Raw genomic sequence first — 226,688 nt, forward strand, 5'->3', positions numbered from 1 at the left:
CTTCATCCCTATACGTTCGAGCGGCCGCGTGCGATGACACGCCGCGCGCACCGTTACAAATTTTTTTCGCAGTCCCTTACGGACATACCCGTACGACGAACGCGGGAACATGGCGCGCACGCCGCGCATCCGCGCGAATCCGTCGGTGCGTGACGCGCGATGCGTGACGCACGTGCCGATGCACGCTGTCACATTTGGCTTGTCGCAGAAACGACGACGCCCGCGGATCGCGGGCGTCGTTCGTCACCAAATGGGGATAGATACGCGGCACGCGCGGATCAGAACGTCTCCCAGTCGTCGCCGCCGGCGGTCGCCGCTGCCGGCGCGGGCGCAGCCGATACGGCGGCAGGCTTGCGCGCCGGCATCGCGGCGGCCGCGCGTTTCGGCGCGGCATCGCGTTCGATGCGCGCAGCAGCCTGTACCGGCGCCGCAGCCGGCGCGGAAGTCGCGCGCGGCGGCGCATGCCGCGCCACCGCAGCGACGGTGCCCGCGCGCGCCGCTTCGTCGTCGAGCTGGAATACCGCCGCCGTTTCGCGCAGGCGGGCCGCCTGTTCTTCGAGCGACTGCGCGGCGGCCGCGGCTTCCTCGACGAGCGCCGCATTCTGCTGCGTGACCTCGTCCATCTGCGCGACCGCGCGCGCCACCTGGTCGATCCCGCCGCTCTGCTCCTCGGACGCCGCCGCGATCTCGCCCATGATGTCCGTCACGCGCTGGACCGCGCCGATCACGTCGCTCATCGTGCGCCCCGCTTCGTCGACCAGCGTCGAGCCCGTCCGGATACGCTCCACCGACGCGTCGATCAGCGCCTTGATTTCCTTCGCCGCGCTCGACGAACGCTGCGCGAGACTGCGCACTTCGCCGGCGACGACCGCGAAGCCGCGGCCTTCCTCGCCCGCCCGCGCGGCTTCGACGGCCGCATTCAGCGCAAGTATGTTGGTCTGGAACGCGATTCCCTCGATGATCGCGATGATGTCCGCGATTTTCGCCGAGCTGTCGTTGATTTCGCCCATCGTGCCGACCACCTGGCCGACCACCGTATTGCCCTTGTTTGCAATCTCGGACGCATTCGCGGCCAGCGAGCTTGCCTGGCGCGCATTGTCCGCATTCTGCTTCACGGTGCCCGTCAACTGCTCCATGCTCGACGCGGTTTCCTGCAGCGCCGCGGCCTGCTCCTCGGTACGCGACGACAGGTCGATGTTGCCGGCCGCGATCTGGCGGGCCGCGGTCGCGATCGACTCGCTGCCGCCGCGCACGGTACGCACCGTGTCGACGAGCCCGCGCTGCATCCTCGCCAGGCCTTCCAGCAACTGGCCCATCTCGTCGCGCCGCTCCACGACGATCGGCCGGCGCAGGTCGCCTGCGGCGATCGCGTCGAAATGCGACAGCGCATCGGCAATCGGACGGCCGATCGCGCGGCTCAGCGTCAGCCACGACAGCACCGCGGCGCCGATGCCGGCCAGCAGCACAATGATCGACAGCACGCGCATCGTCTCGAACACCGATTCCGCCTGATCGAAGCGCGCCTGCGCATTGGTGAACTGGAAGCTGCGCAGCGCTTCGCCGGCCACGGCCAGCTCGTTATAGCGCGCCTGAAGCTGCTTCGCGCCGTCGCCGATCCGGTCGTGATCGCCGGCCGCGACCGCACCCGCGAACGCGTCGCAGCTGCCCTGCAGCACCTTGCGCCGGGCGGCGACGTCCTGGGCAAGCCGGTCCTCATCGGCGTCGCGCGGCAGCGCAAGATATTTCTGCCACCATGCGTCGGACTGCGTGCGCATCGCGCGGCTGCGCTCGATGGCGGCCGTGGAGTCGGGCGTGCCGGCCAGCAGCGCCGCCCGGTCGAGTGCGAGGCGCTCGCGCGCGGCGAACATTTCTGCGGTCGCCACGTTGACCGCGCTCGGCATCTGGTTCGTGAAAATCTCGCGCGTCGAATCATTCGAACGCGTCATCCCGTACAGACCGAGCACGCCGGTGACACCCAGCAGTACCGCCAGAAACGCCATCGTCAAACCGATGCGCGCACGAATCGTCAGGTTCCTGAACACCATCATCCATCCTGTATTGCGTCGTCATGAACGGGCCGGCCCGTTGGCTCGAAGCATTGCTTCACTCGGTGCATTTACGACCGTGTGGCGCATAACTTGATGGTTTAGGCGTCATTATTTCGAATTATTCGTCTGCTTATTGCAGAGAACTGAATAATTGACGCAATTCGGGTCAGGACGGCGAACAGGAGAAAAGGCGCGCCGGCGCACTGCCGGCCGCGCGACCGGCCGTCTCGTGCGACGGACCGGCCGCGCGGCGGAACCGGAAACCGGGGATCAGGCCCTAGTCGGCCAGTTCGGCGCGGGTAGGAATCGACGGCTGCGCGCCCGCGCGCGTGACCGACAGCGCCGCCGCGCGTTGCGCGAAGCGGATGGCCGTATCGACGTCCGCGCCGGCCGCAAGCCGTGCGGAAAAGCCGCCGATGAAGGTATCGCCGGCCGCCGTCGTGTCGACGGCCTGCACGACCGGCGCCGGATAGTGCCGCGCGGTGCCGTCGGCCGTCAACGCGAGCACGCCGCGCGCGCCGAGCGTGACCAGCACGTTGCGCGCACCGCCGGCCTGGAGCGCCCGCGCGGCGGCTTCGGCCTCCGCCGGGTCGCGCACCGGCAGCCCGGTCAGCGCGGCCGCCTCGACCTCGTTCGGGATCAGGTAGTCGACGAGCGGCAGCCAGCCGTCCGGCAGCGGCGCAACGGCCGGGGCCGGATTGAGCACCACCGAGCGGCCGAGCCGGCGCCCGGCCGACAGTGCCGCGAACACCGCGTCCGGCGGCGTCTCGAGCTGGCAGATCAGCACGTCGGCCGCCGCCAGCGCGGCCTCGTGCCGCGCGATCGTGTCGGTCGTGACCTCGCCGTTGCCGCCCGCGACGATCACGATCGCGTTCTGGCTCGCATCGTCGACGACGATCAGCGCGACGCCGGTCGACGCCGACGCGCTCGTCGCGAGCCGTGTGCAGTCGATTCCCTCGGCCTCGAGGCCCGCGCGCAGTGCCGCGCCGTGCGCATCCGCGCCGACGCAGCCGATCATCGCGACCTGCGCGCCGAGCCGGGCAGCGGCGACGGCCTGGTTACCGCCCTTGCCGCCCGCCGCCTGCGCGAACGCATGCCCGGCGAGCGTTTCGCCCGGCAGCGGCAGCCGCGGCGCCCGCACGACGAGATCCATGTTGAGGCTGCCGACCACCGTCACGCGGCCGGCGCCCGTTGCGGTCGCCGTCATGAGCGAGCGCCCGGCGCGGCCGGCTCGCGGTAAACCGCCGTCGATTCGCGCAGCACGAGGCGCGGCGATACGACGCGGCGGCGGCTCGGCACGGCGGTCGAGCCGCCGCCGATCCGTTCGATCAGCGTCTGCGCGGCCATTTCGCCGAGCGCGCGCACCGACTGGCCGACCGTCGACAGCGCCGGATACGTGTAGCGGGAAAATTCGATGTCGTCGAATCCGATGATCGAGCAGTCGTCGGGCACGCGCATTCCGCGTTCGGCCGCCGCGCGCAGCGCGCCGACGCCCATCAGGTCGTTGCCCGCGAAGATCGCGCTCGGCCGCACCGATTCGAACAGCCGCGACGCCGCGTGATAGCCGCCCAGGCACGAGAAATCGCTTTCGGCGATCGCACCCGGCACGATGTCGACGCCGCGCTCGGCCATCGCGCGGATGAAGCCGTGCACGCGCATCGCACTGACGGCGGTGTCGGTCGGCCCGGTGATGCAGCCGATCTTCGCGTGCCCGAGTTCGAGCAGGTGGCGCGTCGCCAGGTACGCGCCGCGCTCGTGGTCGATCTGTACGAGATCGGCCGCGAGCCCCTCGATGTTGCGGTCGACGACGACGAGCGGCGCGTGGATATCGGCGAGCGTCTGCGCGAGCACCGCGTCCTCGCCCGCCGACGCGACGATCAGCCCGTCGATGCGCTTTTCCTGCAGCACGCGCAGGTAGTTGCGCTGCTTCACGGGATCGTCGTCCGAATTGCAGAAGAACACGCAATAGCCGTTGGCCGCGCACTGATCCTCGATGCCGCGCGCAAGCTCGGCGAAGTACGGATTCGTGCTGTTCGGCACGACGAGGCCGATCGTCGCCGTCGACCGCGCCTTCAGCGAGCGCGCCACGGCCGACGGCACGTAGTTCAGCTCGCGGATCGCGCCCTCGACCTTCGCGCGCACATCCGCGGACACCGGCCGCGAATTGTTCACCACGTGCGAGACGGTCGTAAACGACACGCCCGCCATGGCCGCCACATCCTTGATCGTCGCCATTTCCCGTTTCTCTCTGGTCTGTTCTGTCTGTCTTTTACCGCACGCGCGTACGCCGGCTGCGATACGTATCGAGCACGACCGCCACCACGATCACCGCACCCGTGATGATCCGTTTCGTCGGCTCGTTCGCACCGATCTGCGCCAGCCCCGCGGCCAGCACGGAGATGATCAACACGCCGAAGAACGTGCTGATCACCGAGCCGCGCCCGCCCATCAGGCTCGTGCCGCCGATCACGACGGCGGCGATGACCTGCAGCTCGAGGCCCGCGCCCGCGTTCGGATCGGCCGCCTCGAGCCGCGAAATCTGGAACAGCGACGCGAGCCCCGCGAGCGCGCCCATCAGTGCGAATACGAGAATTTTATACGGCCTCGGGTTAACCCCTGCAAGTCGCACCGCTTCCTCGTTCGTGCCGATCCCGACCAGATAGCGCCCGAACACCGTGCGCGTCAGCACGAACTGGGCCGCGATCATCACCGCGACCGCGATCAGGAACGCCGGCGAGATGCCCAGCGCGATCGGGTTCGACAGGAAATCGAACGCGTCGCCGATATATGCGGTGCGCGAATTCGTCAGCTGGTACGCGAGGCCGCGCGCGGCCTCCAGCACGCCGAGCGACACGATGAACGACGGAATCCGCCAGCCGACCGTGACCGCGCCGGTCAGCGCGCCCGTCGCGGTCGCGACCGCGATCCCGATCAGCGCAGCGGGCAGCGGCCCCCACTGCCATTTCAGCGCGGCGACGCTGACCATCGACGCGGCGAGCGCGAGCACCGAGCCGACCGACAGGTCGATCCCGGCGATGATCAGCACGAAGGTCATCCCGACCGACATCACGACGAGATCGGGAATCTGGTTGGCGATCGTGCTGAACGTGTCGTAGGTCAGGAAATGCGAGCTCAGCACCGAGAACAGCGCGATCATCGCGGCCAGCGCGCCGGCGAGCCCGAGATAGTTCGACAGGCCGAGCCGCGTGCCGGACAGCGTACGCGCGCGGCGCCCCGTCACGTCCTGCTGCGCGCCTGCGTCGGTCGGGGATACGGGAGGCTGGGTCATTGCTGTGGTCCTGTCGTCGAAGTGCCCGGAGCGGCGCCGCGCGCCTGCCCCGCGTCCGGATGCTGCATGGCGGCCGCCGGCGTCTCGCGGCCGAAGCCGGCGAACGCCGCGGCCAGCAGCGCATCCTGGGTCCAGTTGCCGCGCTCGAACACGGCGGTCATGCGGCCGGCCGACATCACGCCGATCCGGTCGCAGATCAGCATCAGCTCGCGCAGGTCGCTCGATACGACCACGAGCGCGCGGCCGTCGCGCGCGAGCGCGCCCATCAAAGTGTAGATCTCGAATTTGGCGCCGACGTCGATCCCGCGCGTCGGCTCGTCGAACAGCAGCACGCCCATGTCGCGCGCGAGCCAGCGGCCGATCACGACCTTCTGCTGGTTGCCGCCCGACAGCTCGCCGACCGGCTGCGCCGCCCCGTGCGTGCGGATCCGCAGCGCATCGATCTGCTGCTCAGCGAGCGCCGTTTCGCGCGCCGAATCGACGATGCCGCCGCGCGCCAGCCGGTCGAGCTGGCCAAGCGATACGTTCGCGGTGATCGACTGCGACAGCAGCAGCCCTTCGCCCTTGCGATCCTCGGTGATCAGCGCGATGCCCAGCTTCACCGCGTCGACCGGCGACGCGATCCGCGCCGGCTTCAGCGGCTGGCCGACCGCGATCGTTCCGGCATCCGGCGTATCGGCGCCGTAGATCAGCCGCAGCAGCTCGGTGCGCCCCGCGCCGATCAGCCCCGAGATGCCGAAGATCTCGCCCGCGCGCACCTCGAGCGACACGTCGCGCACGGCCGTCCCGCGCGTGAGGCCCGATACGGCGAGCCGCGGCGCGCCGAAACGACGCTGCCCAAGATCGATGTGTTCGCCGATCTCGCGCCCGACCATCAGCGTGACGAGCCCGTCGGACGTCGTCGCCGCCATGTCGCCCGCATGCACGAGCCGGCCGTCGCGCAGCACCGCGACGCGCTCGGCGACGCGCGCGAGCTCTTCGAGCCGGTGCGAGATGTAGACGATCGCGACGCCGCGCGCCTTCAGCCGGTCGATCTGCTCGAACAGCAGCTCGACTTCGCGCGCGGTCAGCATCGCGGTCGGCTCGTCGAGTATCAGCACGCGACAATCGCCGATCAGGTTGCGCGCGATCTCGACCATCTGCTGGTGGCCGATGCCGAGCGCACCGACCGGCGTATCCGGATCGACCGCGTCGAGCCCGACCTGCGCCATCGCCGCGCGCGCGTCGTCGCGCAGCCGCGCGCGATCGATGATCCCGAAGCGCCTCGGCAGGCGGTTCAGGAACAGGTTCTCGGCGACGCTCAGCGTCGGCAGCAGGTTCAGCTCCTGCATCACCATGCGCACGCCGAGCGCCTCGGCCTGCGTGCGGCTCGCCGGCGCATAGGCCTGGCCGCCGAGCTGCATCGTGCCGGTGGTCGGGTCGACGAGCCCGCCGATGATCTTCGACAGCGTGCTCTTGCCGGCGCCGTTCTCGCCCGTCAGCGCGAGCGCCTGGCCCGCGTCGAGCGTCAGCGTGACGTCGGCGAGCACGGGTTCGACATAGGTCTTGCCGATGCCGGATACGGACAGCACGGGGTGGGCTGAACGGGAGGGTTGGAAGGTCGATTCCATCGCGATCCTGGTTGCGGCCGCGCGCCCGGGGCGCGCGGATATGACGCTCACAAGTGCATGTGCATGCAGTGGCCGTGATCGCGCTCACACCGGATAACGGCCGCCGCGCCGGATTCTTGAGGGCGGCGGCCGGACCGGTGCGGCGTTACTTCGTCACGAGATCCACCGGCGTCTCGACCACGCCGGACATGTCGGCCTGCTTGCGATGCTCGGCGATCGCCTTGAGCGCCGTGTCGATGCCGAACACGGCCTGCTTCGCCGCGTACTGGTCGGCGGTCGCGAGCACGCGGCCGTCCTTCAGCATCGGCTTGATCGCGTTGATGTTGTCGTAGCCGACCACGAGCACCTTGCCCTGCTTGCCGGCCGCGCGCACGGCCGATACGGCGCCGATCGCCATGTTGTCGTTGCCGCACAGCAGCGCCTTCAGGTTCGGGTATTCGTTGAGCATCGCGGCGGCCACCGCATTGCCCTTGTCGATTTCCCATTCGCCCGACTGCACCGACACGACCTTCATCCCGCCCGCCTTCATCGCGTCCTGGAAGCCGGCCGTGCGCTGCTGCGCGTTGGTCGTCGTCGACACGCCTTCGACGATGCCGACCTGGTCGCCCGCCTTCAGCCGCTTCGCGAGGTAATCGCCGATCTTGCGCGCGCCCTTGCGGTTGTCCGGGCCGACGAACGGCACGTTCAGGTTCTTCGACTTCAGCACGTCGGGATCGAGCCGGTTGTCGATGTTCACGACGACGATGCCGGCGTCGACGGCCTTCTTCACGACCGGCACGAGCGCCTTCGAATCGGCCGGCGCGAGCACGATCGCGTCGACCTTCGAGACGATCATCTGCTCGACGATGCGGATCTGGTTCGCGGTGTCGGTCTCGTCCTTGATGCCGTTGGTGATCAGGTCGAACTGGTTCGCGTTGTGTTTCTGGTATTCCTTCGCGCCCGTTTCCATGGTCAGGAAGAACTCGTTGGCGAGCGACTTCATCACGAGCGCGACCTTCGGCTTGGCTGCGGATTGCGCGTGGACAGCCGGTGCGGCGGCCACCGCGACGGCGGCGAGCGCGGCGGTCAGGAAGCGACGGCGAAAGCGGACATTCATACACATCTCCTGGCGACTGGCCCGAAGGGCCGGATTGTTGTTTGGTTGTTGTTTTAATGTGAGCAAACGTTTGCGCCACACTACCCGGGCAATGGCCATCGATGCTGCTGTCGGTACCACGGAATGGAAGCGAGGCAGACGGCCGACTGCCTGGCGCGTGCTGTCGTCGACGCGCCACCGCCGGCGGGACGCCGGCGGAGTGAAGGCTATGCTGTACCGATTCGCTTCGGCGCGCAACCGGTCTGAACAATATTTAAGGGTTTATTCGGAGCGCGCGAGCGCGCTTCACGACGCGCAAATGCGACACTCGCGACGCCGACGGCGGTTCGCCGAAACGCTTCGCATGCGGCCGGCCGATGATGAAGCGGTTCGGCGCGAACAACGCGATCGGCCCGACGATCGGCACGAAGGTCGCCGGCATCCACCGTCCCGATATGTGGTCGACTGTGACGGAACCAGCGATTCGTACGGCGCTGCTGCGTGAAGGAGGATGGCTGCCGACCTTGCGTTCCGCGCCAAGGTTCGGCATTGCAGATTGTTCTTGTTTTTCTGTCGGCACGGAACCGCGTGTCGATCGTCGCCTGACGCGACGCACCTGATCCGACGACTCGGCCGATGCTTCAAACGTGACGGCGGCGATCCCCTGCCGCCGCCCGGTGCGGTGTAAGGCAAGGTACGCGCGGTGCATGTCGCGCACCGTCCGCAGCATCTGCCCGGACGGCGCGCGACACGCGCGGGTCAAACGGCTTCGCGCAACAGCCCCGCGATTTCCGCTTCGTTCAGGTGCGGCGCGAACATTTCGATCAGCCGGTACGCATACGCACGCAGGAAGGCGCCCTTGCGCAGCCCGACCCGCGTCGTGCTCGCCTCGAACAGGTGCTGCGTATCGAGCGCCACGAGCCCCGTGTCGCGCTGCGGATCGTAGGCCATCGCCGCAACCACGCCGATCCCCATCCCGAGCTCGACGTAGGTCTTGATCACGTCCGCGTCGATCGCGGTCAGCACGACGTCGGGCACGGCGCCCGCCTGCGTGAACGCCTGGTCGATGTGCGAGCGGCCCGTGAAATCCTGGTCGTACGTGATGATCGGGTACTCGGCGATTTCCTCGAGCGTCAGGTTCTCGCGGCCGACGAGCGGATGGCCCTTCGGCACGACGACCGTGTGGTGCCACGAATAGCACGGGAACGTGACGATGTCCGGATAGCGGTCAAGCGCCTCGGTCGAGATGCCGAGATCGGCCTCGCCGTTCAGGATCATCTGCGCGATCTGCTGCGGGCTGCCCTGGCGCAGCGCGAGATGCACCTTCGGGAACACGTCGGTGAACTGCCGGATCACCTTCGGCAATGCGTAGCGCGCCTGCGTGTGCGTCGTCGCGACGACGAGGTGGCCGCTGTCCTGATCGGCGAACTGGCGCGCGACGCGGCGCAGGTTCTCGGCGTCGAGCAGCATCCGCTCGATCAGTTGGTGCACCGCCTTGCCGGGCTCCGTGAGCCCCGTCAGCCGCTTGCCGCGCCGAATGAAGATGTCGACGCCCAGCTCATCCTCCAGATCCTTGATCTGTTTCGACACGCCCGACTGCGACGTGTACAGCACGTTCGCGACTTCCGTCAGGTTCATGTTCTGGCGCACCGCTTCGCGCACGAACCGCAATTGCTGAAAATTCATGGGTATGCCTCTTAGGCTGTCGTTGTTTGATTGTCGAATCGGAGCGAATCCCGCCCTCTGCCCGGCATTGTCTCGTCAACGCGCGGGAAACACCCGCACGGCGCGCGGCACGGCCGTCGCGCCGTCGCCGACCTGCAGCGAAAGCGCCCGCCATGCGTCGCGGTCGAGTTCCGCCTCGAGCGCGCCGCCCGCGCGCGCCTCGAGCTCCACGCGCACCGAACCGCCGAGCGGAATCACGCGCCGCACGTCCACCGCGATGCCGTCGCTGTGCCCTTCGCCCGCCGGCCACAGCTGCAGATCGTGCGGCCGCACGTATGCGTTCGCGGGGCCCGCGAAATCGGCGTCGACCTCGATCGGCGCAGCCGCGCCCTCGGCGACGAAGCCGCGCCCGGCAACCGTGCCCGGCAGCCGGTTCGCCGCGCCGAGGAACTCGTACACGAACGCGCTTTGCGGATGATCGTAGACGTCCTGCGGGCTGCCGACCTGCTCGACGTGGCCGCGGTTCAGCACGACGATGCGATCGGCCACTTCGAGCGCCTCTTCCTGGTCGTGCGTGACGAAGATCGTCGAGATGTGCAGGTCGTCGTGCAGGCGACGCAGCCAGCCGCGCAGTTCCTTGCGGACCTTCGCGTCGAGCGCGCCGAACGGTTCGTCGAGCAGCAGTACCTTCGGCTCGACCGCGAGCGCACGGGCGAGCGCGATGCGCTGGCGCTGGCCGCCCGACAGCTCGGACGGATAGCGCTGCGCGAGCCAGTCGAGCTGCACGAGCTTCAGCAGCTCGTGCACCTTCTCGCGAATCGCGGCTTCCGACGGCCGCTCGCGGCGCGGCTTCACGCGCAGCCCGAACGCGACGTTCTCGAACACCGTCATGTGGCGGAACAGCGCGTAGTGCTGGAACACGAAGCCGACCTGGCGGTCGCGCGCGCCGACCGACGCGACGTCGAGCCCCTGCAGCACGACCTGGCCGGCGTCCGCGTGCTCGAGGCCCGCGATCACGCGCAGCAGCGTGGTCTTGCCGCAGCCGGACGGCCCGAGCAGCGCGACCAGTTCGCCGGGCGGAAAGTCGAGCGATACGTTGTCGAGCGCCGTGAAATCGCCGAAGCGCTTCTGAAGGTTACGGACGGTGATACCCATTCTGGTTGCCTCTTTACGATTTCGACGAAACGGCGGCAGCAGGGCCGGCATGTGCGGGAACGGCATCATCCGTGTCGGCCAGTTCGGCCGCGAGATGACGCTCGGCGATCAGCTTCAGCGCGAGCGTGACGAGCGCGAGCAACGCCAGCACCGACGCCACCGCGAACGCCGCCGCGAAGTTGTATTCGTTGTACAGGATCTCCACGTGCAGCGGCATCGTGTCGGTCACGCCGCGGATGTGGCCGGACACGACCGACACCGCGCCGAACTCGCCCATCGCGCGCGCATTGCACAGGATCACGCCGTACAGCAGGCCCCACCTGACGTTCGGCAGCGTCACGCGGCGGAAGATCTGCCAGCCCGACGCGCCGAGCACGCGCGCGGCTTCCTCCTCGTCGGTGCCTTGCGCCTGCATCAGCGGAATCAGCTCGCGCGCGACGAACGGGAACGTCACGAAGATCGTCGCGAGCACGATGCCCGGCACCGCGAAGATGATCTGCACGTCGTGATCCTGCAGCCACGGCCCGAACCAGCCCTGCGCGCCGAACAGCAGCACGTACACGAGGCCCGAGATCACCGGCGACACCGAGAACGGCAGGTCGATCAGCGTCGTCAGCAGCGCCTTGCCGCGGAATTCGAACTTCGCGATCGCCCACGAAGCACAGACGCCGAACACGAGGTTCAGCGGCACCGCGATCACGGCGACGGTCAGCGTCAGCTTGATCGCCGACCACGCATCGGGATCGGCCAGCGATTCGAGATAGAAGCCGACGCCCTTGCGCAACGCCTCGACGAACACCGCGGCGAGCGGCACGACGAGGAAGAATGCGAGGAACGCCAGCGCGATGCCCGTGAGCAGCCAGCGCACGACGCGCGACTCGCTGACGGGGTCGAGCCGCTTCGCGGCACGCGCGGCCGGCGACGGGGTTTTCAGCACGACGGTGGCCTCCTGGCTCATTGCTGGCCTCCTGCCGCGACGGCGTTGACGGTGGCGGGCGCCGGGCCGCTCGCGCCCTTGCTCGTCCTACGCTGCAGATACCACTGCAGCGTGTTGATCAGCAGCAGCATCAGGAACGACACGACCAGCATCACGACGGCCAGCGCGGTCGCACCCGCGTAGTCGTACTGCTCGAGCTTCGTGATGATCAGCAGCGACGTGATCTCGGATTTCATCGGCACGTTGCCGGCGATGAAGATCACCGATCCGTATTCGCCGAGCGCGCGCGCGAACGCAAGCGCGAAACCGGTGAGCAGCGCCGGCAGCACGGCCGGCAGCACGACGCGGCGGAACGTCAGCCAGCGCGACGCGCCGAGGCACGCGGCGGCTTCTTCCTGCTCGCGCTCGAAATCCTCGAGCACCGGCTGCACGGTGCGCACGACGAACGGCAGCCCGATGAAGGTCAGCGCGACCAGCACGCCGGCCGGCGTGAACGCGATCTTGATGCCGAGCGGCGCCAGATACTGGCCGACCCAGCCGTTGGTCGCGTAGACGGCCGCGAGCGAGATGCCGGCCACCGACGTCGGCAGCGCGAACGGCAGGTCGACGATCGCATCGACGAGACGCTTGAACGGGAACGTGTAGCGCACCAGCACCCACGCGACGAGGAAGCCGAACACGGCGTTGATCAGCGCGCCGCCGAGCGCGGCCGAGAACGTCAGCCGGTACGACGCGAGCACGCGCGGCGACGTGACGGCGGTGACGAACTGGTCCCACGACAGCGTCGCGGTCTTCAGGAACGTGGCGGCGAGCGGAATCAGCACCACGAGGCTCAAATAGGCCACCGTGATGCCGAGTGTCACGCCGAAACCGGGCAGCGCGCTCGGCTTGCGAAAGGTGTACGTCGTCATCGGATGCTCTTGCTGGGTCGATGCTGCTCACGGGCCCGACGCAAACGCCGGCGCAGTGCATCGCGCCGGCGGCCCGTCGGGGATGCGGCGCGCTGTCGTGGAGCGCCGCTTGTCGTTATGGCGTTACTGCGGCTTGTAGATCGAATCGAACACGCCGCCGTCCGCGAAATGCGTCTTCTGCGCATTCGTCCAGCCGCCGAACGTGTCGTCGACCGTGTACAGCTTCAGCTTCGGGAACTGCTTGGTCAGCTCCGCCGGCACGTTCTTCGAACGCGGCCGGTAGTAGTTGCGCGCCGCGATTTCCTGGCCCTGCGGGCTGTACAGGAAATTCAGGTAGGCCTCGGCCAGCTTGCGCGTGCCCTTCTTGTCGACCACCTTGTCGACCACCGCGACGGGCGGCTCGGCCAGGATGCTCACCGACGGCACGACGATCTCGAACTTGTCGGTGCCGAATTCCTTGACCGACAGGAACGCCTCGTTTTCCCATGCGATCAGCACGTCGCCGATCCCGCGCTGCACGAAGCTCGTCGTCGCGCCCCGCGCGCCCGAATCGAGCACGCCTGCGTTCTTGTAGAGCTTCGTGACGAATTCCTTCGCCGTCTGCTCGTTGCCGCCCGGCTTGTGCAGCGCGTAGGCCCATGCGGCCAGGTAGTTCCAGCGCGCGCCGCCCGAGGTCTTCGGGTTCGGCGTGACGATCGAGATGCCCGGTTTGGTCAGGTCGTCCCAGTCCTTGATCCCTTTCGGGTTGCCCTTGCGCACGAGGAACACGATCGTCGACGTATACGGCGACGCGTTGTCGGGCAGGCGCTTCTGCCAATCCTTGTTCACGAGCCCCTTGTTCGCGAGCGCGTCGATGTCATACGCCAGCGCCAGCGTGACGACGTCGGCCTGCAGGCCGTCGAGCACCGAGCGCGCCTGCGCGCCCGAACCGCCGTGCGACTGCTTGAAGTTGACGGTTTCGCCCGTCTTCGCCTTCCACTCCTTGCCGAACGCCTGGTTGAAATCCTGATACAGCTCGCGCGTCGGGTCGTACGACACGTTCAGGAAGGTCGTATCGGCCTGCGCATGCGTCGCAACGCCCAGCGCCGCCGCCGCGCCCAGCGCGAGTGTTGCGATCAGGCGGCCCACTCCGCCCACCAGCCCCGTATTGCGCTTCGCCATCCTTGGTTCTCCAGTGTTGTCGGTATTGCGATGTCGGGCCAGTCTAGCGAACGGGTTACATGATTAAAAATAATCGTTCCTCATTTTTTAATACTCAAAAGTGCTAACGCATACAGGACGGACGGTTGCGGCGGACAAACCGGCGTCCGGGCGTCGCGAAATCACGCCGGAACCGGCGCGATCGCGTCGAACCTCAAGTAACACTTGAAATTCACCAAGTACTGTATAAAAATACAGCTCACTGTCTATCCATACAGTTGAGCCATGACCAAACTCACCGCCCGTCAGCAGCAAGTGTTCGACTTGATCCGTCGCGCGATCGAGCGCTCCGGATTCCCGCCCACCCGCGCCGAGATCGCGGCCGAACTGGGCTTCAGCTCGCCGAATGCGGCCGAGGAGCACCTCCGCGCACTGGCGCGCAAGGGCGTGATCGAGCTGGCCGCCGGCGCATCACGCGGCATCCGGCTGCTCGGCCTCGACGACGCCCCGCACCAGTTCACGCTGCCGCACGCCGGCTTGATGCAACTATCGCTGCCGCTCGTCGGCCGCGTCGCGGCCGGTAGCCCGATCCTTGCGCAGGAGCACATCTCGCAGCATTACGCGTGCGATCCCGCGCTGTTCACCAGCAAGCCCGACTACCTGCTGAAGGTGCGCGGCCTGTCGATGCGCGACGCCGGCATTCTCGACGGCGACCTCCTCGCCGTGCAGAAGCGCACGGAAGCGAAGGACGGCCAGATCATCGTCGCGCGTCTCGGCGACGACGTCACGGTCAAGCGCCTGATGCGCCGGCCCGGCGGCCTCGAGCTGATCGCGGAGAACCCGGATTACGAAAACATCTTCGTCAAGGCCGGCAGCGCGGATTTCGCGCTGGAAGGCATCGCCGTCGGGCTGATCCGCTCGGGCGAACTCTGACATTCCGTCTCGCTAGGAGAACATCATGGAACGCCTTGCCCGCCTGCTGCCTTTCCGTCAATTCGGTCGCCTGCGTCATCTGCGCGGCCGCACGCCCTGCGCACCGCTGTCCGCGGCGGCGCCAGTGCAAGAAGAAGTCGCAGTCGAACGGCAGGTGTCCCTGCTGCCGTCAGCGCTCCCCGCGTTCGCGCGGGTATCGCTGAACGCCGGTCTGAATCACGCGGAACCCGCGCGCCGCGCACCGGTGCGCGTCTATCACGGCCGGTCGCGCCTGATCATGGTGGGCACGATCGATGCCGTGTGCCGGATGATCGATCACTGCATCGCAGAGGAACGATCGGCCACGCCGGGCGGTCTCTGATTGCGGAACATCCCCGCACCGGAGGCAACGTGACTGGATCGTCGCGCCGCGCATGGCGACTCAAGCCCCTGCTGATCGTCGCGCTGGTCGTCGCCCTCATTGCGGCGCTCGGCTATGCGTACGCGTCGCCGTATGTCGCGCTCGGTCGCCTGAAATCGGCGATCGATGCGCGCGATGCGCAGGCAATCAGCGAGTATGTCGACTTTCCGTCGCTGCGCATCAGCCTGAAGCAGCAGGTCACGGAAGAGTTGATGCGCCGGATCGACGCCGTGAAGAAAAACAATCCGTTCGCGGTGATTGGCGCGCTGATCGGGTCCGCCCTGATCGGCCCGCTGGTCGATGCGTACGCGACCCCGGAAGGCGTCGCCGCGCTGATGAGCGGGTTGCCGCCACGCGGCAATCCGGGCGAGCGTCCGCCTGAGTGGTCGAATCAGCCGCCAGCAGGCAATGCGCCCGGCAACACGCCTGCCGCACCGCCCGCCAATCCGGCACCGGCAAGTGCGGCCGTACCCGGCAGCAACGCGGCCGCTTCGGCGGCATCGTCGCCGGCACCCACGCCCGCCGCACCGGCGAGCCCGGGCGAAGCAACGCAAGCGCCGCACCCGCAGCAAACCAGCGCGGGCTACCGGAATGTCGATGAATTCGTCGTGACGTATCAGCGCAGCGCGGATGGCACGCGCTATGCGGCGATCTTCCACCGCTTCGGGCTGTTCTCGTGGAAATTGTCCGGAATCGACCTGCATGCCTAGCAGGCCGCGCGCTCGACGCGCACACTGCTGATGCAGTGCGACGCCCGACCGGCACGCATCGCCGGTCAGGCGGTCATCCAGCCTTTAGATCATTGGCCGTTCGCTATAGCCGCTTCACGCTCGCGCGCAATTTCGGCCTTCTGCTCTTCCGCCGACGAACACGCCACCAGAATGCTGCAGTTCACGCGATCGAGCAGTTGCGTATTGCCCGACCCCATCCACCATCTCGACAATCCGCTGCGGCACCGGTGGCCGACGACGACGAGATCGACCTTCAGCTCCGACGCGAGATTCGCGATTTCGTCGATCGGATAACCGAATGCGAAATGGCCCTCCGCCTGGACGCCGCGCTCGCGCAGCCAGTTCACGCCTTCCTGCAGGATTTCGCGCGCGGTTTCCTCGAAGCGGCCGCATGCGACATCGGTCAGCAAACCCGCGCTTTGCGCAATGCTCGAACGCATGTCGACGACCGACAGCAAATGCGTTTCGGCCTTCAGGTCCATTGCGAGATTGGCGCCGTAACGCAGCGCCTTGCGCCCTTCGAGCGTGCCGTCGTAACACAGCAAAATCTTGTTGTAGCTAGCCATGGAGCCTCCCTATCGCGACAACGAGCCTACGCATTCATCATGGTGCGCCGCAATTCAGGACGCAAGGGATGGAAAACGCTGATTCGCCCCGCGCGGCGCGTGCGCGATGATGCGGTGCACGATCGGTGCGCGCGTGCATCGCACCGTGCAGGCATGCGCTGAAGCGATGCAGCCGATGCACTAGAATGGCCCGTTCCACGTCCAGCGGGTCACCTCGCGCCGGCGTCGTGCGCTTCGGCGATGCCCGTGTGACACGCATTCGCGCGATCCGTTCGCACACTGGGCAGCGGAACGCGCCCGCTTACAACGACAACACGCCCATGTCCGTCGCACCGATCGATTTCCGCAACGTCGAAAAGCGCTATGGCGACAAGCTCGTCGTCAATGGTCTGTCCTTCAACGTGAAGGCCGGCGAATGCTATGGCCTGCTCGGGCCGAACGGCGCCGGCAAGACCACGACGCTGAAGATGCTGCTCGGCCTCGCGCATCCCGATGCAGGCGCCATTTCGCTGTGCGGCGAACCGGTTCCATCACGTGCGCGACATGCACGCCGGCGGGTCGGCGTCGTCCCGCAGTTCGACAACCTCGACCCCGACTTCACGGTCCGAGAAAACCTGCTCGTGTTCAGCCGCTATTTCGGGATGTCGGCGCAGGCCGCACGCGCGCTCGTGCCGCCGCTGCTCGAATTCGCAAAGCTGGAAAACAAGGCCGACGCGAAGGTCGGCGAGCTGTCGGGCGGCATGAAGCGCCGCCTTACGCTCGCCCGCGCGCTCGTCAACGATCCCGATGTGCTGGTGCTCGACGAGCCGACGACGGGCCTCGATCCGCAGGCGCGGCACCTGATGTGGGAGCGGCTGCGTTCGCTGCTCGCGCGCGGCAAGACGATCCTGATCACCACGCATTTCATGGAAGAAGCCGAGCGCCTGTGCGATCGGCTGTGCGTGATCGAGGAAGGCCGCAAGATCGCCGAAGGCGCGCCGCACGCACTGATCGAATCGGAGATCGGCTGCGACGTGATCGAGATCTACGGGCCCGATCCGGCCGCACTGCGCGACGAGTTGTCGGCATTCGCGAAGCACACCGAGATCAGCGGCGAGACGCTGTTCTGCTATGTAGCCGATCCCGAACCGCTGACTGCTCGACTCAAGGGCCGCCCCGGGTTGCGCTATCTGCATCGCCCGGCCAATCTGGAGGATGTGTTCCTGCGGCTCACGGGCCGCGAGATGCAGGACTGATCGACCATGGACGTCCGTAACTATTCCGCCACCACGCCATCGGCCCCGCCGCGCGCATCGCGCTTCGCGATCGCGATGCCGGCGAACGCAAGCAACTGGGTCGCCGTCTGGCGGCGCAACTATCTCGTGTGGCGCAAGCTCGCGCTCGCGTCGATGTTCGGCAATCTCGCCGATCCGATGATCTATCTGTTCGGGCTGGGTTTCGGGCTCGGCCTGATGCTCGGCCATGTCGACGGCGTGTCGTATATCGCATTCCTCGCAGCCGGCACGGTCGGCTCGAGCGTGATGATGTCCGCGAGCTTCGAATCGATGTATTCGGGCTTCTCGCGGATGCACGTGCAGCGCACCTGGGAAGCGATCATGCATACGCCGCTCGCACTCGGCGACATCGTGCTCGGCGAGATCGTCTGGGCGGCCAGCAAGGCGATGTTGTCGGGGGGCGCGATCATGCTCGTCGCGGGCGGGCTCGGCTACGCGCAGTTTCCGTCGATGCTCGCGGTGCTGCCCGTGATCGCGCTGGCCGGCCTCGCGTTCGCCAGCATCGCGATGATCGTCACGGCGCTCGCCCCGTCCTACGATTTCTTCATGTTCTACCAGACGCTCGTGCTGACGCCGATGCTGCTGCTGTCGGGCGTGTTCTTCCCGATCACGCAGTTGCCGCCGCTCGCGCAGCACGCGGCGCAGGCGCTGCCGCTCGCGAATGCGGTCGAGCTGATCCGCCCTGCGATGCTCGGCCGGCCGGCGACCGACATCGCGTTGCACGTCGCGGTGCTCGCCGGCTATGCGGTCGGCGGGTTCCTGCTGTCCGCGTGGCTGTTCCGGCGGCGGATGATGCGCTGACGGCCGGCGCGCCGGGCACCGGGCGCCGGCTTCATGCGACGACGTTACTCGTCGTCGTCGCTCCACGGAATTTCGACGTCGGTCAGGAACGCGACGGTCGCGAGCGGGCCGCCTTCCTGGCGGCCGAGCTTGCCGTCCGCGCGATGCCATTCGACGCGGAACTGCGTGCCCGGATCGTCGGCCACCAGATAGACCGTGCGCAGCTCTTCCTTGTCGGCTTCGTCCACCGGGCCGTCGAACGACACCAGCATCTTCTGCGGCCACAGGCCGTTGACGGGATCGTAAATGCGATCGCCTTGCGGAATGTCGATGCTGGCCTCGACACCGATCGTTGCGGAGGCCTCGATGATCATCGTGCCGAGTGCGTGCAGCACGGCAGTCGCCCGCGCGGAATTGGCCTGGCGGATCGCGAGATCGCCGCGCGTCAGCGCCTTTTCGAGTCGAGGATGGATCTTCGGTTGGGTCATGCGTTTTCCTGTTTGCTTCTGGTAAAGGGCGCCGCACACGTGAAGCGGCGGCGCCGGATGAATACGACGACGGCGCGCGACGGGCGCGCCGTTTGCGTGCGTCAGAACCCGAACGCGATCGCGAGCAAGCCGCTCGCGATCCCGAACACGACGACGAGCGTCGCGACGATCGCCAGCATGTAAGGCTTGAACGAACGCGCAAGCATCGCGAGCGACGGCACGCTGATCGGCGGCAGCGTCATCAGCAGCGCGGCGGCCGGACCGACGCCCATCCCGAGCGACAGCATCGCCTGGATGATCGGCACCTCGCCGGCCGTCGGGATCACGAACAGCATGCCCGCCACCGCGAACGCGACGACCCAGCCGAGATGATTGCCGATGTCCGGGCCGATATGCGGGAACAGCCATGCGCGCGCGGCGCCGAGCAGCAGCACGAGCACGATGTATTCGGGCACGAGCCGCACGGCCATGCGCGCGAGCAGTTTCATCCAGCGGACGAACGGGTTGCCGGCCGCGGCCTGCTCGGCCGCCAGCGCGGCAAGCTGCGCATCGTCGATGCTGCGGTCTTCGGGACGCGCGATGCGGTTCAGCAGATAGCCGATCCCGAACACCATCGCGATGCCGAGCACGAGGCGCAGCGCGCTCCAGTGCCAGCCGAGCACGAAGCCCATGAACACCAGCGCCGCCGGGTTCAGCACCGTATTGCCGAGCCAGAACGCGACCGCGCCGCCCGGCGATGCATGGCGCGCACGCAAGCCCGCGACGACCGGCGCCGCGCAGCACGTGCACATCATGCCGGGCAGCGACAGCAGCCCGCCCGCGGCGACGCTGCCGAATCCCGTGCGGCCGAGCACGCGCGCCACCCAGTGCGCGGGCAGCAGCGCCTGCACGGCCGAGCCGAGCAGCAGGCCGAGCACCATCGCCTGCCAGATCGCCTTGCCGTAGGCCCACGCGTAATCGAGCGCCGCCTTCAGCGACGGCTCGGGCGCGGCCGCGGACGTGCCCATCAGGATCGACTGGCCGATCGAATGGTGCTCGGCGGCAACGAACGCCTTGTTGTAGTACGGAAACCATTTCACATAGAACAGGCCCGCGACCGCGATCAGCAGGAAGGTCATCCAGCCGAGGGCCGGAGCGGGTTGGGTGCGTGTGGTCGTCATCGTGTGGTGGTCGTCGATTGGTCTTGGTCGGTTTCGGATGTCGCGCCGGCGGCCAGCGCGGCCGATGCGGGCAATCCGGCTTGCTGCGCGAGTTCGGTCAGCAGCATGCGCGCCTGATCGCGCACGTCGGCCGCGTTGGGCCGGAACGTGAACGTCAGCGCCCGGTTCGGCTTGTCGTACGTCGCGCGGTAAGTGCGCGCGTAGGCGGGATCGTAATGCTTGTCGATCAGTTCGGTGAACAAATCGGCCCGCGCGCCGGCATCGATCAGTCCCTTCCAGCGCGTCACCTCTTCGCGGCTGTGCAGGCCGATCAGCCGATGAAGCTGCGCCTTGAACGCATCCGGTTCGTCGAACAGGTGCGCGTAATCGTCGAGCAGGAACGCGATCCGCTCGTCGTGAGCCGCTTCGACCTGCACCCACGGCCCCGCGTGAAACGCTTCGATCAGCGCGATCGGCAACTGCACGAGCCCGATCCTGCGACTTTCCGACTCGACGAACACCGGCCATTCGGGGTCGAAACGCCCAAGCGTCTCGACGAGCCCCGAATCGAACCCCTTTTGCGTCGGCTGCGGCTTGCCCGGCAGCGCGCCGAGCAGCGAGCCCCGATGGCATGCGAGCGCTTCTAGATCGAGCGTCTGCGCGCCCACGTCGCGCAGCGCGTTCAGCAGGCGCGTCTTGCCGCAGCCCGTATGGCCGACGAGCGCGATGTAGCGAAAGCGCGTCGGCAGCGAGTCGAGCGTCGCGCACACCGACCGGCGGTATGACTTGTAGCCGCCGTCGAGCTGGCGCGCCTTCCAGCCGATCAGGTTGAACCAGGTCGTCATCGAGCCCGAGCGCTTGCCGCCGCGCCAGCAGTAGATCAGCGGCCGCCAGTTGCGCGGCCGGTCGGCGAACGTCGTGTCGAGATGGCGCGCGATGTTGCGCGCGACGATCGCCGCGCCGACGCGCGTCGCCTCGTACGGCGACACCTGCCGGTACATCGTGCCGACGAGCACGCGCTCTTCGTTGCTGAGCACGGGCGCGTTCAGCGCGCCGGGAATATGGTCCTCGGCGAACTCGAGCGGCGTGCGCACGTCGATGATCTCGTCGAACTCGCCGGCGCGATCGAGGGTGACAATCAGGTTCTTCAATTTGGCGTCGAACAGGGGCGATGCAGCTCGAGGAGCCGCATGGGCACGGAAGGCGGATTGACGATTATCTCACGGGCCGGCGTCCCGGGCCTCGCGCGGCAGTCGGCGGCGGCGAGACGGCCTGCATCGCGTCGATCAGGTGGTCGCGGAATGCGCGCACCGACGCGGGCAAATCGCGTCCCGCCATCGTCTGCACCTGGATGCTGCGTTCGCGCAGTTGGGGGTTCGTCACCGGCACGACGACGAAGCCGTCCGCATCGGCGCGGTCGCGCACCGACAACAGGCCCGTGAACATCACCGCACCCGTGCGCCGCGCGTAGCCGTACATCGCCGCGGTGTTGTTGCTCGTCAGCTCGGGCTCGAGCAGCAGCCCGTCGAGCGCGCACGCGATGTCGATCAGCTGGCGCACCGTCGTGCCGGCCTCGGGCAGCACGTGCGCGTGCCGCGCGACATCGGCGAGCGACACCGCGTCGCGCGCCGCGAGCGGATGATCGCGCCGAACCAGCGCAAAGACCGGCGCGCGCTCGGTGTGATCGACGCGCACGCCCTTCTCCGGCGCGAGGCTGAAGGTCAATGCGATGTCCGCATCGCCGTCGCGCACGCGCCGGGTCGCGTCCGCCGGCGATACGACCCACACGATGAAATCGACGCCCGGGTGGCGCGCCTTGAAGCCTGCGAGCACGCCGGGCAGGAAATCGATCGCGAACCCTTCCGAGCACGCGATCTTCAGCAGGCTGCCGTGCAGCGCGTCGAGCCCGCCGATGTCCTTCATCACGTGCTCGGCCTCCAGCAGGCTGCGCTGCGCGAACGCCAGCAACCGCTCTCCCGCCTCCGACAGCGCCATCCCCCGCGGCCGCCGCTCGAACAGCGGCGCGCCGAGCTCGCTCTCCAGCTTCGCGATCTGGCGGCTGATCGCGGACACCGCCACGTGAAGCCGCGCGGACGCATCACTGATCGAGCCGGTACGCGCCACCTCGACGAAATACCGCAACGCCAGGCCATGCAGGAAAGCCGCCATCGTTCTGTCTCCGCGCCGCATCCGGTCGCTCTGCTTTGCCTTTTCGGCAAAGAAAGGTTCGAAATTCGATCATTGTGACAAAAAAACCGGCTTTCTAGAATCGATCGCACTTCACGTTGCGTGCACGGTCCGCGCGCAGCGAACCCGACCGAGGAGACCCGATTTGAGCCGTACCGCCGCCATCCAGCACGCACTGAACCAGTTCGAATCCGGTGCGTTCTTCACGACCCTGAGCCGCCGAGTCGGCCTGCGCACCGAAAGCCAGGAAAGCGGCAGCGACGCCGCGCTGCGCGCCTATCTGACCGACGAGATCGCGCCCGAGGCCGCCCGCCTCGGCTTCACGTCGCGGATCGTCGACAACCCCGCCGACGGCGGCGGCCCGTTCCTGCTCGCGGCGCGCCACGAAGACGACGCGCTGCCGACCGTGCTGATCTACGGCCACGGCGACGTCGTGCGCGGCTACGACGCGCAGTGGCGCGCGCCGCTGTCGCCGTGGACGCTGACGGCCGACGGCGACCGCTGGTACGGCCGCGGCAGCGCCGACAACAAGGGCCAGCACACGATCAACCTGGCCGCGCTGGCGAGCGTGCTCGATGCGCGCGGCGGCCGGCTCGGCTTCAACGCGAAGCTGCTGATCGAGATGGGCGAGGAAACCGGGTCGCCGGGCCTCGACGCGCTGTGCCGCCAGGAACGCGACGCACTCGCGGCCGACGTGCTGATCGCCTCCGACGGCCCGCGCATCGCCGCCGCGCGCCCGACGGTATTCCTCGGCTCGCGCGGCTCGGTCAATTTCAAGCTGAGCCTGCGCGCCCGCGACGGCGCACATCACTCCGGCAACTGGGGCGGACTGCTGCGCAATCCGGCGATCGTGCTCGCGCATGCGCTCGCGAGCCTCGTCGACGCGCGCGGCGCGATTCGCGTCGCGGGGCTGCGCCCGCCGCCGATCCCGGCCGCCGTGCGCGACGCGCTTGCCGATCTTTCCGTCGGCGGCGGCCCCGGCGATCCGGCGCTCGACGCCGACTGGGGCGAGCCCGGCCTGTCCGCGGCCGAGCGCGTGTTCGGCTGGAACACCTTCGAGATCCTCGCGTTCAAGGCCGGCAATCCGGAGCATCCCGTCAACGCGATCCCGCCCGCCGCATATGCGCACTGCCAGTTGCGCTTCGTCGTCGGCACCGACTGGGAAGCGCTGCATGCGCACCTGCGCGCGCACCTCGATGCGCACGGCTTCGCCGACATCGAGATCGACGTCGAACGCGGCGCACCGGCGACGCGCGTGCCGCCGGACGATCCGTGGGTCCGCTGGGCCGTCGCGTCGCTCGCGCGCACCACCGGCAAGAAGCCCGCGATCCTGCCGAATCTCGGCGGCACGCTGCCGAACGAGGTGTTCGCCGACACGCTCGGGCTGCCGACGCTGTGGGTGCCGCACTCGTACCCGGCGTGCTCGCAGCACGCGCCCGACGAGCATCTGCTCGCGAGCGTCGTCAGCGAGGGGCTGCAGATAATGGCCGGCCTCTTCTGGGATCTCGGCGACGCCGCGCCGCCCGTTCGCCGCGCGGCATCCACCGCGGCCGGCGCCGCCCTGTAACGCGCTTCGCCCCTTTCACGGGACTGCACACACGATGAATACGACCACCCTGACCTCGCAGGACGCCGCGCGCCCCAGCGCCGCGAAGATCCGCCGCATCATCTTCGCGGCGTCGATCGGCAACGCGCTCGAATGGTTCGACCTGATCGTCTACGGCTTCTTCGCGGTGACGATCGCCAAGCTGTTCTTCCCCGCCACGAGCGAAGCGACGTCGCTGATGCTGACGCTCGGCACGTTCGGGCTGTCCTACCTGATCCGGCCGATCGGCGGCTTCGTGCTCGGCGCGTACGCGGACCGCGCGGGCCGCAAGGCGTCGCTGCTGCTGTCGATCGCGATGATGATGGCCGGCACGCTGCTGATCGCGCTGATGCCGACCTACGCATCGATCGGCATGCTCGCGCCGCTCGGGATCATGCTGTCGCGGCTGATGCAGGGCTTTTCCGCGGGCGGCGAATTCGCAAGTTCGACCGCGTTCCTCGTCGAGCATGCGCCGCAGCGGCGCGGCTTCATGTCGAGCTGGCAGTTCGCGAGCCAGGGCCTCGCGACGTTGCTCGCGTCGGGTTTCGGCGCGCTGCTGACGGCCACGCTGACTTCCGCGCAACTCGAAAGCTGGGGCTGGCGCGTGCCGTTCCTGTTCGGCCTCGCGATCGGCCCGGTCGGGCTGTACATCCGCCGCTACGTCGACGAAGGCGTCGAGTTCAAGACGCAGGCGCGCTCCGAAGCGCCGGTGCGCGAGCTGTTCGCGGACCAGAAGCTGCGGCTGCTGCTGTCGGTCGGCGCGCTCGTGATCTCGACCGCGATCAACTACATGATCCTGTACATGCCGACCTACGCGATCAAGCAGCTCGGGCTGCCGGCATCGACGGGCTTCGCGGCGACACTCGCGACCGGCTTCGTGCTGACGCTCGTCACGCCGGTCGTCGGTCATCTGTCCGACAGCACCGGGCGGATCCGCATGATGGCGGTCGCGGCCGTGCTGATGCTGCTGACCGTTTGGCCGACGTTCGCGTGGCTCACGCGCCACGCGTCGTTCGCGACGATGCTCGCCGCACTGGTCTGGATCGGCGCGCTGAAGGCGGTGTACTGCGGCGCGCTGCCGGCGCTGATGGCCGAACTGTTCCCGTCGCAGACGCGCGCAACCGGCCTCGCGGTCAGCTACAACACCGGCGTCACGCTGTTCGGCGGCTTCGCGCCGTTCGTCATCACCTGGCTGATCAGCACGACCGGCAACCGGCTGTCGCCGGCGCTCTATCTGATGGGGTGTGCGCTGCTGAGCCTCGCCGCGCTGTTCGTCGCGCGCACGCGGCTGAAGATGCGCTGACGCGAGAAACGACGGCGCAGCGGTGCGCCGCCGAGACCGCCCGACTCGGCCCGTCGCGGCAGCGCCGCCGCACGGGCCGCGCGCCGTTTACGGCGCCGGATTCGGCTGCCGTTCGTGCAATGCGTCGATCTCGGCGAGGATCTCGTCGGACAGCGTCACGTCGATGCTGCCGATGTTCTCCTTCAACTGCTCGAGCGACGTCGCGCCGACCAGGTTGCTGCGCACGAACGGGCGGCTGTTGACGAACGCGAGCGCCAGTTGCGCGGGCGACAGCCCGTGACGCTGCGCGAGCGCGACGTAACGCGACGTCGCCTCGACGGCCTGCGGCTTGCTGTAGCGCTGGAAACGCTCGAACAGCGTGATGCGCGCGCCGGCCGGACGCGCGCCGTTCTCGTACTTGCCGGACAGCCAGCCGAACGCGAGCGGCGAATACGCGAGCAGGCCGACGCCATCGCGATGCGTGAATTCCGACAGCCCGTTTTCGAACGTGCGGTTCAGCAGGCTGTACGGATTCTGGATGCTCGCGATGCGCGGCAGCCCGAGCCGCTCGGCCGCGCGCAGGAACTGCGCGACACCCCACGGCGTTTCGTTCGACACGCCGATCGCGCGCACCTTGCCGGCCTTCACGAATTCCGCGAGCACGCCGAGCGTTTCCTCGATCGGCACCGTGTACGCGTCGTCGACCCACGGATACGCGGGACGGCCGAACGTGGTCGTGCTGCGATCGGGCCAATGCAGCTGGTAGAGATCGACGTAGTCGGTCTGCAGGCGCTTGAGGCTGCCGTCGAGCGCTTCGGTCAGGTTCTTGCGGTCGAACTGGTTGCCCTCGCCGCGAATATGGCGCGGATTATGCGGCTGCCGCGCCGGCCCCGCGATCTTCGTCGCGAGCACGATGCGGTCGCGCTGCGCGCGATGCTGCGCGATCCAGGTGCCGATGTATTGCTCGGTGCGACCCTGCGTGTCGGGCTTCGGCGGCACCGGATACATTTCCGCGGCATCGATCAGCGTCACGCCCTGCCCGAGCGCGTAGTCGATCTGCTCGTGCGCGTCGCGCTCCGAATTCTGCTCGCCCCACGTCATCGTGCCGAGACCGATCAGGCTGACCTCGATGCCCGAATCGCCGAGTGTGCGGTATTCCATGCTGTTCCTGTCGCGTCGGTGGAAAGCAGGAACGCTATCACATTGAAGGCGACTGCTTCAGACGGGTGCCGCGCACGCTTACAAGCGGCCTTCGGCACTGCCCGGTGGGTTCACGCCTGCTCGGACGACGGTGCTGCCGCCCTCCGTCACTGCGGGCGCTGAATGAAGCAGGTCGCCGACGCATGCGCGACGATCTTGTCGTCCGGCGTCTTCAGCGTGCCCTCCGCGACGCCCAGCGAACGCGACAGGTGAATCACGCGCCCTTCCGCGATCAGGTCGACGTCGCGCGGCACGGGCCGCAGCATCTTCACATGCAGATCGACGGTGCCGTAACCGACGCCCGCGTCGAGCATCGAATGCACCGCGCACCCGGTGACCGAATCGAGCACCGTCGCGGCGAACCCGCCGTGCACGCCGCCCAGCGGGTTCAGGTGCCGGCCGTCCGCCCGCGCCGAAAACTTCACGTAACCGAGCTCGACGTCGAGCGGACGCATCGGGATCGTCTCGGAAATCGACGCAAGGGGCGCGTCGCCCGACACGGCGGCACGCAGCAGATCGAGGCCAGACAGGGAAAGCGGATTCATCGGGTTGTCTCCGGGTTGAAAGCGCGTCGCCGCGCGAGTAAGTTCTAAATTGGAACTAATTATTGTCAACGATGCCGGTCCTTGTCAACGCGACCGCGCCCGTTACGACCGAAGGCGGGTTCTATAATCGAACTCGCTATTTCGCAGAACCGCCGCACGACCGCCGCAAGAGGCAAGAGACTCGACGATGAAATGGGATGACATCGGCACGCTGAACTGTTCGGTCGCGCGCACGCTCGCCGTGCTCGGCGACCGCTGGACCATGCTGATCCTCCGCAACGCCTTCCTCGGCTGCCGCCGCTTCGATGCGTTCCAGGCCCAGCTTGGCCTGACGCGCCACGTGCTGGCCGAACGGCTTGCGCGGCTCGTCGACGAAGGCGTGCTCGTCAAGCGCGCGTATCAGGAACGCCCGCCGCGCTTCGAATACCGGCTGACAGAAAAGGGCCTCGACCTCTACCCGGCCCTGCTCGCACTGATGGCGTGGGGCGATCGCTGGAAGGACGACGGCCAGGGGCCGCCGGTGCAATTGCGCCACCGAGCCTGCGGTCAGCTGATGCACGCGGTGACCGTATGCTCGGCCTGCGGCGAACCGCTCGACGCGCGCGATGTGCAGCCCGAGCCCGGGCCCGGCTGGATCACGCCCGACGAGGCCGGGGCGTCTGCAGCCAGGGATTGACGATGCGCCGCGCGCGGATGTCTGTCTGACGCGCCCGCTAGACGTCCGCTTGGGCCACTGGCCGCGTTGAGTCTGGGTCCAGCCGACCGGGCGCACGCATTGCTCGCACGCGAGTGCCCTGCAACGGTAAACGCAATCGCATGCCATCGCCGGCCCTATCCGCTATCCGTTGATCGTCCCGATTGAACACACGAAGCTGCACAACGCAACTTTGCGTCACCCCCAACACCTCTGCCGACCATCGCTTCGCATCCGCACGTGACCAGGCCGCCACGCGTGCGTTACACTCACGGCCCGCTGTCTCGAAATTATTCGCTGTCCAAGATGTTGTCGCGCAATCGCCTCGCTGCCGCCTGTCTCGCCGCTTCCCTGCTCGCCACACCCTTCGCCGCCTTCGGCAAGACGCAAAGCGAATCGCTGCTCCAGCAAGCGATCGATCTCGTGTCGCGATGGCTGCCGGCCCCCACTCACGAAGCGCCCGCGACCCAGGTCGTCGAATCGGCATTCTCGCCCGACGGCGGCGCCGAGGCGCTCGTGCTGAAAGCGATCGGGGCGGCGCGCAGCTCGATCCGGGTCGCCGCCTACTCGTTCACGTCGCCGCCCGTCGCACGCGCGCTGCTTGCCGCCAAGCGCCGCGGCGTCAACGTCGCGGTGGTCGTCGACGACAAGGGCAACCGCGCGAAGAGCAGCAAGCAGGCACTGAACCTGCTCGTCAACGCGGGCATCCCGACGCGCACGATCGACGCCTATGCGATCCATCACGACAAGTACCTCGTGATCGACGCCGAGCACGTCGAAACCGGTTCGTTCAACTACAGTGCGTCGGCGGCCAGCCGCAATTCCGAGAACGTCGTCGTGGTCTGGAACAATCCGCAACTCGCGTCGCGCTACCTCACGCACTGGCAAAGCCGCTTCGACCAGGGCACGCCGTACCGCTCCAGCTACTGACGCGCGACACGCGCTTTCGCCCGGCGCTCGACCGCTCGCATTTTTGCCGCGGTGTGGCAGATGATCGGCGAGCACGGCGCGATGTTCAATTCGGCCGAATGGCCAGCATGCCGGCTCGCGAAGCGGCCGCCATGCGCGATGCCGCCGCGTTCAATGGATTTCAGGCGCGCGGCCGGTCGCTGCGCCGGCATGCGCGCTCGACACACAGCGGTTCACGTGCCCGTCCGCACCGCTTGCCGAATTCGCCGACAAGCCGTGGTCGCCCATCGGCAGCACGCTGCGCACGCAATCGGTGCTGAACATCAGCGTGTTCTGAACCAGCGGGTAAAGGAGATACAGCGCAAACGCGAGATAGCCCGCGTACAGAATTCGAACCATGGTGCGATGGGATGCGATGAACGATTGGACTCGTCCTGTTTACGGCATGGCGCCGCGCACCTTGAGGTATCGCCCGTCCGATTCCGCATCGGGACGAAACACGGGTCGATGACGCCCGCTTCTTACTGCATCTTCACCGCCCTTCACGAACCCGATCACCGCCGCTGCAGGACTTGCAGCGTGGCAAAACGGCCGGCGCATAACCGCGGACGAGCCGGGCCGGCGCGGCGGATCAAGCCGCCGCGCAGCCGCTCGGCCGCGGTCGGGCGCCGGCGTCGGTTCAGCTCCCGCAGGGCGGCGCGCTGGCCATGGCCTCCGCGATCTGCTCGGGTGTCAGGTCGCGCTGATGCGTCGCCAGCGACCAGCGATGCCCGAACGGATCCTCGACCTGCCCGTAACGATCGCCCCAGAACATGTCGGCGGCCGGAATCGTGACCGTCGCGCCGGCCGCGACCGCCTTCGCGATCGCCGCGTCGGTATCCGGCACGTACAGGTGCAGGCAGACGGGCGTGCCTTTCAGCGCCTTCGGGCCCAGCGCACCGTGCTCGGGCATTTCATCCACCAGCATCAGCGTCGAATCGCCAATCGCGAGGCACGCATGCGCGAGCCGGCCGTCGGGCATCGCGAGGCGAAACTGTTCGGTCGCATTGAATGCGCGCTGGTAGAAGTCGATGGCTGCGGTTGCGCCCGCGCAGATCAGATGCGGGGTCAGCGTGCGCATCCCTTCCGGGATCGGCTTGACGGACGTGGCCATGGTGTCGCTCCTTCAGTCGGTTGTCGTATCGAAAATCGGGACGGACGCGCGATGCGCACGCCTCCGATGCTACGACGGACGACTCCCGCGGAAATCGACACGACACACGGGATTTTTTTGTTTGGTTGAGCCACTGGGTGCACAGGGCGCCCCACCGGGCCTCGTCAGCCCGTTCGGTCGGCCGGTTCGTCCGGCAGGCCGAACTGACGGCGGCAGGCCTCCAGCAACTCGGCCACCGCGTCGAGCGGAAGATCGGCAAACCGGGCGATCGGCAGCATCACGCCACCCGGCACCCTCGTGCGCGACGAATGTACGGAGAACTGGTAGCCGATGTAATGATTACCGGCGACGCGGACGATCCGGAATTCCGTGACGTCACGCCACGGCGTGACCGGTTTTTCCCGCGCGGAGCCGATCAGCCGGAAGCCCGTCTCGTCGATCTGCAGCGACATCTTGCGCCGCGACGAGACGAACAACGCGGCACTGGACAGCCCCAGCAGCGCGGCCAGCGCCGCCACTGGCCAGAGCGTCGGAGCGGCCACATAACCGCACAGGCTCGCCGCAGCTAGCCCCGCACACACGACCGCCCTGCTTTTCAGGCTTCGGCCGTCGACCGCCAGCGTCACCGGCAACGAACCGGTGACCGTTCCCGCGACGGGATCGACGTGCCAGCCGGAATCCGTCGTTTCGCGTTCGTCGTTCATTGCACGCCGGCTCGTGTCGACGGCCGCCGGCCCATCGACGAGGGCGGCATGTCGGAATTCCGATCCCGGTGGCGCGAATCACGCACCATTGCGCCGACGCCAGTCAATTGCATACCTTGACGGTACCGTTGGTCGTGCATTGACCGATGGCCCAATGGCTCTGCGCTGCCAGATGAGGCGCGACGCCCATGCCGCGAATCGGCGCGGCAGGCGGCGACGATGCAGGAACAGGCGCCGACGCAGTCTCGGGCGACGGTTGCACGGGCGCTGGCCCGGAGGTCTGACAGGCGGCAATCGCCAGACAGAGCGCGAATGCCGGCGGGACGATGGCGGATCTGGACAGGGTCATGGGCGCACTCGCACGATTCGTTTTGGGTAACGGCTCGCAGTCAGATCTGCGGCAGGTCGCGCAACGTGCGCGACTCGCTCGTTGCATCGATGTCGAGCTCGATGCCTTCCGACGCATCGCGATACAGCACGCGCTTCAGCCTGGGCCCGATTGCAGTGGTGTCCGATGCCGAGAAGATCGCACGGACATCGTTACCGGACGCGAGCGCGCGCGCCACGTCCGCCACCGGGGCCTCGCGGGGCGCCGCCGCCCACGAGCGATCGGCCGGGTTCACGGCCGCCCAGCGCACGTGCGTCACGCGCGCGCTGAGCGGATCGATTCGGACACCATTCACCGCGAACGTCGACATCGGCATCTCCTTTGAATTTTTGCGGCCTGCCGCATGCATGCGGCGAGCGGCGAACAGTCCGGACCTCGCCTGCGCAGCGCGCACGGCCCGCGATCAGGTGCGCGGCTCCGGCCAACGCGATTTTCGATGATACATTGGGACGCTTTGCAACCGTCAACAGACAATCGTGTACGGGAGAAACACATGAGCGACGCCTGGGGAACCTTCCCTGCCAGAATGGGCGACCATCAGGCTTTCATCAGCTTCAACCACGGCTTTGCGGAAATCGCCGAAAGCGATCCGCGCACGTCGCTGCTCAGCGTGCGCGTTCCCTTTGCGCATCCGTCGCCCGAAGGTCTGCCGACCGGCGACGAATTCGCCGATCTCGCGAAGATCGAGGATCTGCTCGACGCCGCGATCACCGCGAAAGACGGCGTGCAGGTCGGCCGCATCACCGTCGACGGCAACCGGGATTTTCTTTTCTACGTGCCGTTCGACGAAGAGGCAGCCGCGGAGATCGTCGACTCGCTGGCCGACCAGACGACCTATGCGCTGCAGTACGCCCATCAGGACGATCCGGACAAGACGACATACTGGCAGACGCTCTACCCGACCGACGACGACTGGCAGATCATGCGCGACATGCGCACGCTGGAGGCGCTGCGGCAGCAAGGCGACGTCCCTGACGTGAGCCGGCGCGTGATGCACTGGGCGTACTTCCCCGACCCGAGCGACGCGCACCAGTTTGCGGACTGGGCCGAAGCGAAAGGCTATCCGGTCGAATCGGTCGCGCCGACCGAAGACGGCAAGTCGGCGGTGCGGTTTTCGCACGAAGGCACGATGGCGCTCGCCGACATCACGCGCCATACGCTCGTGCTCAATCGCGAGGTGCGCGCGCTCGGCGGGAACTACGACGGATGGGAAACCAGCGTCGAACAGGCTGGCTGAGCGGAGCGCCATGCCCGTGGCGTGTGATGTGACGCACGCTATCTGACGCAAAAAACATCCCGGCAGCGCGTTGTTGCGCGCCGCCGGGATCAAGGCATCGCCGGAAAAACCGGCGATGGGCCTGAGGGTTCGCTCAGGCACGAGGAAAGCGATTCTTGCGGATCAGGCGAACGAATGTCGGGTTGCGAACGAGTGCCGTCGCGCCGCCCGCCGAACGCCTGTCCGGTTCCGCCGACGCAACCTTCCGGCGTCGGGGGGCAAAAAGCCCCCGCTCCTGCACGAGCGAGCGGGGAAATAGTTGACCGGGCCGGGGAAGAACGGTCAACCGGTCAAATTGTGATCGCGGGTCGCGCGATGGTCTGTGCGGCAACTCACCCTTTAGTAACAATGTGACGGCCACCGGCATGCTCGCGTGCCGGTGGCCGTCATGATTCGAGCGTGACGCATTGCTTGCCGGCCTCGCTGACGAAGATCCGGTCGACAGCGTTCGTCTTTACATTCCAGCGCTTTATTTTGTTTTAATTCAAGTCGATTTTTCAGACCCGGGCGCAGTTTCCGGTAAGTCGCGGATATTGTCAAAGCAGGATTATTCTATTTTTTTCGCGCGATGCGATTTCCGCCTCATTTTTTCGTGCGGAATTTCTTGCGCGCAATGATCTGCGTCACGAAAATACGAGTTCGTCGCTACAACGAGCCACTGGAAAACCAGTCGGCAAACATATCGATCCAGTCGAGATTGCTGACGATTTCAATAGCGGCGTCGCCGATGATTTCGGCTGTCGACGAATCTGCCGCCACCGCGCCGATTGCCACCGCGCCCGCCGTCGCAATCCCGGTCGATGCGACGGCCCTCGGAGCGGCAAGCCGCTCCAGCCAGTCGACGATATTGGCGCGCGCGTCCTCTTCATCGGCGAAATCGTTTCGCTCCAGAAAACGATCGAATACGATCCACCCGAGCGTCTTGCTTCGCACCTCGGATTCGAGCTGCCTGTCGACAGCGGCAGTACGGCCGGACTCCGTGATTTCAAGCGTTGCGGTGAAACGGTAATCGAGATATTCGATCTCGAGTTTCGACGACATGGCTTCTCCGCTCAATGTGCCCTCTCAATTTTCATGATGCCCGGCGCCTGACGTGCTTCTCGACACCGTGTGAATCTTGCGTGAATTTCGCGCAGGGTTTCATTCTGCGCCGGCAGTATCGCGATATTGTCGCGGCCTGTCGATACGGACCGCCAACGTATGACCGCTCCCATTCTTTTTGCCGGTTGAGCCCGTAAGTCGCTCCGTTTTCCTATTTTTGGCATCGACCTGCAGTGCAGCCGTCCGCGCTGCTAAACTCGAATCACAAAGACCGCTTGCGCCACCAGAGGAAATAATGACGCTCGCTCACGCACGACAAAGCGGCGTAGATGTCTGGATCGTCCAGCTTCCCGGGCACGCTCCCTATGCCTACACGCACCTCAAGCGGGTATTCTCGTCCGACGACTCTCGACATCGGGTCGTGACGATCGACCTGAAGAAACTGCTGGCCTGCGCCGACCGCGACACCACCGACTATGTGCTGCCGTCGGTTCAGTACTGGGCACCTGGAAAGGCCGCGGGCATTCGCGAATTCCTCGATCCGAGCCAGGACCGGATTCCGGACATGCCGTTCATCACGTTTCGCGAGACGAGAACGCGAACGTTGCTCGGCATTCCCGGCCTGTCGAAAATCGGCGTCGCATCGTTCCGTAACGGCCAGCATCGCGCACGCTATCTCGCCTATGCCGGCGCGACGATCCTGCCCGTCGAAATCCACGAGACCGAAGCCGATTTGCTTGTGCGGTATTGCGGCGTGTGATGGCAAAGTCCGTTCGGCTTTCACCTGGCGCTTCCATAGCAGCCAGACGCAGTTGCACTCTCGTGCCGCCGCTCGCGCCGATGCCGGCAAGCGTTCAAGCCTGGATCGCGTAAATCCGGTCGGTGACTTCCGTCTGGCCGATACGGCTCGTTTCGACACCGGCCAATTGCCAGCCGTTGTGTTCGTAGAACCCGATCGCGCGCACGTTGCCCTCGAGCACCTGCAAATGGACCTTGTCCACGCCGATCGACCGGGCCCATGCGCGAACGGCTTCGATCATGCGCTTGCCCGTACCGCTGCCGTGATGCGAAGGATGAACGTGCAGGCAGTCAAGCAACACACCAAGCGCCGGATCGACGGGGCGCTCGGCACTGACGAAGCCGATGGGCTCGCCATTCGACTCGGCGATCAGCACGAGGCCCCACTCGCGCTCGTTGCGATCGAGATACTTGCGCCACCGGACCGCGTGCTCCGTCGGCACCTCGTCGGACAGATAGGTGGCCGGAAGGATGTGGCTATAGGCGGTTTGCCAGCTCAGCGTGTGCAGGCGAGCAATGCGGTTCGCGTCGTGCGCCGTCGCGGCGCGTAGTGTGGCCCGGGTGTCCGGCATCGGTAGCAACTCCTTGTGCTGGTTCTCTTGATCGGCATGTGTCGTCGCAAAATATACCGTGCTTTGCGGGATGCATTTCGCAGGGGCTCGTCGTCGGAAGGTCGGCACGCGGGCAAAAAAAATCCCGACACCTTCTCCGGTCGTCGGGATCGAACGGCCCTGCAAAGCATGAGGGCACGAGGAAGGTCATACATTACACGTATGCAAGACTGTTACGCCTTGTCGGTTTGCGCCAAGCCCCTGTTCGATTCCGCCAATCAGCCGGTTATGGGCGGTCGTAAACGAAAAAAGCCTGCTCGCGTTTTGCGCGAGCAGGCAAGAAAACGGATCAGCATTCGAGGCACGAGGGCTGTCCAGAGAAGATAACGGCACGGCGCGCGGGAACCTTAGGCAGGAAAGGAAGCTTCGCGGGCAAACGGGTACGAACGTTGTCGGCGCAACGACAAGGAAGCGCGATACGAGGCAGGCTCGGGGCCTCGTCGCCATCTCCGTCATCCGCATCGGAAATGCCAGACAAGCGGTGCTATCGGTCGATACCACGCACGATCGCGTGCCCGATTTCGACACCTGCACGCGTCGCCTCGTCCGAGGTCTGATATTCGGTATCGAAGTCATATCGCCGGGGCAACTCGATTCCGTCTTTGCGAACCCGAACGTTCGCCATCCACGTGCTGCCGGGTGCCGGCTGCACGGACTCGACGATGATTTCGTAACCGTCGAATTCATCAGTATGGCATTCGATTCTCTTGTGCAGAGGGCGTCACCTTCCATGCGCCTGATGTTGCTGTCGCGCAGCGCGCTTTGCGCAATCGTTATTTTGAAGTGCGAGAGGCCGAAATGACATCGCGGTTGATTCATTGAATACGGGGGTGCCACTTCATTAAAGACGCCGTGACCAAGACGCACCGTGGCTGTTGTGTCCGAACGCCAGAAAGCAAAAAGCCCGGTTCAATGAACCGGGCTTTTTGCTTGAATTTGTTGGGGTGGCTGATGGGACTCGAACCCACGACGACAGGAATCACAATCCTGGACTCTACCAACTGAGCTACAGCCACCACTGATACTGCTTGCTTCGCTTCGCTGTTTTGTTTCAGCAGCGAAGAACAAGATTATACGAAGTCTTTTGAATCTTGCAAAGCCTTTTTTTCAAAAAATTCTTCGGCTTCGCTCAGATGCGCGCGTGCCTCGTCGAACACGGCCAGATCGCCGCGTGCGAGCTTCTTGTTGTCGGACAGCACGCGACGCCAGCCACGCGCGCCCGGCATGCCACGATACAGCCCGAGTGCGTGCCGCACGATCGCGCCGAGGTAGGTGCCGCGCTTCAGCTCGGCCGCGCAATACGCGATCAGTTGCGCTTCGGCCTCTTCGCGCGTCGGCACCGCTGCGGTCGCCCCGTAGAAGCGCGCATCGACCTCCGCCAGCACGTACGGGTTGTGATACGCCTCGCGGCCGAGCATCACGCCATCGACGTGCTCGAGATGCTGCGCAACTTCATCGAGCGTCGTGATGCCGCCGTTGATCACGATCTCCAGCGACGGAAAATCGCGCTTCAACCGATACGCATAGTCGTACTTGAGCGGCGGGATCTCGCGATTCTCCTTCGGCGACAGCCCCTTCAGGATCGCGTTGCGGGCATGCACGACGAACGTTTCGCAACCGGCCTCGGCCACCGTGCCGACGAAGTCGCGCACGAACGCGTAGTCCTCGACCGCATCGACGCCGATCCGGTGCTTGACCGTCACCGGCACGGACACCGCATCGCGCATCGCCTTCACGCAGTCGGCGACGAGCTGCGGCTCGTTCATCAGGCATGCGCCGAATGCGCCGCGCTGCACGCGCTCGGACGGGCATCCGCAATTCAGGTTGATTTCGTCGTAGCCCCACTGCTCGCCAAGCTTCGCCGCGCGCGCGAGATCGTCCCGCTCGCTGCCGCCCAGTTGCAGCGCGACCGGCGATTCGCTCGGCGTGAACGCAAGATGCCGCTGGGCATCACCGAACAGCAGTGCGCCCGTCGTGATCATCTCCGTATACAGCCACGTATTGCGCGTCAGCGTGCGGTGGAACGACCGGCAATGACGGTCGGTCCAGTCGAGCATCGGCGCAACGGATACACGGCGGGGAGGAAGCGAGGACGGAGCGGACATGGAATTCGGGTACAGGCCAGGCGGCACGGAAACAACCCGACATTTTACCGCAATACCGGCCATGCCCGCCCGACACGTGCGCTAGCCGTCGCCCAGTTCCGCATCGACCGCCCGGCGCGCCTCGTCGAGCACGCGCTCGATCACGCGCCGTTCAGTGAGCAACATCCCGTCGACCTTGACCAGCCGCCAGTCGATTCGCACGGCATCGCCCTGCAGCACGCGGTAATGCGCATGCTCGCCGTCCCAGACCTGCTCGGTCTTCACCTCGATCTCGAAACCGCGGTACGGCTCGCTGAAATCGCCGAGGTCGCTGCCTCTCGGTTCCATCGCACGCTCCGTGGCGACGCCGCGCCAGGCTGCCTGCGCGGCCGGCGCCGCACGCTCAATCGTATTCGTTGGACAAAAACGACCGGCCATCGGCCGTCAGGTCGACCCGGTCGGCCGTCGCCTGATAGATCAGCCCGTCATTCAGCAACGCATAGACGACGTCGTCGAACGCGGCGGGAACCGGCCGGCTGTCGCCGAACTGGTCGATCCATTTCAGCGCCTCGATGGCTTCGGGGGAAAGGATGGGGGTCATGCGCGGCCTCCGGCATCGGTGTCGTTCCATCCTAGCACTTCGTCCGGAAGTCGAATACCGAGGCAAACGCGCTGCGCGAATGCAATACGGCGCCGCCGGGCACGTTGCCTGCCCGGCGGCGTCGCACCGATGCGCGACCCGCGCGCTCAGAGACGCGCGATCGAGACTTCCGTCGACTTCACGAGCGCGACGACTTCGGCGCCGACCTTCAGTTCGAGTTCGTCCACCGAACGGGTGGTGATCACCGACGTGACGATGCCGAACGGCGTCTCGACGTCGACTTCGGAGACCACGGACCCGCGAATGATCTCCTTGACCTTGCCCTTGAACTGGTTACGTACGTTGATTGCAGTGATGCTCATCGGGATGATCGCTCCGAAGAAAAAAGTCTCAGAACGGGCGGCCGGAGCCGCCCGGAATTAAACGGCCCAGCGGATCTGCCCGACCGGTCGAACCTTGTCTGTTTCTTGCTCCGCGTCTTGATCGGCCGCGCCGGGGCCGCCGGCGAGCACGCGTTTCAGCACGCGATCCTCCAGCGCCGCGAATGCGGCCGACGCACGGGCACGCGGCCGGTCGAGCGGCACCGGCTGGTCGAGCGCCACGCGCCCCTGCTCGATCAGCAGGATGCGGTCGCCGAGCGCAACGGCCTCCTGCACGTCGTGCGTGACGAGCAGCGCGGTGAACCGGTGCTCGCGCCACAGGCGCTCGATCAGCGCATGCATTTCGATGCGGGTAAGCGCGTCGAGTGCGCCGAGCGGCTCGTCGAGCAGCAGCAGTTGCGGCCGGTGCACGAGCGCGCGGGCCAGTGCGACACGCTGCCGCTGCCCGCCCGACAGTTGCGCGGGCCAGTCGTTCGCGCGTTCCAGCAACCCGACTTCGTCGAGCACCGCGCGGGCCCGGTCGCGCGCGCCGCGGCCGAGGCCCAGCATCACGTTCTGCAGCACGGTCTTCCACGGCAGCAGGCGCGCGTCCTGGTACATGATCCGCGTATCGAGCGCGCCGCCGCCCTCGCCGCGCGTCACGAGCGCGCCGCTGCTCGGCTGCTCGAGCCCCGCGACGAGACGCAGCAGCGTCGATTTCCCGCAGCCGCTGCGGCCGACGATCGCGACGAAACTGCCGCGCGCGATGCCGAGTTCGACGTTGTCGAGCACCGTACGGGCGCCGAAGCGCTTGCTGACGCCCGACAGCGTGACCGCGTCGTCGGGTGCCGGGCCGCCTGCGCGCCGCCGGGCGAGCGGCACGACCGATGCGCTGCCGTCACGTTCGAGGATCGCCGCGTCGCGCGCATCGCCGTCCGCGACGCGGGCCTGCGCCAGCTCGGCCTCGAGGTCTGCGCCGGCGAGCGGGCCGTAGGCGGCCGCCGAAGTCGTCGCATTCATGCCTTTGCTCCTGATTGATAAGCGGGGTGCCAGCGCAGCGTCACGCGCTCGATCCATTTCGCCAGCACATCGGCCAGCTTGCCGAGCACCGCGTACAGCAGAATGCCGACCACCACCACGTCGGTTTGCAGGAATTCACGCGCGTTCATCGTCATGTAGCCGATGCCCGACTGCGCGGAGATCGTTTCCGCGACGATCAGCATCACCCACATCAGCCCGAGCGCGAAACGCACGCCGACGAGGATCGACGGCAACGCGCCGGGCAGGATCACGTCGCGGTACAGCGCGAAGCCGCGCACGCCGTAGCTCTTCGCCATCTCGATCAGGTTCGCGTCGACCGAGCGGATCCCGTGATACGTATTGATGTAGACGGGAAAGAACACGCCGAGCGCGACGAGGAACAGCTTCGCCTTCTCGTCGATGCCGAACCACAGGATCACGAGCGGGATCATCGCGAGCGCCGGGATGTTGCGGATCATCTGGATCGTCGAGTCGAGCGCGACCTCGGCGGCCTTCGACAGCCCGGTCGCGAGCCCCAGCGCAAGGCCGACGCCGCCGCCGATCGCGAAGCCGAACAGCGCGCGCCACGTGCTCACTTTCACATTCGCCCACATTTCGCCCGACGTCACGAGCGACCAGGCCGCGCGCACGACCGCCACCGGCTCCGGCAGCACGCGGGTCGACAGCCAGCCGGTGCGCGCACCGACTTCCCACACCACCAGCAACGCGAGCGGCACGAGCCACGGCGCGACGCCGCGCCACGCGCGGGCGGCCACGGCGACGCCCATCGTCGACGTTTTCGTTGTCATCGCAGGCCTCCGTCGCTCAGCTCTGGCTCGTCTTCGGCAGATAGTTGTTGCCGACGATCTCGCCGAACGGCCCCGACAGCGGGCCGGCCGCCTTCTCGACGCCCTTGCCCTTGATCAGCGGGAACACGAGCTCGGCGAAGCGATACGACTCCTCGAGGTGCGGATAGCCGGACAGGATGAACGTTTCGATGCCGAGATCCGCGTATTCGCGCATGCGTTCCGCGACCTGCTCGGGATTGCCGACGAGCGCCGTGCCGGCGCCGCCACGCACGAGCCCCACGCCGGCCCACAGGTTCGGATAGACCTCGAGCGCCTCGCGGCCGCCGCGCTTGCCGCCGTGCAGCGCGGCCATCCGGCGCTGGCCTTCCGAATCCATGTTCGCGAACGCTTTCTGCGCACGCGCGATCGTGTCGTCGTCGAGCCGGCTGATCAGCCGCTCGGCGTCACGCCATGCCTCGTCCTCGGTCTCGCGCACGATCACGTGCAGGCGGATGCCGAACTTGATCTTGCGGCCGCGCGCATCGGCACGGGCGCGAATGTCGGCGATCTTCTTCGCGACAGCCTCGGGCGGCTCGCCCCAGGTCAGGTAAGTATCGATGTGATCGGCGGCAATCGCGTGAGCGGCCGGCGACGAGCCGCCGAACCACAGCGGCGGATGCGGATGCTGCACGGGCGGATAAAGCGCCTTGCCGCCTTTCGACTGCAGGTGCTTGCCGATGTAGTCGAATCCGCCGTTGTCGTGCGACGCGGCGAGCAGCCCGCGCCAGATGTTCAGGAAATCGTCGGTGATCTCGTAGCGCGTGTCGTGATCGGCAAAGAGGCCGTCGCCTTCGAGCTCGGCCGCATCGCCGCCCGTGACGACGTTGATCAGCAGGCGGCCGCCCGACAGGCGGTCGAACGTCGCGGCCATCCGCGCGGCCAGCCCCGGCGAAGCGATGCCGGGGCGCACGGCGACCAGGAACTTCAGGCGCTGCGTCGCCGGAATGAGGCTCGACGCGACGACCCACGCATCCTCGCAGGAACGGCCGGTCGGCAGCAGCACGCCGTCGTAGCCGAGCGTGTCCGCCGCCACGGCGACCTGCTTGAAGTAATCGTAGTCCGCGGCGCGCGCGCCTTCGGCCGTGCCGAGATAGCGGCTGTCGCCATGCGTGGGGATAAACCAGAACACATTCATCTGCTGCTCCTGCTTGACTGTCACTGCCGAAATTTGAAAAAACCTCGCCCTGCTCGCGTCGCGGATGAGCGACGCATGCATGGTGTGCATTCGAATCGGGATGGCTCGCCGGTCAGGCCGTGCAGCGGACGAGGACGCGATTGCACGGCTGTTTCTGGGAAATCAGTCTAGGGATCGGTACAGGGCTTTGGAACGATTTTTTTGAGCTTAGGTTTTCCGCTTTCGTGATTAGCACGACGCTGGAGCGAATATCGCCGCGGCCGGGCCCTATAATGGCGCACCTATCCGAATAACTCCGCGCGCCCAGCCCCGGCCGTGCGCGCCTGCGGTGCACTCATCGATGCAGAAAGTCATCCTGCCATTCCTGTCCGGCTTCCTGGCCGCACTGTTCTTCCGCGAGGCCACGCTCGCCCTTCTCCACACGGCCGACCTGATCGCCGCAACCGGCTTCTCGACACAACCGTTCGCGCCGCTCGGCATTCCTGAATTTGTCGCGAATGCGCTAATCAGCGCGTGCTGCGCGATTCCGATGGCGTGGTTGTTGCGCGTCTCGCCGGAACGCGAAGCATCGTGGATCGGCGCACTCGTGTTCGGCGGCATCGTGCTGACGGCCGCCCGTGTGTTCGCGATCGATCCGCTGCGCGGCATCTGGCCGTCGGGCAACATGATGCCCGTGCTCGCGGCCGGCTTCGCGGCGAATGCGGTATGGGGCTTCGGCGCGCTCGTGTTCATGCGCGCGTTCATGTCGGACAACGCGGGCGACGAATAACGCCGGCGCAGGCAACGCGCCCTTCAGACCGACCGACGTTCATGAAAAAGGCCGCGTGCATGTGCACGCGGCCTTTTCGTTTCCGTGTCGCGCGTCGATCGGCCGCACGGGTCAGCCTGATCGACGTCAGTCCTTCAGCTTGCGCAGCGGATGCGTGTCGGGCGTCCACGGGCTGTCGAACATTGCGAGCACGTCGGCCCGATCGATATCGGCGGTCGTCTTGAAGCGCCAGACCGGCTGCTGATCCTTGTCGACGATCAGCGCGCGCACGCCTTCGATCACGTCGCCGCGCGCGAACGTCGAGCGCGTGAGATCGAGATCGCGCCGCAGGCAATCGGCCATCGTCGCGCCGCGGGCCCGCTCGACGACTTCGAGCGACACGGCCATCGACAGCGGCGACAGCTGCTCGCGCATCGCGTGGGTCGCCTTCTCGACCCACCCGTCGACGGCCGCGCAATCCTGCTCGGCGTCGAGCGACGCGAGGATCGCATTGAGGTCGGGCTGCGCGAAATGCCGGTCGATCCCGGCGCGCGCGTCGGCGAGCGCCGACGTGTCGGGCGTCGGCACGACCTTGTGCGCGGCAGCCGCCTCGGTCACGCACGCGACGACCTGCGCACCGCTGTCGACGCGCGCGCCGCGCAGCGTGTCGAGCAGCGCCGGCAGCGCGGCGTCGGGCAGGTAGACGTCGGCGAGCTGCGCATACAGTGCGCCGGCCGCATCGAGCGTCGCGCCGGTCACCGCGAGATAGCGGCCGATCGCGCCGGGCGTGCGCGCGAGAAACCAGCTCATCCCGACGTCCGGGAACAGGCCGATGCGCGTTTCGGGCATCGCCATCTTCGTCGAGTCGGTCACGACGCGCAGGCCGCCCGTATGCCGCGCCGCCTGCGAAATCCCCATGCCGCCGCCCATCACGACGCCGTGCATCAGCGCGATGTACGGCTTCGGATAGGTGAAGATCGTGTGGTTCAGCGTGTATTCCTCGATGAAGAACGTGTCGACCGCATCGCGGTCGCCGCGCTGCCACGCGTCGTGGAAGAAGCGCACGTCGCCGCCCGCGCAGAACGCGCGCGGATGCGGGCTGTGCACGACGACCGCGACGACGTCGGGATCGTCGCGCCACGCGTCGAGCGCCTGCTGCATCAGCCGGATCATGCCGACCGACAGCGCATTCAGCGCCTTCGGCCGGTTCAGTTCGAGAAAGCCGATGCGGTTCGCGACATACGCGCGCACGTCGGGCTGGGCGGATTCGGCGGAAACGGCGGCGGAAGTGGAATCGGTCATGAAGGTCATCCGGCAAACGGCAGCCGCACGCTCAGTGCGCCTGCATCTTCGAGAACAGGTTCAGCACCACGACGCCCGCGATGATCAGCCCGAGGCCGATCACCGCCGGCACGTCCGGCACCTGGCGATAAAGCAGCATCGCGACGAGCGTGATCAGCACGATGCCGGCGCCCGACCAGACTGCATAGATGATGCCGACGGGCATCGTGCGCAACGTGATCGACAGGCAGTAGAACGCGACGCCGTAACCGGCGACGACGAGCACCGACGGCCACAAGCGCGTGAAGCCGTCCGCCGCGCGGAGCGCGGACGTGCCGATCACTTCCGCGACGATCGCGATCGCGAGCCATGCGTAACCGGGCAGCTGCATCGCTCAGCTCCTTGCGAGGGCCAGTACCGCGTAGTCGTGACCGAGCTCGGCGCACAGCGCCTCGACGACGAACTCGTGGTCCGCGCGCTGCGGCAGCCCGGACGCGGTGATCGAGCCGATCACGCCGGCGCCGGCGACGGTCAGCGGAAACGAACCGCCGTGCGGCGCATACTCGGCGACCGGCAACCCGTGCTTGTCCGCGAGCGTCGCGCCGGCCTGCTGCATGCGCAGGCCGATTGCATACGAGCTGCGGCGGAAATGCGCGACGACGTTGCGCTTGCGGCGCACCCAGTCGGCGTTGTCGGGCGTCGCGCCGGCGAGCGCCGCGTAAAACAGCGGCTGGCCGAACGTGACGATGTCGATCGCGATCGCATGCCCGCGCGACGTCGCGAGCGCATGCATCCGGTTGCCGAGCGCCCACGCGCGGGCCGGGTCGAAATGGGGAAACACGAGCGCCTGTTCCTGCGCGCCGATCGATTGCAGATCGTGAGCGATGTCCATGAATCCGTCGATGCAGTAATGAGAGTCGCAACGGCGCCGATGCGATCGCGCAGGGCCGCTGCCGGGATGACGACACAAACCGCTCGATTCTAGCGCACGTGCCTCCCCGTACCGGCCCCACCAGCGCTCGCGATGCAGTTGTCAGAAAACACTTGCACGCATTCGGGTTAGCCCATATAATTCATTTCTTCGACGGACGCGGGGTGGAGCAGTCTGGCAGCTCGTCGGGCTCATAACCCGAAGGTCGTAGGTTCAAATCCTACCCCCGCAACCAACCGTCCAGAATTTCGCAAAAAGCCCGGCCTCGCGCCGGGCTTTTTGTTTTTGCGCGTCCGGGCGCCGCGCCCTCTTCACTCGCGCGCCCGCCGTTTCGCACGACACGCCGCCGCATGCGCGGGCGTTCGAGAATGCCTCGGGCCGGTGATACACTCGCATCACCTCGTCCCTTCCACTCGACATGAAATTCTGCTCCGTCTGCGGTCACGAAGTCCTCGCGCGCATTCCTCCGGGCGACAATCGCGAGCGCTTCGTCTGCGATCACTGCGGCACGATCCACTATCAGAATCCGCGCAACGTCGTCGGCACGGTCCCGGTCTGGGGCGACCAGATCCTGCTGTGCCGCCGCGCGATCGAACCGCGCTACGGATTCTGGACGCTGCCGGCGGGCTTCATGGAAATGGGCGAGACGACCGCGGAAGCCGCCGCGCGCGAAACGCTCGAGGAAGCCGGCGCGCGCGTCGAGGTGCAGAACCTGTTCACGCTGCTCAACGTGCCGCACGTGCACCAGGTGCACCTGTTCTACCTCGCACGGCTGACCGACCCGGGCTTCGAAGCCGGCGAGGAAAGCCTCGAAGTGAAACTGTTCGACGAAGCCGACATCCCGTGGGACGAGATCGCGTTCCCGACCGTCAGCCAGACGCTGCGCTTCTTCTTCGCCGATCGCGCCGCCGGCGACTACGGCGTGCACACCGGCGATATCTTCCGCTCGCTGCGCAACGGCTGAGCCCCGCACCCATGGTTCCCTGGCTCGGCCCGGACGATCCGTTTCCGTCCATCGAACGCGCGCTCGGTCCCGCGACCGGCGCGCCCGGGCTGCTCGCCGCGAGCGCCGACCTGCTGCCGTCGCGCCTCATCGACGCCTACCTGCGCGGCATCTTCCCGTGGTACTCGGACGGCCAGCCGGTGCTGTGGTGGAGCCCCGACCCGCGCATGATCCTCGTGCCGGCCGAATTCAAGGTAGCGCCGTCGCTGCGCAAGACGCTGAAGCGCGTGCTGCGCGAGCCGGAATGGGAGGTGCGCGTCGATCACGACTTTCCCGGCGTGATGCGCGCCTGCGCGCAGGCGCCGCGCCGCGGGCAGCGCGGCACCTGGATCACCGCCGAGATCATCGACGCCTATACGTCGCTCTACCGCTCCGGCAACGCGCACAGCATCGAGACGTGGCACGACGGGCGCCGCGTCGGCGGCCTCTATGGCGTGTCGTTCGGGCGGATGTTTTTCGGCGAATCGATGTATGCGGACGCGACCGATGCGTCGAAAATCGCGCTCGCCGCGCTCATCGCGCACCTTCGCGAGCAGGGGCTGGAAATGATAGACTGCCAGCAGAATACGTCGCATCTAGCGTCGCTCGGCGGCCGCGAGATCGCACGCAAGGCCTTTGTCGCTCACGTGCGCCGCGCGGTAGCCGAACCGCCGATTCCGTGGCAGTTCGACAAGCGCGTGCTCGCCGCGCTGACGGGCCCCGCCGAAACGGCGGCGCCCTCCGGGACCGAGCGCTAGCGCGGCACTCCTTCCCTGCATCGAGAGCTGCCCATGACTCATCCGACTGAGCTGCCGCTTTCACCGCTTTCGGCGCTGCAATTCTATGCAACGGCGCCCTATCCGTGCAGCTATCTGGACGGCCGCATCGCGCGCTCGCAAGTCGCGACGCCGAGCCACCTGATCAATTCCGACATCTACACCGAACTCGTGAAGGCCGGCTTCCGCCGCTCGGGCGTCTTCACGTACCGCCCGTACTGCGACGGCTGCCGCGCATGCGTGCCGGTGCGCGTGCCGGTCGGCGAGTTCGTGCCGACGCGCACGCAGCGCAGGATGTGGAAGCGGCACCGCGCGCTGGTCGCGACGGTGTCGCCGCTGCACTACGACGAAGAGCACTACGCGCTCTACATGCGCTACCAGTCCGCGCGCCACGCGGGCGGCGGCATGGATCGCGACAGCCGCGACCAGTACGAACAGTTCCTGCTGCAAAGCCGGATCAACTCGCGCCTCGTCGAATTCCGCGACCTCGACGCACCCGGCGGCGAACCCGGCAAGCTGCGGATGGTCAGCATGATCGACATCCTCGGCGACGGGCTGTCGTCGGTCTACACGTTCTTCGAGCCCGACGACCGGCACACGAGCTACGGCACCTACAACATCCTGTGGCAGATCGAGCAGGCGAAGAGCCTCGGGCTGCCCTACGTGTACCTCGGCTACTGGATCCGCGAGAGCCCGAAGATGGCCTACAAGGCGAACTTCCATCCGCTCGAAGGGCTGATCGACGGCCGCTGGAAGACGCTCGATCCGGAACGGATCGACCTGCCGCCCGTCGACGCGGCGCTGGCGCGCGCGCCATTGCCGGGCGGACATTCCGGCTCGGGCTGACGCGCGCCACGGCGGCTACGAAGCGAAGCACGCCCGTGCTGCGCAACTCCCGGTAAAATAGCGGGTTGTCATTCATTTCGGCTGTCCGCCCCATTCCCGTGTTCAGTTCCCTCTACCCGCTGGCCCGCGCATCCCTGTTCAAAATGGATGCGGAAGACGCTCACCACCTTACGCTGCGCGCGCTCGGCGCGGCCGGCCGCACGGGCCTCGCCTGCGCGCTGTCGGCCCGCGTGCCCGACGCGCCGCGCACCGTGATGGGGCTCACGTTCCGCAACCCGGTCGGCCTCGCGGCCGGCCTCGACAAGGATGGCGCGGCCATCGACGGCCTCGCGGCGCTCGGCTTCGGCTTCATCGAGGTCGGCACGGTCACGCCGCGCCCGCAGCCCGGCAACCCGCGCCCGCGGATGTTCCGGCTGCCGCAGGCCGAAGCGCTGATCAACCGGATGGGCTTCAACAACCACGGCGTCGACCAGTTCGTGAAGAACGTCCAGGCCGCCCGCTATCGCGGCATCCTCGGCCTGAACATCGGCAAGAACGCCGACACGCCGATCGAGCGCGCCGCCGAGGATTACCTGTACTGCCTCGAGCGCGTGTACCCGTTCGCGAGCTACGTGACGATCAACATCTCGTCGCCGAATACGAAGAACCTGCGCCAGTTGCAGGGCGCGGGCGAGCTCGACGCGCTGCTCGCCGCGCTGAAGGACAAGCAGCAGCGCCTCGCCGACCTGCACGGCAAGCTCGTGCCGCTCGCGCTGAAGATCGCGCCCGATCTCGACGACGAACAGGTCAAGGAAATCGGCGACACGCTGCTGCGCCACAGGATCGAAGCGGTCATCGCCACCAATACGACCCTGTCGCGCGCGGCCGTCCAGGGCCTGCCGCACGCGGACGAAGCCGGCGGCCTGTCGGGCCGCCCGGTGTTCGACGCGTCGAACGAAGTGATCCGCAAGCTGCACGCGGAAGTCGGCAACGACGTGCCGATCATCGGCGTCGGCGGCATTTTCTCGGGCGAGGACGCCCGTGCGAAGCTGGCGGCCGGCGCGGCGCTCGTCCAGCTCTATACCGGCTTCATCTATCGCGGCCCGGCGCTCGTGTCGGAATGCGTGAAGGCGATCGCCCGCGAACGCACCGCGTAATATAGCCATAAGCAAACTATATTTAGCCTTCGATAGTATTTTTGCTATCATCGACTTCACTATCAGAATCATTGACCCGGACAGGGCAAGGACACACACGATGAAATTTTCGCTGCTGAAGAAGCTGCTGGTTGCCGGCGTGATCGGCACGTCGTTCGCTGCGGCAACCGCGCACGCGGCCGACCTCCTCGACCAGGTCAAACAACGCGGCACGCTGCGCGTCGGCCTCGAAGGCACGTTCCCGCCGTTCAACTCGAAGAGCCCGCAAGGCGAGCTCGTCGGCTTCGACGTCGACATCGCGAAGGCCGTCGCGGCGAAGCTCGGCGTGAAGGCCGAATTCGTGACGACCGAATGGAGCGGCATCATCGCGGGCCTGCAGGCCGGCAAGTTCGACGTGATCGCCAACCAGGTCGGCATCACCGACAAGCGCAAGGAAACGCTCGACTTCTCGCCGGCGTACACGTACTCGTCCGCGCAGCTGATCCAGCGCAAGGACGACACGCGCGAGTTCAAGTCGCTGGAAGACCTGAAGGGCAAGAAGCTCGGCGTCGCGCTCGGCACGAACTACATGGACATGGCGAAATCGGTGCCGGGCATCGACGTGAAGACGTACCCGGGCGCGCCCGAGTACCTGCGCGATCTCGCGGCCGGCCGCCTCGACGCGGCGCTCAACGACCGCCTGATGCTCGCGTACCTGACGAAGAATTCCCAGCTGCCGCTGCGCCCGGGCGCGAACGTCGGCTCGGCGAACCCGTCGGGCATCCCGTTCAAGAAGGGCAACCCGAAGTTCCAGAAGGCGATCGACGACGCGATGGCGCAACTCGAGGCCGACGGCACGTTCACGAAGATTTCCGACAAGTGGTTCGGCATCGACGTGACGAAACCGATCAAGTAAGCACGCCTGCATTTCCCGCCTGACGGCGGGCCGGAAAGGGCGGCATCCGCAACGATGCCGCCCTTTGTTTTATCGGTCCGGTTTATGATTGCGCTTTCGCGCACGCATTCGCTTCGTATTTCATGTCGACAACGTCCCTGCTCGTCCAATCGCTGCCGGTGCTCGCCCAGGGTGCCGTACTGACCGTCAAGTTCGCCGTGCTGTCGATGGTGTTCGGCCTGCTTGGCGCCGTCGTGCTCGCGATGATGGGCATCCGGCAAAGCGAAGCGCTCGACGGCTTCGAGCGCATCTGGGTCAACGCGCTCGCGTGGCTGGCGCGCGCGTACGTGAGCCTGATGCGCGGCACGCCGCTGCTCGTGCAGATCTTCGTCATTTATTACGGGCTGCCGAGCCTCGGCATCTCGCTCGACCCGACGCCGGCCGGCGTCATCGCGCTGTCCGCGAACGTCGCGGCCTACATGTCGGAAAGCATGCGCGGCGCGATCAACGGGATCGCGCGCGGCCAGTGGCTCGCCGCGTACAGCCTCGGGCTGTCGTGGGGGCAGACGCTGCGCTACGTGATCGGCCCGCAGGCGCTGCGCATCGCGGTGCCGAGCCTGTCGAACAGCCTGATCAGCCTGATCAAGGACACGTCGCTCGTGTCCGTGATCACCGTGACCGAACTGCTGCGCAGCGCACAGGAAGTGATCGCGGCGACCTATCAGCCGCTGCCGCTCTATCTCGCCGCCGCGGCCGTGTACTGGATCCTGTGCCAGATCCTCGAATGGGTGCAGCGCTGGTACGAAAAGCGCCTGTCGCTGCCGTCGCGGCACTGAGCCGCGCAGTTGCGCCGGGCCGCGCTCGCGGGGCCGGCGCCCTCCTTCCCGCCTGTTCCATCTATTCGCCCGCATAGCGCACGCCGAGCACGGTGCGCGCCGCGTCGGTCATCGCGATCATCTGCCGCGAATGGTCGTGCGTCATGATCGGGCTTTCGGTTTCGCCCGCGCGCAGCAGGTCGCAGAAATGCGCGGTTTCGTAGTTCAGCCCGCCGCCGTCGACCGGCGCATCGAGTTCGACGGTGCGCCCGTCCGCGTAGCGGATCGTCGCACGCGCGGGGTTCCACCACTTCTCGTGAATCGTCACGTGGCCGCCCGCCGCGGCGATCAGCGCGTCGCCGCGCCCCATCACGTCGAGACCGCAAAAGAGCTGCGCGATCCCGCCGTTCGCATGCACGCTGTTCACGCTCGCGAACAGGTCGACACCCGTCGCACCGACGCGGCCGAGCGTCTGCACGTCGCGCGCCGCGCCGAGCCAGTCGACGGCAAGAAACGCCTCGTAGATGCCGATATCGAGCAGCGCGCCGCCCGCGCGATCGAGCCGATAGACGGAATGGTCGTCCGGCACCGACGACGATGCACAGCCCGCCCGCACGAGCCGGATCTCGCCGATCGGATCGTCACGCAGGTGCGCACGCAGCTGACGGTAAAGCGGAAAGAATGGCGGCTTCATCGCCTCCATGAAGAGCCGCCTGGCATCGCGCGCCGCGTGCAGCACCGTGTCGAGTTGCGCGGCGTTCAGCGCCGCGGGTTTCTCGCACAGCACGGCCTTGCCGGCGGCCAATGCGGCCAGCGTGTACTGCGCGTGACTGTCATGGAGCGTCGCGATGTAGACCGCGTCGATATCGCTCGCGAGGAGCGCGTCGAGGCTCGCGGCAGGCGTGCCGCCGCAGGTCTCGCAGAAGGCGGCCGCTGCGTCGGCGCGGCGGGCCCAGACGCCGGCGAGCGTGGCGCCCGGCACGTGTGCGAGGCTTTGCGCGAAGCGGCGCGCAATGCTGCCCGCACCGACGATGCCGAAGCGCACCGGGCGATGGTCGTTGTCGTTCATCCTGATCTTCCGTGTCGGTCGTATGACGGTGGCCGGCACGCTGCCGACCGGCCGTCATGATAAACGGCCCGGCGGCACACGGATGAGCGACACGCGCCGCGTCAGGCACGCACCGGCACGTCGACCGAGAAATCGCGCGAAATCTCGTCCGCGCTGAAATCGATCAGCGCGAGCGAGGCCGCTTCGGCTTCGCGCGGGTCGCGCCGTTCGATCGCATCGACCACGCGCGCATGCGCCTTCACCGCGGTGTCGTGCGCGCCCTCCTTCTGCACGACGCGCGGATTCACGAGACGCACTGCCCCGCGCACGATCGCCGCCATCTGCTGGAAGAACTGGTTGCCGCTCGCCTGGACGATCCGCGTATGCAGCAACTCGTCCGCCGTGTCGTAGCCGGGGTCGCCCGGCTGCAGCACCTTGAACGCATCGAACGCTTCGCGAATGCCCGCGATGTCGGCCGCCGTCGCACGCACCGCCGCCTGCGCGGTCGCACGTGGTTCGATCAGCATCCGGAATTCGATGACGTCGCGCATGAACTGCGGATCGGGCTTTGCCCGAAATCGCCAGCTCACGACGTCTTCGTCGATCATCCGCCAGTCGCGCATCGGCCGCACGCGCGTACCGACTTTCGGACGCACGTCGAGCATGTCGCGCGCAAGCAACATCGACAACGCTTCCCGCATCACCGTGCGGCTCACGTCGAACTCTTTCGACAGCACGTCCTGTGGCGGCAAGATGCCGCCGTACTTGTCTTCGACGATACCCGCGACAAGCCCATCCATCACTTTGGCGACCAGTGACCGGTCTTTGCCCTGCTCCATGACACCTCCCCGTGCGTCGATTTGCGAACACCTGCTCCGCAGTTCCGCCGGCCCTGGTTACTACTCTGTTCTTATGATCTATAAGTTGATGAGTTCGACGATATTTCGCTATCTGGTAAACACCTGACAGGGTTATCCCTCTTTTGAACGAGGTGATTTATACGGCTAAAAAAAAAGCCCGGAAAGCGCGCCGCGCCTGCCGGACCCCGGTTTCCACAAGATTTATATATCCAATCCATGACAGCGGATACCGCGCCGTTACGGACTGCTTCTCATTCAGATTCAGCCAGCCGGATAAACGATCGTTTCAACGCCGTTTTCCGTGCCGAGCAAGCACAGATTCGCGCCGCGCTCGGCGAACAGGCCGACCGTCACGACGCCCGGCCAGGCGTTCACCTGCGCTTCGAAACCGCGCGGATCGGCGATCTGCAGGCCCTTCACGTCGATGATCTCGTTGCCGTTGTCGGTGATATATGGCGCGCCGTCCTTCGTCACGCGCAGCACGGGCACGCCGCCGAGTGCGGTCACGCGCCGGCCGATCGCCGTGCGCGCCATCGGCACGACCTCGATCGGCAGCGGGAACGCGCCGAGCACCGGCACGCGCTTGCTGGCGTCCGCGATGCAGACGAACGTGTCGGCCACCGACGCGACGATCTTCTCGCGCGTCAGCGCGCCGCCGCCGCCCTTGATCATCGCGCCGCCGGCGTCGATCTCGTCGGCGCCGTCGACGTACACCTGCAGCGCGTCGATCTCGTTCAGGTCGAACACCTTGATGCCGTGCGATTTCAGGCGTTCGGTCGTGGCAACCGAACTCGACACGGCGCCGCGATAGCGCGACTTGACGGCGGCGAGCGCGTCGATGAAGCAGTTGGCGGTCGAGCCGGTGCCGACACCGATCACGGCGCCTTCCGGCACGTTCTGGATCACGTAATCGGCGGCGGCCTGGCCGACGAGGCGTTTGAGTTCGTCTTGAGTCATGGCGTGGTAATGCTGCAGGATTGCGAAAAACCGCCAGTTTACCGGAGTCGGCGGACGGCCCCGCGTTTTTCGGCGTGCGACGCGCCGCGTATTCAGCGCGTATTCAGCGTGTATTGGCCGCCGGTGCGGGGTCCGCCGCTTGCGTGCCGGGGAAGTACTTGTCGAGCAGCGCCTGCGCGATCGCGTCGCTTTCCGCGTCCGGGTTGCCCGCGTAGTCGGACGGCCGGAAATGCATCTGGAACGCCGCGAACACGCGCCGCGTGCGCGTGTCGAGCACGCCGTCGGTCGGTACGTCGTAGCCGTAGCGCGCGAGCTTGAGCTGCAGTTCGCGCACGTCGACCGGCGCGTGCGGGTCGCGGCCGCCGAGCCGCGCGGCGACGGTCGCGTCGTCCGGCCATGCGCCGACGCCGGCTTGCGCGAGCGCATGCCACGGGAACAGCGGCCCGGGATCGATCTTGCGTTGCGGCGCGATATCGCTGTGCCCGACCACGCGCGTCGGCGCAATCCCGTAACGCGCGACGATGTCCTTCGACAGGCGGGTCAGCGCGTCGACCTGTTCGGGCGGATACGGCTGCCAGGTGCGCTGCTGCGCGTCGAGCGGGCCGCGGTTCACGTTCTCGATGCCGATCGACACCGCGTTCAGCTCGGTCGTGCCCTGCCACTCGCTGATGCCCGCGTGCCACGCGCGCCGCGCTTCCGGCACGAGCTGGTAGACGACGGGCATCCCGCGCTCGGTGCGCGGCTGCGGCGGGATGACGTAATGCACGCTGACCGAATCGCCGGTCAGCGTGCGCAGCGATTTCGTCTCGTCGCTTTCGGTGTAATGCATCACGAGAAAGCGGATCCGCGAATCGGCGCCGCGCGCGTGCAGGCTCGTGTCGGCGTAGTAGGTACCGCGTTCGACGAGCGACGGCGCCGTGCAGGCTGCCAGCAGGCCGAGCACGGCGCAGGAGACGCCAACACGGAACAGGGTCATCGGTCGCGGGTTCCGCAGAGCCGCGTGCCGCGTTGTATCGCGGCACGCGTCGTTCGGGTCATTCGACGCCCGCGCATCGCGCGCGGGACGGGCCGGGTCAGCCCTCGGGTCAACCCCGGAGGTCAGCCCTTCACGCGCCGCTGGCGCACGGCTTCGTACAGGCACACGCCGCTGGCGACCGACACGTTCAGGCTCTCCACGCTGCCGGCCATCGGAATGCTCATCACTTCGTCGCAGGTGTCGCGCGTGAGCCGGCGCATGCCTTCGCCTTCCGCGCCCATCACGAGCGCGACCGGGCCGTCGAGCTTCGTTTCGTACAGCGTCGACGATGCCTCGTCCGACGTGCCGATGATCCACACGCCGGCTTCCTTCAGCTCGCGCAGCGCGCGGGCGAGGTTCGTCACCGTGATGTACGGCACCGTATCGGCCGCGCCGCTCGCCACCTTGGCCGCGGTCGCGTTCAGGCCGACCGCGCGGTCGCGCGGCGCGATCACCGCGTGCGCGCCGGCCGAATCGGCGACCCGCAGGCACGCGCCGAGGTTGTGCGGATCGGTGACGCCGTCGAGCACGAGCAGCAGCGCGGGCCCGTTGATGCCGTCGAGCAGCTCGGACAGGTTCTGCGCGAGCGGCATGTCCTCGACGCGCGCGACGACGCCCTGGTGGCGCTCGGTATGCGCGAGGCCCCACAGGCGCGTTTCGTCGGCTGCGATCAGCCGCACGCCCGCTTCCTTCGCGGTGTGCAGGAAGTCCTGCATGCGGCGGTCGCGGCGCGTCTGGTCGTACAGCACCTCCGCCACCGTCGATGCATCGTGCCGCAAACGTGCGGTCACCGCATGAAAACCGTAAAGAACCTTCAGACGTGACATGACTGGAACAACCTTCGATCAAACGTGCGGCCGCGCGACGTGCGCGGCCGCGATCCATGGAAAAGGAAAGCGCCGCGTGGCCGGCCGATGACCGGTGACGCGGCGTCTCTCGATACTGCAGGGCGGGCGCTTGCGCCGCCCCGAACGCTCAATACTTCTTGCGGGCGTGGGCCTTCTTCGCGGTCGGCTTCGCCGGCGCGCCGCCGCCGCTGCCGCCGCCCTTCTTCTTCGCGACGCCGCGCGCGGCGCGCGCTTCCTTCACCGCGACGCTCGGCGCGCTCGCGGCCGTCTTGCGGCGCGGCACGGTTTCCTCCACCGGCGGCAGCGCACGCACGCGCGGGCCGTTGCCGTTGCGATCGACGCCGGCAGCCGGCGCGGGCGACGGACGCGGCGCCTTCACCGGCGTATCGCGCACGAGGCGGAAATCGATCTTGCGCGCATCGAGATCGACGCGGCTCACCTGCACGCGCACGCGATCCGACAGGCGATAGCGGATGCCCGTGCGTTCGCCGCGCAACTCGTTCTTGATCTCGTCGTACTGGAAGTAATCCGAGCCGAGCTCCGTCACGTGCACGAGCCCTTCGATGAACAGCGTGTCGAGCTGCACGAAGATGCCGAACGACGTCACGCCGTTCACCATCCCACCGTACTCTTCGCCGAGCTTGTCGCGCATGAAGTAGCACTTGAGCCACGCTTCGACGTCGCGCGACGCCTCGTCCGCACGGCGTTCGTTCGCCGAGCAGTGCAGGCCGAGTTCTTCCCAGATCGCCGTATTCGAGCGCGAGCGGCCGCGGGCTTCGTCGTCGGCCTGCTGCATCGCGCGGGCGCGCGGCGACAGCGCGGTGTTCAGCTCGAAGCCTTCCGGCGCCTTCGGCACGTACTTCTTGCCCGACAGGATCGCGTAGATCGCGCGGTGCGTGAGCAGGTCGGGATAGCGGCGGATCGGGCTCGTGAAGTGCGCGTACGCCTCGTACGCGAGACCGAAGTGGCCGATGTTGTCCGGGCTGTAGACGGCCTGCTGCATCGAGCGCAGCAGCATCGGCTGCAGCATCTGCGCGTCCGGCCGGTCGCGGATCTGCGCCATCAGCGCCGCATAGTCGCTTGCATGCGGCTTGTCGCCGCCGCCGAGCGACAGGCCCATGCCGCGCAGGAACGCGCGCAGGTTCTCGAGCTTCTCCGGCGTCGGCCCCGCGTGCACGCGGTACAGGCCCGGATGCTTGTGGCGCTTCAGGAAGTCGGCCGCGCAGACGTTCGCGGCCAGCATGCATTCCTCGATCAGCTTGTGCGCATCGTTGCGCTGACGCGGCACGATCTGCTCGATCTTGCCCTGCGAGTTGCAGACGATATACGTCTCGGTCGTGTCGAAGTCGATCGCACCGCGCTTTTGCCGCGCGGCGAACAGCGACTTGTAGACGCCGTACAGATCCTGCAGGTGCGGCAGCAGGTCGGCGCGGCGCGCGGCCTCCGGCCCCTTCGTGTTCGACAGCACGGCCGCGACTTCGGTGTACGTGAGGCGCGCCGCCGAATGGATCACGGCCGGATAGAACTGGTATGCCTTGATCTCGCCGCGCGCGGTGATCACCATGTCGCATGCGAGCACGCAGCGGTCGACCTGCGGGTTCAGCGAACAGAGGCCGTTCGACAGCTTCTCCGGCAGCATCGGGATCACGCGGCGCGGGAAGTAGACCGACGTACTGCGCTCGAGCGCGTCGGCATCGAGCCCGCTACCCGGCTGTACGTAGTGCGACACGTCGGCGATCGCGACGATCAGCCGGAAGCCGTCGCCGCGGCCGACCTTGACCGGCTCGCAATAGACGGCATCGTCGAAGTCGCGGGCGTCCTCGCCGTCGATCGTCACGAGCGGCACGTCGCGCAAATCGACGCGGAAGCGCAGGTCGGCCGGGCGTACCCCGTCCGGCAGCGCGGCGGCTTCGTCGAGCGCCCGCTGGCCGAATTCGTGCGGCACGCCGTACTTGCGCACCGCGATCTCGATTTCCATGCCCGGATCGTCGATGTCGCCGAGCACTTCGACGACGCGGCCGAGCGGCTGCGAATGGCGGCTCGGGAAATCGGTCAGCTCGACGACGACGACCTGCCCGACCTTCGCCTTCTTCACGTTCTGCGTGATCAGGATGTCGTGGCCGATACGCTTGTCTTCCGGCGCGACGATCAGCGCGCCGTTCTCGTTCAGCAGGCGGCCGATCACGCGCTTGTTCGCGCGCTCGGTGACTTCGACGACATGCCCTTCCGGCCGGCCGCGGCGATCGTAGCCGACGATCCGCGCGAGCACGCGGTCGTTGTGCATCACCTTCTGCATTTCGCCGTTCGGGAGGAACAGGTCGTCCTGGCCGTCGTCACGGATCACGAACCCGTAGCCGTCGCGATGCCCCTGCACGCGCCCCGCGACGAAATTCGACGGATGGGTCAACTGGTAGTGGCCGCGCTTGTCGAGGCGGATCTGGCCGTCGCGCTCCATCGCGGCGACACGCCGGAAGAACCCCTCGCGCTCCTGACGCTTGATCGACAGGGCTTCGGCGATGTCGTTGGCGGCCAGCGGCGCGTCGCTCGTCCGCAGCACGCCGAGAATCTCTTCACGGCTCGGAATGGGGTACGGATATTTGCTCAAGGGTTTGTCGATGATTGTTCTCGTTGCGTTGACTGATGGTGCACGGCATCAACATAGAGGTGTCCGTCTGACAGTTCTATATTGACGGCGGCGGGTCATTCTATCACCCGCCCGTGTCGCCAAATAACGGGAATGCCGCCGGCGCGCGCGGCGGCGGCCGGTTTGCGATGCATCGCAAAAAAGTGTTGACAGGAATAATTGGGGCGCTATAATTTCGCTTCTTTGCAAGCAAGCAGCTACTGCAAAACGTGCCCAGGTGGCGGAATTGGTAGACGCACTAGGTTCAGGTCCTAGCGGTGGCAACATCGTGGAGGTTCGAGTCCTCTCCTGGGCACCATCTGTTTTTGAAAAGGTCGGCTTCTAGCCGGCCTTTTTTCATTTCCGGCCCGGGAAGCAAAGCGCCTGCGCGCTTTGCGCGAGGACTCGAAAGGCTGCGCTTGCAAGCGCAGCCGGGGTCGCGCATGTGTGACCGAGTCGTCTCCTCGGCACCATCGGCATTCAAAAAGGTCGGCGAAAGCCAACCTTTTTTCGTTTGCCTGGCGCACGCCGCCAGCCGACCGTACCGTGCGCGGTGGCGCGCCAGCCTTCCCTTTCATCGGCTCACGGCGGCAGTCTCGTCAGAGCATGCGCTTCAGCACGCCGTTCTTCGACACGAAATGGTGCTTGAGCGCGGCGCCCGCGTGCGCCGCCACCAGGAGTGCCAGCACATAGCAGCCGATCTTGTGCAGGACGAACCAGTGCTCGGTAACCGGCCCCGCGCTGAACGGCGTATTCACGTAAACCGCCCAGAACAGCCAGTAGCCGTCCGGCACCATCACGAAGCCGCTGAACAGCACGAACGCGACGAGCGCGTAAATCAGCGAGTGCACCAGATGCGCGATCGATCGCTGCTTCGAAGGAATCGACGCGATGTCGGGCGGCGTCCGACGGAAGAACGACCACACGTAGCGCAACGGGAACAGCACGATCAGGCTGCTCGCGAGCGACATGTTGAGCGTCGACACGAAACGCCAGACGTCCGGCTGGGTAATGAAGTGCAGCGAGAATCCGGCCACCATCGTGTACAGGATCACGACCGCGAAGATCCAGTGCAGTGCGCGGGAAAAGCGATCGTAGCGGCCGTCATCCGAAGACGCTTGCCGAAAATGGGTCTGAGAAACCGTATGCATGATTCATCCTTTATCGATTGCCATGGCAGTGTTGCGATGGATAAGTGGATGAAATTATCGACGTCGATTCCGGTATGGATAAGCATCCTCAACGATTTCAAAACACCCGGTTCGGCGTCGACGATGCGTGCGGCCGAACGCCCGCGTCGCCGGCCTGTGACAGCGTATCTCGATCAGCAAGTCATCACGCCATGGCTCGGGCGCACGCCGGGCAACCCGTCCGTCTTGCTGCCGAGATCCTCGCCATCGCGCGCCACGCGAAGCGCAATTCCGGGCAGGTTGCTCGCCCACGGGTTCATGCCCGGCAGCGGCCAAGCGTGAACATGTCCGCGTGCGCGAACGCGACCTCGCACCGGCATGGCCGAACGTGCCGCTCGAGCCGGTGAAAAATGACCGATGGAAACAGGTGGATGAATGGATCGCGAAGCGCGCCGCCGCGCGTCGCGGCAGCGTCACGACATGCATCGTTGCGATGCCGAACGGCGATTGAAAGTCGGCGAGCCGAGGCAGTGCGCCGCCACCGCCTCGCCGGATCCGGAGATGAAGCGCGATGCGCCGCTATCCGGCCGAGCGCTCAGGCCCGCTCGAGCCGGTATCCGTAGTTGTAAACCGTCGTGATCACGAGGCCGTTCTTCGCCCGCAGCCCGAGACTCGAGCGCAGCTTGCTCACGTAGGTGGCGAGCGTCGCGTCGTACTTCCGGTCGACCACGCCCCAGATGCGCTTGATCATCATGTCCTTCGACACGATCCGCCCGACGCTCTCGAACAGCATCAGCGCGACATCGAACTCGCGCAGCGACAGTTCGACCGGCACACCGTCCACGGTCGCGGCATGCGCGCTCACGTCGAGCGCGAACTTGCCGACCTCGACGATCTTCGCGCGCTGCGTCTCGGGGTAGTACTTGCGCGCCTGCGCATTCACGCGCGCCACCAGCTCGCGCTCGCGCAGCGGCTTGATCAGGTAATCGTCGGCGCCGCTGTTGAGCCCGAACACGATGTCGTTCTCGCCGTCGTGCTGCGTCATCATGATGATCGGCAGCGCGTCGGCGAACGATTCGCGCGCCCAGCGCATCACTTCGATCCCGGACTTGCCCGGCACGTCCCAGTCGAGCAGCAGCACGTCGACGCGCTGCGTGCGCACCAGTTCGATGAAGCCGTCGCCGTCGTGCCGCACCTCCGTGTCGTAGCCGGCCTTGTTGAGCCAGCCGGCCACGACGCCTGCCTGGGTCACGATGTCTTCGAGTATTGCGACAATCATGTTCGTCCTGATCTCAGTATGCCGCCCCGTCTCCGGGCCCGTTCGCCGCTCCGTCGACCGGAGCAGGCGGCAGGTAAACAAAAGCCCACTCGCCGTACGCGCCGCTGTCGCCGAACGCGTCGTACCGCGCCGGGAAACCCTGGCGCTTCAGCGGCTGCCCGGGCGCCTCGCTGAACACACCCATGATGCCGCCGTCCGGTGCCTTCACGAGCCCCCACTGCGTCGATCCGGTCAGCGGATCGGCGTACAGGCGCCGCAGGTGACGCAACGTCGGCAGCCCGCGGCGATCCTCGAGCAGCGCGTCGAGCGACGCCGGGTAGCGGCTGCCTCCCGCCGCATTGTAGTAGCTCGCGATCGCCGCGCGAAACTGGTCGCCGACGAACAGGAGCTGCGCCTCGCGGTCGCGCTGCTGCACCGTCGTCCAGATCCGCGCCGCCTGCGTCATGCCGAGCCCGAGCGCCGCGACCAGCATCAGCACGCCGAGATACGCGATGCCGCGCTGCCTGCGCAAGCCGCACCGCCGATCACCACGTCGCATAGTCGCTCCCGTCGGGCGCGCGCCCTTTCGCGCCGCTCTTCACGTCCGCGATGCCGCCCGTCTCGCCGGCCTGCGACCGCCACGAGCCGCGCTTGCCCGTGACCGGATCGAGCGGCAGCTCGCGCAGGTAGCGCTTCTCGACCAGCGCATCGAGCGTGTCGGGATCGCGGCCGTGATCCGCCCGGTAGTCGTCGATCGACTGGCGCAGCGTGTTCAGGTTGTGACGCAGCACCGTTTCCTTCGCGCGGTCGCTCTGCTTCAGGTAGCCGGGCGCGACGAACGCGGTAAGCGCCGCGATGATCGCCATCACGACGAGCAGTTCGATCAGCGTAAAGCCGGCGGCACGGCGCGCACGGCTACCACTGGTTGTACGGGACGCCATTGAGGCCCTCCTTGCGGTTGGTCGAGCGGATGTCGAACACGTCCTCGCCGGACGAAAACGAATCGGGATCGCTCGCGTAGCTGCGCGTTTCCCACGTGTCTTCGGGCGCCTTGCCGTCGCATTCGCACATCGGATCGGCGGGAATCCTGCGCAGGAAATACAGTCGCGCACCGTCCGGCGACTTCTTGTCGTCGACGCCGTCGACGAGCATGCGCAGGTCGGCCGGGTAGCCGCTCGCGTCGATGCTGCGCTCGACCCGCCCGTCGCTCGCCGCCTCCTTGTACGCATCGAGTGCCGAGCGAATCACGACCAGCGCACGGCGCAACTCGGCCTCGTCCGAGCGACGCTTGACAAGATCCGTCAACGGCAGCGCGACGGTCGCGAGCAACGCCAGCAGCGACATCGCCACCATCAGCTCGATCAGCGTGAAGCCGCGTGCGCGGGCGCGTCGACGGACGCTCATGCGAGGCCCCGCATGCGCGAGAACAGCATCGGCGCGTCGGCGTACAGCGGCGCTGCCGGCTCGGGCTCGCCCACGAAGCGATCGACGAACGCCTGCAGCGTGGCGATCAGCGAGCGAACCGCGGCCGTGACCGGGTGCTCGCCGCGCGCCGGCGCAGCAGCGGCGGCCTGCGCCTCCGGTGCCGGTGCCTCGGCACGCTCGAGCGCGGCCGGTCGCGCGATCGGCGATGCCCTGCCGGCGTCGCTCGCGCGATCCAGCTCGATGCGCGCCAGGGCGATTTCCGCCCGCAGGCCGGCAGGCTTCGCCGGCGTGGCAGCCGCCCGCGTCACCGCCTCTCGCGACGCCGCCGGCAGGGGGCGCGCCGCGGCCGTGTCGGCCGGGGCGACCGCTGCAACCTTGACTGCAGCAGCCGGCTGCAGCCCGGCCGCGGCACGCGTGCGCATCATTCCCGCTCCGCGCGCGCCGCGCTCGACTGCCGGACTCGCCGCGTCATCCTGACGGGCCTCCGCGGGTGCCTGCGGTTGCGCGTCGGCCGACTCGGCCGGCTCGGCCGTGTCGGGCTCCGCGGCTGTGCGGTTGCCCGCGGGCGGCGACGGCTCGATCGGCGCGTCCAGATCCGGGCCGTTCGGCGACGGCAGGCGCGCCGGCACGGCCTGCGCGGACTCGAGCGTCAGCGCTTCGGTGGTCACGCGCGACTCGGTGCCCGACAGGAAGGTCGTCACCGCCGACAGCGGCAGGTCGAGATTGCGTTCGATATGCGGGGTGATCAGCAGCACGATCTCCGAGCGCTCGTTGCTGCGGCCGTTCGAGCCGAACAGCCGGCCGATCACCGGCAGGCCCGATACGCCCGGCAGCCCGGCAACGCTCTCGCTTTCATTGCGCTTGACGAGGCCGGCAAGGATCTGCGTTTCGCCGTTCTTCGCGGTCATCAGCGTCTCCGCGTTGCGTGTGCCGAGCGAATAGGCGACCAGCCCGGTCTTCGTGGTTTCCTTCGACAGGATGCTGCTGACCTCCATGTTCACCTTGACGCTCACCTCCTCGTTCAGGCTGATGCGCGGTTCGACCTTCAGCATCAGGCCCACGTCCTGGTAGCTGACCGATTCGGTCACGACGCCGTTCGCGTTGGTGGTCGTGACGATCGGCACGCGCTCGCCGATCTTGATGTTGGCCTTCTCCATGTTGCGCACACGGATCTTCGGATTGGCGAGCGTCTTCGTCTTGCCCTGTTTCTGCAGCAGATCGATCGCGAGCGCGAGGCCGCCCGATTCGCTCGACACGCCGACGCGGTCGCGATTCAGGCGCAGCAGGTCGCCGAGCGTCAGCGCGCCGCCCTCCACGCCGCCGAGCGCGTTGAACTGAATCTTGCCGGGATACTGGACGCCGAGATCGAGACTGTCGTTCATGTTGACCTCGAGCACCTGCACATCGAGCGTCACTTCGGATTGCGGAATATCGAGCCCCATCACCACGCGCTCCGCGACCTGGATCGTCTCCGGCGTGTCGCGCATGACGACCGCGTTCACCCGCTCGTCCACGTAAACGTCCTTCGGCTTGATCATCTGGCGCAGCGCGGCCATCACCGATTTCGCATCCGCATGCGACAGGAAGAACGTGCGAATCGCGAACTCCGTGTAGTTGCGGGCCTTTTCAGGCTGCGACGGGTAGACGAGCAGCGTGTGCTTGTCGAGCACCTTCTTCTCGAGCTGGTTGGTGCGCAGCAGCAGGTTGATCGCGTCTTCGGCGGTCGTGCGCTCCGCGAGCAGCGTCGCGGCCTGACTGGTGTCCACGTCGCGGTCGAACACGAAATTCACGCCGGACACGCGCGAGATCACGTCGAAGATGTTGGCCAGCGGCTGCTGCTTGAAATTGAGCGACACCGGCTTGCGCAGCGCGTCGGACAGCTGCGGGCGCACCGCGCGGCTGGCCTGCGACTGGCGCAGCATCGTGTCGCGCAGGCGCTTCGCGCCCGCGTGATTCGGCTGCTCGGCGAGGATGCGGCGCGCGATCTCGAGCGCCTCCTGCGGTTTCTCGCCGCCGATGCGCTGCGCGCGCGCGAGGTCGACCGCCATCTGCTGGCGGCGCTTGACCTGCTCGAGCGCCTGGCTGGCCTTCAGGTTGCCCGGATCTTCGCCCAGCACGTTGTCCAGGTGATCGATCGCCGCCGCATGGTTGCCCTGCGCGACCTGGCGGTCGGCTTCCTTCAGTTCGGCGCGCACATACTCGTGCCGACTGAATTCGACGGCGGTCGTGAGCGCGATGTCGTCGGGAGCAGCGGCCTTCTGTTGCTGCAGCGTGCCGAGTCGTTCGGCGGGCGTCGCGGCGGCATCGGACGCGGCATTGAACGGGGTACTTGCGCATCCTGTCAGCGCAAGCGCCGAGATCAGGAGCAAAAGACTGACTTTACGTTTCATGATGGTGTTCGGCACAGGTTGGATTCGGGGTTCATTGGGTCGGGACGGGCAGTGACAGCTCGACATCGGTGCTGTCCCGGGTCACGATCACCGTGCCCTGTTCGCCCAGTTTCTTCAGCCGGTAGCCTTCGGCGATCTCGTCGCCCGGCAGCACCGCGTCGCGCACGTCGCAGCGCGATCCGCACAGCAGGAACGTCCTGCCGATGCCTTCCAGTACGACGATGCGCTGACCGCTCTCGCGCCACTCTCCGGCGATCTCGAATGGGATGGCGGCGGCCGGCGGTGCGTCGATCGGCGTATCGAGCGACGGCGGTTCCGGTTCGGGCGCGGGTTCGGGCGCCGCGACCGGCGGCGGGTCGTCGCGCGCCGGCTCCGCGCCGAGCGACGCCCAGCTCTGCGCCGGGAAGACGTCGACGATCGGCGCCAGGCCGCCGCTCTCGTGCGCCGTGCTGCCGCCGGAGATGCAGGCGGCGGCGAGTGCGAGCGCAAGCGGGATCAGGACGGGGCGCATCATGTGTCGGGCCCCAGCAGGCTGACCCGCAGGTCGGCGGTAACCGTGGCGCTGTCGATCCGGTCGCGCTCGATCGACACGCCCTCGATGCGCACCATCGGCTGGTCCGCGATCTCGCGCATCGCTTCGCGCAGCCCGACATAGCTGCCGCTCAGCGCGACGCTGATCGTGAGCCGGCGCAGCTTGCCCTTCATCTCGACTTCGCGGCGATAAGTCGCGTGCTTGCGGTCCATGCCGCGCTGCGACAGGATCTGGAAAATCGAGTACGCCTGCTCGCTGCTGCGCAGTTGCTGCACCTGCTGCAGCGTCATGCCGCCGTCGCCGGCCTGCTTGCCCGGCTTCGGCAGCGCGGCCAGTTCCACCGCGCGCGCCGAACGCTCGGCCTCGAGCTGCTCGCCGTCCGGTTGCAGGTGCAACGCGTGAGCGCCGATCAGCACGACGACCAGTCCGCCCGCCAGCAGCCCCGGCATGCCGAGCTTGGCGCTAGCCGCATAGGCGCCCCAGCGCAGCCGCGCGGCGAGCGCCGTCGTGTCGATTGCTTTCAGGTTCGTCATGGGTGTTCGATACTCAGGCTGAAGTGAAAAATGTTCTTGCCGTCCTCCGCTTTCGTGCGGTGCTGCAGCAGGCCGATCTTGCGGTCCGGGTGACGGTCGTTCAGGCGATCGATGAAGATGTAGATGTGCGACAACTCCGCCGCGCCGCCTTCGATGCGCGCCTCGCGGCCGGCCTTGTCGACCGTCAGCGACTTCAGCGCGATTTGCGGCGTCCACGCATGCTCGATCCAGTCGACCACCGACAGGCCCGAGCCCGCGGCGCTCGTCTTCTGCTCGGCAAGCACACGCTCGATGCGGCGCTGCTCCGGCGTCATGCTCTTCTGCCGGCGCTGCTCGCGCTCGATCGCGCGCTTGCGCTGGTCGATACGGCTTTCGATGCGATCGACCTCGTCGCGCAGTTGGTCGACGCGCGACCACTCGCTCGCGGCGAACGCGCCGGTGAGCAGCGCGCAGCACAGCGCGACGGCCGCCCACGGGGTGACGCGCGCGCGCGGCGCCGCGAAATCCAGTTCGTCGAGGCGTGTCATGCCGCTTCCCCGGATGCGCACGCGGGCACGTCGCCCCGCGCGTCGTCGAGCAGCGTGACGCCGTCCGCGTCCGGCGGCGCGCCGTCGAGCGCACTCGCGAAGGCCGCGCCGGCCAGCGGCTGCCCGGCCATCAGCGCGGCGGCAGCGAACCAGTCGTCGAGCCGCCGGCCGCCCGCGCGCGGCAGCGTGACCACGTCGGCCCACTCGCCCGCGCGACGAAACACGCAGGTGACGACGCGCGGCTGCAGCAGCGCGTAGCGGCAGTCTTCCGCGCTCAGGCGGCCCGCATGCAGGGCGAGCGACGCCGACAGCGCATCGCGCACGCTGACGAGCCGCCAGCCGGCGGCGCGGCTCACTGTCGCGAGCGACGCGAGCAACGTGTCGCAGGCCGCCACCGCGAGGCGTGCACGGCCGTGCCGCCCGGCTTCGATACGGATGCGCAGTGCACCGCGCTGCGCGCGGGCGGCGAACAGTGCGCGCGCATAGCCGTCCCAGGCGGCATCCGACACCAGCCCGTCCTGCCACGGCAGCACGACGCCATGCATCCACGGGTGGCCGACGACGATCTGCAGGCGGTTGCACATCGGCAGACGCTGCTTTGGCAGGTCTCCGAGCACCTGCGCCAGCGCTTCGGCCGGCAGTCCCTCGTGCGCGACGACAACGTGCGGCGGGTCGGCGCGACGCGCGCGCCAGCTGTCGCTCGTCCACACGCGCAGCGTGTCGGCGTCGAGCACCGCGACGGCGTTATTCCACGGCGATCGCACGCTGCACCTCCTGGAACGTTGTCAGCCGCGCGCGAATCGCTGCCAGCCCAGCCTCGCGCATCGACTGATAGTCGGCGTTGTCCGCGAGCGCACGCGTGCGCTTCTCGATCGAGCGTTCGAGCAACGCGACCTTCATCGCCGCGTCGAGCGTCAGCACTTCCGCGAGCCCGATCCGGCCGTGATAGCCGGTGCCGCGGCACGTCTCGCAGCCCGCGCCGGGCACGACCACGCGCTTCAGCTCGTCGAGCGGCGCGTCGCGCAGATCGGCGCCGTGCGCCGCGTCGCCGCAGCGCGCGCAGATCCGGCGCACCAGGCGCTGCGACACGACGCCGTTCAGCGCCTCGAGAAACGTCGACGGTTCCACGCCCATGTAGATGAAGCGGTCGATCACGCTGAACCCGTCGTTCGCATGCACGGTCGACAGCACGCGGTGGCCGGTAAGTGCCGATTGCACGGCGATCGACGCGGTTTCCTCGTCGCGAATCTCGCCGACCATGACCGTGTCGGGATCGTGACGCAGGATCGAGCGCAGCCCGCGCGCGAACGTGAGGCCCTTGCGCTCGTTGACCGGAATCTGCAGCACGCCCTGCAACTCGTATTCGACCGGGTCCTCGATCGTGATGATCTTGTCGTCGCCGGTGTTGACCTCCGACAGCACCGCGTACAGCGTCGTCGACTTGCCGCTGCCGGTCGGCCCCGTCACGAGCATCAGCCCGTACGGACGATGCGCGAGCGCGCGCACGCGCCGCGCCGTCGGCGCATCGAAGCCGAGCACGTCGAGGCTCACGCGGTCGCCGCGCTGCGACTTGTCGAGCACGCGCATCACCGCGTTTTCGCCATGGGTGCCGGGAATGATCGACACGCGGAAATCGATTTCGCGGCCCTGCATCACGACCTTGAAGCGGCCGTCCTGCGGCACGCGCTTCTCCGCGATGTCGAGCGCGGCGAGCACCTTGAGACGCGACAGCGTCTGCGCGGCCGCCTCGAGCCCGGGAATGTGGCGGATCGACTGCAGCACGCCGTCGATCCGGTAGCGGATCGACAGGCCGTCCGGCACCGCTTCGAGATGGATATCGCTGGCGCGGCTCTGCAGCGCGTCATAGAGCGTCGTGTTGACGAGCCGGATGATCGGGCTTTCGTCCTTCGCGATGCTCGCGAGCGAGATCGACTCGATCGCCTGCGCGAGCGAATCGCCCTGCGTATCGATCGTCACGTCATCCATCAGCCGTTCGCTCGACTCGATGTCGCCGAGCAGCCGCTCGACTTCGCCCGGCGCGCTCATCGCCAGTTCGACAGGCCGCGTGCCGAAGCGCGCCAGCAGTTCGTCGCGCACGTGGCGGGCGAACGGATCGGCGACGACCACGCACGGCGCACCGTCGAGTTCGACCGGCAACACGCGCCAGGTCAGCGCGTCGTGCAGCGGCAGCAGGTCAAAGCGCGTGCGCGCCGCACGCAGTGCATCCGCATCGACCGCGCCGATGCCGAGGCACGCGGCCGCTTGTGCGAGCAGCGTCGCATCGGCGCTCAGCAACCCGGCGACATACTGCGCGAAATCGACGCCCGACGCGTCGGATTCCGACTGCCAGCGTTGAACGATGTGTTCCGTTTTCATTGAATTTTCTCCAGTTGGACAGTGGAATCGCGAACGCCTTGGCGTCACGGCTATCCGACGCTGCCGGCCAATTCGAAGATCGGCATGTAGAGCAGCAGGACCACCGCGCCGACCGTCGCGCCCACCGCGAGCATCAGTACCGGTTCGAACACCTTGCTGAGCATCTCGATCGCGCGGTCGAGCGCGCCGTCGTGAAACTGCGCGATGTGCTCGCACATCCCGCCGAGGTCGCCGCTCTGTTCGCCCACGCGCAACAGCCGCTCGGCGACCGACGTCGTCAATCCATGCGCGGCGAGCACGGCCGCGACCGGCCGCCCTGCGCGCATCTCGGTCAGCGCGACGGCGAGCCGCGCGCGAAAGTGCTCGGGCAACACCTTGCCGGACAGTTCCAGCGCGACGATCGCCGGCGTGCCGCCCGCGATCAGCAGGCCGACGGTCCGGTAGAACCGCGTGAGGGCGAACAGCGCGCAGATGTCGCGCACTTTCGGCGCACGCCACATCAGGCGCTGCATCGCGCGCTTGAAGGCAGCCGAGCGCACCGCCAGCACCGCGCCGACGAACGACGCCGCAACCGCGAGCCCGACCGCCATCCCGTTCTCGCGCAGCAGGGTCGCCCACCAGAGCATCGCGCGGGCCGTCGCCGGCAGCGTCGCGAGCGACTCGAACACCACGGCGAAACGCGGAATCACGAAGAACGCCATGAACAGCAGGATCGCGATGCCGACGCCGATCACGACAGCCGGATAGATCAGCGCGCCGATCACGCGCTTGCGAACCTGTTCGATTCGCACTTCGTATTGCTGATAGCGCTTGAGGACAACCGGCAACTGGCCGCTGCCCTCCGAGGATTCGATCGTCGCGACGAGCAGCGCCGGAAAAATGGTCGGCTGCTGCGCGAGCGCCTTCGACAACGGCTGGCCCTCGACCATCACCGCCAGGATCCGGTCGATCACGTGTTTCGCGTCCCTGCCCGAATCCGCCTTGTCGCGCAGTGCCTCGAGTGCCTCGATCAGCACGAGGCCCGCGTCGAGCAGCGTCGACAGTTCCTGCAGGAACAGCGCCAGCGCGAACTTCGGCGTGCGCCGGCGGCGCCCGAAGCGGGTATCGCGCCGAACCTCGAGCACGACCGCGCCCTGCGCCGCGAACCGCGCACGCACGTCCGTCTCGCTCGCCGCTTCGACCGCCTGCTGCGTGACCTTGCCGCCGGCCAGCACGCGTACCCGAAATGCGTCCATCGCTACCTCCGCCATTCGTCGAGCAGCGCGAGGCTTGCATCGCGATCGCTCGTCAGCGCGTGGTACACGCGCCAGACCTTGGTCGCATAAGCCTTGCGCGCCGGCTCTCGTTTGGTCGACGAGCCGGCGTTGTACGCGCCGACCGCGTTCCACGTGTAGCCGTGCCGGTCGATGAATCCGGCGAGAATCGACGCACCGGTGTCGATCGACGTGCACGGCTCGTCGATCAACCGCTTGTGCGTCACGCCAACCTTGACGAGACGCGGCAGATGCGAACTGTTGATCTGCATCAGCCCGATGTCGTAGGTGCCGTTCCGGTTCCAGTTCATCGCGCGCGGATTCAGCGCGGATTCCACTTTCGCGATCGCGACCAGCAGCAACGGATCGATGCCGTGCCGATCGCCCGCCCGGGTCCAGCAATCCTTGGCCGCGGCGCCGGATACGCAGGCGGCGAACAGCGCCACCCCCGCGATCCAGCGGCGCGGACCCTTACATGCCATAGACGAGGTCCGCATCGAGGCCACTCCCGCCGACACGACCGTCCCGTCCGAGCGACACGATCTCCGCCTCGCCTTCGCGGCCCGGCACGTTCCATTGGTATGCGCGGCCCCAGCCGTCCTTCGGCACGGCCTTCGCGAGGTACGGACCGTTCCAGCCGTCGCTGCCTTGCGGCTGCGCGACCAGCGAGTCGAGCCCTTCGTCGGCCGTCGGATAGCGGCCGGTGTCGAGCCGGAATTGCGTGGCCGCGTCACCCAGCGTCTTCATCTGCGCTTCAGTCGACTTGACCTTGGCCTTGTCGACCTGCGAGAACAGCTTCGGACCGACATAGCCGGCCAGGAGCGCGATGATCAGCAGCACGACCAGCAGCTCCAGCAGCGTAAAACCCTGCTGGCCGCGGCGCGTTGCCCATTTCCGGTAGTTCTGTTTCACGTCGTTTGCCCTCTGTAGAGATCCCGGCACGGCGTCGCGGCCGGGGGCCGTCGTGTTGCAGACGGCAGGTGAATGAGGCGCTTTCGGAGAGGCTGGTTCGATTGAAGGAAAGCGCCGATCGATGAGGTCATTTTCCCGGGCGAAGGGAAGTGCCACCACCTTCATCAACGAAATATCAACGGCTGTTTTGAATCGGTCGATCCGCGGCCGCGCGTCAATAAAAAAAGCCGCGCGCATTGCTGCGCGCGGCTCGCCTCAACGCCTTTTCAGGTCGTTACTTGCTGCAGGCACCCACGTCCTTCCACACCTTGCCGGTATGGTCGGCACCCGTCGACGCCGGATCGCCCGGGACCTCGTTCTGGGTCCACCAGCGCGCCTCGTACGTGCGGCCGTTGTGCTGCACTTTCGCACCGCCCGTGTAGGCCGTGCCCTGCTTCCATGCGGCCTGGCACTGCGCGCCTTCGCCGCCGCCCGATTCGCCGGTCAGCTTGAACGTGGTGGTTTCCTGCTTCAGCGTGCCGCCGTCGATCTGCGACGTCGCCACGGCCGTGTGGTCGCCCGCCTTCGCGTTCGCGATGTCGACGTTCACGTCGCCCTGCATACGCATCGTCGACGACTTCGAGCCGACCAGCGAGTTCGCCGCGTCGTAAACCTTCACCGTGACGTTGGTGTCCTTCGCGTGGTTGAACTTCAGGAAGAACTTCGCGGTCGCCTTGCCGTTCTGGATCTTGAACTCGCCGTTGTTCGAGATGCTGAAGCCTTCGTCGAGGCCGCCTTCCGGCTGATGATCGATCGTCGTCTCGGTACGCACGATGCCGCTGGTACTTTTCGAGAACACGTCGTTCTTGCCGAGCGCGGGCTCGATGCGGCCGTCGCGCTCGACGCCGGCGATCAGGCTCGCCGCCTGGGTGCGGTTGATTTCCTTCGCGAGCAGCATCGGCCACATGTTGCGCTCGCCCTGCTGCGCGGAACCGATCGTCACCGTGGTCTTCATCGACGGTACTTCGCCGCCCGACTTGAACACGCGGTTCGTGACCTTGTCGCCGGTCTTCAGGTCCATCGTCGGCGCGATGCTGCCGACGTTCGACCAGTTCGGCTTGCCCGGATCGGTCGGACCGCCGGCGTCGGTGATGTTCAGGTCGGCCACGTTGTAGAACATGCCGGCCGTATCGCCGACGTGCCACGTCGTCAGCATCACGTGATGGCCCTTCTTGTCCGACGGGATCGTGCAGCTGTGCGGGCCGATCTCGTCGGCTTTCTTCATCCCGCCGTCGATCGTGCAGAACGGCGTCAGGTCGAACTGCTCGCGCGTGAGCTTCGCGTTCGGATTCCAGCCCTGCTTCGTCAGGTAGTACTTGAATTCCTTCGTCACGTGCGGCGCGGTGAACGTCCACTTGAACTTCTGCGCGCCCGGCTTGATGTCGGTGATCTTCCAGCGATCGACCGACTGCTCGTTGAGTTCGCTGAACTGCGTCACGCCGCCGCTCGCGATCTCGCCGTCCGGCGCGCCGGCGGCCGGGAAGCCCTGCTTGCCTTCGACGCTTTGCGGTTCATAGGTGACCGAACCGCAGTTGAAGTTTTCGATCTTGCCCGCCTTCGAGCTGCACAGCAGGTTGCGCGACGGCGGCTCCGACAGGTAGCCGTGGGCAAATGCGGCTTGCGCGAAGAACATCGACGCGCAGGCTACGAGCGGCGACAGGGTAAAGAGGGTCTTTTTAGCTGATCGGGTTCTCATCTGATTTCGTTTGGTTGAGCGTTGAATGGGATTGCCTCGTTAAGAGAATCGCGAGCGATCCGCCGGAATGTGCGTGACGCACGTCCTGCTGACGAAACGCTGGGTGCAGTATCGTCAGGCGCCGCGCGTCGGCGTACCTTCCTGAACGATCTCTCAAAGATTCGTCGTCCCCCGCCCGTTATCCGCTTTCCCCCTGCCCGTCCGCTTTTAGATTGCGTTGAGAATCGTTGCCGCCATGCCGCCCAGGAAAAAGAATGTGCTCGCTTTCCCGCACTCTTTTTCAACACCTGGATGGATGGTTATCAAATTGAAATCGCATAAACGCACTCCCGACATCGTGATCCGCCGCCGCTCGCTGCGCCGTGCGCACGTTGCCTATGCCGCGCTCGCGGCGGCCAGCGCACTGAGCTTCGCGAACGCCGCGCTGGCCGCGCCCGGCAAGCCCAGCCTGAAGCAGTACGAAATCACGTCGCAGCCGCACGGCTTCGTCGAGATCGACATGCAGAAGGCCGGCGTCGCGCCGTACAAGGACATCGTCAAGCTGAACAAGAAGGTCGACGTGCCGCTGCCGTTCGACATCTGGAGCAACGGCACCGCCGTGAAGGCGGTCGCGGTGGTCGACGGCGTCGTCGATCCGGCGTCGGAGGTCAGGATGACGCCCGGCGGCACGCAAAGCGGCCAGGTGGTCGCGAACGTGAAGACGCCCGGCGTGAAGAAGATGCAGGTCCGCGTGATCGACGCCAACGGCGCGGCGAGCGACAGCGCGCCGCTCGACGTGGTCGTGTTCGACACGATTTCCGAACTGGCGGACGACCTGCCGAACAACGCGAGCAAGAACCACAAGCCGTATGCGAACACGACCGGCTCGGTGGTCGGCACCTACTTCGCGACCTGGTCGATCTACGACCGCAAGTTCAACGTCGACAACGTGCCGGTCGAGAACCTCACGCACATGCTGTACGGCTTCATCCCGATCTGCGGCGGCACGGACGTGAACGCGTCGCTCGCGAAGGACCTGCCGGGCTCGTTCAACACGCTGATGCAAAGCTGCAAGGGCCTGCCCGACTACAGCGTCGCGATCCACGACACCTACGGCGAGATGGCCAAGACCTTGCCGGGCCAGACCGCGAATTCGAAGCTCAAGGGCGTGCTCGGCCAGATGATGGCGGCGAAGAAGCGCAACCCGAACCTGAAGATCCTCCCGTCGATCGGCGGCTGGACGCTATCCGACCCGTTCTTCCAGATGCACGATCCGGCGAAGCGCAAGGTGTTCGTCGATTCGACCGAACAACTGCTGCGCACATGGAAGTTCTTCGACGGCGTCGACATCGACTGGGAATTCCCCGGCGGCAAGGGCGTGAATCCGTCGCTCGGCGATCCGGTGAAGGACGGCCCGCTGTACGTGACGCTGATGAAGGAACTGCGGCAGATGCTCGACAAGCTGTCGCAGGAAAGCGGCCGGACCTACGAGCTGACGTCGGCGATCGGCGCGGGCAAGGACAAGATCGACGTGGTGAACTACAAGGAAGCCACGAAGTACATGGACTACATCTTCGACATGACGTACGACTTCTACGGTGCGTTCAGTCTGACGGATCTGGGCCATCAAACCGCGCTGTACGCGCCGAACTGGAAGCCGGACACCGCGTACACGACCCACAACTCGATCAAGGCGCTGCTCGCGCAGGGCGTCGATCCGAAGAAGCTCGTGGTCGGCGCGGCGGCGTATGCGCGCGGCTGGAACGGCGTGCACGGCTATGCCGACGGCAATCCGTTCACCGGCACGGCGACGGGCCCGCACAAGGGCCAGTGGGAACCGGGCATCCTCGACTACAAGAAGCTCAAGGCGGAGATGATCGGGCCGAACAACACCGGCATCAACGGTTACGAATATCACTACGACCAGACGGCCGAAGCGCCGTACGTCTTCAACAAGGGCACCGGCGAACTCCTCACGTTCGACGACGAGCGTTCGGTCCTCGCCAAGGGCGACTACGTGCGCGCGCATCAGCTGGGCGGCATGTTCTCGTGGGAAATCGACGCGGACAACGGCGACATCCTGAACGCGATGCACAAGGGCCTCGGCCACGGCGACGAAGGCGGCGGCGGGGCCGAAAACCATCCGCCGGTCGCGAACGCGGGGGCCGACCTGACGGTGACCGGGCCGCAGAAGGTGACGCTCGATGCGTCGAAGTCGCGCGACCCCGACGGCGACAAGCTGAGCTTCAAGTGGGAACAGGTCGGCGGCGATCCGCTGAAGCTCGTCAATACGACGAGCGCGACGGCGAGCGTCGACGTTCCGTCGGTCAAACAGGACACGAAGTACACGTTCCGCGTGACGGTCACCGACCCGGCCGGGTTGAAGGATACGGCGCAGGTCGTCGTGACCGCGCAGGCGGAAGCGACGGTCGAGCCATCGCCGGGCGAAAACCGCCCGCCGGTCGCGCACCTCGGCGGCCCGGCGACGGTTGAAGCCGGCCAGGCCGTGACGCTGTCGGCCGCGAAGTCGACCGACCCGGACGGCGACAAGCTGAGCTTCAAGTGGAGCGTCCCGACCGGCATCAACGCAACGCCGAACGGCGCGACGTTGAACTTCACCGCGCCCGAACTCGCGAAGGACCAGTCGTTCACGTTCTCGGTCACGGTCAGCGACGGCAAGCTGTCGAGCACCGCGAAACACACGGTGCTCGTGAAGGCGAAGGATATGGGCGGCGGCGCAGGTGGCGAAGGCGGCGGCAATGGTGGCGGCGACTACCCGGCATACAAGGCCGGTACGCAATACAACGCCGGCGACATCGTGTCGAACCTCGGCAAGCTGTACCAGTGCAAGCCGTTCCCGTACAGCGGCTGGTGCTCCGGCGCGCCGGCGGCATACGAACCGGGCAAGGGCTTCGCGTGGAACGACGCGTGGACGCTCCACGGTGACGGCGGCAACGGCGGCGGTAACGGTGGCGGCGAAGGCGGTGGTAACGGCGGCGGCAACGGCGGCGGTGAAGGTGGCGGCGAAGGCGGCAACAACGGCGGCGGCGACCACCCGCAGTACAAGGAAGGGACGAAGTACAGCGCCGGCGACATCGTCTCCAACAACGGCAAGCTGTTCCGCTGCAAGCCGTTCCCGTACACCAACTGGTGCTCGATGGCGGCCTGGGCTTACGAGCCGGGCAAGGGCACCGCATGGGACCAGGCATGGGAGGAGCACAAGGAGTAAGACTGACGTGTCAGGTTCGGCCGGCCGCGCCATCGTGGCGCCCCGGCCGATGTGAAACCCGCGTCTACCGACGCACAACGGCAAATGCCGGAATCGCCCTCGCCTCGTGCGGGGGCGTTTTCGTTTCCGGAGCAGGCGATGCGTAGCCGTTTCAGATGTCGGTTTCCGGCTCTTGCCGTGCCACTGCGCGTGCTTGCGTGCGTCACCGGGTCGGCCTGCAGGGTCGGCCTGCAAATACGCCGGGTAGTCCGCGCGATTGCCGACAGGACCGGGCCGGCGGACCATCATCGCCAGGTGGCATCCGCGGCATCGCCGTCGCGCAGTACGCGGCACGCGGCACGCGGCACGCGGCACGACAGCGAGACACACGCAACCCTTTCGCGTTTCCCGCCGCTCGAGCGAGGCACACGCCACGTCATTCGACGGTCTATCGGGCCTCCGTTTTGCCTTCATGACGAACGCCGCGCCCGAACGCAAAAAGGCCGGACCCCGTGCAGTACAGGATCCGGCCTTTCATCGCCCCGGTTTCAATCCTCGCCCGGCTTCGGCAAAGCGCACCCGCGCCACCGTTCCGGCGCTCAGCCGGTCACGCGTCGTCGAGCATTTGCGCAACGGTTCTCGGCAAGCGTACGGTAAAGCGGCTGCCCTGCCCCGGCGCCGACGTCACCTCGACCGATCCGCCGTGGCGCTCGATCACCGCCTTCACGAACGGCAGCCCGAGGCCGACCCCGCGGCTTGCGTCGCGATACGTGCCGGCGACCTGAAAGAACGGCTCGAACAGCCGTGGCATCGCGTCGGCCGGGATGCCGATCCCCTGGTCCTGCACCGCCACCGAAACCTGCCGGTCGTCGGCGTCGATCCACACGTCGACCACCGTCTCCTCGGCCGAGTACTTGATCGCGTTGTCGAGCAGGTTGGTCAACGCGCGCAGCAGCATGTCGCGATTGCCGAGGACGAACACGTCGTCGCCATCGTAATGCGGGCCCTCGACGCGGATGCGCTTCCCGTTCGCGCTGTGCCAGACATGATCGACCGCTTCCGTCGCAAGATCGTTCGCCGACATCGGCACGTACGCGTGCGTATCGAGGTGCTCCGCGCGCGACAACTGCGTGAAATCCTGCGCGACGCGCAGGCTGTAGTCGACGAGCTTGTGCAGGTCGGCCAGGAAATCCTCGTCGCTCGCGCCGTCGGCCTGGTTGCGCTCCTCGAGCAGCGACAGCACCGTCGACAGCGGGTTGCGCAGATCGTGCGCCATGTGCCGCAGCGTGCGCCGGTCGCTTTCGACCGCGGCCTTGATGTTGTGGATATCGACGAGGCAGATCATGCTCGCGGTCGAACTGTGCCGTTCGCCATCGCCGAACGGCGTCACCATCACCATCTGCGTGCGCCCGTTCAGCGCCAGCTCGGCCGAATGGATCTTGCCGCTTGCCTTCGCGGTCAGCACTTCGTCGCGCACGATCGTCAGCACGCGCCGTACCGCCGCGTCGCCATCGGCGTCGAGCGCCGCCAGCATCGCGCGGCCGCGTGCGTTACACATCAGCATCTCGCCACGCTGTTCGACGAAGATCGGATACGGCAGCGTCTCGATCATGTCGACATACGCCGTCCGCCACTCGCGAATGCTTTGCATCGCGAGTTCGACTTCATCCGTCGCCGGCAGTGCGCTGCCCGCGTCGGCCGCGGGCGGCAAGCCGACGAACGCGTGCTGGCCGGCCAGCCCGCGCAGCATCCCGTATTCGCTCAGCAGGAACGCCCGCAGACTGCCGGCGCGCCGCCAGCCACACATCGCGAAAATCAAGACGCACACGGCAAGCAACGGCCCGATCGGTGCCCAGTACGACCCATGCACGAGCAGCATCACTTCGGCGGCGACGAACGCGGCCAGCCACCCGATCGCGAATGCGTACATGCGCCAGCCCGGCACCAGCAGGCAGATCAGCAGCATCCCCGTCGCGACCGCGATGCTGACGGCGATCTGGATCGCCATCGGCTCGCGCCACAGGATGTGGCCGTCGATCAGCGCCTGCGTCACCAGCGCGTCCACCTCGACGCGGCGCAGCCGTCCGCCCGCCGACGTCGACAGGTCGTAGAGGCCCGACAGATCCATCGCGTCGCCGATGAAGACGATGCGGCCGCGCCACGCCGACTCAGGGATCCGCCCCTTCAGCACATCGACGTACGAATAGTGCTCGAGATCGAAGCGCGCCGGCAGGAACAGCGCGAGCGAACTCGCTTCGACATGCCCGAGCCTGGACACGTGGTCCTGCACGTGGAGGCGCACGTCGCCGGCCGGCAGCGACATACCCGCGACACGGATCGCCTGCAACGCGACATGCGACAGTTCGTGATCCGAATCGCCAGTCCGGACGTACGGCACGATACCCTGCACCAGATGGTCGCTGCCGAGCACGACGCTGCGCTGGCCGACGGCCGCCGCCGCGCCGCGCAACCGCGGCGCGGGCAGCAGCACGGTGTCGGCGCGCGTGCCCTCCGGCGACACGTGGACGGGCAGCACGACCCGCCCGTGCCGGGCGAGCGCAGCCGCGAGCGCGTCGTCGCCGCGCCCCGGGCTGAACATCGTCATGTCGAGCACGACGCTCGATGCACTGCCCAGGCGATCGAGCACTTGTGCATGGGCGGCTCGCGTATAGCTTGCGTCGCCACCCAGTTCGGCGACCGTCTTCTTGTCGATCGAGATGACGACGACATCGTCGCGCGCGCCGTGATCGACGCCGGTCGTGACCAGATTCCAGTACAGACGGTCGAGCGGAGACAGCAGCGTCTCGGCCGCCGGCGTACAGCTGAGCGCCGCCAGCAATGCAACGCCGGCCGACAGCGGCCAGACGGCGGGCCGCACGGATGTCGCGATTGTCCAGACTCGATTGAGCCAGTCAGGCATGGGATGGCATTCCTCGTTATTGTTTTATTTGCCCGAGTTCGATGGGTGCGCATTTCCTGAATTGTCTGCGGCGGACCGGCCGCATTCTTCGTCGCACAGGCGATCCCGCCACGCTGCTACCGTGCAGGCGGGCCCGGGTTCCTCAACACACAACCGCGCCGCATTCGGCTGTCGGTTACCAGACCGACATGTTGCTCGAATCGATTTGATTTTTTTCAAGCGCCAGATTCAATTATCTCTTGTCCCATTGAATTTATCCCAACTTTAGTACTCGTCTTATCCCTCGAAATTGAGCGTGTGGCCGATGACAAGGATGGATGGCAGACCTGCCGCCGTTGTCCGCAACCGGGCTACGGGCCGCGGGGCCGGCTCGCGTCGATACGGGACCGCTGCGACGGAACTTCGCCGTGCAACGGGGGCGTTTCCGATCCGTCGAGGCACGAGCGGGCGATCGAGCGCGAACGCATATTTTTTGCGGGCTCCCATGGAATTGTGTTGACAGCCACTTGGGACCGGCTATAATTGCGGTCTTTCGCATCGCAGCAAGCGAAACGTGCCCAGGTGGCGGAATTGGTAGACGCACTAGGTTCAGGTCCTAGCGGTGGCAACATCGTGGAGGTTCGAGTCCTCTCCTGGGCACCATCTGTTTTTGAAAAGGTCGGCTTCTAGCCGGCCTTTTTTCATTTCCGGCCCGGGAAGCAAAGCGCCTGCGCGCTTTGCGTGAGGACTCGAAAGGCTGCGCTTGCAAGCGCAGCCGGGGTCGCGCATGTGTGACCGAGTCCTCTCCTAGGCACCATCTGCTTTAGAAAGGTCGGCTTCTAGTCGGCCTTTTTTCATTTCGGCACTGGCATCGCGAGTGCCTGTCTTCGGCCCTTATGTCGGCCGCTCCGATCGATAGCAGAATTTATCGGTTATCAATCGCCCTCCCCGTTGTTACGTTAGCCGCCTCGCTTTCAACGCATCCAACGAGGAGCACCCTTCATGACGTCGATGAACCGCCGCGCATTCGCGCGCGCGATGCTGGCCGCGGGCCTCGCTGCCGCCGGTGTCCGCGCGCATGCCGAGAACGCGCCGGCCACGCTGCGCATCGGTTACCAGAAGTCGTCGACGCTGATCACGCTGCTCAAGACGCGTGGCACGCTCGAGCAGGCGCTGACGCCGCTCGGCCTGCGTGCGTCATGGCATGAATTCGCTAGCGGATTGCCGCTGACCGAAGCGCTCAACGTCGGCGCCATCGACTTCAGTGCCGACGTGGCCGATACGGTCCCGGTCTTCGCGCAGGCCGCGCATGCGCGTTTCGTGTACGTCGCGCAGGAGGCGCCTTCGCCGAAGGCGCAGGCGATCGTCGTCAAGCAGGACAGCACGCTGCGCACGCTCGCCGATCTCAAGGGCCGGCGTATCGCGGTCACGAAGGCGGCCGGCAGCCACTACCTGCTGCTTGCCGCGCTCGCACGCGCGAAGCTCGCGCCCGCCGATGTGGCGATCCATTACCTGACGCCCGCGGACGGCCGCGCCGCATTCGAGCGCGGCAGCGTGGACGCATGGATCACGTGGGATCCCTATGTCGCGTCAGTCGACCGGAATCCCGACGTCCGGATCCTGGCCGACGGCAACGGACTCGCGTCGTACCAGCGCTATTACCTCGCATCGAGCACCTTTGCCGCCGCGCGCCCCGACGTCGTCCAGATTCTGTTCGACCAACTGTCGCTGGCCGGCGCGTGGCTGCGCGACCATCCGCAGGACGCCGCGAACACGCTCGCGCCGATCTGGGGGCTCGATGCCGCGACGATCGCGCGGGCGAATACGCGACGCAGCTACCTCGTCCGCGCGGTGGCCACGCAAAACTTCGGCGAACAGCAGAAGATCGCCGATACGTTCCTGGCGGCCGGACTGCTGCCCGCCCGCGTCGATACGAGCCAGGCCCAGCGCTGGAATTTCACGGCGAAGCGCGCGGAGCCGGTCGGCGCGTGACGATCTCGCCGCCTAAGGCGCGCAATATTTTTGCTGCTTCGGATGAAATTGTGTTGACAGACTCCGCCAGCACGCTAAAATAGCGGTCTTCGCATCGCAGCAAGCGAAACGTGCCCAGGTGGCGGAATTGGTAGACGCACTAGGTTCAGGTCCTAGCGGTGGCAACATCGTGGAGGTTCGAGTCCTCTCCTGGGCACCATCTGTTTTTGAAAAGGTCGGCTTCTAGCCGGCCTTTTTTCATTTCAAGCCCAGGAAGCAAAGCGCCTGCGCGCTTTGCGCGAGGACTCGAAAGGCTGCGCTTGCAAGCGCAGCCGGGGTCGCGCATGTGTGACCGAGTCCTCTCCTGGGCACCATCTGTTTTTAAAAAGGTCGGCTTCTAGCCGGCCTTTTTTCATTTCCGTCGCCGCAGGCGTCGATCCCGCGGCGACATCGTGATTACACCGTCCCGGTGACGCGCACGACATGCTGAATCCCGTCCCTCGCCATCTTCGCGTACGGACAAATCGCCTCCGTCTCCGCGACCAGCTCCCGCGCAGCTTCCGCGTCGACGCCCGGCATGCCGACCTCGATATCGAGCGCGATTGCAAACAGGCCATCCGCCGGATCGCGCTGAAACGTTGCGCTGGCCGCGATCGCGAGATCGGACGGCAGGCGAATTCGACGCTTCATCGCCACCAGCGTCAACGCGCCATGAAAGCACGCCGCGAAGCCAGCCGCGAACAACTGCTCCGGATTCGTACCGCCACCCGCGCCACCCAGTTCAACCGGCAGGCGCAACGACACATCCAGTTCGCCGGTTGTCGAACGCGCGCGTCCGGACGATCGTCCGTGGGCCGCTTCGCCGCCGGTGACGGTCACCGTCGTCGTGTAAAGCGGCAGCGGTTCGCTGCCGGTATAAGGATCGAGCAGCGATACCGAAGGCCGCGTCGGACGATGCATGGCGTTTCTCCCGAGTGCGGACGCTGAACGGCCTCTGCCGTATTGCGCCCAATGAACGATCGACGCTGCCGGCCCCGCATCACGCGGCGCCCCGCAGACATCGCCCTCTTCCGGCTGCCCTGTCGCGTGCAGTCCGGCCGGTAATCGTGACCTACGACCGGCAGCAAATCCATCAGACGAATTCGAAATTCCCGGCCTCGCAGCGGGCCGCGGGCGCCCGCGCCCGGCCCTCATTTCCGGATACAACCGGGATTTCCCTAGGCTGACAGGCCGTCGCTCACGCGGTTAAATAAATCAACGTGATTTATTTAATGCGTCGACACCTGACGCACCATGGAAGGAGACGCCATGAGAAGCCCGCACTTCGGCCAGGGAAGCAACTCGGCCAACGTGCGCCGTTACAACGAGCGCCTGCTGCTGAAAACGCTGCGCCGCGCGGGCAGCGCGTCGAAGGCCGATCTCGCCCGTCTCGCGAGCATGACGGGTACGGCGGTCGGCAGCATCATCGCGTCACTCGCCGACGCGAAGCTGATCGAATTCGCGGGCCGCACCGAAGGCCAGCGCGGCCAGCCCGCGTCGCTGATCCGCCTCGATCCGCGCGGCGCGTTCGGCATCGGCGTCCATCTCGACCGGATGCGCATCGAGACGGCGCTCGTCAACTTCGCGGGCGACGTGCTCGGCCGCCGCTCGCACGACACGCTGCTGCCCCCGCCCGCCGACGTGCTCGAGATCGTGCGTCACGACATCGACGCGATGCAGGCCCTGCTCCCCGACCATGAACGCGCCCGCCTGACCGGCATCGGCGTCGCGCAGCCGTACAACCTCGGCGCGTGGATGCGCGAGCTCGGCCTCGCGCCCGACACGTTCCGCGCGTGGGAAGACGTCGATTTCGCGGCCGACCTCGGTCGCACGCTGTCGCTGCCCGTATTCGGCGAAAACGACGGCAACGCGGCCGCAATCGCCGAACTGTTCTACGGGTACGGCCGGCAATGCGACGACTTCGTCTACCTGTTCATCGGGCCGGCGATCGGCGGCGGGATCGCGATCGACGGCGACTGCCTGCGCGGCGTGACCGGCAACGCGGGCGACATCGCGGTGATTCCGGTGCCGCCGGGCCGGCTGGCGTCCGCGCCGCCGCCGCGCGGCCAGTGGGACATCCTGCTCGCGCGCGCATCGCTGCATGCGCTCGTGCGCCACCTGCGCCATCACGGCGAGACGGTCGAGAGCCGCGCCGATCTCGAAGCGTGCATCGCCCGCGGCCTGCCGGCCGTCGACGAATGGATCGACGATTGCGTCGACGCGCTCGCGCCGGCGTTGCGCGCGGTGCTGTGCGTGATCGACGCGCCGGTGGTCGTGATCGACGCCGACACCGACGCGGGCCTGCTCGACGCGGTCACGACCCGCCTGCGCGCGGCGCTCGTGGCCACCGCGCCCGAGGCACGCGGCACGCCCGTGCTCGTGCGCGGCACGTTCGGCGCCGACGCCGGCGCGATCGGCGCCGCCACGCTGCCGATGTTTTTCAACTTCTCCCCGCGGGCCGGCATCCTCAAGGGCGCCCGCACCGACTCGCAGGAGGTCAACCATGTCGCGATCTGAGTCGCCCCGTCCGTTGCTCGAAATGCGCGGGATTAGCAAGACGTTCCCGGCCGTACGCGCGCTCGACAACGTCAGCCTGACCGTCTATCCGGGCGAGATCCATTCGCTGATGGGCGAGAACGGCGCGGGCAAATCGACGCTGATGAAGATCCTGTCGGGCGCATACCGCGCCGACGCCGGCGGCGAGATCCTGATCGATGGCGAACGCATCGACATCGACGGCCCGCTCGCCGCGCGCGATGCCGGCGTCGCGGTGATCTACCAGGAGCTGTGCCTGTCGCCGAACCTGACCGTCGCGGAAAACATCTACGTCGGCCGCGAACTGCGCCGCGGCAACCGGCGCTGGGGCACCATCGACCGCGCGGCGATGGCGCGCGACTGCCAGGACGTGCTCGCGCGCCTGGGCGCCCCGTTCGGCCCCGACACGCTCGTCGACACGCTGTCGATCGCCGAACAGCAGCTCGTCGAAATCGCCCGCGCCGTGCACACCCGCGCCCGCATCCTCGTGATGGACGAGCCGACCACGCCGCTGTCGTCGCGCGAAACCGAACACCTGTTCCGCCTGATCCGCCAGTTGCGCGAGGAAGGTCTCGCGATCATCTACATCAGCCATCGGATGGCGGAGATCTACGAGTTGTCCGACCGCGTGTCGGTACTGCGCGACGGCGCGTACGTCGGCACGCTCGAACGCGAGGCGCTGTCGGCCGAGCGGCTCGTCGCGATGATGGTCGGCCGCGACATCTCCGGCTTCTACAAGAAGGAACACGCGCCGTACGACCCCGGCCACTTGCTGCTGTCGGTCCGCGACATCGCCGACGGCGCGCGCGTACGCGGCTGCAGCCTCGACCTGCATGCGGGCGAGGTGCTCGGCATCGCGGGCCTCGTCGGCGCGGGCCGCACCGAGCTCGCGCGGCTGATCTTCGGCGCCGAGCCGCGCGTGCGCGGCGACGTGAAGCTGGGCGAGCGCACGTTCAGCGCGCACTCGCCGCGCGACGCGATCGACGCGGGCCTCGTCTACCTGACCGAGGACCGCAAGCGCCAGGGCCTGTTCCTCGACATGAGCGTGCGCGACAACATCAACATCTCGGTGTGCAACCGCGATGCCCGGCTCGGCGCGCTCGATCTCGCCCGCGGCGCCGCACGCGCACGCGACGCGATCGCATCGCTGTCGATCCGCGTACCGCACGCGAACGTCAACGTCGGCGCGCTGTCGGGCGGCAACCAGCAGAAAGTGCTGCTGTCGCGCCTGCTCGAGACGAAGCCGCGCGTGCTGATCCTCGACGAACCGACGCGCGGCGTCGACATCGGCGCGAAATCCGAGATCTACCGGATCATCAACGAGCTGGCCCGTGCCGGCGTGGGCGTGATCGTGATCTCGAGCGAACTGCCGGAAATCATCGGCGTCGCCGACCGCGTGCTCGTGATGCGCGAAGGCGAGATCGCGGGCGAACTCGGCGGCCACACGCATACGCCGATCACGCAGGAAGCGATCATCGCGCTCGCCACCGGCTCGCAGGCCGAACTGGCCGACGCGCACTAAGCGCCGCCTCTTTTCATTTCACTCTCACATTCAGGCTACCGAAATGATCAACCCGACCAAGCAGCGGAACCTCGCTTCCGCGACCGCCCACCCGGTCGCCAACCGCACGCCCCTGATGCGCGGCGCCGATCATCGCGCCCGCATGCAATCGCTGATCCGCACGGCCGGCATGCTGCCGGTGCTGCTGGTCCTGTGCGCCGGCTTCGGCTTCCTGACCGACGGCTTCTTCACGCTGCAGAACCTGTCGATCGTCACGCAGCAGGCGTCGATCAACATCGTGCTCGCCGCCGGCATGACCTTCGTGATCCTGACGGGCGGCATCGACCTGTCGGTCGGCTCGGTGCTCGCCGCCGCGGCCGTCGCGGCGCTCATCGCATCGACCATTCCCGGCTGGGGCTGGCTCGGCGTGCCGTTCGCGCTCGCGGTCGGCCTCGTGTTCGGCGCGATCAACGGCGGGCTGATCTCGTTCCTGCGCCTGCCGCCGTTCATCGTCACGCTCGGCGCGATGACGGCCGTGCGCGGCGTCGCACGCCTGATCGGCAACGACACGACCGTGTTCAATCCGCAACTGCCGTTCGCGTTCATCGGCAACGGCTCGATCCTCGGCGTGCCGTGGCTCGTCGTGATCGCATGCGCAGTGATCGCGATCTCGTGGTTCATCCTGCGCCGCACGGTGCTCGGGATGCGGATCTATTCGGTCGGCGGCAACCCGGAAGCCGCGCGCCTGTCCGGCATCAACGTGCGGGCGATCCAGATGTTCGTGTATGCGGCGTCGGGCCTGCTCGCCGGCCTCGGCGCGGTGATGTCGGCCGCGCGCCTGTATGCGGCCAACGGCCTGCAGCTCGGCCAGTCGTACGAGCTCGACGCGATCGCCGCGGTGATCCTCGGCGGCACGAGCTTCGTCGGCGGCGTCGGGTCGATCGTCGGCACGCTGATCGGCGCGCTGATCATCGCGGTGCTGACCAACGGCCTCGTGCTGCTCGGCGTGTCCGACATCTGGCAGTACATCATCAAGGGGCTCGTGATCATCGGCGCGGTCGCGCTCGACCGCTATCGCCAGCGCGATTCGGCCCGGACCTGACACCTTCCCTCACCACGCATTCCTTACCGTTCCACCATCGGGGCGCAGGCAGGTCCTCCTGCGCCCGTTCGCCAACAGACCTCACGGAGACACAACGACATGTTCAAGCACACCGCCGCCCTGACTGCCGCCGCCTGCGTACTCGCCTTCGGCGCCGCCGCCGCCCATGCAGCCGACAAGCCGCTGAAATCGATCGGCGTCACGGTCGGGTCGCTCGGCAATCCGTACTTCGTCACGATCGTGAAAGGCGCCGAAGCGCGTGCGAAGCAGCTCAACCCGAATGCGAAGGTCACGGCCGTATCGGCCGACTACGACCTGAACAAGCAGTTCACGCAGATCGACAACTTCATCTCCGCGCACGTCGACATGATCCTGCTCAACGCAACCGACCCGAAGGCGATCGAGCCGGCGGTGAAGAAGGCGCAGGCGGCCGGCATCACGGTCGTCGCGGTGGACGTCGCGGCGGCCGGCGCGAACGCGACCGTGCAGACCAACAACGTGAAGGCCGGCGAACTCGCGTGCGACTACCTCGCGAAGAAGCTGAACGGCAAGGGCAACGTGATCATCGAGAACGGCCCGCAGGTGTCGGCCGTGATCGATCGCGTGAACGGCTGCAAGGCCGTGCTCGCGAAAAACGCCGGCATCAAGCTGCTGTCGAGCGACCAGGACGGCAAGGGCTCGCGCGAAGGCGGGATGAACGCGATGCAGGGCTACCTGACGCGCTTTCCGAAGCTCGACGGCGTGTTCACGATCAACGACCCGCAGGCGATCGGCAGCGATCTCGCGGCGAAACAGCTGAACCGCCCGAACGTCGTGATCACGTCGGTCGACGGCGCGCCCGACATCGAGGTGGCGCTGAAGTCCAACACGCTCGTGCAGGCGTCGTCGAGCCAGGATCCGTGGGCGATGGCGCAGCAGGCCGTCAACGTCGGCTACGGGATCATGAACGGCCAGAAGCCGGCCAATCCGATGATCCTGATCGAGCCGACGCTCATCACGCGCGACAACGTGAAGACCTACAAGGGCTGGAGCGCCCCGCGCTGATCGCGGCGATCGCCCGCGAGGCCGGGCGGTGCCGGGCCGCGTCGCCGCACGCGACGGCCCGCATCGCCCGACCGTTCAGATTCAGATCAACCGCTGTACGGCCGCGCGCGATGCCGCGGCACAAGGTTTCCACATGACGACGACGTTTCCCCGCCTGATCGTTTTCGGCGAAGCGCTGACCGATTTCATCCGCGACGACGCCCAGCACTGGCACAGCATCGCCGGCGGCTCGTGCTGGAACGTCGCGCGCGTCGGCGCGCGACTCGGCGCGCCGACGGCCTTCGCCGGCACGGTCAGCCGCGACACCTTCGGCGACGAGCTGATGCGCAAGAGCGCCGACGCGGGGCTCGACATGCGTTTCATCCGGCAGGTCGACCGCGCACCGCTGCTCGCGATGGTCGTATCGAAGCAGCCGCCCCACTATTTCTTCATCGGCGAAAACAGCGCCGATCTCGCGTTCGATCCGGCCGACTTGCCCGCCGGCGCCTTCGACGCGGCCGACATCGTGCACGTCGGCTCGCTCGGTGTCGTGCGCGAGCCGCTCGCGTCGCGCCTGATCGAACTCGCGCAGGCCGCGCGCGCGGCCGGCAAGCGAATCTCGTTCGACCCGAACTTCCGTGCGCCGATGGCTGCGCCGTCGTATCGCGACACGCTGCGCCGGCTGGCCGCGCTCGCCGACTGGATCAAGGTATCCGACGAGGATCTGCGCGGGCTGTTTCCGGAACTCGACGAAGCGGCCGCGCTCGCGCAACTGCGTGCGTGGGCGCCCGACGCGACGATGCTCGTCACGCGCGGCGCGGCCGGCATGCAGCTGCTGCATCGCGATACCGTGCTGTTCCAGCCCGCGTTCCCGACCGAAGTTGCCGACACGGTCGGCTGCGGCGATGCGAGCATCGGCGGCTGGCTCGCGAGCCAGCTTGCACGGCCCGATGCGCCGGCCGCCGAGCATCTGTGCTACGCGGCCGCGTGCGCGGCCGTCGCCTGTGCACATGCGGGCGCCTATGCGCCGACGGCCGCGGAAGTGGCCGACATGATCGAGCGCACCGCAGCTAGCGCCGCGCTTTCGCAATAGACGGCGCCGAGGCGCCGCGCCGTCACGCGGCGCTGGTGCCGTCGCTACCGTCCGGCGGCCTGCCGGCCTGCAGCAGTTGCAAGCTTTCGTCGACGCTCAGCTCCGACATCGCGCCGTCGTGCAGCGTATCGTCCGCCGCGCGGCGCAGCGCATGCAGCGCGTGCATCTTGAGCCGGACGAGCGCGAGCCGCAGCCCGCGCGCCGCGCATTCGGCCGCGAACGTGCGCAACGATTCGATCGTCGTGCCGTCGACATCCGGCGTTTCCTCGAGACTCAACATCACGGTATGCGTGTCCGGCGCGGCCTTCATCAGCGCCCGCACGCGATTGAGCATCCGGTCAGCATTCGCGAAGAACAGCTGCGCCTCGGGCCGCACGATCAGCACGCCCGGCACCGGCTTCGCGTCGGCATGGCTCGCGACGTCGACGAAATCGTGGCTGTCGCGCAGCCGGCCGAGCACGCTGACGTTCGGCTCGGACAGCTTGCGCAGCGTCAGCAGCAGGCTCACGCCGATGGCCGCGAGCAGCCCGTGCAGCACGCCGAGCACGAGCACCGCGAGCAGCGCCGCGATCACGACGAGCCGGTCGCGATGCCAGGCCCAGTACGGCCGGAACACGGACGGATGCAGCGAATGGCTGACCGCGAAGATCACGATCGCCGCGAGCACGGGCTCGGGCGTGCGCGCGAGCTGCGGCAGCAGCAGCCAGACGATCAGCGCGACCACGCCGGCCGCCCACAGGCCCGCAAAGCGCGACCGCGCACCGGCCGCCTCGTTCGCCGACGTCGCCGAATAGCCGGCGCCGACCGGCATCCCGTGCAGCAGGCCAGACACGAGGTTCGCGCAGCCGAGCGCGACGAGGTCGCGGTTCGGCGACACGGTATCGCCGTGCTTCAGCGCGAAGTTGCGGATCGATCCGTACGACTCCGCATACAGGATCAGCATCAGCGCGAATGCGAGCTCGACCGTCTGCATCCATGCGTTGCGGTCGAGATGCGGCAAGCCGAATTCGAGGTGCCGGAAATCGATATGGCCGACGACCGCGATTCCGTACCGCTGCCAGTCGATCGCGTAGCCCGCCGCGATCGACAGCACGATCACGACGAGTGTCGCGGGCACGCGCGAGCCGCGACCGAGCACGAACAGCAGCGCGAGCGCGGTCGCGCCGAGCACCACGCTCGCGAGATTCGCGTGCGGCGCGCCGGCGAGCAGGTCGAGCGCGACGTGCGGCGCATCGCCGTGCTGCACGGAAATCGCGAGAATCTTCGGGAGCTGCTTGATGACGATCGTCAGCGCGAGGCCGAACGTGAAGCCGCGCAGCACGGGCCGCGCGACGAAATCCGACATGCCGCCGAGCCGCGCGACGCCGGCCAGGATGAACAGCACGCCCGTCATCGCGACGAGCGCCGCCGCGAGCGCGAGCTGCGCGGCCAGCGCCATCCCCGATTCGGCGAGCACGGTCGCGGCGAGCACCGCGGCCGACGATGACGTCGACGACACGATCGCGAAGCGGCTGCTGCCCGTCAGCGCATAGACGACGAGCCCCGACAGCAGCGCGATCAGGCCGGCCTGCGGCGGCAGGTTGGCGAGCCCCGCATACGCGACCGCCTCGGGAATCAGCAGGCCGGCAATCGACAGGCCGGCCAGCGCATCGAGGCCGACGCGCCGCTTGGGCGGCGGCGAAGGCGCATCGAGCGGCGCGAAATGGTCGGGATGCTGCGGGCCGGCGTCGGGGCGGATCGGGGCGGTGGTCATGAGGCGGACGGCAGCGTGCGCCGCTCAGGGTTTGACGGCAATCACGCCCGACCAGCCGGGCAGATAGCGCGCATCCTGGTCGTGCGCGCGGTGTAGCGCGATATCGAGCGCCTTCAAGAAGTTCTTGCGGACCTGGTCGAGCGACACGTGCTGGCGCAGATAGTCGGCCCACAGGAATTCGCTGAACGGCGTCGCGTCCTTCGCATAGCCGCCCGCCGTGCGCAGCTCGCCGGCGAGGCTGCGGTACGGATCGTCCTCGAGCCCCGTCAGCGCCTTCGGCAAGTTCGCGTAGTCGCGCCGCGAGCCGTCCGGGCCGAACGGATGCACCCACTGGTTGTGTTCCATCATCCGCCAGAAGATCGTGTCGTCGAGCCACGACAGATCCTTCAGCAGCATCGCGTTCACGCGCGCCTCGCCCTCCTCGATCAGCGCGAGGCCGAGATGGTGGTGATCGGTGATGTAGTGCAGTCCGTCCGGGCCGAGGACGGCCGGGAACCAGTGCGAATCGATCGCGGCCTTGCGGGCGCGCTTGTCCAGCGCCTTCCAGTGCTTGCGCTTCGCCTTGACTTCGCGATAGCCGACCGTCATCTGGGTCGGACGCAGCGCGTCGAGCCTGACGGGAATGAGATGAACGTCGTTGCCGAGTGCCATGGTCGTACCCCATGTTGCGAAATTCCGGCAACGATACGCCTGATCGCGCGAGCCGTTAATCCGTCATGACCGCGATACGCGTCCGGTTGACGATCTCTGACATCCGCCGCATGCACGACGCCGCGCTACGCGCGCAAATCGTCGCGTTCGAGACGATGACGAATGTAAGGAATGCCGTCGTGCACGACGCTTACGCGCTGCATGCCGAGCTTGCGCGCCACGTTCAGCGAGCCGCTGTTGGCCTCCGCGATATCGGCGATCACGCGCGGCAGGCGCACGGTGTCGAACGCATGCCGCACGACGGCCGTCGCGGCTTCGCTCGCGATGCCGCGCCCCCACGTCGCACGCACGAGCCGCCAGCCGATCTCGACGTCGCGCGACCCGTCCTTATAGTCGGGAATCAGCAGGATCCAGCCGATGAACACGTCGGGCGCGGCCTTCTCGAAGATCGACCAGTAGCCGAGGCCCGGTGGATAGTCGCGCGTGATCCGGTGCGTGACGAAGCGGCGATGCTCGACGGGGTCATGCCACGGGCCCGCGATGTGGCGCGTGACCTCGGGATCGCGATCCATCTCGATGCATGCGTCGAGATCGGCCAGCACGCGCGGACGCAGCCACAGCCTCGCGGTGTCGAGCACGGGCAATGTGTCGGCGGAACGGTTATTCATCCGGACTCCTGATTCGGTGGCGTTGCGCATCGAGCGCATTACAGAACGGATACAAAAAGCCTTCCGGAATGATACAGAGTCCTGTCGCGAGCCTCGCGCGGTTCCGTTGCCGTTTCCGAAACAGTGCATTTCGTAGGGATTATTCCCGATTCGCGGTTATCGCGCCCCACATCGCGCAGCGCGGAAGCCTACACTCGATCAGTGCCCCGCGCCGCGCGCGAGCCGGGCCGGCATCCGCATGCCTATCGCGAGCGCGCAAGCCAACGAGGAGACCCCGGACATGAGCTGGACCCGCGAGCAACGCAACGTCACGATCGCCGCCTACCTGGGCTGGACGCTCGATGCGTTCGATTTTTTCCTGATGGTTTTCGTGTTGAAGGACATCGCCGCGGAATTCGCGTCGACGATCCCCGCCGTCGCGTTCGCGCTCACGCTGACGCTCGCGATGCGCCCGCTCGGCGCGCTGATCTTCGGCCGGCTCGCCGACCGCTTCGGCCGCCGCCCGACGCTGATGGTCAACATCGCGTGCTATTCGCTGCTCGAACTCGCGTCGGGTTTCGCGCCGAGCCTGACCGCGCTGCTCGTGCTGCGCGCGCTGTTCGGCATCGCGATGGGCGGCGAATGGGGCGTCGGCTCCGCGCTGACGATGGAAACCGTGCCGACCCACGCGCGCGGCTTCGTGTCCGGGCTGCTGCAGGCCGGCTATCCGAGCGGCTATCTGCTCGCGTCCGTCGTGTTCGGCCTGTTCTACCAGTACATCGGCTGGCGCGGGATGTTCATGGTCGGCGTGCTGCCCGCGCTGCTCGTGCTGTACGTACGTGCGCACGTGCCCGAATCGCCGGCATGGAAACAGATGGAAAAGCGCCCGCGCCCGAGTCTCGGCGCCACGCTGAAGCAGAACTGGAAACTCACGATCTACGCGATCGTGCTGATGACCGCGTTCAACTTCTTCTCGCACGGCACGCAGGATCTCTATCCGACCTTCCTGCGCGAACAGCATCACTTCGATCCGCATACCGTGTCGTGGATCACGATCGTGCTGAACATCGGCGCGATCGTCGGCGGCCTGTCGTTCGGCTCGATCTCGGAGCGCATCGGCCGGCGCCGCGCGATCTTCATCGCCGCGCTGATCGCGCTGCCCGTGCTGCCGCTGTGGGCGTTCTCGAGCGGCCCGATCGCGCTCGCCGCCGGCGCGTTCCTGATGCAGATCTCGGTACAGGGCGCGTGGGGCGTGATACCGGTCCACCTGAACGAGATCTCGCCCGACGAGATCCGCGCAACCTTCCCCGGCGTCGTCTACCAGCTCGGCAACCTGCTCGCGTCGGGCAACGCGACGATGCAGGCGTCGTTCGCCGTGTCGAACCACGACAATTACGGCTTCGCGCTCGCGCTCGTGGCCGGCATCGTCGCCGTCGCGATCGCCGTGCTGATCCAGTTCAGCCGCGAGCGGCGCGGCATCGACATGACGCAATCGGTCAATACGCGTAGCGCCGTCGGGTGAACCCGCGCGTTGCGGCACTGCACCATCGCGCGCGCCCCGCCCCGCCGGGAGCGGGTGCCGCGCTTTCCGCACCTGCACATCGAACTAGAGGAATTGGTCCAGATTCCGTGCTTGCCCGCTCCACCCGCGTTTTTTTATCTTAATAAAAACGACTGTTTGAATCGAATAATCAAATCACCTGTTCGCGGCCGGGAAACCGGCATGGGAGGCGGAACATGGCAGTAAGTCAGGAAGGGCGGCCATCTGCGGGACGGCCGTCCGGGGCGCGGTCATCCGGCCCGCGGCAGGCCGGCGGGACGAAGGCGCGCATTCTCGATGCGGCCGAGGATCTGTTCATCGAACATGGCTTCGAAGCGATGTCGATGCGGCAGATCACCTCGCGCGCGGCGGTCAATCTCGCCGCGGTCAACTACCACTTCGGCAGCAAGGAAGCGCTGATCCACGCGATGCTGTCGCGCCGGCTCGACCAGCTGAACCAGGAACGCCTCGGCATCCTCGATCGCTTCGATGCGCAGCTCGGCACGCACATCACCTGCGAGCACGTGCTCGGCGCGATGTTCATTCCGGCGCTGAAGGCATCGCGCAATCCCGAACGCGGCGGGCCCGGGTTCCTGCGGCTGATCGGCCGCGCATACACCGATCCTTCGCCGTTCGTGCGCAACTTCCTGACCGCGCACTACGCGAGCGTCGCGGGCCGCTTCTTCGACGCCTTCCAGCGCGCGCTGCCGCACCTGCCGCGCACCGAGCTCGGCTGGCGGCTGCACTTCGCGATCGGCGCGCTGTCCGGCGCGCTCGCGGGCGCCGAAACGGAAAGCCTGATCGACGAATTCTCGCAAGGTCGCACGATGAACGACGTGCAGATGATCGCGCGGCTGTCGTCGCTGATCGTCGCCGCGCTGAAGGCGCCGATGCCCGACAGCGCGCAACTGTCGATCTTCGCGGCCGTGCTCGACGACGCGGGCGCCAGCGAAGCGTTCGGGCTGCCGCAGTCGGGCGCGACCACCGCCGAGACGGCGACGCTGCATTCCACGAACTGAACGCGCGAGGCCACGCGCGGCTTCCTGTTCACGATTTGATTGATACGCGCGGTCAGGCGCGGCGTCGAGACGCCCGCGCCGGCCGGCCGCGAAGCACGGGGCATGGGCAGGCGCCTGGCGCGCGGGCCCTCGCCGAGAGCCAAGACCGGAGACACGTCATGTCATCTTCCGCAGCACCCACCTCGGCCCAGATTCCGCCGAACACCGACGCCGTCTGGTACGCGTCGTACCCGCCCGGCGTTCCGCACGAGATCGACGTCACGCAATATGCGTCGCTCGTGCAGTTCTTCGACGAATGCACGACCCGCTTCGCCGACCGCGTCGCCTACGTGAGCGCCGGCGCGTCGATGACCTACCGCACGCTCGCGCAGAAGGTCGACGCATTCGCGTCGTATCTGCAAAGCCTCGGCGTGAAGCCCGGCGACCGCGTCGCGATCATGCTGCCGAACACGTTCCAGTATCCGGTCGCGCTGTTCGGCACGCTGAAGGCCGGCGCGATCGTCGTCAACGTGAATCCGCTCTACACCGCGCGCGAACTCGCGCACCAGTTGAAGGACAGCGGCGCGCAGACGATCGTCGTGTTCGAGAACTTCGCGCGCACGCTGCAGGACGCGCTGCCGGAAACGCAGGTGAAGAATATCGTCGTCACCGCGCTCGGCGACCTGCTCGCCGACGGTTTCAACGCGAAAGGACGCCTGATCAATTTCGTGCTGAAGCACGTGAAGAAGCTCGTGCCGGCCTATCACCTGCCGCAGGCGATCCGGCTGCGCTCGGCCCTCGCGCTCGGCGCGCGCGGCAAGCCGCAACTGGTGCAGATCACGCGCGACGATCTCGCGTTCCTGCAGTACACGGGCGGCACGACCGGCGTCGCGAAAGGCGCGATGCTCACGCACGGCAACCTGATCGCGAATCTGCTGCAGGCGAAGGCCTGGATCGCCGACCAGGTGTCGGGCGACGTCGAAACCGTGCTCACGCCGCTGCCGCTCTATCACATCTATTCGCTGACGGTGAACGCGTTCATCTTCATGGGGCTCGGCGGGCGCAACATCCTGATCGCGAACCCGCGCGACATGACGATGGTGATGAAGATCATCCGCCACGAGACGTTCACGGGGATCACCGGCATCAACACGCTGTACAACGCGTTCCTCGACAACGAGGAATTCCGCAAGCGCGACTTCTCGAAGCTCAAGCTCGCGATGGCGGGCGGGATGGCGATGCAGCGCGCGGTCGCCGAGCGCTTTCAGCAGGTGACGGGCCGGCCGGTGGTCGAAGGCTACGGCCTCACCGAGTGTTCGCCGATCGTCACGATGAATCCCGTGGACCTGAACGACATGGCCGCGTTCAGCGGTTCGATCGGGCTGCCCGCGCCGTCGACGATCGTGCGATTTCGCCGCGAGGACGGCACCTGGGCCGCGATCGGCGAGCCGGGCGAGCTGTGCGTACACGGGCCGCAGGTGATGCGCGGCTACTGGCAGCGCCCCGACGAGACGGCCAAGGTGATCGACGCCGACGGCTGGCTCGCCACCGGCGACATCGGCGTGATGGACGAGCGCGGCTTCATCCGCCTCATCGACCGCAAGAAGGACATGATCCTCGTGTCGGGCTTCAACGTGTATCCGAACGAGATCGAGGAAGTGCTGGTGATGCATCCCGGCATCAGCGAAGCCGCGGCGATCGGCATTCCGGACGAGGTACAGGGCGAACGGATCAAGGTGTTCGTCGTGCGCCGCGACCCGTCGCTGACGGCCGAGGACGTGCTCGCGCACTGCCGCAAGAACCTGACCGGCTACAAGATGCCGAAATTCGTCGAGTTCCGCGACGCGCTGCCGCAGACGAACGTCGGCAAGATCCTGCGCCGCGCGCTGCGCGACGAGGAACTCGCCAAACTCAACGCCGCGAAGCAAGGCTGAACGATCCATCGCTCCGGGAGACGCTGGATGAACGAAGGAATGAAGCGCCGCGCGCGGCATGCCGCTACGGCGGCCGTCGCGTGTGTGCTGTCGCTCGCCCAGGCGGGCCTGCAAGCACAGGAAACGGCGAGCGCCGCGAGCGCGGCACCGGCAGCCGCGCTACCCGCGGATCTCGCGAAGGTCGCGCACGAGCCGCCCGCGCAACAGGCGCGCTGGCTGCGCACGGCAGCCCAGCGCGGCACGCTCGCGCAACTCGACGACGCGACGCTCACGGCGCTCTTCAAGGCGCTCGATCCGCTCGCCGTGCCGCTCTATATCCGTAACGGCCCGAACGGCTATCCGTCTTACCAGTTCACGATGGTGCGCCAGGAGCGCATCAGCGGAAAATGGTCCGACACGCCCGACCGCATGCTCGTGAAGACGACCCGCGAGCCGCTGCGCGTGTATGCGAAATGGCTGCCGGGCGGTGCGCATGCGGGACAGGAGACGATCTACGACACGACGCAGCGCAAGGACGAGATGTACGGCCATCTCGGCGGCCTGCTCGGCAAGATTCCGCTGTGGACGGCGATCGACGGCGCGCTGGCGCGCGCCCAGTCGAATCACCAGGTGAAGGATCTCGGCACCGAGTTCATCGCGAACCTGTACCTGACCGAAGGGAAGAAATACCTGGAAGCCGGCGTGCAGCGGCCGACCGATGTGGAGGCCAGGACGATCGGCGGCGTGCGCGTCGTCGCGCTCACCTACGAAACGCCGACCGGCCGGCCCCAGTTCTATGCGAAAAAGGAAGTGCTGGGGCTCGACCTGCACGCACCCTATTTCCGGACCGTCGAGTCCTATGACAACGACGGCAGGATCTTCGAGCGGATCGTCATCGAGACAATCGCGCCGGCGACCCTCGACGACACCGCATTCGACCCGAAAAACCCCGACTACGCGTTCTGACGCGCGCGGGCGGGGCTCGCCACGGGCTCAATCGTCATCGTCGCCGCCGTGGTGCCGATGCCAGTGCTTGTAATAGTGCTTGCGCCACTTGCGGTAGCGATCGTCGTCGTCATCGCCGTCATAGCCGTATCCATAGCCCGGATAGGCGACGACGGCGGGCTGCGGCGCGACATAGACCGGCGCCGGCTGGACATAGACCGGCGCGACCGGCACGCCGATGCCGACCGACAGGTCCACATGCCCCGCCATTGCACTACCGGAAACGAGCAACGCCATGCTCCCGATCACCCCTGCCACTTGCCTCTTGTTCATGCTCCGGATCCCTGATAAGCCGGCCCGCCCGGCTCGCGCAACCAATGTAAGCGCGGCGCGCGCGCCGAGGTGATACGGGGCTGCGAGAGTCGTAACGCGGCGTAACGAAACGACCTAGGCCGTTCGGCCTAATCGCGAAAATGCGCCGGAACGTCTATAGTGGGTTACGGTTCGACACAATCACGACTGCGCGCTTCCCTATCGAACAGGGTAGAATTCCGCCAAACGCCTTGTGGACGAACACGCCACACACACGCACAACATATTCTCTGACGCAGGCTCCTGCCGCACCTCAATGGCCAATCCCGCAGAATCCCATCCGCAAAACGACTTCATCAATTCGGCGCGCAAGGAACGTAAGCGTGTTGAAATCTATCTCGTCAACGGCATTCGTCTGACGGGGTGTATCGAGTCGTTCGACCAGTATCTGGTGATGCTGCGCACCCCCGTGGGTCTGCAAGGCATCTACAAGCGTGCGATTTCCACGATCCAGCTCGACACGGGCGGCTCGCGCCCCGGCGGCGGCGGCCCCCGCGGCCCGCGCACCGGTGGTCGCCCCGGCGGCCGTGAAGGCGGCGGTCACAGCCCGTACGGCTCGCACGGCGGCCCGCGCGAATCGCGCGGCGACGGCGGCGGCTACGGCTCCCGCGAGCCGCGTGAAGGCTACGGCGCACCGCGCGAGCCGCGTGAACCGCGCGAAAGCTACGGCGCGCCGCGCGACACCGGCGACGCATCCGGCAACGCCGCGCCGTCGGATTCCCGCGGCGGCAACGGGCCGGTCATCGTGACGCGCCGCCGGCGAATCGTGCCGGACGGCCAGTAAAACAAAAAGGGCAAGCCAACCGGCTTGCCCTTTTCTCTGGTACGGCCGGCGCGGCACGTCGCCGCACCGCCGTTACCCGGTTCAGCGTGCCGCCGTCGGCAGGCCCGCGTCGGCCTCGCGCTGCAGCGAACGCACCTGCTGCTGCAACGCCCGCAGCTGCGACTGGAGCTGGGCCTGCTGCGCCTGCAGCGCCGCCGTTTCGCTCCGCACGCTCTTCTGGCGATCCGCCACCGCCGCCTGCTGCTGGCGGGCGATCGAGATGTCCGCCTGCAGACGCCGCGCGCGGTCCTGCGTGACTTCGATCTGCTTGTCCATCTGCGCCTTCTGCGATTCCAGCTTCGCCGCGCGCAGTTCGTTGACGGCCAGCCGCTCGGCCTGGTGCGAGAAATCGCGATAGATCGCTTCCGAACGCGTTTCGTCGTAAGTCTTGATCACGCGCCAGAACGCCTTCTGCTGGAACAACGCGACGAAGTACGCCCCGTCCTTGACGTTGAACAGCAGGCTGGCGCCGTAGCTGCCGTTGTAGCTCGTGCGCATTTCCGTCAGCGAATGCGCCTGGATCTGGCGCTGCAAGTCGTCGACCGTACTCGGCCCCGTCGACTCGCCGGCTTGCGGCTGCACCGACGTCTGCGCCTGCGAATCGATCACCGGAATCGCGGCCACCGGCGCCGACGCCTGCTGCACCGCCGACGAATCGCTGCCTGCCAGCCCTTGCGCGAACGCGCCCTGCATGCCTCCCATCATCGCGAGCAACACGCTCACCCGCCCCAACCCCGTCATATGGCTCATGAAGTTTTATTCCCGCCCGAGTCGTTGTAATTCACCGCGATTTTATCTCATTAATTACTCGCTTTCGCGGGTCTCGGGCTCTTCGTCGAAGATCTGATATTTGCGCATTTTTTCCCACAATACCTTGCGGCTGATGCCGAGCTGCTGGGCCGTGTCCTGACGCCGCCAACCGTTTGCGTCGAGCGCCGCGATCACGCGGTTGCGCTCGTTCATGTCCCACTTGCTGCGATCGACGAACACCTCGGCCGCGCTCTCCGCCGGCACCGGCTGGGCCGAGCTGCGTGCGTGCGCGATCAGCCGCTGCAGCCGCGCGGCATCCCAGCCGCCCGTCTGCCGCACCGTCACGCCGACGCGCTCGGCGAGGTTGCGCAGTTCGCGCACGTTGCCGGGGAAATAGCTGTCCGCGACCGAATCCGTGAGCCAGTACGGCAGGTCGGACAACTCGGCGAGCCGCTCCTCGCCGACCACCTGCGCGACGAACGACTTGAACAGCGCGATCTTGTCCACCGCGCCGCGCTCTTCCAGCGACGGGATGCTCAGCTCGATCACCGCGAGCCGGTAGTAGAGATCGGCGCGGAACAGCCCTTCCTTCACGAGTTGCGGCAGCTTCTTGTTGCTCGCCGCGACCAGACGGAAATCGACCTTGACCGGCGCCGTCGCGCCGACCCGCAGCACCGCGCCGTCCTCAAGCACGCGCAGCAGCTTGACCTGCTGATACAGCGGCAGATCGCCGACTTCGTCGAGGAACAGCGTGCCGCCGGCCGCCTGCTCGAAATAGCCTTTATGCGCAACAACCGCGCCCGTGAACGATCCTTTCGCATGGCCGAAGAACAGCGATTCGAACAGGCCGTCCGGAATCGCGCCGCAGTTCACCGGCACGAACTCGCCGTGCCGGTAGCGTGAATGCTTTTCGTGCAGCAGTTGCGCGATGCGCTCCTTGCCGACACCGGTTTCGCCGTGCAGCAGCACGTTGGTGTCGCAGTCGGCGAACGTATCGACTTCGTTCAGCAGCGCCTGCATCGATTCGGAGTGCGCGACGAGTTCGGACGGCTGCAACGTTTCGGCGGCGTGCGCACGCAGTTGCGTGACGAGCTTGCCGATCATGCCGCGCAGTTCCGCACACGTGAAGTCGAGCGGCAGGATATGCGAATACTCGGGCGGATACTGCGACGCGTCGTGGTCGCGCGCCGCGCCGACCCAGACCACCGGCATGCCGATGTTGGCCTGCCAGTCGCGCAGGAATGCCGCGCCGCCTTCGATCATCGTCACGCTGATGATCGCTAGCGACCGCCGCATCGCGGCGCGCTCGGGCGAGACCACCGCGTTGTCGGCGCGGATCACTTCGACGTCGAAGCTCGCCATGCACCGGGCGACGCGGTCGACGATGTCCGCCTTGCCTTCCCAGACGTACAGGTCGAGCTCTTCGATTGCGGGCGTATTTCTCATCTGATCTGCTTCTTCAGTAAACCGTTTGGGCGACCCCGCAATTGAGCGAGATCTGATGGACCGTCGCCGCGCCAACCTGGACGCCAAGCAGATTCAGCAGCGGAACGAGGACTGCGTCAAGGCTCGACAGGAGCGGGCTGAGCAGACTGGTCAGAAAACCTAGCAATGTCGACACGAAGGTCGACGGAATCGACAACAGATCGGCGCCGAACAAACTGAGAGTGGCGGTGATCTTCGCGGCCGCGAGTTGCGTGAGCGCTGAACTGAGCGCCGAGCCGAGCGCATTCGAATTGACCGTCCAGTAGTTGGCGTCGATTCCGGGCACGCCATTGAACGTGTGCTGTTGCGCCGCACCCTGCACCTGGACCGATACGTTGGACATTGAAACTTTCAGGTTGGCAAGCTTCAGCCCGGCAAGACCAAGGACAGTCGCATTGATCACCTGCGCAGGCGACGTGCAGCTGTATGCCGACGACAGACTGATCTTGCCCGACGAATCGAGCGGCGGCTGCCCGATGCACAGATTGGCGACGCCCGGCTGTGCGGTAATGACGACGGTGCTCGCTGCTGGCGTGGCGGCGCATTGCGTCGAGTTCAGCCACGCGGTGCCGGTGCCGACTTGCAGATAAATCGGCAGATTGACGTCGGCATCCACGAGCCCGCTCAGCAACGGCCCGACCAACGGCAACTGCGCCGTACCAAGATAGACATTCAGATACACGCCCACCGCCGCCGTCGACGCCTTCGTACGCCACGTTCCCGTCGCCGGATCGATCCCGCCCTCGCCGATACCGATCGACGGCGGGCTGATGATCTGCACCTGCAGCTGCGTCCCCGTCAGTCCGCCGAGATTCACCGACGGCACGTTGACCGCGACCGCCGGCTTGCCCGTTGCCGCGATCTCCGCGCCGACCATCAGCAGGTCGAGCAGATCCACCTGTGCGTTGAGCGCCGCCTGCGTATCCGCGAGCGCGACGTTCAGCAAGCCGCCCGCGCCGCCGAGACCGATCGACGTGCCCGGAACGTTGGCGTTCAGGATCGCCTGCAGCGTGGCAAGGCTCGCCTGCAGGCTTGCGTTCGCGACGGCCGTCTTCGTGGCCGCGTTCACCATCAACTGGATCAGTTGCGGCAGCGTGAGCTTCAACGCGAGCAGCTGATCGACCGTGCCGACACCCGCCGCCACGACGAGATCGCCGACCGTCACGTTCGTGCAGGCAAGCGCTTGATACGACCCGATGTTCAGGTTCAGGTTAGCGCCAAGCAGTGCGCCGATCAGCCCGTTGACGAGCCCCGGATTGCCGGACGTCGGCGCGGATCCGCCCGCGCAGCCGACCCCGCCGAGCGCGGCCAGGGTTGCGCCGACCGAGAACGTATCGATGTTGGTCGAACGCGCGGTCGATACCGCGGACACCGTCTGCGGAGGTCCAACGAAGAAGAACGGCACCTGACGCGTGACGACCACCTTGGCGGCGTTCAATTGCGTGGTCCCGGATGTCGCGGCAGCGTAGTAGCTCGGCGCCGGGTTGACAGACGTATCCCAACGGCCACACTCGATGTTGATCGTGTCGCCGTTCGACGCATTGAGCCCGTTCGACTGTGCATTGCTGGTCGCGGTGGCAGTCGGCTGCGAACAGGCGTCGTCCATCCGCTGCACGGCCGCGAGCGCGGCCATGTCGGCAATCCGCTGCACATCCCGACGCTGGAAAAAGAGATTACCGACGCCAATGGCGCCAAGCGTCGTGATGGCGATCAGCGTCGCGATGATCGCCATCACCGAGAACGCGCCGCGCTGTCGTGACGCGCGGCGGATCGTGCCGCCACTGTGCCGGGTAGTCACCGTTTTGCTCCGTCAGCGCGCGAGATCGCCACCGGACAGTCCGCCGCTGCCGCTGCCGCTGCCACCGCTGTTACCGCCGCCCGACGCCGACATCGTGCCGAACCACTGCGGAATCGGCGTCTTGAACGAGTCGATATAGCGCTGATAGGCATACGTGCCGGCCGCGCCGTCGATCGGTTGCGGCGTGGCGGCCGCGCGATTCGAGCGCTGCAGGTCGAGCAGCGCGCCGGTCGCATGACCGATTTCGGACGCCGGCGTGTCGCCTTGCGCATACGCGACGCCCGCACCCAGCGAGCATGCGAACGCGATGCCCGCGGCCCGCACGCGGATTGAGGAAAGGTGAAACATGATGGCCTCCGTGAATATCGTCGTTATCGCGCGAAACGCTGCAGCAGCGGCACGGCAAGATCGAAATTGTCGCTGCTCGCCACCGATGGCACGGACACATTGGCCGGCGTATAGGCGATGGCGCGTTGCTTCGCGCGCATCGCGGCCGCGACCTTCGTCTCGTCGTCGCGAATCTGGCTGCGCACCGCGGGCGACAGCTTCTGCTGATCCATCAGCCGCCGCGCGTCCTTCGCATGACCGGTCGCGAACAGGTAGAGCACGAAGTTGCTGAGGATCTTCGGGTTCTTCTGCTCGAGTTCGGCCGCCTTCAGCAGCGGCACGCGTGCACCTGCCAGATCGCCTTCGCGCATCTTCGAATACGCAAGGTCGGACAACGTCGCCGCATCGGTCGGCGCAAGCACCGTCGCCTGTTCGAGCTGCTGCGCGGCCAGCGCAAAATCGCCGCGGGCGCCGGCGGTCAGGCCCAGCCCGCGATAGCCGCGCGCGGCGAGCGGCGTCGTCAGCAACTTGGTATAGGCGGCCACGCCGGCATCGTACTGGGCGGTCGCCCGCAACGCGTCGGCGCGCAGCAGGATCGTGTCCGGCGATGCGCCATATTGCTTCTCGTACTGATCGATGTGCGCGAGCGATGCAAAATACAGCCCCTGCCCCTGCATCCGCTCGATCAGACCCAGATACATACCCGGCGTATCGGGCGGCGCATTCTTGTCGGCTGCGGCCTGCATCAGCGCGCCGCGTTCGGCCTGCGCACCGATTCCGTATCCGGACTCCTTGAACAGCGAGCACCCGCTGGCAAGCAACGCGCACGCCGTCGCGCCTGCGATCGTGCGAACCCAATCCAATCGATTCATCTTGTGTCGCTCCTTCCCCTCATGCCGCATCAGCGCTGAAACGCAGCGAGCGCGGCCAGCACGGTCATGATCCCGGGCCCCGCGGTCACGATCAACAGTGCCGGCAACAGCGTGACGATCATCACGCCGGTCATCTTCACCGTCAGGCGGCCAATCTGCTCGCGCAGCGTCGCGCGACGCCCTTCGCGCAGACGGTCGCCGAATTGTTTCAGCGGCTCTTGCACCGCGCCGCCATGCTTGTCGACCTGAATCAGCAAGCGCACGATCGCGCGCAGATCCTCGTTGTCGAAACTGTTCGTCAGGCGTTGCAGCGATTGCTCGCGCGTGCGCCCAGCCGCGAACTGCCGCTGCGCGACGCCGAGTTCCCACGACAGCACCGGCAACATCGTCTGAAAATCGTGCGTGACGACCTGGATGCTCTGGTCGAGCGACAGCCCGACGCCCTGCAGCAGCCGCAACATGTCGACGAGCAGCGGCAGTTCGGCCGCAATGCTCTGCCGGCGCGCGGTCGCGCGCCGCCGCACGTAGATTTTCGGCAGCATGTAGCCGGTCACGAGCGCGACGGAGATCCACAACGGCCAGCGCGTCTGCTGTCCGCGGCCGATCAGTAGCAGCACGGCAAGCGCAGGCAACAGGATCGCGCAGACGATGCGCGCGCCGACGAACAGCGCTCTGGCGCGCACGTCGACGAAACCGCACTGCTCGAGCAACTGGCGATCTTCGTCGGCGATCAGATACCGGCTGAAGCCAGTCTCGAGCCACCGCATCCCGACGTCTTCGAAGCGTTCGAGCAGCCCCGCGAAACGGACGCGCGGCGCGGCAGGTGCCACCGCGTCGCGCGCAGGCTCTGCGGCGCCGGCGCGCGCGGCGGCCGCTTCGACTGCCGCGGCCCGGCGATCGAGCGCATTCACCAGCGCGCGCTCGGCACGCTGCACGAGCACGATGCGAACGATCGCGAGCGCTGCAAGCAGCAGCACGCCGACCGATCCGAGCACCAGCGCAAGTGCGCCTAAACGGTTTGCATCCATCGATTCACCTCAGCCGCGCGAGCCGGTACAGCCAGAAACCGCCGATCGCCTGCAGCGCGAACGCCAGATAAATCATCTGACGCCCGTTATCGTCGCCCCACATCGTCGTGAAGTAGCGCGGGCTCGTCGAGATGACGAAGCTGCCGACCGCGATCGGCAACAGCGCCAGCACCCATGCGGACAGCCGGGTTTCAGCCGACATCGCGGACAGTTCGCGTTCCGCCTGCTCGAGATCGCGCATGAACGTCGACATCCGGTCGAGCATCACGTCCGCCCGCCCGCCGTAGCGGACCGACAGACGCAACACCGCACCGACCAGTTCGAATTCGCGGATACGGTAGGTTTGCGCGATGTTCAGCATCGCGCGATCGATCTCGACGCCGGAGCGCAGCATCCGCGACACGTCGTCGAGGCAGCGGCGCAGCGGCATCTCGGTCGTCTGAAGCGCCGACTGGAACGCCGCCGGCACGCTGTTCCCGAGCGTCACGAGCCGCACGATCCCGTCGAGAAACGACGGCAACTGACGGACGATCTTCAGGCGGCGCCGGCTGATGCGCGACGTGATCCACAGCACGACGAGCACACTGCCCGCCACGATCGCGGCCGCCGCGGCGAGCATGCCGCCAGCCATGCCGGCCCACAACGCGAGCAGCACGACGACCGCAAGCGCCATCACGAGGCCGGCGCGCACTTCATCGAGGCCCGCACGGTCGGAAAGCACGGCCCACGCGTCGAACGCCGACGCGCGCCAGCGCACGAACCCTTGTTCGGGCACCTGCGCGTTCGCCGTACCGGCCGCCGGGGTGCGCGCGGTGCGCGTGTCGCCAGGCGGGGCGGCGGGGCGCGCGCCCTGTCCCACCCGGCTGTCGAAGAACCGCTGCGTATGCGCGCGCCCTTCTCGCACCTGGCTTCCGCGCCACAGCAGCAACCCGGCTGCCGCGCAGATCAGTGCGAACATCAGCGCGAGCAAGGTGGCGCTAGACATTGAAGCCTCCGCCTCGCCCGAAGTTGCCACTGAAGCCGCCGCCGGCCGATACCAGCGTGCTGCGGAAACGTGCCAGCTTCGGCGAATGCGGATGAATGCCGAGCGACTCCCAATGATCAATCTCTTCGCCCTCCGGCGTGACGCGCGCCTCGTAGCGATACAGCTCCTGCGTCGAGACGATGTTGTCCGACATGCCGGTGACTTCGGTGATCGACAGGATGCGGCGGCGACCGTTGGACAGCCGCCCGATCTGCACGATGAAGTCGATCGCGTTGGCGATCTGCCGCCGCAGGCTTGCTTCGGTGCCCTGAAAACCGGCGAAACCGGCCAGCATCTCGAGCCGGTACAGGCATTCGCGCGGCGAGCTCGCGTGCACGGTACCCATCGATCCGTCGTGGCCGGTATTCATCGCTTGCAGCATTTCGAGCACTTCGCCGCCGCGCACTTCGCCGACGATGATCCGGTCCGGCCGCATCCGCAGCGTGTTTCGCAGCAGGTCGCGAATCGTCACGACGCCGCTGCCGTCGAACCCGCCGGGACGGCTCTCGAGCCGCACGACGTGCGGGTGATTCAGCGACAGTTCGGCCGTATCCTCGATCGTCACGACGCGTTCCGCCATCGGAATGTGGAACGCCAGCGCGTTCAGCAGCGACGTCTTGCCCGAACTGGTGCCGCCCGACACCAGGACGTTGCAGCGCGAGTCAACTGCCGCCTCGAGCAGCCGGCCGATTTCCTCGTTGTAGGTGCCGTTGCCCAGCAGGTCCTCGGGCTTCAGCGGGTCCTTGCGGAATTTCCGGATCGACACGACCGGGCCGTCGATCGACAGCGGTTCGATCACGACGTTCACCCGCCCGCCGTCGGGCAGCCGCGCATCGACCATCGGGTTCGATTCGTCGAGCCGCCGGCCGACCGGCGCGAGAATCCGTCGCACGATCCGCAGCAGATGCGCATTGTCGGTAAAGCGGATCGGCAGCTTCGACAGGATCCCGTGGCGCGACACGTAGATGTCGTTGTAGCCGTTGATCAGGATGTCCTCGACGTGCGGGTCCGCCAACAGGTCTTCGATCGGCCCGAAGCCGGCGAGCTCCTTCGTCAGCGCCTCGGCCACCGCACGCACCTCGCTCTCGTTGAGCGGGATGCGCCGCAGCCGTACGAAGCTGTCGATTTCGAGATCGACGAACTGGTTGATCGCCTGTCGCGACCAACGGCCGAATTCGGCACCCAGTTCCTCGATCCGCGTGAGCAGATGCTCGTGCGCGGCATTCTTGATGTCGTGGAACTGTTGCGTTTGCGAGAACGGCGCTGCGCCGTCGGCAAATTGAATGTCGTGTGCCATCGCTTACGACCGCTTCGTTGAGGATTGAATGATTCGCCTGAGCGCCGAGAGGCCGCCGGCCGCACGCTGTGTCGCTCCGGGCGCCGGCGCGCCCGCGAGGCGCTCGACCAGCGGCCCGAGCGCACGGACGTACGGATCGCGTTCCGCGACCTCGGCGATCAGCTTGCCCTGGTTCGCCGCATGCCCGATCGACACGCGCCGCGACGGCAGCGTCGCGACCAAAGACAGTCCGAGCTTCTCGGCGATCTGCGCGGGCATCAGCCCGAGCTCGGCGTCGAACTGGTTGACGACGAGCCGGAGCCGGTCGGTCGCGGCGCCTGCCTCGCGCAACCCGTCCAGCATTTCGACCGCCGACACGACCGACGCCACGCCTTGATCGCAAACGAGCCATGCTTCGTCCGCCAGGTTCACGACCTGCGCGATGAATTCGCGATTCGGGAAGCCGCCGAGATCGACGATCTGATGATCGAAGAACGCCCGCAGCCGGTTCAGCAACGCCGCGCACGACGCCGTCGCCACGTCGCGCAGCTCGGCGAGATTCGGCGGCAGCGTCGTCAGGGCGACGCCGCTCGAGTGGCGCGCGAGCGCGGTCGTCACGAACGTGCGGTCGATCCGGCGCAGGTTGCGCACGGCCTCGACGAAATGGAATTCGCAGCGCGTGTTCAGGAACAACGCGCCGTCACCGGCCGGCAGCCCGAGATCGAGGAGCGCCGCCGTGTGCGCAGGGTCGGCCGGCCGTCGCTGCATCAGCACCGACAGGTTCGCGGCGAGCGTGCTCACGCCCATCCCGGCGCGCGCGCCGAGCAACGCGGTGACCTTTCCGTGACGATTGGCCGGCTCGCCGACGTTGTCGAGCAACACGCGCGTGATCCGCAGCGCCTCGTCGGCCGGTGCGGAAAAATCGACGAAATCGCGCACCCCCGCGCGCAGCGCGGCGAGTGCTCCTTCCGGTTGCGCGAGCGAGCCCAGTGCGACGACAGGCACGCCCGGATGCGCCACGCGTACTGCGGCGACCACCGTACTTGCCGCCGCGCAATCACCGGAAAAATCGATGAATACCAGTGCCGGATTCAACACGCCGATACGCTGCGACAGCGCGGCGCCGTCGAGCGGTACCCCTTCGACCGCGCCGGCGGACACCAGCGATTGCGACAGCCAATGCACATGCTCCGCAAGCGAGGACGCGCAGACGAAGTGGTCGGTGACGGCGGGCTCAGCCAAAGAATAGGTTCTCGCATTCATCTTGGATACTCCCAATGAAGCAAGGCATCGCGTCGTGCGCGACAGCCTGCGCGGTCCGGTAACGATTCGGCGCGCTCATTTCGAGAACCCCGGCCCTGCGTCCGGCGACGCCATGCCGCCCAGGTACGAACGCCACACCGGACCGTCGCGCTGCTCGGACAGCTCGCCCGGCGTCGCCGGCAGTGGTGCGCCCTGCGCGATCGGTGCAACGAGATGCGGCGTCACGATGATCACGAGCTCCTTGTCGCTCTGCTGGTAGCTCAGATTCTTGAAAAACGCGCCGATGATGGGCAGATCGCCCAGAAACGGCACCTTGTTGACGTTGGACGTGGTCTCGCGGTCGATCAGGCCGCCGATCACGAAGCTTTCGCCGTCGCCGAGCTCGACCGTCGTGTCCGCGCGCCGCGTGGTCAGCGCGGGCACCTGCACGCCGTTGATCGTGATCGAGTGCACGAAGTCGAGCTGGCTCGACTCGGGCGCGACCTTCAGCGCGATCCGCCGCGGATTCAGCACGGTCGGCGTGACCGTGAGCCCGACGCCGTAGGGTTTCCACTCGATCGAGATCGTGCCGAGCGATTGCGGCACCGGCACCGGAATCTCGCCGCCCGCGAGGAAGTTCGCGCTCTGGCCGGACAACGCGACGAGCGTGGGCTGCGCGAGTACGCGGGCCAGGTTGTTCGCCTCCAGAATCGACAGGTCAGCGAACAACCCGCGGGACATCGAATGGATGACGAGGTTGAACGCCGACGAAATCGGCACGTTCGTGTTGTAGGTGAGCGAACTATTCGGAGAACCGGTTATCGATGTCAGCCCTGTCGGCGCGAAGGCCCCGAACGCAAAGCCGTTGCTCTGCTTGAAGAAGTTGAGCCCAGCCTGCTTCAGCACCGAGCGGCTGAATTCGACGACCCGCACGTCGACCTGCACGACGTTCTTGCCGGAGATCGTCGACGCATCGAGCGTCGTCCCGTCCTTGCCGCCGACCGTCTTCGCCGCATGGACTGCGCGCTGATGCCCGTCGAGCGTGCCGGCCGCGCCGCCGATCACCGTCGCGCCGCCGTACGTGTTCACGCTCGGCGACGCGCCGTCGAGCAGTGCCCGCGCCGCACCGCTCGTGACGTTCACGTTATAGACGGTCGGCTCGTCGCGGCCGCGCTCCCAGATCATCACGTTCGTGGCGCCGGCATTCTTCGCCACCAGCAGCACACCGCCGCGCCCACCCTTCACGACGAGCACGTCGGCCACCGACGGATCGCCAACCGCGACCCGCTGCAGCGCACGCCCCGTCGCAAGCTGCCGTTGCGCGCCGACTGCAAGGCTGATCGTCCCGCTCGTGTCGGCCGCGTCCGACAGCGGCGGCATCGCCAGCGCGCTCAATGCAATAGCCAAACCAATCAGTTTCTTTTTCATTGTTTTGCCGTCTTCGTCCCGCTCAATAAGCGACCGTTTCGGTCCGCCCACCCCGAATCACTTCGATGCTGCCGCCGCTCGGATGCCGCGCGACCACCCGAGGCGCCACACGCGGAGCCGGCGCCGTCGCACTCTTCGACAACTCGCCCAACACCATGCCGGCAGCGGCAAGCGCCGACGGGCTCTTGTCGTCGCCGACGCGAACCGCGACGGTTTGCGCCGCGACATCGTCGTCGCGCGGGTTACGCAGCGCGAGCACGAGCCGACCGCTCTGCTCGGCGAGCGTCAGCGCATCGACCTGTGCAGTGGGCACCGCCAACACCGCGGTCCGCATGCCGACCACCGAGCCGTTCGAACTGTCTCGCTCGGTCGTTGCATCGCCGAACGACAGCACGCGAACCTTCGACATCAGCAGCCGCGCCTGGGTATTCACGATCTCGGCCGTCGACGTCCCGCCGATCGCCATGCCGGTCCCGTCGCGCTTCAGATTCAGGAACACGTCGACATAGTTGCCGGGCCGCACACGGTTGCCGACCGCGTTGGTCTCGTCGATCTTGATCGCGACGGCGCGCTCTCCCGGTGCGATCTGCTCGGCGAGGCCGGACGACAATGCGCTCGCGACGACGGCCGCATGCGCGGGAATATCGGCTGCCGGAATACGGCCGACCAGTTGCAGCGGATCGGCGAACGCCCCCTGCGGCGCGGCGGTCGACTGCTGGACCTTCAGCGCCTCGGCCGGAATCGGCTGGCCGGCTTGCAACGGCCGCGTCGTCACGACGACCGGCACGCTCTGCGTCGCGACCGTCGAGGCGGCCGGCGCGACATCGGCCGGCTTGCGACCGAGCATCCACGCATAGACGCCAAGCAGGATCGCGATCGCGATCAGCAAACCCGCAATGATCTTCGTCAGGTTGTTGGCCATGGTGTTGTTATGTTTCCCCGCTACTCACGATTGAATTCTCCGCGCAACGTTGCCGACCGGGCGCCCTCGACCCGGCACGACGCCGTCGCTGCCGTCTATATGATGTTGACCGGGCTGATCTGGACCATCGCGGTTCCGGTGAGTGTCGACGGCACCGGCAACAGCGAACCGAGCAGCGGGAACGACGGAATCAGCGGGCTCTGCGAGTATGGGTAGGTCAGCGTGATCTGCACGCACAGCATCGTCGGGTCGTACGAACAGTTGCCTTGCTGCGTGGGCGAGCATGCCGCCCCTTTCAGCCAAGTGGTCAGGTTCGTCGCGGCCGTGCATGCGGCCTGGGCCCGCGCCGCCAGCGCGGCTTGCTGCGCTGCCTGCACCGACGCGGCCGCACCGACCTGCTGATAGTTCAACGCGGCGCGAGCGCCTTCCGTGGCGGCAAGCGTCAGGTTTTGCTGGGCCGCGAAGATCATCCCGTACGTGATGATCGCGTACAGGATCAGGAAGAACACCGGGAGCATCAGCGCAAATTCGATCGCCGTCGCGCCGCGCTCGCGACGTCGCATGCCGGATGCCGGACGAACGACCGTCATTGCATCCCCCCGGTCGCGATCCGGTACACGCACCACAGCGCCGCGGGGATCACGAGAAACGCGGCATACGGCGATGCCCGGAAACCGGCGATCTGCATCGTCGGTGAACGCCGCTGCCACAACGCCGACATCGGCGTACGGGTGGCGAAGACCAGCGTGCCGGCATGCGCGAACGCCAGCAGGCTCGCGATAATCCAGAGCCACAGCAGCGCATGCGGGCCGCACCACGCGCCCAGCACCGCGAATACCTTGACATCCGCGGCACCCATTACGCGCAGCACGAAAAACGGGAAAAGACTGAGAAAACCGACCAGTACGCCAATGAGCGCCTGATTCACGGATATGCCGAATGGATTATGCCCGGCGAGCACAAATGCAGACACGAATCCACCGATCACCAGTGAATTCGGTATACGCCTATGACGGATGTCCTCGAGCGCGACGAGCACCGCCCACGCGAGGAAAACCCCGACGCCAGTTAGCAGGATCATTTACGCCCCGAACGGCAAAACTTACCGCGCGGATTGCCGAAGCAATCCGCGCCCCTGACAACAGGGAAATGAGCAAAAGCTCGTTCGTTATGCCGCCGGGAGTTTGCTGGCGATGTAGGTGAACGCCCCCGAGATGCCACCCGTCAACGTGCCCATGGCACTGACGAGAGCGACTGCGATAAGTCCGGCGATGAGACCGTACTCGACTGCGGTAACCCCGTCTTCTTCCTTAAGGAAACGCTTGATGATTGCTTTCATTTTATTCCTCGTGCCTGTATTTACGTTTTCTGGCCTTTTATACGTATACGTCCCCGCATATCTGGCCGTTTGCCCCGACCGTTCGCTACATCTGCTGTAACGACAACCGGGTGCGCTTTCTTTATAGGTCGCCCCGAAGGGCATTGCTCACGATTTGATGCAAGTTAACATTCGCGATAGCGCTCCTCCTCGAACGTAGTGTACCGAACCGTACATTTCCTTACATCTGCTGCCGATTCTATATCCGTTCCTATTTAAATTCCAACCTCTTTTAACCACTCTGACGGAAAAAATGATCAGGAGCACAACGTATTTGTACGGCGTTTCGGTACGACTTACACATAGGATTTACGATAGGTTAGATGTGCACACCTAATCCACCAGTAAAACCGTTGCCTCGTCCACCAAGCCTGCGTGGGCCCCACGTTACGCCGCACGCGTAACGCCAATGTTGTGACGTTACGTTACGAAACGGCCGAAACCGTTCTCATTCATCTGCACTTAAACAGATTCAACAATCTTTCAGTTTCCGCAACTTCCTTTTCTGACAAGGAATTGCCTCGTTTAAAACCTGTTGTCGAACCGTCGGGCATCGAAATGGCACGACAGTTGCAGAGTAGTCCTCGCACCACTCAACACAACGCAGTTCACAACACATTTTTAATGCGAGGAAGAAATGGACATTAAGGTTATCCCTCATGGCGTGTTCCGGACGACTCTGATCGCGGCCACCGTTGCAGCCATGCTTTCCCTCTCCGCGTGCGGCGGTTCCGGCTCCATCAGCCAGGGCCTCGGCGGCGGCTCCAGCTCGGGCGGCGGCGACTCCATCTCCACGTCGGGCGGCGGCACCTCGGGTACGAGCGGTACCTCCGGCACCAGCGGGACCTCGGGCACGAGCGGCACGTCCGGCACCAGCGGTACCTCGGGTACGAGCGGCACGTCCGGCACCAGCGGTACCTCGGGTACGAGCGGCACGTCCGGCACCAGCGGTACCTCGGGCACGAGCGGTACGTCCGGCACCTCGGGTGTGTCGTCGAACCCAGTGGGAAATGTCCTCGCAAACACCAGCAATATCATCACGACTGCCGGCGGCGCCGTCTCCAATCTCGGCTCCGCCCTCGGCAGCCAGACGCTGCCGGGTGTCAATCCGGCCACCACGCAAGCCGCAGGCGGCATCGTGCAGAGCGTGGGCGGCGCCGTCACCGCGCTGGGCAACGGCGTCGGCAACGGTCTCGGCCAGCTTGGCGCAACGAAGGATCCGGTCGGCACCACGGTCGCCAGCACCGGCGGCGTGGTCAATCAGCTCGGCGGCGCAGTCACGCAAACGGGCAATCTGGTCACGAGCCTCGGCAGCGGCCCGCTGTCGCCGCTCGCGCCGGTCACGGGCGCCGTCGGCGGCCTCGTCTCGACGCTCGGGGGCGCCGTATCGAACGGCGGCACCACGCTCACCAACGTACTGTCGACCGGCCCGATCCAGCAGGTCACGCAAACGGTCAGCTCGGCCATCACGCCGATCACGACGATGGTCGGCCAGACGACCCAGACGATCGGCACGGCAACCGGCCTCGGCGCACCAGTCAACACGCTGCTCGGCACGGTCGGCAACGGGCTGAACCAGGCCGGCGCCCTGCTCGCATCGACGGGCGGCAATCCGGTCACCACCGGCCTCGGCAACACCGTCTCGTCGACGGGCAACACCGTGAAGGCCGTCGGCGGCTTGCTCACGGGCGGCACCGGCGGCGTGACCAACCCGCTCGCCCCGCTCACGGGGCTCGTCTCGACGGTCACCGGCGCACTCGGCGGCGCAACGGGCGGCAGCAGCGGCCCGCTCGCACCGGTCACGGGTCTCGTCTCCACGGTTACCGGCGCACTGGGTGGCGCAGCAGGCGGCAGCGGCGGCCCGCTCGCACCGGTCACCGGCCTCGTCTCGACGGTCACTGGCGCACTCGGCGGCGCAGCAGGCGGCGGCAGCGGCCCGCTCGCACCGGTCACGGGTCTCGTCTCGACGGTCACCGGCGCACTGGGTGGCGCAGCAGGCGGCAGCGGCGGCCCGCTCGCCCCGGTCACGGGCCTCGTCTCGACGGTCACCGGCGCGCTCGGCGGCGCAACGGGCGGTACCAGCGGCGGCCCGCTCGCGCCGGTCACGGGTCTGCTCGGCGCAGTCACGGGCGCACTCGGCGGCGTAACGGGCGGCGCAGGCGGCAGCAGCCCGCTCGCCCCGGTGACGAACGCCGTCTCCACGGTGACGAGCACGGTCGGCGTACCGGCACTGAGCGGCGGCACGGGTGCCGTCGCGAACTCGGGCTCGTCGTCGAATCCGCTTGCGCCCGTCACGTCGCTGATCGGCGGCCTGCTCGGCGGCACGCACGGCAAGTAATCCGACATCCATTCACCGAAAAGACAGCGAGGAGTCCATCATGTCCCAGCAACGCTCCATCACGACGGTCGCCCTGCGCCAATGGCGCGCGCCCCTCACCGCCTTCGCCGCAGCGTGCCTGCTGGCCGCCTGCGGCGGTGGCGGCGTCAGCTCGCCGCCGACCAGCAGCAACGACAACAACAACCCGAGCACGAGCGGCACGCCCGGCACGAGCGGCACCAGCGGCTCGCCGACCGGCACCAAGGGCGTCGTCAGCACGGTCGGCCAGACGGCCAGCGACCTCGGCAGCACGGTCGGCAACATCAGCCTGCCGGGCCTCGGCGACGGCGTGACGAAGGGTGTCGGCAGCACCGTGTCGAGCACCGGCACGATCATCAATGCGGCCGCGGATGCGTTGAGCAACGGGCTGGGGCAGATCGGCTCGACGAAGGACCCGGTCGGCACCACCGTTGCCGGTCTCGGCAATGTCGTCGGCGCAACCAGCAACACGGTGTCGGGCCTGAGCTCGACGGTCAAGGCGCTGGGCACGGGCCCGCTGGCACCGCTCGCGCCGGTCACGACGCCGGTCGGCACCGTGCTCGACACGGTCGCCAACGGTCTGACGGCCGCCGGCACGACGATCGGCTCGACGCTGTCGTCGGGCGCCGTGCAGCAGGTCACGCAACCGATCAGCTCGGCGATCACGCCGCTCGTGATCACCGCCGGCCAGGTCACGCAGCAGGTCGGCACGACGACCGGCCTCGGCCAACCCGTCTCGGGCCTGCTCGGCCAGATCGGCGGCGCCATCAGCTCAGCCGGCAAGCAGGTCGCCGGTACGTCGAGCCAGCCGCTCGTCGGCGACGTCGGTCAGCTCGTGACCGTGGTCGGCAATACCGTGACCAACGCGGGCGGCCTCGTCAATCCGAACGGCCCGAACGGCGCGGCACCGATCCCCGGCCTGATCACGAGCCTCGTCGGCGGCTCGACGGCTACCGTGCAGAACGGCCCGTCGTCGGGTTCCGGTTCGACGAACCCACTCGGCGGCCTGCTGTCGGGTCTCGGCTCCACGCCGCTCGGTTCGCTCACGGGCGCAGTCGGCGGCGCAACGGGCAGCTCGGGCAGCAATCCGCTCGCGCCCGTCACCGGACTCGTGTCGACGGTCACCGGTGCGCTCGGCAGTGCAACGGGTGGCGCAGGCAGTGCAAACCCTCTCGCACCCGTTACCGGTTTGCTGAATACTGTCACCGGAGCAGTTGGCGGTGCAGCAGGGTCCGGGGGCTCGAGCCCGCTCGCGCCGGTCACATCGCTGGTCGGCAGCGTGTCGGGTACGGCATCGTCGGGCGGCGGTTCGTCGGGCCTGCTGGCACCGGTCACGGGGTTGCTGGGTACGCTGGGTAGCGTCGGCAAGTAAGGAGGACGGTCGCGTCATCGCAGCCGGAGCGAATGACGCGGCCGTACGAACACAACCGGCATTGCGGCACGCGGCGCGCGACACCCTGGTGTCGTGCGCCGGCATGACAAAGAAGACGAAAAGCAAGGCCTACGAGGAAGAACAATGAAATCCAGACTCGACAGATGGATGATGCTGCTCGCCATCGCGGCAGCAGGCACGGCACAGGCACAAACACGCGTGGGTGGTAACCCGCTCGACTCCCTTCCCCAGATCAACGCACCGAAGACGGGCCCGAACGTCACCGTTCAGGTCGCACCGCAGGCGCCGCAATTGCAGGAGCTGCTGTCGCGGCACCTGACGCCGAAGACGTTCCAGGTCGAAGGCGTGAAGTCGGTGCCGTTCGAGGAAATCACGCGCCGCTTCACGCCGCTCGTCGGCAAGGACATCACGATCGGCGAGCTGATCGAAACCGCCAACGGCGTGACGAAGCTGTACCAGGAACGTGGCTACGCGCTGTCGTTCGCGTTCGTTCCCGCGCAGACGTTCGAGAACGGCGTCGTGCGCATCACGGTGGTCGAAGGCTATGTGTCGGACGTCAAGGTCACCGGCAAACCCGGCGCGATGGAACCGAAGATCCGCGCGATCGCCGCGCACATCACAGCCGACCGCCCGCTGCGCCGCGCGACGTTCGAGCGCTACGTGAACACGTTCGGCCTGCTGCCCGGCCTCACGGTGAAGGCGAACGTCCCGCCGCCGCAAACCACCGACGGCGCGACGACGCTCGAACTCGCGGTCGATCGCAAGCCGTTCAACGTCAGCACGGGTATCGACTTCAACCACCCGGGCGTCCAGGGCCTCATCACCGCGACCGAAAACGGCCTCACGTCGTTCGGCGAGCAGTTGAGCATCTCGGCGCTCGCGCCGCCGGGACGCGACAAGCAGACCTACTTCGCGTTCAGCGGCGCGGTGCCCGTCGGCAGCAGCGGCCTGATCACGCGCCTCGATGCCAGCACGTATCGCGGCAAGCCGACCGACAACCCGGGGTTGCCGTCGACCGTCGAGCGCACGGTCAAGAACGAAAAACTCGGTCTTTCGGCATCCTATCCGATCTTGCTGAACAACCAGCGCAGCCTGCTTGGCACCGTGTCGGGTTATGCGTCGCATAACGAAGATCGCTACCAGAACAAGATCAACGGCGCGAGCCTCGATACGCGCTCGCAAGTCCGCGTGCTGCAGATGCAGCTCGACTACACGAGCGTCCAGCCGAAACAGGTACAGAAGCTGAGCGTCAACGTCGCGAAAGGCTTCAACATCCTCGGTGCGTCGAAAGCGCAGGACATCACCGTCGGTACGACGACGACCTCGGTGGACAGCCCGATCTCGCTGACCTTCGTTCGCACCGGCGCGACCTTCACGCAGACGAACGAATGGCCGTTCCGGATCGGCACGTCGGTTTCGCTGACCGGGCAATACAGTCCGGACTCGCTACCGACATCCGAACAGATCTCGTTCGGCTCGACCCGTTACGCGCTCGGCTATCAGCCGGGCGAAACGTCGGGCGACTCGGGCTGGGGGATGTCGCTGGAAGTCAACCGCGGTTTCTCACCGGGCTGGACGTATCTGAAATCGATCACGCCGTACATCGCGTACGACATGGCGCGCGTGTATCTGCACTCGGGCACGCCATCGCCGAACCGCATGTCGTCGGTCGGCATCGGCGTGCGGCTCACGGACAGCCGCTACTACAGTCTCGACCTGAACGTCGCCAAACCGGTGGGCGACGCACCGGTCGAAAGCGCGTCACGCAGCCCGCGCATCAATGCCGCATTCTCGTATCAGCTCAACTGATCGGTCACCAAAGTCACCCAACAGCCCGCGTCACGCGGGCTGTTTCGATTAGAGTCCCCTCTATCAAACGTGGCGCGCGGTTTCACGTATTCTGGCGAAGCTCGCAACAGGCCCGCCCCATGCAGACGGTCGTGCGGGCGAATCGAACAGACATGCAAAACAAGGAGGATGACAATGATTCAACTGACTCGCCCGTTGCGTGCAATCGCCATTGCCGGCGCCCTGCTCACGTGCGCAGCCCCCACGTTCGCGCAAGCCGACAGCCCCATCGGCATGTGGCAGACGATCGACGACAACACCCATCAACCGAAGGCACTCGTGCAGATCGCCGAGGACGGCGACGGCTTGATGACGGGCAAGGTCGTCAAGGGCCTCGGTGCGAACGACACGCCCGATCGCCGCTGCACCGCGTGCACGGACGAGCGCAAGGATCAGCTCATCAAGGGCATGACGATCATCAAGGCGATGAAGAAGGAAGGCGACCACTGGGACGGCGGCAACATTCTCGACCCGGAGAACGGCAAGGTCTACAAGTGCAAGATGACGCTTGAAGACGGCGGCCAAAAGCTCGTGGTGCGCGGCTACATCGGCGTGTCGCTGCTGGGCCGGTCGCAGACCTGGGTTCGCCAGCAATAACGCAGTACGCGCCCAGACGCGTGGCTCAGCGCGGCTCAATGAAAAAATCGGCCTGCGACGACGTCGCCAGGCCGATTTCTTTTAGTGCGTGCACAACGAAAACCGATGAACATCACGCCGCGTGCTTCATCGTATCCGATGCATAGCTACCCGGTGCACGATACGCGGGTGCCGCGTTGCTACGCGCCTCGGCCGCCTTCGATTGCGTGTGCTTGCGCATTCGCGCGGACAGTTCATTGCACAGATTCATGCCGGCGTCGCCATAGAGCTCACGCATCACGTTCATCAGCGTGCCCGTTTCGTGCCACACCTTGAAGCGGCGATGGCATGTTTGATACGACGGGTAACGGCGCGGCATGGCCGACCATGTTGCGCCACTGTAGATCACCCAGAGCACACCGTTCAGCACGGCCCGCGTATTGGCTAATGGCCGGCCGCGCAACTCGGTGCGCGGCTGCATTTCGGGCAGAAGCGGCGCGACGCAGCCCCATTCGTGGTCGGTTAAATCGCGATACGGTGTCATGGACGTCTCCAGCCTTAATAACCATGACACCACAATATCGGCTCACCTCAACGATGAATATAAGACAAATCCGAAAATACCCGAAGATTGGCTGAATTTAACCGAAATTGACGTTTAAATCCCGCCAATTGCCAGAGCTCTCGATCAGCTCAGGTCAACGACGTATCGACGATGCGGCGCGGCGTTTCGAGATACTCCTTCGACTGCATCTCGACGATGCGCGAGACCGTACGCGCGAATTCGTTGGCCATCGGGCCTTCGACGTACAACGCTTCGGCCGGCACCGCCGCGGACATCAGCAGCTTGACCTTGTGATCGTACAGCACGTCGATGAGCCACGTGAAGCGGCGCGCTTCGGACGCCATCCGCGGCGACATCTGCGGCACCTCGGACAGCACGATCGCATGAAAGCGGCTCGCCAGTTCGAGGTAATCGTTCTGCGAACGCGGGCCGCCGCACAGCGTCGCGAAATCGAACCACACGACGCCGTCCGCCTTGCGCAGCGCCTTCAGCTCGCGCTTCTCGATATGCAGGATCGGACTCTCGTCGGGCACGGCCGCGAGCTTGCCGAATGCATGGCGCAGTTCGCGATCGGCCTCCGCGCCGAGCGGCGTGTGATACATCTTCACCTGCGCGAGCGTGCGCTGGCGATAGTCGACCCCCGCATCGACGTTGAGCACGTCGAGCTTTTCCTTGATCAGCGCGATCGCCGGCAGCATGCGGTCGCGATGCAGGCCGTCCGGATACAGGTCGTCGGGATCGTAATTGGACGTCATCACGAACTGCACGCCGTTGTTGAACAGGCGGTCGAGCAGGCGGTACAGGATCATCGCGTCGGCGATGTCCGACACGTGAAACTCGTCGAAGCAGATCAGCCGGTAACGCTTCGCGATGCGTCGCGCGAGTTCATCGAGCGGATCGGCCTGCCCTTTCAGCTCCTCGAGCTCGCGGTGCACTTCGCGCATGAATTCGTGGAAATGCAGGCGCGTCTTGCGCTGCACGGGTACGACTGCGTAGAAGCTGTCCATCAGGAAGCTCTTGCCGCGACCGACACCGCCCCACATGTAGACGCCGCGCGGCAGCTCCGGATGAATGATGAGCTTCTTGAACGCGTTGGAGCGGCGCGCCTTGTAGTCGACCCATTCGTCGAAACAGCGCTGCAGGCGATCGACGGCCGCGCGCTGGGCGGGATCGGACTGATAGCCGCGCGTGGTCAGTTCGCGCGTGTAGTATTCGGTGACGTTCATCGGGCAAACCGGAAAGAACGAAGGCGAGCGGGAAACCCCGCCCGCCTTCGTCATGAGACGGCCGCGCCGGCCAACGGCCGGCAGGCGCTACACCGTGCTCAGCTGTTCAGCGAGCGCTTGTCGACCGCGAGCGCCGCTTCGCGCATCACTTCCGACATCGACGGGTGCGGATGGCAGATGCGGGCGATGTCTTCCGACGCCGCCTTGAATTCCATCGCCACCACGGCTTCCGCGATCAGGTCCGACGCGTTCGCCGCGATCACGTGCACGCCGAGCAGTTCGTCGGTCTTCGCGTCCGCGATCATCTTCACGAAACCGTCCGGCGCGTTCATGCCGAGCGCGCGGCCGTTGATCGAGAACGGGAACTTGCCCGACTTGATCTCGCGGCCTTCGGCCTTCAGCTGCTGCTCCGTCTTGCCGACCCATGCGATTTCCGGGTACGTGTAGATCACCCACGGAATGCAGTTGTAGTCGATGTGCGGCTTCTGGCCGTCGATCACTTCCGCGACCAGCACGCCTTCGTCTTCCGCCTTGTGCGCGAGCATCGGGCCGCGCACCACGTCGCCGATCGCGTACACGTTCGGCACCGCCGTGCGGCAGTGGTCGTCCACGTCGATGAAGCCGCGCTCGTTCGCCTTCAGGCCGATGGCCTCGAGGCCGAGGTTGTCGGTGTTCGGCACGCGGCCGACCGACACGATCAGGCGGTCGGCGTCGAGCGTCTGCGCGTTGCCGTCCTTGTCCGTGTAAGCGATCGACACGCCGTTCGCGGTCGTCTTCACGTCGCCGATCTTCACGCCGAGATGGATGTCGAGGCCCTGCTTCTTGAACAGCTTCGCCGCTTCCTTCGCGAGCGCTTCGTCGGCTGCGCCAAGGAACGCCGGCAGCGCTTCGAGCACCGTCACTTCGGCACCCAGGCGACGCCACACCGAGCCGAGCTCGAGGCCGATCACGCCTGCGCCGATCACGGCGAGCTTCTTCGGCACCGACTCGAACGTCAGTGCGCCTTCGTTGTCCGACACGATCTTGTTGTCGACCGGGACGTTCGGCAGGTGACGCGCCTTCGAGCCCGTCGCGATGATCACGTTCTTCGCGGTGACGACTTCGGTTTCGCCCTCGCCGCTCACTTCGATCTGCACGCCGGCGTCGGTCTTGCCGGTGAACTTGCCATGGCCCTTCAGCCAGGTGATCTTGTTCTTCTTGAACAGGAACTCGATCCCGCTCGTCATCTTCTCGACGATCGCATCCTTGCGGCCGAGCATCTTCGGGACGTCGATCTTCACGCCGTCGACCGTGATGCCGTGGTCGGCCAGGTGATGCGACGTGTTCTCGAACTCTTCCGACGATGCGAGCAGCGCCTTCGACGGAATGCAGCCGACGTTCAGGCAGGTGCCGCCGAGCTTCAGCGCGCCGGCCGGGTTCTTCCACTTCTCGATACAGGCAACGGTCTTGCCGAGCTGCGCGGCGCGAATCGCGGCGATGTAGCCGCCGGGGCCGGCGCCGATCACGACGACGTCAAATTCCTTGGACATGACAATCCTTTCTACTTGTACGCCCGCGGGTTCGCGCGTGGACGCGAACCCGCGGAACGGGTCGATGCGGTGAGACTCGGCTTACAGGTCGAGCAGCAGGCGTGCCGGATCTTCCAGCGCATCCTTCATCGCGACGAGCGACAGCACGGCTTCGCGGCCGTCGATGATGCGGTGGTCGTACGACAGCGCGAGGTAGTTGATCGGGCGGATCACGATCTGGCCGTTCTCGACGACCGGGCGCTCCTTCGTCGCGTGCACGCCGAGGATGGCCGACTGCGGCGGGTTGATGATCGGGGTCGACAGCATCGAACCGAACACGCCGCCGTTCGAGATCGAGAACGTACCGCCCGTCATTTCCTCGATCGACAGCTTGCCGTCCTTCGCCTTCTGGCCGAATTCGGCGATCTTCTTCTCGATCTCGGCGAGGCTCAGCTGATCCGCGTTGCGCAGGATCGGCACGACCAGGCCGCGCGGCGAACCGACCGCGATACCGATGTCGAAGTAGCCGTGGTAGACGATGTCGTTACCGTCGATCGACGCGTTCACGAGCGGGAACTTCTTCAGCGCATGGACGGCCGCCTTCACGAAGAACGACATGAAGCCGAGCTTCACGCCGTGTTCCTTCTCGAACTTGTCCTTGTACTTGTTACGCAGTTCCATGACCGGAGCCATGTTCACTTCGTTGAACGTCGTCAGGATCGCGTTGGTCTGCTGCGATTCGAGCAGGCGCTCGGCGATACGCGCACGCAGGCGCGACATCGGCACGCGCTGTTCCGGACGGTCGCTCAGCCACGTCGCTGCCGACGCCGGCACCTTCACTTCCGGCAGCGCCGGCTTCGCGGCGGCGGTCTTCGCCGGTGCGGCGGCCGGAGCAGCCTTCGGCGCGCTGCCTGCGGCCAGCGCGTCGCCCTTCGTGACGCGGCCGTCGCGGCCCGAACCTGCGACGTCGCCCGTCGACAGGCCCTTCTCGGCCAGCAGCTTCGCTGCGGCCGGCGAGGCGGCGGCCGAGCTCGATGCGGCCGCGGCAACCGGCTGTGCGGCCGGCGCGGCTGCAGCAGGCGCTGCCGCCGGCTTGACTTCGGCGGCACCTGCCGCGGCTTCTGCAGCACCCGCCTTCGCTTCGGTGTCGATCGTCGCGATCAGCTGATCGGCGACCACCGTGTCACCGTCGTTCTGCAGCACTTGCGCGAGCACGCCCGCTGCCGGCGCCGGCACTTCGAGCACGACCTTGTCGGTCTCGAGTTCGATCAGGATTTCGTCCTGCGCGACTGCTTCGCCCGGCTTCTTCTTCCACTGCAGCATGGTGGCTTCCGACACCGACTCCGAAAGCTGGGGGACTTTGACTTCTACGATAGCCATGTGATTTTCCTGGATGCTTAATCTGGGGTGTGACGAGGTTCGTGCGATTCCTTCGGCCGGTGCGGCGCGCGACGCGCCCGGCAGGCCAAAAGGAACGGGAAAGCGCCGCGCGCCTTCCCGTTTCGCTTCCGTCGGTTATTTCGCGAGCGATGCGCTCTTCAGGCGGCCGAATGCACCTTCGATCAGGGCCTTCTGCTGCTCGTAGTGCTTCGCGTAGTAGCCAACCGCCGGCGAGGCCGAAGCCGGACGGCCGCTGTATGCCAGCTTCTGCCCTTCCTTCATGCCTTCCTTCAGGTGGTGCTCGACGTAGAACCAGGGGCCCTGGTTCTGCGGCTCGTCCTGCACCCAGACCACTTCAGTCGCGTTCTCGTACTTCTTCATTTCGGCTTCGAACTGCTTGTGCGCGAACGGATACAGCTGCTCGATACGGATGATCGCGACGTCGTTCGCCTTCGCTTCGCGGCGATGCGCGACGAGGTCGTAATACACGCGGCCCGAGCACGCCAGCACGCGCTTGACCTTCTTCGCGTCGATGCCGCCGTCGGTTTCGCCCAGCACCGGCTGGAACGAACCCTTCGCCAGTTCCGACAGGTCCGACACCGCTTCCTTGTGACGCAGCAGCGACTTCGGCGTCGCGACGATCAGCGGCTTGCGGAACAGGCGGATCATCTGGCGACGCAGCAGGTGGAAAATCTGCGCCGGCGTCGTCGGCTGAACGACCTGCATGTTGTGGTCAGCACACAGTTGCAGGAAACGCTCGATACGCGTGGACGAGTGTTCCGGACCCTGGCCTTCGTAGCCGTGCGGCAGCAGCATCGTGAGACCCGACACGCGGCCCCACTTCACTTCGCCCGACGAGATGAACTGGTCGATCACGACCTGCGCACCGTTGACGAAATCGCCGAACTGCGCTTCCCACAGCACGAGCGTATTCGGCTCGGCGGTCGAGTAACCGTATTCGAAGCCCAGCACCGCTTCTTCCGACAGCACCGAGTCGATCACCGTGAACTTCGCCTGACCGTCGGCGATGTTCTGCAGCGGCACGTACGTGCCGTCGTTCCAGCGCTCGCGGTTCTGGTCGTGCAGCACCGCGTGACGGTGCGTGAACGTGCCGCGGCCCGAGTCCTGGCCCGTCAGGCGCACCGAGTAGCCCGATGCGACGAGCGACGCGAACGCGAGGTGTTCGCCCATGCCCCAGTCGAGCGGCTGGTCGCCGCGCGCCATGTTGCGGCGGTCGTTGATCACGCGCTCGACGAGCGGGTGGACCTTGAAGTTTTCCGGGACCGTCGTGATGCGTTCGCCCAGGCGCTTCAGTTCGGCGAGCGGCACGGCCGTGTCGGCTGCATCCGTCCACTTGCGGTTCAGGAACGGCACCCAGTCGACCGCGTACTTGCTCTTGTAGTTCGACAGGACCGGGTCGACCGTGTGGTGACCGTCGTCCATCGCCTTGCGGTACGCCTTCACGTAGCCGTCGACGTCTTCCGCGGCGATCACGCCCTGCTGCACGAGCTTCTCGGCGTACAACGCACGGGTGCCCGGGTGCTGCGCGATCTTCTTGTACATCAGCGGCTGCGTGACGGCCGGCGTGTCCTGCTCGTTGTGACCCAGCTTGCGGAAGCAGACGATGTCGATCACGACATCCTTGTGGAACTGCATCCGGTAGTCGATCGCGATTTGCGTCGCGAGCACGACGGCTTCCGGATCGTCACCGTTCACGTGCAGCACCGGCGCCTCGATCATCTTGACCACGTCGGTACAGTACAGCGTCGAGCGCGCGTCGCGCGGGTCGGACGTCGTGAAGCCGATCTGGTTGTTGATGACGATGTGCAGCGTGCCGTGCGTGCCATAACCGCGCGTCTGCGCGAGGTTCAGCGTCTCCATCACGACGCCCTGGCCTGCGAAGGCCGCGTCGCCGTGGATCTGCACCGGCAGCACCTGCAGGCCGTCTTCGTCGCCGCGACGGTCCATCCGCGCCTTCGCGGAACCTTCGACCACCGGGTTCACGATTTCGAGGTGCGACGGGTTGAACGCGAGCGACAGGTGGACCGGGCCGCCCTCCGTCGACACGTCCGACGAGAAGCCCTTGTGGTATTTCACGTCACCGGCCGGCAGGTCGTCGACGTGCTTGCCTTCGAATTCGGCGAACAGGTCGGCCGGCATCTTGCCCAGCGTGTTGACCAGCACGTTCAGACGGCCGCGGTGAGCCATGCCGATGATGATTTCCTGCACGCCGCTCTTGCCCGCGTGCTGGACAACTTCGTCCATCGCCGCGATGAAGCTTTCGCCGCCTTCGAGCGAGAAGCGCTTCTGGCCGACGTACTTGGTGTGCAGGTAGCGCTCGAGGCCTTCGGCGGCCGTCAGGCGATTCAGGATGTGCTTCTTCTTGTCGGTCGAGAAGGCCGGCGTCGCGCGGGTCGACTCCAGGCGCTCCTGCCACCAGCGCTTCTGCTCCGGATCGCTGATGTACATGAACTCGGCGCCGATCGTGCCGCAGTACGTGTCGCGCAGGCCCTTGACGATGTCGCGCAGCGAAGCCTGGTCGAAACCGAAGTACAGGTTGCTTGCGCTGTACGTTTGGTCGAGGTCGCCTTCGGAGAAATCGTAGAACGCGGGTTCGAGCTCGGGAATGGCCGGACGTTCGCGACGCTTCAGCGGATCGAGATTGGCCCACTGCGAGCCGAGGAAGCGGTAGGCGCTGATGAGCGACTGGACGTGCACCTGCTTGCGTGCGGTCGCGAGATTGCTGGTGCTTTCGCGCGGGATGAAGGCATTGGCCTTCGCACGCTCGGCGAACGATTCGACGATCGGGAAGTGAGCGACGTCATTGGCGGTCGAGCCGTCCGTTGCAGGCACGTTCTGCAGCGCGTCGAAATACTCTCGCCAGTTCTCCGGCACCGACGCCGGATTGTTGAGGTATGCATCGTACAGTTCTTCAACGTACGAAGCATTGCCGCCGAACAGATAGGAGTTCAGCTGAAACTGCTTCATTACATCTGACATTTTACGCTCACCTTTCTTCGAGCTTCTCGAGAAATAGCGGGTTACTCAACCTTCCGCGACACGGCCTGACCGTTTAGCGGATTGCGAATCAAGTCTTGCTTGGAAGGACCTAAAACTTGCGTGCGCGCAGCATATCACAGAACCGATACCGGAGTTCACGGCGAAATGTGCGTGAAAGCACCGCGCGGCGGGGTTTTGCCGGATTGCCGCGACCTGCGGGAACAGTGTTTTGCAGACCGCCCGGTTGCACGCTGCGCAGATGCAAAAAAGGCTGCCCGAAGGCAGCCTTTTCCTCGTGCTCGGGAACAGTGGATGCTTAGTCGACCGCGCCTTCGCGGCTCGCGCGGCGACGCTCGTGCTCCTTCAGGAAGCGCTTGCGCAGGCGGATCGACTGCGGCGTCACTTCGACGAGTTCGTCGTCGTCGATGAATTCGACCGCGTATTCCAGCGACATCTGGACCGGCGGCACGAGACGCACGGCTTCGTCGGTACCCGACGCGCGCACGTTGGTCAGCTGCTTGCCCTTGATCGGGTTCACGACGAGGTCGTTGTCGCGGCTGTGAATGCCGATGATCATGCCCTCATACAGCGCGTCGCCCGGCTTCACGAACATGCGGCCGCGATCCTGCAGCTTCCACAGTGCGTAGGCCACCGCTGCGCCGTCGTCCTGCGAGATCAGCACGCCGTTGCGGCGCTCGAACACCGAGCCGTCCTTGACCGGTGCGTACGAGTCGAAGATGTGGCTCATCAGGCCCGTGCCGCGCGTGAGCGTCAGGAATTCGCTCTGGAAGCCGATCAGGCCACGCGCCGAGATCTTGTATTCCAGGCGCGTGCGGCCGCGGCCGTCCGACGCCATGTCGAGCATTTCGCCCTTGCGGCGGCCCAGCTCTTCCATCACGCCGCCCTGGTGTTCGTCTTCGACGTCGACCGTCAGCAGCTCGTACGGCTCGTGACGCACGCCGTCGATTTCCTGCATCACGACGCGCGGACGCGACACGGCGAGTTCATAGCCTTCGCGGCGCATGTTCTCGACGAGAATCGTCAGGTGCAGTTCGCCGCGGCCCGACACTTCGAACACCGTTTCGTCGCCGGTATCCTTCACGCGCAGCGCGACGTTGTGGTTCAGTTCCTTCATCAGGCGGTCGCGGATCTGGCGGCTCGTCACGAACTTGCCTTCGCGGCCGGCGAGCGGCGACGAGTTGACGAGGAAGTTCATCGTCAGCGTCGGCTCGTCGACGGTGATCATCGGCAGCGCTTCCGGCGTGTCGACCGCGCAGATCGTCGCGCCGATGCCGACGTCTTCAATGCCGTTGATCAGCACGATGTCGCCCGCTTCGGCCGATTCGACCTGCACGCGCTCGAGGCCCTTGAACGACAGCACCTGGTTGATCTTGCGGTTCAGCACGTCGCCTTCCGGGCCGAAGCGCATCACGACCGGCTGGCCCGGCTTGATGCGGCCGCGCGTGATACGGCCGACGCCGATCCGGCCGACGTACGTCGAATAGTCGAGCGACGTGATCTGGAGCTGCAGCGGTGCTTCCGGATCGGCCGGGCGAACCGGCACGTGCGCGAGGATCGACTCGAACAGCGGGCGCATGTCGCCTTCGCGGGCAGCCGGGTCGAGCGACGCGTAGCCGTTCAGGCCCGACGCGTAGACGATCGGGAAGTCGAGCTGCTCTTCGGTCGCGCCGAGCTTGTCGAACAGGTCGAAGGTCTGGTTGATGACCCAGTCGATCCGTGCGCCCGGACGGTCGATCTTGTTGACGACGACGATCGGCTTCAGGCCGAGCGCGAGCGCCTTCTTCGTGACGAAGCGCGTCTGCGGCATCGGGCCTTCGACCGCGTCGACGAGCAGCAGCACCGAGTCGACCATCGACAGCACGCGCTCGACCTCGCCACCGAAGTCCGCGTGCCCCGGCGTGTCGACGATGTTGATGTGCGTGCCTTCGTATTCGACCGCGCAGTTCTTCGCGAGAATCGTGATCCCGCGCTCTTTTTCGATGTCGTTCGAGTCCATCACCCGCTCCACCATCTGCTGGTTCTCGCGGAAGGTGCCGGACTGGCGGAGCAGTTGGTCGACGAGCGTGGTCTTGCCGTGGTCGACGTGGGCGATGATGGCGATGTTGCGAAGGGCGCGGGTCATAGAAACCTGGAAATCGTTTGAACGCGCAAACGCGCGCGCTCGTTTTCACGGGCGCGCGTTGCAGCTTGGAGAGCCTCAAATTATAGCACGTACGAGTGTCGAAAGCTGATCCATGCGTTGCAACGCAGCAAAACGGGCCGCTCCGCCCCGCGCTACCGAACAGGCCAACCCTCTTCCGCCTCACCGCCGGCCGGCCGAAAAACCTTATCACGATAAGGGATTCTCGCCAGACGGAGCGCGCGTTTTGCCGTTCGATTAACATTTGCCGCGGCAAGCAATTGTACCTATACTGCTGCCTAGTCAACTATTGCAGCTTCAGGGTTTTATGTCGGATTCTCCTACCCCACCGCCCGTTTCGCCGCTGTCTTCGTATCAGATGAACGACAGCGTCGGTTATCTGATGTCGCGCGTGAAGTCGGTGATGACCAACCTCGTCACGCAGCGCACGCAGGAAGAGCTCGGCATCACGGGCACGCAGGCGAGCATGCTGTTCATGATCGCCGTCGGCAGGTGCTCGACGGCCGCCGAACTCGCGCGCGAATACGGGATCGACGCAAGCGCGGTCACGCGCCTGCTCGACCGGGTCGAGAAACGCGGCCTGCTGTCGCGCGTGCGCAGCGTCGAGGACCGACGCGTCGTGCGCCTCGAGCTCACCGACGAAGGCCGTGCGCTGGCCGAACGGCTGCCGCCCATTTTTCGCAGTGTTCTCGACCAGGTGCTGGACGGGTTTACGCCGGAAGAAGTCGGGTTCCTGAAGAGCATGCTGCGCCGCATTCTCAGCAACTATTGCGAGACGGCCGGCGGTAGCATCACGTAATAGTTGCCATAACAATTACTTTTGACAGATTAATGTAAGGAAATCCTTGCAGTGTCCATCATTCATTCCGAGTCAGGGGTTAGCGCGATGAAATCCTCCCCGTTGTCCGTGCGCGCCGGGTCGTGCCGCGCCGCCGTCGCCGCCGCGGTCGCCGCGCTGGCGCTGGCGGGCTGCGCGAATTACATCGGCATCAAGAGCGACAAGCAGATCGCACCCGCGTCGCAATTCGAATCCGCCCAGAGCCTGCCGGCCCAGGGCGGCCAATGGCCGGCGCTCGACTGGGCCAGCCAGTTCGGCGATCCGCAACTGCCGAAGCTGATCGACGAAGCGCTGCAGGGCAACCCGTCGATCGCGCAGGCGCAGGCGCGCATCGCGAAGGCCTCGTCATACATCGAATCGTCGCGCTCGAACCTGATGCCGAAGGCCGAAGCCAGCTATTCGTGGACGCGCGAGCTATATTCGTCGAACGCGCTGTTCCCGCCCCCGTACGGCGGCCAGTGGTACAGCGAAAACAATGCGCTCGCGAGCGCCTCGTGGGAACTCGACCTGTGGGGCAAGAACCGCGAGCGCCTGCACACGGCCGTGTCGCAGGAAAAGGCCGCCGAAGCCGACATGCAGCAGGCTCGCATCACGCTCGCGTCGTCGGTCGCGCGCACCTACAACTCGCTCGCACAGCTCTATGCGCTGCGCGACATCGCGCAACGCGAGATCAACAACCGCGAGACGGTCGGCAAGATCACCGACGGCCGCGTATCGGCCGGCCTCGACACCAACGTCGAACGCCAGACGGCCCGCGGCAACATCGCGACGACCCAGGCCTCGCTGTCGGACCTCGACGGCCAGATCACGACGGTGCGCTACCAGCTCGCCGCGCTGCTCGGCAAGGGCCCGGATCGCGGGCTGCAGATCGCGGCGCCCGTGATGAACCCGAGCGGCAACGTCGTGCTGCCCGGCAACCTGCCGGCCGATCTCGTGTCCCGCCGCCCCGACATCGTCGCCGCGCGCTGGCAGGTCGAAGCCGCGATGCACGACGTGAAGGAAGCGAAGGCCGAGTTCTACCCCGACGTGAACCTCGCGGCCGGTTTCGGCTTCGATGCGTTCGGCTGGGGCAAATTCCTGAACTTCGCGAGCCGCCAGGCGCAGTTCGGCCCGGCGATCCACCTGCCGATCTTCGATGCCGGCGCGCTGCGCGCCCAGCTCAAGGGCCGCTACGCCGACTTCGACCTGTCGGTGGCGAACTACAACCAGACGCTGATCAGCGCGCTGAACGACGTCGCGACGCAGGTCGCGTCGATCCGCGCGGTCGATCGCCAGATGGGCGACGCCCAACGTGCGCTCGACGCATCGACGCGCGCATACGATCTCGCGGTCATCCGCTACAAGGCCGGCCTGTCGCCGCAACTGCAGGTGCTGACGGCGGACAGCAACCGCCTCGCATCGGAGCAGACGGTGACCAATCTGAAGATGCGCCGGCGCGACATGCAGCTCGCCCTGATCAAGGCGCTCGGCGGCGGGTTCGACGCGACCGGCACGCCGCTCGCGGCGCCCGATGCGGCCACGCCGACCAAACAGGCCGCCAACTGATCCGGCGCCACCCACTACGCAGACACTCGAAATAACGGACGGAGAAAATCGCCATGAGCGACCAACAAAACGCCGCCAGCGCGCAGCCGCAGAATAACGGCAAGCGCAAACGAATGATGACGCTGCTCGTCGCGGTCATCGTGATCGCGGCCATCGCATACGGCCTGTACTACTTCCTCGTCGCCCGCTTCCATGAAGACACCGACGATGCGTACGTGAACGGCAACGTCGTGCAGATCACGCCGCAGGTCACCGGCACCGTGATCGCCGTGAAGGCGGACGACACGCAAACGGTCAAGGCCGGCGATCCGCTCGTCGTGCTCGACCCGGCCGATTCGCAGGTCGCGCTGCAGCAGGCGGAAGCCAACCTCGCGCAGACGGTGCGTCAGGTGCGCGGCCTGTTCGTCAACGACGACCAGTACCGCGCGCAAGTCGCGCTGCGCCAGTCGGACCTGTCGAAGGCCCAGGACGACCTGCGTCGCCGCGTGGCCGTCGCGCAGACGGGCGCCGTGTCGCAGGAAGAAATCTCGCACGCCCGCGACGCGGTGAAGGCCGCGCAGGCATCGGTCGACGCCGCGCAGCAGCAGCTCGCATCGAATCGCGCATTGACCGCGAACACGACGATCGCATCGCACCCGAACGTGATGGCCGCCGCCGCGAAGGTGCGCGACGCGTACCTCGCGAACGCACGTAACGTGCTGCCGGCGCCGGTCACCGGCTACGTCGCGAAGCGCTCGGTGCAGGTCGGCCAGCGCGTGTCGCCCGGCAACCCGCTGATGTCGGTGGTGCCGCTCAATGCCGTGTGGGTCGACGCGAACTTCAAGGAAGTCCAGCTGAAGCACATGCGCATCGGCCAGCCGGTCGAGATGACGGCCGACATCTACGGTTCGTCGGTCACGTACCACGGCAAGGTCGTCGGCTTCTCGGCCGGCACGGGCTCGGCGTTCTCGCTGCTGCCGGCGCAGAACGCGACCGGCAACTGGATCAAGGTCGTGCAGCGCCTGCCGGTGCGGATCGAACTCGACCCGAAGGATCTCGACAAGCATCCGCTGCGCATCGGCCTGTCGATGCAGGTCGACGTGGACATCAAGGACGAACGCGGCGACCAGCTCGTCAACGCGCCGAATACCGTCTACGAGACCAACGTGTTCGCGAAATACGGCGACGAAGCCGACGCCGAAATCGCGCGCATCATCGCCGAGAACGCAGGCGGCAACGCGTCGGCGCCGGTCGCGGCGAAGCAGAGCAGCGCCGCGAAAATGATGTAACCGTTCCGACTTCGGAAAGGCAACCGACATGGCACAGGCTCCTGCCTCCTACCCGCCCCTGCAGGGCGGACAACTCCTGCTCGGGACGATCGCAGTGTCGCTCGCGGTGTTCATGAACGTGCTCGACACGTCCATCGCGAACGTCGCGATCCCGACCATCTCGGGCGACCTCGGCGTGTCGTCCGACCAGGGCACGTGGGTCATCACGTCGTTCGCGGTCGCGAACGCAATCTCGGTGCCGCTGACCGGCTGGCTGACCGACCGTTTCGGGCAAGTCCGCCTGTTCCTCGCGTCGATCATCCTGTTCGTCATCTCGTCGTGGATGTGCGGACTGGCGCCGAGCCTGCCGTTTCTGCTCGCGTCGCGCGTGCTCCAGGGTGCGGTCGCCGGGCCGATGATTCCGCTGTCGCAAGCGCTGCTGCTGTCGAGCTATCCGCGCGCGAAGGCACCGATGGCGCTCGCACTATGGGCGATGACGACGCTGATCGCGCCCGTCGCGGGCCCGATTCTCGGCGGCTGGATCTCGGACAACTATTCGTGGCCGTGGATCTTCTACGTCAACATCCCGGTCGGCATCGCCGCCGCCGCCGCGACGTGGGTGATCTACCGCAATCGGGAGTCGGCCGTGCGCCGCGCGCCGATCGACGGCGTGGGCCTCGCGCTGCTGGTCGTCTGGGTCGGCTCGCTGCAGATCATGCTCGACAAGGGCAAGGATCTCGACTGGTTCGCGTCGACGACCATCATCGTGCTCGCGCTGACCGCTGTCATTGCGTTCGCGTTCTTCGTGATCTGGGAGCTGACCGCCGAGCACCCGGTCGTCGACCTGTCGCTGTTCCGCATGCGCAACTTCACCGGCGGCACCGTCGCGCTGTCGATCGGGTACGGCCTGTACTTCGGTAATCTCGTGCTGTTACCGCTGTGGCTGCAGACCCAAATCGGCTACACCGCGACCGACGCCGGCCTCGTGATGGCGCCGGTCGGGTTGTTCGCAATCCTGTTGTCGCCACTCACCGGGAAGTATCTGCCGCGCACCGATCCGCGCTTCATTTCGACTGCGTCGTTCCTGACGTTTGCGCTGTGCTTCTGGATGCGTTCGCGCTACACGACAGGCGTCGACGAATGGTCGCTGACGCTGCCGACGCTCGTGCAGGGCATCGCGATGGCGGGCTTCTTCATCCCGCTCGTGTCGATCACGCTGTCCGGCCTGCCCGGCCACCGCATTCCCGCGGCGTCCGGCCTGTCGAACTTCGTGCGGATCATGTGCGGCGGCATCGGCACGTCGATCTTCCAGACCGCGTGGGATCATCGGAACAACTTCCATCACGCGCAACTGGTCGAGCAGGCGAACCCGTACAACCCGACGTTCAATCAGGCCGTCGCGCAGATGGGCAACCTCGGTCTGACGCGGGATCAGGCGCACGGCCTCATCAACAACATGGCCACGCAACAGGCCGCGCAGCTCGGCGTGAACGATCTGTTCTATATCTCGGCGGCAATCTTCGTGCTGCTGATCGGACTGATCTGGATCACGAAGCCCGAACGGGCAGGCGGCGGCGATGCGGGTGCGGCGGCGTCGGCGGCGCACTGAGCGCTACCCGGCAGCGCATCACTGCGCGATCACGCCAAACAAAAAGCCCGGTCGAAATCGACCGGGCTTTTTTCATTCTGCTGCGTGCACGTGCGTGCGCCGCTGCATCATTGCGCCGTCACGACGAGCCGTTCCGGTGCAAGCACGCCATTCGCCTTGCGTGCCACGCCGAGCAATCGCGTTGCGTCGTACACGCGCACACGCTCGCCGTCGGCCGCGTCGATCGGGTCGAGCGCCGACAGCGGCAGGCGCTGGCCGTGCAGGAACCGCTTCGCGGACGCATCGTCAAGCCGAATAGCCGGAAACGTCGACAGCAGCGCATCGACCGGCTGAAGCCATGCATCGCGCGCCGCTTCGGCAGCGTCCGACAGCGCATCGAGCGTCACCGCATGCTCGAGCGTCAGCGCACCGACGCCCGTGCGACGCAGCATCGTCAGATGCGCGCCGCAACCCAGCGCCTCGCCGATATCCTCCGCCAGCGTGCGCACATACGTGCCCTTGCTGCAGGTCACGCGGAACGTCACGTCGGGCAGCGCGCAGGTGAGCAGCTCGAGCGCGTGGATCGTCACGTTGCGGCCTTCCCGCTCGACGGTCTGGCCGGCACGCGCATATTCGTACAGCGGCTTGCCGTCGCGCTTGAGCGCCGAATACATCGGCGGTACCTGCACGATGTCGCCGGTGAAGCGCACGAGCGCGGCTTCCACCGCCGCACGATCGCATTCGACCGGCCGCGTGTCGATCACGTCGCCTTCCGCGTCGCCGGTGGCCGTACGCTGGCCGAGACGCATCGTCGCTTCGTAGGTCTTGTCGGCGTCGAGCAAGTCCTGCGAGAACTTGGTCGCCTCGCCGAAACACAGCGGCAGCAGGCCCGAAGCCAGCGGATCGAGCGTGCCGGTGTGACCGGCTTTCTTCGCGAGAAGCAGGCGCTTCGCACGAATCAGCGCATCGTTGCTCGACAGGCCGACCGGCTTGTCCAGCAGAAGAACGCCGTCCAGCACGCGCCGGGGCACGCGCGGACGTTGGGGTGCTGCATTCGTCATAGGCCGGTCGAGCTCAGTCGTCCTTGGCAGGCGCGTCGGCCTCGTCGTCGTCCTTCGCGCGCGTCGAGTTCGCTTCCTTGATCAGGCGCGACATTTCGACGGCCTTCTCGATCGTCTGGTCGTAATGGAAATGCAGCGTCGGCACCGTATGAATGTGCAGGCGCTTGAACAGCAGGTTGTGCAGGTGACCCGACGCATGGTTCAGCGCCTCCTGCGTCTTGTCCGGATCGCCGGTGAGCGCCGTGAAGTAGACCTTCGCGTGCGCATAGTCCGGCGTGAGCTCCACGCTCTGGATGGTCACGATGCCGATGCGCGGATCTTTGACCTCGCGCATGATGAGTTCGGACAGATCGCGCTGAATCTGGTCGGCGATCTGAACGTTGCGATTGGGGGAAGTACGTTTCCTGGACATGATCGATCCGTGATCCGTTTATCAGGATGAAGCGGCGGCCATGTTCGGCACGCCACCATGAAAATGGGCGGGGCAAGCCCAAGCCTGCCCCGCCCATGAGCCGATACGCGACGATTACAGCGTACGTGCGACTTCGGTCACTTCGAAGACTTCGAACTGGTCGCCTTCGACGATGTCGTTGAAGTTCTTCACCGACATACCGCACTCGAAGCCTTGCTTCACTTCCTTCACGTCGTCCTTGAAGCGCTTCAGTGATTCGAGTTCGCCCGTGAAGATCACGACGTTGTTGCGCAACACGCGCACCGACGACGAGCGCTTGACGATACCGTCCGTCACCATACAGCCGGCGACTGCACCGATCTTCGGTACCTTGAAGACCTGACGCACCTCGACCATGCCGGTGATGACTTCGCGCTTCTCCGGCGCGAGCATGCCCGACATCGCCGCCTTCACCTCATCCACTGCGTCGTAGATGATGTTGTAGTAGCGGATGTCGATGCCGTTCGACTCGGCCAGCTTGCGCGCCTGTGCATCCGCACGCGTGTTGAAGCCGATGATGACCGCCTTCGATGCCGTCGCGAGGTTGACGTCGTTTTCGCTGATGCCGCCCACCGCGCTGTGCACGATCTGCACGCGCACTTCGTCGGTCGACAGCTTGAGCAGCGACTGCACGAGCGCTTCCTGCGAGCCCTGCACGTCGGCCTTGATGATGAGCGGCAGGTTCTGCACTTCACCTTCGCCCATCTGCTCGAGCATGCTTTCCAGCTTCGCGGCCTGCTGCTTCGCGAGCTTCACGTCGCGGAACTTGCCCTGACGGAACAGCGCGATTTCACGCGCCTTGCGCTCGTCCGGCAGCACGATCACTTCCTCGCCCGCACCCGGCACTTCCGACAGACCCTGGATTTCGACCGGAATCGACGGGCCGGCTTCCTTCGTCGGCTTGCCGTTCTCGTCGAGCATCGCGCGCACGCGGCCGTAGGCCGTACCCGCCAGCACGACGTCGCCGCGGTTCAGCGTACCGGACTGCACGAGGATCGTCGCGACCGGGCCTTTCCCCTTGTCGAGCTTCGCTTCGATCACGATACCCTTGGCCGGCGCTTCGACCGGTGCCTTCAGTTCCAGCACTTCGGCTTGCAGCAGCACGTTCTCGAGCAGATCGTCGATACCCGCGCCCGTCTTTGCCGACACCGGCACGAACGGCGAATCGCCGCCGTATTCTTCCGGCACGACGCCTTCCGCGACCAGCTCCTGCTTGACGCGATCGAGGTTCGCGTCCGGCTTGTCGATCTTGTTGATCGCGACGACGATCGGCACGCCGCCCGCCTTCGCGTGGGCGATGGCTTCCTTCGTCTGCGGCATCACGCCGTCGTCGGCTGCCACCACCAGCACCACGATGTCGGTCGCCTTCGCGCCGCGTGCACGCATTGCCGTGAACGCTTCGTGACCCGGCGTATCGAGGAACGTGATGACGCCACGCGGCGTGTCGACGTGATACGCGCCGATGTGCTGCGTAATGCCGCCCGCTTCGCCCGCGGCAACCTTCGCACGGCGAATGTGGTCGAGCAGCGAGGTCTTGCCGTGGTCGACGTGACCCATGACCGTGACGACCGGCGGACGCGGCAGTTGCTCTGCATCGGTACCCGTTTCGCCTTCGACGAGCAGCGCTTCCGGATCGTCCAGCTTCGCGGCAACCGCGCGGTGGCCCAGTTCCTCGACGATGATCATCGCCGTTTCCTGGTCCAGCACCTGGTTGATCGTGACCATCTGGCCCATCTTCATCATCACCTTGATGACTTCGGAGGCCTTGATCGACATCTTGTGCGCGAGATCGGCAACCGACACGGTTTCCGGCACGTGCACTTCGCGAACGATCGGTTCGGTCGGCGCCTGGAACGTCGAGCTGTCCTGGTGACGGCCGCGACCCTTCGGGCCGCCGCGCCAGCCGCGGTCGACGCCGCCGCTCGAGTCGCCGCGCGTCTTGATGCCGCGACGCTTCGACGCGTCGTCCTGCCAGCCGCCCTTGCCGGCACCCGGCTTCTTGTTACGGTCGCCCGCGCCTGCCGGCGCCTGCGTCGTGGCCGGTGCCGCGGCGCCGGCCGGCTTCTTCACGGCCGGACGCGCCTGCGCGCCTTCCGGCTTCGCCGGCTTGTGCAGCGTGCCCTTCGCTTCGGCCGGCTTCGGCGGCTCGACCGGCTTCGGCGGCTCGACTGCCTTGACCACGGCCTTGCGCGGCGTGTTCATCATTTCGCGGATCGCGCGTGCTTCGGCTTCCGCCGCCGCGCGACGCTTGCTGATCTCTTCCTGCTCGGCGCGCGCCTTGTCGGCCGCCTCGCGGGCAGCGTCCTCGGCCTTCTTCGCCGCTTCGCGCTGCGCCGCGCGTTCGGCGGCTGCGCGTGCTTCGTCCTGCGCGGACTGCGTCGGCGCCGTTTCCTGCTCGGCTGCGGCGGCCTGCTGGGCTGCCGCCTGCTGCGCTGCCGCGGCTTCCGCCGCGGTACGCTTCGCCGCTGCCTCTTCCTCGGCGCGACGGCGCTCGGCCTCGGCCGCTTCCTCGCGGGCGCGACGTTCGGCTTCCTCGCGTTCGAGGCGTTCCTGACGCTCGCGCAGCTCCTGCGCCTGCTTCTCGAGCAGCTCGGCCTCGCGGCGCGCCTCTTCCTCGCGACGCTTCAGTTCTGCATCGTCGTCCGCTTCGGCGACCTGCGCCTGACCCTGTTCCGCACCTTCGCTCACGTCGTCGCGCTTGACGAACGTACGCTTCTTGCGAACCTCGACCTGAATGGTGCGAGCCTTGCCCGTCGCGTCAGATTGCTTGATCTCCGACGTATGCTTGCGGGTCAGCGTGATCTTGCGCTTGTCGCCGTCAGTTGCGCCGTGCGACTTGCGCAAATGATCGAGCAGACGCGCCTTGTCCGCTTCGGACAGCGCATCGTCTTCACTCGCTTTCTGGACGCCCGCTGCCTGCAGCTGTTCGAGCAGCACACCAGCAGGCATTTTCAGTTCCGCGGCAAATTGGGCTACGTTGTTACTCGCCATTCATTCCTCTTAGTGCAAGGACCGATTCCTTGCGGTTAGCATCGGGTCAGGCCATACGGCCGCCATCAAATCAGTGCGCCATGGTCATTTCTCACTGGAACCAATGTTCACGTGCTTTCATGATCAACGCCTTAGCGGCATCCTCTTCCATCCCGGTCATGTCGACCAGTTCATCTACAGCCAGTTCGGCGAGATCGTCGCGCGTCTGCACGCCGTGTTCGGCCAGCTTCGCGAGCAACTCCGGCGTGATGCCGTCGAGGCTCTTGAGATCCAGCGCTGCGTTCTCGACCTTTTCTTCGTTCGCGATGGCCATCGTCAACAGCGCGTCGCGTGCGCGGTTGCGCAGTTCGTGCACGGTGTCCTCGTCGAACGCTTCGATTTCGAGCATTTCGTTGAGCGGCACGTACGCGATCTCTTCGAGGCTCGTGAAGCCTTCGTCGATCAGGATGTCGGCAACTTCTTCGTCGACGTCGAGACGCGCCATGAACAGTGCACGCAGCCGGTCGCGCTCTTCGCCCTGCTTCAGGGCGGATTCGTCCGGCGTCATGATGTTGATCTGCCAGCCGGTCAGTTCGCCGGCAAGGCGAACGTTCTGACCGCTGCGGCCGATCGCGACAGCCAGTTCGTTTTCGTCGACGACGACGTCCATCGAATGCTTTTCTTCATCGACGACGATCGACTGGACAGCTGCCGGCGCGAGCGCGCCGATCACGAACTGGGCGGGATCCTCCGACCATAGCACGATGTCGATGTTTTCGCCACCGAGCTCGTTGCGCACGGCCTGCACGCGGGAGCCGCGGATGCCGACGCAGGTGCCGATCGGATCGATCCGCTTGTCGTACGCGATGACGCCGATCTTCGCGCGCACGCCCGGGTCACGGGCAGCCGCCTTGATCTCGAGCAGGCCCTGCTCGATTTCCGGCACTTCCATCTCGAACAGCTTCATCAGGAATTCGGGCGCCGTGCGCGACAGCTCGATCTGCGGGCCGCGCGCGGTGCGGTCGACCTTCGCGATGTACGCACGCACGCGGTCGCCCACGCGCAGGTTTTCCTTCGGGATCAGTTGATCGCGGCGCAGCAGCGCCTCGACGCGGCCCGATTCGACGATGAAGTTGCCCTTGTCGAGGCGCTTCACCGCACCCGTCATGATCTTTTCGCCACGCTCGAGGTAGTCGTTCAGGATCTGCTCGCGCTCCGCGTCGCGCACCTTCTGCAGGATCACCTGCTTCGCGGCCTGCGCGCCGATGCGACCGAACTCGATCGACGGAACGGGTTCCTCGACATACTCGCCGACTTCGACGTCGGGCTTCTGCTCACGTGCTTCGAACAGCAGGATCTCGCGATCCGGCTCCTGCAAGCCTGCCTCGTCGGGCACGACGAGCCAGCGACGGAAGGTTTCGTGCTCGCCGCTTTCGCGATCGATATGGACGCGGATTTCGGCGCCTTCGTCGAACAGCTTCTTGGAAGCGGACGCGAGCGCAGCCTCGAGGGCGCCCAGCACCACATCCTTGTCGACGTTTTTCTCGCGCGCCAGCGCATCCACCAGCATCAACACTTCGCGACTCATTATTTGCGGCTCCTAAAGTCAACTTGCGGAATCAGGCGGGCTTTATCGATATCGGCCAGCGTGAAATCCAGCATGGCTGCCTCGCCCTTCTTCCCCTCAAATTCCAAACCGATCGTTTCGCCATTCGGCGCGTGCAGAATGCCCCGGTACGTCTTGCGCCCGTCCAGCGGCTTTTTCAAGGTCACGGAAACTTCGCTGCCGGCGAAGCGCTCGAAGTCGGCCAGCTTCTTCAACGGGCGGTCGAGCCCCGGGGACGAGACTTCGAGCCGTTCGTAATCGATGTTTTCGACCGTCAAGACGTGCTGGAGCTGACGCGTGACCTTTTCGCAATCTTCGAGCGAGATGCCGGCAGGCTGATCGATATAGATGCAAAGCATGCCGCGCCCGGTGCGCTCGAGATCCACCAGCTCGTAGCCGAGCCCGGTGACCGTGGTTTCTATCAGTTCCGTCAGTTGCACTGTGTCCTCTCAGGTGTTCGCGCCCGCCGCTCGCGATTACACCCGCGGGCGCGCGCCTTAGCCGGCGCAGGAAGCGCTACCCGAGATGCCTAACCGTTTCAGCAAAAAAAAATGGGCGGAACGCCCATCTTCTCTTACTGGTGGTCGCACCTGAGCCGCACATTGAATCCGTACGCCCAGCGACTCCGCGATTATAGCGATTTTTGGCGCAAACGCCAAGCCAGCCGGTAAAAGCAGCGTGTCGGCTGCCTTTACGGACCGAAAATGCGAAATCGGGCTGCCCGATCGACCGATACCACCCTACCGAACCGGCGATCGTCGTTGCCGCGGCACGCGACAACGATGCAGCCGAAACCCATCAACGCCATGCGTCGTGTCGACAAAACCGGCCGGACGCCGGCCAGGCCGACGAGCCGGCGGCTTTGCGCCGCCGTACGCCAATCAATAGGCGCTTAGCGGCTGCGCGTCCGACTGCGCTGCGGACGCTGACCGCCGCGCGGGCCGCCGTTGCCGGCGCCTTCGGCACGATTGGTGTTCGGATTGCGGTTGCCGCCGCCCTTGCTGCCGCCGCGCTTGCCACCCGCGCCATCGCGCTTGGGGCCGGCGCCATACGACGCACGATTGCCGTCGACATCGCGACCGCCGCCGGTGCGATTGCCGTCGCGGCCACCGCCCGTGCGATTGCCATCACGGCCGCCGCCCGGACGGTTACCGTAGCCCGACGGCGCAACCGGCAGGCTGCCGTAGCCGCTCAAGCCCGGCAGGCCCGGCCCGCCGCGTCGGCCACCGCCGCGACGCGGCTGGTCGAGTTGCCCGTGCGTCGTCAGCACCGGCTCGCGGCTGATGAAGCCCATCGACGTCTGCATCGGATCGGGCTGGCGACGCTCGGTCGGCGCGGCAGCGCCGCGCTTGCCCTTCTCCTCGGACGGCGCCTTCAGGCCGACGGTCGCCATCAGCTTGCGCACCTGCGCGTCGTCGAGCTCTTCCCAACGGCCACGCTTCAGGCCGCGCGGCAGCGGAATCGGGCCGTGACGCGTACGGATCAGCCGGCTCACCATCAGGCCGACCGCCTCGAACATCCGGCGCACTTCGCGGTTGCGGCCTTCGGCCAGCGCGACGTGATACCAGTGGTTCGTGCCTTCGCCGCCGCCATCGCGGATGCGCAGGAAATTCGCCGGACCGTCGTCGAGCTCGACGCCGTGCAGCAGCTTCTGCCGCATGCCTTCGGCCAGCTCGCCGACGACGCGCACCGCGTACTCACGCTCGACGCTGTAACGCGGATGCATGAAGCGGTTCGCGAGGTCACCGGAGGTCGTCAGCATCAGCAGACCTTCGGTATTGAAATCGAGGCGGCCCACCGCAAGCCATTTCGCCGTCTTCATCGGCGGCAGACGGTCGAACACCGACGGACGGCCTTCCGGATCCGCGTGGCTGACGATTTCGCCCGTCGGCTTGTGATACAGCAGCACGCGCGGCGGCTTGTTCGGCAGCTTGCGCTTGACCGGCTTGCCGTTGATCCGCACCTGGTCGGTCGGCATGATCCGCTGGCCGATGTGCGCGGGCTCGCCGTTCACCGACACGCGGCCGGCGACGATCAGCTCTTCCATTTCGCGGCGCGAACCCATGCCCGCTTCCGCCAGCACCTTGTGGAGCTTCGGCGCGTCGTCGTCCGGCGACAGCACGCGCTTGTTCGCAGGCTGCTGGCCGCGGCCGCGGCGCAGCATCGGCGCACGCACGCCGCTGCCGCCCGCGGAGTTGTCCGCGTCGAAGGCAGGCGACGTCACGTACGCGAACAGTTCGTCCTCGGACGCATCGCCCTCCACGGCCTTCGCCGAGCCGCCTTCGGCCTTCGGTGCACCGCGACGGCCCTGGGCGCCTTGGCCACCCTGGCCGCCCTTCGCCGCGCCTTCGCGCTTGCCGGCCGGCTTGCGACCGCCCTTGGCCGCGCCTTCCTTGCGTGGCGCACGCGCCGGCTGCGCGTCGGCAGCCTCGACCGGCTGCGCATCCGCACCCTCGGCACCCTGCGGCTCGCCTTCGGCGCCCTTCGACTTGGCCGCCGCGCGACGCCGCGCGATCAGGCTGCGCGGGCCGCGCCGCAGACCGCGGCGGGGACGCTCGTCGCCACCCGCGGCCGAAGCATCCTGCTCCGGCGCATCGTCGGCACGCGCTGCCTGCACGGCAGGCGCGGACGATTCAATATCGTGGATATCTGTCAAAACAACCTCAAAATGTCAGGTCTCGCGCCCGGCGGGGGCGCGGCAAGAAGTTGGCCGCGATCAGGCGCGACGCTGTTTGGGTTCTGCTTCGTCGTCCGGCAGCGCGTCGGCGCCGATCGGCGCACTGGCGCTTCGTACGGCATCCGCGAGACTGTCGGACGTGTCGTCCAGCGTCTCGTCGTCCGCGGGACGGGAACGGGAGGCGTCGGCCTGATCGGCCTCGCCGGGCATGTCGCCGGCCGCTTCCGCCCCGTCTCCGGCAGCCGCTTCGGCGGCCGGCTTGCGATCTTCCTCGCTCCAATCCGCACGCTGCGGCTCGGGCTGCACACCGGTCGGCACTGCTTCGGCGCCAACCTGTTCCGTATGTTTCGTATGTTCCGTTTGCCCGCGATCAGCATCGAGCGTATCGCGACCCGGAATTTCCTGCGTCGACGCGACGTCGGCCGGCACCTCGACCGACTGGCCGGCGGGCGCTTCATCCGCGAGCGCCTGCGGCACGTCGGCCGCCGCATCGTCGGCCACCGGCATCTCACCGTCGAAATCCATGGCCTGCTGCGCAAGCAGCGCGGCCTCGATGTTCGCGGCCGGCTCTTCGAGCGCCGGCAGGTCGTCGAGCGCCTTCAGGCCGAGATCATCGAGGAACTGCTTGGTCGTCGCATACAGCGCCGGACGCCCCGGCACGTCGCGATGACCGATCACCTCGATCCAGCCGCGATCCTCGAGTTGCTTGACCACCTGCGTATTGACCGTGACGCCGCGAATCTCTTCGATGTCGCCGCGCGTGACGGGCTGCCGGTACGCAATGATCGCGAGCGTTTCGAGTACCGCGCGCGAATATTTCGGCGGCTTCTCGGGATGCAGGCGATCCAGATAATGACGCATCGCCGGCTTGCTCTGAAAGCGCCATCCGGTCGCCAGCGCCACCAGTTCGACACCGCGACCGGACCAATCCTGTTTCAGATCTTCGAGCAACGTGCGGACCGTGTCAGCCGACACGCCGTCGGCAAAGAGCTTGCGCAAATCGCCGAGCTTCAGCGGTTCCTGCGCGCAGATCAAAGCAGTCTCGAGGACGATCTTCGCCTCTTGGGTATTCATGCAGCTAGGCCAGACCCTGTGGTCAAACGAACCGGATCAACAAACAGACGAAAGGAACGGAAGACGCGCTCGCCCGATTCTGATCGGTCATATTGATGGGAGCACGAACCGGGGGGCGGCGAACCAACTTCAGGCCAGGCCCAAACCGGACGGAACAGCACGGCTCAACGACGGAACCGCGTGACTGAACGCCATATTACGCAAAATTGCCCGGTGCGTAAAGATGAGCGGAACAGGCCGCCGCACGGCGCGGGCGTCCGCTCCGACCCCGCTTCAGCGTGCGGCCGCGCCGTGCGCCAGGAACCGGCGCAGCCGCTCGACGCCCGCGTCGAGCCGCGCTGGATCGCACGCATAGCACCAGCGCACGAACCCTTCCCCCTCCGGGCCGAACGCGCGACCGGGCGCCAGGCCGAGCCCCGCGTCGCGCACCAGCGTCTTGCAGAACGCCAGGCTGTCGGCCGCGCCCGGCAGCCGCAGGAACAGGTACATCGCGCCCGGCGGAGGCGGCACCTCGACGCCCGGCAGCGTCCGCAGCGCGGCGACCAGGTGATCGCGCGCGTCGCGCAGCGCCGTGACGAACGACCGCACGAACGGCTCGCCGTCGCGCAACGCGACCTCGGCCGCGGCCTGCACGAAGCCCGGCGCACACGACGTGTTGTATTCGACGAGCTTCGACAGGTCGCCCATCACCGATGCCGGCGCAATCAGCCAGCCGAGCCGCCAGCCCGTCATCGCCCACGCCTTCGAGAAGGAATTCACGACCACGACGCGCTCGTCGCGAGACGCGATATCGAGGAACGACGGCGCGCCGCCCTCGTCGAACGCGAGCCGCTCGTACACCTCGTCGGCGACCAGCCAGATACCGTGACGACGGCAATGGGCGAGCACGGCCTGCTGATCGTCGCGCGACATCGTCCAGCCGGTCGGGTTGTTCGGCGAATTGATCAGCAGCATCCGCGTATCGGGCGTCAGCGCCGCGAGCAGCCGGCCGACGTCGAGCTGCCAGCCCGCGTCGCCGTAGCCGAGCGGCACGCAGTCGACCTGCGCGCCGAGGATCTTCGGAATCTCGACGAGATTCGGCCACAGCGGCGTGACCGCGACGACACGCTCGCCCGGCCCGACCAGCATCTGGGCAGCCAGCATCAGCGCACTCACGCCGGAACTCGTCACGGCTACCGTGTCGGCCGCCGTCGCACCGTGACGCATGCCGACATAGGCCGCGATCGCGTCGCGCAGCGGCGCCGCGCCGAGATTGTGCGTGTAGAAGGTCGCGCCGTCGCGCAGCGCCGCCGCCGCGGCGTCGCGGATGAAGTCCGGCGTCACGCGATCGGATTCGCCGAACCAGAACGGCAGCATGTCCGGCACGCCGAAGCCGGCGTTCGCGACCTCGCGGATCAGCGACGGACGCAGCGCGTGCACCGCGGTGCGCGCCGCCGGCTCATCGTTCGTCGGGAAAAAACCTGCGGAATGCGTCATCGAGAACCACCGCCCAGGAACACGATCCGCGTAGTGTACCGGCCGGCAAGCCGGACCGGCGCGCGCCGATGCACGTCAGTCGAGATCCTCGGCCCTCGCCGGCATCTGCCGCACGAGCTCCCAGATCGCCTGCGCGGCAGGCGACAACGACCGGTCGCGGCGACGCACCAGTTCGACGGTGCGTTCGGTGCGCGGCGTGAGCGGCCGTGCGACGAGCGTCGAGCCGGCGGGCAGCGGCAGCGACAGCCACGGCTGCACGCTCACGCCGACACCGGCCTCGACCAGCCCGAACACGGTCGCCGAATGCCCGAGTTCCTGCATGACCGTCGCGTTGACGCGATGCGTGGCCAGCGCCGCATCGATCAGCGGCCGGCTGCCCGACGCATGATCGAGCAGCACGAGACGCTCGCCGTCCAGCGCCGTCCACGGCACCTCGGCCCGGGCCGCGAGCGGATGGTCGGCGCGCGCGATAAGGCAGAACGAATCGGTCATCAACGGCTCGCAGACGAGATCGGCGACCGTCAGCGGCCCGATCACGACGCCGAAGTCGACTTCGCTCGATTTCACCTTGCGCAGCACGTCGCTCTGCACGTCGTCGCGCAGGCCGAGCGTCACGAACGGGAACTGGCGCTCGCACGACGCCACCACGCGCGGCATCAGCCTGCATGCGATCGTCGGGCTTGCCGCGACGATCACGCGCCCGCGGCGCTGCTCGCCGATCTCGCGAATCTCGCGCAGCGTGTCGTCGAGATCGTCGAGCAGGCGCGACACGCTCGCGATCAGGTTCGCGCCGACGTCGGTCAGTTGCACGTCGCGCGTCGTGCGGTCGATCAGCTTCAGCCCGAGTTCGGCCTCGAGCTCGCGCACGCAACGGCTGACCGCGGACTGCGTGAGCCCGATCTCGTCACCCGCCCGACTGAAGCTCTTGAGCCGCGCGACTTCGATGAATACGCGAAGCTGGCGCAGCGTAACGTTCATGTCCTGACCTCATCAATCGTCGCTATCGATGCACGATTTTAATGCGCGAAACCGGCTTCGGTGAACCAATCCGGCACCCGTCGCACATGTTTCGCTGCGGTGCAATATGTTCGCAAACGCACGTGACATGGGCGAATTGCACAAGATTGGTGATTGTCCCGATTTGCTCACGGGTTATTTTGGCGTCTTATACGCCCCTAGCTGACTTAGCCGTTAGCTCGCTGCCAAGCGGCTCTCGAGGGATTCACCTCCGACATGGCACGCTTCGTGCATAACCTTGCGCACAGGGTGCAGGTTCGTCGGACGGAAGAGCAGAAACGCCGCTGCCGGCCAACCGGACGCCCCCACCCGGCACTCGACGATCGAGTGCTTGAAGAGTGCGCGGCGCAGGGCAGCGCACCGGAGTTAGCTTCGCTGAGGTGAGGACATGATGCTGTTCGACGATTTGAGAGATAACGAGTGGGCGCTGGTCGAGGGTCTGTTTTGCTCGGAGCCCGCACGGAGTGAGCGGCGCGGCCGTCCCCGCGTGGAAGCCCGATCGGTGGTCAACGCGGTGCTGTGGGTGCTGTCGACGGGTGAAGGCTGGTCGAAACTGCCGGGCCGCTATCCGTCCCCGCCGACCTGCCGCCGCCGCTTCGACGAATGGCAGGCGGACGGTACGCTCGCCGAAATCGTGAAACGACTCGGCACCAGCGGCCGGCAGATCTCGCTGCGCGGACGCATCGGCGCCAGTGCGGCGAAGCCGCCCGCCCCGCCGAGCCGCGACCGGCTGCGCGGCGCCTTCTGGACCAATCCGGAATCCTGGCGCGCGCCCGTCAAGATGGCGTAACGCATGCTTGATCGGGCGGCTTCGGCCGCCCGGTTTCTTTCTGCGACGCGACCGTTTTCGCGACGCATGCCTTGCCGTCGATTACCGTTGTCGTGCCGCGAAACAACTATTTACCAATATTTACAGCAAGCCTGCACTCCCGCGCTTACCTTAGCGACATATCAACAGGCCGCACTGACGGCTTGAAGGGAGCCCCGCCATGAAAACAATGTCACTGCTCGTTGCATGCGGCATTGTCGTTTCCGTGGCGCTGAGCACTCCCGTCCATGCCGACGATCGCGCGAAGCCGCCCCATCGCCAGCAGGATCACCGGAACACCTTTCGACAGCCGCCGCCCGCAAACGCGTCCAGCCGGCAAACCGTGCCGCGCGGCGACTTGCGCGGCGACATCGCCAGCAACGCGCGGGCGCGAATCGGCTCACAGCCGCCGGGCGTGCCGCGTCATCCGTAGTCCTGCCAATTTCGAGATTTCGCCAAAGAAAATGCCCGCATCCGGGAACTGCACCGCATGCGACGAGTCACATCGTTGCCATGAGCACAGCGTGGCAGCAGCAAAAGTATCCGGTACGCCCGTATCCTCGTGATACGGGCTTTTTTTTTGCCCCGCCGGCCTGCACGTGCGATGCACGGGACGGGAGGGAGAACCGCTACAGGCGACTTTCGAGAATCGCCACGGCGCTCGCTTCGCTCAATGCGTAGTCGTCCATGCGGCGATCAGTCCAGGAAAGTAATTTCTCGTCGCGCTCGAGGCGCGAGAATTCGGCTCGGCCGCTGTCGGTCAGTATGGCGATGTCGACCGGTGCATGAAAGCCCGGTGCGGGGGCAACGGTTTTCTGCCTGACCGTGTCCATCAGCCCAAGCGAACGGAGATACTCGAACACGCCCGGGCGGCGTGCCCACGGTACCTGGCGGTACTGCACTCGTCTCAATGCGTCGAGCACCGCTTCGTTGGAATACGTGGCCATCTCGATTCTTTCTTAAAGTGCAGCGACAATGCGAAGCGGCGAGCCGGGCGGGGTCTCCGCCCGCCGAAACCGCCACCGATTCTGGAGGCCGACGTTGTTCGGCGTCGCGTCAGGGCCGTATCGTCAGCCGTCCATAAAAAGACACCATACCCCAATCAAATTGATTCTGTTCGATTCATTTGTACTTCTCTTCATCGGTTTCATGCTCTGCCGCAAGCAGCGTCGAACCATTTCGATCGCCGCCGCTGCGCTGTTCTGGCTGCTGGCGACGGGCTGGCTTGCGGCGCCGCTGATCGCCTGGACCGAGGCCGGCGTCACGCCGGTCGAGCACCCCGACATGCACGGGCGAACCACGCTGATCCTCATCGGCGCCGGCACGCGCCGCACCGACACCGGATTGCAGCCGCCGCCCGACGGCGTCGCGCGCATTCACAAGGTGGCGGCGCTCTATCGCACGTGCCGGCAGCAGGCCGAACGCTGCACCGTAGTGATGTCGGGCGGCGACCCGCAGCATCACGGCGACACCGAGGCGGCCGTCTACGGGCGCCAGCTCGTCGCGCAAGGCGTGGCGCCGGCCGACCTCGTGCTCGAACCGAACAGCCGCACCACCTACGAAAACGCGAAATTCACTGCGTCTATACTACGCTCACAGTATGACGACACGCGCATTCTCGTCACGTCGTCGTACCAGATGCGCCGGGCGCTGCTCGATTTCCGCCGTTTCGGCATCGATCCGCAGCCCGTTTACGCGAATCTCCGACGCGCGCAGACGGGCTGGCTGCCGCGCTGGCGCAATGTGGCCAACGCCGAGCAGGCGCTGCACGAGCTGGTCGGGATCGCGCAATTCCACGTGTATCGTTGGCTCGGCTGGTTTTGACGACGCCGCGAAAACCTCCGCGAAAATCGCTGCACCGCCCTGGATGGCAGACGCGTGACGACGTGCGCGAAGTGTTGCGCGACTTCAACGGGGCCTTGCGTCGTGCGGCGATCCGGTGCACATTGATCCGTCACTTTTGTTACACTCGACACGCACTCGATTGCAGTCGCCAGACAAAACGGCAACACTCGGGTCCATCACCACTTAGCGGAGGTAAAGCAATGAAGAAGACGTCCCTGGCTATCCTGGTAGCGATGTCGGCGCTGACTGGCGCAGCGTATGCGCAAGAGAGCACGCAGATCCAGACCATCACCGATCCGGCCAAGATCGCCGAGATCGAGCAGCGCGCACAGGCGCTGCAACAGCAGCAAGCGGCCGAAGCGGCTCAGCCGGCGGCGCAGGAAGAGCATCACCACGGCAAGAAGGCTGCGCATCACAAGGCAGCAGCGAAGAAGGCCGGCAAGAAGGCGAAGGCTGCAGACGCTGCCAGCCAGTAAGTTCGGCGGCACCGCTCCAGCGACAAGCCGAATCCGGGCAACCGGGTTCGGCTTTTTTGGTTGCGGCGCCCGCGCGCTGTGCTAAAGTCGCGCACCGAAATTTTCCACCCGTGCGCACCCCGGTGCGGAGGACAGCATGAGCAACATTCAACTCGACATCGAGTGGACCGAAGCCGCCACTCGCCAGATCAAGCAACTGATGCCCCGCGGCTCGGCCGACGCGTTTCTCGCGCTGCCGCCGATCGAGTGCCTGCCGATGGAGGGCGACGTGCTGTTCCTCGGCCCGCAAGGGAAGCAGCAACCGTTCATCGTTGCCGAGCGCCAGTATCACCATGACGGCGACGCCGACTGGACGATCATCCTGATCCTCGACGTACCCAGCACGTCGCACTGACGCGCCGCCGCGGCCGGACACGTCCGGTCGCCCCATCCGGCTCGACTCAGACGAGCTTCGACAGCACGCGGATTTCGGAACGCTCGATCCAGTCCGCAGCCGCTTCGCGATAAGCGAGAATATGCGCGGAACGCGCATGAGCGGCCAGCGCCTCCTCGCTCTCCCAACGCTCGACGAATACGAACCGCGCGGGCTCCTTCAGATCCCGGTGCAGGTCGTACTGCAATGCGCCGGCTTCGTTGCGGGTCGGCTCGACGATTCCCTCGAGCACGGTGCGCAGTTTTTCCTCGGCGCCCGGCTTCGCCACGATCAGCGCCACGACTGCAATTTCCGCCATTCCCGCCTCCTTCATCCGAAAAAGTCCGAGAATACGCGAATCCCGCGCCGCGCATCGGCTACGCCGAGACGGCATGACGACGGCACCAAAAAAATAGCCCGCGCTTCAGAGAAGCGCGGGCGAAACCGTCGCCCTACGAGGATAGGCGACGGGGCCATCGAGATCCCGCACGCTGGCGCGGATCATCATCTGTTGCGCCGACGCTCGTCGCGTCGGCATGTGAAGGCGTCGATACCGTTGTTCGGGCGCTCGCGGCGCATTCCCCGGACTCTGACGCCATCCTCCCTGTTCTAACGATTCCAACCTATAAAGCAGGTTGCGTGCCAGGCATCACACACTCGACATTCCATTGATTTATAAGGACAATTTTTTAGATCGGCGACAATGTGACACGTGTTCTGTCGTCGTAACGCTCGGATGTTACGTAACGTCACGAGGCGGGGCCTGACAACTCGAACACCTGTACGCGCCGCCGAGCGGCCATGAAAAAAGCCCGCCGAATGGCGGGCTTTTCAACGGTGCGGGAAACGCCGGGATCAGCGGAGCTGATTCACGAGCAACCCCATGATCTGGCGAGCCGCCGACGACGTATCGATCGCGCCCGAATCGTCGACGACCGCGACGCGGGTTTGATCGGCCGTGAGCGCCTTCACGTTGACGCGATACTGCTTCGCCTGCTTTTCCTTCTTGCCGTGGAACAGCTGGCTCCAGAAACCCTGCTCGGCCGAGGTCAGATCCTTCGGATCGACGTAGCGCACGAAATACAGGCCCTTCGAGCGATCGCGATCGTCGACCGTGAAGTTCGCGCGATCGAGCGCGAGACCGACGTGCAGCCACGACCGGTCGTACGGCTCGCCGAGCGTGACTTCGGACGGCACGGCCGCGTCAGCCGCGTCATTGCCTTGCGCGGACGTGCGCGAGACGTTCTGCGCGGCGATCGCCGCGGCAGCCTTCGACGACGCGTCGGCATCGGCCTTCTTGTCCTTCGGTACCGCGTTGTCCTTGATGTTCGCGATCGGCGGTTCACCGTTCTTCGCGCGCTGCTCGTTCTGCGCGAGCACGGCCATCAGCCGCTTCAGGTATTCCGTCTCGAGCGCCGGATCGTTCGGCTTCGGTTCCCACTTGCTCGAATCGTTGTTCGCGCCGGTGATCGCCTCGCGCATCCCTTTCTGGCTGATGAACACGTAGGTGCCACCGTTCGGCGCCGAATCGAGGCGCGTACGGTACTTGTTGCGCTCGGCCGTCACGTACGAATTGCCCATCGCCTTCGAGATCACGCTGCGGATCAGGCCGTCGTTGATCTGCGGATGGGTTTCGTTCCAGTCGGTTTCCATCACGCCCTTGTCGCGCTGGTCGACGACGAGCAGGAAGCCCTGCTCCTGCCAGAAACGGCGAACCTGCGGCCAGATCGCGGCCGGCTGCTTGCCGTCGATCACGAGCCAGCTTTCGGTGCCGTCGCGCTGGATATGCATGCCGGCCACGGCCGGCGCGACGGTGTCCAGCGCGGGCGCGGCCTGCTGGACCTGCTTGAGCGCGGACAGGGATGTCGCGCCGCCCTGGGGCGGCAGCGAACGCTGATCGGCCGTCTCGTCGAGCATGTTGGGCGGCACTGCGAGCGACGCTTCCTTCGATTTCGAATCGCTCTTGTAGTCCACTTTCGTGGGCGACGACGTACCGCAACCGGCGACGAGCGCGCCGGTGGCGAGCACTGCAGCGAACCGCATGGTAAGACGAAGATCAGTCATGTTCGGGGAATCCTCTTCCGCTAAATCACGGCGCTTTCCGTGGATCAACCTTGCATTTTACCGGGGCCGCGCTGCGATGTGCAAAAAAGCGACGGCCAAGAAAAAACCCGCGTCAGCCTGAGCTGACGCGGGTTCTTGTCTGGTCGGGGCGAGAGGATTTGAACCTCCGACCACCTGCACCCCATGCAGGTACGCTACCAGGCTGCGCTACGCCCCGAAAGAAAAAAATTATAACAGACAGTTTCCCGATTTAGAACGGGTCGCATGCATTTTGTGAATGTTCTCGTGAAATTTTTTGGCGCGATGGCGCCGATGCAAGCAATCTGCGACACCGCTCCCGCAGCGCCGTCACCGCTTGCGCGCGACGCAGATGACCGTCAGGCCGGCGACGCGATTGAAGCGGAACATCGGCAACTCGATGCGGCAGATCGTCTTGAGCAAGCCGTTGACGAATGGATGATGACGGCGCAATTGCGACGCAGGCTCGCGCGGATGCGAACGCGCCCGCTCGCCCAGTCGCAGTGCGGCCGCGAGCGGAAACGTGAGGCCGAAATAATAGGCGCCGTGCTCGACGTCGAGCCCCGCACGCCGGGCCACGCCTTCGAGGCCGCCGAGCGTATACCTGCGCTTGTGCTCGAGGAAATCGTCGTGGCCGCTCCACAGGAACTGGAACGCGGGAACCGTGATCAGGAATCGGCTGCCCGGAGGCGCACCCTTCACGTACTGCGTCAGCAGCCCGACATCGTCGTCGACATGTTCGAGCACGTCCATCAGCAACACGAGATCGGCATCGAATCGATCGACGAACCGCCGAAAGTGGATGGGCTTGCCGGCCGCCTCGCCGTCGCTGTCGTCGGCGTAGCTCGTATCGACACACCATGCTTCCGTCGCCTGCGTGCGCTCGAGCAGATGCTTCGAGAAAAAACCGGAACCCGCCCCGACGTCGAGTATCCGGTTCGCGCCCGACGCGCCCAGGAACCGGCGAATTGCGCTCGCCTTCGACGCGTAGTACCAGTGATCGCCCACCCCCGCACCCAGTACGTCGACTTCCTTCAGGTCCATGGCGCTTCCCCGTGATGGCTGCCGTGTTGTGATATCGAACCCGCCACTGATGCCGATCTTACCTCGCCGCCAACGCCGATCGTATCCGTCGATGCCCGGGGGCCGCGCCGCTCAGGCGTCGGGTGAAACCCGCGCCGGCCAAGGCCGGCCGCGGGTTTTCAGGTTGCGTCGAAAGACGCCGACCGACGGTCCGGACAAACCAAACGACCGTTTGATCCAGCCGTCCATCCACCGCGAATCCATTGTCAGGCAGCCCGCCGGCGCGCCTCGCCCGGGCGCCCGTTGTTTGGTAACGCCGCTCTAGCGCGCTATGACACACTGCACGGCATCGACGCTCGCGCCGTGCAGTGGCGCGCGCCGCCGTCGATCAAGACAAGACATGGAGACAGACGATGCGGAATGCGGTCCGGCGCGGCCATCGCTCGCCTTTGGCAATTTTCGACTGGGTTTCCGGCCTGCGACGCACGGCCGCCCGGAGGACTCACACGCCATCCCGCGTGTTCGGCTGCGGCGCGCTGGCGCTCGCGCTGCTCTGCGCCGGGTGCGCGGAATCGGCCGCGCAGCGCGACAGCAACACGTCGATCGCGTCGACGAAGATCGAACGCACCAAGGCCGAGCGCCTTGCGCGCGAGCAGCAGATCGCACGCACCGTGCCGTCGCTCGCCTCGATCAGCCTCACGCAATCGCGCCCGTTCACGCTGCGCGACTCGGGCCAGAACGGCGCGATGACGTTCCTGCGCGACGTCGATTTCCGCATCGTCAACAACCTCGGCTTCTTCATCCATCAGTTGTCGGCCACGCTCGTACCGACGCAGGCCGGCGCGCCGATCGTATTCGACGATCCGACGAGCTTCGAGATCGACGTGCACGAAGGCACGGTCACGCTCGACAACGCGAAGCTGACCGCCCTCTTCAACACCTACATCTTCGGCTATCGCAACGCGCCGCTGCGCAAGCTCGCGGTGTCGGCCGGCGACGGCGTGATCCATCTGCAAGGCGAGATGCAGCGCGACGGCTGGGTACCGTTCTCGCTGACCGGCACGCTCGCGATCCGCGACGGCAGCCAGCTCGTGTTCCACCCGACCGGCGTGCGCGTGTCGGGCATCAACGCGCAGCCGGTGATGCGGGCGGCCAACGTGAAAATGGCCGATCTGCTGAAGGTGCAGACACCGATCGCGCAACTCGCCGGCGACGATCTCGTGATGGCGGTCGACAAGCTGATGCCGCCGCCGCGCCTGAAGCTCACCATCACCGCCGTGCGCGTGACGCCGGCGGGACTCGACCTGAAGCTCGACGACGGCACGCATGCCGGCTTTGCGATGCCCGCGAATGCACCGCAGCAGGCGATGTATATTCGCGGCGGCGACGTGAAATTCATGCGCTCGATGCCGATGAACGCGGACATCCTGATCGGCCCGGTCGACCCGTCGAAGCGCGACCAGACGTTCGTGTTCGACCTGTATCACTATCGCGACCAGGTATCGGCCGGCTACTTCAACTTCGACGAAAGCGGCGCGATGGCGATCCGGATGCCTTCGTATACGGGCCCGGCCAGCGGCGCGCTGCTCGGCAACGCCGCGGCGCGCCTGAACGACAGCTTCCTCGCCGCGCAGCAGAATGCGCTGCGCGACGTGCGGCAGCACTGGGAAGCGTACGCGCTCGCGGCGGATGCGATGCGGCCCGGCATGCAGAAGGTCGCGATGCGGCGCACGTCGACGACGCCGTTCAACGAACGGCACGTGTCGAACCGCAACCCGACGATCCACCTGCGCAACGTCGATTTCAACCTGTCCGGCGATATCGGCTTTCATGTCGAGGATCTCGACGTGGAACTCGTATCGAAGCACCCGGGCGAACCCGTGGATCTCGACGACCCCAACCAGTACGACATCCGCATTCTCGGCGGCACGGTCGTCGAGTCGTGGAAGGCGATGTCGGCACTGTTCAACAACTACCTGCTCGATTATTCGCCGCGTTCGCTGAACGACCTGCAATTGAGCGCGGACGGCCAGAACCTGCGCGTCCAGGGCGGCATCAAGCTGTGGAATCACGTACCGGGCGTCTGGCTGCCGACCGACATGAAGGGCTCGCTGACGGTGCTCGACGACCGGCACCTCGCATTCAAGCCGTCGCAGGTATCCGTGCTCGGCATCCCGCAGGCGACGCTGCTGCGCTCGCTCGGCATCGAGCTCGCGTCGCTGACGCCGTTGCAGCGGCGCGGCGCGGAACTGCGCGGCGACACCCTCGTGCTCGACCAGTACACCGTGTTCCCGCCGCCCGTGCTGAACGGCAAGCTCGGCCAGGCGACGGTCGAGCGCGACGGATTGCGTCTCACGTTCCGGCGCGCGGCGGGCGCGCCCGCGCCGAAGCGGCCGCAGATCGACGCGCCGAGCTACATGTGGATGGAAGGCGGTGACATGAAGATGTTCAACGTGCTCGAACTGAACGTGCGCGCGCTGATCCGGAATTCGGCCGAGGCCGGCCCGATGCGGTTCGACCTGTACGGGTACCGCGGCCAGGTCGCGCAGGGCTCGGTGCGGATGCTGCCGGACGGCACGCTGGTCGTCGACATGGGGCAGAAGAATCCGCTCGCGTCGCGCTGATCCGCGTGCAAGACACGCATGAAAAAAGCCCGGTGGCAGGTGGCCAACCGGGCTTTTCAATGCATCCTGCGCGCCGTGCGCTCAGTCGTGTTTCAGTCCGTCGATCACGTCCAGCAACGCCTGCCGCAACGCGATGACGTCGACGGTTGCGCCGCCCTTGTCCACCCCGCGCGCATCGGCGGCCTGCGCGTCGGATTCGACCGGCTCCGCCGCACCCCGCTCGCTACCCGGCGAATCGAGCCGGTTGCGCGCGCCGTTGATCGTGAAGCCCTGCTCGTACAGCAACTCGCGAATCCGCCGGATCAGCAGCACTTCGTGATGCTGGTAATACCGCCGGTTGCCGCGCCGCTTCACCGGCCGCAGCTGAGTGAATTCCTGTTCCCAGTAACGCAGCACATGTGGCTTGACCCCGCACAGTTCGCTGACTTCGCCGATCGTGAAGTAGCGCTTCGCGGGAATCGGAGGCAAGACGACTTTCTCAACCGTAGTGGTCATCGTCGGTTAACCGTCGGTAAGGGTGCGCGGCGGCCGCGCGGGGCGTGGGCGCGCGTATTACTCCGCGCCGTTTTCGACCAGCGCCTTCAGCTTCTGGCTCGCGTGGAAGGTTACCACCCGGCGGGCCGCGATCGGAATCGCCTCGCCCGTCTTCGGATTGCGGCCCGGACGCTGCGGCTTGTCGCGCAGCTGAAAATTGCCGAACCCCGACAGCTTGACGCTTTCGCCGTTTTCGAGCGCGTCGCGGATCACCTCGAAAAACGCTTCGACCATGTCCTTCGCTTCACGCTTGTTCAGCCCGACGCTGTCGAACAGCAGCTCCGCCAGTTCCGCTTTCGTCAGCGTCGGCGTCTCGGTGGACGCCGGCGCCGAAGCGTCGCGGTTCATCGCGCTGCGTTGCGCCGTCAGGAGGGCTTCGAATTCACTCGAGGTCATGTCGTTCATATCTGCCATACAGCGCGTTGAATCAAAACTTACGATGGAAACAAGCCGCCCGCGAACGGGCCGGCCCTCTCCTTAGCCGCGCAGGCGCGCACCGGCACGAGCCATCCGCTCGACCAGCGTCTGGATCGCCTGATCGACGACCTCGTCCTGCAGCGTGCCAGCCGCGTCCTGCAGCGTCACGCGGAAGGCAAGGCTCTTCTCGTTCGCGGCAAGACCACCGGAAGTATTTGATTTTGCACGAAATTCGTCGAAGAGTACAACCTTCTGAACGAATCGGCAGGCCTCTTCGGCAAGCGCCTTCTTCATTTCGTCGAAAAGTGCCTGAACCTCGACCGCCTGATCGACGACAACGGCGATATCGCGACGGACCGGCGGGAATTTCGACACGTCGGTCGGCGCGGGCAGCGCACGTGCAATCAGCGCGTCCGCGTCGATCTCGAACATCACCGGCGCGTGCGGCAGCTCGTACTTCTGCATCAGCCGCGGATGCAGCTCGCCGATCCAGCCGACCGCGCGGCCATCGACCTCGATGCGCGCGCTGCGGCCCGGATGAAGGGCCGGATGCTCGGCCTTCACGAAGCGTGCAACCGCTGGCGCGAGCAGCGCCTCGAGATCGCCCTTCACGTCGAAGAAATCGACCGCGCGGGTCGCCACGCCCCACTGCTCGTCGAATGCCGGACCATACGCCAGCGCGCCGACGCGCTTCGGCTGCGCGTGACCTTCGACCGCCAGCTCGCCGGCCTTCACCGACGGATCGGCGACGAACACACGCCCCGATTCGAACACGCGCACACGATCGGCTCGGCGGTTCAGGTTGTGGCGCAGCACGGCGATCAGGCTGCCGAACAGCGTCGTGCGCATGACCGAAAGCTGGCTCGCGATCGGGTTCAGCAGCCGGATCGGGTTGTCGTTGCCCGCGAAATCCTGCTCCCACTCCGCATCGACGAAGCTGAAGTTGACGGTTTCCGCGTAGTCGCGCGCGGCGAGCGCGTGACGGATATCGTGGATCGAACGCCGCGTCTCGTGGGTCGCGCGCATTTCGCTCGTCGCGACCGGCGGCCGCGCCGGAATCTTCTCGAAGCCGTAGATGCGCGCCACTTCCTCGATCAGGTCTTCCTCGATCTCGATGTCGAACCGGTGCGACGGCGGCGTGACGAGGAACGCGTCGTCTTCACGCTCGAACGGCAGGCCGAGGCGCGTGAAGATGTCCGCGATCTCGTCGGCGTCGATCTTCACGCCGATGATGCGGTTCGCGCGCGACACGCGCATCTTCACCGGCGCGCGCTGCGGCAGGTTCACCGCCTGATCGTCGACCGGGCCGGCCTTGCCGCCGCAGATGTCGAGAATCAGCTGCGTGATGCGCTCGACGTGCTCGACGGTCGTCGCGTAGTCGACGCCGCGCTCGAAGCGATGGGCCGCATCGGTCGAGAAGTTGTACTTGCGCGCGCGGCCGCGGATGCTGTCCGGCCACCAGAACGCGGCTTCCAGGTAGATGTTGGTCGTATCGAGCGTGACGGCCGTGCTGTCGCCCCCCATGATGCCGGCCAGGCTTTCGACCTGCCGGTCGTCCGCAATCACGCCGACCGTTTCGTCGAGTTCGACCGTGTTGCCGTTGAGCAGCTTCAGCGATTCGCCGCGCTTGCCCCAGCGCACCTCGATGCCGCCGTGGATCTTGTCGAGATCGAACACGTGCGACGGGCGGCCGAGTTCGAACATCACGTAGTTCGAGATGTCGACGAGCGCGGACACGCTGCGCTGGCCCGAACGCTCGAGGCGCTCGACCATCCACTGCGGCGTCTTCGCATGCGCGTTCACGCCGCGGATCACGCGACCCGAGAAGCGGCCGCACAGATCGGGCGCGGCAATGCGCACCGGCAGCGTTTCGTCGAGCTCGACGTTCACCGGGCGGATGTCGACCGGCGTCAGCGGCGCGCCGGTGATCGCGGCCGTCTCGCGCGCGATCCCGAACACCGACAGGCAGTCGGCCTTGTTCGGCGTCAGCTTGATTTCGAAGATCGTGTCGTCGAGATTGAGGGTTTCGCGGATGTCCTGGCCGATCGGCGTGTCTTCCGGCAGGATCAGCAGCCCGCTGTGATCCTCGGACAATTTCAGCTCGCGCGCCGAGCACAGCATCCCCTGGCTCTCCACGCCGCGCAGCTTCGACAGCTTGATCGCGAACGGCTTGCCGCCCTCTTCCGCCGGCGGCAGTTCCGCGCCGACCAGCGCGACCGGCACCTTGATGCCGGGCGCCACGTTCGGCGCGCCGCAGACGATGTTCAGCGTCGCGCCGGTGCCGGCGTCGACCTGGCAGACATTGAGCTTGTCCGCATCCGGATGCTTGACGACTTCGAGCACGCGGCCGACGACGATCTTCGACGTCGGCGGCGCAGCCTTGCTCAGCGATTCGACTTCGAGCCCCGCCATCGTCAGCGCGTGCGACAGTGCGTCGGTCGTCAGCTGCGGGTCGACAAAGGTTCTCAACCAGGATTCAGGGAATTGCATGGATGTCTACGTTCGAAACAGGTTAGATCGACGCCCGGGCCCCTCGGAAACGTCCGTCGGGGCGTGCGCGGGCACAGGTCGGCGCGGCGAGCGGCGTTATGCGAACTGGCGCAGGAAACGCAGGTCGTTCTCGAAGAACAGCCGGAGATCCTGGACGCCGTAGCGCAGCATCGTCAGGCGCTCGAGGCCGCTGCCGAACGCGAAACCGATGTAGCGCTCGGGGTCGAGGCCCATGTTGCGGATCACGGTCGGATGCACCTGCCCCGAGCCGGAAATTTCGAGCCACTTGCCGGCGTTCTTGCCTTGCTCGAACATCATGTCGATCTCGGCCGACGGTTCCGTGAACGGGAAATACGACGGACGGAAGCGCACGAGGATGTCGTCGCGCTCGAAGAATTTTTTCAGGAAGTCGGTATAGACGCCCTTGAGGTCGGCGAAGCTGATGTTTTCGTCGATCCACAGCCCCTCGACCTGATTGAACATCGGCGAGTGGGTCGCATCGCTGTCGACGCGATACGTGCGGCCCGGCGCGATCACCTTGATCGGCGGACGGTTCATGCGCGCATAACGCACCTGCATCGGGCTCGTGTGCGTGCGCAGCAGCAGCTGGCGACCGTCGGCATCCTTGCCTTCGACGTAGAAGGTGTCCTGCATCGAACGCGCCGGATGGTTCTCCGGGCTGTTCAGCGACGTGAAGTTGTACCAGTCGGTCTCGATTTCGGGGCCGTCGGCCACATCGAAACCGATCGAGCCGAAAATCTGTTCGACACGCTCCCACGTGCGCATCACCGGGTGCAGGCTGCCTGCGCCGGCGCCACGGCCCGGCAACGTCACGTCGATCGCTTCGGCAGTGAGGCGCTGATTCAGCAGCGCGTCGGCCAGTGCCTGGCGACGGGCGGTGAGCGCGGCTTCAACCTGCTGCTTCGCGACGTTGATGCGTGCGCCTTCGGTCTTGCGTGCTTCGGGATCGAGCTTGCCGAGGCCCTTCAGCAACTCGGTCAGCGCACCCGATTTGCCGAGAAATCGCGCTTTCTCGTTTTCGAGCGTGGTGATGTCGGCAGCCTGTTCGAAGGACTGCTGCGCGTCGGCGACAATCTGGTCCAGATCCATAGATCCCATCATTTCCAACGTCATTCGGTCTTGGCGAGCGAAACCGCCCACCAAACAAAAAAGGGGCTCGGAAGAGCCCCGTTTTCGCTGCAGCGGCCGAGACTACCGGAACCTCGCTGCAACTAACCACGCAGTGCTAATTTCGCAATTAGGCTGCAACGGCGGCTTTCACCTGCTTGACGATCGCAGCAAAAGCAGCCTTGTCGAACACCGCCATGTCGGCCAGGACCTTACGGTCGAGTTCGATCGACGCCTTCTTCAGGCCGTTGATGAACACGCTGTAGGTCATGTCGTGCTGGCGAACTGCCGCGTTGATACGCGTGATCCACAGTGCGCGGAACACACGCTTCTTGTTGCGGCGATCGCGGTACGCGTACTGACCAGCGCGCATCACCGCCTGCTTGGCGATGCGGTAGACGTTATTGCGGCGGCCGCGATAACCCTTGGCCAGGTTGATGATCTTCTTGTGGCGGGCCCGTGCGGTTACCCCACGTTTGACTCGAGGCATGTTTCTCTCCTTGGAGTATCGGTTGAGGGGTTACGCGAACGGGAGCATCGCGCGGACGGAGTTCAGATCGGAATCATGAACTGCCGTTGCGCCGCGCAGATGGCGCTTGTTCTTCGTGGTTTTCTTGGTCAGGATGTGGCGCTTGAAGGCTTGACCGCGCTTGACGGTACCGCCCGGACGCACCACGAAGCGCTTTGCAGCGCTCTTCTTGGTCTTCATCTTAGGCATGACGAACAACTCCAGTTTATTAGATGGCGATGGGTGTGCGGTTGGCTTGCGCCCTTGACCCGCCCTTCGAAACCCAACTCCACTTGTGTACGGCGACCCGCTTGCGCAGCCGCCGTCATTGCTGGCGCGCCGCCCTGACCGGGCAACGCACCGAACCACTGTCGAACCTGCGCGCGATGCGCGCGGGCCCGTTACTTCTTTTTCTTCGGCGAGAGCACCATGATCATCTGGCGCCCTTCCATCTTCGGCATCTGCTCGACCTGGCCGACTTCCTCGAGATCCGTGCGCAGACGCTCAAGCATCCGCATACCGATTTCCTGGTGAGCCATTTCGCGGCCGCGGAAACGCAACGTGATCTTCGTCTTGTCGCCCTCTTCGAGGAAGCGCACGAGATTGCGGAGCTTGACGTTGTAATCCCCGTCATCGGTACCCGGGCGGAACTTGACTTCCTTCACCTGGATGACCTTCTGCTTCAGCTTCGCTTCGTGCTGCTTCTTCGATTCCTGGTACTTGAACTTGCCGTAATCCATCAGACGGCAAACCGGGGGAACCGCTTGCGGCGCGATTTCCACCAGGTCAACATCCAGTTCTTCCGATTTACGGAAAGCATCAGCGAGTTTTACGATACCGAGCGGTTCGTTCTCGAGCCCGACCAGACGCACTTCCGGCGCATTGATTTCACCGTTGATGCGATGCGACGACTTATCAGTAGCGATGTTACGTTTCCTCTAAAAATTAAAAAAACGAGCCGCGCTGCCAGGGTGGCTACTTGAACGAGCGCAGGTCTTCCTGCAGACGCTCAACGAAGGCTTCGACCGGCATAACGCCAAGATCGACGCCGCCACGGGCACGCACGGCTACCGTTTGCGCATCACGCTCCTTATCGCCCACGACGAGGAGATAAGGCACCTTTTCCAGCGTGTGCTCGCGTATTTTATAGCTAATCTTCTCGTTGCGCAAATCGCCCGCTACTCTAACCCCTTGTTTTTGCAACGATTGGGTCAGAGACTGCGCATATTCGGCCTGACTTTCGGCGATATTGAGCACAATTGCCTGGTACGGCGCGAGCCAGGCCGGCATTGCACCAGCGTGGTGCTCGATCAAAATGCCGAGGAAACGCTCCATCGAACCGACGATCGCGCGGTGCAGCATCACCGGCCGGCGGCGGCTGTTGTCTTCCGCCACGTACTCGGCGCCGAGGCGCTCCGGCAGCATCATGTCGAGCTGCAGCGTGCCGCACTGCCACGAACGGCCGAGCGCATCCTTGATGTGGTACTCGATCTTCGGGCCGTAGAACGCGCCCTCACCCGGCAACTCTTCCCACGTGAGGCCGCAGGCCGTCAGCGCTTCGCGCAGCCCCTGCTCGGCACGATCCCAGGTTTCGTCCGAACCCATGCGCTGCTCCGGGCGCAGCGACAGCTTGATGTCGATGTGGTCGAAGCCGAAATCGCTGTACACGCTCATCGCGAGTTTGTTGAACGCGATCGACTCGGCAATGATCTGGTCTTCCGTACAGAAGATGTGCGCATCGTCCTGCACGAAGCCGCGCACGCGCATCAGGCCGTGCAGCGCGCCCGACGCCTCGTTGCGGTGGCACGAGCCGAATTCGGCGTAGCGCAGCGGCAGGTCGCGATACGAGCGCAGACCGTGCTTGAACACCTGGACGTGGCCCGGGCAGTTCATCGGCTTGATCGCGTAGTCGCGCTTCTCCGACTCCGTCGTGAACATGTTCTCGCGGTAGTTCTGCCAGTGACCCGACGCTTCCCACAGCGAGCGGTCCATGATCATCGGCGTCTTGATCTCGAGATAGCCGGCTTCGTTGACGCGGCGGCGCATGTATTGCTCGACCTGCTGCCACAGCGCCCAGCCCTTCGGATGCCAGAACACCATGCCCGGCGACTCTTCCTGCATGTGGAACAGGTCGAGCTGCTTGCCCAGCTTGCGGTGGTCGCGCTTTTCCGCTTCCTCGAGCATGTGCAGGTACTGATCCTGGTCTTCCTTCTTCGTCCAGGCCGTGCCGTAGATGCGCTGCAGCTGCTCGTTCTTCGAATCGCCGCGCCAGTACGCGCCCGCGACCTTCATCAGCTTGAAGACCTTCAGCTTGCCGGTGGACGGCACGTGCGGGCCGCGGCACAGATCGGTGAAGCCGCCGTGCGAGTACAGCTTGATTTCGTCGCTTTGCGGAATCGATTCGATGATCTCGGCCTTGTACTTCTCGCCGATGCTGCGGAAGTAACCGGCCGCCTCGTCGCGCGACACGACGCGGCGCGTGACCGGCTCGTCCTTCTTCGCGAGTTCCTGCATGCGCTTTTCGATCTTTTCGAGATCTTCCGGCGTAAACGGGCGGTTGTACGAGAAGTCGTAATAGAAACCGTTGTCGATCACCGGGCCGATCGTCACCTGCGCGTCCGGATACAGTTCCTTCACCGCGTACGCGAGCAAGTGGGCGGTCGAGTGGCGGATGATGTCGAGGCCGTCGGCATCCTTGTCCGTGACGATCGCGAGCGACGCATCGCGGTCGATCACCGTCGACGTATCAACGAGCTCGCCATCGAGCTTGCCACCAAGCGCAGCCTTAGCAAGGCCGGGACCGATCGAGGCCGCAACCTCGGCAACTGTCACCGGATGCTCGTATTGTCGAACTGAGCCGTCAGGCAAGCGTATCGAAACCATAGCATTCTCCGTGATGCCGACAGTGGGCGGCAGACCAGGCACGCGAGATCAAACTCACGCGTGAAAAATTCGCGACAAAAAAAATGCGGCCCCGCTTTCGAGGGGCCGCATTCGATACTTCACTCAAACTGAAAGGGCGAAAACGTTCCTCGACTAGCGTCGCTCCGAAGTGGTTTCGGTCAACGTTCGCGGTGTCATAACCGTATTCGCCTTGTTCGCGTTGAGTTGTGTACTGCATCGAACACCCGGAGGCCGGGCATTCTCAATTCGTTGGTAGGCTCGATTGGACTCGAACCAACGACCCCCACCATGTCAAGGTGGTGCTCTAACCAGCTGAGCTACGAGCCTAGAGAAGCTAAGATTATATGGGGCTGCTGCCGGCTTGGCAAGTGTTTTATGCGGTTGCAGCAAAATACCGCTGTTCCAGCCCCATCACGATTTCCGCCCTGCCCGCACGACGCCCTGCACTTCGCCGAGCAGCGTGCACGCGCGCTGCACCTGCGCCGAATTCGATACCTCGACCGTGAACTGCATGAATGCCGCATTGCGGCGGCTCTGCGTCTTCACGCCCACGACGTTGATCTTTTCGCGCGCGAACACTTCGGAGATATCGCGCAGCAACCCTTGCCGGTCGCTCGCCTCGATCATCAGGTCGACCGGATAGACGGACGCGCCGCGCCCGCCCAGCACGTCGGCCGACCAGGTTGTCTGCAGCACGCGCTCCGGCGCGCGCTCGACCATCCGGCGAAACGTCGGGCAGTCGGTGCGATGGATCGACATGCCCTTGCCGCGCGTGACGAAACCGCTGATCGGATCGGGCGGCGCCGGACGGCAGCAGCGCGCCAGTTGCGTCAGCAGCGCGTCGACGCCCACCACCAGCACGCCGGTCGACGCACCGTGCGCGACGCTCGCGCCGCTGCTGCGCTTCTCGAAATCGGCCGGCGCCTCGGGCGCCGGTTCCGGCGGCGGCGCATCGGACAGCGCGTGCTCGACGTTGCGCAGGCTGAATTCTTCCTTGCCGACGACCGAGAACAGCTCCTCGGGCGACTTGAAGCCGAGCTTCGCGGCGAGGTTGTCCAGGTTGACCGACGTCTTGCCCTCGCGCTGCAGCGTCTTTTCGACGAGCGCGCGGCCGTGCGCGACGTTCTCTTCCTGCTCGATCGAGTTGAACCACGCACGCACCTTCTGCCGCGCGCGCGAGCTCTTCAGGTAACCGAGCTGCAGGTTCAGCCAGTCGCGCGACGGCCCGCCTTCCTTCACCGCGACGATCTCGACCGTCTGGCCGTTCGCGAGCGACGTATTCAGCGGCACCATCACGCCGTCGACGCGCGCGCCGCGGCAGCGATGACCGAGCTCGCTGTGCAGGTGATACGCGAAATCGACCGGCGTCGCGCCCTGCGGCAGCGCGATCACGCGCGCCTGCGGCGTCAGCACGTAGATGTGGTCGTCGTCGAGCGACGTCTCGCGCAATTGCGCCCACGCCTGGTCGCCCGACACTTCGGTGCCGTCCTCGACGTCGTCCTTCCACGCGAGCAACTGGCGCAGCCACGCGATCTTCTCGTCGTACTTGTCGCTCGCCGAGAACTGGCCGCCATAACCGCGCGCGCCGGCCTCCTTGTAGCGCCAGTGCGCGGCGACGCCGTACTCGGCGAAACGATGCATCTCCTGCGTGCGGATCTGCACTTCGAATGCACGGCCGTCGTCGCCGATCACGACCGTATGCAGCGACTTATAGCCGTTCGGCTTCGGCCGCGAGATGTAGTCGTCGAATTCCTTCGGCACCGGCTGCCACAGGTGATGCACGATGCCGAGCACCGCGTAGCAATCCTTGATGTCGGGCACGATCACGCGAAACGCGCGCACGTCGTACAGCTCGGAGAAATCGAGCTCCTTGCCGCGCATCTTGCGCCAGATGCTGTAGATATGCTTCGGCCGACCGCTCACGTCGGCCTGGATGTGCGCTTCCGCAAGCTCGTGCTGCAGCCGCGCGATCGCCTGCGTGACGTACGCCTCGCGCTCGATGCGCTTCTCGTCGAGCAGCTTCGCGATCCGCTTGTAGGTGACGGGATCCTCGAAGCGGAACGCGAGATCCTCGAGTTCCCACTTCAGCTGCCAGATACCGAGACGGTTCGCGAGCGGCGCATAGATCTCGAGCGTCTCGCGCGCGACGTCGGGCGGCGGATCGATCTTCGCGGCCGCGTAGTAGCGCAGCGACTGCAACCGCGACGCGAGCCGGATCAGCACCACGCGGATGTCCTGCGCGAAGGCGAGCAGCATCTTGCGCAGCGCCTCGATCTGCGTGCGCCGCTCTTCCGCCGCGTCGCGCCCGGAGTCGGGCTTCGCGTTCTGCGCGACGCGCAGGCTGACGGTGCCGAGCCGCAACAGCTTGCGCACGTCGGACACGAGCCGCGCGACTTCGTCGCCGAAACGCTCGGTCAGCTCGCGCTCGGGGTCGCTCAGATGCGGCGTCAGCACGAACAGCGCAGCGGCCTGCATCGCGGACGGATCGACGTTCAGCGTGCGCATGATCGACGCCGTGCCCGCCGAGTGATCGGCGAGCAGCTCGCCGGACGACAGGCGCGCGTCGCCGGCCCGCTCGCGCACGAACGCGAGCACGTCGTCGAACGACGGCGCCGCGACGGGAGAGGCGGAAACGGATTCGGTCATTGCACGGCCTGCCGGAATACGGTCATCGTCGGATAACGCTCAGCTCCGCTGCGCGGCGACGACCACGATCTCGACGAGCAGCGCCGGATCGGCGAGCTTCGCCTCGACGGTGGCGCGCGGCGGCGTGTTGCCCGGTGCGACCCATGCATCCCACTCCGCATTCATGCCTTCGAAGTTCGCAAGATCCGAGATGTAGATCTGCACCGACAGCAGATGCGCGTTGTCGCTGTTCGCTTCGGCGAGCAGGCGGTCGATGTGGCCGAGCACTTCGCGCGTCTGGCCGCGGATGTCCTGCGTGGTGTCTTCGGCGATCTGGCCGGCCAGATACACGGTACCGTTGTGGATCGCGGTTTCGGAGAGACGGGCCCCGACGTGGTGACGAATGACTGCCATGAAATGTTCCGGTCGTGATGGGTAAGGAATCGGGCGGCGGCACGGCCCGCGCGCCGCCGAACCGCATATTATGACGCGTTTATGCGTCGCCTTCGACGAAAAACCGCCGCGCGAGCGCGATCTGGTCGGCGCTGACGAACGCCGGCGCGTGGCCCGCCCCCGGAATCTCGACCTGCGTCACATGCCGGCCGCGCCGGACCATTTCGGCCGCCGTCTCGCGCGACAGCAAGTCGGACGTCTCGCCGCGCACGACGAGCAGCGCCGCGTCCGTCGTCTCGATCGCGCGCCACAGCGCGGCCTCGCCGAGCGCGGCCAGTTCGGGCGTCGTCGCCTTGAACGGCTCGGCGATGCGCGGATCGTAGCGCATCGTCCAGCTGCCTTCGGGCAGTTCGTGCAGCAGCGGCCCGTTGATTTCGCGCCACTCATCGGCGCTCAGCGCGCCGAACGGCAGCGACAGCGACGTCAGATAGTCGATCCCCTCCTGCTCGGTCGCAAAGCGCGGCTGCACGCCGAGGTACTCGCCGATGCGCGTCAGCGAATCGGGCTCGATGCGCGGGCCGACGTCGTTGACGATCATCCGGCGCAGCGGCGAACCGGGCAGCCCGGCGAGCGCCATGCCGATCAGGCCGCCCATCGACGTGCCGAACCAGTCGACCGATTCCACGTCGAGCCGTGCGATCAGCGTCACCATGTCGGCCACGTATTGCGGAATCGCATAGAGCCGCGGATCGGCCAGCCGGTCGGACCGGCCACGCCCGGCGACATCGGGGCAGACGACGCGATACGTATCGGACAGCGCGGCGGCAAGCCGGTCGAAATCGCGTCCGGAGCGGGTCAGGCCGTGCACGCAGACGAGCACGCGCGAATTCGCGGGATCGCCCCACTCCGTATAGGCGACGTGGTGAAGGCCGGCCGCGCTCGCACACTGCACGCGCCGCTGGCGGGGAACCGGGGAATTCGCTGGGGTCGTTGGCATCGTTGGCATCCTGTCGAACGGGGGCGACGCGCGGGGCAACGCTTGCGACGCCCGATGCAAACGATTGTAAACCGCTTCCGAATAACGGGGCGCCACGCGCCCGGCCCACCACCCGGGACGGGTTCAATCGCGGCGGCGCCACGCGTCCCGTAACTGCTCGCGCAGGAAATCGACGAATGTCCGCACGCGCAACGGCACGTGACGGCCGCCGGGATAGACGGCATGCAGCGGCGCGGCGGACGCCTCGAAGGCCGGCAGCACCCGCACGAGCCGGCCGGCGTCGAGATCGGCGCCGACGTCCCAGATCGACTTCAGCGCAATGCCCGCGCCTTCGAGCGCCAGCGTGCGCGCCGCGCCGCCGTCGTTCGTCAGCAGCGCGGCCGTCACCTCGACCACCACGCCGCCTTGCGCGCCATCGAACCGCCATTCGGCACGCGGCTGGTCGCCCATCACGATGCATCGATGCGCACGAAGCTCGGCCGGATGGGCCGGCGACCCGTGCGCCGCGAGATAACCCGGCGACGCGCACAGCACGCGATGGTTCGGCGCCAGCTCGCGCGCGATCATCGTCGAATCGGCAAGATTGCCGATCCGCACGGCGACATCGATGTCGGAGGCGAGCAGATCGACGACCGTATCGGTCAGCACCAGTTGCACGGTCAATTGCGGATGCCGCTGCTGAAATGCCGCCACGAGCGGCGCGATTCGCAGGCGGCCGAGCTCGCCGGGCGCCGTCACGCGCAGCAGGCCGCTGACCGTGCCGCGGCGATCGCGCATCAGCGTTTCCGCCTGCTCGACTTCGGCCAGGATGCGCAGCACCTGCGCGTGAAACTGCGCGCCGTCGTCGGTGAGCGTTTGCTGCCGCGTCGTCCGGTGCAGCAGGCGCACGCCGAGCCGCGACTCGAGATGCGCGAGCCGCTTGCTGACGACGGACAACGACAGGTCGAGCTCGCGTGCCGCCGCCGACAGGCTGCCGGCCGACACGATCCGCGCGAAAGTATCGAGCGCCGGGAAATCGTCGATCAGCGTCATGGCGCCCGCCTCGCCCCAATCTTTCTTTTTTTCGAAGAATCCATTCGTTTTTTGCCCGTATTTGCATGCAGAACGGAAACCTACCATACCTGTTCCGCGTCGTCGCCTGACGCCTTCACAGGACCTCCGAAATCATGTCGATCCGCCTCCGTTCGGCCACCCGCCCCGTCGCGCACGCATTCGCGGCAGCCGCTTGCGTCGTGGCGCTCTGGCCCGCCGCCTCCCGTGCCGCCGATCTCGTCGAGCCGCACACGCTGACCGTCGCGGCAGGCTTGCCGGCCGCGCAGGCCCGCGCGCAGATTCTGGCCGCGCGTCGCTACGGCAGCTTCTGGAATACCGGCGACCCCGCCCTCGCCCGTGCGGCGCTCGCCGCCGGCTTCACCGACCGCACGCTGCCGCCCGGCCGCGAACAAGGCGTATCGGGGCCGCTCGCGGCCTCCAGCACGATGCGTGGTGCGATCCCGGACCTGCGCTGCGACATCGAACAGATGATCGTGGCAGGCGACCGGGTCGTCGTGCACCTGCATTTCCGCGGGCATTTCACCGGTGCTTTCAACGGAACGGCCGGGCGCGGACAGGCAATCGACTTCATCGCGACCGATATCTATCGGATCGACCACGGCCGGATCGCGGAAAACTGGCACATCGAGGACAACCTGACGCTGATGCGTCAGCTCGGGCTCGTCGGCTGACGGAGGGGACGATGACTCACGATAACGATCATCCCGCGACGCCTCTGCCGCGCCGCACGTTCCTGGCCCAGGCCGGCGCCGGGCTCGCGGCCGGCGTCACGCTGGCCGCAGGCACGTCCCTGCCCGCCACCGCCGCGCCGACGCCGGCGCCCGCCGCACCGGGCGCCACGCCGTTCTGGCCGGACGGCGCGCGCATCGTGATCTCGATCTCGATGCAGTTCGAGGCGGGCGGACAACCGCCCACGGGCGCGGACAGCCCGTTTCCGGCCGTCGCGTTCCCGCCGTCGGTGCCGGTCGATCTCGCCTCGGCCACCTGGTTCGCGTATGGCTACCGGGAAGGGATTCCGCGCCTGCTCGATCTGTGGGACCGGCACGGCGTGAAAGTGACGTCGCACATGATCGGGGAAGCCGCCCGCCGGCACCCCGAACTGGCGCGCGAGATCGTGTCGCGCGGCCACGAAGCCGCCGCGCACGGCCCGACGTGGCGTGCGCAATTCGCGATGAGCCGCGACGACGAGCGCCGCTTCCTGACCGAAGCGCGCGACATGGTCGAAGCGGCGACCGGCCAGCGCCCGACCGGCTACAACTGCAACTGGCTGCGGCGCGGACCGCATACGCTGCCGCTGCTGCAGGCGCTCGGCTACGCGTATCACATCGACGACGTCAGTCGCGACGAACCGTTCATCGAGACCGTCGGCGGTCGCGATTTCGTGGTGGTCCCGTACACGCTGCGCAACAACGACATCCTGCTGATCGAAGGTCGCAACTACTCGCCGACGATGTTCCTCGAGCAGATCAAGCTCGATTTCGACCAACTGTACGCGGAAGCCGGGCAGCGGCGCAGACTCATGTCGATCAGTGCGCACGACCGGATCAGCGGCACGCCGCAGATGGTCCGCGCGTGGGACGCGTTCCTGCACTACGCTCGATCACACCCGGGCGTCGCCTTCATGCGCAAGGACGACATTGCGCGCTTCGCGTTGCACAGCCCGTCGACGCTGCGCGAGACCGAAACGATCTGACCGGATTCCGTTCGACTCCCGTTCAACTCATCACCCAGGAAAGACTTTCATGAATGATCCGCTCCACGGAAAGAACGTACTCGTCGTCGGCGGAAGCTCCGGCATCGGCGCCGCCACCGCGACCGCATTCGCGCGGCGCGGCGCGCGCCTGACGATCGCGTCGCGCGATCCAGGCAGGTTCGACATCGACGCCCTACCGGGCGCGCACGTGCGAACCGAAACGCTCGACATCACCGATACGGCGGACGTCGATGCGTTCTGCGCGCGCGCCGGCCAGTTCGACCACGTCGTGATTTCGGCTGCGAAGACGGCCACGGGCGCGGTCCGTGCGCTGCCGCTCGCCGACGCACAAGCAGCAATGGACAGCAAGTTCTGGGGCGCCTACCGCATCGCCCGCGCGATCGATATCGCGCCGGGCGGCTCGCTGACGTTCGTGTCGGGCTACCTCAGCGTGCGGCCGAGCGCGTCGTCGGTGCTGCAAGGCGCGATCAATGCGGCGCTCGAGGCCCTCGCCCGCGGGCTGGCGCTCGAGCTGGCGCCGGTTCGCGTGAACACCGTGTCGCCGGGCCTGATCGCGACGCCGCTGTGGGACAAGCTCGCGCCCGACGCACGCGACGCGATGTACGCCGGCGCCGCCCAGCGGCTTCCGGCACGCAGGGTCGGTCAGCCGGAGGATGTCGCGAATGCGATCCTGTATCTGGCGGCAACGCCTTATGCGACCGGTTCGACGGTACTGATCGACGGCGGCGGCGCGATTGCGTGACGCGTGCGGTCATGGCAAAACGCCCCGCGTTCCGTCGGGAACGCGGGGCGTCGAGGATGACGCACCAGGGTAGTGCTCAGGCCACGGCGCTGACGTCGAGCGGCGCGCCCGTCTTCGCCTGGATCTCGTCGGCGCTCACGCCGTCGGCGAGCTCGAGCACCTTCAACCCGGCCGGCGTCACTTCGATCACGCCGAGATCGGTGATGATCAGGTCGACCACGCCGACACCCGTGAGCGGCAGGTTGCATTCGTCGAGGATCTTGTGCTGGTCGCCCTTCGCGACATGCTCCATCAGCACGACGACGCGCTTCACGCCGGCGACGAGGTCCATCGCGCCGCCCATCCCCTTGATCATCTTGCCCGGGATCATCCAGTTCGCGAGGTCGCCCTGCTTGCTGACCTGCATCGCGCCGAGGATCGCGAGGTTGATGTGACCGCCGCGGATCATCGCGAACGAATCGGCCGACGAGAAGATCGACGAACCGGGCAGCGTCGTGACGGTCTGCTTGCCGGCGTTGATGAGATCGGCGTCGACTTCGTCTTCGGTCGGCGACGGGCCAATGCCGAGCAGGCCGTTCTCCGACTGCAGCCACACCTCGACGCCTTCCGGCACGTGGTTCGCGACGAGCGTCGGCAGGCCGATGCCGAGGTTCACGTAGAAGCCGTCCTGCAGTTCCTTCGCCGCGCGCGCGGCCATCTGGTCACGATTCCAGGCCATGTCAGTCTCCTTTCGCGCGTACGACGCGTTGTTCGATGCGTTTTTCGGGCGTCGCATTCAGCACGATGCGCTGCACGAAGATCCCCGGCGTATGAACCTGGTCCGGATCGAACGTGCCGTTCTCGACGATCTCCTCGACCTCCACCACGGTGATCTTGCCGGCCATCGCGCACATCGGGTTGAAGTTGCGCGCGGTGCGGCGATAGATCAGGTTGCCGGACTTGTCGGCCTTCCACGCCTTCACGAGCGCGACGTCGGCCGTCAGCGACGGCTCGAGCACGTAGTGGCGATCGCCGAACTGGCGCGTTTCCTTGCCTTCCGCGATCACGGTGCCGTAGCCGGTATTCGTGAAGAACGCGGGGATGCCCGCGCCGCCCGCGCGCAGCTTTTCGGCGAGCGTGCCCTGCGGCGTGAATTCAAGCTCGAGTTCGCCGGCCAGGTACTGGCGCTCGAACTCCTTGTTCTCGCCGACGTACGACGAGATCATCTTCTTGATCTGGCGCGTTTCCAGCAGCAGGCCGAGGCCGAAACCGTCGACGCCCGCGTTGTTGCTGATGCAGGTGATGCCCTTGACGGCCGAATCGCGCAACGCCGCGATCAGCGCCTCGGGAATGCCGCACAGGCCGAAGCCGCCCACCGCGAAGGTCTGTCCGTCGCGGACGATCCCCTCCAGCGCGGCAGCCGCGCTTGGATAGACTTTGTTCATCTGTTGTCCCTTCCTTTATGGAAACCAGCAAAACCGGTTCACGCGCCACGTGGCGCAAGCCCGCCGCATCATTCTATGCATGCGCGGCGATGCCTGCGTCGAGGCACGCTTTTTTATGTCGCGACAACCGCCGCGAGATGCCTGAAAGGGTACGATGCGGCGCTGATGCGGCACAATACGCAAAAATACATAAGCATTTCCCTCCGCCTCCCTGCGCCATGCCCGATCTCGATTACCAGACCGCCTTCCACCTCGCGCCGCTCGGCCTCGTGCTGTCGCGCGACCGCGTGATCGAGGACTGCAACGACGCGCTCGCGTCGATCTTCCGCTGCGCGCGGGCCGACCTGATCGGAAAATCGTACGCGGTGCTCTACCCGTCCACGGACGAATTCCAGCGAATCGGCGAGCGCATCGCACGCGTGATGGTCGCGAACGGCGTCTACTCGGATGACAGAATCATGAAACGCGCGGACGGCGAGCTGTTCTGGTGCCACGTGACGGGACGCGCGCTCGACCGCACCGCACCGCTCGCGGCCGGCGTCTGGACCTTCGAGGACTTGAGCGCGACGCGCCGCGTCGCGGTCGAGCTGACCCCGCGCGAGCGCGAGATCGCCGCCCAGCTCGCGACCGGCAAGACCAGCAAGCAGATCGGGCGCGTGCTCGACATCAGCTCACGCACGGTCGACATCTACCGCGCCCGGCTGATGCGCAAATACGGGACGAACAATACGCCGGAGCTGCTGCAGCGCCTGCTCGGGCAGTGAACGTGCATTGCGTGACGGCGCTCGAATGACAATCGGCCGCACATGGCGGCCGATTGACGGAAACGACGGGCATGGCGCGACGGGCACGCCGCGTCACCGGCGACCCGGTGCCGGCCCGGCGGCATCCGCGCTCAGCCGACTTTCGTCGCCAGCGCGTGCTCGATCGTGTCGCGCAGCAGTGGTGGCAGCGGCACCGACTTGCCGAGCGCGTAGTCGACCCACACGCATCGCGCGTTGCCGCGTGCATAGACATGCTGCGGATCGTCCGCGCGCGTGAGCTCGAAACCGGTGTCGAAACTGCTTCGGCCGGGCTTCGCGGCCGACATCTTCGCGATCACGTCGCCCGGATAGTGCAGTTGCTTGAGGAATTCCATCGACGCGGTGACGATGACGGGCCCCTGCCCCTCGCCGTTGCCGCCGGCAATGCCGAGCGCCTCGAACCACGAAATCCGCGCCTGCTCCATGTAGCGGAAATAGACCGTGTTGTTCACATGGCCGAACGCGTCCATGTCGCCCCAGCGGATCGGCATCGACATCTCAAAAACGGGCGAGTAATCGCTTGTTACGCTCATTGCAGTCTTCTTCGTTGCTGAATGTCAACCGCTCAGGCGAGGCCGAAACCGTCGTCGGCGGAGATGATCGAGCCATTGATGAACTGCGACTCGTCGGCCGCGAGCAGCAACAACAGCCCGTCGAGATCCTGCGGCTTGCCGACGCGCCGGCGCGGCAGTATCGACTGCAGCTTCTGGCCCTGCTCGGTTTCCCACAGGTAATGATTGATTTCGGTATCGATATAGCCCGGGCAGATCGCGTTCACGTTGATCCCGTGGCGGCCCCACTCCAGCGCCATCGCGCGCGTCATCTGCACGACCGCGGCCTTGCTCATCGCGTACAGCCCGATCTGCGGGAACACGCGCAGCCCGGCCACCGACGCGATGTTGATGATCCGGCACGGCGGCTTGCCGTTGCCGCCGCCATTCGCGCGCATGATCATCCGCTTCGCGACTTCCTGCGCGACGAAAAATGCGCCGCGCGTGTTCGTATCGAACACGAACTCGAAATCCGCCGGCGTCACGTCGACGAGCTTCTGCATCGTCGACACGCCCGAATTGTTCACGAGGATGTCGATCGTGCCGGCTTCCGTCTCCGCGTGCGCGACGGCCGCCTTGATGCTCTGGACGTCGGTCACGTCGAGCGACACGACGTGCGCGGCGCCGCCCGCCGCCTCGATCTCCGCGCGCAGTTCCTTCAGGCGCTCGACGCGGCGGCTCGCGAGCACGACCTTCGCGCCGGCCTGCGACAGCACCTGCGCAAAACGCTGCCCGAGGCCGCTCGACGCGCCCGTCACCAGCGCGACCTTGCCTTCCAGATTGATCGATCGACCCATTTGCACATCCCCTTTCGATGTCGTTTCGCCAGTCCGGGCGGCACAGCCCGGGCGGCATTACCCTAGCACAAAAAATAGAACGATCGTGCTAATCTACCTGCATGTTGTTGCGGCAAGCATTTCGTTTCGCAGACAATACGCTCCCGAATAAAAGCATTCTAACGGTTAGAGGAACGCCAATGACCCCCGCAAGCCTCATCGAGCAATACGGCCCGCGCGAATCGATGGAATACGACGTCGTGATCGTCGGCGGCGGCCCCGCCGGGCTGTCGGCGGCGATCCGGCTCAAGCAGCTGGCCGCCGAGAAAGGCGCCGAGATCGGCGTATGCGTGCTCGAGAAGGGTTCCGAGATCGGCGCGCACATCCTGTCGGGCGCGGTGATGGACCCGCGCGCGATCACCGAGCTGTTTCCCGACTGGAAGGAGCGCGGCGCACCGCTCGACGTCGAGGTGACGGAAGACCGCTTCCTGTTCCTGTCCGAGAAGAGCGCGGTCACGACGCCGAACTGGGCGCTGCCCGACAATTTCAAGAATCACGGCAACTACGTGATTTCGCTGGGCAACGTCACGCGCTGGCTTGGGGCACAGGCCGAAGCGCTGGGCGTCGAGATCTTCCCGGGCTTCCCGGCCGCCGAGATCCTCTACAACGACGACGGCTCGGTCAAAGGCGTCGCGACCGGCAACATGGGCGTGGGCAAGGACGGCGAGCCGACCGAGAATTTCCAGCTCGGCATGGAACTGCACGCGAAGTACACGCTGTTCGCCGAAGGCTGCCGCGGCCACCTCGGCCGCCAGCTGATCTCGAAGTTCAAGCTCGACGCGAACGCCGATCCGCAGGCGTACGGGATCGGCATCAAGGAACTGTGGGAAATCGATCCCGCGAAGCACAAGCCGGGCCTCGTGATCCACACGGCCGGCTGGCCGCTGAAGTCCGATACGTACGGCGGCTCGTTCCTGTATCACATGGACAACAACCAGGTCGTGGTCGGCTTCGTGGTGGGCCTGGGCTACACGAACCCGTACCTGTCGCCGTTCGAGGAATTCCAGCGCTACAAGACGCATCCGTCGATCCGTGCGTTCCTCGAAGGCGGCAAGCGCGTGTCGTACGGCGCGCGGGCGATCACGGCCGGCGGCCTGCTGTCGCTGCCGAAGACGGTGTTCCCGGGCGGCGCGCTGATCGGCGACGACGCGGGCTTTTTGAACGCATCGCGGATCAAGGGCAGCCACGCGGCGATCAAGACCGGCATGCTGGCGGCCGACGCCGCATTCGACGCGGTGCAGGCGGGCCGCCAGTCGGACGAGCTGAACGCATATCCGGATGCGTTCAAGCAATCGTGGCTGTACACGGAGCTGTACCGCGCACGCAACTTCAAGCAGTGGATGGCCAAGGGGCTGTACCTGGGCACGTTGATGGTGGGGCTCGAGCAGAAGGTGATGGGCGGCAACGTGCCGTGGACGCTGCATCACCAGCACGCGGACCACGAGATGCTGAAGCCGGCGTCGCAGTGCGAGCCGATCGAGTACCCGAAGCCGGACGGCAAGCTGACGTTCGACCGGCTGTCGTCGGTGTTCATCTCGAACACGAACCACGAGGAGAACCAGCCGGCGCACCTGACGCTGAAGGACGCGAGCGTGCCGGTGAACGTGAACCTGCGCACCTACGCGGGGCCGGAGGCGCGCTTCTGCCCGGCGGCGGTGTACGAGTTCATGAAGAACGACGACGGCAGCGATCGGCTGGTGATCAACGCGCAGAACTGCGTGCACTGCAAGACCTGCGACATCAAGGACCCGACGCAGAACATCGTGTGGGTCACGCCCGAAGGCGGCGGCGGGCCGAATTACCCGAACATGTAACCTGCCGGAACGCGCCGCCACGAGCGGCGCATTTTTTTTGGGTCACGGCAAACCGCCGCAAACGAAACGGGGCGCTGCATCACGCAGCGCCCCGCTTGCATTCATCGTTCGACGGTCGAGATGGCGCGCGCGGCGCCCCGCCCGCTTTGTATCAGGTGGCGCTGCCGGCGATCTTCGGCGTCGACGTCTCGACGTCGCCACACTGCGCGCGGTGGCGCAGCGCATGATCGATCAACACCAGCGCGAGCATCGATTCGGCGATCGGCGTCGCACGAATGCCGACGCACGGATCGTGGCGACCGAAGGTTTCGACCGTCGCCTCTTCGCCGGACTTCGTGATCGAGCGGCGCGGCGTGCGGATGCTCGACGTCGGCTTGATCGCGATCGACACGGTGATGTCCTGCCCCGTCGAAATCCCGCCGAGCACGCCGCCCGCGTGGTTGCCGACGAAGCCGGCCGGCGTCAGTTCGTCGCCGTGCACCGAGCCGCGCTGCACGACGCTGTCGAAGCCCGCGCCGATTTCGACGCCCTTCACCGCGTTGATGCTCATCATCGCCTTCGCGATATCGGCATCGAGCCGGTCGAACACGGGTTCGCCCCAGCCGACCGGTACGCCCGACGCGACGACGTCGATGCGCGCACCGATCGAATCGCCCTCCTTGCGCAGCGCGTCCATGTAGGCCTCGAGTTCCGGCACGACCGCCGCGTTCGGCGAGAAGAACGGATTCTCGTGCACGTACGACCAGTCGACGAACGGCACGTCGATCTCACCGAGGCCGCTCATGTAGCCGCGCACCTCGACCCCGAAGCGCTCGCGCAGCCACTTCTTCGCGACCGCGCCGGCGCCGACGATCGGCGCGGTCAGGCGCGCGGACGAGCGGCCGCCGCCGCGGTAGTCGCGGATACCGTATTTCTGCCAGTAGGTGTAGTCGGCATGGCCGGGACGGAACGTCTCGACGATGTTGCCGTAGTCCTTGCTGCGCTGGTCGGTGTTGCGGATCAGCAGCGCGATCGGCGTGCCGGTCGTCACGCCTTCGAACACGCCCGACAGGATCTCGACCTCGTCGGCCTCCTGCCGTTGCGTCACGTGCCGCGACGTGCCCGGCTTGCGGCGATCGAGCTCGACCTGGATGTCGGCTTCGGTCAGCCCCATCCCCGGCGGGCAGCCGTCGATCACGCAGCCGATCGCGGGACCGTGCGATTCGCCGAAGGTCGTGACAGTGAAAAGCGTGCCGAGGGTATTGCCGGACATGATGGAACCGCCCAAAGAGAAATGGGCAAACCGATGCGCTGCCGGGCCGCAGGCAGGTCGATCGTTTGCCGGTCGAGAAAAAGAGGTAAACCGCTATTATGCCAGCCGTCCCGCGCCCGCGGGCCGTGTGAACCGTTCAGACCACACGGGCCGCGCTCACGGATATGGGCCGGGCAGCGCTCGTCGGCCCGCGCCGTTCCGCCGGGCCGGTTGGTTCGCGGCCGTCATCGTGACCCGACGCAACGCCGCCAGGCCTGCCGCCCGCCTACTTCCGCGCGCCGCGCAGCTCGGTCACTGCCGCCTGCAGCGCCTCGGGCGTCGCCACCGACGCCGGGATCGGTTCGCCGACCGCCAGCGTCAGCCGGCTCATCACGCCGCGCTTGATGGGACGCGGCATCCGTGCGTCGGAATGCCGTGAAAAATAGCTGCCCCACAACCCGCGCAGCGCCATCGGAATCACCGGCGCCGGGGTGCGGCCCAGAATCTCGGTGATGCCGTGGTGGAACGTGTTGATGTCACCCGTCTTCGTCAGCTTGCCCTCGGGGAAGATGCACACGAGTTCGCCATCCTTCAACGCGGCCTCGCACAGGTCGTAAGCACGCGCGAGCATCGCGGGATCCTCGTGGCGCGGCGCGATCGGGATCGCCTTCGCATGCCGGAATACCCAGCTCGCGAAACGCGTCTTGAAGATTCGGTGATCCATCACGAAACGAATCGGGCGCGGGCTCGCGGCGGCCAGCACGAGCGCGTCGACGTAGCTGACGTGGTTGCACACGAGCACCGCGGCCCCTTCCGCCGGGATCCGCTCCGCGTGCACGAGGCGGATCCGGTAGAACGTGTGCACGAGCACCCACGCGACGAAGCGCAGCAGGAACTCGGGGACGAGCAGGTAGATATAGGTCGCGACCACGACGTTCAACAGCGCGGTGACGAGGAACAGCCCCGGGATGTCGACGCCGGCCTTGGTCAACCCCATCGCCATCACGGCCGACAGGATCATGAACAGCGCGTTCAGGATGTTGTTCGCGGCGATGATCCGCGCGCGGTGCGTCGGCGCGCTGCGGCTCTGGATCAGCGCATACAGCGGCACGCTGTAGAAGCCGCCGAACATCGCGAGCAGGAACAGGTCGGCCAGGATGCGCCAGTGGCGCGCACCGCCCAGGAATTCGCCGACCGACAGCAGATGGCCGGGCGACGGCAGCGCATGGCTCGCGAAATACAGCTCGATCGCGAACACGCTGATGCCGATCGAGCCGAGCGGCACGAGGCCGATCTCGACGCGCCGCTGCGACAGCCGCTCGCACAGCAGCGAACCGAGGCCGATGCCGACCGAGAACGTCGCGAGCAGGATCGTGACGACGTCGGGGCTCGCGGACAGCACGTCCTTCGCGAAATTGAAGAACGACGTGAGGAACGTCGCGCCGACGAACCACAGCCACGAGATGCCGAGCAGGCTCAGGAACACCGTGCGGTTCTGCCGCGCGAGGCCGAGGTTGCGCCAGGTCTCGCTGACCGGGTTCCAGTTGATCACGAGGTCGGGCTGCGGCGCGGGCGTCGACGGCACGCGCTGCGCGACGAGCCGCCCGGCCAGCGCGATGACGACGACGCTCACCGCGAGCACGCGCTCGCCGCTGCCTTCGATGCCGGCCGCCGCGCCGCCGATGATCGTGCCGATCAGGATCGCGATGAACGTGCCCATCTCGACGAGACCGTTGCCGCCGACCAGCTCGTGCTCGCCGAGATGCTGCGGCAGGTACGAATACTTGACGGGCCCGAACAGCGTCGAGTGCATCCCCATCATGAACGTGCACAGATACAGCAGCGTCGCGCTGTGCGTGACGAAGCCGGCCGCGCCTACCAGCATCAGCACGATCTCGAAGGTCTTCACGAAGCGCGTGAGGGTCGCCTTGTCGTATTTGTCGGCGATCTGGCCGGAGGTGGCCGAGAACAGCACGAACGGCAAAATGAAGATCGCGGAAATCAGGAACGCAGCCGTCTTCGCATCAACACCGGAGAACCGCGCGGTGTGATAGGTGACGAGCGACGTGAAGCCGATCTTGAAGACGTTGTCGTTCAGCGCGCCGAGGAACTGGGTCGTGAAGAACGGCGCGAAGCGGCGCTCGCGCAGCAGGTCGAACTGCGATGCGTGGGCGCGCCGTTCGTCGCGCCGCCCCGAAGTGGCTTGCGTGTGATCGCTCATGCGGAATACGCGCGCATCGTCTGGGCGAAGCTGCGCGGGCCTCGTGTTGTTATCGTTGAAAAAAAAGCGGCGCAGGACAAACCTGCGCCGCCGCATGCCGGATGGCGGCGCCCATGCATCGAGGTGCCGGGCGCGGCGTGGTTCACGGCTTGTGCGCTTCGGCTTCCGATTCCGGCCAGTCGCGGATGTACGCCTTCAGCATCCGGTTCTCGAAGCTCTGCGCCTCGACGACCGTCTTCGCGACGTCGTAGAACGAAATGACGCCCATCAGCACCTTCTTGTCGAGCACCGGCATGTAGCGTGCGTGACGCTCGAGCATCATCCGGCGCACTTCGTTGACGTCCGTTTCCGGCGTGCACGTGAGCGGCTCGTCCATCACCTTGCGCACCTGCACGTCGCCGATCGCGCCGCCGTTCACGTGCAGGCGCAGGATGATCTCGCGAAACGTCAGCATCCCGACGAGATCGCCGTACTCCATCACGACGAGCGAACCGATGTCGTGCTCGGCCATCGTATCGACCGCTTCGCGCAGCGGCTTATCGGGCGTCACCGTAAACAGCGTGTTGCCCTTCACTTTCAGAATATCGCTGACGCGCATCGTAGTCCCCTCATGCTTGAATGCAAAATCTCTTTCGATCCTATCGGAAAGCCTGTCAAAAGGAAAGCACGGGCCGGCGCGGCGCCCCGCCACCGCTTGCGGACGCGGGCTACCGGCCGCACAATGGCCTCATGAACGGCGGCCCGAGGAGACGGCCATGGCGCATACGCATACGGAGCAATTCGCCAGCTTCGCTGACTTCTACCCGTATTACCTGAACGAGCACCAGAACCTGACGTCGCGGCGGCTGCACTTCATCGGCTCGCTCGGCGTGATCGGCTGCGTCGCGATGGCGGTCGCGACCGGCATCTGGCTGTGGCTGCCGGCGGCGATCGTCTGCGGCTACGGGTTCGCGTGGGTCGGGCACTTCTTCTTCGAGAAGAACCGCCCGGCCACGTTCCGGCACCCGATCTACAGCCTGATGGGCGACTGGGTGATGTTCAAGGACATCTGCACCGGCAAAATCCCGCTGTAGCCGCCGGCCCCCGCCTTCAGGCAGGCCGCGGCGGCCGCGCGTGCGGATCGGCCACGCCCGGCGCCTGCCCGGCGCTCCCGGCCGGCTGCCCGCCCGCGAGCCGGTGCGCGGCGATCAGCGACGCGAGCGTCACGTCGAACCGGTCGCTCGACAGCACCGCGAGCAGCGCCGCGCCGTCGACGTGGCTGCGGCGCCGCTGGAGCTGGTAGGTCAGCTCCGTGCGGTCGATCACCAGCACGTCGAACAGTTGCGCGAGCGTCAACTGCTCCGGGTTCGCGAGCAGGATGTAGCGCGGCGTGGCCTCGCCGTCGCCCTCGAGCCGCGCCACCCATTCCCGCTCCTCCATCGTCGTCAGCAACCGCTGCGCGGTTTCCATGTCGCAGCGCAGCATCGTCGCGAGCCGCAGCGCCGTATAGCCGCGCTTGCCGGCCGCGCGCGCTTCGGCCAGCCGCGCGAGCAGTTCGAGCGCGTCGAGCAGGTCGCTGCCCGGATAGTGGATCCGGTGGAACTGACCGACGCGAATCGCCGGCAGCGCCGACGCCACCATCGCGCCGAGCAGCGCGATGAACCAGCTCAAATACACCCACAGCAGGAACACCGGCAGCGCCGCGAACGCGCCATAGACGGCCGTATAGGTCGGAATGCGCCGGACGTAGTAGCCGAAGCCGCGCTTCGCGAGTTCGAACGCGATGGCCGCGAACAGCCCGCCGATCACCGCGTCGCGCCATGCGACCGCGCAGTTCGGCAGGTACACGTACAGCAGCGTGAACGCGAGCACCGTCAACGGCAGCGACGCGAGCGCGAGCAGCCACTCGACGATCGACGTGGACGGCCCCGCGCCGGTGAACGCGAGCGACTGCGTGAACAGGTACGACGAGATCGACAGGCTCACGCCGAACAGCAACGGCCCGAGCGTGATCAGCGCCCAGTACGCGAGCACGCGCTGCGCGAACGGCCGCGGCTTGCGCACGCGCCAGATCAGGTTGAACGCCGATTCGATCGTCATCATGGTCATCACCGACGTGACGACGAGCACGATCAGGCCGGCCGTCGTCAGCCCCTTGGCCTTCGACGCGAACTGGTTCAGGTACTTGAAGATCTGGATGTTGAACTGCGCGGGCATCAGGTGATCCGCGAGGAACCCCTGCAGCGAGATCTGGAACGACCCGAACATCGGGAACGCGGTGAACAGCGCGAACGCGACCGTCAGCAGCGGCACGAGCGCCAGCATCGTCGTGAAGGTCAGGCTGCCCGCCACTTGCGGGATGCGATCCTCGGCGCTGCGCCGGGCCGCGAACTGCGCGAGGCGCTTGATGGTGACGAGATCGACGCTCAACTTCGGCAAACCGCTTCTCCTTCTTGATGCTGCGCGCGTCACGGCGCGCCGCCGCGCTGCGCGACGGCTTCAGCCCCTATAATAGCCGCTCGATTCCAGCAGGGGCCGACTGCACCGGGCACGCGCGCGGCCGCACGCGGCTCCGTCGCCCATGAAAGACATTCTCGTCCTCTATTACAGCCGTCACGGCGCCACGCGCGATCTCGCGCTCGCGATCGCGAACGGTATCGACAGCGTGCCGGGCATGCAGGCCCGCATCCGCACCGTGCCGCCCGTGTCGGCCGTCTGCGAAGCCACCGCCCCCGACATCCCGGCCGACGGCCCGCCGTACGCGGAACTGCGCGACCTCGAGGAATGCGCGGGCCTCGCGCTCGGCTCGCCGACCCGCTTCGGCAACATGGCCGCGTCGCTCAAGTATTTCCTCGACGGCACGACGCCGCAATGGCTGTCGGGCGCGCTGATCGGCAAGCCCGCGAGCGTGTTCACGTCGACCGGCAGCCTGCACGGCGGCCAGGAGTCGACGCTGCTGTCGATGATGCTGCCGTTGCTGCATCACGGGATGATGATCGTCGGGATCCCGTACACCGAATCCGCCCTCAGCACAACGCGGACCGGCGGCACGCCGTACGGCGCATCGCACGTTGCGCAGCACGACCGCGCCGCGCCCGGTGGGCTGTCGGCGGACGAGAAGGCGCTCGCGGCCGCGCTCGGCGTACGGCTCGCGCGCGCGGCGGCGGCCCTCGCCGACGCCCAGGCCGCCGGGGCCGCATGAACGCCCCCGCCCGTCCGGCCGCCGCGGCCCGGCCGCACTACGCGCTGGCCGCCGCCGTGTGCCTGGTCGCCCTGATCGCGCTGTCGCTCGCATGGGAACTGTGGCTCGCGCCGCTGCGCCCGGGCGGCTCCGCGCTGATGCTCAAGGCCGTGCCGCTCGCGCTCGCGCTGCCCGGCGTCTGGCGGCGTAACATCTATACGATGCAGTGGGCAAGCATGCTGATCCTCGTCTATTTGGCCGAAGGCATCGTGCGCGGCATGTCCGATCGCGGGCTGTCCGCGACGCTCGGCTGGTGCGAGACCGCGCTCGCCGTCGGCTTCTTCGTGGCTGCGCTCGCGTACGTCGCGCCGTACAAGCGCGCGGCGAAGAAGCAGCGCGCTGCGTCCTGACCCTTACGCGACCGAACGTGATGATTTCTTCCGAAGCTTTCGTATCCGCCTGCCGCGACGCGATCGGCGCCGCCTACGTGCTGACCGATCCGCACGACACCGAACCGTTCCTGACCGACTGGCGCCGCCGTTACAAGGGCAGCGCGTGCGCGGTGCTGAAACCGGCCGATACAGCCGAAGTCGCCGCGCTCGTCCGGCTCGCGAACACGCACGGCGTCGCGCTCGTCCCGCAGGGCGGCAACACGGGGCTCGCCGGCGGCGCGACGCCCGATGCGAGCGGCAGCCAGGCCGTGCTGAGCGCCGCGCGCCTGAACCGCGTGCGCGCGCTCGATCCGCACAACAACACGATCACCGTCGAAGCCGGCGTGATCCTCGCCGACGTGCAGGCGCGCGCCCGCGAAGGCGGCCGGCTGTTCGCGCTGAGCCTCGCGGCGGAAGGCAGCTGCACGATCGGCGGCAACCTGTCGACCAATGCGGGCGGCACCGCGGTGCTGCGCTACGGCAACGCGCGCGAGCTGTGCCTCGGGCTCGAGGTCGTGACGCCGCAGGGCGAAATCTGGGACGGGCTGCGCGGACTGCGCAAGGACAACACGGGCTACGACCTGCGCGACCTGTTCATCGGCGCCGAAGGTACGCTCGGGATCATCACGGCGGCCGTGATGAAGCTGCATCCGCTGCCGGCCGCGCAGGTCACGGCGCTGGCCGCGCTCGAATCGCCGCACGCGGCGCTCGATTTCCTCGCGCTCGCGCAGCGCGCGGCCGGGCCGCTGTTGACCGGCTTCGAGCTGATGTCGGATTTCTGCATGCAGCTGGTCGGCAAGCACTATCCGCAACTGCGCTACCCGTTCGCGCAGACCCATGCGCAAACGGTGCTGCTGGAGCTGTCCGACAACGAAAGCGAAGCGCATGCGCGCGCGCTGTTCGAGAAGCTGATGGAAGAAGCGTTCGAGGCCGGGCTCGTGGTCGACGCGGTGGTCGCGGAGAACCTCGCGCAATCGCGTGCGTTCTGGGACCTGCGCGAGCACATCCCGCTCGCGCAGGCCGACGAAGGACTCAACATCAAGCACGACATCGCGGTGCCGATCTCGTCGATCGCACGCTTCATCGACGAGACCGACGCGGCAATCCAGCAGGCCGCGCCGGGCGCGCGGATGGTCACGTTCGGCCACCTCGGCGACGGCAACCTGCACTACAACGTGCAGATGCCCGAAGGCGGCGATGCGAAGGCGTTCCTCGCCGCGTTCCAGGCGCCGATCAACCGGATCGTCTACGACAACGTGCACCGCCACCACGGCACGATCAGCGCGGAGCACGGCATTGGCCAGTTGAAGATCGACGACGCGCAGCGCTACAAGTCGCCGGTCGAAACGACGCTGATGCGCACGCTGAAGACCGCGCTCGACCCGCGCGGCCTGATGAATCCCGGCAAGGTCCTGCGCTGAAGCCGCCTACTCCGGAGCGAATCCCGTGAAAGTCCGCGTCCTGTCCGACCTGCATCTCGAAAACAACCTGCCCGACGCGATCCCGCATGCCGACGCGGATCTCGTCGTGCTGGCCGGCGACATCCACAATCACGCGGAAGGCCTGCGCTGGGCCGCCGAGACGTTCGACCCGGCGGTGCCGGTGATCTACGTGCCGGGCAACCACGAGTATTACGACGGGGAATTCGGCGCGCTGGAGATGGCGATGCGCGACGCCGCGCATGCGCTCGACAACGTGCACTACCTGAACAACGGCGTCTACGTCGATCCCGCCCAACGCTTCCGCGTGCTCGGCACGACACTCTGGGCCGATTTTTCGCTGTTCGGCCAGGACGAAGCCAGCATCGCGCGCGCGACCGACGCCGGCCTGCGCGTGATGCTCGATTTCAAGGGATTGATCCAGGTGACCTGGCCGCACGATGCGGCGGTGCATACACCAGCAGAGGCGCCGGAACGGGATTTCGCGCCGGCCGACGCAATCGCGCTGCACCGGCAAGACCGCGCATGGCTGGAAGCGCAGCTGGCGGCGCCGTTCGCGGGCAGGACGATCGTCGTCACCCATCATGCGCCGCACCGGCGCTCGCTGGCGGAACGCTATGCGGAAGATCTGGCGTCGGCGGGATTCGTCACGGATATGGCGGAACTGGTGCGGCCGCCGGTGGATCTGTGGCTGCACGGCCACACGCATACGTCATTCGACTACGTTGCGGATGGCGGTACGCGCGTGGTGTGCAATCCGCGCGGCTACCTTCATCGGCGCACCGGCGAATGGGAAAACCCCGCGTTCGCGTGGGACAAGGTCGTCGAGCTCGGCTGAGCGCCGGCCCGGGCGGCCGCGCGGCGCGGCCTTCCCGACCCGAAGCGTGACGGCAGGATCAGCGGCCGGGGCGGCGCGGGTCGCGCACGCGGACCGGCACGGGCTTCATCTGCGCCTTCGCCTTCATCGCACGCAGCAGGTCGCGGGTCGCCGCCGCGGCGGCAGCCGCGCCCAGCAGGACGCCAAGGCCGATCATCAGGTGCGTATCCATTGCTACTCCGGTGTGGTGTATCTCGTTAATTCCCACAGTATCAAACTGTCTGACACACGTTCGTAAAAAAATGTTGCGTGAAGGACAAATCTCGTCAGATGGCGGTCGACCGCGCCGTCATGTCGCACGCGTGTACTGTTCGAGCGCGGCTTCGTCGGCTTCGAGCGTGAGCGGCAGCTCTTCGCGCAGGAAATCGACCCAGGTCCGGATTTTCGCGTCGAGGTACTGGCGCGACGGATACAGCGCGTAGATGTTCATCAGGTGCGACCGGTACTCGGGCATCACGCGCACGATGTGCCCGCTGCGCAGCCAGCCGATCGCCGAATAGAGCGGCAGCCCGCCGATCCCCATCCCCTCCCGCACGGCCACCGCGAGCGCCTCGGCGACGTTCACGCGAAACGGCGGCGCCGTGATCGGCACGACCTCGTCGCCATTCGGCCCCGCCAGCGCCCATTCGTCGAAGTGAAAGCCCGGCGCGACCATCCCGAGGCACACGTGCTGCGCGAGATCGGCCGGCCGCTGGGGCACGCCGTGCGACTCGACGTAGCCCGGCGATGCGCACACGACGCTGTAGCTCTCGCCGAGCCGCTGCGACACGAGTCCCGAATCGGGCAGATCGCGGCCGACGACGATCGCGACGTCATACCCCTCGTCGAGCAGGTCGGGCATCCGCTGCGCGAGCGTCAGCTCGACGTGCACGTCCGGATAGCGCTCGCGGTAGCGCGCGATGGCCGGCACCAGATAGTGCTGGCCGAGGCTCGTGAAGCAATGGACCTTCAGCTTGCCGGACGGGCGCGCATGCGCGTCGCCCGCCTCGGCTTCGGCCTGGTCGACGTAAGCGAGGATCTGTTCGCAGCGTTGCAGATAGCGCTCGCCGGCTTCGGTCAGCGCGATCCGGCGCGTCGTGCGGTTCAGGAGACGCGTGCGCAGGTGCGCCTCGAGATCCGAGACCGCGCGCGACGCGTAGGCGGTGGTCGAATTCATCTGCTGAGCGGCCGCGGTAAAGCTTCCCGCGTCGACCACGCGGACGAATACCCGCATGTTTTGTAGCGTATCCATCCTGTTACCCCTGTGAATCCGGAGGGATTGTTGCACAGGGTCCAACAAATATTATCTCAGGATTCGTAAAAATGACTTGCACCGTTGTCCGTTTATTCAGGAATCGCTGAAAAATATAATCGCCTCCGACTCATCTATATCCGAAAGGGAGAAAATCGTGCAGTCTCCGGCGAAAAAAGGGACGCTCGCACTGGCGGTTCTTGCAGTCTCATTAATAATGACCGGCTGCGCGAGCATGGGTGACAACAAAACCCAGTCCGCTCGCATCGAAGCGAACGCGCTCGACGCCGGCGCGGCCATCCGCGCGGCCGACCGCGACGCGGGCTGGCCCGCCGCCGACTGGTGGCGCGCGTACCGCGATCCGCAGCTCGATGCGTGGATCGCCGCCGCCCAGGCCGGCAACCCGACCCTCGCGGCCGCCGAGGCCCGCGTGCGCGAAGCGCAGGCGATGGCGCGCGTCGCCCGTTCGGCCGAACTGCCGCAGATCAACGGCAACCTGTCGCTGATGCGCGAGCACTGGCCGGACAACGTGTACTACGGCCCGGGCCCGCTCGCGAACGCCGACACCTGGAACAATACCGGCACGCTCGGCCTGTCGTACCACCTCGATTTGTGGGGCAAGGACAAGAACGCGACCGAGCGTGCGCTCGACACCGCGCATGCGAGCGCCGCCGACGCACGGGCGGCGAAGCTCGAACTCGAGGTCAACGTCGTGCGCGCGTATGTCGACATGTCGATGAACTATGCGCTGCTGGACCTCGCGCACGAAACCTTCGAACGCCAGCGCTCGCTCGCCGATCTCGCGCGCAAGCGGCTGCAGGCCGGCCTCGGCACGCAGCTCGACGTGAGCCAGGCGGAATCGACGCTGCCCGACTACGAGCGCCAGATCGACAGCTATGAAGAAGCGATCCAGCTCGCGCGCCACCAGCTCGCCGCACTGGCCGGCAAGGGCCCGGGTGCCGGCGACGCGATCAAGCGGCCGCAGCTTGCGCTTGATGCGCCGGCCGGCCTGCCGTCGGCCATGCCGGCCGACCTGCTCGGCCGCCGCCCCGACGTCGTCGCGGCGCGCTGGACGGTCGACGCGCAGGCGCGCGGCATCGACGTCGCGAAGGCGTCGTTCTACCCGAACATCGACCTGCTCGCGACGGTCGGCGGCTTCGGCGTGACCGCGCCGTTCACCGACTTCCTGCGCGCGATGAACGGCGGCTGGACGGCCGGCCCCGCGCTGTCGCTGCCGATCTTCGAAGGCGGCCGGCTGCGTGCGCAGCTCGGCGCCGCGAATGCCGGCTACGACCAGGCGGTCGAGCGCTACAACCAGACAATCGTCGGCGCGCTCAAGGACATCGCCGACCAGGTCGTGCGGATCCGCTCGCTCGATACGCAGAAGAAGGACGCCGTGCGGTCGGTGGCGGCCAACGATCGCAGCTATCAACTGTCGCGCGAAGGCTTCCGCCGCGGGCTGACCGATTACGTGAACGTGCTGGTCGCGCAACAGCAACTGCTGCGCGCGCAGGAGACGGCCGCCCGCATCGACGCGGAACGCCTCGCTGCGCACGCGCAGCTGATGGCCGCGCTCGGCGGCGGGGTCGAGACGGGCATGGACGTGCGGGGCGGCCATCCGCCGAAGGACGAGGCCGCTGCGCCGGCCGCCGCGTCGGGCACGAAGCCCGCGGCAGCCGTCGCCCGGCCCGCGGAAGTCGCGACCGCCGGCGCGTCCGCCGTGCCGGCCGCACGGTAACGCGGAGCGCCGCCATGTCAGCCTCCTCCCCCGCTTCCACGCCCGCCGGCGGGCCGTTCGCAGCCTGGACCGCCGCGTTCGGCGACTGGGCCCGCACCGACGGCGCCGCGTGGCTCTACCTGTTCAAGGCGCTGCTCGCCGCGTTCATCGCGACCGGCGTGTCGATGCGGCTCGACCTGCCCGCGCCGAAAACGACGATGACGACCGTGTTCATCGTGATGCAGCCGCAAAGCGGCGCGGTGCTCGCGAAAAGCTTCTACCGCGTCGCCGGCACGATCTTCGGGCTGATCGCGACGCTCACCTTCGTCGGGCTGTTCCCGCAGCAGCCGCAACTGTTCCTGCTGGCGGTCGCGCTGTGGGTCGCCCTGTGCACGGCCGGCGCCGCGCGCAACCGCAACTTCCGCAGCTACGGCTTCCTGCTGGCCGGCTACACGACCGCGCTGATCGGGCTGCCCGCGTCGCAGCACCCGGACGGCGCGTTCATGAGCGCGATGACGCGCGTGGCCGAAATCATGGTCGGGATCGTATCGGCCGGCGTGGTCAGCGCACTCGTGTTTCCGCAGACCACCGGCGAGCAGATGCGCACGACGGTGCGCAAGCGCTTCGGCAGCTTCGTCGACTACGTCGCGGCGGCGCTGTCGGGCCAGCTCGACCGCGCGCATATCGAAACCATCCATACGCGCTTCGTCGCCGACGTGGTTGGGTTCGAGGCCGCGCGCAGCATGGCCGTGTTCGAGGATCCGGACACGCGGATGCGCAGCGGCCGCCTCGCGCGGCTGAACAGCGAGTTCATGAGCGTGTCGAGCCGGTTCCATGCGCTGCACCAGTTGATGAACCGGCTGCATGCGGCCGGCGCACAGGCCGCGATCGACGCGATCGAGCCGTACTTTCGCGAGATCGCCCCGCTGCTGCTGACGCCCGCCGGCGAACCGGTGCGCACGTCGGCCGATGCGGGCCATGCGGCCGCGCAATTGCTCGCGTGGCGCGACGCGCTGCCGCGCCGCATCCGCGCGACGCGCGCCGCGCTCGAGACGCAGCCGGACTTTCCGCTGCTCGACTTCGACACGGCCGCCGAACTGCTGTACCGCTTCATCACGGACCTGCACGAATACGCAGCCACCTATGCGTCGCTGTCGACCGCGACGCACGAGCGCGAACGCTGGATCGAACGCTACGAGCCGCGCACCAATGCGACGGCGATGGTGATCGCGGCGATTCGCACCGCGACCGTGATCCTCGTGCTCGGCTGGTTCTGGATCGAGACCGCATGGCCGAGCGGCGTGACGATGACGCTGACGGCGGCGGCCACCTGTGCGCTCGCGTCGTCGACGCCGCGCCCGACCGCGATGTCCGCGCAGATGGGCATGGGCACCGCGCTCGCCGTCTGCACGGGCTTCCTGCTGACGTTCGGCATCTATCCGCACATCGACGGATTCCCGCTGCTGTGCGTCGCGCTCGCGCCGCTGCTGGCGATCGGCATCTACTTGACGCTGAAGCCGAAGCTCGCCGGCTACGGGATGGGCTACCTGATCTTCTTCAGCTTCCTCGCCGGCCCGGACAACATCACGCACTACGATCCGACCAGTTTCATGAACGATTCGCTCTCGCTCGTGCTGGCGATGCTGGTGTCGGCGATCGCGTTCGCGGTGCTGTTCCCGCCGACCGCGCCGTGGCTCAAGAAGCGGCTGTTCGCGGACCTGCGCCACCAGGCCGTCGCGGCCGGTCACGCGCGGCTCGCGGGCTTGCGCACGCGCTTCGAGAGCGGTGCGCGCGACCTGATGTACCAGGCGCACACGCTGTCGGCCGACCAGCCCGACGTGCAGCGCGATGCGCTGCGCTGGATGTTCGCGGTGCTCGAAACCGGCAACGCGACGATCGACCTGCGTCACGAGCTCGCGACGCTGCCGTCCGATCCGCGCTATGCGCCCGCGATGCCGTGGCGGCGCGCGATCGAGACGATGCGCAGCGCGCTGTCGGCGTTGTTCTCGAAGCCGAGCGCCGCGCGTTTCGACGCGACGCTCGCCGCGACCAATGCGGCGATCGACGCGACCCGGCAAACGCTCGATGCGGTCGAGCCGTCGCGCGACGAGCGCCATCGGCTGCAGCGCATCCTGAGCCACCTGCATTTCGTGCGGACCGCGCTGCTCGACCCGGAATCGCCGCTCGAGCCGCTCAACCGCAACCGCCCCGTGCGTCCTCAACCAGGAGCCCCGTCATGATGCCGCGTGAAATCGCCATTCTCGATGCCTACATGCCCACGGTGGTGCTGATGTTCGCCCTCGGCGCGATCGCGACCTGGGCTGTCGACCGCCTGCTCGCCTATACGGGCCTCTACCGTCTCGTCTGGCATCCGTCGCTGTTCCGGGCCTGCCTTCTCGTCTGTATTTGCGGCGGACTGAGTCTTGCCGTTTACCGTTGATTCCGAACCATCATGATGCTCAGAAAACTCTTCGGCTTCGTCGCGACCGCCGTCATCCTTCTCGTCGCGATCCTGATCGGGCGCTCGCTGTGGGTGCACTACATGGACGATCCGTGGACGCGCGACGGGCGCGTGCGCGCCGAGATCATCAACGTCGCGCCGGACGTGTCGGGTGCGATCGTCGAGCTGCCCGTGCATGACAACCAGCTCGTGAAGAAAGGCGACCTGATCATGCAGATCGATCCGTCGCACTACCAGATCGCGGTCGAGCAGGCGCAGGCGGCCGTCACCGCCCGCCGTGTGGAACTGCAGATGCGCCGCGACGACGCGGCCCGCCGCGCGGACCTCGATGCGCTCGTCGTGTCGAAGGAAAACCGCGAAAACGCGGCGCACAGCGCATCGAGCGCCGATGCGCAGTACCAGCAGGCCATCGCCGCGCTCGACGCCGCGAAGCTCAACCTCGAGCGCACGCGCGTCGTCGCGCCGGTCGACGGCTACATCACGAATCTGCAGACGTTCAAGGGCAACTATGCGGTGGCCGGCCAGGCGAAGCTCGCGATCGTCGACAGCCACTCGTTCTGGGTCTACGGCTACTTCGAGGAAACCAAGCTGCCGCGCGTGAAGATCGGCGCACCGGCCGAAATGCGGCTGATGAGCGGCGGCGTGATGAAGGGCCACGTCGAGAGCATCTCGCGCGGCATCTACGATCGCGACAACCCCCAAAGCCGCGACCTCGTCGCGGACGTGAACCCGACCTTCAACTGGGTGCGCCTCGCGCAGCGCGTGCCGGTGCGCATCCGGATCGACGAAGTGCCGGCCGACGTGGTGCTGTCGGCGGGCACGACCTGCACGGTCATCATCGATCCGGACAAGCAGAAGAAGAAGTCGTAATCGCCGGGGCGCGCCGCGCGCTCAGTGTGCGATGCGGAAACGCCCGACCAGCGCCTTCAATGCCTGCGCCTGCTCGTCGAGCGCGTTCGCGGCAGCGGCCGCCTGTTCGACGAGCGCCGCGTTCTGCTGGGTGCCGGCATCCATCTGCGTGACCGCGCGGCCGATCTCGTCGATCCCCGCGCTCTGCTCGTCCGACGCCGCCGAGATCTCGCCGATGATGTCGGTCACGCGCTTGACCGCGCGTACCACGTCGCCCATCGTGCGGCCCGCGTCGTGCGCGAGCGCCGCGCCGTTTGCCACGCGCTCGACCGACGCGCCGATCAGTTCCCGAATCTCCTTGGCCGCGGTCGCCGAACGCTGCGCGAGCAGCCTCACCTCGCCCGCGACCACCGAGAAGCCGCGCCCCTGCTCGCCGGCGCGCGCGGCCTCGACCGCCGCGTTCAACGCGAGAATGTTGGTCTGGAACGCGATCCCCTCGATCGTGCCGATGATGTCGCGAATGTTCTTCGCGCTGTCGTCGATCTCGCTCATCGTCGCGACCACACGCCCGACGACTTCCCCGCCCGTCTCCGCCACCGCCGACGCATTGGCCGCGAGCGTGCTCGCCTGCCGCGCGTTCTCGGCGTTCTGCCGCACGGTCGACGTGAGCTGCTCCATGCTGGCCGCGGTGCGCTCGAGCGCGACGGCCTGCTGCTCGGTACGCCGCGACAGGTCGAGGTTGCCGGTCGAAATTTCGCCGGACGCGGCCGCGATCGCCTCGGCGCTCACCGCGATCTCGCCCACCGTTGCCGCGAGCCCCGTCTGCATCTCGGCCAGCGCGCGCACCATGCTGTCGCGGTCGTGCCGCGCGAGCGTGATCGGCCGCGTCAGGTCGCCGCGCGCGATGTCCGCGGCAATCTCCTTCGCGTGCGCGGGCTCGCCGCCGAGCTGCGACGCGAGGCGCCGCACGACGCGCTCGGCGATCGCGACGGCCAGCACGATCAGCGCGGCCGTCATCGCTGCGATCATCGCGAACGACGACGAAAAAATGGTCGCGGACGCATCGAGCGTCGCCTTCGACTTCTCGCCGCGCGTCTTCACGAGTTCGGCGACGAGTTTTTCGAGCTTGCCGGTTTCGACCAGCAGCGACACGTCCTGCGTGCCGACCTGCCAGTTCATCTGCGACAGGTCGAGCGGCTGCGCGCGCACCAGCGTGACGAAATCGCGCAGATGCGTGCTCCACGTGCCGACCGCCGTCGAGAATGCGTGCAGCCGCGCCGAATCGCCGGCATCGGCCGGATCCGCATAGCGCTGCAGCGCGCCGAGCGCCTGGCCGATCGACGCGAGCCCCGCGCTCACCTCGGCGCCGAGTTCGTCGCGCTCCTTCGCGGTGGTCGCGGTCAGCAGCATCTTCTGCGCGCGGCTCGCCCGCAGCACTTCGGCGCGGACTTCCTCGGCCGCCCGGCTCGCGACGTGACCCTGGTCGTAGACCGACGAGATCGATTCGTTCAGCCGGCTGATCTGCCACAGCGAAAACACGCCGATCACGAGCGTGCCGGCCAGCAGGATCGCGAATGCGGCGCGCAACGTCGCCTTGACGGTCCACGGCCGGCGTGCGCGACGCTCGGCGTGCGCACGCCGAGCGGCACGACCGGCGGCAACGTCGGGTACGGCGGCTGCCGCACCGGGCTGTGGATGCAAAGATGCTGCTTTCATCGATCTACCCCGTATTGATCACGCTGCCGGAAAGGTCGGTCCCGGCGTTCCCGCGACGGCTGGCCATGCCGCACGTCCTGCACCCTGCCCGGCGGGTAGCCGGGGCCGGGCGCGGCGCGCCTGTTGTCATTGGGTCGTTCTACGGCCGCCATCGCCGTTTCTTGAGTCCGGAAAAACACGCACCGGGCTCCGGCGCGGCCCCGCTGAAGGGTGAACGCGCCGCCAGCGTTATACCCGTCCAAAAAAGCACGCATCGGCCGATCCGTCCGATGAATGTCCGATTCGCGACAAAACTTGGCAGGACATTCTCGATACGCCAAATTACACTTCTTTGACGCAGCAACGATCCAGAACGCGCCGATCCCCAACAGAGCGCGCCAGCCACCTCAACTCGTTCAGCTCTCATGGAAACCAGCCTCGACTCCGGCTCCACCGGCGCAGCCGCCGCCCAGCCGTCCGCACCACCGTCCGCACCGCCCGCCGCACGCACCGTCTACCCGGTTCTCGGCGCGATCAGCTTCTCGCACATGCTCAACGACATGATCCAGTCGTTGATCCTCGCGATCTACCCGATGCTCAAGAGCCAGTTCGCGCTGTCGTTCGCGCAGATCGGCCTGATCACGCTCACCTACCAGATCACCGCGTCGCTGCTGCAGCCGCTCATCGGCCTCTATACCGACAAGCGCCCGAAGCCGTATTCGCTGCCGGTCGGCATGGGCTTCACGCTCGCGGGGCTCCTGCTGATGTCGGTCGCGCCGAATTTCCCGATGCTGCTGGTGGCCGCGGCGCTCGTCGGCTGCGGCTCGTCGGTGTTCCATCCCGAATCGTCGCGGGTCGCGCGGATGGCGTCGGGCGGCCAGCACGGGCTCGCGCAGTCGGTGTTCCAGGTGGGCGGCAACGCGGGCTCCGCGCTCGGGCCGCTGCTCGCCGCGCTCGTGATCATTCCGCACGGCCAGCACAGCATCGCGTGGTTCTCGGCGGCCGCGCTGGTCGCGATGATCGTGCTCACGCAGATCGGCCACTGGTACAAGAAGCATCCGTCGATGAAGAAGAAGGCCGCCCCGGCCGGCCACCCGACGCTGTCGCGCGGCCGCGTGATGGGCGCGATCGGCGTGCTGGTGCTGCTGGTGTTCTCGAAGTACTTCTACCTCGCGAGCATCAACAGCTATTTCACGTTCTACCTGATCGACAAGTTCCACCTGTCGGTGCAGGCCGCGCAGATCCACCTGTTCGTGTTCCTCGCGGCGGTGGCGGCCGGCACGCTGATCGGCGGGCCCGTCGGCGACCGGATCGGCCGCAAGTACGTGATCTGGGTGTCGATCCTCGGCGTCGCGCCGTTCACGATGCTGCTGCCGTACGCGAACCTGTTCTGGACGAGCGTGCTGACCGTGATCATCGGCATCGTGCTGGCGTCGGCGTTCGCCGCGATCCTCGTCTACGCGACGGAGCTGATGCCCGGCAAGGTCGGGATGGTCGCGGGCCTGTTCTTCGGCTTCGCGTTCGGCCTGGGCGGTGTCGGCGCGGCCGTGCTCGGCCAGCTCGCGGACGCGACGAGCATCCCGTTCGTCTACAAGGTGTGCTCGTTCCTGCCGCTGATCGGCGTGTTCACGGTGTTCCTGCCGAACCTCGAAAGCAGCCGGCGCAAGCAGGCATGACGAACGACCGGCCGCGGCGTGCGTGCCGCGGCCGGTCGAAGGGTACGAATGGAGAATTCGACGGCGGCTTCAGGCCGCCGTCGTTGCATGCAGCGTCAGGAAACGCTTGAGGATGCCGGACGAATAGCTGCTCGCGATCGCCGACAGGAAGTGCGAGAACGACTGCGTCGCGTGATCGTCGGCCGTATCGGAGATCGTGCGCACGAGCGCGAACGGCACGTCGTGTTCCGCGCACACCTGCGCGATTGCCGCGCCTTCCATTTCGACCGCGAGCGCGTCCGGCAGCGCGTCGCGCAGCGCGACGACCTCGCGCTCGCTCGACACGAAGCGGTCGCCGCTGATGACGAGCCCCGCGTGCAGCGCCGCGCCGGCGAGCCCGAAGCGCTCGGCGAACCGCGCGCCCTCTTCGTCGACGAACAGCGTGCATGCGGCCCGCAAGCGGGCCGTCAGCGCCGCGTCGGTCGCGAAACGCGTGATGCCGAGCAGCGGCACCTCGTAGCGCGGAAAGAGCGGCGACGCGTCGAGATCGTGTTGCAGCAGCGTATCGGCCACGACGAGGTCGCCGACCCGCACCGTGCGCGACACGCCGCCCGCGACGCCGGTGAACACCACGCCCGACACGCCGAACACGTGGATCAACGCGCTGACCGTCGCGGCGGCCGCGACCTTGCCGACCCGCGCGAGCGTGACGACGCAGGCCGCGCCGTGCACGGTGCCGACGTGATAATCGCGGCGGCCGAGCGTGACCGTCTTCATCGCGCCGTCGGCGCGCATCGCGGCGATCAGGTCGCCGAGTTCCTCGGGCAGCGCGGCCAGAATGCCGAGCGGGCGCGCGGCTGGCGTCACGGCCAGGTCGACGTCCATCATTCCACCGCCTGCAGTTTCGCGACCGCGAGCGCGAGCCATTTCTCGCCGTGGCGCTTGAACTTCACCTGCGCCTTCGCATCGGTGCCGTTGCCTTCGAGCGCGGTGACCGTGCCTTCGCCGAACTTCGTATGGAACACCTGCTGGCCGACCCGGAAGCCGGCGTCGGCCGCGCGCTGCTTGTCCGCGAACGCCGGCAGCGGCGCGGACACGGCCGCATCGACGATCTGCTCGCGACTGCCGCCGCCCGGCCGCGCGAACCAGTCGCGCCCGTACCCGGCATTGTCCGAACGCCCGCCCCAGCGCGACCCGGCCTCGACCTTCGGCGTGAGCCACTTCAGCACGTGTTCCGGCAGCTCGTCGAAGAAGCGCGAGCGCACGTTGTAGCGGGTCTGGCCATGCAGCATCCGGCTTTGCGCGAACGACAGGTAGAGCCGCTCCTTCGCGCGCGTGATCGCGACGTACATCAGCCGGCGCTCTTCCTCGAGGCCGTCCGATTCGAGCACGCTGTTCTCGTGCGGGAACAGCCCTTCCTCGAGCCCCGTGATGAACACGGCCGAGAATTCGAGCCCCTTCGCCGCGTGCACCGTCATCAACTGCACGGCGTCCTGGCCGGCCTGCGCCTGGTTGTCGCCGGCTTCCAGCGACGCATGCGACAGGAAGCCGGCGAGCGGCGTCATCGTGTCGGGATTTTGCGCGGGATCGTCGAGCGGCACGGGATCGAGCACGTCGACCGCCGGATCGTCCGTCGCGGCGCCGAGTTCGGGCGCCGCGATCGCGCCCGCGCGCAGCGGGATCGAGCGGGCCGGCGTGTCGAGCCCGTAGCCTTCCTCGGCGATGAACGCGGTGGCCGCGTTCACGAGTTCCTGCAAGTTTTCGAGGCGATCCTGCCCTTCGCGCTCGCCCTGGTAGAAATCGGCGAGGCCGCTCGCGCGCACGATGTGCTCGACGGTGTCGGGCAGGTTCATCTGCTGCGTGTCGGCGCGCATCTTCGCGACCAGGTTCGCGAACCCGCCGAGACTCGTGCCGGCCTTGCCGGTCACGTACGGAATCGCGGCGGCCATCGAGCAGCCGTACAGGCGCGCGGCGTCGGCCAGCTGCTCGATCGAGCGCGCGCCGATTCCGCGGGTCGGGAAGTTCACGACGCGCACGAATGCCGTGTCGTCGTTCGGGTTGTCGATCAGGCGCAGGTACGCGAGCGCGTGCTTCACTTCCTGCCGCTCGAAAAAGCGCAGGCCGCCGTACACGCGGTACGGAATGCCCGACGACATCAGCGTGTGCTCGATCGAGCGCGACTGCGCGTTGCTGCGGTACAGGACGGCCACTTCGCTGCGCGCCATGCCGGTATTGATCAGCGAGCGGATCTCCTCGACGATCCAGCCGGCTTCCTGCGAATCGGTGCTGGCTTCGTACACGCGCACCGGCTCGCCGTGGCCGGCATCGGTCCGCAGGTTCTTGCCGAGGCGGTGCGCGTTGTTCGAGATCAGCTGGTTCGCCGCGTCGAGGATGTTGCCGTGCGAACGGTAGTTCTGCTCGAGCTTGATCAGGTTGCGCACGCGGAATTCGTCTTCGAAGTCGCGCATGTTGCCGACGTTCGCGCCGCGGAACGCGTAGATCGACTGGTCGTCGTCGCCGACCGCGAAGATCGCGTTCTCGCCGCCCGCGAGCATCTTGAGCCACGCGTACTGCAGCTTGTTGGTGTCCTGGAACTCGTCGACGAGGATGTGCCGGAAGCGCGCCTGGTAGTGCGCGCGCAGCGGCGCGTTGTACGCGAGCAGCTCGTAGCAGCGCAGCAGCAGCTCGGGGAAATCGACGACGCCTTCGCGCTGGCACTGCTGGTCGTACGCCTGGTACAGCTCGACGAACTTGCGGTTGAAGTTGTCGGTCGCGTCGACCTTGTCCGGGCGCAGCCCCTGCTCCTTCGCGTTGTTGATGAAGTACTGGACGTTCTTCGGCGGGTACTTTTCGTCGTCGACGTTCGCCGCCTTCATCAGCCGCTTGATCGCGGACAGCTGGTCGGCCGTGTCGAGGATCTGGAAGGTCTGCGGCAGGCCCGCGTCGCGCCAGTGCGTGCGCAGCATCCGGTTGCACAGGCCGTGGAACGTGCCGATCCACATCCCGCGCGTGTCGATCGGCATCATCGCCGACAGGCGCGCCATCATCTCGCGCGCGGCCTTGTTCGTGAAGGTGACGGCGAGCACGGTGGGCGGCGATGCGTAGCCCTGCTGGATCAGCCACGCGATGCGCGTGATCAGCACGCGGGTCTTGCCGCTGCCCGCCCCTGCGAGGATCAGCGCCGGTTCGTTCGGCAACGTGACGGCGGCGTATTGTTCGGGGTTCAGATTGGCGAGCAGATCGGGCATGGAGCGGCAGCTAACGGGCGAGAAAATGCGGACCCGACATTATAAGTCGGCCGCGCGATGCCGTTTCCGATCCGTTCGGCCGCACATCGTGCGCGCGTTGCGGGCACGTTGCGGCCGCGTGCCGGCAGGCCCGCGCCGGCAAGGCGATGGCTGGCGGATGGGCATCCATTTATAATTGTCAGATTCGGCATCCAATTCACGCATTTTTCGGCAGATTTCCAACATGAGCGACAACACGCTTGCGAAGAGCTTCGAGCCCCATACCATCGAGTCCCAATGGGGGCCGGAGTGGGAAAAACGCGGCTATGCCGCCCCGGCATTCGATCCGTCCCGCCCCGATTTCGCGATCCAGTTGCCGCCGCCGAACGTGACGGGCACGCTGCACATGGGCCACGCGTTCAACCAGACGATCATGGACGGCCTCGCCCGCTATCACCGGATGCTCGGCGAGAACACGCTGTGGGTGCCCGGCACCGACCACGCGGGGATCGCCACCCAGATCGTCGTCGAGCGCCAGCTCGACGCGCAGGGCGTGTCGCGCCACGATCTCGGCCGCGAGAAGTTCGTCGAGCGCGTGTGGGAATGGAAGCAGAAATCCGGCTCGACGATCACGGACCAGGTGCGCCGCCTCGGCGCATCGACCGACTGGTCGCGCGAATACTTCACGATGGACGACAAGATGTCGGCCGCCGTGCGCGACGTGTTCGTCACGCTGTACGAACAAGGGCTGATCTACCGCGGCAAGCGCCTCGTCAACTGGGATCCGGTGCTGCTCACCGCCGTGTCGGACCTCGAAGTCGTCAGCGAAGAGGAAAACGGCCACCTGTGGCACATCCGCTACCCGCTCGTCGACGGCTCGGGCTCGCTGACGGTCGCCACCACGCGCCCCGAGACGATGCTCGGCGACGTCGCGCTGATGGTCCATCCGGAAGACGAGCGCTACGCGCACCTGATCGGCAAACTGGTCACGCTGCCGCTGACCGGCCGCGAGATTCCGGTGATCGCCGACGACTACGTCGACCGCGAGTTCGGCACGGGCGTCGTGAAGGTCACGCCCGCGCACGACTTCAACGACTACCAGGTCGGCCTGCGCCACAAGCTCGCGCCGATCGAGATCCTGACGCTCGACGCGAAGATCAACGACAACGGCCCCGAGCAGTATCGCGGCCTCGACCGCTTCGACGCGCGCAAGGCGATCGTCGCCGACCTCGACGCGGAAGGCTTCCTCGACTCGGTGAAGCCGCACAAGCTGATGGTGCCGCGCGGCGACCGCACGGGCGTCGTGATCGAGCCGCTGCTGACCGACCAGTGGTTCGTCGCGATGACGAAGCCGGCGCCGGAAGGCACGTTCAATCCGGGCAAGTCGATCACCGAGACGTCGCTCGACGTGGTGCGCGACGGCCAGATCAAGTTCGTGCCGGAAAACTGGACGACCACCTACTACCAGTGGCTCGAGAACATCCAGGACTGGTGCATCTCGCGCCAGTTGTGGTGGGGCCACCAGATTCCCGCGTGGTACGGCGAGAACGGCGAGGTGTTCGTCGCGCGCAACGAGGAAGGCGCGCGCGCGCAGGCCGCGGCGAACGGTTACACGGGCGCGCTCAAACGTGACGAAGACGTGCTCGACACGTGGTTCTCGTCGGCGCTCGTGCCGTTCTCGTCGCTCGGCTGGCCGAACGAAACGCCCGAGCTGAAGCACTTCCTGCCGTCGTCGGTGCTCGTCACCGGCTTCGACATCATCTTCTTCTGGGTCGCCCGGATGGTGATGATGACCACGCACTTCACCGGCAAGGTGCCGTTCCATACCGTCTACATGCACGGCCTCGTGCGCGACGCGGAAGGCCAGAAGATGTCGAAGAGCAAGGGCAACACGCTCGACCCGATCGACATCGTCGACGGCATCGACCTCGAGGCGCTGGTCGCGAAACGCACGACGGGCCTGATGAACCCGAAGCAGGCCGCGACCATCGAGAAAAAGACGCGCAAGGAGTTCCCGGACGGCATCCCCGCGTTCGGCACCGACGCGCTGCGCTTCACGATGGCGTCGATGGCGACGCTCGGCCGTAACGTGAACTTCGACCTCGCGCGCTGCGAAGGCTATCGCAACTTCTGCAACAAGCTGTGGAACGCGACGCGCTTCGTGCTGATGAACTGCGAAGGCCACGACTGCGGCAGCGACAAGCCGGAAGTGTGCGGCGCGGGCGACTGCGGCCCCGGCGGCTACCTCGACTTCTCGGCGGCCGACCGCTGGATCGTGTCGCTGCTGCAGCGCACCGAAGCCGACATCGCGAAGGGTTTCGCCGATTACCGCTTCGACAACATCGCGAGCAGCATCTATAAATTCGTGTGGGACGAGTACTGCGACTGGTATCTCGAACTCGCGAAGGTGCAGATCCAGAACGGCACGCCGGAACAGCAGCGCGCGACGCGCCGCACGCTGCTGCGCGTGCTGGAAACGGTGCTGCGCCTCGCCCACCCGGTCATCCCGTTCATCACCGAAGCGCTGTGGCAGAAGGTTGCGCCGCTCGCCGGCCGCTATCCGCAAGGCAAGGCCGAGGGCGAGGCGTCGCTGATGACGCAGGCGTATCCGGTCGCGAACCTGCAGAAGATCGACGAGGCGTCCGAGCAGTGGACGGCCGACCTGAAGGCGATCGTCGACGCGTGCCGCAACCTGCGCGGCGAGATGAACCTGTCGCCGGCGACCAAGGTGCCGCTGCTCGCGGCCGGCGATGCCGAGCGCCTGCGCTCGTTCGCGCCGTACGTGCAGGCGCTCGCGCGCCTGTCGGAAGTGCAGATCCTCGTGGACGAAGCGGCGCTCGACAAGGAAGCGCACGGCGCGCCGATCGCGATCGTCGGCCCGAACAAGCTGGTGCTGAAGGTGGAAATCGACGTCGCGGCCGAACGCGAGCGCCTGTCGAAGGAAATCACGCGCCTGACGGGCGAGATCGCGAAATGCAGCGCGAAGCTCGGCAACGAGGCTTTCGTCGCGAAAGCCCCGCCGGCCGTGGTCGAACAGGAGCAGAAACGCGTCGCGGAATTCCAGAGCACGCTCGAAAAACTGCGTGCGCAGCTCGATCGGTTGCCTGCGTAACAAAGGGTAAGGTCATTTGCGTTCACTATAATGCGAACGTGAACATAGACCGTCTGACAAGTCGATTACAGGAATAAAGGTTCGATCATGTTGAAAGTCACCAAGGCGGTATTCCCCGTTGCCGGTCTCGGCACGCGGTTCCTCCCGGCAACGAAGGCGAGCCCGAAGGAAATGCTGCCGGTCGTCGACAAGCCGCTGATCCAGTACGCGGTCGAGGAAGCGATCGCCGCGGGCATCACCGAGATGATCTTCGTGACCGGGCGCAGCAAGCGCGCGATCGAGGACCACTTCGACAAGTCGTACGAGGTCGAGGCCGAACTCGAGGCGCGCGGCAAGGAAAAGCTGCTCGAACTCGTGCGCAGCATCAAGCCGAGCCATGTCGACTGCTTCTACGTGCGCCAGCCGGAAGCGCTCGGCCTCGGCCATGCGGTGCTGTGCGCGGAAAAGCTGGTGGCCGACAACCCGTTCGCAGTGATCCTCGCGGACGACCTGCTCGACGGCAACCCGCCGGTGATGAAGCAGATGGTCGACGTGTTCGACCACTATCACAGCTCGGTGATCGGCGTGGAAGAGATCCCGCCGTCGGAGACGAAGTCGTACGGGATCGTCGACGGCAAGGAATGGGAAGAGTCGATCGTCAAGATGTCGGCGATCATCGAGAAGCCGGCGCCGGAAGTCGCGCCGTCGAACCTCGGCGTGGTCGGCCGCTACATCCTGAAGCCGCGGATCTTCGAACACCTGCGCGCGCTGAAGCCCGGCGCGGGCGGCGAACTGCAGCTCACCGACGCGATCCAGGCGCTGCTCGCCGACGAGCAGGTGCTGGCCTACAAGTACCAGGGCACGCGCTACGACTGCGGCAGCAAGCTCGGCTACCTGAAGGCGACGGTCGAATTCGCGCTGCGTCACCCGGAAGTCGGTGCGGAGTTCGATACGTACCTGCGCACGCGCGACGGCGGCCAACCGACCGTCTGAACGCGGCAAGGGCGCGCCCCGGCGGGCCCGTCCTCACCTCACGGCCAGCGCTTCAGCGCGCGTCGGCCGGCTTCACCGAGACGACGCCCGGCATCCCGCCCGCGTCGTCTTTTTTCGTCTTGACGAGCCAGCCGCTGCCGTCGCCGAACGGCACCTTCGCCAGCGCGCTCTTGACGAGCGCCGGCGCGGCCTGCTGCGTGCCCGGATCGCGATCGCGCAGCGACGCCGACACGCGATAGACGTCGGCGCCCGATTGCGCATCGACGAAGCGCAGCGTCAGCACGTGGCGGTACACGCGGCCCATGAACGGCAGCGCGACCGGCGCGGGCCCGTCGACCGTCACGCATGCGCTGCTCGCCGCACCGCACCGGTCGGCGCTCGCCGCGACCGCCGCCGGCTGCGTCGCATACGCGATCGACAACCGGTAACGCGCGTCCTTGAGCGGCTGCGCATCGAAGCCGCGGCGCGCGAGTTCGTCGCGCACGAGCGTCTCGATCTGCCGGTACTCGGCATCGCCCGCCTGCGCGGCCGTCCGCACGAAATCGTAGCCGTGCGCACCGGATGCAAATGCATTCGGCTGCCCGACCACACTCACGCCGCTCGTCACGCCGGCACAACCCGTCAACAGCGACGCCGCCAGCGCGGTCGCCGCCCATTGCTTTCTCATGACTTTCCCCAAATGCGTGCCGTCGCGCCCGGCCCTGTCAGGCGGACGGCTCGTCGATCGCGGGCAACGACACCGTCACCGCGGTGCCGACACCCACTTCGCTGTCGACCGACACGCTGCCCCCATGGCGCGTGACGACCGTCTTCACGAAAGCCATGCCGAGCCCGGAGCCCGGGATGTCGGGCCGCTCGCCGGCATGGAATCGCTTGAAACGCTCGAACAGATGCCGCTGATCTTCCGGCGCAATGCCGTACCCCTGATCGCGAATCGTACAGAACATCCGCTTCGATGCGTGCTCGACCGTCAGCGTACACACGATCACCGTGTCGGACGGACTGTATTTGACCGCATTGTTCAGCAGGTTCACGAAGGCGCGCGTGATCAGCGAGCGATCCGCGCGCACCCAGCACATGTCGGCGCCCACGTCGGTCTCGACGCGGATGTGCTTCGCCTGCGCCTGCGGCCACACCTCGTCGCTCGCATCGATCAGCACGTCGACGAGGCTCGTCACCTCGAGCTGGTACGCCTGCGACTCGGCGCGCGCCAACTGCACGAACTCGTCGGCGAGCGACAGCGCGCGGTGCGCATAGCGCTCGATCCGCGCGAGCAGCCCGCGCATCGCGTCGGTCTCGACGCGATCGCGCTCGATCTCGACCAGCGCGAGGATCGACGACTGCGGCGAACGCATGTCGTGCGACAGCAGGTGCAGCGCTTCCTCGCGATGCCGTTCGGCCGCATGCAGCTCGGTCACGTCGACGAGGCCGGCGATCCAGCCCGTCACGCGCCCTTGCGCGTTCGTACACGCCGCGTAGCGTAGCAAATGGTCGAGCCCGTCGCGATCGCGCACCTCGATGCCGCGCGCCATCGCGTCGTGCTCGGCCTCGAGCGTCGGGTCGAGCGCGGCCGGCCAGCGCTCGCGGATCGCCGCGTCGTGCTCGGCATTGCCGTCGACGGTCTTCATGAAGGTCAGCTCGCCGAGCGCGGTGCGCAGCGGCCGCCCTTCCGGCAGCGGCAGCGCGAGCCGCGACCCGTAGCGTTTCGCCGCGTGGTTCGCGATCAGCACGGTGCCGGCGAGGTCGGTCACGAAGATCGGCTCGGGCATGCTGTCGAGGCTGTCCCACACGAAGCGCTTCATGTCCTGCACGCGCTGCGCGGCCTGCGCCATCAGCGCCATCTGCCGCTCCAGCACGTCGCCGCCGACGCTGCGCGTGCGCGGCGCCTCGGGCAGCAGGTGCGGCTCGTCGGCGAGCCGCTGCAGCTCGCGGCGCAGGTACGACATCGTCATTTCCAGCCGCCGCCAGTTCCAGATCGGATAGACGGCGACCAGTCCGAAGATCGCCGGCGCCGGCGTCAGCCAGATGCGCGCCTCGAACAGCAGCGCCACGCTCGCGACCACGGCGAGCGCGGCCAGGCTCAGCGTCAGCAGCAGCGCCCGCCACGGCGACAGCATCAGGAAACCGCCCAGCAACACCGCGAGCGGCAGCAGCGACGCGACGAACAGCCCCGCGCGCGACGCGGGCGAGATCGCACTGCCGGTCGCCAGCATGTCGAGCACGTTCGCATGGATATATACGCCGGCCAACGGGCCGAACTCGCCGGACACCGGCGTCGCGAAGCGATCGTACAGCCCCGACGCCGTCACGCCGACGACGACGATCTTGCCGCGCAGCGCGTCGGGCTTCACGCGCCCTTCGAGCACGTCGTCGAACGACAGCGTCGGATACGCGGGCGTGTTGCGGCTGAACGGAATCAGGTAGCGGCCGTCGCCCGCCGCATCGCGCGACAGGTCGTGCGCGTTCGCGCCGGGCATGCCGCCGACCGGGTGCAGCCGGCCGGCCTGGATCGCGCGGTACACGGGCACCATCAGTTGCGGCCAGCGCACGCGGCCGTCGCTTTCGAACAGCGCGACGCTGCGCACGATGCCGTCGCGATCGACTTCGAGATTGATATGGCCGAGCCCCGTCGCGCGCGCGGCGAGCGCGGCGACCGGCGGATCGACCGATCGCGTGCCGTCCGCCTGCTCGGGACTCAGCAGCACCGGCAGGAAGGTCGGCACGCGGCTCATCGCGTCCGCGAACGTGCGATCCTCGGGCGACGGTTCGGTAAACAGCACGTCGTAGACGACGGCGGCCGGCTGCGCGCGCGCGAGCGTGTCGAGCAGCCGCGCATGCACGTCACGCGGCCACGGCCAGCGGCCGAGCGCGGACACGCTCTGGTTGTCGATGTCGACCACCACGACGTCGGGCGACAGCGGCAGGCTGCGCAGCATCAGCAGCCGGTCGTAGATCAGCCCGTCGACGCTCGACGACAGGCGGCCAAGCGCGCACGCGAGGATCACCGCGATCCCGAGGCAGCCGATCGCGATCCATTCGATCAGGAAGCGGCGGCCGAGGCGCCGCCGCGGGGAAACGGAGTCGGGTTTCATGCGCCGCGGATCAGCGCGACAACGTGAACGCGCTGACCGGACTGGTCTTCTCGTAGAACTTGCCGCCTTCGAATTCCTCGACGGTCACGGCCCAGAAATAGTCGCCCGGCGGCAGGTGCGCGACGGTGATCTGGCGCGCGTGCAGGCCGACCTGGTCGACGACCGGCGCGCTCAGGTCCTTCGAGCGCGACAGCACGAACCGGTAACGCGCATTCTTGCCCGAGCCGTTCGGCGACCAGCGGAAATCGTAACCGCCCGCGCCCTGCGACGCGCTCGCGTCGAGCCCCATCACGCGGCGCTCGAACGCATAGGTGCGCGGCAGCCCCTCGAGGCCGTTGGCATCGATCGCGGCGATCCGCACGAAGTAATTCCCGTTCGGCACGTCGCGGAACACCGCGCGCGGCGAATCGGTGCGCGTTTCGCGGAACAGGTCGAGCAGCCCCGCGTCGTGCGCGAGCTGCACGCGATACGCATGCGCCTGCTCGAGCGGCGCGATGTCGAATGCGACGTCGGGCTCGTCCTGCACCTTGCCGGGATGCGCGAGCGTGGGTGCGCCGAGCAGTTCGACGGGTGCGCCGACCGCGCCGGACGACGTCGCGACGCTGCCGAAGTTCGCATGCACGAGCGTCGCGCCGGCCGGCTTCCGCCCGCCCGCGACGCCGACGGTGCCGTCGAGCACTTCGACGCGCGTCGACGCGGTGCCGGCCGCGTCGTAGTTCACGCGAAAGCGCGTGCCGCGCACGCCGGCGACGACCGACGGCGAGCGGATCTGGAAGCGGTCGTCGCGTTTCTTCAGGTGGGTGACGTCGCTGTCGACCGAGCCGCGCGTGAGTTCGAACTCGCGATCGAGCGTGCCGGTCAGCACCGTGCGGCGCAGCGACTTCAGGTCGAGCTGGCTGTCGGGCGGCAGGCTCATGTGCGTGCCGTCGGCCAGCTCGATCGTCACGAAGCCGTTCGGGCCGGTGCGCACGCGGTCGCCTTCGGCGAGCGTCGCATCGTTCGCGAGCGGCGCGAAGGCGTCGCCGGACGCGCGCTCGGCCGTGCCCTGCACCGCGATCACGCGTGCGGTGAGCTTTTCCTTGCGCAGGCGCGCAACCGGCAGCTTCAGCGCGACGCCGGGCTGCAGGTGCTTCGGCGCCGGCACGCCGTTGATCTGCTGGAGCAGTTGCCAGTCGTCCGCGCCCTGCAGGTAGCGCGCGGCGACGTCGTACAGCGTGTCGCCCGCCTGCGTGCGATAGACGACCATCTTGCCCGCGGCGGCGGGCGGCTGCGCCGCGGCCTGCTGCGCGGCGAACGCGAACGCGACCGCGCAGGCCGCGCGCAGCGCCGCCGTGCACAGGCTCGCCGTGCGCTGCGTGATTCGCGCGGTCACTCCGGTTCCCCCTGGCCGACCCGTTCGAGCCGGTAGCCGTACCCGTAGATCGGCGCGAGACGGTAGCCGTTTTCGGGCCGCAGGCCGAGCTTGGTGCGCAGCATCGAAATGTGCGTATCCATCGTGCGTGACGGAATGTCGGTCGCCTGCTTCCACACGAGGTCGAGAATGTGCGCGCGCGACAGCGGCCGGTCGAGATGCTGGAACAGCAGCAGCGCGAGCTCGAATTCCTTTTGCGTGAGGCTCACGGCCTTGTCGCCGACGTACGCCTGCTTCAGGTTCACGTCGAAACGGAACTGATCGAATTCGCGGACGGTCGCCTCGGCGTTGACCGGATACGCGCGGCGCAGCAGCGAACCGATGCGCGCACGCAGGATCGGGCCGGACACGGGCTTGACCACGTAATCGTCGGCGCCGGCGTTGAGGATCTGCGTGATCCCCGCCTCGTCGTCGCGGCTCGTCATGAAGATGATCGGCAGGCTGTGCTCGGTCTGGTTGGCGCGCACCCACTTGAGCACTTCCTCGCCGGACATGTCGGGCACGTTCCAGTCGAGCACCAGCAGGTCGAACGTCTCGCGCTGCAGGCGCTTCTTCAGGGCCTTGCCTTCCTTGAACGCATAGCACGTATGGCCGACGGCCGTCAGCGTTTGACTGACGAAATCCGTCTGGGCCGGATCGTCATCCAGTACAGCAATTCTCATAGCACCCCGCAAATCGAAGTCGATTCGTCCATTCGGCTCCCGCGCCTGCCCCGGCCGCGCAGCCTGCGCGCGGCGTCCGGATACCGGCCGGCGAGCCGTCGTTCGCCGCTCGCGCCACCTGCGCAAACCGGCGACCCCGGCTAAATATCTCAAAAACGGGGCACGGACGAACCGGCGATTTCATCATAGTAGTATGAAATTCGCCAAGAAATTGCGCGGACTATCACCCTTTCTTCGAATAATCCTTTCTATTGCGCAACCGGACGGCCTATTCGGCGCCCGCGATGCCGGCCACCGGCTCGGCAAAATCGCCTGTCGGCATGCGTGGCGACGGCCGCTCCGACAGCGGCGGTTGCGCAAGCATCCGCTGCAGCTGGTCGCGCACGCGCTCCCACGCGCCGGCCGCGTAGTCGGGCTGGCCCGCCGCCCATGCCTGCGCCAGGTCGAACACGCGTTCGATCGTCGCACCGCAGTAGGTCGGGCCAGAGCCGTCGTCCCGCGCGGCATCGCGCAGCCGTTCGTCGAGCCATTCGGCCAGCCACGGCATCTCGGCCGCAGCCGAATCCGCATACGCCTCCAGCGCGGCACGCGCGTGGCGGTCCTGTTGCGGATCGAGCTCGATCCGGCTCAATTCCGAGGTGCGCACGGGCGCAATGCTTGCCGCTCCGGACGGACTTCGAAGGGTCCCTGGTCTGAAGGACATGTCCTCTCCCCGTTGTACGACGGTAGCGTCAGGCATGGCCCCCGAGCCCGCCGTGCGACGTACCGTGGCCGGCGCCTCCGCTGGGAGCGGACGACCGGCCGGGTCAGTATACGCAGCCGGTCACGCAACGAGGTTTAAGAATTGTCAGAAAGGGGTGGCCAGCCAGGTGTGGCCGGCCAGGTGCGGCCGGGAGCCCGGGGCGCGGCGGGATGTGCGATGCGCGCCGTCAGCGGCGGCGCATCAGGAACACGAAGATCTTGTCCTGGGTCGTCACTTCGACGATCTCGTTGCCCGTCTGCTTCGCGAACGCGGCGAAATCGCGCTGCGAGCCCGGATCGGTCGCGAGCACCTTGAGGATCTGCCCGCTTTCCATATCGGCAAGCGCTTTCTTGGCACGCAGGATCGGCAACGGGCAATTGAGCCCGCGCGCGTCCACTTCCTTGTGAATCTGCATCGGCTGTCGACCTTCGAATGACGCGCCACACATGGCGCGGGAGGAAGCCGCGATTTTACCGCAGCGCCGCCGCGCCTGCCCGGGCCGCCCACGGGGCCGGCGCCCGCCGGCACGCGGCTCACGCGCCGGAGAAGCCGCCCGCGAGCCGTTCGCGCAGGTGCCGCACGAGCGCGCGCACCGCGCTCGGCACGACCGGGCTGTACGGGCGGATCGCGAAAATGTGGTCGCCGAACGCGCCCGACGGCCGCCAGCCGTCGAGCAGCGCGACGAGCCGGCCGGCGTCGAGATCGCGCCGCGCGCTGAAATCCGGCAGCAGCGCGATGCCGAGCCCGCCGAGCGCGGCCTCGCGCATCGCCTCGCTGTTGTTCGCCGCGAAACTGCCGCGCACCGGCACGCTCACGCGCTCGCGCCGGCGGCCGTCCGGCTCGAAGCTCCACGCGGCCGGCTCGTGCTCGCGCAGGTAGCACAGGCAGCTGTGATCGACGAGTTCGCTCGGGTGGCGCGGCGCGCCGCGCGCGTCGAGATAGTCGCGGCTCGCGACCAGCAGCGAACGCGTATCGCACAGCTTCCATGCGACGTGGGTCTGCGGCGCGGTGGTCGTATGGCGGATCGCGAGGTCGAAGCCCTCCTGCGTCAGCGAATGCAGGCGGTCCGACAGGTCGAGCTCGATCTGGACGCCCGGATGCTGGCGCAGGAAATCGGGCAGGTGCGGCACGACCTGCTGGCGGCCGAGCGCGACCGGCACCGTCAGGCGCAGCAGCCCGCGCGGCTCGCCGGCGAGATCCTTCACGCGCGCGAAATGCTGGCCGATCGACTCGAACGCGTCGCGCGTGCTGTCGACGAGCGTCTGCCCCGCGTCGGTGAGCCGCACGCTGCGCGTGGTGCGGCGCACGAGCGGCACGCCGGCCGCCTTTTCGAGATCGGCGATGCGCTGGCTCATCGCGGCCTTGCTGATGCCGAGCCGCTGCGCGGCAGCCGTGAAACTGCCCGCCGCGGCCAGCACCGTCAGCGAATGGATATGCGGCCAGAGCGCCTGGACATTTTTCTGATTCATCCACTGATTATTCAGAATTCTGAACAGTGAATCAAGTTTCGCGGCCTTCTCCGGCCCTGCCGGTTTCCCTAGACTAGGCGCTGTTCCCCCTCATCCCCAGGAGACACGATGAATCCGGTTCCCGCGTACACGTCCGACGCCGATGTCGGCCACTATGTCGACGGCGCGCCCGTCGCCGGCCGCAGCGGCCGCTTCCAGGACGTCCTCAACCCGTCGCTCGGCCGCGCGGTGCGCCGCGTGGCGCTGGCCGGCAACGACGAAGTCGAGCAGGCCGTCGCGTCCGCCCACGCGGCGTTCCCGGCCTGGGCCGCGACGCCGCCGATCCGCCGCGCGCGCGTGCTGCACCGCTTCCTGCAACTGATGAACGAGCACCGCGATACGCTGGCAGCGATCATCACGGCCGAGCACGGCAAGGTGTTCTCCGACGCGCAGGGCGAAGTCGCGCGCGGCATCGACATCATCGAATTCGCATGCGGCGTGCCGCAACTGCTGAAGGGCGACTTCACCGACCAGGTCAGCACCGGCATCGACAACTGGACGATGCGCCAGCCGCTCGGCGTCGTCGCGGGCATCACGCCGTTCAACTTCCCGTGCATGGTGCCGTGCTGGATGTTCCCGGTCGCGATCGCGACGGGCAACACGTTCGTGCTGAAGCCGAGCGAGCGCGACCCGTCGGCCGCGCTGCTCATCGCCGACCTGCTCACGCAGTCCGGGCTGCCGGCCGGCGTGTTCAACGTCGTGCAGGGCGACAAGGGCGCGGTCGATGCCCTCCTCGACCACCCGGACGTGCAGGCCGTCAGCTTCGTCGGCTCGACGCCGATCGCGGCCTACGTGCAGCAGCGCGCGGTGCAGTCGGGCAAGCGCGTGCAGGCGCTCGGCGGCGCGAAGAACCACCTCGTCGTGATGCCCGATGCGAACATCGAGCAGGCCGTCGACGCGCTGATCGGCGCCGCATACGGCTCCGCGGGCGAGCGCTGCATGGCGATCAGCATCGCGGTGCTGGTCGGCGACGTGGCCGACAAGATCGTGCCGGCCGTGGCCGAACGCGCACGCAAGCTGGTAATCGGCGACGGGATGTCGCCGGAAGTCGAGATGGGTCCGATCGTCACCGGCGAGGCGCTGAAGCGCATCGAAGGCTATATCGAGCAAGGCGTGAACGAAGGCGCGCAACTGGTGGTCGACGGCCGCGGGCTGCGCGTGCCGGGCCGCGAGGCCGGCTTCTTCACCGGCGGCACGCTGTTCGATCACGTGACGCCCGACATGCGGATCTATAAGGAAGAAATCTTCGGGCCGGTGCTCGGCTGCGTGCGCGTGAAGGATTTCGGCGAAGCGGTCGACCTGATCAACGCGCACGAGTTCGGCAACGGCGTGTCGTGCTTCACGAGCGACGGCGGCATCGCGCGCGAATTCGCGCGGCGCATCCAGGTCGGCATGGTCGGCATCAACGTGCCGATCCCGGTGCCGATGGCGTGGCACGGCTTCGGCGGCTGGAAGAAGAGCCTGTTCGGCGACATGCACGCGTACGGCGAGGAAGGCGTGCGCTTCTACACGCGCCAGAAGTCGGTGATGCAGCGCTGGTCGTCGAGCATCGGCAAGGGCGCCGAATTCGCGATGCCGACCGCGAAGTAAGCCGGCCGGTGCGCCATCCGCCGATCCGTTCGGCGGGCGGCGCACCGGCAGTCGGGATCAACCGGCTTTCGTGCCGTGCGCGCCGTCGGCGGTCGGCATATAGGACAGCTCGAGCCGGTACGCGAGCGCGACGAACAGGCTCTGCGCGAGGCCCATCGTGGCCGTCAGCGCGCGAAACCCGAACGTCGCGCTTTCCTGCACCATCAGCGTCACCTCGGCCTCCCGCGCGAGCGGGCTCATCCGGCTGTCGGTGATCGCGATCAGCCGCGCGCCGCGCTGCGCGGCCTGCTGCGCGACCTGTACCGTCTCGTCCGCGTACGGCATGAACGAGATCGCGATCATCACGTCGCCCTCGCGCACCGACCGGATCTGGCCGAGATGCATGCTGCCGAGCGCGCTGAACAGCCCGATGCGCTTGTCGGTATGCTGCAGCGCATAGTCGAGATACACGGCGATCGGAAACGCGCGCCGCGACCCGGCGATCCAGATCGCCTGCGTATCGGCGAGCAAATCCACGGCCTGCGCGAGCGCCTGCGAATCGAGCGTCTGCCGCAACTGCTGCATCCCGGCAATGCTGCCCTTGATGAATTCGTCGGCGATCTGTTCAGGCTGCAGGCTCGACGAGCCGGCTTCGATCACGTCGCGCAGCCGCAGGTTGTACGCGCGCCCCGGCGCGATCTGCTGCGCGAGCCCCTCGCGGAACAGCCGCTGCATCTCGGAGAAGCCGGAAAAGCCGAAATGCTTCGCGAAGCGCACGACGGCCGACGGCTGGACGCCGCATGCCTCCGCGAGCGACTGGATGCCTTCCAGCCCAAGCTGGTCCCGATGCGTTTCCACGTGGCGAGCGATCACCTTCAGGCGATTGCTGAGGCCGTCGTACTCCTGCGTCAGGTGCTGCAGGAACTGCTCGACGGTGGCGGGAGGTTTCTCGGATGAACTCATCGGATAGCGCGAAGTTGACGGCCCCGATGCGTGCGCATGGCTGGCGGACGCGGCCCGGGGCTCGACTGGATACATGCATGAAGGGCGAATTTAATCACGTTTGCGGCCCGGCCCGCGCCGCCTGCTCGCTCCCACGCGCTCGATCATCACTTGCACACGCTCCACGGCGATACTGGAAACGATTTTCCATCGCTCCCGCCGTGCCGTAAAGATTAGGGCGTTTACCGACGTGAACGCCGACGCCCCGGCCGACGGCCGATGCCGCGCATCGGCCAGCCATGGCTCAACGATAGTCGACCCACACGCCGCCCGCATCGGCCGAACGCACGCAGTTCTCGACCCAGCGCACGCCCTCGACGCCCGCGTGCACGTCCGGAAAGCGGATGGCCTTCAACGCCGCGGCGTCGCCGCGATCGGCCGCATCCATCGCGAGCGCGAAGCGCGCGTACAGGTTCGACCATGCTTCGAACAGCCCTTCCGGATGCCCGGCGCCGATGCGGTCTTCGCGCAATGCGTGCGGATGCAGGTAGCCCATCCCGCGATCGAGCACCTGCGCAGGCTGCCCCTGGATTTCGTAGCGCAACTGGTTCGGATGCTCGTCCCACCATTCGACGCTCGCCTTCGAGCCGATCACGCGCACCTTCTGCCCGTGCATCGAGCCGGCGTTCACCGCGCTCGACCACACGTAGCCGATCGCCCCGGTGTCGTATTCCATGATCGTGAACGCGTTGTCCTCGAGCGGTGCGCGGCTCTTCACGAAGCTTTGCCGCGAACACATCAGCCGCCGGATCTTGAGTTCCGGCGCCATCACCTCGGAGATGTACAGCGGATGCGTACCGATATCGCCGAGCACGTAGCTCGGGCCTGCGAACTTCGGATCGACGCGCCAGCGCGCGGCCGCGCTCGCGGCCTCGACGCCTTCGCTGTGAAACCCGTGCGCGAACTGCATCTGTACGATGCGGATCTCGCCAAGGTCGCCGCGCGCGATCATCTCGCGCGCCTGCTCGATCATCTGGTGTCCCGAGTAGCCGTACGCGACACCGACGATCCGGTTCTTGTCGACCGACAGCCGCTGCAGCGCCTCGGCCTCCTCGGTCGTGAAGCACAGCGGCTTCTCGCAGACCACGTGCAGCCCCGCGTTCAGCGCGGCGCGGCAGATCTCGAAGTGCGTGTTGTTCGGCGTCGCGATCGACACCGCGCGGATGCCATCCGGGCGACGCGCCTCGGCGTCGAACATCGTCGCGTAGTCGGGATAGCAGCGCTCGGCCGCGACGCCGAGCTTCACGCCGAACTGGCGGCCGCGTTCGGGGTCGAGGTCGAATGCGCCGGCAACCAGCTGGAAGCTGCCGTCGCGCAGCGCGGCCGACCGGTGGCTGTAGCCGATCTGGCTGCCGAGCCCGCCGCCGACCATGCCCCAGCGAATCGAGTGTCCAAGCAGAATCTGTCCGTCAATCATGATGATGGTGTTCCAGGTGCGTGTTCAGGGGGTCATGCAAAACCGGCCGACGCGAGAAACGCGCGGCTCGCGGCGACGTCGCGCAGGCTCGTGCCGGCGTTGCGCGGGTCGCGCTCCTGCTCGATCGTGATGTAGCCCGCGTAGCCGATCTCGTCGAGCGCCTGGCGGATCGCGCGGTAGTCGAGCACGCCGGTGCCGATCGGGCACATCACGCCGCGCGCGCAGGCGGCGAAAAACGCGATGTGTTCGCCCATCACCGCGTCGTACACGGCCGCGTCGATATCCTTGAAATGCACGTAGTCGAGGCGCGCCGCATGGCGGCGCAGCCACGTTTCGGGGTCCATGCCCGAGTAATGCAGATGGCCGGTGTCGAGACACAGGCCCGCCGTATCGGCCGGAATATCGGCGACGATCCGGTCGATCTCGTCCGCGAACTCGATATAGCCGCCCGCATGCGGATGGATCACCGCACGCACGCCGAACTCGTCGCGCGCGACCGTCGCGATCTGCCGGATATGGTCGACCATCCGCGCCCAGCGCTCGTCAGACAGCCGCGGCGCGCGATCGCCGTGGCCGGCCGCGTAGTCGCGTTCCTCGTGGCCCCAGTCCATCACGACCAGGTACGGTGCCGCGTAACGCTGGCCGCCCTGCGTCGGCAGCTTCGGCAGCCGCGTGATCAGCGCGCAGATCTCGCGCGTCTGGCGCAGCAGGTTCGGCAGGTTCTCCGGCGACACGAGATCGTCGAAGATCGTGCCGGCCGTAATGCTCAGGCGCTGGCGTTCGAGTTCGGCACTCACCACGTCGAGGTCGAGCGGGATGTAGCCGTACGGCCCGAGCTCGATGCCCGAGTAGCCGGCCTGCGCGGCCTCGGCGAGCACGTGCCGCCACGGCGGCAGGTGCGGGTTCTTCACATCGTCGACGCCCCAGCAGCACGGCGCGCAGCCAATCTTCATCGTCATGTCGGTCAGTCCGGCAAGTAAGCGGCAAGCGGCCGCGGGTCAGCCTCGATAGAACGCGGGACGGTCGGCCATCGCGATCGGTTCGACCGCGCCGCTCTTCTGCGCCCGCACGCACGCGTCGGCCGCGACCGCCGCCGCGTAGCCGTCCCATGCGGACGGCCCGGTCAGCGCACCCTGCCGCACGCCATCGATGAACGCCTGCAGCTCGACGTCGTACGACGCGATGAAGCGTTCCTTCCAGTCGGTCATGATCTCGACCGACTGCCGCGCCGCCTGCTTGAGCCCGACGGCCGGCGGATCGGGCAGCTTCGCGATGCCGTTCTCGCCGACCACCTCGCACTGGATGTCGTAGCCGTACTGGCAGTTCACGAAGATCTCGACGTCGATGCGCACGCCGCTCGCGGTTTCGAGCAGCACGATCTGCGGATCGGCGAGATGCGCGGACGCATGGCGCGTCTTCTTCGGGTAGACGACCTGCGCATTCGCATAGTCCTCGCCGAGCAGCCAGCGCAGCACGTCGAGTTCGTGGATCAGCGTGTCGGTGATCGCCATGTCGGTCGTGTAGCGCTCGCCGACCGACTGGTTGCGGTGCGCGCAATGCAGCATCAGCGGCGCGCCGATTTCGCCGCTGTCGATCACGCGCTTGAGCGCACGATAGCCTTCGTCGTACGGCCGCATGAAGCCGACCTGCACGAGCCGCTTGCCGTGCGCGACTTCGGCTTCGACGATCCGCATGCAGCCGTCGGCCGTGACGGCCAGTGGCTTCTCGCAGAACACCGGCTTGCCGTGCGCGATCGCGTCGAGCACGAACGCTTCGTGCGTCGGCCCCCACGACGTGACGAGCACGGCCTGCACGTCGGTGGCCGCGACCACGTCGTGGCCGTCGCCGTAGATCTCGGCGTCGAGCCCGTACTTCGTCACCGCGTCGCGCGCCTGCTGCGGATCGATGTCGTTGACGGCCACGACGCGCGCGCCGGACAGCGTGCGCGTCAGTCTGCGAATGTGGTCCTGGCCGATCGCGCCGCAGCCGATCACGCCGATTTGCAAGGTCATGCAGTTGTCTCCAGTCGTTCGTTCATCAGCGGCGCGGCCCGTGCCGCGCCGGTCAGTAATCGGTCATCAATCGGTCAGCGCGCGGTGCGATCGAAATGGCGATCGACGTAGCGCTGGATCGTGTCGCGCATGTAGCGCGACGAGGCTTCCGCGCGGTCCTCCCACGCGAACACGCACGACGACATCACGCCGTCGAAGCCGGCCGCGCCGAGCGCGCGGAAAAACACGTCCCAGTCGATCTCGCCCTGCCCGATGTCGAGATGCTGGTGCACGCGGATCTGGTTCGAGCCGGGCGGGTTCACGATGTAGCGCAGCTGGCTGCTCTTGCGGTGGTCGAAGGTGTCGGCCACGCGCACGTGCGCGAGGATCGGTGCGGCCTGCGCGATCATCGCGGCCATGTCGTCGCCGTAATAGAACGTGTGCGGCGCGATATACGACAGCTTCAGCGACGGCGAGCCGAGGTTCGTGACGATGTCGATCGCCGGCTGCAACTGCTCGATCCAGTCCTCCGGATGCGGCTCGACCGACAGCACGATGCGTTCGCGCTCGAGGATCGGCAGCAGCACGTCCATCGACCGGAACCACGCGGCTTCGCACAGCTCCTTCGGGTTCGCGCCCGGCCGCTCGCCGACCGAGCGCTCCGGCGACGCGCCGCGCCCGAACTCCGACACCATCAGCGGACACTCCATCTCGACCGCGACCTCGATCGCCTTCTGCCAGCAGCGCACGGCCCATTGCCGCTCGTCCTCGAACGGGCTGGCCCAGCGGTACATCGGCTGCAACGACGCGAGGCCGACGCCGCTCGCGCGCATCGCCTGGCGGAACGCGGCCATGCGCTCGCGGGTCGCGCGCGGCATCACCCACCAGTCGAGAAAGTCGCTGCGCGGCGACAGCTCGATCTGGTCGTAGCCGAGCTCGGCCACCGCATGCGGCAGCCGATCGAGCGGCAGGTGGCGAATCATGTAGGGATCCAGAGCGATCTTCATCTTCTTCCCGGGCGGTTTCGTGGTTTCGGCAGGGGTGGAATCGGTCAGCGGCGCGACTTCTTGTTGCGATACTGGTCGGCGATCACGGCCGCGACGATGATCGCGCCCTTCACCATCTCCTGGTAATACGCGTCGATGCGGATGAACGTGAAGCCCGACGTCATCACGCCGAGGATCAGCACGCCGATCACGGTGCCCGTCACCCGGCCGAGGCCGCCCGACAGCGACGTGCCGCCGATCACGACGGCCGCGATCGCGTCGAGTTCGTACATCACGCCCATGCCCGACTGGCCGGAGATCGCGCGCGCGGCCGTCACGGTGCCGGCGATCCCGCTCAGGAGGCCCGCGATCGCATAGACGAAGATCAGGTGCCGCGTGACGTTGATGCCCGACACGACGGCCGCATGGCGGTTCGCGCCGATCGCATAGGTGTACTTGCCGAAGCGCGTGTAGCGCAGCACGACGTGGAAGATCGCGGCGATCACGACAAAGATGATCACCGGATTGGCGCCCGCGCCGATCGCCGCGAACGGGTCGGTCAGCATCGACACCGGCATCCCGTTGGTGAACCACTTCGCGAAGCCGCGCGCGGCGACCATCGTGCCGAGCGTCGCGATGAACGGCGGGATGCCCGTCATCGCGATCAGCGTGCCGTTCAGCAGGCCGACCAGCAGCCCGACGCACACGCCGGCCAGCACCGGCCAGATGATCGGCAGGTCGGTGAGATGCGGAAACACCGCGCGCGGGAAGTCGGACACCTGCGCGAGGCTCGCCGACACGACGGCGGCCGCCGCGACGACCGACCCCGACGACAGGTCGATCCCGCTGGTGATGATCACGAGGTTCACGCCGACCGCGATGATGCCGATCACGGCCATCTGCAGCACGATGATCTCGAGCCGCTCGGCATTGAACAGGAAGCTCTGGCCGACGACGATCCAGCCGACGATCTCGAAGAACAGGCTGATGCCGACCAGCACGAGGAAGATGCTCAGTTCGGGCGGCCACTTCGTATGCCGCGACTTGAGTGTCATGGTCTGCGCATCCGCGACCGGGTTCAGGTTGCCCATTTCAGTTGTCTCCACTCTTGTTTCGGGTCAGCGCGACGCGAGATCCATGATGCGGACCTGGTCGGCGTCCTTGCGATCGACGATGCCGGTCATGCGCCCTTCGTGCATCACCATCACGCGATCGCTCATCCCCAGCACTTCCGGCATTTCCGACGAGATCATCAGCACCGCGACGCCCTTGCCGGCGAGCGCGCTGACGAGCCGGTGAATCTCGGCCTTCGCGCCGACGTCGATGCCGCGCGTCGGTTCGTCGAGGATCAGGATGCGCGGCTGCGTGAGCAGCCAGCGGCCGATCAGCACCTTCTGCTGGTTGCCGCCCGACAGGTTCTGGATAGCCTCGTGCAGCCCGGGCGACTTCACGCGCAGCATCCGGCTCATTTCCTCGCAGTCGCGCTTCAACTGCGCCTGCTGCACGAAATTGAACTTCACGTAGCGGTTGCTGAGCACCGCCGCTTCCATGTTCGCGAGCAGGTCGAGATTCAGGAAGCAGCCGGAATCCTTGCGATCCTCGGTGAGGAACGCCATCCCGTGCTTCATCGCCTGCGCGGGCGTCGCGATCCGCACCGGCTTGCCGTCGATGCGGATCTCGCCCGACGTGGCCGGCACGACGCCGAACAGCGCCTCCGCGACGTTCGAGCGCCCCGAGCCGACGAGGCCCGCGACGCCGAGGATCTCGCCCGCGCGCAGCTCGAAGCTCACGTCGCGGAACACGCCGTCGACGCACAGATCCTTCACCGACAGCACGACGTCGCCGATCGGCACCTCCTCCTTCGGGAACATCTGCGTGATCTCGCGCCCGACCATCATGCGGATGATGTCGTCGCGCGTGACGTCGCTCGACGCATGCGTGCCGATGTACTTGCCGTCGCGGAACACCGAGAACTCGTCGGCGATCTCGAACAGCTCGTTCATCTTGTGCGTGATGTAGACGATGCCCTTGCCCTGCTCGCGCAGCTGGCGAATGATCCGGAACAGGTGCGTGACTTCCTTGTCGGTCAGCGCGGAGGTGGGCTCGTCCATGATCAGCACGTCCGAGTCGAACGACACGGCCTTCGCGATCTCGACCATCTGGCGGCTCGCGACCGTCAGCGTGCGCACGTCGGTTTCCGGATCGATGTCGATCGACAGCCGCTCGAACAGCGCGGCCGTGCGGCGGCGCAGCTCGGCGTGATCGATCAGGCCGAAGCGGTTCTTCGGTTCGCGGCGGATCCAGATGTTCTCCGCGACCGTCATGTACGGCATCAGGTTGAGCTCCTGATGGATCATCGCGATGCCGCGGTCGAGCGCATCGAGCGGGCCGTTCAGCACGACCGGCTCGCCGTTGATCAGGATTTCGCCCTGGTCGGGCGTGTAGACGCCCGCGATGATCTTCATCAGCGTGGACTTGCCGGCGCCGTTCTCGCCCATCAGCGCATGAACGGTGCCGCGGCGCACGCGGAACTGCACGCCGTCGAGCGCGACGACGCCGGGAAAGGACTTGCCGACGCCGCGCACCTCGAGCACGCAGTCGGCTACGGAAGAAGGCGGCGAACCGGACGAGCCGGCCGCCCCGGACGAAGCGGCCGGCGCGTCGCCGCCGGCCATCGGGCGCGCGATCCTGGCTGTAAACATGGACGTTCCTCGACAAGTCGCGCGCGAACCCGGCCGTGCCGGGCCCGCGCAGTTCAACGGGACACCGGTCAGTGCTTCGCGTACTGGTTCATGTTGTCGGGCGTCACGAGCTCGAACGGCACGTTCACGTAGCGATCGACGGGCTGCTTCTTCGCGAGCTTGAGCGCCGCGGCCACCGCCTGCGCGCCCTGCCCGGTCGCGTTCTGGTAGACCGACACCTTCAGCTCGCCGGCCTTCATCGCCGCGAGGCCGTCCGGCGTCGCGTCGATGCCCGCGACGATCGTCTTCGGCGTCAGCTTGCGCGCGGCCTTCAGCGCGTTGATCGCGCCGATCGCCATCTCGTCGTTGTTCGACACGATCGCGTCGAACCTGGTCCCGGAGCTCAGCCAGTTCATCGTGATGTCCTGGCCCTGCGTGCGGCTCCACTTGCCTTCGCGCTTGTCGACGATCTTCATGCCCGCGCAATCCTTCGTCGCGATCACGTCCTCGATGTCCTTGGTGCGGGCGCGCGCCGATTCGTTGGACAGCTCGCCCATCAGCACGAGGATGTCGCCCTTGCCGCCGAGCAGCTTGCACACCTGGCGCGCCTGCAGCGTGCCCGACTGCTTTTCGTCGGAGGCGACGACCGCGACGCCGGCCGGCAGCTTGTCGAAATCGACCGGCTTGCGGTTCACGTAGATGAGCGGGATCTTCGCCGCGGTCACCATCTTCGTGATCTTCGGCGTCGCGTCGGTATCGACCGGATTCACGATGATCGCGTCGACCTTCTGCGCGATCATGTTCTGGACCTGGCTCAACTGCTTGCCGACGTCGTTGCCGCCGTCCTCGATCTGCACCGTCGCGCCGTCCTTCTTCGCCGAATCGGCGATGCTGTTGCGCAGGATGGTCAGGAATGTGTCGTCGAACGATGCCATCGTCACGCCGATCTTCTCGGCATGCGCGAGCGGCGCAGCCAGGATCGCGGCGGCCGCGACGGCCATCAGCTGGGTCTTCATGATCAATCTGTCTCCTCATCTCCGGGGGCGGAAGACGGCGCGTTGCGCGCCGCCGGGCCGAGTCCGATCTGGTCCGATCGGGACTGAAGCATCCGGATGAAACTGTAGATCACTTCCTCGAAAATTTGGAAATTTATTTCTACGTGATTTCACCTAGGGAACTGGATTTCCAAAAAGTCTAGACTCCGTTCCGTAGCCCGAATCCCGGCGGCAGGCAGCCTCGCGTCGTGCAGCACATGCTGCGGACACCCGCCGCCGGATCGGTCCCCTAATCTGCCGGCAGCGCCGAACGCCGGCCGCGAGCGTGACACGTGATATGAGCCTGCTGAACTTTCCGAGTGACCGCCCCATCGATCTCGCCTGCCTCGGCCGCGTGGCCGTGGATCTCTATGCGCAGCAGTACGGCAGCCGCCTCGAGGACGCGCGCAGCTTCCAGATGTATCTCGGCGGCTCGTCGGGCAACGTCGCGTTCGGCGTCGCGCGGCTCGGGCTGAAGACCGCGATGATTTCGCGCGTCGGCGACGAACAGATGGGCCGCTTCCTGCGCGAGACGCTCGAGCGCGAAGGCTGCGACACGAGCCAGCTGCAGACCGACCGCGAGCGCCTCACCGCGCTGGTGCTGCTCGGGCTGAAGGACCGCGATACGTTCCCGCTGCTGTTCGTGCGCGAGAACTGCGCGGACATGGCCGTGCGCGCCGACGAGATCAGCGAGGACTTCATCGCCGGTTGCCGCGCGCTGGCGATCACCGGCACGCATCTGTCGACGCCGGCCACGCGCGAGGCGTCGCTGACTGCGTTGGCGTATGCGCGCCGGCACGGGGTCGTCCGCATTCTGGACATCGACTATCGGCCGGTGCTGTGGGGGCTGACCGCACGCGGCGCGGGCGAGAACCGCTACGTGCCCGACGCGCAGGTGACGCGGCAGCTGCAACAGGCGCTCGGCGAATTCGACCTGCTGGTCGGCACCGAGGAGGAATTCCTGATCGCGGGCGGCGTGCCGCATGATTTGATCGGGTCGTTGCAGGCGGTACGCGCGATCACGAACGCGACGCTGGTCGTCAAGCGCGGCGCGCTCGGCTGCTGCGTGATCGAAGGCGACATTCCCGCGCGCATCGAAGACGCGCCGACCTTCCTCGGCGAACGCGTCGAGGTACTCAACGTGCTCGGCGCGGGCGACGCGTTCCTGTCGGGCCTGCTGTCGGGGCTGCTGTGCGGGCGCGACTGGGCCGAAGCGACGCGCGTCGCGAACGCGTGCGGCGCGATCGTCGTGTCGCGCCATGCATGCTCGGCCGCGATGCCGACGCCGGCCGAACTCGCGCACTGGTTCGACGGCAGCCGCAATCCGGCGGTCGATGCCGACCGCACGCTCGCGCACCTGCATCGCGTGACGGTGCCGCGCCGCGAATGGGACGACCTGTGCGTGATGGCGTTCGACCATCGCAGCCAGTTCTACGAGCTCGCGGTGCAGGCCGGCGCGGACGAAGCGCGGATCAAGACGCTGAAGCGCCTGCTCGTGCGCGCGGTCGAACAGGTCGAACGCGAGCGCGGGATCGCCGGCCACGTCGGCGTGCTGATCGACGGCGGCGCGTACGGCAGCGACGCGCTCGCGTCGGCCACCGGGCGCGGCTGGTGGGTCGGCCGCCCGGTCGAGCTGCCGGGCTCGCGGCCGCTGCGGTTCGACGAGACGCGTTCGGTCGGCTCGTCGCTCACGCACTGGCCGACCGAACAGGTCGTGAAGTGCCTCGTTCACTATCACCCCGACGACAACGTCGACCTGCGCGTCGAGCAGGAGCAGCGCGTGCTGGAACTGTGGGAAGCCACGCGCGCGAGCGGCAACGAGCTGCTGCTGGAAATGATTCCGCCGCGCGCGGTCACGCCGGCCGGCACCGAGGACGACGCGGTGCTGCGCACGGTCGCGCGCTTCTACAACCTCGGCGTGAAGCCCGAATGGTGGAAGCTCACGCCGCTGAGCGCCGACGGCTGGGCGCGGCTCGCCGCGCTGATCGCCGAGCGCGACCCGCATTGCCGCGGCGCGGTGATCCTCGGGCTGAACCAGCCGCTGCAATACCTCGTCGACAGCTTCCGCTCGGCGACCAACCCGATCGTCAAGGGCTTCATGGTCGGGCGCACGCTGTGGGCCGATGCGTCGCTGAACTGGTTCGCGGGCCGGATCGACGATCAGGCGCTGATCGACGAAGTGGCCGGCAACTTCGCGCAACTGGTCGACGCGTGGCTGGGCCGACGTACCGCCGCGCGCGCCGCCGCGGCCTGATGCCGATGCCTGTGACGACCACCCGACTTCTCTCTATCGACCGACGATGACCACCACCGTAAGACTGACCGTCAGCCAGGCGCTCGTGCGCTACCTGGCCGCCCTGCGCGCCGAAGTCGTCCAGCCCGACGGCCGCACCGAGATCCTGCCGTACTGCGGCGGCGTGTTCGCGATCTTCGGCCACGGCAACGTGGCCGGGCTCGGCGAAGCGCTGCATGCGGAGAAGGACCGGCTGCCGACATTCCGCGCGCACAACGAGCAAGGGATGGCCAACGCGGCCGTCGCGTTCGCAAAAGCGCATTTCCGCCAGCGGATGATGGCCGCGACGTCGAGCATCGGCCCCGGCGCGACCAACATGCTCACCTCCGCCGCGCTCGCGCACGTCGGCCGCTTGCCGCTGCTGCTGCTGCCCGGCGACGTGTTCGTGTCGCGGCTGCCCGACCCGGTGCTGCAGCAGGTCGAGGATTTCGAACAGGGCGACGTCAGCGCGAACGACTGCTTCCGGCCCGTGACGCGCTATTTCGACCGCATCACGTCGCCCGAGCAACTGCTCGTCGCGCTGCCGCGCGCGATCCAGGTGATGACCGATCCCGCGCAGTGCGGCCCCGTGTGCCTCGCGCTGCCGCAGGACGTGCAGACCTTCGCGTACGACTGGCCCGAGGATTTCTTCGCACCGCCGGTGATCCGGATGCGCCGGCCGCCGGCCGACGCGCTCGAACTCGCCGACGCGCTCGACGTGCTGAAGGCCGCGCAGAAGCCGCTGATCGTCGCCGGCGGCGGCGTGCTGTACAGCCAGGCGTGGGACGCGCTGCGCACGTTCGCCGACACGCACGGCGTGCCGGTGGCCGAATCGCAGGCCGGCAAGGGCAGCCTCGCGTGGGATCACCCGCTGAACCTCGGGTCGATCGGCGTGACGGGCTCGCCCGCCGCGAACCGCGCGGCCGCGCAGGCCGACGTCGTGTTCGCGGTCGGCACGCGGCTGCAGGACTTCACGACCGGCTCGCACGCGCTCTACGGCGACGCGACGCTGTTGAGCCTGAACGTGCAGCCGTTCGACGCGGGCAAGAAACGCGGCCGGCAACTGGTGGCCGATGCGCGCACGGGCCTCGGCCAGCTGTCGGCCGCGCTGGCCGGCTGGCGCGCCGACCCGGCGTGGACCGCCGCGAACCGCGACCAGGCCGCCGCATGGAACGCGCGTGTGACGGAGCTGACCACACGGATTCCTAAGGACACGCTGCCGTACGACGCGGAAGTGATCGGCGCGGTGCGCGACTCCGCGGCCGACGCGGGGCGCGACAGCGCGCGCGACGATGTCGTCGTCTGCGCGGCCGGCACGCTGCCGGCCGAACTGCACAAGCTGTGGCGCAGCGGCGTGCCGGGCAACTACCACATGGACTATGCGTATTCGTGCATGGGCTACGAGGTTGCGGGTGGTCTCGGCGCGAAGCTCGCGCGGCCCGAGCGCGAAGTGATCGTGATCGTCGGCGACGGCTCGTACATGATGCTCAACGCGGAGCTCGCGACCTCCGTGATGCTCGGCCGCAAGCTCATCGTCGTGATCCTCGACAACCGCGGCTACGGCTGCATCGAGCGGCTGCAACTCAATTGCGGCGGCGCGAGCTTCAACAACATGCTCGACGACTGCGTGCCCGCAGGCGGCGAACGCTCGACGATCGACTTCGCGATGCATGCGCGCTCGATGGGCGCCGAAGCCGTGCACGTGCGCGACGTCGGCGAGTTGCGCCACGAAATGAAGCGCGCGCGTGCAGCGACGACGAGCCAGGTGCTCGTGATCGACACCACGCACCATCGCACCACCGACGACGGCGGCGCATGGTGGGAAGTCGCGGTGCCGCAGGTGTCCGAACGCGCCGGTGTCGTGGACGCGCACCACGCGTATCTCGACGCGAAGACCCGCCAGCGGCGCTGATCCGCCCGCCCTTTCCATCGGCCGCGCCGACACAACAACATTCGAACCCAGGAAGCACGCCATGAGCTGGAACGTCCGCATCGGTATCAACCCCCTGTCGTGGATGAACGACGACCTGCCGTCGCTCGGCGGCGAAACGCCGCTCGAAACGGCGCTGAAGGAAGGCGCCGAAATCGGCTATACGGGCTTCGAGCTCGGCAACAAGTTTCCGAAGACCGGCCCCGAACTGAAGGCGAAGCTCACCGAATTCGGGCTCGTGTGCGTATCGGGCTGGTATTCGGGCTTCCTCGCGGAAGTCGCGCCGGGCATGACCGACGCCGATGCGGTCGCGGCGGAAATCGAGCGCTGCCGCACGCACATGACGAAGCTGCAATTCAACGACGTGAAGGTGGTCGTGTACGGCGAATGCGCGGGCACGATCCAGGGCAGCATCGACATGCCGGTCGCGAAGCGGCCGCGTTTCGTCGACGACGAAGCCTGGCGGCGCTATGCGGCGCGCCTCGACGCGTTCGGTGCGCACCTGCTCGACACCTACGGAATCAAGCTCGCCTACCATCACCACATGGGCGCGTACGTCGAATCGCCGGACGACGTCGACCGGCTGATGGCGCTGACCGATCCCGCGAAGGTGTTCCTGCTGTTCGACACCGGCCATGCGTATTTCGGCGGCGCGGCCGACCCGGTGACGCTGCTGAAGAAGCACGTATCGCGCGTGGCGCACGTGCATTGCAAGGACGTGCGGCCGCAGGTCGTGAACCAGGCGCGCAACGACGGCTGGAGCTTCCTGAACGGCGTGATCAACGGCACCTTCACGGTGCCGGGCGACGGCGCGCTCGACTACGACGCGACGCTGCGCACGCTGAAGGACGCCGGCTACGAAGGCTGGCTCGTCGTCGAGGCCGAGCAGGATCCGGCCGTCGCGCCGAGCTATGCATATGCGAAGAAGGGCTACGAGTCGCTGCGCGCGATCGTCGACCGGTTGAGCGCGTAAGCACGCGCGCAAGCGCCTGAGCGTTCGCGCCCTACCCTATTGCGGAGACCCACTCATGACGATTTCTCCCCTGCTGGTCAAGGCATCCGCCGACCGCGAAATCTGCAACGTCACGCCCGAATCGGCCGGCTGGAAGCATGTCGGCTTTCGCGCGCTGCGGCTGAAGGCCGGCGACGCCGAGACGCTCGACACCGGCACGCGCGAGCTGTGCGTCGTTGTGCTGACGGGCACGGTGCGCGCCGAAGTCGACGGCGAAACCTACGATGCGCTCGGCAAGCGCGACAGCGTGTTCGAGGATGTGTCTCCCGACGCGCTGTACGTGCCGGGCGGCAAGACCGTCACGCTGGTCGCGACGCGCGATGCGGAAGTCGCGCTGTGCACCGCGCCGTACGCGAGCGGCAACAAGCGCGTGCAGCGCCTCGATGGCGAGCGGATGCGCCGCTCGGTACGCGGGCAAGGCACCAACACGCGCTACGTCTGCGACATCCTGATGGGCGACAACCCGGCCGCCGACCGGCTGCTCGTCGTCGAAGTCGTCACGCCGGCCAGCCATTCGAGCAGCTATCCGCCGCACAAGCACGACCGCGACGCCGCGCCCGACGAAACCTCGCTCGAGGAAACCTACTATCACCGGATCGATCCGCCGCAGGGCTTCGCGTTCCAGCGCGTGTACACGGACGACCGCAGCCTCGACGAAGCGTGCGCGGTCGAAAACCACGACGTCGTGATGGTGCCGCGCGGCTACCACCCGGTGGTAGCGCCTCACGGCTACAACCTGTACTACCTGAACGTGATGGCGGGCCCAAGCCGCGCGTGGGCGTTCAAGAACGATCCCGCGCACGAGTGGATGCTCGATGCGGCGCCGAAACGCTGAAGCGCTGACGTGCTGAAACGCCGAAGCACTGAACGGAAGACGGGCCCGCGCGCGGCCCGCGACGATGCGACGCCCGGCGCGCGCGTACAGCGCCGGCAACGCGACGGAGCCGCCATGGTGACGCCCCCCTTTCGCCTCGAACCCCACGCCTGCGACGACGATGCGTCGAACCCGGCGCTGCCGCACTTCAATGCGGCCGTCGCGCGCCGCATCGGAGAAATCGCGGTCAACCTCGCGTCGCGACGCGGGCTGCCGATCGCGGTCGGCATCGTCGGCGGGCACGCGCCGCTGTTCTACTGTGCGCTCGACGGCAGCGGCGCGCACGACAGCGATGCGATCCGCCGCCGGCAGAACACCGTGCTGCGTTTCGGCCAGAGTTCGCTTGCGGTCGGCGCGTGCTTTCGGCGTGCCGGCTGGTCGCTGCGCTCGCAGGGCCTGTCGGACGACGACTACGCGCTCGACGGCGGCGGCGTGCCGTTGCGGATCGCGGGGGCCGGCATCGTCGGCGCGATGACGATCGCGGGGCTCGGCTCCGAACGCGATCACGCGCTCGTCGTCGAATGCTTGCGGTGGCACGTCGGCGCGACTGCGCTGGCGATGAGCGCGTAGGCGCCGCTACGCCATCGCACGGACGCCGTCACGAACGGCGCGTCGGCAGCGCGTCGAGCGTGCTTGCCGGCCGTTTCGCCACGGCCGCATCGGCTTCCTCGTCCGGGATATCGTCGAGCGACCGGTTGTTGGTGCGCGGCCCGAACGCGCCGATCGCCAGCATCACGATCAGCATGCTGCCGCCGATCAGCGCGAACACCGCGGACACCCCCGCGCGTTCGAGCAGCACCGCGACGATGAAACTGCTGGCCGCGCCGGTCAGCCGGCCGATCGAATGCACGAAGCCGAGCGCCCGCCCGCGAATTGCGGTCGGAAACAGTTCCGACTGGTACGCGGTACCGTTGCTCGCGAGCACCGTGCTCGCCAGCGTGACGAGCAGGCCGAATGCGATCACGAACGGCGCTTGCGCCGACATCGCGAACGCGCTGCCGAACAGCGCGACGCCGAACGCCGACGCGACGATCAACCACTTGCGCTCGATGCGGTCCGCGAGCAGGCCGGCGACGAGCGGCGACACCGGATACGCGAACGCGATCACGAACGCATAGCCGAGGCTCTTCGCGACGGTCGCGCCCTGCGCGGCGAGCAGCGTCGGCAGCCATTGGCTGAAACCGAAGAAGCCGATGCTCAGGAACCCGTTGAACGCGATCAGCATCGCGGTGCGGCCGCGGTGCCGTGCGTCCCACATCGACGGCACGCGCCGCGCGGGTTGCACGGCGGCGGCCGGTGGCCGGACCGCCGGCAGCGGCCGCCCCGATTCGCGCGCCGCGATCTGTTCGAGTTGCGCCACGATCCGCTCGGCCTCTGCTTCGCGGCCCACGCCGACCAGCCAGCGCGGCGACTCGGGCAGGCGCGCCTGCAGCCACCAGACGACCACCGCGCCGCTTCCGCCGAGCAGCACGACCCAGCGCCATCCGGACCAGCCGAGCGGATCGTGCGGCACCCAGAGCCACGATACGAACGCGAGCACCGGCATGGCCAGATACCCGACGGCGAAGCAGACGGCGAACGCGCGGCCACGCACCGCCTTCGGCACCAGCTCGGTCAGGAACGCGCCGATCGTGATCAGCTCCGCGCCGACGCCGCAGCCCGCGACGAAGCGGCACACGAGCACGCCGATCGCGCTCGACTGCACACACATCGCCAGGCTCGCGACGGTATAGAGCAGCAGCGCGCCGGTAAACAACGCGCGGCGCCCGTAGCGGTCCGCCAGGCGCGACACGAACATCTCGCCGACGAACAGCCCGATGAACGTCGCCGCGCCGAGCGCGCCCTGGTCCGACATGCCGAGCACGCCGCGTGCGCCGGTGTGAAAGATGCCGTCGCGGATCAGCCCGGGCGGCAGATAGGTCATCTGGAACAGGTCGTAGACCTCGAAAAAGCCGCCCACGCTCAGGAACAGCACGAGCTTCCAGATGCCGGCCGTCGCGGGCAGGCGGTCGATGCGCGCGGCGAGCGATGCCGCAACAGAGTCAGACATGGCGTGTCCTCGGTAGTCCGCCCGCGCGGCGCGCGGGACGTCGATCAGCGCGCGGCGCGGGCCGCGCGGCAGGCAATCACACGGTGGCGACCGGATTGACCGGCGAGCCGACGAGCCCGCGCAGATGCAGCGGCGGCGCCGTCAGCAGGAAGCGGCTGCGGCGGTGTTCGTGCAGCCAGTCCGCGAGCGGCGTCAGGTGCCATAGTTCGCCGAGATGGATGCCGAGCTTGAACAGGCACAGCTCGTGCAGCGGCATCAGCGCACCCGGTTGCGCGAGCGGCTGCGCGTCGCGCGGGCGCTCCTCGACCGCGTGGTTGTCAGCCGCGAGCGCGGCGAGCCCCGACGCGTCGATCCAGTTCAGCAGACGTTCGTCGGCGCCGTCCAGCACGCAGCATGCGTGCGGCGCACCGGTCTCGCCGCGCGTGGCGGCGGCCAGCAAAAGTTCGGCGAAGCCCGTGTGCACGCAGACGATATCGCCGCGCTCGACGCGCACGCCGTCCGCGCGCAGCACCGCCATCCAGTCGTCGAAGCCGATCTTGCGCGGTGCGTCGCCGAAGTGGCGGCGCAGGTCGACCATCACGCCGCGCCCCTGCACGCCGGTGCGCGCCATCACCTCGATACCGAGCGCCCGCGCGCCGCCCTCCGCGGCACCCGCCTCCGGCACGCGGATATGCTCGTCCATCCGGTAGCCGTTGTAGAACACACGGGCCGTTTCACCGTCGCCCGCCGGATCGAACAGCGAGCCGACGTGCGACAGCGCGTCCCATTGCGTCGAGAACTGCGAATGCAGGCAGAACGCGTCGTCGCAGACCACGTCGGTGGCGTTCGCCACCTGTTCGTCGGCGCGATAGCCGAAGTACGGCTTGTCGCCCAGCAGCGCCGGCATGATCGCAGGTGGCCGACGCCGCGCATTCAGTCCGCCGCCGCGCGGCACGTCGAGCGGCAGGCTCAGCGAAAACACGCGGCCTTCGTGCACTTCCGCGACGCCGCGCAGCACGGCGTCCGGCGTCAGCCAGTTCAGGCGCCCCTTCTGGTCGTCCGGGCCGAAATCGCCCCAGTTCGAGCCGGCGGGGCGATGGGTCCAACGCGGATTCATGGTGTCTCCTCCGATGTCCGGTGCATCCGGTCTCTGCCGGTGCGCGGCCCGCTCACCGCGAACGGATCACGCCCAGCGCGGCGAGTCGCGCGTATTCGTGCTCGCCGAGCAGCGGCTGCAGGATCTCGCGGTTGTGTTCGCCGAGCGCGGGCGCGGGCCGGCGGAAGGCGCCGGGCGTGCCCGACAGGCGCGGCGTGACGTTGTGCATCGGCAGGCTGCCGACGTCGTCGTCGGGCAGCTCGACCAGCGCCTCGCGCTCGATCACGTAGCGATCCGCGACGATCTGCGCGATGTCCTGGATCGGCCCGACCGTCACGCCCGCTTCCTCGAAGAACGCGAGATTGGCGTCGAGATCACGCGCGGCGATGAATTCGCCGACGATCGCGTCGAGCGCTTCCGCGTGCCGCACGCGCAGCACGTT

General features: G+C 66.8%; 209 protein-coding genes, 7 tRNA genes and 1 pseudogene (1 of these 217 running past the window's edge). 73 read left to right on the forward strand and 144 right to left on the reverse strand.

The genetic code is table 11. From position 1 onward, the window contains the following. Window positions 1–278 precede the first annotated feature (278 nt). From HWW87_RS08075 to HWW87_RS37540, 13 genes are all read right to left on the reverse strand, one after another. Complete coding sequence (locus tag HWW87_RS08075) at window positions 279–2,045, reverse strand: methyl-accepting chemotaxis protein (RefSeq protein ID WP_175819879.1); 1,767 nt, start codon at window positions 2,043–2,045, stop codon at window positions 279–281. A 280-nt stretch (window positions 2,046–2,325) separates the two neighbouring features. After that, a complete protein-coding gene (gene rbsK, locus HWW87_RS08080; RefSeq protein WP_175819880.1) occupies window positions 2,326–3,255 on the reverse strand; it encodes a ribokinase in 930 nt (309 codons plus the stop codon). After that, window positions 3,252–4,283, reverse strand: a complete 1,032-nt coding sequence (locus HWW87_RS08085) for a LacI family DNA-binding transcriptional regulator (RefSeq protein WP_175819881.1) — start codon at window positions 4,281–4,283, stop codon at window positions 3,252–3,254. The genes rbsK and HWW87_RS08085 overlap by 4 nt, the downstream gene beginning before the upstream one ends. Window positions 4,284–4,317: 34 nt before the next feature. After that, window positions 4,318–5,337, reverse strand: coding sequence for an ABC transporter permease (locus HWW87_RS08090; protein WP_006476069.1), 1,020 nt, complete (start codon window positions 5,335–5,337; stop codon window positions 4,318–4,320). Next, window positions 5,334–6,947, reverse strand: coding sequence for a sugar ABC transporter ATP-binding protein (locus HWW87_RS08095; protein ID WP_175819882.1), 1,614 nt, complete (start codon window positions 6,945–6,947; stop codon window positions 5,334–5,336). Before HWW87_RS08095 ends, HWW87_RS08090 begins: the two co-directional genes overlap by 4 nt. A 145-nt stretch (window positions 6,948–7,092) precedes the next feature. Continuing rightward, the gene (locus HWW87_RS08100) at window positions 7,093–8,043 is read right to left on the reverse strand and encodes a sugar ABC transporter substrate-binding protein (protein WP_011545349.1); all 951 of its coding nucleotides are present in this window, start codon (window positions 8,041–8,043) and stop codon (window positions 7,093–7,095) included. Between the two features lie 253 nt (window positions 8,044–8,296). Beyond that, a complete protein-coding gene (locus HWW87_RS08105) occupies window positions 8,297–8,752 on the reverse strand; it encodes a hypothetical protein (protein ID WP_175819883.1) in 456 nt (151 codons plus the stop codon). Between the two features lie 29 nt (window positions 8,753–8,781). Beyond that, complete coding sequence (locus HWW87_RS08110) at window positions 8,782–9,708, reverse strand: CysB family HTH-type transcriptional regulator (RefSeq protein ID WP_006484201.1); 927 nt, start codon at window positions 9,706–9,708, stop codon at window positions 8,782–8,784. A gap of 75 nt (window positions 9,709–9,783) precedes the next feature. Then, complete coding sequence (locus HWW87_RS08115) at window positions 9,784–10,842, reverse strand: sulfate ABC transporter ATP-binding protein (RefSeq protein WP_175819884.1); 1,059 nt, start codon at window positions 10,840–10,842, stop codon at window positions 9,784–9,786. Window positions 10,843–10,855: 13 nt separating this feature from the next. Beyond that, window positions 10,856–11,800 carry a sulfate ABC transporter permease subunit CysW gene (gene cysW / locus HWW87_RS08120; RefSeq protein WP_174391023.1) on the reverse strand — a complete coding sequence of 315 codons (945 nt, stop codon included), beginning with the start codon at window positions 11,798–11,800 and terminating at the stop codon, window positions 10,856–10,858. After that, window positions 11,797–12,690 carry a sulfate ABC transporter permease subunit CysT gene (gene cysT, locus HWW87_RS08125; protein WP_034201813.1) on the reverse strand — a complete coding sequence of 298 codons (894 nt, stop codon included), beginning with the start codon at window positions 12,688–12,690 and terminating at the stop codon, window positions 11,797–11,799. Before cysT ends, cysW begins: the two co-directional genes overlap by 4 nt. 123 nt (window positions 12,691–12,813) lie before the next feature. Beyond that, window positions 12,814–13,851: a sulfate ABC transporter substrate-binding protein gene (locus tag HWW87_RS08130; RefSeq protein ID WP_174391025.1), complete on the reverse strand. Its 1,038-nt coding sequence runs from the start codon at window positions 13,849–13,851 to the stop codon at window positions 12,814–12,816. A gap of 87 nt (window positions 13,852–13,938) precedes the next feature. Further along, window positions 13,939–14,145, reverse strand: coding sequence for a sodium:proton symporter (locus HWW87_RS37540; protein ID WP_095211563.1), 207 nt, complete (start codon window positions 14,143–14,145; stop codon window positions 13,939–13,941). On the opposite strand from HWW87_RS37540, the gene lexA reads away from it, so the two are divergent. From lexA to HWW87_RS08145, 3 genes are read left to right on the forward strand one after another with little or no spacing between them, the layout of a single operon-like run. After that, window positions 14,116–14,763 (forward strand): transcriptional repressor LexA, encoded by a 648-nt coding sequence (gene lexA, locus HWW87_RS08135; protein WP_050012580.1) that lies wholly within the window; start codon window positions 14,116–14,118, stop codon window positions 14,761–14,763. The genes HWW87_RS37540 and lexA overlap by 30 nt on opposite strands. Window positions 14,764–14,788: 25 nt before the next feature. Beyond that, window positions 14,789–15,124 (forward strand): hypothetical protein, encoded by a 336-nt coding sequence (locus tag HWW87_RS08140; protein WP_175819885.1) that lies wholly within the window; start codon window positions 14,789–14,791, stop codon window positions 15,122–15,124. A gap of 29 nt (window positions 15,125–15,153) precedes the next feature. Further along, window positions 15,154–15,873, forward strand: a complete 720-nt coding sequence (locus tag HWW87_RS08145; RefSeq protein ID WP_175819886.1) for a DUF2939 domain-containing protein — start codon at window positions 15,154–15,156, stop codon at window positions 15,871–15,873. Window positions 15,874–15,962: 89 nt separating this feature from the next. Here HWW87_RS08145 and HWW87_RS08150 read toward each other — a convergent pair whose 3' ends face one another. Beyond that, window positions 15,963–16,460 (reverse strand): universal stress protein, encoded by a 498-nt coding sequence (locus HWW87_RS08150; protein WP_011545343.1) that lies wholly within the window; start codon window positions 16,458–16,460, stop codon window positions 15,963–15,965. 320 nt (window positions 16,461–16,780) lie between these two features. Here HWW87_RS08150 and nodI point away from each other — a divergent pair, with 320 nt between their 5' ends. After that, window positions 16,781–17,695: a nodulation factor ABC transporter ATP-binding protein NodI gene (gene nodI, locus HWW87_RS08155; RefSeq protein WP_175819887.1), complete on the forward strand. Its 915-nt coding sequence runs from the start codon at window positions 16,781–16,783 to the stop codon at window positions 17,693–17,695. Between the two features lie 6 nt (window positions 17,696–17,701). Beyond that, complete coding sequence (locus HWW87_RS08160; RefSeq protein ID WP_175819888.1) at window positions 17,702–18,535, forward strand: ABC transporter permease; 834 nt, start codon at window positions 17,702–17,704, stop codon at window positions 18,533–18,535. A gap of 44 nt (window positions 18,536–18,579) precedes the next feature. Here HWW87_RS08160 and HWW87_RS08165 read toward each other — a convergent pair whose 3' ends face one another. The 4 genes from HWW87_RS08165 to HWW87_RS08180 form a co-directional block, all read right to left on the reverse strand. Next, complete coding sequence (locus HWW87_RS08165) at window positions 18,580–19,002, reverse strand: hypothetical protein (RefSeq protein ID WP_069621435.1); 423 nt, start codon at window positions 19,000–19,002, stop codon at window positions 18,580–18,582. A gap of 101 nt (window positions 19,003–19,103) precedes the next feature. Continuing rightward, on the reverse strand, window positions 19,104–20,162 hold the full coding sequence (locus HWW87_RS08170) for a permease (RefSeq protein WP_175819889.1): 1,059 nt from the start codon (window positions 20,160–20,162) through the stop codon (window positions 19,104–19,106). Next, the gene (gene mnmH / locus HWW87_RS08175) at window positions 20,159–21,292 is read right to left on the reverse strand and encodes a tRNA 2-selenouridine(34) synthase MnmH (RefSeq protein WP_175819890.1); all 1,134 of its coding nucleotides are present in this window, start codon (window positions 21,290–21,292) and stop codon (window positions 20,159–20,161) included. The genes HWW87_RS08170 and mnmH overlap by 4 nt, the downstream gene beginning before the upstream one ends. A 64-nt stretch (window positions 21,293–21,356) precedes the next feature. Further along, window positions 21,357–22,310 (reverse strand): LysR substrate-binding domain-containing protein, encoded by a 954-nt coding sequence (locus HWW87_RS08180; protein WP_175819891.1) that lies wholly within the window; start codon window positions 22,308–22,310, stop codon window positions 21,357–21,359. Between the two features lie 163 nt (window positions 22,311–22,473). Here HWW87_RS08180 and HWW87_RS08185 point away from each other — a divergent pair, with 163 nt between their 5' ends. Together HWW87_RS08185 and HWW87_RS08190 are read left to right on the forward strand one after the other, a co-directional pair. Continuing rightward, window positions 22,474–23,895 (forward strand): M20 family metallopeptidase, encoded by a 1,422-nt coding sequence (locus HWW87_RS08185; protein ID WP_175819892.1) that lies wholly within the window; start codon window positions 22,474–22,476, stop codon window positions 23,893–23,895. A gap of 34 nt (window positions 23,896–23,929) precedes the next feature. Then, complete coding sequence (locus tag HWW87_RS08190) at window positions 23,930–25,216, forward strand: MFS transporter (RefSeq protein ID WP_175819893.1); 1,287 nt, start codon at window positions 23,930–23,932, stop codon at window positions 25,214–25,216. An 87-nt stretch (window positions 25,217–25,303) separates the two neighbouring features. Here the strand turns inward: HWW87_RS08190 and HWW87_RS08195 are convergent, their stop codons facing one another. Together HWW87_RS08195 and HWW87_RS08200 are read right to left on the reverse strand one after the other, a co-directional pair. Beyond that, on the reverse strand, window positions 25,304–26,356 hold the full coding sequence (locus HWW87_RS08195; protein WP_174391157.1) for an NADP(H)-dependent aldo-keto reductase: 1,053 nt from the start codon (window positions 26,354–26,356) through the stop codon (window positions 25,304–25,306). A gap of 146 nt (window positions 26,357–26,502) precedes the next feature. After that, a complete protein-coding gene (locus HWW87_RS08200; RefSeq protein ID WP_006484216.1) occupies window positions 26,503–26,940 on the reverse strand; it encodes a PaaI family thioesterase in 438 nt (145 codons plus the stop codon). Window positions 26,941–27,127: 187 nt separating this feature from the next. On the opposite strand from HWW87_RS08200, the gene HWW87_RS08205 reads away from it, so the two are divergent. Next, window positions 27,128–27,616 carry a helix-turn-helix domain-containing protein gene (locus HWW87_RS08205; RefSeq protein ID WP_175819894.1) on the forward strand — a complete coding sequence of 163 codons (489 nt, stop codon included), beginning with the start codon at window positions 27,128–27,130 and terminating at the stop codon, window positions 27,614–27,616. Window positions 27,617–27,940: 324 nt separating this feature from the next. After that, entirely contained in the window at window positions 27,941–28,564 is a 624-nt protein-coding gene (locus HWW87_RS08210) for a phospholipase D family protein (protein WP_027784365.1), read from the forward strand. 150 nt (window positions 28,565–28,714) lie between these two features. On the opposite strand, the gene HWW87_RS08215 is transcribed toward HWW87_RS08210, so the two are convergent. The 5 genes from HWW87_RS08215 to HWW87_RS08230 form a co-directional block, all read right to left on the reverse strand. Then, a complete protein-coding gene (locus tag HWW87_RS08215) occupies window positions 28,715–28,942 on the reverse strand; it encodes a hypothetical protein (RefSeq protein ID WP_175819895.1) in 228 nt (75 codons plus the stop codon). Window positions 28,943–29,222: 280 nt separating this feature from the next. Then, the gene (locus HWW87_RS08220; protein ID WP_175819896.1) at window positions 29,223–29,696 is read right to left on the reverse strand and encodes a VOC family protein; all 474 of its coding nucleotides are present in this window, start codon (window positions 29,694–29,696) and stop codon (window positions 29,223–29,225) included. A gap of 164 nt (window positions 29,697–29,860) precedes the next feature. Next, on the reverse strand, window positions 29,861–30,400 hold the full coding sequence (locus HWW87_RS08225; protein ID WP_175819897.1) for an aspartyl-tRNA synthetase: 540 nt from the start codon (window positions 30,398–30,400) through the stop codon (window positions 29,861–29,863). Between the two features lie 103 nt (window positions 30,401–30,503). Beyond that, window positions 30,504–30,749, reverse strand: coding sequence for a hypothetical protein (locus HWW87_RS37545; protein WP_347879280.1), 246 nt, complete (start codon window positions 30,747–30,749; stop codon window positions 30,504–30,506). A gap of 40 nt (window positions 30,750–30,789) precedes the next feature. Continuing rightward, window positions 30,790–31,098: a phosphatidylserine/phosphatidylglycerophosphate/cardiolipin synthase gene (locus HWW87_RS08230; RefSeq protein ID WP_174391163.1), complete on the reverse strand. Its 309-nt coding sequence runs from the start codon at window positions 31,096–31,098 to the stop codon at window positions 30,790–30,792. 183 nt (window positions 31,099–31,281) lie between these two features. On the opposite strand from HWW87_RS08230, the gene HWW87_RS08235 reads away from it, so the two are divergent. After that, a complete protein-coding gene (locus HWW87_RS08235) occupies window positions 31,282–32,025 on the forward strand; it encodes a DUF695 domain-containing protein (protein WP_175819898.1) in 744 nt (247 codons plus the stop codon). Window positions 32,026–32,709: 684 nt separating this feature from the next. Here HWW87_RS08235 and HWW87_RS08240 read toward each other — a convergent pair. Next, window positions 32,710–33,105 carry a hypothetical protein gene (locus HWW87_RS08240; RefSeq protein ID WP_175819899.1) on the reverse strand — a complete coding sequence of 132 codons (396 nt, stop codon included), beginning with the start codon at window positions 33,103–33,105 and terminating at the stop codon, window positions 32,710–32,712. Between the two features lie 295 nt (window positions 33,106–33,400). Here HWW87_RS08240 and HWW87_RS08245 point away from each other — a divergent pair, with 295 nt between their 5' ends. Continuing rightward, window positions 33,401–33,865, forward strand: coding sequence for a hypothetical protein (locus HWW87_RS08245; RefSeq protein ID WP_175819900.1), 465 nt, complete (start codon window positions 33,401–33,403; stop codon window positions 33,863–33,865). 94 nt (window positions 33,866–33,959) lie between these two features. On the opposite strand, the gene HWW87_RS08250 is transcribed toward HWW87_RS08245, so the two are convergent. The 10 genes from HWW87_RS08250 to ssuD all read right to left on the reverse strand — a co-directional run bounded on the left by HWW87_RS08250 (window position 33,960) and on the right by ssuD (window position 40,561). Beyond that, window positions 33,960–34,475 carry a GNAT family N-acetyltransferase gene (locus HWW87_RS08250; RefSeq protein WP_175819901.1) on the reverse strand — a complete coding sequence of 172 codons (516 nt, stop codon included), beginning with the start codon at window positions 34,473–34,475 and terminating at the stop codon, window positions 33,960–33,962. 523 nt (window positions 34,476–34,998) lie between these two features. Next, window positions 34,999–35,229, reverse strand: a complete 231-nt coding sequence (locus tag HWW87_RS37550) for a DUF6566 family protein (protein WP_347879289.1) — start codon at window positions 35,227–35,229, stop codon at window positions 34,999–35,001. 225 nt (window positions 35,230–35,454) lie between these two features. Further along, window positions 35,455–35,530, reverse strand: a tRNA-His gene (locus HWW87_RS08255). A gap of 54 nt (window positions 35,531–35,584) precedes the next feature. Further along, window positions 35,585–36,571, reverse strand: coding sequence for a tRNA dihydrouridine(20/20a) synthase DusA (gene dusA, locus HWW87_RS08260; RefSeq protein WP_244107197.1), 987 nt, complete (start codon window positions 36,569–36,571; stop codon window positions 35,585–35,587). 129 nt (window positions 36,572–36,700) lie between these two features. Continuing rightward, window positions 36,701–36,946 carry a hypothetical protein gene (locus HWW87_RS08265; protein WP_174391169.1) on the reverse strand — a complete coding sequence of 82 codons (246 nt, stop codon included), beginning with the start codon at window positions 36,944–36,946 and terminating at the stop codon, window positions 36,701–36,703. 55 nt (window positions 36,947–37,001) lie between these two features. Further along, entirely contained in the window at window positions 37,002–37,199 is a 198-nt protein-coding gene (locus HWW87_RS08270) for a hypothetical protein (protein WP_174433344.1), read from the reverse strand. Between the two features lie 146 nt (window positions 37,200–37,345). After that, window positions 37,346–37,561, reverse strand: coding sequence for a TOBE domain-containing protein (locus tag HWW87_RS08275; protein ID WP_006476104.1), 216 nt, complete (start codon window positions 37,559–37,561; stop codon window positions 37,346–37,348). 57 nt (window positions 37,562–37,618) lie between these two features. Next, on the reverse strand, window positions 37,619–38,578 hold the full coding sequence (locus HWW87_RS08280; protein WP_175819903.1) for an ATP-binding cassette domain-containing protein: 960 nt from the start codon (window positions 38,576–38,578) through the stop codon (window positions 37,619–37,621). Further along, complete coding sequence (gene ssuC / locus HWW87_RS08285; protein WP_175819904.1) at window positions 38,575–39,387, reverse strand: aliphatic sulfonate ABC transporter permease SsuC; 813 nt, start codon at window positions 39,385–39,387, stop codon at window positions 38,575–38,577. The genes HWW87_RS08280 and ssuC overlap by 4 nt, the downstream gene beginning before the upstream one ends. A gap of 16 nt (window positions 39,388–39,403) precedes the next feature. Beyond that, on the reverse strand, window positions 39,404–40,561 hold the full coding sequence (gene ssuD / locus HWW87_RS08290; protein ID WP_059830926.1) for an FMNH2-dependent alkanesulfonate monooxygenase: 1,158 nt from the start codon (window positions 40,559–40,561) through the stop codon (window positions 39,404–39,406). A gap of 340 nt (window positions 40,562–40,901) precedes the next feature. Here ssuD and HWW87_RS08295 point away from each other — a divergent pair, with 340 nt between their 5' ends. Continuing rightward, window positions 40,902–41,330 carry a hypothetical protein gene (locus HWW87_RS08295; protein ID WP_174386647.1) on the forward strand — a complete coding sequence of 143 codons (429 nt, stop codon included), beginning with the start codon at window positions 40,902–40,904 and terminating at the stop codon, window positions 41,328–41,330. 126 nt (window positions 41,331–41,456) lie between these two features. Here HWW87_RS08295 and HWW87_RS08300 read toward each other — a convergent pair whose 3' ends face one another. From HWW87_RS08300 to HWW87_RS08310, 3 genes are read right to left on the reverse strand one after another with little or no spacing between them, the layout of a single operon-like run. Further along, window positions 41,457–42,611 (reverse strand): enoyl-CoA hydratase/isomerase family protein, encoded by a 1,155-nt coding sequence (locus HWW87_RS08300; RefSeq protein WP_175819905.1) that lies wholly within the window; start codon window positions 42,609–42,611, stop codon window positions 41,457–41,459. A 31-nt stretch (window positions 42,612–42,642) separates the two neighbouring features. Beyond that, entirely contained in the window at window positions 42,643–42,981 is a 339-nt protein-coding gene (locus HWW87_RS08305; RefSeq protein ID WP_174433340.1) for a multidrug efflux SMR transporter, read from the reverse strand. Between the two features lie 3 nt (window positions 42,982–42,984). Continuing rightward, window positions 42,985–43,482, reverse strand: a complete 498-nt coding sequence (locus HWW87_RS08310) for a heme-degrading domain-containing protein (RefSeq protein WP_175819906.1) — start codon at window positions 43,480–43,482, stop codon at window positions 42,985–42,987. Between the two features lie 197 nt (window positions 43,483–43,679). Here HWW87_RS08310 and HWW87_RS08315 point away from each other — a divergent pair. From HWW87_RS08315 to HWW87_RS08345, 7 genes are all read left to right on the forward strand, one after another. Then, window positions 43,680–43,756: transfer RNA gene (locus tag HWW87_RS08315), tRNA-Met, on the forward strand. Between the two features lie 183 nt (window positions 43,757–43,939). After that, window positions 43,940–44,485, forward strand: a complete 546-nt coding sequence (locus HWW87_RS08320; RefSeq protein ID WP_006476111.1) for an NUDIX hydrolase — start codon at window positions 43,940–43,942, stop codon at window positions 44,483–44,485. Window positions 44,486–44,496: 11 nt separating this feature from the next. Continuing rightward, window positions 44,497–45,261 (forward strand): leucyl/phenylalanyl-tRNA--protein transferase, encoded by a 765-nt coding sequence (gene aat, locus HWW87_RS08325; RefSeq protein WP_175819907.1) that lies wholly within the window; start codon window positions 44,497–44,499, stop codon window positions 45,259–45,261. A 33-nt stretch (window positions 45,262–45,294) separates the two neighbouring features. Beyond that, window positions 45,295–46,125, forward strand: a complete 831-nt coding sequence (locus tag HWW87_RS08330; RefSeq protein ID WP_175819908.1) for an arginyltransferase — start codon at window positions 45,295–45,297, stop codon at window positions 46,123–46,125. 98 nt (window positions 46,126–46,223) lie between these two features. Continuing rightward, on the forward strand, window positions 46,224–47,261 hold the full coding sequence (locus HWW87_RS08335) for a quinone-dependent dihydroorotate dehydrogenase (RefSeq protein WP_175819909.1): 1,038 nt from the start codon (window positions 46,224–46,226) through the stop codon (window positions 47,259–47,261). A 100-nt stretch (window positions 47,262–47,361) separates the two neighbouring features. Next, window positions 47,362–48,156 (forward strand): cystine ABC transporter substrate-binding protein, encoded by a 795-nt coding sequence (locus HWW87_RS08340; protein WP_174433338.1) that lies wholly within the window; start codon window positions 47,362–47,364, stop codon window positions 48,154–48,156. A gap of 122 nt (window positions 48,157–48,278) precedes the next feature. Further along, window positions 48,279–48,971, forward strand: a complete 693-nt coding sequence (locus tag HWW87_RS08345) for an amino acid ABC transporter permease (RefSeq protein WP_006484207.1) — start codon at window positions 48,279–48,281, stop codon at window positions 48,969–48,971. Between the two features lie 61 nt (window positions 48,972–49,032). Here HWW87_RS08345 and HWW87_RS08350 read toward each other — a convergent pair whose 3' ends face one another. The 6 genes from HWW87_RS08350 to rnr all read right to left on the reverse strand — a co-directional run bounded on the left by HWW87_RS08350 (window position 49,033) and on the right by rnr (window position 56,283). After that, window positions 49,033–50,019: a Gfo/Idh/MocA family oxidoreductase gene (locus HWW87_RS08350; protein ID WP_175819910.1), complete on the reverse strand. Its 987-nt coding sequence runs from the start codon at window positions 50,017–50,019 to the stop codon at window positions 49,033–49,035. Window positions 50,020–50,120: 101 nt separating this feature from the next. Then, window positions 50,121–50,837, reverse strand: coding sequence for an FCD domain-containing protein (locus HWW87_RS08355; RefSeq protein ID WP_060260460.1), 717 nt, complete (start codon window positions 50,835–50,837; stop codon window positions 50,121–50,123). Between the two features lie 282 nt (window positions 50,838–51,119). Then, window positions 51,120–51,815, reverse strand: coding sequence for a ribose-5-phosphate isomerase RpiA (gene rpiA, locus HWW87_RS08360; protein ID WP_175819911.1), 696 nt, complete (start codon window positions 51,813–51,815; stop codon window positions 51,120–51,122). A 103-nt stretch (window positions 51,816–51,918) separates the two neighbouring features. Then, a complete protein-coding gene (locus HWW87_RS08365) occupies window positions 51,919–52,791 on the reverse strand; it encodes an N-acetylmuramoyl-L-alanine amidase (RefSeq protein WP_175819912.1) in 873 nt (290 codons plus the stop codon). A 122-nt stretch (window positions 52,792–52,913) separates the two neighbouring features. Next, window positions 52,914–53,657, reverse strand: coding sequence for a 23S rRNA (guanosine(2251)-2'-O)-methyltransferase RlmB (gene rlmB, locus HWW87_RS08370; protein ID WP_175819913.1), 744 nt, complete (start codon window positions 53,655–53,657; stop codon window positions 52,914–52,916). 148 nt (window positions 53,658–53,805) lie between these two features. Then, window positions 53,806–56,283: a ribonuclease R gene (rnr, locus tag HWW87_RS08375; protein WP_175819914.1), complete on the reverse strand. Its 2,478-nt coding sequence runs from the start codon at window positions 56,281–56,283 to the stop codon at window positions 53,806–53,808. 250 nt (window positions 56,284–56,533) lie between these two features. Here rnr and HWW87_RS08380 point away from each other — a divergent pair. Next, a tRNA-Leu gene (locus HWW87_RS08380) sits at window positions 56,534–56,620 on the forward strand. 280 nt (window positions 56,621–56,900) lie between these two features. Here the strand turns inward: HWW87_RS08380 and HWW87_RS08385 are convergent. Continuing rightward, complete coding sequence (locus tag HWW87_RS08385; protein WP_175819915.1) at window positions 56,901–57,452, reverse strand: cytochrome b/b6 domain-containing protein; 552 nt, start codon at window positions 57,450–57,452, stop codon at window positions 56,901–56,903. On the opposite strand from HWW87_RS08385, the gene HWW87_RS08390 reads away from it, so the two are divergent. After that, complete coding sequence (locus HWW87_RS08390; RefSeq protein WP_175819916.1) at window positions 57,447–57,773, forward strand: hypothetical protein; 327 nt, start codon at window positions 57,447–57,449, stop codon at window positions 57,771–57,773. The two genes, HWW87_RS08385 and HWW87_RS08390, sit on opposite strands and share 6 nt — an antisense overlap. Window positions 57,774–58,026: 253 nt before the next feature. On the opposite strand, the gene HWW87_RS08395 is transcribed toward HWW87_RS08390, so the two are convergent. From HWW87_RS08395 to gbpA, 14 genes are all read right to left on the reverse strand, one after another. After that, window positions 58,027–58,710, reverse strand: coding sequence for a response regulator transcription factor (locus HWW87_RS08395; RefSeq protein ID WP_175819917.1), 684 nt, complete (start codon window positions 58,708–58,710; stop codon window positions 58,027–58,029). A gap of 13 nt (window positions 58,711–58,723) precedes the next feature. Continuing rightward, the gene (locus HWW87_RS08400) at window positions 58,724–59,221 is read right to left on the reverse strand and encodes a type II secretion system protein (RefSeq protein ID WP_244107154.1); all 498 of its coding nucleotides are present in this window, start codon (window positions 59,219–59,221) and stop codon (window positions 58,724–58,726) included. A gap of 13 nt (window positions 59,222–59,234) precedes the next feature. After that, window positions 59,235–59,630 (reverse strand): prepilin-type N-terminal cleavage/methylation domain-containing protein, encoded by a 396-nt coding sequence (locus HWW87_RS08405; protein WP_175819919.1) that lies wholly within the window; start codon window positions 59,628–59,630, stop codon window positions 59,235–59,237. After that, window positions 59,605–60,093: a type II secretion system protein gene (locus HWW87_RS08410; RefSeq protein WP_175819920.1), complete on the reverse strand. Its 489-nt coding sequence runs from the start codon at window positions 60,091–60,093 to the stop codon at window positions 59,605–59,607. Before HWW87_RS08410 ends, HWW87_RS08405 begins: the two co-directional genes overlap by 26 nt. Next, window positions 60,090–62,504 carry a secretin N-terminal domain-containing protein gene (locus HWW87_RS08415; protein ID WP_175819921.1) on the reverse strand — a complete coding sequence of 805 codons (2,415 nt, stop codon included), beginning with the start codon at window positions 62,502–62,504 and terminating at the stop codon, window positions 60,090–60,092. Before HWW87_RS08415 ends, HWW87_RS08410 begins: the two co-directional genes overlap by 4 nt. A gap of 31 nt (window positions 62,505–62,535) precedes the next feature. Beyond that, window positions 62,536–63,018 (reverse strand): hypothetical protein, encoded by a 483-nt coding sequence (locus tag HWW87_RS08420; RefSeq protein ID WP_174429435.1) that lies wholly within the window; start codon window positions 63,016–63,018, stop codon window positions 62,536–62,538. Beyond that, window positions 63,015–63,569, reverse strand: coding sequence for a hypothetical protein (locus HWW87_RS08425; RefSeq protein ID WP_175819922.1), 555 nt, complete (start codon window positions 63,567–63,569; stop codon window positions 63,015–63,017). The genes HWW87_RS08420 and HWW87_RS08425 overlap by 4 nt, the downstream gene beginning before the upstream one ends. Beyond that, window positions 63,566–64,096, reverse strand: coding sequence for a hypothetical protein (locus HWW87_RS08430; RefSeq protein WP_175819923.1), 531 nt, complete (start codon window positions 64,094–64,096; stop codon window positions 63,566–63,568). Before HWW87_RS08430 ends, HWW87_RS08425 begins: the two co-directional genes overlap by 4 nt. Then, window positions 64,093–64,860, reverse strand: coding sequence for a hypothetical protein (locus HWW87_RS08435; protein WP_244107155.1), 768 nt, complete (start codon window positions 64,858–64,860; stop codon window positions 64,093–64,095). Before HWW87_RS08435 ends, HWW87_RS08430 begins: the two co-directional genes overlap by 4 nt. Further along, on the reverse strand, window positions 64,841–66,472 hold the full coding sequence (locus HWW87_RS08440; protein WP_175819924.1) for a GspE/PulE family protein: 1,632 nt from the start codon (window positions 66,470–66,472) through the stop codon (window positions 64,841–64,843). The genes HWW87_RS08435 and HWW87_RS08440 overlap by 20 nt, the downstream gene beginning before the upstream one ends. 50 nt (window positions 66,473–66,522) lie before the next feature. After that, window positions 66,523–67,707: a type II secretion system F family protein gene (locus HWW87_RS08445; protein ID WP_175819925.1), complete on the reverse strand. Its 1,185-nt coding sequence runs from the start codon at window positions 67,705–67,707 to the stop codon at window positions 66,523–66,525. 2 nt (window positions 67,708–67,709) lie between these two features. After that, a complete protein-coding gene (locus HWW87_RS08450; RefSeq protein WP_175819926.1) occupies window positions 67,710–68,222 on the reverse strand; it encodes a lytic transglycosylase domain-containing protein in 513 nt (170 codons plus the stop codon). Next, window positions 68,197–68,637: a type II secretion system major pseudopilin GspG gene (gspG, locus tag HWW87_RS08455; RefSeq protein ID WP_174429441.1), complete on the reverse strand. Its 441-nt coding sequence runs from the start codon at window positions 68,635–68,637 to the stop codon at window positions 68,197–68,199. The genes HWW87_RS08450 and gspG overlap by 26 nt, the downstream gene beginning before the upstream one ends. A 274-nt stretch (window positions 68,638–68,911) precedes the next feature. Continuing rightward, on the reverse strand, window positions 68,912–70,372 hold the full coding sequence (gene gbpA, locus HWW87_RS08460) for an N-acetylglucosamine-binding protein GbpA (RefSeq protein WP_175819927.1): 1,461 nt from the start codon (window positions 70,370–70,372) through the stop codon (window positions 68,912–68,914). 307 nt (window positions 70,373–70,679) lie between these two features. On the opposite strand from gbpA, the gene HWW87_RS08465 reads away from it, so the two are divergent. Next, window positions 70,680–73,580, forward strand: coding sequence for a glycosyl hydrolase family 18 protein (locus HWW87_RS08465; RefSeq protein WP_279608010.1), 2,901 nt, complete (start codon window positions 70,680–70,682; stop codon window positions 73,578–73,580). A gap of 586 nt (window positions 73,581–74,166) precedes the next feature. On the opposite strand, the gene HWW87_RS08470 is transcribed toward HWW87_RS08465, so the two are convergent. After that, complete coding sequence (locus HWW87_RS08470) at window positions 74,167–76,479, reverse strand: ATP-binding protein (RefSeq protein ID WP_175819929.1); 2,313 nt, start codon at window positions 76,477–76,479, stop codon at window positions 74,167–74,169. Window positions 76,480–77,034: 555 nt separating this feature from the next. Here HWW87_RS08470 and HWW87_RS08475 point away from each other — a divergent pair. The 3 genes from HWW87_RS08475 (at window position 77,035) to HWW87_RS08485 (ending at window position 78,649) form a co-directional block, all read left to right on the forward strand. Continuing rightward, a tRNA-Leu gene (locus tag HWW87_RS08475) sits at window positions 77,035–77,121 on the forward strand. Between the two features lie 339 nt (window positions 77,122–77,460). Continuing rightward, a complete protein-coding gene (locus tag HWW87_RS08480; protein ID WP_175819930.1) occupies window positions 77,461–78,450 on the forward strand; it encodes an aliphatic sulfonate ABC transporter substrate-binding protein in 990 nt (329 codons plus the stop codon). A gap of 112 nt (window positions 78,451–78,562) precedes the next feature. After that, window positions 78,563–78,649, forward strand: a tRNA-Leu gene (locus tag HWW87_RS08485). Between the two features lie 236 nt (window positions 78,650–78,885). Here HWW87_RS08485 and HWW87_RS08490 read toward each other — a convergent pair. After that, window positions 78,886–79,389, reverse strand: coding sequence for an Ohr family peroxiredoxin (locus HWW87_RS08490; protein ID WP_175819931.1), 504 nt, complete (start codon window positions 79,387–79,389; stop codon window positions 78,886–78,888). A gap of 348 nt (window positions 79,390–79,737) precedes the next feature. Here HWW87_RS08490 and HWW87_RS08495 point away from each other — a divergent pair, with 348 nt between their 5' ends. The 5 genes from HWW87_RS08495 (at window position 79,738) to HWW87_RS08515 (ending at window position 85,722) form a co-directional block, all read left to right on the forward strand. Continuing rightward, complete coding sequence (locus HWW87_RS08495) at window positions 79,738–80,985, forward strand: ROK family protein (RefSeq protein ID WP_175819932.1); 1,248 nt, start codon at window positions 79,738–79,740, stop codon at window positions 80,983–80,985. After that, window positions 80,972–82,525 carry a sugar ABC transporter ATP-binding protein gene (locus tag HWW87_RS08500; protein WP_175819933.1) on the forward strand — a complete coding sequence of 518 codons (1,554 nt, stop codon included), beginning with the start codon at window positions 80,972–80,974 and terminating at the stop codon, window positions 82,523–82,525. The genes HWW87_RS08495 and HWW87_RS08500 overlap by 14 nt, the downstream gene beginning before the upstream one ends. A gap of 43 nt (window positions 82,526–82,568) precedes the next feature. Next, window positions 82,569–83,606 carry a ribose ABC transporter permease gene (locus HWW87_RS08505; RefSeq protein WP_174386665.1) on the forward strand — a complete coding sequence of 346 codons (1,038 nt, stop codon included), beginning with the start codon at window positions 82,569–82,571 and terminating at the stop codon, window positions 83,604–83,606. A 99-nt stretch (window positions 83,607–83,705) separates the two neighbouring features. Further along, window positions 83,706–84,650, forward strand: a complete 945-nt coding sequence (locus HWW87_RS08510; protein ID WP_175819934.1) for an ABC transporter substrate-binding protein — start codon at window positions 83,706–83,708, stop codon at window positions 84,648–84,650. A gap of 133 nt (window positions 84,651–84,783) precedes the next feature. Further along, window positions 84,784–85,722, forward strand: coding sequence for a carbohydrate kinase (locus HWW87_RS08515; protein WP_175819935.1), 939 nt, complete (start codon window positions 84,784–84,786; stop codon window positions 85,720–85,722). Window positions 85,723–85,744: 22 nt separating this feature from the next. Here HWW87_RS08515 and HWW87_RS08520 read toward each other — a convergent pair whose 3' ends face one another. The 3 genes from HWW87_RS08520 to HWW87_RS08530 form a co-directional block, all read right to left on the reverse strand. Continuing rightward, window positions 85,745–87,475, reverse strand: coding sequence for a SulP family inorganic anion transporter (locus tag HWW87_RS08520; RefSeq protein WP_175819936.1), 1,731 nt, complete (start codon window positions 87,473–87,475; stop codon window positions 85,745–85,747). Between the two features lie 24 nt (window positions 87,476–87,499). Next, window positions 87,500–88,126, reverse strand: coding sequence for a ParB/Srx family N-terminal domain-containing protein (locus HWW87_RS08525; RefSeq protein WP_175819937.1), 627 nt, complete (start codon window positions 88,124–88,126; stop codon window positions 87,500–87,502). 125 nt (window positions 88,127–88,251) lie between these two features. After that, window positions 88,252–88,794 carry a GNAT family N-acetyltransferase gene (locus tag HWW87_RS08530; RefSeq protein WP_175819938.1) on the reverse strand — a complete coding sequence of 181 codons (543 nt, stop codon included), beginning with the start codon at window positions 88,792–88,794 and terminating at the stop codon, window positions 88,252–88,254. A 280-nt stretch (window positions 88,795–89,074) separates the two neighbouring features. On the opposite strand from HWW87_RS08530, the gene HWW87_RS08535 reads away from it, so the two are divergent. From HWW87_RS08535 to HWW87_RS08550, 4 genes are all read left to right on the forward strand, one after another. Next, window positions 89,075–90,295 carry an MFS transporter gene (locus tag HWW87_RS08535; protein WP_175819939.1) on the forward strand — a complete coding sequence of 407 codons (1,221 nt, stop codon included), beginning with the start codon at window positions 89,075–89,077 and terminating at the stop codon, window positions 90,293–90,295. 215 nt (window positions 90,296–90,510) lie between these two features. Beyond that, window positions 90,511–91,332: a TetR/AcrR family transcriptional regulator gene (locus HWW87_RS08540; RefSeq protein WP_174429456.1), complete on the forward strand. Its 822-nt coding sequence runs from the start codon at window positions 90,511–90,513 to the stop codon at window positions 91,330–91,332. Between the two features lie 158 nt (window positions 91,333–91,490). Then, window positions 91,491–93,245 carry an AMP-binding protein gene (locus HWW87_RS08545; RefSeq protein ID WP_175819940.1) on the forward strand — a complete coding sequence of 585 codons (1,755 nt, stop codon included), beginning with the start codon at window positions 91,491–91,493 and terminating at the stop codon, window positions 93,243–93,245. Window positions 93,246–93,272: 27 nt separating this feature from the next. Further along, on the forward strand, window positions 93,273–94,190 hold the full coding sequence (locus HWW87_RS08550; RefSeq protein ID WP_175819941.1) for a DUF1571 domain-containing protein: 918 nt from the start codon (window positions 93,273–93,275) through the stop codon (window positions 94,188–94,190). A gap of 27 nt (window positions 94,191–94,217) precedes the next feature. On the opposite strand, the gene HWW87_RS08555 is transcribed toward HWW87_RS08550, so the two are convergent. Further along, a complete protein-coding gene (locus HWW87_RS08555; RefSeq protein ID WP_174429459.1) occupies window positions 94,218–94,502 on the reverse strand; it encodes a PXPV repeat protein in 285 nt (94 codons plus the stop codon). 295 nt (window positions 94,503–94,797) lie between these two features. Here HWW87_RS08555 and hfq point away from each other — a divergent pair, with 295 nt between their 5' ends. Next, window positions 94,798–95,325, forward strand: a complete 528-nt coding sequence (gene hfq, locus HWW87_RS08560) for an RNA chaperone Hfq (RefSeq protein WP_175820696.1) — start codon at window positions 94,798–94,800, stop codon at window positions 95,323–95,325. A gap of 81 nt (window positions 95,326–95,406) precedes the next feature. Here the strand turns inward: hfq and HWW87_RS08565 are convergent, their stop codons facing one another. The 14 genes from HWW87_RS08565 to HWW87_RS08630 form a co-directional block, all read right to left on the reverse strand. Next, entirely contained in the window at window positions 95,407–96,114 is a 708-nt protein-coding gene (locus HWW87_RS08565) for a DUF2968 domain-containing protein (RefSeq protein WP_175819942.1), read from the reverse strand. Between the two features lie 54 nt (window positions 96,115–96,168). Continuing rightward, window positions 96,169–97,560, reverse strand: a complete 1,392-nt coding sequence (locus HWW87_RS08570) for a sigma-54 dependent transcriptional regulator (RefSeq protein ID WP_175819943.1) — start codon at window positions 97,558–97,560, stop codon at window positions 96,169–96,171. A 13-nt stretch (window positions 97,561–97,573) separates the two neighbouring features. Then, the gene (locus HWW87_RS08575; protein ID WP_175819944.1) at window positions 97,574–99,397 is read right to left on the reverse strand and encodes a TadG family pilus assembly protein; all 1,824 of its coding nucleotides are present in this window, start codon (window positions 99,395–99,397) and stop codon (window positions 97,574–97,576) included. Between the two features lie 12 nt (window positions 99,398–99,409). Beyond that, on the reverse strand, window positions 99,410–99,745 hold the full coding sequence (locus HWW87_RS08580; RefSeq protein ID WP_175819945.1) for a DUF3613 domain-containing protein: 336 nt from the start codon (window positions 99,743–99,745) through the stop codon (window positions 99,410–99,412). 23 nt (window positions 99,746–99,768) lie between these two features. Next, on the reverse strand, window positions 99,769–100,596 hold the full coding sequence (locus tag HWW87_RS08585; protein ID WP_175819946.1) for a pilus assembly protein: 828 nt from the start codon (window positions 100,594–100,596) through the stop codon (window positions 99,769–99,771). Between the two features lie 29 nt (window positions 100,597–100,625). After that, complete coding sequence (locus HWW87_RS08590; RefSeq protein ID WP_175819947.1) at window positions 100,626–101,624, reverse strand: type II secretion system F family protein; 999 nt, start codon at window positions 101,622–101,624, stop codon at window positions 100,626–100,628. Between the two features lie 4 nt (window positions 101,625–101,628). Further along, entirely contained in the window at window positions 101,629–102,609 is a 981-nt protein-coding gene (locus HWW87_RS08595; RefSeq protein WP_175819948.1) for a type II secretion system F family protein, read from the reverse strand. Then, window positions 102,602–103,945, reverse strand: coding sequence for a CpaF family protein (locus tag HWW87_RS08600; RefSeq protein WP_174429467.1), 1,344 nt, complete (start codon window positions 103,943–103,945; stop codon window positions 102,602–102,604). The genes HWW87_RS08595 and HWW87_RS08600 overlap by 8 nt, the downstream gene beginning before the upstream one ends. A gap of 3 nt (window positions 103,946–103,948) precedes the next feature. Next, window positions 103,949–105,187, reverse strand: coding sequence for a fimbrial protein (locus HWW87_RS08605; protein WP_175819949.1), 1,239 nt, complete (start codon window positions 105,185–105,187; stop codon window positions 103,949–103,951). A 75-nt stretch (window positions 105,188–105,262) separates the two neighbouring features. Continuing rightward, window positions 105,263–106,594: a type II and III secretion system protein family protein gene (locus tag HWW87_RS08610; protein WP_175819950.1), complete on the reverse strand. Its 1,332-nt coding sequence runs from the start codon at window positions 106,592–106,594 to the stop codon at window positions 105,263–105,265. Window positions 106,595–106,616: 22 nt separating this feature from the next. Continuing rightward, a complete protein-coding gene (gene cpaB, locus HWW87_RS08615) occupies window positions 106,617–107,516 on the reverse strand; it encodes a Flp pilus assembly protein CpaB (RefSeq protein WP_175819951.1) in 900 nt (299 codons plus the stop codon). 95 nt (window positions 107,517–107,611) lie between these two features. Beyond that, the gene (locus tag HWW87_RS08620) at window positions 107,612–108,106 is read right to left on the reverse strand and encodes a TadE family protein (protein ID WP_175819952.1); all 495 of its coding nucleotides are present in this window, start codon (window positions 108,104–108,106) and stop codon (window positions 107,612–107,614) included. After that, window positions 108,103–108,597 (reverse strand): A24 family peptidase, encoded by a 495-nt coding sequence (locus HWW87_RS08625; RefSeq protein ID WP_175819953.1) that lies wholly within the window; start codon window positions 108,595–108,597, stop codon window positions 108,103–108,105. The genes HWW87_RS08620 and HWW87_RS08625 overlap by 4 nt, the downstream gene beginning before the upstream one ends. Window positions 108,598–108,684: 87 nt before the next feature. Continuing rightward, a complete protein-coding gene (locus tag HWW87_RS08630; protein WP_174429473.1) occupies window positions 108,685–108,855 on the reverse strand; it encodes a Flp family type IVb pilin in 171 nt (56 codons plus the stop codon). A gap of 676 nt (window positions 108,856–109,531) precedes the next feature. Between HWW87_RS08630 and HWW87_RS08635 the strand changes: the two genes are divergently transcribed. The 4 genes from HWW87_RS08635 to HWW87_RS08650 all read left to right on the forward strand — a co-directional run bounded on the left by HWW87_RS08635 (window position 109,532) and on the right by HWW87_RS08650 (window position 115,088). After that, a complete protein-coding gene (locus HWW87_RS08635; protein WP_175819954.1) occupies window positions 109,532–111,232 on the forward strand; it encodes a collagen-like triple helix repeat-containing protein in 1,701 nt (566 codons plus the stop codon). A 40-nt stretch (window positions 111,233–111,272) separates the two neighbouring features. Next, window positions 111,273–112,622 (forward strand): collagen-like triple helix repeat-containing protein, encoded by a 1,350-nt coding sequence (locus tag HWW87_RS08640; protein WP_175819955.1) that lies wholly within the window; start codon window positions 111,273–111,275, stop codon window positions 112,620–112,622. Window positions 112,623–112,766: 144 nt separating this feature from the next. After that, entirely contained in the window at window positions 112,767–114,452 is a 1,686-nt protein-coding gene (locus HWW87_RS08645; protein ID WP_175819956.1) for a ShlB/FhaC/HecB family hemolysin secretion/activation protein, read from the forward strand. 174 nt (window positions 114,453–114,626) lie between these two features. Beyond that, complete coding sequence (locus HWW87_RS08650; RefSeq protein WP_175819957.1) at window positions 114,627–115,088, forward strand: DUF2147 domain-containing protein; 462 nt, start codon at window positions 114,627–114,629, stop codon at window positions 115,086–115,088. 112 nt (window positions 115,089–115,200) lie between these two features. Here the strand turns inward: HWW87_RS08650 and HWW87_RS08655 are convergent, their stop codons facing one another. The 6 genes from HWW87_RS08655 to typA all read right to left on the reverse strand — a co-directional run bounded on the left by HWW87_RS08655 (window position 115,201) and on the right by typA (window position 124,889). Continuing rightward, window positions 115,201–115,611 (reverse strand): transposase, encoded by a 411-nt coding sequence (locus HWW87_RS08655; protein ID WP_174429478.1) that lies wholly within the window; start codon window positions 115,609–115,611, stop codon window positions 115,201–115,203. A gap of 149 nt (window positions 115,612–115,760) precedes the next feature. After that, window positions 115,761–116,858 (reverse strand): cell division protein ZapE, encoded by a 1,098-nt coding sequence (gene zapE, locus HWW87_RS08660; RefSeq protein WP_174386692.1) that lies wholly within the window; start codon window positions 116,856–116,858, stop codon window positions 115,761–115,763. 98 nt (window positions 116,859–116,956) lie between these two features. Then, entirely contained in the window at window positions 116,957–118,387 is a 1,431-nt protein-coding gene (gene lpdA, locus HWW87_RS08665) for a dihydrolipoyl dehydrogenase (RefSeq protein WP_175819958.1), read from the reverse strand. An 81-nt stretch (window positions 118,388–118,468) separates the two neighbouring features. Further along, a complete protein-coding gene (odhB, locus tag HWW87_RS08670) occupies window positions 118,469–119,746 on the reverse strand; it encodes a 2-oxoglutarate dehydrogenase complex dihydrolipoyllysine-residue succinyltransferase (protein WP_175819959.1) in 1,278 nt (425 codons plus the stop codon). A gap of 135 nt (window positions 119,747–119,881) precedes the next feature. After that, window positions 119,882–122,746 carry a 2-oxoglutarate dehydrogenase E1 component gene (locus tag HWW87_RS08675; RefSeq protein ID WP_175819960.1) on the reverse strand — a complete coding sequence of 955 codons (2,865 nt, stop codon included), beginning with the start codon at window positions 122,744–122,746 and terminating at the stop codon, window positions 119,882–119,884. 316 nt (window positions 122,747–123,062) lie between these two features. Continuing rightward, window positions 123,063–124,889: a translational GTPase TypA gene (typA, locus tag HWW87_RS08680; protein WP_175819961.1), complete on the reverse strand. Its 1,827-nt coding sequence runs from the start codon at window positions 124,887–124,889 to the stop codon at window positions 123,063–123,065. A 325-nt stretch (window positions 124,890–125,214) separates the two neighbouring features. On the opposite strand from typA, the gene HWW87_RS08685 reads away from it, so the two are divergent. The 4 genes from HWW87_RS08685 (at window position 125,215) to HWW87_RS08700 (ending at window position 130,146) form a co-directional block, all read left to right on the forward strand. After that, complete coding sequence (locus tag HWW87_RS08685; protein WP_174429482.1) at window positions 125,215–125,706, forward strand: MarR family transcriptional regulator; 492 nt, start codon at window positions 125,215–125,217, stop codon at window positions 125,704–125,706. Between the two features lie 87 nt (window positions 125,707–125,793). Further along, window positions 125,794–127,290, forward strand: a complete 1,497-nt coding sequence (locus HWW87_RS08690) for an efflux transporter outer membrane subunit (protein WP_175819962.1) — start codon at window positions 125,794–125,796, stop codon at window positions 127,288–127,290. 53 nt (window positions 127,291–127,343) lie between these two features. Next, window positions 127,344–128,558 carry an HlyD family secretion protein gene (locus HWW87_RS08695; protein ID WP_175819963.1) on the forward strand — a complete coding sequence of 405 codons (1,215 nt, stop codon included), beginning with the start codon at window positions 127,344–127,346 and terminating at the stop codon, window positions 128,556–128,558. 28 nt (window positions 128,559–128,586) lie between these two features. Next, window positions 128,587–130,146, forward strand: a complete 1,560-nt coding sequence (locus tag HWW87_RS08700) for a DHA2 family efflux MFS transporter permease subunit (RefSeq protein WP_175819964.1) — start codon at window positions 128,587–128,589, stop codon at window positions 130,144–130,146. Between the two features lie 107 nt (window positions 130,147–130,253). On the opposite strand, the gene truB is transcribed toward HWW87_RS08700, so the two are convergent. From truB to HWW87_RS08745, 9 genes are all read right to left on the reverse strand, one after another. After that, window positions 130,254–131,186, reverse strand: coding sequence for a tRNA pseudouridine(55) synthase TruB (truB, locus tag HWW87_RS08705; protein WP_175819965.1), 933 nt, complete (start codon window positions 131,184–131,186; stop codon window positions 130,254–130,256). 13 nt (window positions 131,187–131,199) lie between these two features. Then, the gene (gene rbfA, locus HWW87_RS08710) at window positions 131,200–131,598 is read right to left on the reverse strand and encodes a 30S ribosome-binding factor RbfA (RefSeq protein ID WP_006495346.1); all 399 of its coding nucleotides are present in this window, start codon (window positions 131,596–131,598) and stop codon (window positions 131,200–131,202) included. A 114-nt stretch (window positions 131,599–131,712) separates the two neighbouring features. Continuing rightward, a complete protein-coding gene (gene infB, locus HWW87_RS08715; RefSeq protein WP_175819966.1) occupies window positions 131,713–134,628 on the reverse strand; it encodes a translation initiation factor IF-2 in 2,916 nt (971 codons plus the stop codon). A 91-nt stretch (window positions 134,629–134,719) separates the two neighbouring features. Beyond that, window positions 134,720–136,195 (reverse strand): transcription termination factor NusA, encoded by a 1,476-nt coding sequence (nusA, locus tag HWW87_RS08720; RefSeq protein ID WP_174429487.1) that lies wholly within the window; start codon window positions 136,193–136,195, stop codon window positions 134,720–134,722. Continuing rightward, complete coding sequence (gene rimP, locus HWW87_RS08725) at window positions 136,195–136,653, reverse strand: ribosome maturation factor RimP (protein ID WP_011351796.1); 459 nt, start codon at window positions 136,651–136,653, stop codon at window positions 136,195–136,197. The genes nusA and rimP overlap by 1 nt, the downstream gene beginning before the upstream one ends. A gap of 452 nt (window positions 136,654–137,105) precedes the next feature. Further along, window positions 137,106–138,869 (reverse strand): 23S rRNA pseudouridine(2605) synthase RluB, encoded by a 1,764-nt coding sequence (rluB, locus tag HWW87_RS08730; protein ID WP_175819967.1) that lies wholly within the window; start codon window positions 138,867–138,869, stop codon window positions 137,106–137,108. A gap of 60 nt (window positions 138,870–138,929) precedes the next feature. Continuing rightward, window positions 138,930–139,964 carry an SMC-Scp complex subunit ScpB gene (scpB, locus tag HWW87_RS08735; protein WP_175819968.1) on the reverse strand — a complete coding sequence of 345 codons (1,035 nt, stop codon included), beginning with the start codon at window positions 139,962–139,964 and terminating at the stop codon, window positions 138,930–138,932. A 273-nt stretch (window positions 139,965–140,237) separates the two neighbouring features. Then, on the reverse strand, window positions 140,238–141,440 hold the full coding sequence (locus HWW87_RS08740; protein ID WP_175819969.1) for a pyridoxal phosphate-dependent aminotransferase: 1,203 nt from the start codon (window positions 141,438–141,440) through the stop codon (window positions 140,238–140,240). A gap of 75 nt (window positions 141,441–141,515) precedes the next feature. Beyond that, window positions 141,516–142,418 carry a LysR family transcriptional regulator gene (locus HWW87_RS08745; RefSeq protein ID WP_175819970.1) on the reverse strand — a complete coding sequence of 301 codons (903 nt, stop codon included), beginning with the start codon at window positions 142,416–142,418 and terminating at the stop codon, window positions 141,516–141,518. A 430-nt stretch (window positions 142,419–142,848) separates the two neighbouring features. Between HWW87_RS08745 and HWW87_RS08750 the strand changes: the two are divergent. Both HWW87_RS08750 and HWW87_RS37090 read left to right on the forward strand, forming a co-directional pair. Then, window positions 142,849–143,235 (forward strand): annotated as a pseudogene (locus HWW87_RS08750) (transposase); the annotation flags it as partial. A 211-nt stretch (window positions 143,236–143,446) separates the two neighbouring features. Then, window positions 143,447–143,698, forward strand: a complete 252-nt coding sequence (locus tag HWW87_RS37090; RefSeq protein WP_244107156.1) for a hypothetical protein — start codon at window positions 143,447–143,449, stop codon at window positions 143,696–143,698. 196 nt (window positions 143,699–143,894) lie between these two features. Here the strand turns inward: HWW87_RS37090 and HWW87_RS08755 are convergent, their stop codons facing one another. Then, window positions 143,895–144,212 (reverse strand): hypothetical protein, encoded by a 318-nt coding sequence (locus HWW87_RS08755; protein WP_059234696.1) that lies wholly within the window; start codon window positions 144,210–144,212, stop codon window positions 143,895–143,897. A 160-nt stretch (window positions 144,213–144,372) separates the two neighbouring features. Here HWW87_RS08755 and HWW87_RS08760 point away from each other — a divergent pair, with 160 nt between their 5' ends. The 3 genes from HWW87_RS08760 (at window position 144,373) to HWW87_RS08770 (ending at window position 145,980) form a co-directional block, all read left to right on the forward strand. Beyond that, window positions 144,373–145,089: a YdcF family protein gene (locus HWW87_RS08760; RefSeq protein WP_174429491.1), complete on the forward strand. Its 717-nt coding sequence runs from the start codon at window positions 144,373–144,375 to the stop codon at window positions 145,087–145,089. Window positions 145,090–145,310: 221 nt separating this feature from the next. Next, window positions 145,311–145,586: a hypothetical protein gene (locus HWW87_RS08765; protein WP_006486101.1), complete on the forward strand. Its 276-nt coding sequence runs from the start codon at window positions 145,311–145,313 to the stop codon at window positions 145,584–145,586. A gap of 136 nt (window positions 145,587–145,722) precedes the next feature. Further along, complete coding sequence (locus HWW87_RS08770) at window positions 145,723–145,980, forward strand: hypothetical protein (protein WP_011351788.1); 258 nt, start codon at window positions 145,723–145,725, stop codon at window positions 145,978–145,980. 46 nt (window positions 145,981–146,026) lie between these two features. On the opposite strand, the gene HWW87_RS08775 is transcribed toward HWW87_RS08770, so the two are convergent. The 4 genes from HWW87_RS08775 to HWW87_RS08790 form a co-directional block, all read right to left on the reverse strand. Further along, the gene (locus tag HWW87_RS08775) at window positions 146,027–146,317 is read right to left on the reverse strand and encodes a putative quinol monooxygenase (protein WP_027810280.1); all 291 of its coding nucleotides are present in this window, start codon (window positions 146,315–146,317) and stop codon (window positions 146,027–146,029) included. Between the two features lie 536 nt (window positions 146,318–146,853). Then, on the reverse strand, window positions 146,854–148,062 hold the full coding sequence (gene bamC / locus HWW87_RS08780; RefSeq protein WP_175819971.1) for an outer membrane protein assembly factor BamC: 1,209 nt from the start codon (window positions 148,060–148,062) through the stop codon (window positions 146,854–146,856). Between the two features lie 140 nt (window positions 148,063–148,202). Further along, window positions 148,203–148,279: transfer RNA gene (locus tag HWW87_RS08785), tRNA-Pro, on the reverse strand. A 131-nt stretch (window positions 148,280–148,410) separates the two neighbouring features. Further along, window positions 148,411–149,124 (reverse strand): methyltransferase domain-containing protein, encoded by a 714-nt coding sequence (locus tag HWW87_RS08790; protein ID WP_175819972.1) that lies wholly within the window; start codon window positions 149,122–149,124, stop codon window positions 148,411–148,413. A 392-nt stretch (window positions 149,125–149,516) separates the two neighbouring features. On the opposite strand from HWW87_RS08790, the gene HWW87_RS08795 reads away from it, so the two are divergent. Then, on the forward strand, window positions 149,517–151,727 hold the full coding sequence (locus HWW87_RS08795; RefSeq protein ID WP_175819973.1) for a hypothetical protein: 2,211 nt from the start codon (window positions 149,517–149,519) through the stop codon (window positions 151,725–151,727). 81 nt (window positions 151,728–151,808) lie between these two features. Here the strand turns inward: HWW87_RS08795 and HWW87_RS08800 are convergent, their stop codons facing one another. From HWW87_RS08800 to HWW87_RS08860, 13 genes are all read right to left on the reverse strand, one after another. Beyond that, on the reverse strand, window positions 151,809–152,222 hold the full coding sequence (locus HWW87_RS08800; protein WP_175819974.1) for a MerR family transcriptional regulator: 414 nt from the start codon (window positions 152,220–152,222) through the stop codon (window positions 151,809–151,811). Between the two features lie 57 nt (window positions 152,223–152,279). Next, window positions 152,280–152,666, reverse strand: a complete 387-nt coding sequence (locus tag HWW87_RS08805) for an integration host factor subunit alpha (RefSeq protein ID WP_006486093.1) — start codon at window positions 152,664–152,666, stop codon at window positions 152,280–152,282. A 72-nt stretch (window positions 152,667–152,738) separates the two neighbouring features. Then, window positions 152,739–155,168 (reverse strand): phenylalanine--tRNA ligase subunit beta, encoded by a 2,430-nt coding sequence (gene pheT / locus HWW87_RS08810; RefSeq protein WP_175819975.1) that lies wholly within the window; start codon window positions 155,166–155,168, stop codon window positions 152,739–152,741. 96 nt (window positions 155,169–155,264) lie between these two features. Then, window positions 155,265–156,278 carry a phenylalanine--tRNA ligase subunit alpha gene (gene pheS / locus HWW87_RS08815; protein WP_006486107.1) on the reverse strand — a complete coding sequence of 338 codons (1,014 nt, stop codon included), beginning with the start codon at window positions 156,276–156,278 and terminating at the stop codon, window positions 155,265–155,267. Window positions 156,279–156,426: 148 nt separating this feature from the next. Then, entirely contained in the window at window positions 156,427–156,786 is a 360-nt protein-coding gene (gene rplT / locus HWW87_RS08820) for a 50S ribosomal protein L20 (RefSeq protein WP_004192938.1), read from the reverse strand. A 30-nt stretch (window positions 156,787–156,816) separates the two neighbouring features. Next, window positions 156,817–157,014, reverse strand: coding sequence for a 50S ribosomal protein L35 (gene rpmI / locus HWW87_RS08825; RefSeq protein ID WP_004191477.1), 198 nt, complete (start codon window positions 157,012–157,014; stop codon window positions 156,817–156,819). A 191-nt stretch (window positions 157,015–157,205) separates the two neighbouring features. Next, complete coding sequence (infC, locus tag HWW87_RS08830; RefSeq protein WP_174390844.1) at window positions 157,206–157,730, reverse strand: translation initiation factor IF-3; 525 nt, start codon at window positions 157,728–157,730, stop codon at window positions 157,206–157,208. A gap of 49 nt (window positions 157,731–157,779) precedes the next feature. Next, window positions 157,780–159,687 carry a threonine--tRNA ligase gene (gene thrS, locus HWW87_RS08835; protein ID WP_175819976.1) on the reverse strand — a complete coding sequence of 636 codons (1,908 nt, stop codon included), beginning with the start codon at window positions 159,685–159,687 and terminating at the stop codon, window positions 157,780–157,782. A 271-nt stretch (window positions 159,688–159,958) separates the two neighbouring features. After that, window positions 159,959–160,035 (reverse strand) — tRNA-Val (locus HWW87_RS08840). Window positions 160,036–160,119: 84 nt separating this feature from the next. Beyond that, a complete protein-coding gene (locus tag HWW87_RS08845) occupies window positions 160,120–162,354 on the reverse strand; it encodes a bifunctional (p)ppGpp synthetase/guanosine-3',5'-bis(diphosphate) 3'-pyrophosphohydrolase (protein ID WP_175819977.1) in 2,235 nt (744 codons plus the stop codon). Between the two features lie 39 nt (window positions 162,355–162,393). After that, complete coding sequence (locus HWW87_RS08850) at window positions 162,394–162,747, reverse strand: RidA family protein (protein WP_175819978.1); 354 nt, start codon at window positions 162,745–162,747, stop codon at window positions 162,394–162,396. A gap of 79 nt (window positions 162,748–162,826) precedes the next feature. Beyond that, complete coding sequence (locus HWW87_RS08855) at window positions 162,827–163,723, reverse strand: alpha/beta hydrolase (RefSeq protein WP_175819979.1); 897 nt, start codon at window positions 163,721–163,723, stop codon at window positions 162,827–162,829. Between the two features lie 123 nt (window positions 163,724–163,846). Further along, the gene (locus tag HWW87_RS08860) at window positions 163,847–164,755 is read right to left on the reverse strand and encodes a LysR family transcriptional regulator (protein WP_175819980.1); all 909 of its coding nucleotides are present in this window, start codon (window positions 164,753–164,755) and stop codon (window positions 163,847–163,849) included. A gap of 134 nt (window positions 164,756–164,889) precedes the next feature. Between HWW87_RS08860 and HWW87_RS08865 the strand changes: the two genes are divergently transcribed. Genes HWW87_RS08865 through HWW87_RS08875 form a run of 3 tightly spaced genes read left to right on the forward strand, consistent with a single transcriptional unit; the run spans window position 164,890 to window position 167,232 of the window. Continuing rightward, window positions 164,890–165,447: an ester cyclase gene (locus HWW87_RS08865; RefSeq protein WP_175819981.1), complete on the forward strand. Its 558-nt coding sequence runs from the start codon at window positions 164,890–164,892 to the stop codon at window positions 165,445–165,447. Between the two features lie 11 nt (window positions 165,448–165,458). After that, window positions 165,459–166,469: a polysaccharide deacetylase family protein gene (locus tag HWW87_RS08870; protein ID WP_175819982.1), complete on the forward strand. Its 1,011-nt coding sequence runs from the start codon at window positions 165,459–165,461 to the stop codon at window positions 166,467–166,469. A gap of 49 nt (window positions 166,470–166,518) precedes the next feature. Next, entirely contained in the window at window positions 166,519–167,232 is a 714-nt protein-coding gene (locus tag HWW87_RS08875; RefSeq protein WP_175819983.1) for an SDR family oxidoreductase, read from the forward strand. A 76-nt stretch (window positions 167,233–167,308) separates the two neighbouring features. On the opposite strand, the gene HWW87_RS08880 is transcribed toward HWW87_RS08875, so the two are convergent. Next, window positions 167,309–167,950, reverse strand: a complete 642-nt coding sequence (locus HWW87_RS08880) for a CoA transferase subunit B (RefSeq protein WP_047900502.1) — start codon at window positions 167,948–167,950, stop codon at window positions 167,309–167,311. Window position 167,951: 1 nt separating this feature from the next. Continuing rightward, entirely contained in the window at window positions 167,952–168,656 is a 705-nt protein-coding gene (locus HWW87_RS08885; protein WP_175819984.1) for a CoA transferase subunit A, read from the reverse strand. A gap of 218 nt (window positions 168,657–168,874) precedes the next feature. Here HWW87_RS08885 and HWW87_RS08890 point away from each other — a divergent pair, with 218 nt between their 5' ends. Beyond that, the gene (locus HWW87_RS08890; RefSeq protein ID WP_012328362.1) at window positions 168,875–169,420 is read left to right on the forward strand and encodes a LuxR C-terminal-related transcriptional regulator; all 546 of its coding nucleotides are present in this window, start codon (window positions 168,875–168,877) and stop codon (window positions 169,418–169,420) included. A 131-nt stretch (window positions 169,421–169,551) separates the two neighbouring features. Here HWW87_RS08890 and HWW87_RS08895 read toward each other — a convergent pair whose 3' ends face one another. Together HWW87_RS08895 and HWW87_RS08900 are read right to left on the reverse strand one after the other, a co-directional pair. Continuing rightward, window positions 169,552–169,992, reverse strand: coding sequence for a thioesterase family protein (locus tag HWW87_RS08895; protein WP_175819985.1), 441 nt, complete (start codon window positions 169,990–169,992; stop codon window positions 169,552–169,554). A 32-nt stretch (window positions 169,993–170,024) separates the two neighbouring features. Next, window positions 170,025–170,807 (reverse strand): SDR family oxidoreductase, encoded by a 783-nt coding sequence (locus HWW87_RS08900; protein WP_050012456.1) that lies wholly within the window; start codon window positions 170,805–170,807, stop codon window positions 170,025–170,027. 179 nt (window positions 170,808–170,986) lie between these two features. On the opposite strand from HWW87_RS08900, the gene HWW87_RS08905 reads away from it, so the two are divergent. Beyond that, a complete protein-coding gene (locus HWW87_RS08905) occupies window positions 170,987–172,660 on the forward strand; it encodes an electron transfer flavoprotein-ubiquinone oxidoreductase (RefSeq protein WP_175819986.1) in 1,674 nt (557 codons plus the stop codon). Window positions 172,661–172,811: 151 nt separating this feature from the next. On the opposite strand, the gene aroC is transcribed toward HWW87_RS08905, so the two are convergent. From aroC to HWW87_RS08920, 3 genes are all read right to left on the reverse strand, one after another. After that, a complete protein-coding gene (gene aroC / locus HWW87_RS08910) occupies window positions 172,812–173,912 on the reverse strand; it encodes a chorismate synthase (protein ID WP_175819987.1) in 1,101 nt (366 codons plus the stop codon). Window positions 173,913–174,177: 265 nt separating this feature from the next. Further along, window positions 174,178–176,112: an MFS transporter gene (locus HWW87_RS08915; protein WP_175819988.1), complete on the reverse strand. Its 1,935-nt coding sequence runs from the start codon at window positions 176,110–176,112 to the stop codon at window positions 174,178–174,180. Window positions 176,113–176,254: 142 nt separating this feature from the next. Further along, complete coding sequence (locus HWW87_RS08920; protein ID WP_006488504.1) at window positions 176,255–176,710, reverse strand: CBS domain-containing protein; 456 nt, start codon at window positions 176,708–176,710, stop codon at window positions 176,255–176,257. A 157-nt stretch (window positions 176,711–176,867) separates the two neighbouring features. Between HWW87_RS08920 and HWW87_RS08925 the strand changes: the two genes are divergently transcribed. Then, a complete protein-coding gene (locus HWW87_RS08925) occupies window positions 176,868–177,185 on the forward strand; it encodes an Mpo1-like protein (RefSeq protein WP_175819989.1) in 318 nt (105 codons plus the stop codon). A gap of 16 nt (window positions 177,186–177,201) precedes the next feature. Here HWW87_RS08925 and HWW87_RS08930 read toward each other — a convergent pair whose 3' ends face one another. Continuing rightward, window positions 177,202–178,530: a YihY family inner membrane protein gene (locus HWW87_RS08930; protein ID WP_174429579.1), complete on the reverse strand. Its 1,329-nt coding sequence runs from the start codon at window positions 178,528–178,530 to the stop codon at window positions 177,202–177,204. 142 nt (window positions 178,531–178,672) lie between these two features. Here HWW87_RS08930 and wrbA point away from each other — a divergent pair, with 142 nt between their 5' ends. From wrbA to HWW87_RS08950, 4 genes are read left to right on the forward strand one after another with little or no spacing between them, the layout of a single operon-like run. Next, entirely contained in the window at window positions 178,673–179,293 is a 621-nt protein-coding gene (gene wrbA, locus HWW87_RS08935) for an NAD(P)H:quinone oxidoreductase (RefSeq protein ID WP_175819990.1), read from the forward strand. Beyond that, entirely contained in the window at window positions 179,290–179,682 is a 393-nt protein-coding gene (locus tag HWW87_RS08940) for a DUF2069 domain-containing protein (RefSeq protein WP_175819991.1), read from the forward strand. The genes wrbA and HWW87_RS08940 overlap by 4 nt, the downstream gene beginning before the upstream one ends. A gap of 20 nt (window positions 179,683–179,702) precedes the next feature. Beyond that, complete coding sequence (locus HWW87_RS08945; RefSeq protein WP_175819992.1) at window positions 179,703–181,124, forward strand: FAD-binding oxidoreductase; 1,422 nt, start codon at window positions 179,703–179,705, stop codon at window positions 181,122–181,124. A gap of 25 nt (window positions 181,125–181,149) precedes the next feature. Then, window positions 181,150–181,980 carry a metallophosphoesterase gene (locus tag HWW87_RS08950; protein ID WP_175819993.1) on the forward strand — a complete coding sequence of 277 codons (831 nt, stop codon included), beginning with the start codon at window positions 181,150–181,152 and terminating at the stop codon, window positions 181,978–181,980. A gap of 58 nt (window positions 181,981–182,038) precedes the next feature. Here HWW87_RS08950 and HWW87_RS08955 read toward each other — a convergent pair whose 3' ends face one another. After that, window positions 182,039–182,191, reverse strand: a complete 153-nt coding sequence (locus HWW87_RS08955; protein WP_174429583.1) for a hypothetical protein — start codon at window positions 182,189–182,191, stop codon at window positions 182,039–182,041. A 117-nt stretch (window positions 182,192–182,308) separates the two neighbouring features. After that, on the reverse strand, window positions 182,309–183,250 hold the full coding sequence (locus HWW87_RS08960; protein WP_175819994.1) for a LysR family transcriptional regulator: 942 nt from the start codon (window positions 183,248–183,250) through the stop codon (window positions 182,309–182,311). Window positions 183,251–183,407: 157 nt separating this feature from the next. On the opposite strand from HWW87_RS08960, the gene HWW87_RS08965 reads away from it, so the two are divergent. From HWW87_RS08965 to HWW87_RS08980, 4 genes are read left to right on the forward strand one after another with little or no spacing between them, the layout of a single operon-like run. Beyond that, window positions 183,408–184,988 carry an efflux transporter outer membrane subunit gene (locus tag HWW87_RS08965; protein ID WP_175819995.1) on the forward strand — a complete coding sequence of 527 codons (1,581 nt, stop codon included), beginning with the start codon at window positions 183,408–183,410 and terminating at the stop codon, window positions 184,986–184,988. A 14-nt stretch (window positions 184,989–185,002) separates the two neighbouring features. Next, a complete protein-coding gene (locus HWW87_RS08970; RefSeq protein ID WP_175819996.1) occupies window positions 185,003–187,207 on the forward strand; it encodes an FUSC family protein in 2,205 nt (734 codons plus the stop codon). Further along, window positions 187,204–187,407: a DUF1656 domain-containing protein gene (locus tag HWW87_RS08975; protein WP_034207084.1), complete on the forward strand. Its 204-nt coding sequence runs from the start codon at window positions 187,204–187,206 to the stop codon at window positions 187,405–187,407. The genes HWW87_RS08970 and HWW87_RS08975 overlap by 4 nt, the downstream gene beginning before the upstream one ends. 12 nt (window positions 187,408–187,419) lie before the next feature. Further along, window positions 187,420–188,298, forward strand: a complete 879-nt coding sequence (locus HWW87_RS08980; RefSeq protein WP_175819997.1) for an HlyD family secretion protein — start codon at window positions 187,420–187,422, stop codon at window positions 188,296–188,298. A 21-nt stretch (window positions 188,299–188,319) separates the two neighbouring features. Here HWW87_RS08980 and HWW87_RS08985 read toward each other — a convergent pair whose 3' ends face one another. Then, on the reverse strand, window positions 188,320–189,993 hold the full coding sequence (locus HWW87_RS08985) for a methyl-accepting chemotaxis protein (protein ID WP_175819998.1): 1,674 nt from the start codon (window positions 189,991–189,993) through the stop codon (window positions 188,320–188,322). Between HWW87_RS08985 and HWW87_RS08990 the strand changes: the two genes are divergently transcribed. Next, window positions 189,981–190,328, forward strand: a complete 348-nt coding sequence (locus tag HWW87_RS08990; protein WP_175819999.1) for a hypothetical protein — start codon at window positions 189,981–189,983, stop codon at window positions 190,326–190,328. The genes HWW87_RS08985 and HWW87_RS08990 overlap by 13 nt on opposite strands. A gap of 69 nt (window positions 190,329–190,397) precedes the next feature. After that, on the forward strand, window positions 190,398–191,648 hold the full coding sequence (locus HWW87_RS08995) for an MFS transporter (protein ID WP_175820000.1): 1,251 nt from the start codon (window positions 190,398–190,400) through the stop codon (window positions 191,646–191,648). A 69-nt stretch (window positions 191,649–191,717) separates the two neighbouring features. Here the strand turns inward: HWW87_RS08995 and HWW87_RS09000 are convergent, their stop codons facing one another. Both HWW87_RS09000 and HWW87_RS09005 read right to left on the reverse strand, forming a co-directional pair. Beyond that, complete coding sequence (locus tag HWW87_RS09000; protein WP_175820001.1) at window positions 191,718–192,515, reverse strand: 5'-methylthioadenosine/adenosylhomocysteine nucleosidase; 798 nt, start codon at window positions 192,513–192,515, stop codon at window positions 191,718–191,720. Next, window positions 192,512–194,875: a UvrD-helicase domain-containing protein gene (locus tag HWW87_RS09005; RefSeq protein ID WP_175820002.1), complete on the reverse strand. Its 2,364-nt coding sequence runs from the start codon at window positions 194,873–194,875 to the stop codon at window positions 192,512–192,514. Before HWW87_RS09005 ends, HWW87_RS09000 begins: the two co-directional genes overlap by 4 nt. Window positions 194,876–195,098: 223 nt before the next feature. Here HWW87_RS09005 and HWW87_RS09010 point away from each other — a divergent pair, with 223 nt between their 5' ends. Both HWW87_RS09010 and galU read left to right on the forward strand, forming a co-directional pair. Beyond that, the gene (locus HWW87_RS09010) at window positions 195,099–197,966 is read left to right on the forward strand and encodes a valine--tRNA ligase (RefSeq protein WP_175820003.1); all 2,868 of its coding nucleotides are present in this window, start codon (window positions 195,099–195,101) and stop codon (window positions 197,964–197,966) included. An 87-nt stretch (window positions 197,967–198,053) separates the two neighbouring features. Continuing rightward, window positions 198,054–198,938, forward strand: coding sequence for a UTP--glucose-1-phosphate uridylyltransferase GalU (gene galU, locus HWW87_RS09015; RefSeq protein ID WP_174432015.1), 885 nt, complete (start codon window positions 198,054–198,056; stop codon window positions 198,936–198,938). A 52-nt stretch (window positions 198,939–198,990) separates the two neighbouring features. On the opposite strand, the gene HWW87_RS09020 is transcribed toward galU, so the two are convergent. The 7 genes from HWW87_RS09020 to HWW87_RS09050 all read right to left on the reverse strand — a co-directional run bounded on the left by HWW87_RS09020 (window position 198,991) and on the right by HWW87_RS09050 (window position 206,314). Next, window positions 198,991–199,605: a DUF4136 domain-containing protein gene (locus HWW87_RS09020; protein WP_175820004.1), complete on the reverse strand. Its 615-nt coding sequence runs from the start codon at window positions 199,603–199,605 to the stop codon at window positions 198,991–198,993. Window positions 199,606–199,642: 37 nt separating this feature from the next. Continuing rightward, the gene (locus tag HWW87_RS09025; RefSeq protein WP_175820005.1) at window positions 199,643–202,030 is read right to left on the reverse strand and encodes a CHASE2 domain-containing protein; all 2,388 of its coding nucleotides are present in this window, start codon (window positions 202,028–202,030) and stop codon (window positions 199,643–199,645) included. A 10-nt stretch (window positions 202,031–202,040) separates the two neighbouring features. Continuing rightward, entirely contained in the window at window positions 202,041–203,402 is a 1,362-nt protein-coding gene (locus tag HWW87_RS09030; RefSeq protein ID WP_175820006.1) for a FecR domain-containing protein, read from the reverse strand. Continuing rightward, window positions 203,399–204,103 carry a response regulator transcription factor gene (locus tag HWW87_RS09035; protein ID WP_006490421.1) on the reverse strand — a complete coding sequence of 235 codons (705 nt, stop codon included), beginning with the start codon at window positions 204,101–204,103 and terminating at the stop codon, window positions 203,399–203,401. Before HWW87_RS09035 ends, HWW87_RS09030 begins: the two co-directional genes overlap by 4 nt. Window positions 204,104–204,371: 268 nt before the next feature. Further along, the gene (locus tag HWW87_RS09040; protein ID WP_174432019.1) at window positions 204,372–204,806 is read right to left on the reverse strand and encodes a peptidase; all 435 of its coding nucleotides are present in this window, start codon (window positions 204,804–204,806) and stop codon (window positions 204,372–204,374) included. 226 nt (window positions 204,807–205,032) lie between these two features. Further along, entirely contained in the window at window positions 205,033–205,260 is a 228-nt protein-coding gene (locus HWW87_RS09045) for a sulfurtransferase TusA family protein (RefSeq protein ID WP_174390967.1), read from the reverse strand. 118 nt (window positions 205,261–205,378) lie between these two features. After that, window positions 205,379–206,314 (reverse strand): LysR family transcriptional regulator, encoded by a 936-nt coding sequence (locus tag HWW87_RS09050; protein ID WP_175820007.1) that lies wholly within the window; start codon window positions 206,312–206,314, stop codon window positions 205,379–205,381. Window positions 206,315–206,422: 108 nt separating this feature from the next. On the opposite strand from HWW87_RS09050, the gene HWW87_RS09055 reads away from it, so the two are divergent. After that, the gene (locus HWW87_RS09055; RefSeq protein WP_175820008.1) at window positions 206,423–207,943 is read left to right on the forward strand and encodes a CoA-acylating methylmalonate-semialdehyde dehydrogenase; all 1,521 of its coding nucleotides are present in this window, start codon (window positions 206,423–206,425) and stop codon (window positions 207,941–207,943) included. Window positions 207,944–208,000: 57 nt separating this feature from the next. Here HWW87_RS09055 and HWW87_RS09060 read toward each other — a convergent pair whose 3' ends face one another. The 8 genes from HWW87_RS09060 to HWW87_RS09095 form a co-directional block, all read right to left on the reverse strand. Further along, on the reverse strand, window positions 208,001–208,885 hold the full coding sequence (locus HWW87_RS09060) for a MurR/RpiR family transcriptional regulator (protein ID WP_174432021.1): 885 nt from the start codon (window positions 208,883–208,885) through the stop codon (window positions 208,001–208,003). 283 nt (window positions 208,886–209,168) lie between these two features. Beyond that, entirely contained in the window at window positions 209,169–210,341 is a 1,173-nt protein-coding gene (locus HWW87_RS09065; protein ID WP_175820009.1) for a Gfo/Idh/MocA family oxidoreductase, read from the reverse strand. A 32-nt stretch (window positions 210,342–210,373) separates the two neighbouring features. Next, entirely contained in the window at window positions 210,374–211,300 is a 927-nt protein-coding gene (locus HWW87_RS09070) for a TIM barrel protein (RefSeq protein ID WP_175820010.1), read from the reverse strand. 39 nt (window positions 211,301–211,339) lie between these two features. Next, the gene (locus tag HWW87_RS09075) at window positions 211,340–212,353 is read right to left on the reverse strand and encodes a Gfo/Idh/MocA family oxidoreductase (RefSeq protein WP_175820011.1); all 1,014 of its coding nucleotides are present in this window, start codon (window positions 212,351–212,353) and stop codon (window positions 211,340–211,342) included. Between the two features lie 74 nt (window positions 212,354–212,427). Continuing rightward, window positions 212,428–213,339, reverse strand: coding sequence for a sugar phosphate isomerase/epimerase (locus HWW87_RS09080; RefSeq protein ID WP_175820012.1), 912 nt, complete (start codon window positions 213,337–213,339; stop codon window positions 212,428–212,430). Window positions 213,340–213,383: 44 nt separating this feature from the next. Continuing rightward, window positions 213,384–214,409 (reverse strand): ABC transporter permease, encoded by a 1,026-nt coding sequence (locus HWW87_RS09085; protein ID WP_175820697.1) that lies wholly within the window; start codon window positions 214,407–214,409, stop codon window positions 213,384–213,386. Window positions 214,410–214,436: 27 nt separating this feature from the next. Next, window positions 214,437–216,020, reverse strand: a complete 1,584-nt coding sequence (locus tag HWW87_RS09090; protein ID WP_175820013.1) for a sugar ABC transporter ATP-binding protein — start codon at window positions 216,018–216,020, stop codon at window positions 214,437–214,439. Window positions 216,021–216,088: 68 nt separating this feature from the next. Further along, on the reverse strand, window positions 216,089–217,015 hold the full coding sequence (locus tag HWW87_RS09095) for a sugar ABC transporter substrate-binding protein (RefSeq protein ID WP_175820014.1): 927 nt from the start codon (window positions 217,013–217,015) through the stop codon (window positions 216,089–216,091). A gap of 316 nt (window positions 217,016–217,331) precedes the next feature. Between HWW87_RS09095 and iolC the strand changes: the two genes are divergently transcribed. The 5 genes from iolC (at window position 217,332) to HWW87_RS09120 (ending at window position 223,691) form a co-directional block, all read left to right on the forward strand. After that, window positions 217,332–219,287 carry a 5-dehydro-2-deoxygluconokinase gene (gene iolC, locus HWW87_RS09100; protein ID WP_175820015.1) on the forward strand — a complete coding sequence of 652 codons (1,956 nt, stop codon included), beginning with the start codon at window positions 217,332–217,334 and terminating at the stop codon, window positions 219,285–219,287. A gap of 46 nt (window positions 219,288–219,333) precedes the next feature. Further along, window positions 219,334–221,217, forward strand: a complete 1,884-nt coding sequence (gene iolD / locus HWW87_RS09105; RefSeq protein ID WP_175820016.1) for a 3D-(3,5/4)-trihydroxycyclohexane-1,2-dione acylhydrolase (decyclizing) — start codon at window positions 219,334–219,336, stop codon at window positions 221,215–221,217. 61 nt (window positions 221,218–221,278) lie between these two features. Then, the gene (gene iolE / locus HWW87_RS09110; RefSeq protein ID WP_175820017.1) at window positions 221,279–222,208 is read left to right on the forward strand and encodes a myo-inosose-2 dehydratase; all 930 of its coding nucleotides are present in this window, start codon (window positions 221,279–221,281) and stop codon (window positions 222,206–222,208) included. A 55-nt stretch (window positions 222,209–222,263) separates the two neighbouring features. Beyond that, complete coding sequence (gene iolB / locus HWW87_RS09115) at window positions 222,264–223,082, forward strand: 5-deoxy-glucuronate isomerase (RefSeq protein ID WP_175820018.1); 819 nt, start codon at window positions 222,264–222,266, stop codon at window positions 223,080–223,082. A gap of 114 nt (window positions 223,083–223,196) precedes the next feature. Next, entirely contained in the window at window positions 223,197–223,691 is a 495-nt protein-coding gene (locus HWW87_RS09120; RefSeq protein ID WP_175820019.1) for a heme-degrading domain-containing protein, read from the forward strand. Window positions 223,692–223,719: 28 nt separating this feature from the next. Here HWW87_RS09120 and HWW87_RS09125 read toward each other — a convergent pair whose 3' ends face one another. The 3 genes from HWW87_RS09125 to HWW87_RS09135 all read right to left on the reverse strand — a co-directional run. Further along, window positions 223,720–225,171: an MFS transporter gene (locus HWW87_RS09125; RefSeq protein ID WP_175820020.1), complete on the reverse strand. Its 1,452-nt coding sequence runs from the start codon at window positions 225,169–225,171 to the stop codon at window positions 223,720–223,722. A gap of 76 nt (window positions 225,172–225,247) precedes the next feature. Next, window positions 225,248–226,267, reverse strand: a complete 1,020-nt coding sequence (locus HWW87_RS09130) for a cyclase family protein (protein WP_175820021.1) — start codon at window positions 226,265–226,267, stop codon at window positions 225,248–225,250. Between the two features lie 52 nt (window positions 226,268–226,319). Continuing rightward, a protein-coding gene (locus HWW87_RS09135) for a CoA transferase (protein ID WP_175820022.1) crosses the window boundary here: on the reverse strand, window positions 226,320–226,688 show its final stretch. 912 nt of this gene lie beyond the right edge of the window; the window shows 369 of its 1,281 coding nt (coding positions 913–1,281); the start codon falls outside the window, past its right edge; it ends in the stop codon at window positions 226,320–226,322.

It is taken from the genome of Burkholderia sp. BCC0419 (genome assembly GCF_902830285.1).
GTDB lineage: Bacteria > Pseudomonadota > Gammaproteobacteria > Burkholderiales > Burkholderiaceae > Burkholderia.

What these genes read in the sequence shown, in the direction of transcription:
- HWW87_RS08075 (WP_175819879.1), bottom strand. Translation starts at nt 2,045, where the DNA reads ATGGTGTTCAGGAACCTGACGATTCGTGCGCGCATCGGTTTGACGATG.
- rbsK (WP_175819880.1), bottom strand. Translation starts at nt 3,255, where the DNA reads ATGACGGCGACCGCAACGGGCGCCGGCCGCGTGACGGTGGTCGGCAGC.
- HWW87_RS08085 (WP_175819881.1), bottom strand. Translation starts at nt 4,283, where the DNA reads ATGGCGACGATCAAGGATGTGGCGGCCATGGCGGGCGTGTCGTTTACG.
- HWW87_RS08090 (WP_006476069.1), bottom strand. Translation starts at nt 5,337, where the DNA reads ATGACCCAGCCTCCCGTATCCCCGACCGACGCAGGCGCGCAGCAGGAC.
- HWW87_RS08095 (WP_175819882.1), bottom strand. Translation starts at nt 6,947, where the DNA reads ATGGAATCGACCTTCCAACCCTCCCGTTCAGCCCACCCCGTGCTGTCC.
- HWW87_RS08100 (WP_011545349.1), bottom strand. Translation starts at nt 8,043, where the DNA reads ATGAATGTCCGCTTTCGCCGTCGCTTCCTGACCGCCGCGCTCGCCGCC.
- HWW87_RS08105 (WP_175819883.1), bottom strand. Translation starts at nt 8,752, where the DNA reads ATGCTGCGGACGGTGCGCGACATGCACCGCGCGTACCTTGCCTTACAC.
- HWW87_RS08110 (WP_006484201.1), bottom strand. Translation starts at nt 9,708, where the DNA reads ATGAATTTTCAGCAATTGCGGTTCGTGCGCGAAGCGGTGCGCCAGAAC.
- HWW87_RS08115 (WP_175819884.1), bottom strand. Translation starts at nt 10,842, where the DNA reads ATGGGTATCACCGTCCGTAACCTTCAGAAGCGCTTCGGCGATTTCACG.
- cysW (WP_174391023.1), bottom strand. Translation starts at nt 11,800, where the DNA reads ATGAGCCAGGAGGCCACCGTCGTGCTGAAAACCCCGTCGCCGGCCGCG.
- cysT (WP_034201813.1), bottom strand. Translation starts at nt 12,690, where the DNA reads ATGACGACGTACACCTTTCGCAAGCCGAGCGCGCTGCCCGGTTTCGGC.
- HWW87_RS08130 (WP_174391025.1), bottom strand. Translation starts at nt 13,851, where the DNA reads ATGGCGAAGCGCAATACGGGGCTGGTGGGCGGAGTGGGCCGCCTGATC.
- lexA (WP_050012580.1), top strand. Translation starts at nt 14,116, where the DNA reads ATGACCAAACTCACCGCCCGTCAGCAGCAAGTGTTCGACTTGATCCGT.
- HWW87_RS08140 (WP_175819885.1), top strand. Translation starts at nt 14,789, where the DNA reads ATGGAACGCCTTGCCCGCCTGCTGCCTTTCCGTCAATTCGGTCGCCTG.
- HWW87_RS08150 (WP_011545343.1), bottom strand. Translation starts at nt 16,460, where the DNA reads ATGGCTAGCTACAACAAGATTTTGCTGTGTTACGACGGCACGCTCGAA.
- nodI (WP_175819887.1), top strand. Translation starts at nt 16,781, where the DNA reads ATGTCCGTCGCACCGATCGATTTCCGCAACGTCGAAAAGCGCTATGGC.
- HWW87_RS08160 (WP_175819888.1), top strand. Translation starts at nt 17,702, where the DNA reads ATGGACGTCCGTAACTATTCCGCCACCACGCCATCGGCCCCGCCGCGC.
- HWW87_RS08165 (WP_069621435.1), bottom strand. Translation starts at nt 19,002, where the DNA reads ATGACCCAACCGAAGATCCATCCTCGACTCGAAAAGGCGCTGACGCGC.
- HWW87_RS08170 (WP_175819889.1), bottom strand. Translation starts at nt 20,162, where the DNA reads ATGACGACCACACGCACCCAACCCGCTCCGGCCCTCGGCTGGATGACC.
- HWW87_RS08180 (WP_175819891.1), bottom strand. Translation starts at nt 22,310, where the DNA reads ATGGCGGCTTTCCTGCATGGCCTGGCGTTGCGGTATTTCGTCGAGGTG.
- HWW87_RS08190 (WP_175819893.1), top strand. Translation starts at nt 23,930, where the DNA reads ATGAATACGACCACCCTGACCTCGCAGGACGCCGCGCGCCCCAGCGCC.
- HWW87_RS08195 (WP_174391157.1), bottom strand. Translation starts at nt 26,356, where the DNA reads ATGGAATACCGCACACTCGGCGATTCGGGCATCGAGGTCAGCCTGATC.
- HWW87_RS08200 (WP_006484216.1), bottom strand. Translation starts at nt 26,940, where the DNA reads ATGAATCCGCTTTCCCTGTCTGGCCTCGATCTGCTGCGTGCCGCCGTG.
- HWW87_RS08205 (WP_175819894.1), top strand. Translation starts at nt 27,128, where the DNA reads ATGAAATGGGATGACATCGGCACGCTGAACTGTTCGGTCGCGCGCACG.
- HWW87_RS08210 (WP_027784365.1), top strand. Translation starts at nt 27,941, where the DNA reads ATGTTGTCGCGCAATCGCCTCGCTGCCGCCTGTCTCGCCGCTTCCCTG.
- HWW87_RS08215 (WP_175819895.1), bottom strand. Translation starts at nt 28,942, where the DNA reads ATGGTTCGAATTCTGTACGCGGGCTATCTCGCGTTTGCGCTGTATCTC.
- HWW87_RS08220 (WP_175819896.1), bottom strand. Translation starts at nt 29,696, where the DNA reads ATGGCCACGTCCGTCAAGCCGATCCCGGAAGGGATGCGCACGCTGACC.
- HWW87_RS08225 (WP_175819897.1), bottom strand. Translation starts at nt 30,400, where the DNA reads ATGAACGACGAACGCGAAACGACGGATTCCGGCTGGCACGTCGATCCC.
- HWW87_RS37545 (WP_347879280.1), bottom strand. Translation starts at nt 30,749, where the DNA reads ATGACCCTGTCCAGATCCGCCATCGTCCCGCCGGCATTCGCGCTCTGT.
- HWW87_RS08230 (WP_174391163.1), bottom strand. Translation starts at nt 31,098, where the DNA reads ATGTCGACGTTCGCGGTGAATGGTGTCCGAATCGATCCGCTCAGCGCG.
- HWW87_RS08235 (WP_175819898.1), top strand. Translation starts at nt 31,282, where the DNA reads ATGAGCGACGCCTGGGGAACCTTCCCTGCCAGAATGGGCGACCATCAG.
- HWW87_RS08240 (WP_175819899.1), bottom strand. Translation starts at nt 33,105, where the DNA reads ATGTCGTCGAAACTCGAGATCGAATATCTCGATTACCGTTTCACCGCA.
- HWW87_RS08245 (WP_175819900.1), top strand. Translation starts at nt 33,401, where the DNA reads ATGACGCTCGCTCACGCACGACAAAGCGGCGTAGATGTCTGGATCGTC.
- HWW87_RS08250 (WP_175819901.1), bottom strand. Translation starts at nt 34,475, where the DNA reads ATGCCGGACACCCGGGCCACACTACGCGCCGCGACGGCGCACGACGCG.
- dusA (WP_244107197.1), bottom strand. Translation starts at nt 36,571, where the DNA reads ATGCTCGACTGGACCGACCGTCATTGCCGGTCGTTCCACCGCACGCTG.
- HWW87_RS08265 (WP_174391169.1), bottom strand. Translation starts at nt 36,946, where the DNA reads ATGGAACCGAGAGGCAGCGACCTCGGCGATTTCAGCGAGCCGTACCGC.
- HWW87_RS08270 (WP_174433344.1), bottom strand. Translation starts at nt 37,199, where the DNA reads ATGACCCCCATCCTTTCCCCCGAAGCCATCGAGGCGCTGAAATGGATC.
- HWW87_RS08275 (WP_006476104.1), bottom strand. Translation starts at nt 37,561, where the DNA reads ATGAGCATCACTGCAATCAACGTACGTAACCAGTTCAAGGGCAAGGTC.
- HWW87_RS08280 (WP_175819903.1), bottom strand. Translation starts at nt 38,578, where the DNA reads ATGAATGCGACGACTTCGGCGGCCGCCTACGGCCCGCTCGCCGGCGCA.
- ssuC (WP_175819904.1), bottom strand. Translation starts at nt 39,387, where the DNA reads ATGACAACGAAAACGTCGACGATGGGCGTCGCCGTGGCCGCCCGCGCG.
- ssuD (WP_059830926.1), bottom strand. Translation starts at nt 40,561, where the DNA reads ATGAATGTGTTCTGGTTTATCCCCACGCATGGCGACAGCCGCTATCTC.
- HWW87_RS08295 (WP_174386647.1), top strand. Translation starts at nt 40,902, where the DNA reads ATGCAGAAAGTCATCCTGCCATTCCTGTCCGGCTTCCTGGCCGCACTG.
- HWW87_RS08300 (WP_175819905.1), bottom strand. Translation starts at nt 42,611, where the DNA reads ATGACCGATTCCACTTCCGCCGCCGTTTCCGCCGAATCCGCCCAGCCC.
- HWW87_RS08305 (WP_174433340.1), bottom strand. Translation starts at nt 42,981, where the DNA reads ATGCAGCTGCCCGGTTACGCATGGCTCGCGATCGCGATCGTCGCGGAA.
- HWW87_RS08310 (WP_175819906.1), bottom strand. Translation starts at nt 43,482, where the DNA reads ATGGACATCGCTCACGATCTGCAATCGATCGGCGCGCAGGAACAGGCG.
- HWW87_RS08320 (WP_006476111.1), top strand. Translation starts at nt 43,940, where the DNA reads ATGAAATTCTGCTCCGTCTGCGGTCACGAAGTCCTCGCGCGCATTCCT.
- aat (WP_175819907.1), top strand. Translation starts at nt 44,497, where the DNA reads ATGGTTCCCTGGCTCGGCCCGGACGATCCGTTTCCGTCCATCGAACGC.
- HWW87_RS08330 (WP_175819908.1), top strand. Translation starts at nt 45,295, where the DNA reads ATGACTCATCCGACTGAGCTGCCGCTTTCACCGCTTTCGGCGCTGCAA.
- HWW87_RS08340 (WP_174433338.1), top strand. Translation starts at nt 47,362, where the DNA reads ATGAAATTTTCGCTGCTGAAGAAGCTGCTGGTTGCCGGCGTGATCGGC.
- HWW87_RS08345 (WP_006484207.1), top strand. Translation starts at nt 48,279, where the DNA reads ATGTCGACAACGTCCCTGCTCGTCCAATCGCTGCCGGTGCTCGCCCAG.
- HWW87_RS08350 (WP_175819910.1), bottom strand. Translation starts at nt 50,019, where the DNA reads ATGAACGACAACGACCATCGCCCGGTGCGCTTCGGCATCGTCGGTGCG.
- HWW87_RS08355 (WP_060260460.1), bottom strand. Translation starts at nt 50,837, where the DNA reads ATGGAGCAGGGCAAAGACCGGTCACTGGTCGCCAAAGTGATGGATGGG.
- rpiA (WP_175819911.1), bottom strand. Translation starts at nt 51,815, where the DNA reads ATGACTCAAGACGAACTCAAACGCCTCGTCGGCCAGGCCGCCGCCGAT.
- HWW87_RS08365 (WP_175819912.1), bottom strand. Translation starts at nt 52,791, where the DNA reads ATGACCCTGTTCCGTGTTGGCGTCTCCTGCGCCGTGCTCGGCCTGCTG.
- rlmB (WP_175819913.1), bottom strand. Translation starts at nt 53,657, where the DNA reads ATGTCACGTCTGAAGGTTCTTTACGGTTTTCATGCGGTGACCGCACGT.
- HWW87_RS08390 (WP_175819916.1), top strand. Translation starts at nt 57,447, where the DNA reads ATGCATGATTCATCCTTTATCGATTGCCATGGCAGTGTTGCGATGGAT.
- HWW87_RS08385 (WP_175819915.1), bottom strand. Translation starts at nt 57,452, where the DNA reads ATGCATACGGTTTCTCAGACCCATTTTCGGCAAGCGTCTTCGGATGAC.
- HWW87_RS08395 (WP_175819917.1), bottom strand. Translation starts at nt 58,710, where the DNA reads ATGATTGTCGCAATACTCGAAGACATCGTGACCCAGGCAGGCGTCGTG.
- HWW87_RS08405 (WP_175819919.1), bottom strand. Translation starts at nt 59,630, where the DNA reads ATGGCGTCCCGTACAACCAGTGGTAGCCGTGCGCGCCGTGCCGCCGGC.
- HWW87_RS08410 (WP_175819920.1), bottom strand. Translation starts at nt 60,093, where the DNA reads ATGAGCGTCCGTCGACGCGCCCGCGCACGCGGCTTCACGCTGATCGAG.
- HWW87_RS08415 (WP_175819921.1), bottom strand. Translation starts at nt 62,504, where the DNA reads ATGAAACGTAAAGTCAGTCTTTTGCTCCTGATCTCGGCGCTTGCGCTG.
- HWW87_RS08420 (WP_174429435.1), bottom strand. Translation starts at nt 63,018, where the DNA reads ATGATGCGCCCCGTCCTGATCCCGCTTGCGCTCGCACTCGCCGCCGCC.
- HWW87_RS08425 (WP_175819922.1), bottom strand. Translation starts at nt 63,569, where the DNA reads ATGACGAACCTGAAAGCAATCGACACGACGGCGCTCGCCGCGCGGCTG.
- HWW87_RS08430 (WP_175819923.1), bottom strand. Translation starts at nt 64,096, where the DNA reads ATGACACGCCTCGACGAACTGGATTTCGCGGCGCCGCGCGCGCGCGTC.
- HWW87_RS08440 (WP_175819924.1), bottom strand. Translation starts at nt 66,472, where the DNA reads ATGAAAACGGAACACATCGTTCAACGCTGGCAGTCGGAATCCGACGCG.
- HWW87_RS08445 (WP_175819925.1), bottom strand. Translation starts at nt 67,707, where the DNA reads ATGGACGCATTTCGGGTACGCGTGCTGGCCGGCGGCAAGGTCACGCAG.
- HWW87_RS08450 (WP_175819926.1), bottom strand. Translation starts at nt 68,222, where the DNA reads ATGCGGACCTCGTCTATGGCATGTAAGGGTCCGCGCCGCTGGATCGCG.
- gbpA (WP_175819927.1), bottom strand. Translation starts at nt 70,372, where the DNA reads ATGAGAACCCGATCAGCTAAAAAGACCCTCTTTACCCTGTCGCCGCTC.
- HWW87_RS08470 (WP_175819929.1), bottom strand. Translation starts at nt 76,479, where the DNA reads ATGCCTGACTGGCTCAATCGAGTCTGGACAATCGCGACATCCGTGCGG.
- HWW87_RS08480 (WP_175819930.1), top strand. Translation starts at nt 77,461, where the DNA reads ATGACGTCGATGAACCGCCGCGCATTCGCGCGCGCGATGCTGGCCGCG.
- HWW87_RS08490 (WP_175819931.1), bottom strand. Translation starts at nt 79,389, where the DNA reads ATGCATCGTCCGACGCGGCCTTCGGTATCGCTGCTCGATCCTTATACC.
- HWW87_RS08495 (WP_175819932.1), top strand. Translation starts at nt 79,738, where the DNA reads ATGAGAAGCCCGCACTTCGGCCAGGGAAGCAACTCGGCCAACGTGCGC.
- HWW87_RS08500 (WP_175819933.1), top strand. Translation starts at nt 80,972, where the DNA reads ATGTCGCGATCTGAGTCGCCCCGTCCGTTGCTCGAAATGCGCGGGATT.
- HWW87_RS08505 (WP_174386665.1), top strand. Translation starts at nt 82,569, where the DNA reads ATGATCAACCCGACCAAGCAGCGGAACCTCGCTTCCGCGACCGCCCAC.
- HWW87_RS08510 (WP_175819934.1), top strand. Translation starts at nt 83,706, where the DNA reads ATGTTCAAGCACACCGCCGCCCTGACTGCCGCCGCCTGCGTACTCGCC.
- HWW87_RS08515 (WP_175819935.1), top strand. Translation starts at nt 84,784, where the DNA reads ATGACGACGACGTTTCCCCGCCTGATCGTTTTCGGCGAAGCGCTGACC.
- HWW87_RS08520 (WP_175819936.1), bottom strand. Translation starts at nt 87,475, where the DNA reads ATGACCACCGCCCCGATCCGCCCCGACGCCGGCCCGCAGCATCCCGAC.
- HWW87_RS08525 (WP_175819937.1), bottom strand. Translation starts at nt 88,126, where the DNA reads ATGGCACTCGGCAACGACGTTCATCTCATTCCCGTCAGGCTCGACGCG.
- HWW87_RS08530 (WP_175819938.1), bottom strand. Translation starts at nt 88,794, where the DNA reads ATGAATAACCGTTCCGCCGACACATTGCCCGTGCTCGACACCGCGAGG.
- HWW87_RS08535 (WP_175819939.1), top strand. Translation starts at nt 89,075, where the DNA reads ATGAGCTGGACCCGCGAGCAACGCAACGTCACGATCGCCGCCTACCTG.
- HWW87_RS08540 (WP_174429456.1), top strand. Translation starts at nt 90,511, where the DNA reads ATGGCAGTAAGTCAGGAAGGGCGGCCATCTGCGGGACGGCCGTCCGGG.
- HWW87_RS08545 (WP_175819940.1), top strand. Translation starts at nt 91,491, where the DNA reads ATGTCATCTTCCGCAGCACCCACCTCGGCCCAGATTCCGCCGAACACC.
- HWW87_RS08550 (WP_175819941.1), top strand. Translation starts at nt 93,273, where the DNA reads ATGAACGAAGGAATGAAGCGCCGCGCGCGGCATGCCGCTACGGCGGCC.
- HWW87_RS08555 (WP_174429459.1), bottom strand. Translation starts at nt 94,502, where the DNA reads ATGAACAAGAGGCAAGTGGCAGGGGTGATCGGGAGCATGGCGTTGCTC.
- hfq (WP_175820696.1), top strand. Translation starts at nt 94,798, where the DNA reads ATGGCCAATCCCGCAGAATCCCATCCGCAAAACGACTTCATCAATTCG.
- HWW87_RS08565 (WP_175819942.1), bottom strand. Translation starts at nt 96,114, where the DNA reads ATGAGCCATATGACGGGGTTGGGGCGGGTGAGCGTGTTGCTCGCGATG.
- HWW87_RS08570 (WP_175819943.1), bottom strand. Translation starts at nt 97,560, where the DNA reads ATGAGAAATACGCCCGCAATCGAAGAGCTCGACCTGTACGTCTGGGAA.
- HWW87_RS08580 (WP_175819945.1), bottom strand. Translation starts at nt 99,745, where the DNA reads ATGTTTCACCTTTCCTCAATCCGCGTGCGGGCCGCGGGCATCGCGTTC.
- HWW87_RS08585 (WP_175819946.1), bottom strand. Translation starts at nt 100,596, where the DNA reads ATGAATCGATTGGATTGGGTTCGCACGATCGCAGGCGCGACGGCGTGC.
- HWW87_RS08590 (WP_175819947.1), bottom strand. Translation starts at nt 101,624, where the DNA reads ATGGATGCAAACCGTTTAGGCGCACTTGCGCTGGTGCTCGGATCGGTC.
- HWW87_RS08595 (WP_175819948.1), bottom strand. Translation starts at nt 102,609, where the DNA reads ATGTCTAGCGCCACCTTGCTCGCGCTGATGTTCGCACTGATCTGCGCG.
- HWW87_RS08600 (WP_174429467.1), bottom strand. Translation starts at nt 103,945, where the DNA reads ATGGCACACGACATTCAATTTGCCGACGGCGCAGCGCCGTTCTCGCAA.
- HWW87_RS08605 (WP_175819949.1), bottom strand. Translation starts at nt 105,187, where the DNA reads ATGAATGCGAGAACCTATTCTTTGGCTGAGCCCGCCGTCACCGACCAC.
- HWW87_RS08610 (WP_175819950.1), bottom strand. Translation starts at nt 106,594, where the DNA reads ATGAAAAAGAAACTGATTGGTTTGGCTATTGCATTGAGCGCGCTGGCG.
- cpaB (WP_175819951.1), bottom strand. Translation starts at nt 107,516, where the DNA reads ATGGCCAACAACCTGACGAAGATCATTGCGGGTTTGCTGATCGCGATC.
- HWW87_RS08620 (WP_175819952.1), bottom strand. Translation starts at nt 108,106, where the DNA reads ATGACGGTCGTTCGTCCGGCATCCGGCATGCGACGTCGCGAGCGCGGC.
- HWW87_RS08625 (WP_175819953.1), bottom strand. Translation starts at nt 108,597, where the DNA reads ATGATCCTGCTAACTGGCGTCGGGGTTTTCCTCGCGTGGGCGGTGCTC.
- HWW87_RS08630 (WP_174429473.1), bottom strand. Translation starts at nt 108,855, where the DNA reads ATGAAAGCAATCATCAAGCGTTTCCTTAAGGAAGAAGACGGGGTTACC.
- HWW87_RS08635 (WP_175819954.1), top strand. Translation starts at nt 109,532, where the DNA reads ATGGACATTAAGGTTATCCCTCATGGCGTGTTCCGGACGACTCTGATC.
- HWW87_RS08640 (WP_175819955.1), top strand. Translation starts at nt 111,273, where the DNA reads ATGTCCCAGCAACGCTCCATCACGACGGTCGCCCTGCGCCAATGGCGC.
- HWW87_RS08645 (WP_175819956.1), top strand. Translation starts at nt 112,767, where the DNA reads ATGAAATCCAGACTCGACAGATGGATGATGCTGCTCGCCATCGCGGCA.
- HWW87_RS08650 (WP_175819957.1), top strand. Translation starts at nt 114,627, where the DNA reads ATGATTCAACTGACTCGCCCGTTGCGTGCAATCGCCATTGCCGGCGCC.
- HWW87_RS08655 (WP_174429478.1), bottom strand. Translation starts at nt 115,611, where the DNA reads ATGACACCGTATCGCGATTTAACCGACCACGAATGGGGCTGCGTCGCG.
- zapE (WP_174386692.1), bottom strand. Translation starts at nt 116,858, where the DNA reads ATGAACGTCACCGAATACTACACGCGCGAACTGACCACGCGCGGCTAT.
- lpdA (WP_175819958.1), bottom strand. Translation starts at nt 118,387, where the DNA reads ATGTCCAAGGAATTTGACGTCGTCGTGATCGGCGCCGGCCCCGGCGGC.
- odhB (WP_175819959.1), bottom strand. Translation starts at nt 119,746, where the DNA reads ATGGCTATCGTAGAAGTCAAAGTCCCCCAGCTTTCGGAGTCGGTGTCG.
- HWW87_RS08675 (WP_175819960.1), bottom strand. Translation starts at nt 122,746, where the DNA reads ATGTCAGATGTAATGAAGCAGTTTCAGCTGAACTCCTATCTGTTCGGC.
- typA (WP_175819961.1), bottom strand. Translation starts at nt 124,889, where the DNA reads ATGACCCGCGCCCTTCGCAACATCGCCATCATCGCCCACGTCGACCAC.
- HWW87_RS08685 (WP_174429482.1), top strand. Translation starts at nt 125,215, where the DNA reads ATGTCGGATTCTCCTACCCCACCGCCCGTTTCGCCGCTGTCTTCGTAT.
- HWW87_RS08690 (WP_175819962.1), top strand. Translation starts at nt 125,794, where the DNA reads ATGAAATCCTCCCCGTTGTCCGTGCGCGCCGGGTCGTGCCGCGCCGCC.
- HWW87_RS08695 (WP_175819963.1), top strand. Translation starts at nt 127,344, where the DNA reads ATGAGCGACCAACAAAACGCCGCCAGCGCGCAGCCGCAGAATAACGGC.
- HWW87_RS08700 (WP_175819964.1), top strand. Translation starts at nt 128,587, where the DNA reads ATGGCACAGGCTCCTGCCTCCTACCCGCCCCTGCAGGGCGGACAACTC.
- truB (WP_175819965.1), bottom strand. Translation starts at nt 131,186, where the DNA reads ATGACGAATGCAGCACCCCAACGTCCGCGCGTGCCCCGGCGCGTGCTG.
- rbfA (WP_006495346.1), bottom strand. Translation starts at nt 131,598, where the DNA reads ATGTCCAGGAAACGTACTTCCCCCAATCGCAACGTTCAGATCGCCGAC.
- infB (WP_175819966.1), bottom strand. Translation starts at nt 134,628, where the DNA reads ATGGCGAGTAACAACGTAGCCCAATTTGCCGCGGAACTGAAAATGCCT.
- nusA (WP_174429487.1), bottom strand. Translation starts at nt 136,195, where the DNA reads ATGAGTCGCGAAGTGTTGATGCTGGTGGATGCGCTGGCGCGCGAGAAA.
- scpB (WP_175819968.1), bottom strand. Translation starts at nt 139,964, where the DNA reads ATGAATACCCAAGAGGCGAAGATCGTCCTCGAGACTGCTTTGATCTGC.
- HWW87_RS08740 (WP_175819969.1), bottom strand. Translation starts at nt 141,440, where the DNA reads ATGACGCATTCCGCAGGTTTTTTCCCGACGAACGATGAGCCGGCGGCG.
- HWW87_RS08745 (WP_175819970.1), bottom strand. Translation starts at nt 142,418, where the DNA reads ATGAACGTTACGCTGCGCCAGCTTCGCGTATTCATCGAAGTCGCGCGG.
- HWW87_RS37090 (WP_244107156.1), top strand. Translation starts at nt 143,447, where the DNA reads ATGAAAACAATGTCACTGCTCGTTGCATGCGGCATTGTCGTTTCCGTG.
- HWW87_RS08755 (WP_059234696.1), bottom strand. Translation starts at nt 144,212, where the DNA reads ATGGCCACGTATTCCAACGAAGCGGTGCTCGACGCATTGAGACGAGTG.
- HWW87_RS08765 (WP_006486101.1), top strand. Translation starts at nt 145,311, where the DNA reads ATGAAGAAGACGTCCCTGGCTATCCTGGTAGCGATGTCGGCGCTGACT.
- HWW87_RS08770 (WP_011351788.1), top strand. Translation starts at nt 145,723, where the DNA reads ATGAGCAACATTCAACTCGACATCGAGTGGACCGAAGCCGCCACTCGC.
- HWW87_RS08775 (WP_027810280.1), bottom strand. Translation starts at nt 146,317, where the DNA reads ATGGCGGAAATTGCAGTCGTGGCGCTGATCGTGGCGAAGCCGGGCGCC.
- bamC (WP_175819971.1), bottom strand. Translation starts at nt 148,062, where the DNA reads ATGACTGATCTTCGTCTTACCATGCGGTTCGCTGCAGTGCTCGCCACC.
- HWW87_RS08790 (WP_175819972.1), bottom strand. Translation starts at nt 149,124, where the DNA reads ATGGACCTGAAGGAAGTCGACGTACTGGGTGCGGGGGTGGGCGATCAC.
- HWW87_RS08795 (WP_175819973.1), top strand. Translation starts at nt 149,517, where the DNA reads ATGCGGAATGCGGTCCGGCGCGGCCATCGCTCGCCTTTGGCAATTTTC.
- HWW87_RS08800 (WP_175819974.1), bottom strand. Translation starts at nt 152,222, where the DNA reads ATGACCACTACGGTTGAGAAAGTCGTCTTGCCTCCGATTCCCGCGAAG.
- HWW87_RS08805 (WP_006486093.1), bottom strand. Translation starts at nt 152,666, where the DNA reads ATGAACGACATGACCTCGAGTGAATTCGAAGCCCTCCTGACGGCGCAA.
- pheT (WP_175819975.1), bottom strand. Translation starts at nt 155,168, where the DNA reads ATGCAATTCCCTGAATCCTGGTTGAGAACCTTTGTCGACCCGCAGCTG.
- pheS (WP_006486107.1), bottom strand. Translation starts at nt 156,278, where the DNA reads ATGGATCTGGACCAGATTGTCGCCGACGCGCAGCAGTCCTTCGAACAG.
- rplT (WP_004192938.1), bottom strand. Translation starts at nt 156,786, where the DNA reads ATGCCTCGAGTCAAACGTGGGGTAACCGCACGGGCCCGCCACAAGAAG.
- rpmI (WP_004191477.1), bottom strand. Translation starts at nt 157,014, where the DNA reads ATGCCTAAGATGAAGACCAAGAAGAGCGCTGCAAAGCGCTTCGTGGTG.
- thrS (WP_175819976.1), bottom strand. Translation starts at nt 159,687, where the DNA reads ATGGTTTCGATACGCTTGCCTGACGGCTCAGTTCGACAATACGAGCAT.
- HWW87_RS08845 (WP_175819977.1), bottom strand. Translation starts at nt 162,354, where the DNA reads ATGACCGAATCCGTTTCCGCCTCTCCCGTCGCGGCGCCGTCGTTCGAC.
- HWW87_RS08850 (WP_175819978.1), bottom strand. Translation starts at nt 162,747, where the DNA reads ATGGCAGTCATTCGTCACCACGTCGGGGCCCGTCTCTCCGAAACCGCG.
- HWW87_RS08855 (WP_175819979.1), bottom strand. Translation starts at nt 163,723, where the DNA reads ATGCCAACGACCCCAGCGAATTCCCCGGTTCCCCGCCAGCGGCGCGTG.
- HWW87_RS08860 (WP_175819980.1), bottom strand. Translation starts at nt 164,755, where the DNA reads ATGACGCTGATCGACGATTTCCCGGCGCTCGATACTTTCGCGCGGATC.
- HWW87_RS08865 (WP_175819981.1), top strand. Translation starts at nt 164,890, where the DNA reads ATGTCGATCCGCCTCCGTTCGGCCACCCGCCCCGTCGCGCACGCATTC.
- HWW87_RS08870 (WP_175819982.1), top strand. Translation starts at nt 165,459, where the DNA reads ATGACTCACGATAACGATCATCCCGCGACGCCTCTGCCGCGCCGCACG.
- HWW87_RS08875 (WP_175819983.1), top strand. Translation starts at nt 166,519, where the DNA reads ATGAATGATCCGCTCCACGGAAAGAACGTACTCGTCGTCGGCGGAAGC.
- HWW87_RS08880 (WP_047900502.1), bottom strand. Translation starts at nt 167,950, where the DNA reads ATGGCCTGGAATCGTGACCAGATGGCCGCGCGCGCGGCGAAGGAACTG.
- HWW87_RS08885 (WP_175819984.1), bottom strand. Translation starts at nt 168,656, where the DNA reads ATGAACAAAGTCTATCCAAGCGCGGCTGCCGCGCTGGAGGGGATCGTC.
- HWW87_RS08890 (WP_012328362.1), top strand. Translation starts at nt 168,875, where the DNA reads ATGCCCGATCTCGATTACCAGACCGCCTTCCACCTCGCGCCGCTCGGC.
- HWW87_RS08895 (WP_175819985.1), bottom strand. Translation starts at nt 169,992, where the DNA reads ATGAGCGTAACAAGCGATTACTCGCCCGTTTTTGAGATGTCGATGCCG.
- HWW87_RS08900 (WP_050012456.1), bottom strand. Translation starts at nt 170,807, where the DNA reads ATGGGTCGATCGATCAATCTGGAAGGCAAGGTCGCGCTGGTGACGGGC.
- HWW87_RS08905 (WP_175819986.1), top strand. Translation starts at nt 170,987, where the DNA reads ATGACCCCCGCAAGCCTCATCGAGCAATACGGCCCGCGCGAATCGATG.
- aroC (WP_175819987.1), bottom strand. Translation starts at nt 173,912, where the DNA reads ATGTCCGGCAATACCCTCGGCACGCTTTTCACTGTCACGACCTTCGGC.
- HWW87_RS08915 (WP_175819988.1), bottom strand. Translation starts at nt 176,112, where the DNA reads ATGAGCGATCACACGCAAGCCACTTCGGGGCGGCGCGACGAACGGCGC.
- HWW87_RS08920 (WP_006488504.1), bottom strand. Translation starts at nt 176,710, where the DNA reads ATGCGCGTCAGCGATATTCTGAAAGTGAAGGGCAACACGCTGTTTACG.
- HWW87_RS08925 (WP_175819989.1), top strand. Translation starts at nt 176,868, where the DNA reads ATGGCGCATACGCATACGGAGCAATTCGCCAGCTTCGCTGACTTCTAC.
- wrbA (WP_175819990.1), top strand. Translation starts at nt 178,673, where the DNA reads ATGAAAGACATTCTCGTCCTCTATTACAGCCGTCACGGCGCCACGCGC.
- HWW87_RS08940 (WP_175819991.1), top strand. Translation starts at nt 179,290, where the DNA reads ATGAACGCCCCCGCCCGTCCGGCCGCCGCGGCCCGGCCGCACTACGCG.
- HWW87_RS08945 (WP_175819992.1), top strand. Translation starts at nt 179,703, where the DNA reads ATGATTTCTTCCGAAGCTTTCGTATCCGCCTGCCGCGACGCGATCGGC.
- HWW87_RS08955 (WP_174429583.1), bottom strand. Translation starts at nt 182,191, where the DNA reads ATGGATACGCACCTGATGATCGGCCTTGGCGTCCTGCTGGGCGCGGCT.
- HWW87_RS08960 (WP_175819994.1), bottom strand. Translation starts at nt 183,250, where the DNA reads ATGGATACGCTACAAAACATGCGGGTATTCGTCCGCGTGGTCGACGCG.
- HWW87_RS08970 (WP_175819996.1), top strand. Translation starts at nt 185,003, where the DNA reads ATGTCAGCCTCCTCCCCCGCTTCCACGCCCGCCGGCGGGCCGTTCGCA.
- HWW87_RS08975 (WP_034207084.1), top strand. Translation starts at nt 187,204, where the DNA reads ATGATGCCGCGTGAAATCGCCATTCTCGATGCCTACATGCCCACGGTG.
- HWW87_RS08980 (WP_175819997.1), top strand. Translation starts at nt 187,420, where the DNA reads ATGATGCTCAGAAAACTCTTCGGCTTCGTCGCGACCGCCGTCATCCTT.
- HWW87_RS08990 (WP_175819999.1), top strand. Translation starts at nt 189,981, where the DNA reads ATGCTGCTTTCATCGATCTACCCCGTATTGATCACGCTGCCGGAAAGG.
- HWW87_RS08985 (WP_175819998.1), bottom strand. Translation starts at nt 189,993, where the DNA reads ATGAAAGCAGCATCTTTGCATCCACAGCCCGGTGCGGCAGCCGCCGTA.
- HWW87_RS08995 (WP_175820000.1), top strand. Translation starts at nt 190,398, where the DNA reads ATGGAAACCAGCCTCGACTCCGGCTCCACCGGCGCAGCCGCCGCCCAG.
- HWW87_RS09000 (WP_175820001.1), bottom strand. Translation starts at nt 192,515, where the DNA reads ATGATGGACGTCGACCTGGCCGTGACGCCAGCCGCGCGCCCGCTCGGC.
- HWW87_RS09005 (WP_175820002.1), bottom strand. Translation starts at nt 194,875, where the DNA reads ATGCCCGATCTGCTCGCCAATCTGAACCCCGAACAATACGCCGCCGTC.
- HWW87_RS09010 (WP_175820003.1), top strand. Translation starts at nt 195,099, where the DNA reads ATGAGCGACAACACGCTTGCGAAGAGCTTCGAGCCCCATACCATCGAG.
- galU (WP_174432015.1), top strand. Translation starts at nt 198,054, where the DNA reads ATGTTGAAAGTCACCAAGGCGGTATTCCCCGTTGCCGGTCTCGGCACG.
- HWW87_RS09020 (WP_175820004.1), bottom strand. Translation starts at nt 199,605, where the DNA reads ATGAGAAAGCAATGGGCGGCGACCGCGCTGGCGGCGTCGCTGTTGACG.
- HWW87_RS09025 (WP_175820005.1), bottom strand. Translation starts at nt 202,030, where the DNA reads ATGAAACCCGACTCCGTTTCCCCGCGGCGGCGCCTCGGCCGCCGCTTC.
- HWW87_RS09035 (WP_006490421.1), bottom strand. Translation starts at nt 204,103, where the DNA reads ATGAGAATTGCTGTACTGGATGACGATCCGGCCCAGACGGATTTCGTC.
- HWW87_RS09040 (WP_174432019.1), bottom strand. Translation starts at nt 204,806, where the DNA reads ATGTCCTTCAGACCAGGGACCCTTCGAAGTCCGTCCGGAGCGGCAAGC.
- HWW87_RS09045 (WP_174390967.1), bottom strand. Translation starts at nt 205,260, where the DNA reads ATGCAGATTCACAAGGAAGTGGACGCGCGCGGGCTCAATTGCCCGTTG.
- HWW87_RS09050 (WP_175820007.1), bottom strand. Translation starts at nt 206,314, where the DNA reads ATGAATCAGAAAAATGTCCAGGCGCTCTGGCCGCATATCCATTCGCTG.
- HWW87_RS09055 (WP_175820008.1), top strand. Translation starts at nt 206,423, where the DNA reads ATGAATCCGGTTCCCGCGTACACGTCCGACGCCGATGTCGGCCACTAT.
- HWW87_RS09060 (WP_174432021.1), bottom strand. Translation starts at nt 208,885, where the DNA reads ATGAGTTCATCCGAGAAACCTCCCGCCACCGTCGAGCAGTTCCTGCAG.
- HWW87_RS09065 (WP_175820009.1), bottom strand. Translation starts at nt 210,341, where the DNA reads ATGATTGACGGACAGATTCTGCTTGGACACTCGATTCGCTGGGGCATG.
- HWW87_RS09070 (WP_175820010.1), bottom strand. Translation starts at nt 211,300, where the DNA reads ATGACGATGAAGATTGGCTGCGCGCCGTGCTGCTGGGGCGTCGACGAT.
- HWW87_RS09075 (WP_175820011.1), bottom strand. Translation starts at nt 212,353, where the DNA reads ATGACCTTGCAAATCGGCGTGATCGGCTGCGGCGCGATCGGCCAGGAC.
- HWW87_RS09080 (WP_175820012.1), bottom strand. Translation starts at nt 213,339, where the DNA reads ATGAAGATCGCTCTGGATCCCTACATGATTCGCCACCTGCCGCTCGAT.
- HWW87_RS09085 (WP_175820697.1), bottom strand. Translation starts at nt 214,409, where the DNA reads ATGGGCAACCTGAACCCGGTCGCGGATGCGCAGACCATGACACTCAAG.
- HWW87_RS09090 (WP_175820013.1), bottom strand. Translation starts at nt 216,020, where the DNA reads ATGTTTACAGCCAGGATCGCGCGCCCGATGGCCGGCGGCGACGCGCCG.
- HWW87_RS09095 (WP_175820014.1), bottom strand. Translation starts at nt 217,015, where the DNA reads ATGAAGACCCAGCTGATGGCCGTCGCGGCCGCCGCGATCCTGGCTGCG.
- iolC (WP_175820015.1), top strand. Translation starts at nt 217,332, where the DNA reads ATGAGCCTGCTGAACTTTCCGAGTGACCGCCCCATCGATCTCGCCTGC.
- iolD (WP_175820016.1), top strand. Translation starts at nt 219,334, where the DNA reads ATGACCACCACCGTAAGACTGACCGTCAGCCAGGCGCTCGTGCGCTAC.
- iolE (WP_175820017.1), top strand. Translation starts at nt 221,279, where the DNA reads ATGAGCTGGAACGTCCGCATCGGTATCAACCCCCTGTCGTGGATGAAC.
- iolB (WP_175820018.1), top strand. Translation starts at nt 222,264, where the DNA reads ATGACGATTTCTCCCCTGCTGGTCAAGGCATCCGCCGACCGCGAAATC.
- HWW87_RS09120 (WP_175820019.1), top strand. Translation starts at nt 223,197, where the DNA reads ATGGTGACGCCCCCCTTTCGCCTCGAACCCCACGCCTGCGACGACGAT.
- HWW87_RS09125 (WP_175820020.1), bottom strand. Translation starts at nt 225,171, where the DNA reads ATGTCTGACTCTGTTGCGGCATCGCTCGCCGCGCGCATCGACCGCCTG.
- HWW87_RS09130 (WP_175820021.1), bottom strand. Translation starts at nt 226,267, where the DNA reads ATGAATCCGCGTTGGACCCATCGCCCCGCCGGCTCGAACTGGGGCGAT.